Here is a 230,686-nt window from a genome sequence, read left to right on the forward strand (position 1 = left end):
CGACCACCCCGCCGCCGGCATCATCCCCCAATGGGGAGACGCCATCGCCTGGCATGAACTCCACCACCACAGCCCCTACCGCACCGACTGGGACTAGACCCGACCAACACATTTTGTCCTATAACCCTTCGGCTTTGAGGCGACGCGCTGAGCCGCACGAAGAGCCAAGAACCCTATGAGTACACTGACGGAGGTACACGTTTTCCTTCCAGTAGCCCAAGGAGCCTCATCGTGACACGGATGTTTGGAACCGATGGAGTACGCGGACTTGCGAATGAACTCCTCACCCCCGAGCTCGCAGTCCAACTTGGCCAGGCCGCCGCACGAGTCCTCACGAAGGACATCCCCGCCTCGCAGCTCTCACGCACAGGTCGTCCTCGTGCCGTTGTCGGACGCGACACCCGCGCCTCGGGCGAATTCCTCGACCACGCGATCAGTGCGGGCCTCGCGTCCTCGGGCGTCGATGTCACTCGCGTCGGTGTCCTCCCGACCCCCGCGATTGCGCATCTCACCGCCACTCAAAACATTGACCTCGGCGTCGTCATCTCCGCATCCCACAATCCTTTCCAGGACAACGGCATCAAGTTCTTCGGCCGCGGGGGCTACAAGCTCGACGATGCACTCGAAGATCAGATCGAGGCTCTCCTCGGCAAAGTCGAACAGCTCCCCACGGGCGCTGCAGTGGGTCGCGTCATCAAAGGCGAGACTGTCGCAGATCAGAACTACATCAACCACCTCGTTGATTCGGTTGGGACCGACCTTTCGGGACTACGGATCGTCGTTGACGCCTCCAATGGAGCGGCGAGCCACGTCGGACCGGCCGCGCTGCGAGCCGCGGGCGCTGAGGTCATCGTCATCAACGCTTCACCCGACGGTCTCAACATCAACGCGTACTGCGGCTCGACCCATCCTGAGCAGCTCCAAAAGTATGTTGTCGCCGTTCATGCGGATATGGGCGTCGCTTATGACGGTGATGCGGATCGTTGCCTCGCGGTCGACGCTGAAGGAAAACTCGTTGACGGCGATCAGATCATGGGCCTCCTCGCGCTGGGGATGAAAGCCGATGGCACTCTCGGTTCCGACACCCTGGTCGTTACAGTCATGTCGAACCTGGGGTTGCTCTTGGCGATGAAGGAGCACGGCATCCGTATCGTCCAGACCGGCGTCGGTGACCGTTACGTCCTCGAGCGCATGCTTCAGGGCGGCTACACCCTTGGCGGTGAACAGTCGGGCCATGTCATTGACACGATCCACGCGACCACTGGAGATGGGGTCCTCACTTCGCTGCGTATCGCGGCGCGGATGAAGCGCACAGGCAAGTCCTTGGCGGAGCTCGCCTCCATTGTTCAGCGCCTTCCCCAGACTCTTGTGAATGTTAAGGGCGTTGACAAGGCCTGCGCAGGTACGAACGCTGCTGTGCAAAAAGCAGTGGAGGAGGCTGAGGCTGAACTCGGTAAGAGCGGAAGGGTCCTCCTGCGTCCCTCCGGCACTGAGCCCCTCGTCCGAGTCATGGTTGAGGCCGCGACCCAGGAGCAGGCCGATGAGGTCGCTGGGCGTCTCGCCGAGGTCGTGAAGGACAATCTCGCCCTCTAAGAGACAGGCTGGTGCTTTGGGGACAGGCTGGCGTTCTAAGGGCGGGGTGTGAGTGTCCCGCTGCTTGAGTGATGGGATTGGCGCGCATATTGGCCGGGCCTAATTCCTGAGTGGAGGGAATGACGGCAAGTGGAGGGGCAATAACCCCTCCAGAATCCGTTATCCCCTCCACTTGGGAAAAGGGGCATGGCCTGGCGGCCTTTGGAGGCATACTCCGCCTCGTCATCCCTGCTAGGTTCTAGTGGTGGTTCCAACGGAGTCTTGGTGAAGGGGCTCGTTGCGGCTGGTCTTGGTTGTGATTTTGGCGGGTTTGTGCACCCCTCCACTTGTGAAGGGGTGCGCAGTACAGGCGCAGAGCTTAAGCCTTGCGCTCAATCCCTGCGCAGCAGAAGCGACTCGACGCGGTGCGAGGAGTCTTTCCTGAAGATCATTGTCGCCCGCTTGCGCGTCGCAGAAATGTTTTCACGAAGATTCGGCAGGTTGATCGCCGCCCAGATCATCCGGGCCGTCGCCTCGGCCTCTTCATTGGACAGGTTCGCGTAGGTCTTGAAGAAAGAATCCGCCTTCGAGAACGCGGTCTTGCGCAGTTCGAGGAAACGATCCACGTACCACTGCTCGATGTTCTCCTCGGAAGCATCAACGTAGATGGAGAAGTCGAAGTAGTCCGAGACGGCCACGCTCACACAGCCCGGCACGACGCGGGGAGGCTGGAGGACGTTCAGGCCTTCAACGATGAGAATGTCAGGCTGTTGGATGCGTAGCTTCTCGCCCTCGACAATGTCATAAACGATGTGGCTGTAGACGGGAACCGCAAGTTCGGGAGCCCCCGATTTCACTGCCGCGAGGAAGTCGATGAGGGCGGCTCGATCGTAGGACTCGGGGAATCCCTTGCGCGCGAGAATCCCCTTCTTGTCGAGGACCTTATTCGGGTAGAGGAAACCATCCGTGGTGACGAGGTCGACCCTGGGGGTGTGTGCCCAGCGTTGCAAGAGGAGTTGGAGGAGGCGGGCGACCGTGGATTTGCCAACCGCGACGGAGCCCGCAATACCGATGACGAAGGGCGTATGAATCTCACCGGTCTCGCCCAGGAAGGCGCGGCGCTCCTTGGCTGTGCGGCGGCGCCCATCAACGTACAACTGCAGGAGAGCTGTGAGTGGACGGTAGATCGCATCGACTTCGCTCATATCGATCGGGTCGCCGAGGGAGGCAATGCGCGTAATGTCTTCTTGCGTGAGGGGAAGGGGTGTCCTTTCGACGAGACGATCCCATTCTTCGCGCTCGAAGCGGACGAAGGGGCTGAACTCGTGGGTGTCGGTGCAAGTCACGTAGGCATTGTCCCGCACCGACACCCGTCGCGCCTCAACTCCGGCGACTTACTCGCACGAATCCGATGGCGAGTGCACCGAGCGCAGCGAAGGCGAGTGCAAGAGTGCCGACAGAATCACTCGTGGCGCCCGTCCGAGCGATAGTGCCCGTCTTCGTGGGGGTCGGGGCCTCAGGCGGAGTCGTCACCGTCTCGCTCGGCGTTGGCGCGGGCTCTCCCGACTGCGGGTCCGAGGGGACGCCGGATTGCGGGTCCGAGGGGACGCCGGATTGTGGGCCGTCACCGGGCGTGGGTAGGGGCGCTCCGTCGAGGAGTTCGAGGACGCCGGGCTTGTCCTCGGGAATCTCAGGCTCAGGCTCGGGCTCGGGCGGGATAGTGACCGAAATAGGAGCCGAGCCCCGGCTCATTGCGCCGAGGGCATCTTTCACCGTGACGCTCGCCGTGCCAGTGAAGGGGGCAGCGAAGGCATGCTCGACCAGACCGCTCGTCGTCGTTTCGTCAATGACGCCGTCCGAGTCGAAGTCCCATTCATAGCTCGTCAAAACACTCCCGATTGCGTAGGAGCCACGGGCGTCGAACTCGAGTGTTTCTCCAACCTCCCCGATGATCGGACCCTGAAGCCACCCGAAGGGCTTACTCAGAGCTGTCGTCATGGCTTCTGTGATGAGCGTGGGGATATCGGAGCTCGAATCGAGGAGGAAAGTCGAACCGCCGGTTTCGTCAACAAGGTCCTGGACGTTGCTGAAGGGGGACGTGAGAGAGCCCGTGTCGATGGCGTAAACCTCGACGGGATCCACTTCGAGCGCGTGAACAGCTACCGAGTGAGCGTCATGGCCGGTGTGCGGCTCGGGTTCTTTTGCCGGCGCATCACCGAGGACGATCGCGATCTTACGCACACCAGAGCGCCAGCTGAGATTGAGCGCCGAGGTGACGCCGGAGTACACGGTTTCCGGCCAGTCACCTCCACCGGTCACCTCAAGATTGCCGAGCGCAGAGCGCAGAGCATCCGCGTCCGTCGTGAAGTCGAGGTTGACCTGGGACGGATAATCACCGGGGTCACCCCCCGAATCGCTAAAGTCCTTGTATGTGACGAGTGCAACGCGGTAGCTGTCCGTGACGGACGCGAGTTTGGTCAAGATACCCGAGACATTCGAACGGACGGCATCAATGTCGTCCGTCATTGAGCCCGTTGCGTCCACAACGAAGACGACGTCAATGTCGCCGGAGCCCGGATTGATTGGCTCTGCGGAGAAGGAGACACCGATGTTTTCCTGGATCTCGCGTGCCATCATCTGATGCCCTGTGATGTTCGGGTGGTAGAAGTGATTGCGATCGATCGTCCAACTTGATGTCGTCGAACCGTCCGATTCGATGCCCTCCGTTTCGAAGAACTCGTTGATCCAGCGCGCGGGGTTGCGGTGCAGGGCTGAAGGATCGGGTTCATGACCGGCGAAGGCGCTTGGTACGGAGTCGATGTAGGAGACCTTCATTGCGTGAGAGGCGTTCCACGAGTCGACGAGTTCCTTCTGCTTGTGTGTGGCGAGGTTGCCGAGTTCGCGGACGCGGCTGCCGATCTCGGTGCTCTCCCACCTCACGCACGTCGGGGTAGCGAAGACGAGCCACCACTCTTCACAGCTGGCGAGCTCGTATTGCCGGGTCGTGGCGAGAAGCGGATAGGCGAGGAGGATCATGTGGCCGTTGTCGCCGATCTTTTCATTGACCTTCTCGAAGATCGTCCGAGTGTTGGCGATCGCCGTGTCGAGCCCCTCTTCGGCATTGTCGAGAGCCTCAACGCAAGCTTCTCGGCTGCGAATGCCTGCGGCGAAGCAGTCCGACACGATCGTCGAGAACTCGAGGTCGTTGCCCCCGATGGTGAGCATGACGAGATCCGTCTCTTTCGAGATCTGAGGGATCTGCTCATTGAGGACGTTCGCGGTCACCGAACCGGAGGCGGCGAGATTCGTCAGAGTCGTGTGGATGCCGTGTCCGTTGAGCCACGATGTGTAGACGCGCGCCCAATTGCGGGTTGAGCGGTAAGTCGTCTTCTCGGTTCCCGGCTCGTAGGCGCCCGCGCCGTTCCCGGCTGAGTAGGAGTCGCCGATCACGACCGCGTTGAGACGGAGATTGACCTCGTCTCCGAGGGCGGGAGGGGCGGTGAGCGTGCCGACTGCGAGCCCGAGGATTCCAGATGCAGCGATGAGTGAACGTAATCTCACGGGGTCTCCTTCGTGTGATCGGTGGCTTGGTGCGTTCAGGAATGGAAGATTCGGACACTCACGCAGGGTTCGGTGATGCTGCCGGGAGCGTCGAGCGGGTGTTCGTCGATGACGAGGGTCGTTTTCTGTTCGGTGGAGGCGCCTTGGCGTTTGAGGACTGTGATCTGTGAATCGCTCGCTGCCTGGTCGACCTGGAATCCGAGGGCTTGAGCGGCGCGGACGATGTCGTCGTGGACCTGCGGGGCTGAGCTGCCTTCGAGGGAATAGCAGGCGCTGACGACTTCAGGTTTCGACTTGGCGAGGGGGCCGGCGGCCTCGGGGATTTCGAAGCTGAGCCGGGCGTGGCCTGCGACGATCTCGCCGACGATCGGATCTTCGGCGAGGGCTTTGAGACGCGTTGACTGCCCCCACCAGCCGGACTGTGCACCGTAGCTATATCCGCCGAAAACGGCGAGTAAGAGGACAACGATGAGAGCTCCCGTGACGATGAGGGGACGATGAGAATCTGCGTTGAATAGTTGTCGAGTGACCATTGAGGCCGAAGCTATCCTCCGTGCACTCGGGCTTCAAGAGGGGCGCCATCATGTGGGACGCCCAAGGCAGGGGCCTTGTTGGATGTGGCGAGACTGGTGTTGGATGTGGCGCGACTGGCATCCGCGAGGGCTCTTGTAGGTAGGCGTTTGTGGGGTGCGCATGTTGGAATGGTGTCTATGTGTGGAATCGTTGGACATATCGCTTCTCAGGCTTCGCAGCGTTCGCGTGAGGTCGTCATGGGAGGCCTTGCGCGCCTCGAATACCGTGGATATGACTCGGCGGGCATCGCCCTTGAGACCTCCGAAAGCGTCGAGGTCGTCCGAGCGGTCGGTAAACTCTCGAACCTTGCTGACGCCTTGGAAGCTGCTGATCCTGCGCCCGCGATCGCGGCGATCGGGCACACCCGTTGGGCCACTCACGGACGGCCGACCGTTCAGAACGCCCACCCCCATTCGACGCCGGATCACCGCTTCTCCCTGGTGCACAACGGCATCATCGAGAACGCCGACTCCCTGCGCGCGAAACTGGCATCCCAGGGGGCTCACTTCTCCTCCGATACGGACACCGAGGTTGTCGTCCACCTCCTTCAACGCGCCTTCGACTCTGAAGACCTTGAGCCTTGGGAAGGGCCAGCCGAAGGGCTCGAGGGCGAAGAGCTCCAGGCCGCGCGCAGGCTCGTGGCGGCGATGCGCCGAGTGACCGAGGACCTGGAGGGGACTTTCACTCTTCTCGCACTGTGTGCTGATGCCCCGGGCGCGATCGTCGCAGCCCGTCGGTCCTCGCCCCTCGTCGTGGGACTAGGCCAGGACGAGAACTTCCTCGGCTCCGATGTCCTCGCCTTCGTCGAGCACACTTCGCGTGCACTTGAGATCGATCAGGACCAGCAGGTTCTTGTGACCGCGAAGGGGGTGACGATCATCGGTCACGACGCTTCGGTCATGCCGCACAAGGAGTTCGAAATCGATTTCGCTTCTGATCGTGCGACGAAGGGCGGCTGGGCGACCTTCATGGAGAAGGAGATCCACGAACAGCCCCGAGGTGTCGCCGACACCCTCGCTGATCGTCTCGATTCTCATGGGCACCTCGCCCTCGATGAAGTTCGCATCCCCGAGCATGTTCTGCGTGGAGTCGACAAAATCGTCATGATCGGCTGCGGCACCGCCTCCTACGCGGGACAGGTTGCGCGCTACGCGATTGAACACTGGTGCCGCATCCCCGTCGAGGTCGAACTCTCCTCCGAGTTCCGCTACCGCGACCCCGTCGTCACGGAGAAGACCCTGGTCGTCGCGATCTCCCAATCGGGTGAAACCATGGACACGATTCAGGCGATCCGCCATGCGCGCGAACAGGGCGCGAAAGTCGTCGCAATCGTCAACACCCCAGGCTCGACGATCTCGCGCGAGTCCGACGCGGTTCTTCTCACCCACGCCGGCCCGGAGATCGCGGTCGCCTCGACGAAAGCCTTCACTTCACAGGTGACGGCCTGCTACATCCTCGGCCTTTACCTTGCGCAGGTTCGCGGAAACAAGTACGCCGAGGAGATCGCCGACTACATGGACAAGCTCTTCGAAGCACCGGCGAAGATCCAAGAGGTCCTCGACCGGGGTGAGGCGGTGCGCGAGTTCGCGCGCGCGATGGCGGACACGACCTCGGTCATCTATCTCGGCCGTCATGTCGGTTTCCCGGTCGCCCTCGAAGGCGCTTTGAAACTCAAAGAGATCTGCTACATTCACGCGGAGGGTTTCGCTGCGGGCGAGCTCAAGCACGGTCCCATCGCCCTCGTCGATGAGGGCCAGCCGGTCATTATCATTGTGCCGACTCCGCGCCGCCCCGAACTGCATAACAAGGTCCTCGCGAATATTCAGGAGGTCCGCGCTCGCGGTGCGAGGACGATCGTCATCGCCGAAGAAGGGGATACGTCGGTGGACGCCTTCGCCGAGGTTGTCTTCCGTGTGCCGCCGATCCCGACCTTGTACGCGCCGCTGCTCGCGGTCGTGCCACTGCAGATCTTCGCTTGCGAGCTCGCGATTGCGAAGGGGCTGGATGTTGACCAGCCTCGCAATCTCGCAAAATCCGTGACGGTCGAGTAGGCGCCCTCCGACGTCGGTGGCCTCCCCACTCCGATGCGGGGAGGCCGCTTCGCGCTCGGGGGACGAGGACGGTCAAGGTCGAGGCAGCGCGCTCGCCCGAGGGGGACGGAGGCCCCCGATGGGGGAGGGGCACGGGGCGCGCGGCGGGGAGGGGCGGCGCGAGGTACTACCCTTACGCCGTGGCCGACTTCCTCCTCGCACTCAGCCCCTCGTTGATCCTCGGGACGATGAGCGTCCTCCTCGTCGTCCTCGGGGGTGATGACCGGCAACGGATCCTCGGCCTCATGACGGGAGGATTCCTCACCTCGCTCATCGCAACCCCCTTCCTCGGGGTGACCTGGACTCCTCAGTCCTTCGCGATCGCCTACGCCTCCGGTCTCCTGCTCGGCTGGGGCCTGTTCGACCAGACCGTGTGCCTGCGTGTCCTCGGGGTCTCGCGGACGATGCCGACGTCGACCGGCCTTCAGCTCGTGTCGATGTCCCTGGGCGGAGTGCTCCTCTTCGGCGAGTGGCGTCAGGGGGCGTCCTCGCTCTTCGGCGCGGGCGCGATCGTCGCCCTCGCGCTCGGAGTCTGGCTGGCCTCACGGCATGAGAAGTCGGAGTCGGCCGACGGACTCGATTGGCCGCGCGGCATTCGTCTCCTGGCCACCTCGACGATCGGATTGGTCGCCTACCTGCTGCTCGTCCAGTGGTTCGGGATCGACGGACGCACGGCGCTCCTGCCGCAGGCGCTCGGCTACATGACGGTTGCGCTCATCCTCACCGCTCCGCGCTTCACGCCCTGGGACGGTCCTGCGGACACCCGACGGTCCGCGCGCACGCTGCGTCAGGTGATCCCGGGCATGATGTGGGGATGCGCCGTTCTCATCCTGCAGGTCAGCGCCGACCGCGTCGGAGTTGCAACGGGTTTCACGCTGTCCCAGCTCGGTATCCTCATCTCCACTCCGGCCGGAATCCTCCTGCTCGGGGAGTCCCGAACCCGCAAGGAGATGCAATGGACGATTCTGGGAGTGGCGCTCGTCATCTGCGGTGCGGTGCTCGCGGGCTTCGCGAAGAGCCTCGACCCCGCCTAAGATCGCGCGGCTCGGCTGCGGTGAGGGGATGGCAGGGTGAGGGGATGCCTTCGCCGGGAGGGGCGGAGAGGAAGAAACCCCGGGAAGGTGGGATGATCGCAGTATGATTCCCGCATTCATCCGCGCTGAAGTTCGCGAGGCTGAGGCCCGCCGGGTGCGGGCCGCGCACGCCGAGGGCGATCCGGATCGTCTCATGCGCTCGGCCTCCCGCGCGGTGGCCGACGAAGTGAGGGACTTGCTCGCCGGGAATCCCCCGGCATCCCCGGACGGGGAGGCGGGCCCGAGGGTCTGCGCACTTGTCGGCGGAGGGGACAACGGAGGCGACGCGCTGTATGCGGCCTCTTTCCTCGCCGAACAGGGGGTGCCGTGCGTAGCCGTCTGCTTGAGCCCTCGCGTCCACGAGCGGGCTCGCGCGGCCGCCGAGGAGCAGGGGGTCGTGTGCCTGCCCGCTCATCTCCCGGCGGAGGACGAGCCGCTGGGCTCCTCCCGTGAACTCGCGGAGGCTCTGGACGCCCCGATCTGGATCGACGGGATCTGCGGGACGGGCCTCGTGGGCGGCCTTCGCGAGCCCCTCGCCTCGCGACTGTGCGAGTTGGAGGGCATCCGTTCCGAGCGGGGCGCGCGCGTCGTGGCGATCGATGTGCCCTCAGGTCAGCTGGGCGACGACGGCGAGGTTGAGGGGCCGCTTCTGAAAGCCGAACGCACCGTCACGATGGGGGCGATGAAGTCGGTTCTCGCACTGCCGCCCGCTTCTCGGGCGGCCGGTCGGGTACGCGTGCACGGGCTCGGACTCGACATGGGGCGCAGCCGGGTCATCCTCATGGAGGAGGCCGACGTTTCGGGGCTCATCCGCGTGCCCGGCCCCGACGATCACAAGTACACGCGGGGAGTCGTCGGACTCGTCGCGGGCTCGCAGACCTACCCCGGTGCGGGTGTCCTGGCGGTTCTCGGCGCGCAGGGCGCAGGACCGGGCATGGTCCGCCTGGACGCGCCGACCCGGGTTGCGGACCTGGCGCTCGCGGCCGCCCCGGGAGTCGTCACGAGGGGCGGACGGATCCAGGCGGGCCTCGTCGGGCCGGGAATGGATGAGGACACCCGGCAGGCGGCCCGAGAACTCGCCGGATTCGCCGCCTCCTCGGAGTTGCCGCTCATCATCGATGCGGGCGGCTTGGAGCTGGTGCCGGACCTGCGCGACGAGGGGATCGGCGAGTTTACGGTTCTCACTCCGCATGCCGGTGAGGCAGCCGCCCTGCTCGGAGCACTCGGCCGGGCGGCGCCGCGATGGCGGGTGGAGGAGCATCCCGCCGAAGCGGCCCGCGCCCTCGCGCAGGCCAGCGGCGCCCGCGTTCTTCTCAAAGGGGCCACGACCCTGCTCGCCACCCCGGATTCCCGGGTGCTCGTCGCGCCCCGGGGGTCGGCTTGGACCGGGGTCGCAGGAGCCGGAGACGTCCTCGCCGGATTCCTCGCGGGCCTTGCAGCGGGGTGGAAGGCCGATCGGGAACGGGGGCTGCCGGGCCGGGACTTCGACGCGCTCATCGCGGCGGGAGCCATGATCCATGCGCTCGCCGGGGCGGATGCCGCTCGCGCCCACGGCCCCCTCGGCGGCCCGATCGGCGCCCTCGACATCGCACGCACACTGCCCTCGGTGCTCGCTCGCCTCCTGGCCGAATCCGCGGGGAGAGCGGACCCGGTGAGATACTGAGACTCGTGATGCTCCAAACCTCGCAGGACCCGCTCTCCCCGGGCCGGGTGATCGTCGACCTCGGCGCGATCGCCGAGAACCTGGAAGTATTGCGCTCCTTCGCCCCCGGGGTCGCGCAGATGGCGGTCGTCAAGGCCGACGCCTACGGGCACGGCCTCCTGCCCGTCGCAATGGCCGCCCTACAGGCGGACGCCACCTGGCTGGGCGTCGCTCAGCTCGCCGAGGCGCGCGCACTGCGCGAGGGCCTGGACGCCGCTGGCATCGACCGGAGCGCCGCCCCGATCCTCGCGTGGGTCGCGCCGAGTGGCGCCGACTGGGCGGGCGCCCTCGAAGCGGGCATCGACCTGTCGGTCTCATGGACCTGGGTCCTCGCCGAGATCTGCGCGGCAGCCCGCGCCACGGGGATCCGCGCCCGGATCCACGTGAAGATCGACACTGGGATGTCGCGCGCCGGTTCCACGCGGGCGGACCTCCCCGCCCTCGTCGCCGCAGTCCGTATGGCCGAAGAGGACGGATTGATCGAGGTCGTCGGAGCGTGGAGCCACTTGTCGCGCGGGGACGACCTGAGCGAGGATGGGCGCGCATCCACCGCCGCGCAGGTGGAGGTCTTCGAGCAGGGGCTCAGGAGCCTCGCAGATGCGGGGATCGAACCGCGGATCCGTCATCTGTCGGCGACCTCCGGCATCCTCTGGCATCCGGAGGCCCACTACGACATGGTGCGCGCGGGCATCGGCATGTACGGCTTGAGCCCGGATCCGCTCACCGCGCGTGGCGCGGCGCTCGGCCTGCGTCCCGCGATGACCCTCCGGGCGCCGCTCACCTCGGTCAAGGTCGTCGAGGACGGCGCCCCCGCCTCCTACGGGGGCACCTGGCGCGCCCCGGGCAGGCGCTGGCTCGGCCTGGTCCCCCTGGGCTACGCCGATGGGATCCTGCGCGCAGGATCGAATGGGGCGCCGGTCCTCGTCGAAGGGCGAAAGGCGATCACGACCCGGGTCGTCGGTCGGATCTGCATGGATCAGTTTATCGTCGATCTCGGTCCCGCCGAGGGCGAGCCGGGGGCGCCGAGCGCACGATCGGGGCGGCCCCCCGCGCGGGTCGGCGATACCGCGACCCTCTTCGGCGACCCCGACCGGGGGGCGCCGAGCGCAGACGAGTGGGCGCAAGCCGCCGGAACGATCAACTATGAAATCGTGACGCGCCTAGGGGAGAGGGTTCCCCGCGTTCATCTGTCCGCTGCCGAGTGACCGGAAGCGGGAGACGAGCCGCTCGCGTGCAGGGCGGCTCAGTTCGGGGCGTCGATGGCATATCCTTTCCCGGCTTCAACCTGCGCAGGGCGGGGAGGTGCGCCCCTGCGATGCGTGACGTCCGTGGATCCGAGCGTCGGTCAGTCTTCTCTCATCCGGGTGGGGGCGGCTCCGTCATGTGAGCGGGCTGTGCTTCTTGTCTCTCATTTTGTGAAATGTTATGATTGAAACTGATCGAACGAGGGAGATTGTATGAACGACATTCTTCCGTTCACGGATACCAAAGAAAAAGGGGCGGCAGACTTCTACTTCTGCATCAACGCGACTTTCGCCCACATCCAGCGGACCTTCGCCGAGGAGGGCCTGCATCGTTACTGGGAGGATCTCGGGCGAGACTGGATGAGCCCGGTGTGGATGCGGTGGCGCGAGGGTGGTCTCGATGCCGTGGCCGAGTACATGCGTCGTTCTTTCGAGGTTGAACCGGGCGCGGATGTCATCGTCGAGCGGCACCCGGAATCGGTCGAAGTCGAGGTGCGCACCTGCCCCGCCCTCGCTCATCTGCGCGCCTCCGGTCGCGCTCCCATCGAGACCTACTGCCATCACTGCTACGTGGTCATGAACGCCGCGGCTCGTTGTGCGGGGCTCGCAGTCCGACTCGAAGGGGGGAACGGTTCGTGCCGCCAGTGGTTCGGCGTCGCGGCCGGTGCCGCCGACCAGGATCTCATGGAGATCAGGCCCTGTGTGATGGAGACGGACGATGCTGGGAACCTATGATTTCTGCGGTCACTACGCCTGGACCTTCGCCTGGCTGAAGGAGCAACTCGGAGACGAGGGCTTGGAGGAATACTGGTTGGAAGCCGTGTCAAAGGACTCGCAGCGGCACGCTCGCGAGGCCTTCGCGGACGGTTTCGACGGGATGGAGCGCTACTGGGGGCGAACTCTGGCCTCCGAAGGGGCGGGATGGACCTCGGGGCGTCATGTCGTCGACGGCGAGGAGGTCATGCGGATCGACATGTACGCCTGTCCTTCCAAGGGATTCCTTCTGCGCAACGGACTGGGGTTCGGCATCGACTATTGTTCGCACTGCGCGGCGTGGATCGAACCCGCCCTCGAGGAGGCCGGGTTCTCCGCGGATCATGAGCACGACCATCTCGGACACTGCTGGTGGGAGATACGCGCTCTCGAGAGCGAACGGGAAGCCTCCCTCCCCGCAGACCTGTCGGGTGACGAGGATGTACGACTCGGGGATGCCTGGTCCGAGGGGACGGTGCATCGTGTCGAACGCGTGCGGTCGACAGGGCGACGGAAGGGGTGAATGCCATGGGTAAGCAGGGTCTCGTGGGTGCCGAACGCAGGAAAACGATCCTGAGAATGGTTCAGGAGAGCGGCAGTGCCTCCGTTGCGCAGCTGTGTGCGACGCTGGGTGTTTCCGCGGCGACGATTCACCGCGACCTGGCCGCGCTTGCGAAGGAGGGGGTCGTGGAGCGGGTGCACGGAGGGATTCTCGCCCCTGCGGGCGGAGCGGATGATCCGCACGTCCTCGGTGAGAAGGCGCACCGTCGCGGCGAAAAGGCGGAGATCGCTCGAACCGCGTTGAGTTTCGTCTCCCCCGAGGTGCACAGCGTCTTTCTCGAAGCGAGCACGACTGTCGCGCAGCTCGGCCTCCTTCTGCGCGAACGCCGCGGCCTCGTCTTCCTCACGAACAGTCCGGAGATCGCACTCGAGCTCGTCGCCGAAGGGCTCGAGGTGACCCTCGTCGGAGGGCAGCTGCGTGCGCGCACCCTCGCGACCGTCGGTCCCGATGCGAATCGTCAGATCGGCTTGTCTCGTGTCGATGTCGCGTTCATCGGCGTGAGCGCCATCGACGTCGACGGCTTGTCCTCGATGAATGCGATCGAGGCGGAGACGAAGACTGCGATCATCGCGGCCTCTCGTGCAGTGATCGCGCTCGGTGACCACTCGAAACTGGGGAAGCGGGGATTGGCGCACGTCGCCCGGGCGGACGCGATCAATGCTCTGGTGACGGACGCGCGTGCCGACGATGCCGCGGTTGAGGCTTTGAGGTCGTGTGGGCTGGAGGTCATCATCGCCGAAGGGTGATACTCCACATCCCCTCTCCTCTTCGAGACGGACGCATTCGCGCCGCATGCGGGATTCCGCAGTGAGTCGTGTGGGTGCGGTGCCGCCGTACGCCATGATCTCCTGCGATCAGTGGCGCCCGGCCTGTGAAAACTCTGCGTGCGGTCATGCGCATCGTGCCGCGAGAAGTGCGCTTCATTCTGCTTTGGAATCCCTGTGATCCGCCCGAATCGCGCTGGGATCGCGCCCTTCATGTGGAAGATTCTGCAATTGTATGGAATGTATTTGAGAGGTATTGCAATGTGATGATTGATATGCTTCAATTGGTTTCGCGCTCCAAGGAAGGAGAGAGACATGCGTACCACACGGACTGGTAGCGTGATCGCCCTGGTCATGAGTGCAGCGATGGTGCTGACGGCATGCGGGGGATCGGACAGGGCGTCATCCGGCGCGTCGAATGGAGGCGCCGCCACAGGGGCAGAGAACAAAGTGGTTCTCATCAGCCGACAGGACCCGGGCACCCTGGACTACACGACGAGCCTCCAGACGGCTCTGCTCAACTGGGTCCCCGGCAACGTCGTCGAGCCCCTCCTCACGATGGACGACAAGGGGGAGATCGGCTCCGGACTCGCCGACGTCGAGGTGAACGACGCGTACACCGAGTACACCTTCACCCTCAGGGGCAACAAATTCTCCGACGGAAGCCCCATCACGGCGAAGGACGTCGTCTTCTCCCTCACCAAGATGAAGGAGAGTCCCATTGCCAACTGGGCCGGCGCCTTCGCCAAGGTCACCTCGATCGAAGCGGTCGGTGAGGAGCAGGTCAAGGTCGTCCTCGAACAGCCGAGTCAGGCATTCATCCGCGGCATGACATCGGTTCCCGGCCTCATCCAGCCTGAGGCGGCTTTCGGGCAGATCGCCACCGCCCCCATCGGATCGGGGCCCTACGTCATCGCTGAATACGTGCAGAACTCTCGGATCGTCCTCAAAACGAACCCCAACTACTCGGGGAAGAAACCGGCAATAGAGGAGGCGGAGATCCGCATCATCAGCGACGGTGCCGCAGCCCTCAATGCTCTTAAGTCCGGCGAGGCCGACGGTATGCCGCTCATTCAGAACGACATGTGGGAGCAGCTGAAGAACCAGAAGCTCGACGAGACAATGACTCTCCTCCAGAACCCGGCCATGGGTGAGAAGCAGTACCTCGTCCTCAACGCCGACGGAGCAAACACCAAGAATCCCGAGGTGCGTCGAGCCTTCGCCCAGGCGATCGACCGTGAAGCACTCGTCGCTGCAGTGAACGCAGATTGGGCCATGGTCCCGACCTGCGATTACGGCCTCGAAACCGACCCGTGGGTGGAGAAAGCGAGTCCCGATACCTGCCCCGCGCCGGAAGACCCCGCAACAGCGGCCACACTCGCCGATAAACTCGGACTCGGGAGCGCTCCGAGCCGCTTCGTCTCCCTCAGCGACGTTCCCGATCTCTCCCTCCCCGCGGACGTCCTCATCGAACAGTTCAAGGCTGCGGGGATCACGGTTGATCGCGAGGCGATCGACCTCGCACGCTACAGCCAAACGATCTTCCAAGGCCGCCCGCCCCAGTTCGAGGTGACGAACATGAGCGACCCGGCAGGGATCACCCAGTTCGCCTGCCCGGACCCCCAGTCCGCGGGGTGGACGACGTACTGCTCCTCTGAACTCAACGATCTCATCGTCCGAGCGGATGCGGCGCGCGACGCCGCCGAGTACGACGAGCTCCTTTCACAGGCGAACGAGATCCTCAAAAAGGACATGGTCATCGTCCCGCTCACCTACACCTACGGCATCGGACTTGCCAAACCGAACCTGAAGAACGCCGGCGCGCCGTCGGTCGTCTTCCAGGAGATCCCGGTCTACGAGATGTCGTGGTGATCCCATGGTCTCCTTCGCTCTGAGGCGTGTCGGTTACTTCCTCATCGCCGGCTTCGCCGCTTCGGTCCTGATCTTCATCCTGATCCGAGCCGCTGGTGGCAACGTGGCGGCGATCATCCTCGGCCAACACGCCTCGGCGGAGGCGATCACGAAACTCCAGGAGGAGCTCGGCCTCCTCCGTCCGCTCCACGAGCAGTACTTCACGTGGATGGGCGATCTGCTCACGGGCGACCTCGGGCATTCGTTCCGCACAGGGCAGCCCGTCACCGAACTCGTCGCGGGCGCCCTTCCGGTGAGCATTCCGCTGGCGTTGATGGGGCTCCTCCTCTCCCTCGTCATCGCCATCCCCCTCGGTACCTACGCCGCGGTTAAGCAGGACTCGTTCATCGGCACAATCATCGCCTTCTTCAGCCAGGTCGGCATTGCGATTCCCGTGTTCTGGGCCGGAGTGCTCCTCGCCCTCGTCTTCGGGGTGAAAATGCACCTCCTCCCGACGGGAGGATGGACACCGTGGAGTCAGGACCCGGTGGAGGCATTCAAATCCCTCATCCTCCCGGCTATCGCGATCTCACTGACGCTGAGTGCGAGCCTCACCCGTTACGTGCGCACCGCAGTCCTCGACATCATGAACGAGGAATACATCCGCACCGCGCGGGCGACCGGCATGACCCGCACTGAAGCGCTGATGAAGGTAGGGCTGCGCAACGCGATCCTCCCCGTCATCACAGTCGTCGGCATCCAGATCATCGACCTCATCTCCGGGACGGTCATCGTCGAGACGGTCTTCTCGCTCCCGGGACTCGCACGCATGCTCCTCGCCGCAGTCGCGGCACGAGAAGTCATCGTCGTCCAGAGCACGGTCGTCCTCATCATCCTCTTTGTCCTCATCGTGAATCTCATCATCGACCTGCTCTACGGGCTTCTAGACCCCCGCATCCGCCTGGGAGGCAAACAGTGAGCGTCCAATCCTCGCGCGCGGCCGACGCACGGAGCCGGAGCCGAACGAAGGAGCGCAGAAAGCGACCGGGCAACCGGTGGCTCTCCAACGGATCCGTCGTCGTCGGCGGTGCGATCGTCGCCCTCTACCTCATCGTGCTCATCGTCTCCCTCGTGTGGACTCCGAGCGATCCGAACGCCATCGATCCCGTGAACCGCCTCGCGCCGACCGGGACGCCCGGTCACCTTCTCGGCACGGACTCTCTCGGCCGCGACGTCGTCAGCGCCCTCCTCGCAGGTGCGAAGAACTCCGCGGCGGTCGCTGCCGGTGCCTGCGGCCTCAGCGTCGTGGCGGGCACGGCTCTCGGTCTGACGGCGGCCTCCCTCGGGAGGACGACCGACGAACTCATCATGCGCGCGATGGACGTGTGCGTGTCGATCCCCGGCGTCGTCATCGCACTCGTACTCGCGGCGACGATCGGTTCTGGCATCGCTTCGACGATCTTCGCCCTCCTCTTCTTCTTCACGCCGGCCTTCACTCGAATGGTGCGGGCGAACGCGCTGAGGATCCTCGCCGAGGACTTCCCGAAGGTCGCTGAACTCTACGGACGTTCGAAACCGTTCATCGCCGTCCGTCACGTTCTGCCGAACATCTTCTCGATCCTCCTCGTGCAGGCGAGCCAGTACTACGCCGTCGCGATCCTCACTGAGGCGGGACTGTCCTACCTGGGGGTTGGGGTGAACCGTCCCGAAATCTCCTGGGGAATGATGCTCAAGGAAGCCCAGCAGACCGTCGGGATCGATTCCCCGCTCGCGATGTGGCCGGGCGCGGCGATCATGGTGACCGTTCTCGGCCTCAACATCCTCGGCGACGGCGTCCGCGACGTGCTCGACCCCAAACTGCGGAGGGCCGACCGATGACGACCTCGACGATTCTCAGCGTCCGCGACCTGCGCGTCGCGAGCGGTGACCGCGCGGCAGTCAGGGGCGTCGACTTTGAGATCCGACGCGGTGAACGCGTCGGTCTCGTCGGTGAGTCAGGATCGGGGAAGTCGATGACGGCCCTGTCCATCATGGGACTCCTCCCACCGTCATGGACGGCGACGGGCAGCGTCATCCACGACGGGGCGGACCTTTTGACGATGAACGAGAAAGAACTGGCCGACAGGCGCGGCCGCACGATTTCGATGGTCTTCCAGGACCCGATGCTCGCACTCAACCCGGTGCGCAGGGTGGGTGCGCAGGTGGCTGATGTTCTGCGTCGGCACGAGCATCTTCCACGGGCCGAGGCCGAGCGGCGAGTCGTCCGGCTCTTCGAGGAGATGGGGCTTCCCCGTGCCGAACACCTCAAGGACGCCTACCCCCACCAGCTCTCGGGCGGGCAGCGACAGCGTGTGATGATCGCGACCGCCGTCGCATGCTCCCCCGACCTCATCATCGCCGACGAACCGACGACCGCCCTCGACGTCACGGTGCAGAAACGCGTGCTCCGCCTGCTCAACCGCACCGTCGAGGAGCGGGGGAGTGCCCTGTTCCTCATCACGCACTCGCTCCCGGTCGTCGCCGCGACCTGTCGGAAGGTCGGCGTCATGTACGGCGGGACGCTCGTCGAGTTCGGTGATGTCCAGGCCGTCCTCGGCGCGCCCCGGCACCCCTACACCCGTGCGCTCCTGAGGTCACAGCCCGTCCTCGACCCGGAGAACTTCCACCCGTCGTCCCGCCTGCCCTTCATCCGCGGCTCGGTCCCGAGTCTCAAGGACATGCCTGAAGGCTGTCCCTTTTCGAATCGCTGCGACGAAGCGCACGAGACGTGCAACAGGCGTCCTCCGACTCTCACGGTCGACGGCGTGCGCGTGGCGTGTTGGAAAGCTGGCAGCGACGAGGCCGTCCGGAACGGAGATGAGGTGAGCTCGTGAACGAACAAGGCATCCCCGTACTCGCGGCCGAACAGGCGACGCAGAGGTATCCGCTTCCACGGACGAATCCCTTCCGTCGTGCCGAGGTCCTGACGGCGGTCGAAGCGACGGACTTTTGCGTTCACGCGGGTGAGTCCGTGGGGATCGTCGGGGAATCGGGTTCGGGTAAGACGACGCTGTGCCGAATGCTCGTCGGCCAGGAGAAACCGGCCGGAGGGCGGATCCTCCACCGCGGGCGCGACGTTTGGGCGAGAGGTTTCGACACGCTGTCCTACCGCCGCTCCGTTCAAATGGTCTTCCAGAATCCGAAGTCCTCCTTCGACCCTCGAATGACGGTGGGTGAGGCGCTCAGGGAGCCGATGAGGTCCCTCAAAATCGAAGGCGACGCCGAGTCGCGCATCCTCACCGTCCTCGATCAGGTCGGCCTCGACTCGCGCGTGGTGGAGCGCTTCCCGCACGAGTTCTCCGGAGGCCAACTCCAGCGCCTCGCGATCGCGCGCGCACTCATCCCCGGCCCGGAGGTGCTTGTCGCAGATGAGCCCGTCTCGGCGCTGGACGTGTCGATCCAGGCGCAGGTCCTCAACCTCCTCAAGGACCTTGTACGCGACCTCGGTCTCGCGCTCGTCATGATCGCGCACGACTTATCGGTGGTCGGCTGCACGACCGAGCGGGTCTACGTGATGTCGAACGCCCGCGTCGTCGAGAAGGGGGAGCCCTCGCGCCTCTTCTTCTCACCGTCGGCACCGGAGACGAAGGAATTGGTGGACGCAGTCCTCAACGTGGGGGACGGGCTCGCCGGAAAGGGACTCGACTGATGAGCAGGTCATGGAAAGCGGGGGTCGCGGTCGCGGATATCACGCCGCCGCTCGGCGTCGAACTCGGCGGCTATCCCTACTTCGAGCGGAAGAACACCGGTGCGCACGACCCGCTCGTCGCTTCGGTCCTCTGCCTCGAGGAAGCGGGGAGGCGCCTCATCCTCATCGCGACGGACCTCTTCTGGATCACACGAGGACAGGCCGACAGCATCCGCAAGGGAGTCGCCGAGGAGACGGGCATCGACCCATCCGCCGTCATCATCACCTGCTCCCACACGCACAGCGCCCCGTGGATGAGCGTCGTCTTCGAAGCCTCCGATGATCAGCCGGACTTCCAGACGATCATCGACGAGGAATGGATCGCCTCGGTCCGCCGCGCGTGCATCGGTGCCGTATCCGAGGCGGTGGCCTCGGCCTTCGACGCGCGAATAGAAGTCGGTATCGGCAGATGCGGTGCGGATGAGGGAGTGGGCGGGAACAGGCGCCACCCGGAGGAGGGCCCCGTCGACGACGAGCTCCCGGCCCTCGTCGTCAAGGACCTGTCAGGTCGCGTGCGTGCCGTGTGGACGAAGTACGCGTTGCACCCGACGATCCTCCACGGTGAGAGCACGCTCGTCAGCGCCGACTTCCCGGGCGGCACGCGCGCAAGCCTTCACGAGGCCTTCGACGGCGCCGTCCTCTTGTACTCGATGGGAGCAGCAGGGGATCAGTCGCCAAGGTACTTCGCGCGGACGAAGGACTTCGCGGAGGCCGAACGGATCGGCGCGGAACTCGGGCGCGCCCTCGTCGGCGCCGTCGAATCTGCTTCACCCCTGGGGGTGGGGAGGCTGGCGTTCACGAGCAGGACGGTCGAGCTGCTACCGAGGACGTATTCGCCGATCCGGCGCATCGAGTCCGAGCTCGTCGGACTGAAAGCTGAAGAATCGGATCTCGTTGCGGCCGGGGCCCCCTACCTCGATCGTCAGAACGCGAACCTCGCGGTGCTCGGCAAGGAGTGCGAACTGGGCAACGCGCGGCGGGGTGAGGAGTATGCGAGAGCCCGTTTCGCCAGGTGCGCGCCCTTCGAGGTCACGGTCGTCGCACTCGACCGCAGGACGGCGCTGGTCTTCATGCCCGGCGAGCTCTTCTGCGACTTCGGGCTCTCCGTCAGCCGGGCCTCACCCTTCACCCGGACGTGGGTGTCGACCCTGTCCAACGGCGATCTGCCGGGCTACTGCGTTACCCCCGCTGCCCGCGAGGAGGGCGGGTACGAGCCGGGCAATTCCCTCCTGGAAGTGAATGCCGGAGCGCGTCTCGCGGCGGCGGCACTCGAACTCCTCGCGGATCTCTTCGATGACGAAAGGCATGGTGGCACCGATGACGTTCAATGAACGATTCGCCCCCGCGGACTTCATCCCTTTCCGGGACCGGGACGCGATCGACCGCGTGAACGCGCTGACCGGGGAGGAGTTCCTCCACCACGACAATCCCGGGGTTCGCATCCGCGTCGTGTCCGATGCGGGACTCAACACGATGATGGTCTCCGACATGGTCGGCGAGATCGTGCGCGCAAAGGTCGAGGGGAGGCGCTGTGTCCTCGTCCTGCCGAACCCCAATCCGGCATATCGAGAGGTGGCGCGCATCCTCAACGCCGTGCGGATGGATCTCAGCCACGTCACGACCTTCAACATGGATGAATGGGCCGACGAGGACGGGAACGTCGCCGGTCTGGAGTACCGCCAGAGCTTCATCGCGTCGACCAAACGCTTCTTCTGGGACGAGCTCGATCCGGAGCTCCGCATGCCCGCCGAGCAGTTCATCCATCCGACGACTGAGAACATCAGCCGGTACTCGGAGATGATCGAGGAAGCCGGCGGGGCGGACGTCGTTTACACCGGTCCCGGATGGACCGGCCATCTCGCCTTCGTCGAACCCGGGGCCGAATTCTCCGCAGACCTCGACGAATTCCTCACCCAGGGGGCAAGGATCGTCACCCTTCATCCACTGACGATCGCTCAGAACTCCCTCCACGGATCCTTCGGAGCCTCCGGTGACGTGGCCTCAGTCCCGCCGAAAGCGGCGACTATCGGTCCGCTCGACGTGGTGCGGTCCAAGCGTCGCGTCGAAATGCACGGGATCACGACGCGCGGGACATTCTCGAGCTGGCAGCGCACGGCGTCGCGGCTGGCGATCCACGGTCCTGTGACTCCGCTCGTCCCGACTTCGATCATGCAGCTCCTCGGAGCGGACTTCTATGTGACGGAGAAGATCGCGGCTCCCGTGGTCTGCGATTTCGAGAGTCAGTACTGAGCCATGAGAACGTGCATCGCAGGAGCTGCGCTCGTCACTCCGAACGGCCTGCTCGAAGGACATCACGTCCTCGTCGTCGACGGGCGGATCGCGCTCATCACGCCGAGGGAGGAGATCGCCGAGGAACCCGGAACGGAGGTCGTCGACGCGACGGGCCTCGTCCTCGGCCCGGGCTTCATCGACATCCACTGTCACGGGGGCGGCGGACGCTGGTTCCATGAGGATCCGCTCCCCGCAGCGCGTTTCCACCTCGAGCATGGGACGACGTCCCTTCTCGCGACGACGATCCTCCATGCGGACGCGCGTGAGCAAGTGGAAGCGCTCGCCGTCGCGGCCGACGCCGCGCTCGATCCTGCGGCCGTGAACGTTGTGGGAGTCAACATGGAGGGCCCTTTCCTCCATCCCGAACTCGGCGCGTATCGGGAGTGGTCGCGCCCGGCGAGACCGCAGGAGTACATGGAGTACGTACGTGCGAGCAGGGGAAGCCTTCGGTGGATGACGATCGCTCCCGAGGTGGAGGGAGTGACGCGAATGGTCGACGACCTTCAGGCGGCGACCCGGGGTGCGCTCACGTTCTCCGTGGGGCACTCGAAGGCGACCCGCGATCAGATCCGAGCGCTCATGCCGCGCGGTTTGCGCGCGGCGACGCATCTCATGAACGCCACGGGTGCTGCAGTCGAGCCTGCTCGCTTCGGCGGGACCCGGGAAGTCGGTGTCGACGAGGCGGTGCTTCTCGAGGACTCCATCAGCGCCGAGGTGATCGCGGACTCCGAGGGGGCGCATGTCCGACCGGACCTGCTCCGCTTGATCTTCAAGGTGAAAGGGCCGGAGAGGACGCTTCTCGTCACTGACTGCACGGCGGAGTGTGGCGGTGCGGGCCATGAAGGTCCCGCTGACCTCAATTTCACGGCTTCGGGGGGTCTTGCGGGGAGTTCGCTGACGATGGACCGTGCAGTGGCGAATTTCGTTCGCCACACGGGCGCGGAACTCGCTCAGGCGTGGGATCTGGGTTCGAGGGTTCCCGCTCGCCTCATGGGATTCGCCGATCGGGGCGAGGTGGCCCCCGGGCTGAGGGCGGATCTCGTCCTCGCCCGTTGGGACGGACTGTCCCTCAAGATCGAGGACGTGTGGATCGACGGTGTGTCCGAAGGAGGACGTCATGACTGAGGAACGAGATGGAGCGGCGATCCTGGCCGCCGAGGAAGCACTGCGGATCGAGGCGGGAGCACTCGCGGTGCTCCGTGAACGGGCGGATCTCGAGCAGATCGTTAGGGTCGCCCGTGTTCTCCTCGAGGCGCCGCGGATCATCACGGTCGGTTCGGGCTCGTCAGGTCTGGCGGCGGCAAAGTTCGCGCACTCGCTGTGCTGTGCGGATAATCCGGCGAAGTTCATGCCTCCGTCGGAAGCGGTCCACGGTGGACTGGGAGCCGTCCACGCCGGTGATGCCGTTGTCATGGTGACCCGGGGCGGGGGGACGGAGGAACTCGTGCCGATCATGCACGTCGTCAATGCCCGAGGGGCGACGCTCATCGGGCTGACCGAGAACCTCGACTCTGAGCTGGCGGCGTGCTCAGACATACTCCTCCCGCTCTACATCACGAGGGAGTCCGATCCGCTCGGCACCATGGCGACGACATCGAACACAGTGGTTGGGGTGCTCTTCGACGCTGTCCTCGCGGCGATGATCGCGATATCGGGCTTCACCTCGGCGGAATTCGGCCTCATTCATCCCGGTGGTGCAGTGGGAACGCGTCTCGCGAAGGAGGTGGGACGATGAAGGACGCCATCCCCGCCGATCGGCCCCTGTTCGAGATCGGTCCGAAGGCGTACCTCTACGGGGCGGACGTCGTCGCCCTCGCCCGTGCGGCGGATCGGGCGTCGGAGGAACACGACGTGACCGTGGTGTTCACTTCGCCGATCCTGGAGGCGCGCGCGGTCGTCGATAGTGTCGAGCACATCCTCGTCTGCGTCCCTCACCTCGATCCCATTCGTCCCGGTCGAGGAATCACGGACATCCTTCCGGAGGCCCTCGTCGAGGCGGGGGTGCGCATGGTGATGCTCAACCACGCGGAGCATCCGATCACGTTCACCGTGCTTGAAAAAACGATGCAGCGTGCCGCGGAAGTCGGGCTCGCGACCGCCGTGTGCGCGAGTTCTCTCGCCGAGGTCCGTGCGGTGGCCTCCCTCGGTCCCGACCTTCTCGTCGCAGAACCGACGGAACTCATCGGGACTGGCAAGCCGTCGGGGTTCGACTACGTCGAGGCATCGAATCGTGCGGTGCGCGAGATCAATCCGGGTGTGCGCGTCCTTCAGGGGGCGGGGATCTCGACAGCTGCGGACGTCGAGGCCGTCATCCGCAACGGGGCGGACGCGACGGGATCGTCGAGTGCGATCGCGACAGCGCCGGATCCGTCGGCCATGGCGGAAGCAATGATTCGCGCGGCGCGTCGTGGGTGGGACGCGCGTCCGCGTTCATGACGGCCCACCATCACCACGGAAAGGGAAGAAACGATGAAGGTGCACCGGGAAACGATCGATCTCCAGTCCAAGAGGAACCATCCGACGTTCCATGACGTGACGAAGGAGGTGAAGGCGGCGCTCAAGCGTTCAGGAGTGAAAGACGGAATCGCGGTCGTCTACAGCCATCACACGACGTGTTCAGTCCTGACGCAGGAGTGTTCGCACGACAAGACCTACTACGGCCTCGAGTATCTTCAGCAGGATCTCGTCAACACGATGGAGCGCATCGTTCCGCAGTGCCTCGTCGAGGGACAGTACATGCATCCCGGGCCCGCGCACATCCGTTTCGCCATGGATGAGGCGAAGGAAGAAGGCGAGTGGACGAGCCTGAACACGGACGCGCACCTGCGCAGCGTCTTCTTCGGGCGTTCCGAGACAATCGTCGTGGTGGACGGCGAGCTCGATCTCGGTGAGTTCGGCTACATCTACTTCGTCGACTGGGACCAGATCCGTGATCGTCCCAGGCAGTGCCAGGTCCAGATCATCGGAGAGTGATAACGGTGCTCCCCGTGTGGCTCGGTCTCGACGTCGGGACGACCGGCGTGAGGTGCCTCGCCGTGGACGAGGAACTCCGAGTCGTCGCAAGCTCCTACGCAGAGGCTCCTCCCGTCCATGCCCCGGACGGGAGGGTAGAACAGGATCCGTGGGAATGGGTGGAGGCCTCGTGTCACGTGATCGGAGACGTGGTCGACGAGGTCGGACCAGCGAGCGTCCAAGCGCTGGGCATTTCCTCGCAGGGGATCTCCCTCATTCCGGTGGATCGGAGGGGAGTGCCGATTCGTCACGCGATCAGTTGGCTCGACGAGCGCGGTGCGCATGTAATGGACGATCTCGCCGCACGCGTCGATCCGGCAGATGTCGTGGCGCGCACCGGAAAGCCCTGGTCCGGTGTCTACACTCTGCCGAAAATCATGTGGATGAGGCGCTTCGAGCCGGAGAACTACGAACGGGTGGGTGCTTTCCTGCAGCCGATGGATTGGCTCCACCTGTGTTTCGTCGGCGAAGCGGTGACCGACCGCACGCTCGCATCGGCCTCGATGGCGGCTTCGCTCGAGGACGGTCTGTGGGACCGTGACCTGCTGGACGCTCTCGAGATCGACAGCGATCTGTTCCCGAAGATCCGTCAATCCGGAACGGAGGCGGGAGTCCTTCGCCGGGAAATAGGCGAACGTCTCAGGGTCGGAACGATCCCGGTGCGTGTCGGCGGGCAGGATCAGAAGCTCGCAGCAATGGCGGCGGGGATAGGGCCCGATGTAGCGACGCTGTGCCTCGGCACATCGGGCGCGCTTGAGGTCCGGGCGGAGGCTCCGCTCCCATGGGGCGGCCCATTGTTCAGTTTCCTTGAACCGGGTCAATGGGTTCGAGAGGCTGCGATTCCGACGGCCGGGGCCGCTCACCGCTGGTTCGTCAGGACCGTGCTCGCCGGTGAGAGCTACGACCTCAGTGACGAGCTCGCAGCCGTGGAGCCCGCGGCCGACGCTCCGTTGTTCTTCCCCCGGTTGTCGGATCCGTCGGAGCACGGGTGGCCGCATGCCCCCGGGGGCGTGATGTGGGGACTCGGCCTGGGGACGAATCGGGCCGACCTTGCGCGGTGCGTATACGAAGGGGTTGCTTTCGAGGTCGGCGACCGCTGGCGCCGGATGGGATCGGAGGCCGAGACCTTACGCGTGTTCGGCGGGGGCGCCCGCTCGGAACCGTGGTGCCGTGTCATCGCATCAGTCCTCGGCAGGCCGGTCGAGCGCTTGCACGTCGCGGAAGCCTCCGCACTCGGAGCCGCAGTGTCGGCAGGCGCTCCGCGTATGCCGCTCACATCGAGAGAGGTGCTCCCCGACGAGTCCGTCATGGCGTGGGAGGAGGAGCGTTTCGAGCACTGGCGTCTCATCGCCGCGCGCCTCGACGGCGGGTGAGGATTCTCGATGTCCGCAGATCCCGGGAGTGCGACAATGGTCCATGCCGCTGCCGACGGCTCTCCCGTCGGCCCCGCGTTGTGCGACCGGACATGACCTGACGGAGGAGACCCGATGAATGCCCCGCTTTCGGCGACCACCCGCTCACCCGAGCAGACGCGAGCAGTGGGCAGAGCCCTCGGGGAGGTCCTGCAGGCCGGGGACCTCATCATGCTGCGCGGCGGCCTGGGAGCGGGAAAAACCACCTTCACGCAGGGCATCGGAGAAGGGATGGGGGTGCGAGGCCGGGTCGCCTCCCCGACCTTCATTGTTGCCCGAGTCCATCACAGCCTGTCGGGAGGCCCCGATCTCATCCACGCGGACGCCTACCGGATCCGCGACCTTGAAGACCTTGAAACCCTCGATCTCGACTCCTGCCTGGAGGAAGCCGTGATCGTCGTCGAATGGGGCGAGGGGAAGACCGAAGCGATGTCGGCCGAGCGCCTCGAAATTGACGTTGAACGCGCCACCGGCGGCGAGGCGGCCTACGACAGTGACACCATCAACCTTGAAACCATGGACGACGGCGAGCGCCGGGTCGAACTGCGCCCGCGTGGGACCCGCTGGGACGGGGTGCTTGATGGGGTCCTCGCGCGCGCCCGCGAGATCATCGCCGAGGGCGAGGCGCAGGCCTTCGATGAAGGCGAGAAGACGGATGACGCAGGGGCCGAATCGGTTGCCCCCGCCTCCGACGAGTAGGATCGACGCCGTGCTTTCACTGTGCCTCGACACTTCAGCCGCAACCACCGTCGCACTCGTCAACGACACACTGGTCCTGTCTCGCGCCGCCAATAAGTCCACGCGACACCACGCCGAGTCCATCGCCGTCCTCGTGACCCAGGTGCTCACCGAGGCGGGGCTTGCGCCGCAGGGGGCAGCCGCCGGACTTGATCGCGTCTGCGTGGGAACCGGCCCCGCCCCCTTCACCGGTCTTCGCGCAGGCCTTGTGTCTGCTCGCGTGTATGCCCGCGCAGCCGCAATCCCCGTGTACGGAGTGTCGAGCCTCGACGCGATTGCCCGCGCCGCCCTTGATCTTCTGCCCCGCGAGACCCGGGTCCTCGCGATCTCTGATGCGCGCCGCAAAGAGCTCTACTGGGGTCTTTACACTGCTGAGGGTGCCGATGATGTGCACCTCGAGGGGCGTCTCGAGGTCGGAAGCGCCGCCGCTCTGTTGTCCTCCCTCCGACAAAGGGATCTACTCATCGTGAGCGCAGGCCCCATTCCCGCCCACTCAGCTGAAGCGCTCGCGGTCGCGGAATTCGGCCCCCAGGTCGAACTCGACCCCGCGATCTTCTCGCGCATCGTCTCCGCCAGGCTCGCCCGCGGAGAGGCAGACTCCCTGTCGACCGCGCCCCTGTACTTGCGCCGCCCGGAGATTCACGGTCAGCCGATGGAACGCTTATGAGTCCGAGACGGGTCCACATCATCCGTGCCGGAAAATCCGATGCGCAACTCCTCCTTGAGCTTGAGCAGCTCCTCTTCCCCGAGGACCCGTGGACGGAGGGGATGATTCGTGAGGAACTCGCTTCACCTTACTCGGACTATCTCCTCGCCCTAGCCCCTGACGAGGAGACAAGAGCCGAGGGGGACGATCTTTCGCAGGTCAGGGGCCTCGCACGGGCCGGGGGCCTCGTCTTCGGATACGGCGGAATCAAAACGCTCGGCGATAGTGCGGACATCATGACCATCGGGATCTTGCCGCAGGCCCGTCGCGCAGGGCTGGGCAGGATGCTCGTCAAAGCCCTCCTCGAAGAGGCTGTGCGCCGTGGAGCCAGGACCGTCTTCTTAGAAGTGCGAGAATCGAATCAGGGGGCGCGCGCCCTCTACACGAGTGAGGGTTTTAGGGAAGTCGGGAGAATCCGGCGCTACTTCCACAATCCCCTCGAGGATGCGATCACGATGCTCAAGGAACTCGAAAGCAACTGAGTTCTGAGAAGAAAAGACGTTTGAACGAATATCGCGACGATCGGCGTATTAAAAAAGGTCTGGAAGAGATCTTTGAAGTGGCAATACAGACTGCCTCGCAGCGAGGATAATCCCGTGTGAACTCGCTGGGGAATCGGCGTGATTGTGCGGGAAACTCGCAACCCCGAGTAAAAGTTCGCTTCCAGTGGGCCGAGGGTCGCAGAATCGGCACGATTTCAGGGCTTATCCTATTCTTCATGGCCACAACAAACGTCGCAACGAAGAAGCGCCGCGCGTGGACCACCAGCGTCTTCATTAAGCAGCTGATGGCCGTCTCGGGCTTCGTATTCGTCTTCTTCCTGCTTTTCCACTCCTACGGCAACCTCAAGATGTTCCTCGGTCAGGAGGCGTACGACCACTACGCCCACTGGCTCAAAGAAGAGGCATTCGTGCCGATCTTCCCGCACGGCGGATTCATTTGGGTCTTCCGCGCCGCGATGCTCCTCATGCTCCTCATCCACCTCTTCGCCGCTGCCTACACGTGGCGGCGTTCGAAGAGAGCGCGCTCGAGTCGCTACGTCGTGAAGAAGTCAGTCACGGACTCCTATGCTGCGCGCACCATGCGCCTGTCCGGCGTCCTGATCTTCCTCATTTTCGTCTTCCACATCTTGCACTTCACCGTGGGCGCAGTGAAGACGGGCTTCGTCGCCGACGCAACCCCCTACGAGCGCATGGTGGCGTCCTTCCAATCGCCGCTGGTTGTCCTCCTGTACCTGCTCTTCGTGGCACTCGTCTGCCTGCATGTGTCGCACGGTTTCTGGTCGATGTTCCAGAGCCTCGGTTGGGTCCGACCCGCCACGCGCAAGGCCATGCTCATCCTCTCCGGCCTCGTCGGCGCCATCATCCTCGTGATGTTCATGGCACCGCCGCTTGCCATCGCCGCCGGATTCATCTCCTGAGGAAGGTCGAATACTCATGTCTGACACCCTCATCAAGGGCTTCTACCACGAGGGCGAGAAGATCGCCGACACGAAGGCGCCCCTCGATGTTCCGATTGCACAGTGCTGGGAGCAGCGCAAGTTCTCCGCGGCCCTCGTGAACCCGGCCAACCGCCGCAAGCTCCGCGTCATCATCGTCGGCACCGGCCTCGCCGGTGGTGCTGCCGCAGCCTCGCTGGGCGAAATGGGCTACAACGTCGACGTGTTCTTCTACCAGGACTCGGCCCGCCGAGCCCACTCGATCGCCGCCCAGGGCGGCATCAACGCCGCGAAGAACTACCGTAACGACAACGACTCCGTTTACCGCCTCTTCTACGACACGGTCAAGGGCGGCGACTACCGTGCCCGCGAAACGAACGTCTACCGTCTCGCCGAGGTCAGCGCCAACATCATTGACCAGTGCGTCGCTCAGGGCGTCCCCTTTGCCCGTGAATACGGCGGCCTTCTTGATAACCGTTCCTTCGGCGGCGTCCAGGTGTCTCGCACCTTCTACGCTCGCGGCCAGACAGGACAGCAGCTCCTGATCGGCGCCTACCAGGCCCTCGAGCGTCAGGTCGCAGCTGGAACCGTCACCGAGCACGCACGCCACGAAATGGTCGAGCTCATCGTCTCCGATGGTCGTGCACGAGGCATTGTCGCCCGCGACATGTCCACCGGAAAGCTTGAGACCCACGTCGCCGACGCGGTCGTCCTCGCCACGGGTGGTTACGGAAACGTCTTCTTCCTGTCCACCAACGCCATGGGGTGTAACGCGACCGCGATCTGGCGTGCGCACCGCAAGGGCGCCTACTTCGGCAACCCCTGCTTCACGCAGATCCACCCGACCTGCATCCCCCAGCACGGCGACCAGCAGTCGAAGCTCACCCTCATGTCGGAGTCGCTTCGTAACGACGGCCGCATCTGGGTGCCCAAGAAGGCGGAAGACTGCGAAAAGGATCCGCGCGAGATTCCCGAAGAGGATCGCGACTACTACCTCGAGCGTATCTACCCCTCCTTCGGCAACCTGGTCCCGCGTGACATCGCCTCTCGCCAGGCGAAGAACATGTGCGACGAGGGACGAGGCGTCGGCCCGAAGATCGACGGTGTTGCTCGCGGCGTCTACCTCGACTTCGCCGACGCGATCCAGCGCATGGGCAAGGATGCCGTTTCTGCGAAGTACGGCAACCTCTTCGACATGTACGAGCGCATCACCGGTGACAACCCCTACGAGGTGCCGATGCGCATCTACCCGGCAGTCCACTACACGATGGGCGGCCTGTGGGTCGATTACGACCTCGAGTCGAACCTGCCGGGCCTGTACGTCGCCGGCGAGGCGAACTTCTCCGACCACGGTGCCAACCGCCTGGGCGCTTCGGCGCTCATGCAGGGCCTGTCGGACGGCTACTTCGTTTTGCCGAACACGATCAACGACTACCTGTCGAAGTGTTTCAACCTGCCGAAGCTCGACGAGAACTCTCAGGACGTCGTCGAGGCTCTTCGGGACGCCCAGTCGCGCATCGACACTCTCATGTCTGTGAACGGATCGCGTTCCGTCGACTCCTTCCACAAGGAACTCGGGCACATCATGTGGGAGTACTGCGGTATGGAACGCACCGAGGCAGGCCTCAAGAAGGCAATCGGACTCATCCGCGAACTGCGCAAGGACTACTGGCTCAACGTCCGTGTTCCCGGCAAGTCGATCGGCGAACTCAACCAGTCCCTCGAGAAGGCCGGCCGCGTCGCCGACTTCATGGAACTGGGTGAACTCATGTGTATCGACGCTCTGCACCGTGAGGAGTCCTGCGGCGGCCACTTCCGGGCCGAGTCGCAGACCCCCGAGGGTGAAGCGATGCGCCACGACGACCAGTACCTGTACGTCGCCGCGTGGGAGTGGACCGGCGAGGGAGAAGCGCCGATCCTCCACAAGGAAGACCTCATCTACAACAACATCGAGTTGAAGCAGCGGAGCTACAAGTGAACCTCACACTGAAGATCTGGCGCCAGAACGGTCCCGACGACCGTGGCGCGATGCACGAGTACCAGGTGAAGGGAATCTCCGAGGGCTCGTCCTTCTTGGAGATGCTCGACATCCTCAACGAGGACCTTTTCGCCCGCGGCGAAGAACCGATCGTCTTTGATTCGGATTGCCGTGAGGGAATCTGCGGTCAGTGCGGCATCGTCATCAATGGCGTTGCTCACGGCCCGGAGGTCACGACCACCTGCCAGCTCCATATGAGGACGTTCCACGATGGTGACGTCATCACGATCGAGCCCTGGCGTGCGGACGCCTTCCCGCTGATCAAGGACCTCGTCGTCAACCGCAGCGCCCTTGACCGCATCATCCAGGCTGGTGGTTACATTTCAGTGAACACCGGTGCGGCCCCGGACGCTCACGCCACTCCGGTTCCGAAGCAGGACGCGGATCGTGCATTCGAGGCTGCAGCCTGCATCGGCTGCGGCGCTTGCGTGGCGGCCTGCCCGAACGCTTCGGCGATGCTTTTCACCTCGGCGAAGGTCACGCACCTCCAGCTCCTTCCCCAGGGCAAGCCGGAGAACTACAAGCGAGTTGTCAACATGCTCAACCAGATGGACGAGGAGGGTTTCGGCACCTGCTCGAACATTGGTGAGTGTGCAGCGGTCTGCCCCAAGCAGATCCCTCTCGACGTCATTGCGACGCTCAACCGTCAGCTCGGCAAGGCTGCCCTGAAGGGCATCTGAGCCGCATATGGCCATCGCGGCGCTCCGGTCGATTCTCTTTCGGCCGGGGCGCCGTCGTATGCGGCTCTTGGGGAAGAGCTGCATACGGCCTCGCCCCTGCGTCCCGGCCTTGAGTTGGAGAAGAGAGGCCGTGGGGAAGAAGTGAGAATGTGACGAAGACGGGAAGCCTTTGCGAAGAAGAGAGGTCGCAGCGAAGAGGGGAGGAGCTCAACGAAGAGGCAAGGAGCTTGGGGGACACTCGCTGCACCATAGAATATGGTGAGCAAAATCGGGGCGGAGGCGAAGAACATGGCCGAATACACAATCAGCAAGGCGGACACCAGCGAAGCGAAGCCCACAGGAGAACAGCGTCCCGCACGCCGCTTTTGGGTCGCATTGACCATCTTCGCCATGTCTGTGTTCACCCTCCTTTCCGTTCTGGCCCTCATCGGCCTCATATTCGGACCCGCTGACATCAAGGCCCTCGCCGATCACGCCTTGCCCTGGTCCCTCCTCGCCCTCGCCCTCGCAGGAGTCGCAATGGCGATCGCAAAGCGACGCCCCAGAGCTCAAGCGGACGAGGCCTGAAGCGGCCCACGGTTTTACACTGGTCGACGTGAGTGAAGCCCTCGTTCTTGGAATTGAATCGACCTGCGATGAGACCGGTGTCGGGATCGTGCGCGGCTGCGAGCTCCTCGTTGACCGAACCGCCACCTCGATGGACCAGTACGCCCGCTACGGCGGCATCATCCCGGAGATCGCTTCTCGCGCCCACCTTGAATCCTTCCTGCCGACCCTCGACTCGGCTCTCGAGGAAGCAGGCGTCACTCTCAAGGAGATTGACGCGATCGGCGTGGCGGCGGGCCCGGGCCTCGTCGGCTCGTTGACGGTTGGGATTTGTGCGGCGAAGGCCCTGGCCTCTGCTCTCGGCAAGCCCCTGTACGGAGTGAACCACATCATCGGCCACCTCGCCGTCGACAAACTCGCCGACGGGCCCCTGCCACAACGATTCATCGGCCTAGTCGTCTCAGGCGGACATTCAAATATCCTCCTCGTCGAGGACATCGCCACCGATGTGAAAGAACTGGGCGGAACCCTCGACGATGCCGCAGGTGAGGCTTTCGATAAGGTCGGTCGCCTCCTCGAGCTGCCCTACCCGGGTGGCCCACACGTCGACCGACTCTCCCAGCTCGGCAATGCTGATGCGATCCGTTTCCCACGAGGGCTCGCCTCGGGTAAGGACAAGGAACGCCACAAGTACGATTTCTCGTTCTCTGGCTTGAAGACCGCGGTCGCCCGCTATGTTGAAGGCGCTCAAGCCAGGGGTGAAGAGTTCTCGCCCGAGGACGTGTGCGCGGGCTTTTCAGAAGCAGTCAATGATTCCCTCACGTCGAAGGCGGTACGCGCCGCCCTTGATACGGGGTGTTCGTCGATTGTTGTCGGTGGAGGGTTTTCTGCGAACTCGCGTCTGCGTTCTCTGCTGAGCGAACGCGCTGAAGCTGCGGGCATCGAAGTGAGGATGCCTCCACTGCGTTTTTGCACGGATAACGGTGCTCAGATCGCGGCTTTGACCTCTGAGCTCCTCAGAGCAGGAGTGGCGCCCTCCGATTGGGATTTCTCCCCGGATTCGAGCATGGCCCTCACCCAGCCTTCCGTGCTGCCGCGCTGAATCCAGTGGAGCGCCCTGGTGTGAAGCGGCGGAGCACCCCTGGGGGCCGCGAGCGCGGGTCCCAGGTCTCGGATTTCGTGCGAGCCCGAGCGAAGTCTCCGGGGCGTGGGGACGTGGCTTGCACTCAAACGCCAACTCGACGACCTCCTCCCGAAGTCTCCGGGGCGTGGGGACGTGGCTGTGATGCTCGGGTGTGTGGCAAGCCCGAAGCGGGCTTACTGGAGCATGGGCGTGCAAGGGGCCCTGTAGGCCGATCAAGGGGTTCGTGTAGGCCGAGCTTGATGAGCAGAAAGCTCCTTGAGCACATGGGCGCGCGCTGCTCAGGCACTGCCCTCTTTCCCCTGCTCTCAAGGCCCCTTTGATCGCATGGGCGTGCGGCCACTCGGCTCAGGCACGCCGACGACGGGCGATGATCGCACGGTGACGCCCCGCGACCCGCGTGGCGAAGACGACGGCCTCCCCATCGCCCTTGAGCTTCAAGGACTTGCGCAAAGCCGCCGGATCAATATCCGCGCCTCGCTTCTTCACCTCGACTCGGCCAACTCCCAGGGAACGCAGCGCCGAAGAAATCATCTTCGGCTTGAGCGCGACGACGTCCTCGACTTCGAAGCAGGTGAGGAAAGGCGAGACGAGGGGAGTATCGGCGCTCAGGTAGGCGATTGACTCGGAGACGAGGGTGGAGGAGGTTTCCTCGGCGAGGCGGTGAATGAGACCCGAACGGATCACCGCGTCATCCGGTTCGGCGATGAATGCGCCGAGCGGGCCGAGGGGAGCGGGCAGGCGCGCTGCGTTCGCGGGCCCTTCTTCAGCAAGGACGAACACATCATTCCCTGTGATGACGACGGCGCTGCGACCCGCCCCTTCGAGGGCGAGAGGGCCGGTCCAGATCGCCGCTTCGACGAGGGAAGAGTCGACGCTCGTCCATTCGACGCGCGCGTCGGCGGGCAGGGCCTCATGAGCGATGCCGGGAGCGACCTTGACGCCGACGCGGGGGATCGCCTCGCGCCACGACAGGACGAGGGAGAGTGGAGGAGACCAGGACTCGGGGTCCATGATCCTGGCAGAACCGTGCTGTGCTCCTGTGCGCCTGGCGGGGTCGGCGAAAAGAGCGTCGATGCCGCTGTGGGCGAGGCTGGGAATATCAAGGTCGCAGACGTTGGCGCGTCTAACCTGCGCTGTGGGGTGGGCAGCGAGGTTGAGACGGGCAGCGCTTGCCGCGTCCTCGTCCAGATCCACTGCGAGCACGGCAAGGCCTTCTTTCGCAAAGGCGAGGGAATCTGAGCCGATGCCGCATCCAAGATCCGCGATGGATGCCGCTCCGGCATCGAGATAGCGGCGTGCTCTCCGTTCGGACACGATCTTGCGGGTTGCCTGTTCGAGTCCGTCACGCGTAAAGAAGAGAGAGCCTGCGTCTTCGCCGAATTTCATGCGGGCTCTTCGACGCAGGTCGAGCTGGGTGAGGACGGCGTTTGCGAGTCCCTTTTCAATGCCGCGCTTGCGCAGGGCCTCACCCGCTGCGAGCGGGTCGCCGGGTGAAAAAGCCTCGGCCTCGAGATCAGCGAGGAGACGCGAGCCCTCGAGAGTGAGGAGCGGGTCGAGCGAAGAAGGCACGGGAGGATTCTCGCATGCGAGGACTCCGTGATGCGCTAAGGCGAGAGTGAGCGAGGCGCAGGGGAGAAGAGGACTGTGGGACGTGGACAGTTCAGAGCGTGCGAGGACGAGCGGCAGGACTGAGTGCTGCAAAGAATTCAAAGGAAGCTGTGTCGAACGCAAAGAGCAGAGGACGGAGAATTCGAACGTACAGATGGCCGATGGGGCAATCGGCGAGAAGACCTGTACGGAAAAGGCTTTTGAGCGCGGGTGCCCCACAGACTCGCACTCGTGATGCCCGGGGAATGGCGGGTCCATCTTCACGGGGGCATCTTCAATGGAGAGGCTGATCTGCCGGGGCGCATCATGCGCCTCTTTGGGGGGTTGGCGCTGCGTCTTCGACAATCAGGACTGGCACTCAGGTTGCTCGAGTGCCAGAGCGGGCCTATGCTCGTCCCTGAAGCGCGGCCCAGGCCGCGATCGGGTTCCTCACCCGACCCCCGCGACGGCGGGCGAGGGACGAGCAGTTCTTTGAACGAAAGGGAACGACAGTGTCTGTCTCCATCAAGCCCCTCGAAGACCGCGTTGTGATCCGCCAGGTCGAGGCCGAGCGCACCACCGCCTCCGGTCTTGTCATCCCGGACACCGCGAAGGAGAAGCCGCAGGAAGGCGAAGTCGTGGCAGTGGGCCCTGGCCGCATTGACGACAACGGTAACCGCGTCCCGCTCGACGTCAAGGTCGGCGACGTCGTGATCTACTCGCGCTACGGCGGCACCGAGGTCAAGTACGGCGCCGAGGAGTTCCAGATCCTCTCCGCGCGTGATGTCCTCGCGATCGTGGAACGCTGAGCGGACTCGCTCGAATAGCTTTTCGGGGCCGACATCCTCATGGGTGTCGGCCCCGATCCTTGTGGGCCGAGGGGGAGCAGGCTGGGGATCCTCTGTGGCCTCAACACCCCGAAGCAGTCCATGCGCGCTCGCGCGGGTCACAACCTCAGAAAGAGGCCTACCGCAACCCAGAGCGGGCCTATCACAACCAACAGCGGCGACTATCACAAGCCACAGCCGGGCCTACTCGGATCCTTCTTCCTCGCTCCCGCTCAGCGAGCGCGGCCTCATATACCAGGTGGCGCCGAGCACGGCAGCGAGAGCCACGATCAGTGCCCAGCTCGGCACAAGAGAGGCGAAGGAGAGCACAGACTCCTCCCAGGAAGCGAGCCTCGCGGGGGAAACAAGTCCACTCAGCGGATTCGAGGCCCCCGAAGCGAGCAAGAGGACGCCGAAGATCACGAGGAGCAGGCCGGAAAGAAGATTCGTCCACGTCGTTTCCCGTCCGAAGAGAAGCAATGGACGAGGACGCATCCAAGGCCGTTCAAAAAGGCGTGCAGAACGCCAGATCAGGGCGAGAAGACCCAGGGGGAGCGCCATGCCGCTCGCATAGCAGGCCATGAGGAGCGCCCCCTGGAGGGGAGAGCCTCCGAGCCCCGCAGCGACGAGAACGCCACCGAGGATCGGACCTGCGCAACCGATGCCGGCAAAACCGTAACCTGCACCGAGGAGGAAGATCGAGAGCGGATGCGTCCGATCACGACTCTTCGCTGCGAGTCGGGAGGTCCTGCGGAAACGGGGAAGAGAGAATCCGAGGGCCTCGATCGCGCCAAGGATGATGAGCAAGAGGGCGCTGAGGGCTGTGATGAGGGGGAGACTCTCGCGCAGTGCGTGGCTCGCCGCTCCGACGAGCGCCCCAAGGGGAATCAAAGCTGCGAGCAGGCCCAGCCAGAAAAGCAGGGTGCGCCACAGAAGTGCCCGCTTCGACTGGAAGGCGTAGGCGAAGAAGGCGGGGAGCACCATGATCGAACATGGGGCGAAGAGGGTGAGGACCCCTCCGAGGAGGGCGGCAAGGGGAGGCAGAGTGCTCACTGGGCTGCGGCTGCCTGAGCTTCGACGGTCGCCCTGACGGATTCGGGGCCGCGGTATCCGGGGACGAAGGAGTCGCCGATGATCATGAAGGGGGTTCCAGTGATGCCGACGGCGTAGGCATCCTGCTTCGCGGCCTCAACGGCTGCGACGGTTTCGGGAGCGTTCATTGCACGAGTGAAAGCCTCAAGATCGCCGACTCCGGCTTGCTTCGCGAACTCAATGAGGGAGTCTTGCGTGTATTCCGGGTGCTCGCCTTCCCCGGCGGCTGCGTAGACGGCGTCGTGGAACTCCCAGAAGCGGTTTTGTGCGGCGGCGGCGCGGCCCGCTTGGGCTGCGAGCGGCGAGGACGCAGTGATCTGCGCAAGATCGCGCCATTCGATTCTTAAAGTTCCGTCCTCAATAAGGTCGTTGAGGGTGGGGGCGACTTCCTTGGCGAAAAGGGTGCAATAGGGGCAGGCGAAGTCGGAGTAGACGACCATGACGACCTTCGCATCGACTTTCCCCTTGGCTTGGGCGTCGTGGGGATCTCGTTTCACCTGGCTGTGGAGGATTTCGAGGACGTCTGGGCGTGTCTCTGTCGGAGCCGGAGCGTTCGGGTCCTGGGCGGTCTTGCCCTTTTGAGCGTCGGGGCTTTCCTCGCTGGGAGAAGTGGCGGAGTCGGTGCTCTGGGCGGCTCGAGCTTGAGCGAGTTCGTTGGTGAGACGGTGACGATCCGCGACGAACACGCCGAGGGTGATGACCAGCGCCGCAATGATGAGGAAAAGGACAGCGACGAGGGGTGAACGGGCTGTGGAGGAGCGGGGGGAAGACAACACGGAAGAACTCCTGCGAGATGAATAGGTGACACAAGTGTTGCAGAAACGCTTCGGGGGCGCCGTTTCGCGGCGCCCCCGAAGTCAGAGTCGATGTTGGGAGCTCAGGAGACTCGTCGGGTCTTGGAGCGGATTTCTTCGCGGCGTTCTTCCTCGGTCATGCCACCCCAGATCCCGTAGGGCTCCTGTGCTGCGAGAGCGTATTCGCGACACTGGTTGATCACCGGGCAGTTTGCACAAATCGCCTTCGCGTTGGCGGCGCGTCGACGGCGCGTAGAACCGCGCTCGCCCTCGGGGTGGAAGAAGAGTTCTGTGTCGAGGTCGCGGCAGGCTCCGTCGTACTGCCAATCCCAGGCATCAACCATTGGTCCGGGGAGTCGGGAGACGTCGGTCATTGAAGGGCACCTCGCTTTCGAGGTCGGAACGGGGAGGGTCCCCGGCGACCTTGCCCAGGGTAGTTGCTTGTGCGTAAGTAGTTCAAGATTCACGTCTAAACTCTCAGTGTTTTCCCAGGAATCAGGTCATTTCTGGGATCTTCCTGCAAAAAGAGGGGACTTTGAGTGAATAGCCTGTGAACAAGTAATACTATTCATTCTCTTCGTCGTTCCGGTGGCGAACTCGGCGGCGCCGGGGTAAGAATGCAGCTACAGGGCCAAGTGAGTCCGTGGCGCTGAGGCGCCCTGGTCGATCACAGTGCATCAAGCAGAAAAAGCCGCTGCATTTGAAGAGAGGAAGGAAAGGGGACGCATGCCTCGAGCTCATCTCGGTACTGGGCACAGCTCCGGCGCCCCGCTGACGGTGACCGCGGTTTCCGTGAAGCTGGGTATCCCCCCTTCGACTCTGAGGACTTGGGAACGCCGGTATGGCCTCGGCCCCTCGGATCGGCGGACGGGGGAGCATCGACGATATGTGGACAGCGATGTCGCCAGGCTCGCCCGCATGGTCGAACTCGTGCGCCGCGGAGTCACCCCGGCAAACGCCGCAGCCATCGCCCGCAATTGGAGTGAGAGCGATGAAGCCCCCGATTCTCTGCCACCGCATTGCGTGCACGATCTCGTCACGACAACGCGTAACGCAACTCCCAAAGCCCTGCGTGAATGCCTCGCCGCCGCGATCTCGACCGAGGGTCTCGTCCACACCTGGTCCAGGCTCGTCAGCCCCGCCCTCGACCGTTTAAGGGGGGACGCTCGAGGGGAACTGCCCGGCAGTGCCCCCTCGATTCAACTGAACGCGGCCTTCCTCGAAGTCCTCGGCTCCATCGCTAAGCAGCGGCCGCGCCGGAAGAATCCTCTCGCCTCCATCGCGATCCTCACAGACACCATGCATGAACTGGCGGCCCACGTCGTCGGAGTCGCACTCATGTGGTACGGGATCGATGCCCGCGTCGTCACAACGGGCCGGATCGGCATGGAGAACGGCCCGGATCGTTTCCGCGCGCACATCGAGAACCGTCCGATCGAACTCGCCATCGTGATGGGCACTGATGCTGACTGTGAAGTGCTCATCCGCGTCATTGCGCAGGAAAGCGAAGTGGATGTTCTCCTCGTTGGCGCCGACGTCCCACCCGTGGTGGACGCTCGAGTGATGCGCGTGCGCACCCCAGCCGCCTGCGTCGAAGAGGTCCTCGCCATGCTCGCCCCAGGGGTGGATCTAACAGAGATCGGCGGCTGAAAGGGGCCTGTCCGCGCAATGAGGTGTGCCCATCCCCATCCTCAACGTGACCGCCGCCGACTCCGAACCCTCGTGCTATGAGGCGTGCCCAACATTGAAGCTATTCGTCTCTTTGCCGAGAGCGGGCCCCTCCCCGCGTGACGAGCTATCCCCGCGCTCGATCGTGCACTGTACCCAGAGCCCCCACCCAAAGCTGTGCTACGCCACATCTCTGCCCGCTCAGTGCATTCCTCGCCTCGCTGAGCGCGCCTTGTCGTGCCGTGAGCATGTCACGCGATGCTACGGTTGAAACTCCCAAGCCCCATTCGCAACGATGCAACCGGGAGTCGTAGTGCACACCCCATGGAACGAAGAGTCCCTCCTGAAATCTTTCGACGAGGACTTCACAGAGCTCATCAGATTCGCCTCTGCATCCGCCGTCGACTCCGGCTTTGCCGCCCTCGATGCCCAAGGCCTCGTTGCTCCCGACTCGCCGGTCGAGCTGTGGATCACCGCGCGCATGACGTACGTCTTCGCCCTTGCGCAATTGCGCGGACTCGCGGGCGCCGAAGCCCTAGTTCGTCACGGGCTTCGATCCTTGAGGGGGCCTTTCCATGATGACGAGTTCGGCGGCTGGTTTTCCGCCCTCGACTCCCATGACGAGGACGCGGCTCCCGCGCCGGGCGCACGCAAGGAGGGCTACGCCCACGCCTTCGTGATCCTCGCGGCCGCTGCCGCCCAGCTCGCAGGCCACGAGGAGGCGCGAGAGCTGCTGGACGAGGCCCTCGAAGATCAGGATCGCCACTGGTGGGAGCCCTCCTTCGGGCGTGTGCGCAACTCCTGGAACCGGGACTGGAGCGAATGCGAGGACTACCGCAGCCTCAACACGAGCATGCACACGGTCGAGGCCTATCTCGCGGCCTTCGACGCGAGTGGTCAGAGGCGCTGGCTCGACCGCGCCCGCGAGATGGCGCGCTTCATCGCGGAGCTCGGAGCCCGCTTCGCTTGGCGTCTTCCCGAACACTTCGACGCTTCCTGGCGCGTCCAAGCCCAGATGTTCATCGAAAACCCGGCAGATCCCTTCCGCCCCTATGGGGCGACGCCCGGCCACGGCTTCGAGTGGGCGCGCCTCATCCTCCATGCGCGTGCCGCCCTTATCTCCATTGGCGACACCCCGGGCGCCTGGATGCTTGAGGTCGCGCGCGCCCTCGTGGAACGAGCAGACGAGGACGGGTGGGATGCAGGAAGAGTCGGGGGGATCGTCTACACGACAGACTTCGATGGGCGCCCGGTGGTGTCCACGCGCATGCACTGGGCCGGAGCCGAGGCCGTGAACGCCGCGCTGATCCTCGGCCGCGTCCTCGAAGAAGAAGGGGACGAGGCCGGAGTTGAGGCCTGCAGTGAGCGCTTCTCGCGCTACGTATCCTGGATGGACCAGTATGCGCACGAGGGCCCGGGCCGATGGATCCACGAGATCAACGAGAGAGGAGAGCCCGGCTGTTCCGTGTGGCCAGGAAAGCCCGATGCCTACCACATCGCGCAGATGCTCACTTTGCCCAGGATCGGAGTGCATCCGGGCTTCGCGGCGGCACTGAAACAAGCAGCGTCAACGTTGAAAGAGACGGGGGCGGTGCTCAAAGACGAAGCGGCCGCCCCGGGCGAGGAGAACACATGGGAGGAGTGACTCTCGGCCTCACCGCGTGCCACGCTGTGTCCGCCGGGGCACACCGGGGGCGCTGATCGCCCAGAGTACTCATACCAATCGAGGAGAGTGCTCACAGCGGGGACGCGACGAACGCGGACCCGACTCACCTGAAGGATTCGCCCGGAAGAATCACCTGAAAGAGGACGACGTCGGCGGCGACACGTGAGACCTGCCACTCGAAGGGCGGGGAAGGGGCAGGCGGTTAGCCCGCGCTCGCGGCGCACGCCTAAACTCTCCACATGGGTGACATTTCTACGACCGACGCTTTCGGTCTTACCGGGCTGACCTACGACGACGTCCTCCTGCTCCCCGAGCTCACAGACGTCGTCCCCTCCACAGTGGACACCACGTCCCGACTCACCAAGAAGATCTCATTGCGCGTGCCCCTCCTCTCGGCCGCCATGGATACCGTCACCGAAGCGCGCATGGCCATCGCGATGGCCCGTCAAGGTGGAATCGGCATCCTCCACCGCAACCTCTCCATCGAAGAGCAGGCCCAACAGGTGCGCCTCGTGAAGCGCTCCGAATCGGGCATGGTGGAAGATCCCGTCACCGTCGGACCTGAGGCCACGATCGAGCAGCTCGACGAGCTATGCGGACACTACCGCGTGTCCGGCCTGCCCGTCGTCTCCGAAGACGGCCACCTCCTGGGCATCATTACGAACCGCGACCTGCGCTTCGTCCCCCAAAGTGACTGGGCGAGGCTGAAAGTCCGCGACTGCATGACTCCCCGCGAACGCCTCGTCATCGGTCACGTTGGAATCTCTCGTGAAGACGCCAAGACCCTCCTTGCCGAACACCGCGTCGAAAAACTCCCGATCGTGGACGAGGACGATCGCCTCACCGGTCTCATCACCGTCAAGGACTTCGTCAAGACTGAGCAGTATCCGAACGCCACGAAGGATGCTCGCGGTCGCCTCATCGTTGGCGCCGCTCTCGGGTACTGGGGTGACACCTGGGAGCGCGCCACCGCCCTCGCCGAAGCCGGAGTCGACGTCCTCGTCGTCGACACTGCGAACGGTGGGGCCAAGCTCGCTCTCGACATGATCCGCCGCATTAAAACCGACCCAGCATTCGACGGCATTGAGATCATCGGCGGTAACGTCGCCACGACCGAGGGCGCTCAGGCCCTGATCGACGCCGGAGTGGACGCGGTCAAGGTCGGAGTCGGACCGGGCTCTATCTGCACGACCCGCGTCGTCGCAGGCGTGGGCGTCCCGCAGATCACCGCGATCGCTCTCGCGGCGAAGGCATGTGGACCAGCGGGTGTTCCCCTCATCGCCGATGGTGGACTCCAGTACTCCGGTGACATCGGCAAGGCCCTTGTCGCCGGCGCTGACACCGTCATGCTTGGCTCGCTCCTTGCGGGCTGTGAGGAGTCCCCCGGTGAGGTCGTCTTCACCAATGGCAAGCAGTTCAAGCGCTACCGCGGCATGGGCTCTCTCGGCGCGATGAGTTCGCGTGGGCGCAAGTCCTATTCGAAGGACCGCTACTTCCAGGCCGATGTCACCTCCGATGACAAGATCGTTCCCGAGGGAATTGAAGGGCAGGTGCCTTTTACCGGCTCCCTCGCCTCTGTTATCTACCAGCTCGTCGGAGGCCTGCATCAGACGATGTTCTACCTGGGCGCCTCCTCGATTGAGGAGATTAAGAAGAACGGTCGCTTCGTGCGGATCACCTCTGCGGGTCTGCGCGAGTCTCACCCCCACGATGTGCAGATGACCTCTGAGGCGCCGAACTACCACTCGACCTCGGGCCGCTGAAAGATCGCCTGAGCTGAGAAGAGGCGCAGTGCGCCCAACGCCCCCGGTGTGAAGAGCTCCATCTGTGTCACGCCGGGGGCTCATCCGTCGGTTCGAGTGGACCCGGAACTCATTGACAGCAGGCTGAGAGCTCTTGGCGCTTCATTCGTGGATGTGCCTGGCCCTTGCTCGGCGGCGCCAGTGCTTGGGGGCATGATCGATCCAGCGGCACCTCAAGTCTGCGGGGCGTCAATGCGGCTGGTCTTTGACTCGGCGGTGCGGCGAATCGGCTCCTCCTGCGCTTTGCGGATGAGCGACTCGTTTGCTCCTCTGCTTCGTGGAAGAACGACTCGGTGAATCTTCCCCTCCTCTGATCGCCTACTCTGAACGGGTTGGAATAATTCTCTAGATCGCGGGAGGCTCGCGCACCCATGCTTATCCTCATCGACCACGCCAATGTTGACGCCATCAAGGAAACCCTGAAGTACTTGCCGATCGATGGCGTCACAACGAACCCCTCGATCCTGTATCGCGAAGGCAAAGAGCCACTCGAGGTTCTTCACAGCATTCGCGCTGTTTTGCCCACCACCTCTCAGCTGCACGTTCAGATCGTGTCTGAAACCGCCGAAGCGATGGTCGATGAGGCGAGGGCACTGCGTTCTGAACTGGGCGGCAACCTCTTCGTGAAACTGCCCGTGACCCGTGAGGGCTTCCGCGCGATCCCGCTGATCGTCGCCGAGGGAATGCAGGTCACCGCCACCGGCATCCACTCGTCCATGCAGGGCTTCATGGCCGCGAAGGCCGGTGCCCGCTATGTCGCGCCCTATGTCAACCGCATGGACAACTATGGGATTGACGGCGTGCGCGTCGCCACGGAGATCCACAAGACCTTGAGGTCCTACGGCCTCGAGGCTGATGTCCTGGCCGCCTCTTTCAAGAACTCCGAGCAGGTGCTTGAACTGGTCCGTCAGGGAGTCGGCGCGATCACCGCCGCCCCCGATGTCCTCGAAGCCTTGATTAAGAACCCGGCGACGGATGCGGCGATCGCCGAGCAGAACCGCCACTTCGATATCCTCGTCGGCAATAAGAGAAGCTGGAAAGACTTGATCGACGAGAAGTGAGGGCTCAGTGCGCGAGCATCGGCCAAGCCGGGTCGATGCTCGCCTCCCGCCCCTTCGAACGCAAGAAGTTCTCAAAGTCAATGGCCCACTCCCGGTGGGCCTGCACCTGGTAGGCGTGCAACTGTCCAGCACTCATCGCCTTCACAGAATCGAATCGCCTCGCCATTTCCGCCAGAACATCCAGAGTCATCTGCACATCAACTTCGGCGGTGTGGGCGTCGGCAGACGCGTCGACCCCGTAGACCGGAGCCATATCCGTCAAGGTTTTCTTTCCCTTGCGGTAGCGGTCGAGTGCGCGATCCAGGACCAGAGGATCGATGAGGAGCATCGGAGTGGCGTCGAGGCGCTGTGCGAAGGTCCCCATGTTGTGGCGGGCGAGTTCCGCATCGAGGAGGGTGATGTCGTAGGAGGCGTTGAAAGCGACGACGGGAAAGCCTCTGCGCCAATGCTCGACCAGGGTGGCCGCGACCTCGTCGAGGACTTCGCCAATCGGACGGCCCTGTGATTTCGCCATGTCGTTCGTGATGCCGTGAACGGCGCTCGCCTGCGCGGGGATCTCCACCCCAGGATCGGCGAGCCAGGTGCGCACCTGGTCTTCGCGTCCCGCCCTCGCCCCATCGAGGCGCAAGACGAGGGCGGCAGTGACCAGCCGGTCCCTGGTCGGGTCCACGCCCGTCGTTTCAGTGTCGAAGCCCAGCCAGGGCACTTCGCTCCAAGTCGTCGTCGAGTTCATGCCCCTAGTGTGCGTCATCCCCTGTGCATGTGGAGACCTCCTTGCCCCGGATGCATGAAGAGGCGAGCCGATACACTGGGAAAATGAGCAACGAAGTCGAAATTGGCCGCGGAAAACGCGCCAGGCGCGCCTACAGCCTCGACGACATCGCCCTGCTGCCCGCGCGGCGCACACGCGACCCCGAGGATGTGAATGTCGGATGGCAGATTGACGCCTACCACGTCGACATCCCCGTCATGGCTGCTCCCATGGATTCCGTGATGAGCCCTCAAACGGCAATCGACTTCGGCCGCCTGGGCGGGATCGGCGTCCTCGACCTCAACGGATTATGGACCCGCTACAAGGATCCCGAACCGATCCTTGAAGAGATCTCACACTTGAGTGAGGAGGAGTCGATCGCTCGCCTCCAGCAGATCTATTCCGAGCCGATCCAGCCGCGCCTCATCACCGAGCGCCTCGCCCAGATCCGTGATGCCGGGGTCGTGGTCGCAGGCAAGCTCTCGCCGCAACTCACCCAGAAGTACTGGCGTTACGTCGTTGATGCGGGCGTCGACCTTTTCGTCATCCGAGGCTCCACAGTGTCCGCGGAGCATGTGTCGAGCCGCCATGAGCCGCTCAACCTCAAGCGTTTCATCTACGAACTCGATGTTCCCGTCATTGTGGGAGGGGTGTGCACGGATACTGCGGCCCTGCACCTCATGAGGACCGGCGCGGCGGGCGTCCTCGTCGGTTTTGGCGGGGGAGCGGCCCATTCGACCCGTCAGTCCCTGGGAGTCCATGCGCCGATGGCGACGGCGATCGCGGATGTTGCGGCAGCCCGGCGCGACTACATGGACGAGTCCGGTGGCCGCTACGTTCACGTTATCGCGGACGGTGGAATCGGGCGTTCCGGGGATCTCGCACGTGCGATCGCCTGCGGAGCGGATGCAGTGATGCTCGGCGCTGCCCTCGCACGCGCGAAGGAAGCGCCCGGACAAGGATGGCATTGGGGCTCTGAAGCGACTCACCCGGATATGCCGCGAGGGCAGAGGGTCCACGTCGGCACCTCGGGAACCTTGGAGCAGATTCTCTACGGTCCTTCGACGAGGGCGGACGGCTCACTCAACTTTGTCGGCGCACTCAAGCGCACGATGGCTTCAACCGGATACGCCGAGGTGAAGGACCTGCAAAAGGTTGAAGTGGTTGTCAGTCCCTACCGGCCCAGTGAAGCCCGCTGAATCGGTGGCGGTGCCGGGAGACAAAGAATTCTCGGTTGGGGGCTAGATCTTGCCCCCACATGTTGTTACGATTGTAAAATCCGCTCTTTACATTATGTGAAGGGTGGGGTCTTGCATGTCAAAGACGACACCACATCACACTGAAGTGGCGACCCCAAACTGGAGACCCATCGTATGACCATCAGCATGAAGAGACTCCTGTCCGGAGCCGCCGCCCTCGCACTCGTCACCATTCCGATGAGCGCCCAGGCAGCGGAAAAAGCAGCCGAAGACACACCCCCCTCTCACTCCTCTCCCGAGGCCCCCTCCATAGCCGAACCCCCACTCGCCCCCGAAAAAAGCCCCCAATCGAAGCAGGCCGAGCCTTCCAATGGCCCTGCAGATTCCACAGCCAATAGCCAAGGAGATGAGGCCCTCCACAGTTCTCGGGGCTCAGAGCAGACAGGCTCCGGGAACAACACCGCTGAGCCCGCCGAGACCACACAATCGCGGGCAGCCCAGGACCGGGCCCTCACCCCGATCCCTGAAATCCAAAAAACAGGGGACGCCGATGATTCGGCTCTTATAGGGACCACCGTCACCACCCTCGGCGTCGTCACCGGAGCCTATCCCAAGAGCGAGGATGGACTCGCCTCGACCCTTGACGGCTTCACAATCCAGACCCCCGGAAGCGGCGGAACCTGGGATCCGGCGCGTAACTCATCAGACGGCCTCTTCGTCTGGGTGGGCAAGAAGAACCTCGACATCCCGGCAATCGGCTCCTGCGTCCAGGTGAGAGGCACCGTCACCGAATTCCCCGCAACCGGGAAGACAACGACCGCATCCACACCGAGCCTCACCCAGCTCGCCGTCACGGCGATCACCCCCGCCACGGGTTGTGCTCCCATCTCCCCAACCCCCCTGGACTCCCTGCCGAATGCGGAACAATTCGAAGCCCTCGAATCCATGCTCGTCGCCCCATCGGGAAGCTGGACGATCACCGACAACTACCAGGTGAACCAGTACGGCACCCTCGCCCTCACCCCCGGGAGCGAGCCGCTACGAGCGGCGACCGACGTTGTCGCCCCCGGAGGCACGGCAATCGACTACGAAGCGAAGAACGCCGCTGCCGTGATCTCCCTCGATGACGGGACGAACACGAATCTCACGCAGGACGCGGCAACATCGGTCCCCTACGCCTATATCGCCAACGGCGCCCCGGCCAGGGTCGGCTACCAGGTGAACTTCACGCATCCGGTCCTCGTCGACGTGCGCCACTCGAACTTTGTCTTTCAGCCGAGCCGCATGGTCGCCGGACACCCCGATCGCTCCCCCGTCGCCATCAGCGGCCAGCGCCCCGCAGTCCCCACAGTCAACGGCGACGTGAAAGTCGCGACTTTCAACGTCCTCAACTACTTCTCCGACCTCGGCGAGAACGAGCCCGGCTGCAAGGGATACCCCGATAGGGAAGGCAACTTCGTCACCACGAAGAAATGCACTGTCAGAGGAGCCTGGTCTTCCCAGGCCTTCAGCCAACAGCAAGCGAAGATCGTCACCGCGATCACCATGATCGACGCCGATGTCGTCGCCCTCGAAGAGATCGAGAACCCGGTGGGCGTTGGAATCGGCCCGGACCGCGACACCGCCCTCAAAACCCTTGTGGACGCTCTCAACGCGGCAGCGGGAAGCCGCATCTGGGCATTCGTCCCAAGCCCCGGGACCGTGCCCGCCAAAGAAGACGTCATCCGCACTGCCTTCATCTACAAGCCGAAGACAGTCAGCCCCGTCGGCCAATCCCAGATCCTCGACGACCCGGCTTTCACCGGGCTCGCACGTCAACCCCTCGCCCAAGAGTTCACCCCCGTCGTCACCGACCAGCAGATCGGAAAGAACTTCGTCGTCATCGCGAACCACTTCAAGTCCAAGGGCTCGATCCCGAAGGGCATGGAAGAGGGCAACACCGACATCGGCGACGGTCAAGGCAACTCGAACGCGATCCGCGTCGCACAAGCGAGGGCCCTCGCCTTCTTCGCCGCGAAATTCGAGGACAAACCGACGCTCCTCGTCGGAGACTTCAACTCATACTCCAAAGAAGATCCGCTCACAGTCCTGAAAGACGCGGGCTGGATCCACAAGTCGGAAGGCACCTCACCCTCCTACGTTTATCAGGGACGATCGGGCTCCCTCGATCACGTGTTCGCGAACACGGCCGCCGACCCCCTGGTCGTCGACGTCGCCTCCTGGGCGGTGAATGCAGAAGAGTCCATCGCCTTCGAATACTCGAGGTCGAATGCCAACCTCTTCCTCAAGACCGAGATGGACAACCCCTACCGATCCTCGGACCACAATCCTGAGATCGTGGGCCTCAAACTCGTCAGCGAAAAACCCGGGGACGGGGGCTCCGACCCTGGAACCCACACGCCGAACACTCCCGCAGATCCCGGAGCTGAACAGCCCCCTCGGCATCGGGGAAAGGGGCATCGCCTGCAGGAAAGTCCTCCTCGAAAGGGCCGGGCTCTCTCGCCTCAACCGGAACCCACGAGGGGCTCCTTGCAGCAGCGGGAATCAGCCTCCTCCTCGCAGCGGCCCTCGCGATTCGGCGCGCACGCATCTCCTGACAGCTCTATTCACTACACAAGGCCGCATCCAACGGCACCCATGAAGAAGAATCGGAGAATCAATGAGTAAGACACTACGGCGGACGATACTCGGCACCGGAGCCGTCTTCGCCCTCCTCCTCGCCCCCACAGCGGCACATGCCGAAACAGAAAACAACGAGTCCGGCGAGAAGCCCGCAACTACAGTCGTCACTCTCGATCTGTACAACCTCACAGACGTTCACGGGCACATCGAACAGGTGAAGAAGAAAGGAGTGGTGCGCGAAGCGGGCTTGCCTGCGATGAACTGCTACCTCAAGCAGGCTCGGACCACGAACCCGAACTCCTCCTTCACGCTCCTCGGTGACAATATCGGGGCCTCGCCCTACACCTCGGGCTCCCTGAAGGACAATCCGACGATTGCCGCGCTCAACACCATGTCCCCTCTGGCGTCAACCATTGGCAACCACGAACTCGACATGGGCCAGGCCGTTTTCAAACAGCGCGTTGACGGTTCGAACCCGGGCGAATTCGTGCAGGTGGGCTTCCCCTATCTTGGCGCGAACATCGAGGGCATGGGCACCTGGATGAAGGGCGGGGTGGAAACCCCCTACCTTGGTGATTACGAGGTCTGGACCTCGCCCTCGGGAGTGAAAGTCGCCTTCATTGGCGCGATCGCTGAGGACGTTCCCTATAAGCTCAGCCCCGGCACGACAGCGGGACTGACCTTCACTGACCCCCTTGCAAGAATTGACGCACTCGCCAAATCCATCAAGGACAAGGACGAAGCGCAGATCGTCATCGCCATGCTCGACGACGATGTGAAGAACAACTATCCCAAGGTCAGTGAATACGTCGACGGCATCATGGGAGGTGACACCCACGTGCCCTACGAGTTCGACAAGATCGACTCGGCTGAGAAACTCGACTCGAAGAACCCCCTCCTCGCTGGCGTCGCATCGGGTTCCTACACCGATAACCTCGGCCTGATCCGCATTGCTTACGACACTGCAACGAAGAAGGTCGTCTCAGCCGACACCCAGCTGATCCCTGCGGCTAAGGTCGCTGAATGCGGCGTGGACCCTGAGACCCAGGCAGTCGTCAACCAAGCGGTCGCCGACTCTCAGGAAGCAGGTAAAGCGGTTGTTGGAACGGGATACACTCAGCCCTTCCGCCGTGGCGTCTTCACCGCCCCCGGGGGCAAAACTGACCCGGGTTCGAACCGCGGAATCGAATCGAGCCTTGGAGACTTCGTCGCCGACGCCATGAGGGAGACCATCCTCGTTGAGGGCAACACTCCCGTCGATATTGGCATCATCAACGCCGGTGGCCTTCGCGACGATCTCATCCCGAACGAGGACGGGACCATCACCTACGCGCAGTCCTATTCGGTCATGCCCTTCTCGAATGAGCTCGGCTACGTGTCCATCACCGGAGCGGACTTCAGGAAGGCTCTCGAACAGCAGTGGAAGACCGATCTCAACTCGCAGAACTCGCGCCCTCTGCTCAAGCTCGGCATCTCGTCGAATGTGCGCTACACCTATGATCCGGCGAAGCCCTACGGGCAGCGCATCACCTCGGTCATGGTGAACGATGAGCCCCTCGACCCTGCGAGGATCTACACGATCGGATCGGTGACCTTCCTCCTGGCAGGCGGAGACTCCTTCGATGCTCTGACCGCGGGAGGCCCGGCCAAGACGAATGGGAATCTCGATAGGGATAAGTTCAATGAGTTCCTTGCCGCTCATTCGGGTGCGACTCCGCGAGTGGCCAAGTCGTCGATTGGCTTGAGCCTGCCCACTGAGCCGCTTGCAGATGGTACGAGCCTGTCGATTCCGATGCGGGGTCTTTCCTTCTCAGAAGGCCCCTCGATCACGCAGAACGTGACCTTGAGCCTTGATGCGTCCAAGGGGAGCTCGCCGGTCGATAACAGTCTTCTCGATGAGCACGCCTCCGATGAGGCGGCCGTCATCACCACCGATGGCGCGGGTCGGGCGAATGTTGAGGTGAAGGTCTTCGCTGGGCAGCGCTGCGAAGGACACGTAGAAGGCGATGTCGTGAATGTCCCCGTTTCCGTGTCCACGGACTTCGCAGAGGTTGTCACCGCGAGCCAGGGACTGAGTGTTCCGGTCATCTGCCCGGCGCACCAGGTTGTGCCCGATCCTGAAGGTCAGCAGCCGACGCCCGGCGAGAACAATACCGGCAAGCCCGGCAAACAGGCGGGCAAGGGTTCGGGCAATAATCTCGCCAAGACCGGCTCCTCTGCGGATGTCCTCGGCCTTGGCGCGCTCCTCCTCGCCCTTGTCGGCGCGGGGCTCCTTTCCCGCAAACGGGCCTGATAGGGGGAAAGGGCTTTCTGAGGACCAATGCCTTCTTGTGAGTCTGTCGCAAAGGCTAGGGGACGGGGGCAGGGCCGGGCACTGAGCTCGGGCCTTGCCCTCGTCCCTGAACTCAGGGTCACGATTTGCTAACGAGCCTGGTATTCACAATCCAGCGTCGTTACACTTGCAAAATCCAATACTGCGAAATGTTAAAGAAATGTGCTGGGTGACACCGTCGTTGCCAGCGCAGCTCAAACACTTCACAGGAACAGCAGTGCTGCGCCGAAGCTTCTCATCGGCGCAGCACGGGTGAAAAAGCCGCCAGGAGACGCTCAATGCCCGTATGGGAAATCATCGGATGGACCGGATCGGCCCTCGTCGTCATCTCTCTCGTCATTCCCTCGATCCGCAAATTCAGAACCTTGAATCTGGTGGGCTCGCTCATTGCGACCGTCTACAACATCACCTTCGGGATCTGGCCCTACGCGGCGATGAACGCAGTGATCACGATGATTGACATCTACTGGCTGATCCGTCTTCACAAGGGAGCGAAGCAGGAGTACCGGATCCTTCCCGTTGATCCTCAATGTGAAATCGTCGCCGACTTCGTGAAACGACACGAGACCAGTATGAGTGAGAATTTCCCGCGTTTTTCCAAGGAGCAACTCCCGGGTTCGAGCGTGTATCTGACCATGTGCAGCAATGAACTCGTCGGGCTCTTCGCTCATGAGTCCGGCAGTGAAGGCGCACGCGTCCTCGTTGATTTCGTGACAGAGCGCCATCGTGATCTCAAGCCGGGCACAGTGCTCTACGCCGATTCCGCAGTGCGCCGCAGCGCGGCTCCAGCCCTGATCGTCGACGAGGGCGTCGCCGCAGATCCCGGATACTTCCGCAAAATGGGCTTTGAAGCGCAAGGAGGTGCACTCGTCAGAGCAATGCATGAATGAATGAATGGGGGGCTTGACAGCCCCCACCTCGACTCAGAGAATTTATCTACGCGTCAATTCGGAGTTTTACAAACGTTCTGCTGAGACATCCGGATCGCTCGGAATGAGTCACCGGGAGACGCAGTTCAACGATGAACAACCACACTGGAGGAATCCAATGAAGAACCTCTCGAAGTACCTCGCCGTCGCCGGCGTTGCTGCTATCGCACTGAGCGGCTGCGCAGGAGGCGCCGACAAGTCCGGAGCCGAAGGGGCCACCAAGGGCGCCGACTTCAAAGCATGCGCCGTCTCCGATGCCGGCGGCTGGGATGACAAGTCCTTCAACGAGTCCGCCTACGAGGGACTCGAAGCGGCCAAGAACAACCTCGGCGTGAAGATCAACACTGCCGAATCCTCATCAGACGCCGACTTCGTTCCAAACGTGGAAGCCATGGTCGACGACGGCTGCGACCTCGTCATCGGCGTCGGCTTCAAAATCGAAAAGGCCCTCCACCAGTCTGCCGAGGCGAACACCGACATCAAGTACGCCCTCGTCGACTCGAGCTTCTCCGACGCCGACTTCAACACCGTCGTCGTTGAGAATGGTCGACCTCTCCTCTTCAACACCGCCGACGCCGCCTTCCTCGCGGGCTACGTTGCGGCGGGCATGACGAAGACCGGTAAGGTCGCCACCTTCGGCGGCATCCAGATCCCCTCCGTCTCGGTCTTCATGGATGGTTTCGCCGACGGTGTCGCCGCCTACAACAAGGCCAAAGGCACCGACGTCCAGCTCCTCGGCTGGGACAAGGCCACCCAGAACGGCTCCTTCACCCAGTCCTTCGACGATCAGGCCCTCGGCAAGCAGCAGGCCCAGCAGTTCATCGACCAGGGCGCCGACATCATCATGCCGGTCGCCGGCCCCGTCGGTCTGGGCGCCGCAGCCGCAGCCAAGGAGAATGGCTCCACCCTCATCATCGGTGTCGACTCCGACTGGTACGAGGCCAACCCCGATTACTCCTCGATCATCCTCACCTCGGTGATGAAGCAGATCGGCGCTTCTGTTGAGCAGACCATCAAGGATTCGGTCGAGGGCAAGTTCTCTGCCGAGCCCTACATCGGCTCCCTCGCCAACGGTGGCGTCTCTCTTGCTCCCTTCCACGACTTCGATGCTCAGGTCCCCCAAGAGCTCAAGGACGAGGTCGAGAAGCTCAGCGAGCAGATCAAGAGCGGCGAGCTCAAGATCGAATCGCAAAACAGCCCGAAGTGATCGAGCGTGAGGGCGCGGCGGCGGAACACCCACCGTCGCGCCCTCTACGTCTGTGCACCACTCAACTCGTCGAAGAATGAAGGACGGCAACCAGTGAAACTGGAACTCCGGGGGATCACGAAACGCTTCGGCCCCCTCGTCGCAAACGACCACATCGACCTCAATATCGAAGAAGGGCGCATTCACGCCCTCCTGGGTGAGAACGGCGCGGGCAAATCCACCCTGATGAACGTTCTTTACGGCCTGCACCAGCCCGACGAGGGAGAGATCCTCATCGACGGTAAGCCCGTTGTCTTCAAAGGCCCAGGAGACGCGGTAGCCGCAGGCATTGGCATGGTGCACCAGCACTTCATGCTGATCCCCGTGTTCACAGTCGCCGAATCCATCGCCCTCGGTGATGAGCCCACAGGCAAAGCCGGACTCATTGACATCGCCAAAGCCAGGCAGATCGTGCGCGAGGTGTCGGCGCGCTTCGGATTCGACCTCGACCCGGACGCGAAGATCGAAGACCTGCCGGTCGGCGCCCAGCAGCGCGTCGAAATCGTCAAAGCCCTCTCGCGCGAAGCGAAGGTCCTCATCCTCGATGAGCCGACCGCGGTCCTCACGCCCCAAGAAACCGATGAACTTATGACGATCATGCGCCAGCTCGCAGACTCTGGCACCTCAATCGTGTTCATCACTCACAAGCTCCGCGAAGTACGTGCAGTCTCCGATGACATCACCGTCATCAGACGCGGCGCCGTTGTCGGCACAGCCTCCCCTCAAGATTCCGAGAACGAACTCGCCAACAAAATGGTTGGCCGCGCCATCATGCTCAAAGTCGAAAAGGAGGAGGCGAAACCTGCAGGAGGCGGCCTCGTCTTCGATTCCGTCTCCATGCTCGCCCCCTCGGGCAACGCGATTCTCGACCACGTGTCCTTCAGCATCGAACGAGGTGAAATTTTCGCCATCGCGGGCGTTCAGGGCAATGGGCAGACCGAACTTGCCGAATCGATCCTCGGTCTAGTCAATCCCGACTCCGGTTCGATTGCCCTCGAAGGGATCGACATCACCCACGCCAACCCGCGCAAATCCTTGGAATCGGGAATCGGTTTCGTTCCCGAGGACCGTTCGAAGGACGGCATCATCGCCTCCTTCTCCATCGCCGAAAACCTCGTACTCGACCAGTACGACAAGGCCCCCTTCTCCGTCGGCCCCATGCTCAAACTCGGAGTCATCGAGAAGAACGCCGAGGACCTGCGCGAGGAATACGACATTCGCCTGACGCGCATTGAGGACCCGATCTCTTCCCTTTCAGGCGGCAACCAGCAAAAAGTCGTCGTCGCCCGCGAAATGTCGAAGGACCTCAAGCTCCTCGTCGTGAACCAGCCGACCCGCGGCGTCGATGTCGGCTCCATCGAGTTCATCCACAAGCAGATCGTTGCAATGAGGGACAAGGGCGTGCCGGTTCTGCTCATCTCCTCCGAACTCGACGAGGTCGTCGCCCTCGCTGATCGGATCGCGGTCATGTACCGCGGGCGCATCATGGGCATTGTGCCCGCGACGACCCCGCGCGAAGTCCTCGGCCTCATGATGGCCGGAGTTCCGCTTGAGGAAGCATTTGCTTCCGGCTCCAACGCTGAAAAGGAGGAGCGATGACGAAGAAGTCACCGTCCACGGCGGGTATCGTTCTCCGCCACGCCCTCGGATCGAAATGGTTCGTTTCGATCCTCGCTGTCGTCGTCGCATTCGCGCTCGGCGCGATCCTCATTGTCATGGCCGGAGCCTCCGTTTCTGAGGCCTACTACGCCATGTTCCGCGGCGCGATCTTCGACCCGGAAGCCTCAAGCTTCCAACGTCAGATCAAGCCGATTACGAACTCCTTCTTCTACGCGATCCCGCTGATCATCGGCGGCCTTGGCCTGGGCTTCGGCTTCAGGGCGGGACTGTTCAACATCGGCGGACAAGGCCAGGTCATCTTCGGGGCCCTCGCGGCCGTGTGGGTCGGCTTCAGCCTCCACCTGCCACCGGTCCTGCACACGATCCTCGCATTGTTCGCCGCAATCATCGCAGGCGCCCTCTACGCGGGCATCGCGGGTTTCCTCAAGGCACGTACCGGCGCGAATGAAGTGATCGTCACGATCATGCTCAACTCGATCGCGGGCCTCGCCCTGGGCTATGTCCTCGCTCAAAAGGCGTGGCAGGTCCCCGGCTCCAACCAGCCGCAAACCCCCGTCGTCGCCGACTCCGCGGCTTTCATGCCTCTGCTGCCCAACCCCTTCAAATTGCATGCGGGTCTCATTGTCGCGATCATCGCCGTCGTCGTGTTCTGGTGGATCCTCGATCGATCCACTTTGGGCTTCGAGGTCAAAGCAGTCGGCGCGAACCCGGATGCGGCCCGTACCGCCGGTATCTCCGTCGGACGCATCACGACGATCACGATGATGATTTCCGGTGCTTTCCTGGGCTTGGCCGGTGCGAATGAAGCACTGGGCACTATCGGATACGTATCGCGCGATGTCGCCGGATCCATTGGCTTCGACGCGATCACCGTCGCCCTTCTTGGACGCAACAAGCCAGTGGGCACCTTCTTCGCGGGCCTGCTTTTCGGGGCCTTCAAAGCGGGTGGATACGTCATGCAACCCAAGGGCGTCCCGATCGACATGATCCTCATCCTCCAGTCGGTCATCGTTTTGCTCATTGCGGCCCCCGCGCTCGTGCGCTGGCTCTTCCGCCTGCCCAAAGAGTCGGAGAAGTCCTTGCGGGCACAGCTCGCGGCCCTGGGCGAGCCCCCCGCTCCGGCCGCTGCACAGTCCCAAGTCGCCAAGCACAGCAGCGACGCCAAGCCCCTCGCAGCTAGAAGGGGTGATGAAGCCGTGAACTCAACGGCCTCACACAAGGAAGGAGACGCACGGTGAGCTCCGAAAAGACTCTCGCTGAACAGACCGAGGTGCAGCTCAAGCGCTCATGGAAGATGCCGATCGCCTACGTGTTGGGGGCAGTCCTGCTCGTCCTCTTCGCCTCGACGGCCTCCGGAGACGTTCATCTCCGCCTCAACGACAGGTCCCAGTCCTACACGCTTGAGGACATCACCACACCGGGCGCCCCGATCCTGTGGGTCCTCTTCGTCCTCGTCGCCCTTATTGCCGCGTGGTCGCTCTTTTGCACGACGACGAGGCGCACTCCCGCCCGTTGGCTTTCCTCCCTGCTCATGGCCCTCGCCGGAATCGGAACCGTTTTCGGCTTCCTCGTGTACGCGGGCAGTGGTTCCAACGGCGTCGTCACCTTGACCTCTCTTCTCGTGTCGACGATCGCGATCTCCACTCCGCTGATCTTCGGTTCCCTCTCGGGCGTCGTCTCCGAGCATGTGGGCGTCGTCAATATCGCAATCGAAGGCGACCTCCTCGTCGGCGCATTCGCCGGCGTCATGGCGGCCTCCTTCTTCCAAACTCCCTATGCGGGTATCATTGCGGCACCTCTCGCCGGTGCTCTCCTCGGTTCCCTCCTCGCTCTCTTCTCGGTGAAGTACGGAGTCGATCAGATCATCGTCGGTGTGGTCCTCAACGTCCTCACCCTGGGGTTGACGACCTTCTTCTATGGGACCCTCATGAAGGTCTCCCCGCAGACCCTCAACACGAACCAGTTCTCACTCACGCCGATCAAGATCCCCCTCCTTGCGGAGATCCCGGTGATCGGTCCGATGCTGTTCAACCAGACGCTCCTTGTGTACCTCATGTATCTCGCGGTCGCCTTCCTCGCGGTGTTCCTCTACCGCTCCCGCTGGGGCCTGCGTCTGCGCGCCTGCGGTGAGCACCCGAAGGCCGCCGACACGGTCGGCATCAACGTGAACCGCACGAGGGGAAGAAACACGATCCTCGCGTCGAGCTTCGCGGGTCTGGGCGGTGCTTTCTTCACAATCGGTTCGGGCCTGGCATTCACCGACAACATCTCCGCAGGCAATGGTTACATCGCCCTCGCGGCGATGATCCTGGGCAAGTGGCATCCGCTCGGCGCGACCTCCGCAGCCCTCATGTTCGGTTTTGCACAGGCGGTCGCCAGGATGCTCCCGAACGTGTCTCCTGCGATTCCCTCTGATCTCGTGTCGATGATCCCCTACCTCGTGACGATCGTCGCCGTCGCCGGATTCGTCGGAAAGTCGAAGGCACCCGCTGCTGAGAACATCCCCTACGTGAAGTGATGTTGACGATGACGAACACGCTTGATGAGCAGACCTGGAAGACCCTCACCGCCGCAGCTGTTGAAGCCATGTGCTCCGCCTACTGCCCGTACTCGCACTTCCCCGTCGGCGCTGCTGGCGTGACGACTGACGGAAGGATGGTCTCGGGGTGCAATGTGGAGAACGCCGGATACGGCGTGACCCTGTGCGCTGAATGCGGGATGGTCTCTGATCTGGTGCGCCACGGGGGTGGGCGACTGAAGGCTGTGGCCATTGTCAATGGCAATGGCGAGGCTTGCGCCCCTTGTGGGCGTTGCCGCCAGCTCATTTTCGAGCACGGAGGCAACGAGTGCCTGATCCTCATGCCCACTGGGCCGATGGCGATGAGTGAGGTCCTGCCCGGCGCCTTCGGGCCGAGCAACCTCAGTGAGGTCACCAGCGGGCAAGCTCTGGCGAAGTGAAGCGATCCGGGCGCCCCGAAGTTGGGGCGCCCGGTGGGAAGGAAACACAATGGAACTCTTCGACGTCGTTGACGTCATCCGCGTCAAGAGGGATGGGCATGCCCTCACGAAGCCCCAGATCGATTGGGTCATTGATGCCTATACCCGAGGTGCGGTCAAAGATGAGCAGATGGCCGCCCTGGCGATGGCCATCTTCTTGCGCGGCATGAACCGTGAGGAGATCTCGCAGTGGACCAGCGCGATGATCGCATCCGGTGAGCGCATGGATTTCGCTTCCTTGGCGCGCCCAACCGCTGATAAACACTCCACCGGAGGGGTCGGCGACAAGATCACCCTGCCACTCGCCCCCCTCGTCGCCGTGTTCGATGTGGCCGTCCCACAGCTGTCGGGTCGCGGTCTCGGTCATACCGGAGGAACCCTTGACAAACTCGAGTCGATCCCCGGGTGGCGAGCAAGCATGTCGAATGAGGAAATCTACTCTCAGCTCGGCGAAGGCTGCGGTGCGGTTATCTGCGCGGCGGGTGCGGGTTTGGCGCCTGCAGATAAGAAACTCTATGCGCTGCGCGACATCACTTCGACGGTCGACTGCATTCCGCTGATTGCCTCTTCGATCATGTCGAAGAAGATCGCTGAGGGGACAGGCTCTCTTGTCCTCGATGTGAAAGTCGGTTCTGGCGCGTTCATGAAGGACATTGATCAGGCGCGCGAATTGGCGCGCACGATGGTGGACCTTGGGGCGGATGCCGGCGTGAAGACCTTTGCTTATCTCACCGACATGTCAACGCCCCTGGGAGTCACTGTCGGCAATGCCCTGGAAGTGCGCGAGTCCGTCGAGGTCCTCGCAGGAGGCGGCCCCGCTGATGTGGTGGAACTGACCTGCACCCTCGCCCGCAAGATGCTTGAAATGTCTGGGAAGACGGATGTCGATGTGGAGGCGGCACTTAAAGATGGCCGCGCAATGGATGTGTGGCGCCAGATGATCGAGGCCCAGGGCGGCGAGGTCGATGCCGAACTCCCGATCGGCGCGGAATCGCATGTCGTGTTCGCGCAAGAAGACGGTGTCCTTCACACATTGGATGCGCTGAGCGTCGGCGTTGCCTCATGGCGTTTAGGCGCTGGGCGTGCGGTGAAGGAGGACCCGGTTCAGGCGGGTGCCGGTATTGAAATCCACGCGAAGCCGGGCGATCCGGTGAAGAAGGGACAGCCGCTCTTGACGCTGCACACGGATGACGAGTGGAGAATCCCTCGCGCTCTCGAATCCCTCGAAGGTGGCATTGTGATCGGCGACTCGGCCCCAGACGCGGCTTGTGTCGTGCTCGATGAGATCGGGTGATAATTGCAGGTCATGTGAGAGAAGACTCTTCAGTGCTCACTGTGGCGGGCGCCTGAATCATTGGGGCCCGCCACCTTGATCGGGTCGCACAGTGTCCTGTGAAGGGGAATCGCGGCTTCGAGCGAAGGATCTGTGTTCCCAAGGGGGCGGGGTGTTCGCGCTGGGGAGTCTCGTGGAGTCGGCAAGACCTTAAGGAGTCGTACAGACAATGGCTCGTGCAATGAAAGGAGGGCAGATGGACAAGAAGGATGAGCAGGCGATTGACGCGGTGAGGCTCTACTACGAGCATGGTTTCAGCCAGGCCGAGGTCGCATCGAAGATGGGGATTTCACGCCCAACTGTTGCCAAGCTCCTTCAGCGCGGGAAGGAGGCGGGCTTCGTCACCATTGAGATTCACGACCCGCGTGAGAAGTCCTCGCTGCTCGCCACTCGTTTGGAGGAGCGTTTCGCTTTGAAGCATGTGCGCGTGGTCCACCCGGTCGCTTCGAATGAGCGAGAGCTCCTCGATGAGTTGGGACGCTCGGGAGCGGAGCTTGTCGAGTCCCTTGTCCGCGATGGCATGAGCGTCGGAGTGTCCTGGGGGCGCACGATGAATGCGATCGCTTCGCATCTTCGCCCGACGGTGCACAGGGATGTGGAGATCGTCCAACTCAAAGGCGGAACGTCCCATTCGGATCATGCTACGAATGATTTTGAGATCATGAGGGCTTTTTGCGCTGCCTTCAATGCGAGTGCCAGGTATTTGCCGCTTCCTGTGATCTTCGATGATGTGCGGACTTTGAGGATCGTGGAATCCGACCGGCATATTGCGCAGATCCTCGAGGCGGGGCGACGGACGGATCTCGTGGTCTTCACGGTTGGTGCGCTCGCTCGTGAGGCCCTCGTCTTCAACCTCGGGCATCTTCATGAAGAAGAGATCACACGTCTTCTTGAGCGCTCCGTGGGGGATGCCTGCTCTCGTTTCTTCACTGCGGGCGGCGAGGTGGCCGTCCCTGAGATTGATGCGAGGACGGCGGGGATTTCTTTGGCGGACTTGGCTTCCCGGCCAATCCGGGTCCTTGTCGCCGGGGGGCCGAAGAAGGCTGTAGCCCTCAAAACCGCGATGCGGATGGGCTTGGCGACTCACTTGGTCGTTGACCAGGATCTTGCGCTCGCCCTCCTTCTCGAGGACGAAGCCGGAGGCTGAAACCAGGGGCGGGAAGCGTGCAGGTCGAAGTCTGAAGCGCGGTCGAGCAACGAATTGAAGCTGAGGGTCGAGGCGGGGGAGGAGCAGATCTCTCTCGCCGTCTCGCTCCGCCCACGAACGGAACAAATGTCAATTTGTTGATTGACGAAATGATATTCGCTGCTTTACCCTGAAATGAGTCTGGGACGATGAGGTCCCGACCGCCCACATTGGAGGACACATGTCTAAGATGAAAGCCACGCCGCACATCAACCCTCAGGGTCCGATCGCGAAAACGATCCTCCTGCCCGGAGACCCGCTTCGCGCGAAGTTCATCGCCGAGACCTACCTGGAGGACGCCCAACAGTTCAACTCCGTGAGGAACATGCTCGGCTTCACCGGCTACTACCAAGGCACCCAGGTGTCTGTCATGGGCTCGGGCATGGGCATCCCCTCGATCTCCCTCTACGCCTGGGAACTCATCCACGTCTACGGCTGTGAAAAGCTCATCCGCATCGGAACCTGCGGCTCGCTCCAACCCGAGGTCAATGTCTACGACGTCGTCATCGCCCAGGCGGCCTGCTCGAACTCGAACTTCATCAACCAATACAACCTTCCCGGAACCTACGCCCCCATCGGCTCCTACCGTCTGATCGAAGCCGTGCGCGAGCGTGCGAAAGCGAACGGCGTGACCAGCCACGTCGGCAACATTCTCTCCTCCGACACCTTCTACAACTCCGACCCGAGCTTCAACGATCGTTGGGCGAAGATAGGCATCATCGCCGTCGAAATGGAGACTGCCGGCCTGTACGCGACCGCCGCTGACGCCGGAGTCGAAGCCCTCGGCATCTTCACCGTTTCGGACTCCCTCGTCACCGGAGAGGCCACCACGGCGGAGCAGCGTCAGACGGCGTTCACAGACATGATGGAGCTCGCCCTCCCTCTTGCCCAGATCTGATCGCCCGCACACTCGCATTCGAACTCTCAGGAGTATCACAGTATGAAGAAATCCGAAGTCGCCCAGATGATCGACCACACTCTCCTCAAACCCGAGGCGAGCGGGGCCGATGTCGCAAGGATCGTCAAGGAGGGCGCCGAACTGGGCACCTATTCCGTGTGCGTATCGCCCTCGATGCTTCCCCTTGAAGTTGAGGGCCTCCACGTCGCCTGCGTTGTCGGTTTCCCCTCCGGCGCGGTGAAGCCGGAGATCAAGGCAGCCGAAGCCGCCCGCGCGGTCGAGGATGGCACAGATGAGGTCGATATGGTCATCAACCTCGCCCTCGTGAAGGAGGGGCGGGCTCAGGATCTTGAAGCTGAAATCAAGGCCGTCCGCGACGCCGTGCCCGCGCCGAAGATCCTCAAGGTCATCATCGAGTCCGCTGCCCTCAGTGACGAGGAGATCGTCATGGCCTGCACAGCCAGTGAGGCTGCGGGCGCCGACTTCGTGAAGACCTCCACAGGCTTCCACCCCGCCGGTGGTGCCTCCGTGCACGCTGTGCGCCTCATGCGCGAAACGGTTGGCGATCGCCTCGGTGTGAAGGCCTCGGGCGGTATTCGTGACGGCAAGACGGCCCTTGAAATGATCGAGGCCGGGGCCTCCCGCCTGGGAGTCTCCGCTTCCCTCGCGATCCTCGCGGACATCGAGGAGTGAGAGTGATGAACGACGAGCTTTTTGAATCAGCCCGTCAATGGGCGAACCACGATCCCGACACCGCGACCTCCACTCGCCTCCTCGCTTCTCTTGAGGCGGCGGAAAAGGGGGACGAGGCCGCCCTTGCCGAGGTGAGGGCCGCAATGTCGGGTCCCCTCGAATTCGGCACCGCCGGTCTTCGCGGCGAAATCGGCCCTGGCGAGTCCCGCATGAATCTCGCAGTCGTCATCCGCGCCACTGCAGGGCTTGCCGCCTACCTGAAGACTCAGACGGATCGCGCTCCCCGCGTCGTCGTGGGCTGTGATGCCCGCTACGGCTCCGTGGATTTCGCTCGCGCGGCCGCCAGGGTCCTTTCCGCGGCGGGCTGCCACGCCCTCGCACTGCCGGTGAAGAATCCGACGCCGCTGACGTCCTTCGCCGTTCGCGCCCTCGACGCGGACGCCGGGATCATGGTGACCGCCTCTCACAATCCCGCTAAGGACAATGGCTACAAGGTCTACCTCGGTGGAACGGTTGTCTCCGACGCGGGGCAGGGCGCCCAGATTGTGCCCCCGCATGACGCCCGAATCGCCGAGGCGATCGCCGCATGCCCGCCCGCCGACGAGGTCCCACAGGACACGCTCAACATTGAAGACGTCGATCCTCGTAACGATTACGTCGCCGCAGCGACCGCCCTCGCCCGTGGCAGCGCCGAGGAGAAGGCCGCTTTGAAGATCACCCTCACCGCCATGCACGGCGTGGGCGGTGCCCTGACGAAGCGGGTCCTGAGCGAAGCGGGCTTCACCCAGGTGCAGCTCGTCGCCCAACAGGCCGAGCCCGACCCGGACTTCCCAACGGTCTCCTTCCCGAACCCTGAAGAGCCCGGCGCCCTCGACCTCGCAATGGAAGAAGCCCGCCGCAACGCTTCGGACCTCATCATCGCGGTCGACCCGGACGCGGACCGTTGCGCCCTCGCGATCCCAGATCCCAACGCGGAAAAGGGATGGCGTCAACTCTCCGGTGACGAGATCGGCTCGATCCTCGGCGAATGCATCGCCCAGAGTGCGCCCGCCGGTTCCGTCTTCGCGAATTCGATCGTCTCCTCGCGTCTGCTTGAGCGCATCGCGAGCGAGCACGGCCTCGGCTATCAGCACACTCTGACCGGTTTCAAGTGGATTGCGCGCACCCCGGGCATCCGCTTCGGCTATGAGGAGGCCATTGGATTTTGCCCCGACCCGGATCAGGCTCGCGATAAGGACGGCATCTCGACCTCGGTCGTCGCAGCCTCCCTCTTTGCAGGCCTCAAAGCCAAGGGCTCGAGCGGACAAGAGGAGCTGGACCGTATGGCGCGCGCCTACGGCTGCTACCTCACCATGCCGCTGACCTTCCGCGTCGATAACCTCGGGCTCATCACCGAGGGCATGGATCGCCTGCGTTCCAATCCTCCGAAGGAACTCGCAGGTTCTCCCGTCACTGAGGTCACCGACCTATCGAAGGGGTGGGACGGGCTTCCGGGCACGAATGCGATCATGGTCCTCACCGAGGCGAACGACCGCGTGATCGCACGCCCCTCGGGCACAGAGCCGAAGCTCAAGTGCTATCTCGAGGTCATTTTGCCCGTCGAGGACGGGGCAGAGGTCCCCTGGGAAGCTGCGCGTGAGCGCCTGACCCTCATCAAAGCCGAGTTCGCGAAGGCGATCGGCATCTGACCCGGCGTCGATGGGCATCACCTCGGCACGTGCTCACGCCGAGGCGATACGGCGCCACGAAGGAAGCGGCCTGGACTTGAGTCCGGGCCGCTTTCGTGTGTTTGGGTGGTTGTTGTGTGTTTGGGTGGTTGTTGTGTGTTTGGGCGGCTCTCACCTTTCCGGGCTGCTTTCGTGTGTTTGGGCCCGCCACGCACGCTGAAGCATCTTCATTCTCCACGTCATGATCTGAGATGGAGCCCGTCCACGCTCCCGCCCCAATCACGAATCTCCTTTCAGCCGCTTGACACACCACAAAAGATCCGCCGCTGTTTGATTGCAGAAAAAGAGACATGACGGGGCAAATGCCAGCAAGGTGGCGAAAAAGCCAGCAAAGCGGGGGAAAGCCAAGGCTGCGGGGAAAGCCAACGCTGCGGGGGAAAGCCAAGGCTGCGGGGAAAGCCAACGCGGCGGGGGAAGGCAGCTGAAAGACGAGATGGGGGACAAATCGGGGCTTTCCCCGACCGTAGTATCTTCCCCCTCTGAATACTCTTAACGCATGTCTTCAGCAGCGTCTTTCACCGGAGCCAATTCCCCGCGATACCCCGCGCCAGATGTTGCGCGCGGTTTCATGCTCCTCCTCATCGCCGTGGCAAACGTCCCCGTGTGGTTGATGTTCTTCCCACTCCAAGCCGAGCCGGGCGTTGCCGACCGATGGTGGATTTTAATGCGGGGGCTTCTCGTGGACCACAGGGCGTATCCGCTCTTTTCCATCCTCTTCGGTTTTGGCCTCATGACGATGGTGATCCGCCGAACACGGGCCCACGTCGGAGCAAGAAGTACCGAACTTGCCTTGCAGATGCCAGACATGCCCCTCCCAGTGCGCGAGCAATGGCTTGCTGGTTTCACAGCTGAAGCTGAAGCGGATGCGTGCAGGCTCGTGCGCAGGCGCGGATTCTGGATGCTCCTCTTCGGCCTCGTCCACTCCTTCCTCTTCTTCGGGGACATCATCGGGACCTACGCGCTTGTCGCCATCATTTTCGCCGGTCTCATTGTGAAGAAGCGATTCAAGGTCATGGCGATCATTGGCGGCGTGCAGATCATTTTCATGCTTGTGTTCATGGTCGCAGGTCAGATGATGTTTGAACTCTTCCCAGGTTTACAGGGGGACCCGGGAGTGGGCGGCCTCAACATCATGCTCCACTGGTACTATCCCCTTGCATCCTTCGGACAGTGGGTGGGCTCCACGATCATGACTGCCCTCATCTCTATCGTTGTGCCCTGCACTTTCCTCGGGGCTTGGGTTGCGACGACAGATGTGATGAAGACGCCGGAGCGCTACCGCGGCCTTCTCATCGGACTCGGCATTGGCGGGCTCACCCTCGCGAGTCTGCTCGGAGCTCCCGAGTCCCTCCACGAGGCTGGAATGCTCAGCTGGTGGATGCCCGGTGCGGGGGCGCTTCACGAGTTCTCCGGGCTCTTTGGGGCGATCGGTTGGCTCGCTCTCCTCACCCTTTTCGCTGGCCCTGCCCGCGAGTCGCTTCCCGGTACGCATCGCTTCCTCTCCGCGATCGGCAAGAGGTCGATGACTGCCTACATTGGTCAATCGATTCTCTTCGCCCTCATTTTCGCGGTGATGGGCCTGTCAGGAGTTCGCAGCGTCACGCCTCTTCAAGGCCTGGGGATTGCGATCGGAGTGTGGGTCGTCCTCGCCCTCTTCTGTCAGCTTCTCGAAGCGCGCGGATACAAGCGCGGGCCGCTGGAGGTCCTCTTGCGCAGGGCTGTCGCGAAGTCCGCTCGTCCCCATCCACTCCCTCAGATCCCCACTTCGACTCCCACGCAAGAGTTTGTGGCGACCGAGGCCGAGGCGGGGGATTCAGCTGAGGGGAGCGAGGCCAGCGCTGCTGTCGGTGCCGTTGCTGAGGAGGCTGCACCTGCCGAGACCACAGGCTGAAGGTGAGGGGCTCAGCCGAGCTGCGCGTAGCTGGTGCCGAGGCCGAAGGCGCTGACGCTGTGGGGAACGGTGCTGCGCTTACTCAGTCGGAGGTTGAGGTGCGCTCCAGTCGTGGGCTGCGAGCCTGGTGCCGGGGGCGGTGTTTCGGGGAGCTGCGTCTGTGAGGAACGGTGCTGAGCTTGTACAGATGGAGGTTGAGGTGCGCTTCAGTCGTGGGCTGCGAGCCTGGTGCCGGGGGCGGTGTTTCGGGGAGCTGCGTCTGTGGGGAACGGTGCTGAGCTTGTACAGATGGAGGCTGAGGCGAGTTTCAGCCGAGGGCTGCAAGCCTGATGCCGTAGCCGTAGCCGCATCCGTAGCCGTGGTCGAGAGGCGTGAAGCCTGAAGGAATAGGAGCTGTGCTCGCAGAGAACGAGGCCGAGGTGCGCGTAGCTGGTGCCGAAGTCGTGGCCGTGGCCGTGGTCGAGAGGCGTGAAACCTGAGGGAATTGGAGCCGTGCTCGCTACCCGGGGCGGTGCCGATATGCCTTTTCGAGGCTCTGGTTCTGAAAGAGGCGTGTGTTTGTGGGGAGACTGCTCGTTTCGAAGACGGTACGAGGACAAGGCGGGTGTGGCGGGTTGAGGGAGAGACGGCCCCCGCTCCTCCTTTCGGGCGAGGAGCCAGGATGTGTGCCTCTCGACTGTACTGAGGGATTGAACGGAGAGAACATCGACACCACGCCCAGGGCTGACGAAGGTCCGTACAGGCTTGGAGAATTCAGGATTGTCCCCTGATTATGCTCTCGGCATCGCTTGGCGGTCGTCGTTCTTGTCGAAAGCATGGTTTGGGTGCTTAAACGGGGTTGGGGGGTGTTCTTGTGTGCCCCTGAATATGATTTTGGCATCGCTTGGCGGTCGTCGTTCTTGTCGAAAGCATGGTTTGGGTGCTTAAACGGGGTTGGGGGGTGTTCTTGTGTGCCCCTGAATATGATTTTGGCATCGCTTGGCGGTCGTCGTTCTTGTCGAAAGCATGGTTTGGGTGCTTAAACGGGGTTGGGGGGTGTTCTTGTGTGCCCCTGAATATGATTTTGGCATCGCTTGGCGGTCGTCGTTCTTGTCGAAAGCATGGTTTGGGTGCTTAAACGGGGTTGGGGGGTGTTCTTGTGTGCCCCTGAATATGATTTTGGCATCGCTTGGCGGTCGTCGTTCTTGTCGAAAGCATGGTTTGGGTGTTCCAACGGGTTGGCGGGCGTTCATCTACGCCCCTGATTATGGTTTCGGCGTCACTCGCTGCGCTGCGTCCCTGCCGAAAGGACAATCAGGGGAAAGACGCTGCTGTGGGAGACGCTGCCGGGGCAGATGCTACTAGTGTGCTCGACACGGTCAAAGAATGGGCTACGGATAGTCGAGCATAAGCGCATCATGCGCTGTCGTTCAGGGGTATTTCGAGGCCTATTGCTTCGAGTACACGGGGAGTGAGCAGAAGAAAGCCGTCTTCAATGGATGTCCGCCCCTCAGGGGGAGTCTGCCCGGGGATAGCCCGAGAGACTATCTGGGGTATGTAAAGGTCCGCCCCTCAGGGGGTATCCGCCCTCTCAGAGGAGTCTGCTCCCGCTGCCCGGAGCGACGAGCATGGGGAGCCTCAACGGGTGGAATCCTTCGCGGCGCTGTCAGCGGCGGCGCGAGCTACGAGCGTCAAAGCGATCGCCATAATGACCCCCGTGAGAGCGAGAACCCTCGCGAAAGACGGACCTTCCGAACCCATGAAGAAGGCCGCGAGGAGCAGACCAATGAAATGGAAATCCATCACCAGACTGCCCGCGAGCAAGAGGAGCCAGGCGGCCTCGTGCCCCTTCTGACAGGCCGCTTCGGAAGAATCAAGAGCGAAGGAACGCAAACGCAGCGGATCGGACAGACCGACCGCTCCCGCCCTCGCCCGCACAGCGAGGCGCATCAAAATCCCAGAGGCAATGGCGAAGAAGACGAGCGCGAGAATGACGAGAGGAAAGCTCATCGATTCTCCTTCGCGGCGCCTGCGCCTAAGACATCATCGGAGCTGATGCGAGGGCCGACAACTGCACCACTAGAACAAGCAGGAGAATCGGCACCCGGGCCAACACCTACTCCACTGGAACAGGTAGGGGAGTCGGCACCGGAGGGGTCGGAGTCAATACAGGACTCGTCCACAGAGGCAATGCCCGATCCGGGCACATCCCTCACAGCGCTCTCCAACTCCCTGATCCACGCTTCGCCACTCGCGTCCGAAGGCATCCGCCAGTCGCCTCGCGGCGATAAAGAACCGCCCGCCATGACCTTCGGGCCGTTCGGCAAAGCAGAGCGCTTGAACTGCTGAGAGAAGAATCGGCGTAGGAAAAGGCGCTCCCACTTCACAATTTCCTCAAGAGAGTAGGAGACGCGCTCAGCCTCGGGGAACCCGGCGGGCCACTCGCCCACACTCGCATCTGCCCACGCCTTTTCGGCGAGGAACGCGATCTTCGAGGGGCGAGCACCCCGGCGCAGCAGGTGGAAGAGCGTGAAATCTTGCAGATTGTAGGGACCGATCGTGTCCTGTGTGGATTGGATCTTCTCACCGGGTTTCGTGGGGATGAGTTCAGGGGAGATTTCTGTCGCGAGGATCGACAAGAGTACTTCGCCCGTCGCATCGGAGAACTGTCCGGAGGTGGCGACCCAGCGGATCAGGTGCTGGATCATCGTCTTGGGGACCCCCGTGTTCACTGCATAGTGGCTCATCTGGTCGCCGACACCGTAGGTGCACCAGCCCAATGCGAGCTCGGAAAGGTCGCCGGTGCCCAAGACGATTCCGCCCCTGTGGTTCGCGATGCGGAACAGGTAGTCGGTGCGCAGCCCCGCCTGCACGTTCTCGAAGGTCACATCGTAGATGTTGGCGCCCTCGGCGTAGGGGTGGCCCATGTCTGTGAGGAGCTGGCGGGCTGCGGGCGTGATGTCGATCGTCTCACAGGGGATGCCAAGGGATTCACACAGGGCGAGGGCGTTCGACTTCGTCCCCTCCGAGGTCGCGAAGCCCGGCAGAGTGTAGGCGAGGATGTCTGTGCGGGGCCGCGACACCAGGTCCATGGCGCGGGCCGCGACGATGAGTGCGTGCGTCGAGTCGAGGCCGCCTGATACTCCGATAATGATCTTCGGCTTGCCGATGGCGCGAAGGCGTTGAACGAGTCCCGAGACTTGGATCGAGTAGGCCTCGTAGCAGTCTTGGGCGAGGCGAGCCGGGTCGTCGGGAACGAAGGGGAAACGGTCGACGGGGCGTTCAAGCCCCAGGTCTGTGCGTGCAGGATTGAGGCTCGTTCTCACTCGCGCGAACTCGCAAGCGGGGGAGTGATCGCCGAGGTAGTGGGCGTTGTCCGTGAAGGAGTTTTGACGCCTCCTCTCGTTGAGGATGCGCTCGAGGTCGACGTCGGCGATTGTGAGGGTCCGTCCGCCCGGGATGAAGCGCTCGCCTTCGGCGAGGAGCTCCCCGCACTCGTAGATCATTGTCTGACCGTCCCAGGCGAGGTCGGAGGTGGACTCGCCCTCGCCCGCCGCGCAGTACAGGTAGGCGGCGTCGAGGCGCGCGGAGGCGGAACGGACGAAGAGGCGACGATCTTCAGCGCGCCCCACCGTGATCGGAGAGGCCGAGGGGTTGCAGATGACGCTCGCCCCGGCGAGGGCCGCAAGGGAGCCGGGGGAGACCGGAACCCACATGTCTTCGCAGATTTCCGCGGCAATGACGAGGCCGGGAACGTCCTCCACTTCGATGAGGGTGGAGGCGAAGGGGGCGTATTCGGGGGAGGAATCCTCTCGAGGCTCTTTCGAGGCCGACCATTTCGACACGTCGAGGAAGGAAGGTGTCTGCGCGCCGGGGGTGACGAAGTGGCGTTTTTCGTAGAACTCCCGATAGTTCGGGAGGTGACGTTTAGGAATGAGGGCGAGGATGCGTCCGCGATGGATGACGACCGCGCAGTTGTACAGGGCAGCGTTCACCCTCACTGGCGCTCCGACAACGATGATTGGGAGGAGATCGAGGGAGGCGAGGGCGAGTTCGTGGATGGCGGTCTCGACCTCGTCGAGAAGAACATCTTGGCCGAACAGGTCGTCGATCGCATAGCCGGAGAGGGACAGTTCCGGGAAGAGGAGGAGGGCGACGCCGCGCGCGGAGGCTTCTTTCGCGATTGACGCGATCTCTTTGGCGTTGCGCAGCGGCTGGGCGGGGTGGACCGGGGCGGTCGCGACGGCGAGACGAGCAAAACCCTGGTCGTAAAGGGAATGGAAGTTCACGGGGCCTCCTAGGGATCTGGATCATTGTCCCCCAAAACCGGGAGCTTCGTCATCGAGGCGAGGGTGAGGGGGTCGGCTTTGGAAAGCCGTGGGAATCGGTGTCCGGTGCAATCGGAGGCGCCTCGACTCAGGGCGATTGAAGTGCAGGCTCAGGGGAATCACTGGGACTTCCTGGGGCGCGAGAGTGGAGGGTCGAGGATGGCGGCATTGGGTGAGATGCCTTCCGCGAGTCGATACAGTGCTGCGGGCCTTCCGACGCCCTCGGCGGACATTCTCCCTGTCGCTTCGAGGAATCCTGCGGTCTTGGTGGCTTTGCGATGGAAATTGCGCGGGTCGAGGCGGCACCCCCACACGGCCTCGTAGACGGAGCGCAGTTCGGCGATCGTGAACTCTGGTGGGCAGAAGGCGGCTGCGAGTGGCGAGTACTCGATCTTTGCGCGCGCGCGTTCAATGCCGTCGGCGAGGATCTGGTCGTGGTCGAAAGCGAGTTGTGTGGTGGCGTTCGGGCCTGTGAGGTCCTCGACCTTGTGCCACTGAACGGCTGCTGCGTCGCCGCCGGCCTGGGGGGTGGCGAATGTGGGGGAGAAAAGAAGGTAGGCGACGGAAAGGACGGGTCCGCGCGGGTCGCGATTCAAAGGCCCGTAGCTTCGCAGTTGTTCGAGGTGTCCTGGTGGGGTGATGCCGGTTTCTTCGCACAGTTCTCGGCGTGCGGCGTCGGCGAGGTTTTCGTCGGCGAGGAGGAAACCACCGGGCAGGGCGAGTAGGCCTTTGTCGGGTGCGAGGGCTCTTTCGACGAGGAGGACGTGCAGTGAGCCTTCGGTGACGGTGAGAACGACAAGGTCGACGGCGACCGGCATTGTCGCGGCTGTGGGGGGCAGAGGGTGTGGCGGTCTCATACGCCGATCCTATATCTCGTCATCTTGACGCGAAAGCGGGAGAGGAGTTATAGTCAATATGACAATAATCGATGGTAAGGAGAATCTCCCATGGGAACGCTCAACACATACCCCCTCTTCTCGCGCTACCAGGGCGCAGCAAGTGACTTCATCATCTGCATGCGCGCAGGCACCCTCACTCGTTCGGGCACAGGCCAAGCCTTCTGGTTCCGCTCTGCAGGGACGGCCCTCGCCCAAGTGCCCCTCATCGAAAGGGAGCAGACCGTCCTCGTCAAAGCCGTCTCCTCCGACCAGCAGGACGTCAACGTCCAGGTGAGCCTCACACACAGGATCGCCGATCCTCTGGCGGCGGCACAGCGCTTCGACTTCGACCTCTTCCCGCGCTCCAGCTCGACTGAAGCACTCGGCGCCTGGCAGATCGGCGAACTCGTCGCCAGAATCGCCCACTCCGTTACCATTGCCCGGATCGCGACAATGACCCTTGCAGAAGCCCTCGACTCCGGGATGAACGCCGTCGCCGAGGCACTCAACGCAGCAACGACGGGGGAGGAGCGTCTGGCCTCCACCGGTGTGGAGATCTGCGATGTCTGTGTTTTGTCCGTGCGCCCCGACGAAGCTGTCGAATCGGCACTGCGCACCCCTTTGCTCGAACAACTCCAATCCGAGGCGGACCGGGCACTGTATGAGCGTCGCACCCTCGCCGTCGAACAAGAACAACAGATCTCCAAGACCGAGCTTGCATCCAAGCTTGAACTCGAACGACGCCGCGCCGACCTGGTTGCGCAGGAAGGCCAGAACGCCCGCCGCCAGGCCGAGGAGAAAGCCGCTGCCGACCTCGTCGAAGCCAACGCCAGCGCCGAACGCAGGAACATCCTCTCCACCGCTCAGGCAGAGGAAATCGCACAAGTCGGCGCCGCAAAGAATGAGGTCGAAAAGGCGCGTCTCGACGCGCTCGCGTCACTTGGCGCAGATGTCCTCAAAGCGCTCGCCCTGCGCGACCTTGCTGGGAATCTGCCCGACGTCGGTCAGATCAATATCACCCCTGACATGCTCCAGGGAGTACTCGCCGACCTGGTCAAAGGTGGAAAGTGACATGCGAAAAAGGGCTGTGATCGTCCATCGGCGCACAGAACTCGAGGAGCTGCTCGATCGACACTCCACCAGGGGACAGGTCGAGTTCTTCCTCAAATCGAGGAACCGGAGCCTCGCCGAGGTCCAGGAGGTTCACGACCGCCACCAGGAGACGCTGAGGGTGATGCGCTTGGCGATTCCTTCAACATGGGCGAGGACCGAGGTTGACCGTGATTCGTTGTCACGCTTCCTCTTTGCCCCCGAGGATGTGATCGTCGTGGTCGGACAGGACGGATTGGTCGCCAATGTTGCAAAGTACATTGACGCTCAGCCCGTCATCGGGGTCAACGCGGCACCTGGACGTAACCCGGGAGTACTGGTGCGATGCGCCGCCGAGCAGGGTGTGGCGGCATTGCGGGCCTTCGACGAAGAACGCCACGTGGCGCTCGAACAGCTGACGATGGTGCGCGCCGAGGTCGATGACACCCGTTCGCTCACCGCGCTGAACGAAATTTTCATCGGGCATGCCTCGCATCAAAGCGCCCGTTACCGGATCAGCGGGGGAAGCTCCTTTGAAGATCAATCATCGTCCGGGATCGTGGTGTCGACGGGTACGGGTGCAACAGGATGGGGAGCCTCCCTCGTCAGGGGACGTTCTATGGGGCCGCTGCCCACTCCTGTGGAGCGCAGTCTCGCATGGTTCGTCCGCGAAGCCTGGCCCTCACCCACGACCGGCGTCACCATGACCGAGGGAATCCTCAAGGCTGGACGAGCCCTCGAGATCACCGTCGCCTCGGATCGGCTCGTCGTCTTCGGCGACGGCATCGAATCGGACCGCTGCGAAGTGTCATGGGGACAGCAGATCCGGGTTGGAATCGCCGAGCAGACTCTTGCACTGGTAATCCCGTGAAAACGTCCACCTCCGCGGGAGCTCAAATCGTCTCTCTTGACGCGCGAAGGTGCTGTGATGCCAGCCGCCCTCGCGTGAGCGTCGATCGCCTGAGGAGTCCGTCGCTAGCGAACGAGCTCACGACCCAGTCCTGTCATGCTCTGCATGAGCGGGGTTCGCTGCAAAGGAGGGGGCTGTGCATGCGCCGACAGGGGAGCGCCATCTCGCGAGTATGCGCGGATCTGGGAAGGCTCCCCGTGCATGCGCCGACAGAGAGCGCCATTACTCAGCAGCGTGCAATGCTCGGGCTTTCGTGTAGCCCTTTCGGATTCCAGCGGTCGGCGGTGTTCATTTCTTGTGCGGCGGGGAGGATTGAGCGTTTCCTCCCTCCGATTCCGGGTTTGCGGTCTGAATCCTGTCATATGAGGTTTCCGGGCTGGCATCTAATTCCCGGTATATCCCCTATTCCAGGGTTTCCGTCCGATTCCTGTCGTATGACGCCCGTTTATGCAGGCAAACCTGGAATAGGCGCTTGCCTTGGTCGGGAAAGCTGGAATAGGTGGTCGTACGAATTGAGTTCCACGTTCCAGAAGTCGATCTCATACGAGTGCGTTTCCACGTGAACCTGAGCCCCGCACTCGCGCCCTCGACAGGGGAGCTGACGACCGAAGCCCTAAGGAGGAGCAGGCCATGCCATGGCGGCTGGGAGGGAAAGGGAAGAGGAGCGCTGCGCCCACACGCCGTGAAGATCCTGGGGAAACCCATGACGAGGAGATCCTGGGGAAACCCACGCCGTGAACGTCCAGGGAAAACCCAGGGCAAACACTCCGAAAGAGGCGGAGGTCGCCCCATCTCTATCGAAGCGTGGAAAAACGTCATTACCAAAGTAAACAGAACGTCCTTATCGACGCGCACAGAAACGGGGCGGCCCAGCCGAAGCCGAACCGCCCCATATCCGATCAATGACCGGCCAGATGCTCTGAGACGAGGCCGGATGCTCCGAGATGAGGCCGGGCCTCGGCCCTGGTGAGATGCTCCGAGATGAGGCCGGGAGTTCCCTCAAGAAGTCGGTGCGAGATGTCCCCGATACGGCTGGATGTTCCCCGGGGATGCTGGTGCTGTGTGTCCCCGGACAGTCCCAGGTGATCCCAGCCTCGGCCAGGTGTTCCCCCAAGGGTGCCGGTGCCGGGCCCCAGCTCTGGTCAGGTATTCCCAGGCTAAGCCGGGAACTCCCAGACACGCCCACGTCTTCCCAGAAGGAAGCCCGGTGGTCTCAGATGATCGAAAGAGCTTGGCGCGCGATCGCAAGTTCCTCATTCGTCGGGAAGACAAGGAGGAGGACCTTCGAGTCGGGGGCCGAAATCACGAGGGGTTCGCTGCTGCGAATCTCGTTCTTCTCCACATCGATCTTCACCCCGAAAGGAGCGAGAGCTTCGGCGAGCTCACGACGCACACCGGAATCATTCTCACCGATTCCCGCGGTGAAGCTCATGACATCAAGGCCACCGAGTTCAGCAGTGTAGGAGCCGACATACTTCAGGAGCCGATTGACGTAGATATCCATAGCGACGCGGGCCTTGTGCTGGAGCTCAGGCTCGGAGTCGTCGCGGATGAATGCCCACACAGAACGCATGTCGGACTCGCCGGTCAGGCCCTTCATGCCGGATTCCTTGTTGAAGATGTGATCGATCTCGTCGATGCTCAAATTACCCTGGCGTGCCAGGTGGAAAACAACGGCCGGGTCGATGTCGCCAGTGCGGGTGCCCATCATCAGGCCTTCAAGCGGAGTGAGGCCCATCGAGGTATCGATCGGCTTGCCATTGAGGACTGCAGACACGGAGGCGCCATTACCCAGGTGCATGACGATCTGCTTGAGGTCGTCGCGGCCAAGGCGCTTCGCGACCTCCTGAGAGACGAACTGGTGCGAGGTTCCGTGGGCGCCGTAGCGGCGGACCGAATACTTTTCAGCGACCTCGGCGTTGAGCGCGTAGGTGGCGGTCTTGTCGGGAAGCTGCTGGAAGAAGGCGGTGTCGAAGACAGCGACATGGGGGACATCAGGCATGAGTTCGCGCGCAACGTCGATGCCCTTGAGGTGAGCGGGGTTGTGCAGGGGAGCCATCGGGCAGAGCTGTTCGATGAGGTCGCGGACTTCGTCGGTCACGAGGGCGGGGCCGTCGAAGTACTTGCCGCCCTGAACGATGCGGTGGCCGACGGCGACGATGCCCGCTTCGTCGAGGGCGGGGCCCTTCGTGTCGAAGAGGCGGAGGACTTCACGCATGCCGATCTCGTGGTCGGGGATGGGCAGTTCTTCGGTGGCGACCTCGTCGCCGTGGGCGTGCTTGATGTTGCCGAGGGGGTCGCCGATGCGTTCGACGAGGCCCTTGGCGATGGCCTCTCCGGTTTCGGGGTCGACGAGCTGATATTTGATGGAAGAGGAACCGGAGTTGATGACGAGGACTGTCTGTGTCACGGGTTTGCCTTTCGGGCGTGAATCTGCGTTTCGAGGAGATCAGGGATGAAGTGCAGGGATGAGATGAGAGCTTGGGACCCAGGTCCAAGCTTGAGTCGCGGGCCGGGATTCAGGTCGCAGGCCCAGGTGTGGGGCGATCCTGCGAGGGCAGGACACCCCGCACTCGAGCCTCACACACTCAGCCCTGGGCTTGAACTGCGGTCAGAGCGACCGTGTTGACGATGTCCTCGACGAGGGCTCCGCGCGACAGGTCGTTCACCGGCTTGTTGAGGCCCTGGAGGACCGGTCCGACCGCGACCGCTCCCGAGGAACGCTGCACGGCCTTGTATCCGATATTGCCGGCTTCGAGGGAGGGGAAGATGAAAACATTCGCGCGACCGGCGACGGGTGAGCCGGGGAGTTTCTTCGCGGCGACCGCCATATCGACGGCCGCATCGAACTGGATCGGCCCTTCGAGGGCGAGCTCGGGGGCTTTCTCGCGGGCGACGCGGGTCGCTTCGACGACGGCGTCAACGGCGGGGCCAGAACCCGAGCTGCCCGTCGAGTAGGAGAGCATTGCGACTCGCGGTTCGATGCCGAACTGGGCTGCGGTGCGCGCGGAGGTGACCGCGATATCGGCGAGCTGTTCGGGGGGCGGGTTCGGGTTGACGGCGCAATCGCCGAAGGCCCAGACCTGGTCCTTCATGAGCATGAGGAAGATCGAGGAGACGATCGAGACACCGGGAGCGGTCTTGATGATCTGGAAGGAGGGGACGATCGTGTGGGCGGTCGTGTGCGCCGCACCGGAGACCATGCCATCAGCGTCGCCCATATGGACCATGAGGGTGGCGAAGTAGGAGACGTCCTTGATCTTCTCTCGTGCCTGCTCAATGGTGACGCCCTTCTTCGCTCGAAGGCGCGCGAATTCGGCCGCGTACTTCTCAGCGTATGCCGGGTCGTCAACGGAGACGACTAAGGCCGCTGAGAGGTCGATGCCGAGTTCTGCAGCCCTTGCGGACACGGCGTCGGCTTCGCCGACAAGGGTGATATCCGCGATCCCGCGGGCGAGCACTTCAGCGGCGGCGAGCAGGACCCGGTCGTCTTCGGGTTCGGGCATGACGATGCGCTTGCGCTGGGCGCGAGCACGGTCGATGAGGTCCGCCTGGAAAGCGAGGGGGGTGAGGGCGCTCGGGGCCGGGGTGGCGAGCAGAGCGTCAAGCGCCTGGGCATCCAATGGGAGGGGCAGGATCGGCACTTCGGCCTCAACGGTGGGGACGACGCCAGCGGGCAGGGCCACGGCAACGAGCTTCGCTTGGGCAGCCTCGGCCCGTTGGGCGAACACGCGGATTTCCTCTGCGAGCAATTCTGCGCCCACGCCCTCAGCATCGAGGACGAGGACGACGCCCGCCCGGGCTGAGGCGGCGAGTTCAAGATTCCACGACACCGCATCGAAGGTCCTCGCGTCGAGAGCGTCGATGCCGTCAACGAGGACGAAGTCGGCCTTCAGGGCACGCAGGGCTTCGAGGACGTTCGGTAGGGCGGCCTGGGGGGAGGTCGCGGCGGAAGAAGCATCGACACCGACGAGGGCGTTCGTGCGCTCGAAAGAGCCGCGTTCTTCGAGGAGAGCGGCGAGCTCGTTTGCCGCGTCGTGTGCGACGTTCGCCGATTCTGGGCCTACAACGATGTAGCGGGAAGTCACTGATGCTCCTTCTTCACGTGAAAATGTGCACGACAGTATGCGTCGTGTGAATATGGTAGCGCCGCCTGAGCGTCGAGGAGGGCCTCGGTCTTGGAATCTTCGAAGCTCCGGTTACCCTTGGACCTATGAGCGAGACCCCTGCATCTTCGACCGGAGGCTCTTGGTGGAGCTGGGCGACTCTTGCGATGGTCATTGTTGGGGTCTGTGGGGCTGTGCTCTTTGCGGCGCTCAATCATCCGCATCGGGCGGTCCTCCTCCTCGTGGCCACTCTTGAAGGCTTGGCAGTGGCGCGCCTGGTGATTCCGGGGCGCCCGTGGTTCTCTTCGCGTTCGAAGTGGATGGATGTCACGTTTTTTGGCGGAGTCGGTCTGCTGATCTGGTATTTCGCGCCCTATACCGCGACTGTGGGCATTGTTTCCTCAACGGCTCTGCCGCTGTGAGTACCTTTCCTCGCGCGTAAAGGTGAATGCCTCAATCGCGAGGTCCACCGCTTCGGCGCTGCCACCTTTCCTTGTGCTAAGAGGTGAATGCTCACTCGGCTCGAAATCGTCACCGAACACGCCCGTCTTTCCTGTGCGTAGAAGTGAAGGGGGCGACGCCTTGTAAAAACTATCGGCGAGACGAACCGTTTCCCCGCACATGGTGGCGCGTGCGAAGTGAGCTCACCACACGTCCTGCACGACACGCCGTCCCTCGCTCAAGAGCCCGCCATCCGCCCCCGCCTATTCCAGGTTTCCCTGCACAAACTGGCGTCATGCAACAGGAAGCGGGCGGCAACTCTGGAATTGAACGCTCACCCTGGAATTGAAGGGGAAACTCGAAGCAGGAGTGCAGCGCTGACAGGCCGTTCTTGACCTCGTCCCTTGTAATCGCAGTCCTCTTCTTGGAGGCTGCAGCCTGATTGTCGAAGAAGCGCTTTGCTGTGGAAAGGGCTCGCGACGAGCACACCGATCAGTTAATCTCGATGTCGAGATATTTTGATCCGGGAGACGTCTCCCGAACAGCGGAGGATCCATGTCGAAAATCAAAGTCCAAGGCCCCGTCGTCGACCTCGACGGCGATGAGATGACCCGAATCATCTGGCAGTTCATCAAGGACCGACTGATCTTCCCCTACCTCGACCTCGACCTGAGGTACTACGACCTGTCGATCCAGAACCGCGACGCCACCGACGACCAGGTAACCATCGACGCTGCCAACGCCATCAAAGAGCACGGCGTCGGCATCAAATGCGCGACCATCACCCCCGATGAGGCGAGAGTCGAAGAATTCGGTCTCAAGAAAATGTGGAAGTCCCCCAATGGCACGATCCGCAACATCCTCGGCGGTGTCGTCTTCCGCGAGCCGATCATCATCGACAACGTCCCGCGCCTCGTCCCCGGATGGACTAAGCCGATCATCGTAGGCCGCCACGCCTTCGGCGACCAGTACCGCGCCACTGACTTCAAAGTGCCCGGCGCGGGCACCATCACCCTCACCTTCACTCCCGATGACGGTTCGCAGCCCATCGAGCATGAGGTCATCCGCATGCCCGAGGGCGGGGGTGTCACCATGGGCATGTACAACTTCAACGAGTCCATCGCCGACTTCGCCAGGGCATCCTTCGAATACGGTCTGAAGAGGAACTACCCGGTCTACCTCTCGACGAAGAACACGATCCTCAAAGCCTACGACGGCGCATTCAAGGACATTTTCGCCGAGGTCTTCGAACGTGAATACAAGGAGCGTTTCGACGCTGCGGGGCTGAGCTACGAACACCGCCTCATCGACGATATGGTCGCTTCCTCCCTTAAATGGTCCGGCGGCTATGTGTGGGCCTGCAAGAACTACGATGGGGACGTTCAATCCGACACTGTCGCTCAAGGCTTTGGCTCGCTCGGACTCATGACTTCCGTCCTCGTGACCCCCGATGGACGCACGATGGAGGCTGAGGCCGCGCACGGCACCGTCACCCGCCACTACCGTCAGCATCAAAAGGGCGAGAAGACCTCGACGAACCCGATCGCCTCGATCTTCGCCTGGACGAGAGGCCTTGCTCACCGGGGCATGCTCGATTCGACACCCGAGCTCATCGACTTCGCGAAGACTCTCGAAGAGGTCGTCATCTCCACGGTCGAGGGCGGGCGCATGACGAAGGACCTTGCGCTGCTCATTTCGGATCAGACTCCGTGGCTGACAACAGAAGAGTTCCTCAACGCTCTCGACGCGAATCTCACAGCTCGTCTCTCCAGGTGAAGGAGGATTCGCTGAATCTGCGTTGACACGAGTCGGTCACGCTTCTCGCATTCTGGGACCTGCTTAGACGGATTTCAGGTCACAGGTAAAGAACGGGCATTCTGTAGGTATCCCCTCAATTTCAAGGAGAGACCATGCGGAAGTTCATGGAGAAGAGCGGCATCCTCGTATGGGTGCTCACGGCGATCATCCTCGCCCTTGTCCTCGGTTCAATCAAGATCGGTGACGCCCACCTCGTACCCCAGGGTGTCGGGCGGATCTTCGCGACCTTCTCGACGTTATTCAGCCAGTTCTTGTCATTCGCGATCCCGCTCATCATCATTGGCCTCGTCACCCCGGCGATCGCCGACCTCGGTCGCGGCGCAGGCAAGTGGCTCGGCGTGACCGCAGCGATCGCTTACGGCTCGACACTGTTCTCCGGCTTCCTCACCTATCTCGCCTGCGCCGTGACCTTCCCGAAGATCCTGCAGGGTGGCTTGGCCGATGTCGCCGAGCCCGGATCTGCTCTCGAAACCTACTTCACCGTGGAAATGCCCGCCGCAGTGCCGGTCATGACCGCCCTGCTCCTCTCCTTCGTTGTCGGCATCGGCCTGGCGATGGTGCCCAGAGGCGTTCTGCGCAAGGGATTCATCGAGTTCCGCGCGATCATCACGAAGCTTATTGAACACATCATCATCCCCCTGCTGCCGCTGCATATTTTCGGTATCTTCCTCAACCTCACCTACACCGGTGAGGCCTGGACTGTTATGCGCACCCTCGTTCGAGTGGTCATCGTCGTCCTGATCCTCGAAGTCGTCATCCTCCTCACCCAGTACCTCATCGCAGGTGCGATCGGTAAGAAGAACCCCATCAAGTCACTCCTAACGATGATGCCCGCCTACCTGACGGCGCTCGGCACCTCCTCTTCGGCGGCGACGATTCCCGTGACCCTGCGTCAGACGAAGAAGAACGGCGTCTCCAACCCCGTCGCCTCCTTCACCGTCCCGCTGTGCGCCACCATTCACCTGGCGGGTTCGACCTCGAAGATCTTCGCCTTCGCTTTCGCGATCGCTTTCACCCAGGGGATCGACGTGACCCCCGTCCAGTGGGTCGGCTTCGTGTTCATGCTCGGCATCACAATGGTCGCCGCCCCCGGCGTTCCCGGTGGCGCGATCATGGCGGCGACGGGCCTGCTGTCCTCGATGCTCGGCTTCAATGACGCGCAGGTCGCCCTCATGATCGCCACCTACATTGCCCTTGACTCTTTCGGCACCGCCACGAATGTCACCGGCGACGGTGCGATCGCGATCGTTGTCGATCGTTTCGCCGACGGCAGGATTGGTGCCGAGGGCGACCCGGAGAACGCGCGTGAGCTTTCTTTCGATGGCATGAAGTACCTCGACAAGGTGTCCGTCGAGGGGCTTGTCTCCGCTGAAGAACTCAAAGCCTCCGCCGCCCAGGCCGGTGAGAACGCCGTGTCGAACTGAGTTTTTTCAAGGCTTTCTCATGTGAGCGAGTCTTCTGAGCCAATCTTCGTGGAGGTGCTCCTTCGTCCAAGCCGGAGGAGCACCTCGCGAACCGAAGCTGTGAATTAGGTGTCCCCGCGACCGATTCGGTCGCGGGGACACCTAGAGGTGAGGGAGCAGAAAAGCCCGCTGAGGAGCCGGAGGTAGGAGGTACTCAGCGAGGCTCACTCCCACAGCAGTTCAGAGCCCGCGGGCCGCCAGGGTGCGCAACGGTCCTTCCACAGCCCACAATTCACCCGGAGTCCCATCCTGGACAACACGGCCACCATCAATAACGACAACCCGGTCGACCTCGTCCATGACATCAAGACGGTGCGTAATCTCAATGACCGTTGCGTCCGCGAAGCACTCACGAACCGCGCCACGCACACTCGCCGCAAGCTCGGCATCCAAATGGGAAGTGAACTCGTCGAGCACCAGTGTAGAGGGACGGGCAAGGATCGCTCGAGCCAAGGCCAGACGCTGGCGCTGACCACCCGAAACCGCTGAACCCCGTTCCCCGAGCATCGTCTGATACCCCTGCGGCATGAGCTTGATATCCGTGTCAATACCGGCGATACGGCACGCTTCACGGACCTCCTCCTCGGAGGCGCAGGGCGCAGCGAGACGAACATTGTCCAAGACGCTCGCACGGAACAGATGAGCCTTTTGAGTGACGAGCGCAAGCTCCCGACTCAGCGAATCGCGTGTGAGCGTTGAAACATCGAATCCGTCAATCGTGATCCGACCCGACTGGGGATCATCGAAACGCAAAAGCAACTGCGCGAGCGTCGACTTACCAGAGCCAGAAGCCCCCACCAGACACGTCCATTCGCCCGCGCGGGCGCAAATGTTGATGTCACGCACCGCCGCTTGAGCGGCCTTCGGATAGGAGTAGGCGACGTTCTCCCAACGGATCTCATGCGAGGGTGCGGCAGGGAGTTCAAGTGCCCCATCTGGCACCTCGACCGGGGAATGAACCGTCCGGTAGACCCGCTCGGCGGCAGCGAAGGAATTACCCAGAGCTGCCGCGAGTTCTTCGACCCCTCTCGCGGTTTCAGTCAAACGCAGGACAGCAGCTGCGATTGCAGCGAGCATGGGCGCCGACAGTGAGCCCGCTTGCACGGAAGGCAAGCCGAGAGCGAGAAGAGCAATGGGTGCGCCAAGAGTGAGGGCCTGGATGAAAGTGCGTCTGAGCACCGAACCCATGATCGCAGGTTGAGAGGTTTCGCCGATGGAACGGTCGATTGAGGCCATTTCTTCGAGTCTGCTCGCCATCCGCCCATAACCGACGACCTCGGACATCCCCTGGATCGAATCGGTGACGTGCTGAACGAGGCGGGCGCGCTCGGAGGCGACGGCCCGCGAAGAACGCAAAGACGCCTTCCACCCGAGCGCGGGGGCAATGGCGATGGAAGCGAAAAGGAAACAGAAAGCGACGAATGCGAGCAGCCACGAGCCCTTCACACCGATCAGGGCGACAACCGTCACTGGAACAACGACAGCTGAGACGAGGGGAGCGAAAGTGTGGGCGAAGAAAACCTCGATCCGGTCCACGTCCTTGGTCGCCCTCGACAAAAGATCACCCGAACGTGAAACCGCCATCACGCGTGGGGAGCGGGGAATGAGGGCCTCGTAGATTTCGGCGCGCAATAGCTCCAAGGATTTGAAGGCGACGAGGTGGCCGAGGAACTGTTCGCCGTAGCGCAGCAAGGCTTTGAGTGCGGCGAGTCCTGCCATGAAGGCGAGGGTCTTCCAGGGCATCGCCGGAGCTGTGCCCGCGGCAAGATCGATCCCAAGAGCGACGACTGTGAAAGCACCTAGGGCGAAGAGAGCCACCCCGGCGAGGAGATCCGCAATCCGGCAGAGTGAGGATGCGAGAAGCGGGGAGAGGACGGGGCGGGTGACGCGGAAAATCCAAGAAAGGAGGATCCTGCGGGGCACATGCGTCGAAGACAGCGTGGAATCAGAAGAAGGCATCAGGCTCGGACCTCCTGGGCTTGTTCGGTGAGGAGTCCATCGCGGACCTCGACGACACGGTCGGCGGCGACGAGGGCGCCCGCGCGGTGTGAGACCGTCACGACGGCGCGGCCCGCAGCTGCCGCAGGAATCGCGGAGAGGATCTGCGCCTCACTGGCGAGATCGACCTGGCTGGTCGGTTCATCGAGCAAAAGTACGGGCCTATCGGCGAGGATCGCTCGGGCCAGGGAAAGGCGCTGGGCCTGACCACCGGAAAGACCGAGCCCCTGTTCGCCGAGCTGAGTGTCGAGGCCCTGGGGCATGTTGCGGACCTCATCGGCCAGGGAAACAGCTTCGAGGGCCTTCCACATCTCAGCCTCACTCGCCTCGGGCGCGCCCAGACGCAGGTTGTCTGCGATCGAGCCGGTGAATAGCCACGTGGATTGGGCGACGAGGGCGCTGTGGGAGCGGAACTGCTCTTGGTGTTCGCCGTCAAGAGGAGTCCCTGCGATGCTGAGTGTTCCCACAGAGGGGAAGAGATCACCGGACAGGAGGGACATGAGAGTGGATTTTCCGGACCCCGAAGGCCCGACGACCGCGAGGTGCTCGCCCGGGGCGACTGAGAAGTCAACCCCGCTTAGCACTGTTCCGCGCTCCTCATCCCAGGTGGCGCTCACTTTCCTCACAGCGATTCCGGCGCTCGGAGCCTCCTTGGGCTCGGTGGAAGAGGAAAGGGCGGGGACAGCCTCTTTCGGGGTCTTCACCGACAGCAACTCGCGGAATGCACGCTGGTTGGCAAGTCCGCCCATGCCGACGTAGAAAAAGGCACCCACATGGTCGAGAGGTTCGAGCAGAACATAGGACACAAGGACGATCGCCAGGGCGTCACCGCTCGTGATCTGTCCGCCCTTGAGGCGCCATGCTGCCAGAGCGAAGGCGACTGTGATGAAGAACAGTGAGAAGAGCACGTCCGTGATGAGGATGACGAGCTGATTCCCGGCGAGAAGACCCATGACGGCCTTCCGGTTCTCTTCGCCTCGTCGACGCAAACTGGCGTGGGTTCTCCTCGCCGCCCTCGCCAAGGTGAGGGTCGGAAGGCCCTGGATCGCGTCGAGGTACTCGGCGGCCAAGCGCATTCGAGCGCGCCGAGAATCCGAGGAAGGGGCGCGCAGGTTCTTGTGTGCCAGGCCGATCATCATGGGGATCGCGATGACCGCGAGGAGGAGGACCACGGCAGAAAGAGGATCGACTGAGAGTGCGAGTACTGCGAGGGCCAGAGCCGGCGAGAGGCCCGCTGCGAGCGTGGGGGCGAGGAAGGTCTGGCGGTACACGGCGACTCGTTCAGCCCCGTCCGTGAGGAGGGAGACTGTTGAGCCGGTGCGCTGGCGTGCGGCTCGCCCGGGCCCGAGAGCGAAAAGGTGGGAGAGGGCCCTGGCGCGCAGGAGAGGTTCTTCTCGGCATGCCCCTTTTCGGGCGACGAGGTCGGCCACGCCGAGGAAGAGCGCACACAAGGCGGCACTGATGGCTGCGGTGATGAGTAAAGAGCCCGCGTTCCCGTGAAGGAGAGGATCTGAACCGGCTGGGCCTGTGGGCAGAATCGAGCCGAGGGAGCGCGCCGCACAGATCAAAGCCCAAGCCTGCGCCACACCCGCTAAAGCAGTAAGGGTGAAGGAGACGATGTTCGAACGACGTCCCGAGGAGGTGACCAGGGAAGGGGGACGCGGTGTCGTCCTGCCGGATGAAGCGGGGCTCATGAGACTCCTATTCGACGTTTCCAGCCTCGAAGCGCAATCCTGCTCGGCAGCGCTCAACTAAGGCCATACTTACTTTAGGCGGCTTGGGGATCAGACACCATGTCGTCTCCCGAGCTGGGCGGGTGAATGTGTGGAGCAATGAGTCACGTTTTTGAAGCTGAGCTACAAAGTTGTGCGCCTGAGCTACGAGGGTGTATAGGGTGTATGAGGAGAGGAGGGAGAAAAGAAAATCCTTGGCGCGAGTTTTCTGCGATGAGTTCAAGTTGTAATATGTCGGGCTTTCTCCATTGTGTGATCAGGAAGATATAATCCCGGTAATCTATTCATGGGATCGAGTTTTTCGGGGATGACCTCGACGGACGCGTCTCTCTTGTGAGGCGGGCCCGGCACGATCCTCAAGATCATAGGAAGCCTGGAAGATGGAGAAGGACTCAATGACGACCAACGACCCCCTCTCAGGAGAATCGAAGGGGGAGGAGGGCATGCCCTCGTTTTCCCCGGCCCTTGGAGCTGACCCGGCTCAACAGCCGATTGAAGGCGGCTATTCGTCCCCTCAGAATTCCCAGACTCCCAGCGCTCCTCAAACGCCGAATCCTTGGGGCCAGCCGACACCCTCCCCTTATTCTCAACAGCCAACTGCTGAGCAGACCTATGCATTTCCGCAGCAGGCACCAGCAGGCGGCCCACAGGGCGGAGCCACTCAGCCAGGTGCGCCTTACCCCCAGCAGGGAACCCCGTACCCCCAGCAGGCAAACCCGTATCAGCAGCAAGGAACGCCATACCCTCAGCAGGGCGCTCCCTACCCTCAGCAGTCAACGGCGTACCCCCAGCAGGGTGCTCCCGGTGGTCCGCAGGCTGGAGCCCCCGTCGGGCCTGGAGCGCAAATGCCGGGTGCCGCTCCCACCAATGGTGCGATGTCCTACATGACGCCTCCGACACCTAAGAAGAGCTCTGGCGGCAAGACTCTCATCATTGTTCTCGTTGCGATCCTGGTCGGACTCGTACTCATCGGCGTCATCGCAACGATGAGCATCAAGGCCCTGTCAGCTTCCTCCCCGACGTCTCCTTCAACGAATCAGGGCTCACATTCGCAAGAGAGGCCCAATACGACGGATACGAACCGAGACACCTCGGCCTCGGAGGATACGCCCCCTGTCTCCATCGGCAAGGAAGGCGAGATCACGGACTGGAAGGTCAATGTCGCCACCTATACCCGGGAGGCGAGTGCGGCGATGATGAAGGACAACTCCTTCAACGACCCTGCTCCTGCGGGCATGGACCACACGCTCATCGACTTGACGCTCACCTACACGGGAAGCAATCAGGAAGGTGAGGATTTCCTTTTCGAGCTCGACTTCTACCTCGTTGATGAGAGCGGAAAGAAGTACTCATGGGCTGATGCTGATGGCGTTGCCCCGGATGACCTTTTCGCGAGTTTCGACACCTCCTTGAAGCCGGGGAAGTCAGTCACCGGCCAGCTGCTCTTCGATGTTCCTGAGAACAGCAGCTACACCTTCCGGATGGAGAGTTCGGACACCGGGCAAAAGGTTGAGATTCCACTGAACTGATCCGTTCCTCCCCCGCGGCGCCCTCCTCAGAGGCGCAACGGGGGAGGACTTTCGTTGAGAGCATGTCCTCGGGTCTGAAAAAGAAGGCTCTTCCAATGAGTGGGACTCGTCATAGACTGGACCAGGACGGCCTTCGGCCCAACCCATTGAGAATGGAGCGACACGTCATGAATATCTCCTCGCAGCTCAACGCATCCGACGACTTCCGCATTGGCGTCCTCACTTCCGGCGGAGACGCTCAGGGCATGAACGCCGCCGTACGCGCAGTGATCCGCACCGCCCTCGCGGTCGGCGCCCGCCCCTATGCGGTGCTCGAAGGGTGGGCCGGCGCAGTCCACGGCGGCGACTCCATCAAACCGATGGGCTGGTCTGATGTGTCGAACATTCTTTCGGCAGGGGGTACCGTCATCGGTACGGCCCGCTGCCCCGAGTTCCGCGAGTACGAAGGGCGCCACGCCGCCGCTCGCCACCTCCTCGAGCACGGCATTGATCGCCTCGTCGTCATCGGCGGCGACGGCTCCCTCTCCGGCACCAACGAGTTCCGCACGGAATGGCCCCAGCACGTGCGTGAGCTCGTCGACGAGGGCGTCATCAGCGAAGAAGAGGCAGCAGCACACCCCGCGCTCATTGTCGTCGGCCTCGTCGGCTCCATCGACAACGACATGGTCGGTACCGATATGACAATCGGCGCGGATACCGCCCTTCACCGTATCGTCGACGCCCTCGACCAACTCACATCCACCGCCGCATCCCACCAGCGCACATTCGTCGTTGAAGTGATGGGGCGCCACTGCGGATACCTGCCGCTCATGGCGGCCGTGGCGGGCGGAGCCGACTACGTCTTCACCCCCGAGAATCCCGCGGGACCCGGCTGGGAGGACGACCTCGCCGAACATCTGCGCCTCGGACGCGAGGCGGGGCGCCGCGAGTCGATCGTCCTCGTCGCTGAGGGTGCTACCGACCGCGACGGCAACCTTCTCACGACTCAGCACATCGCCGACGCCATCACTGAGAAGACCGGTGAGGATGCGCGCGTCACGATCCTCGGCCATGTGCAGCGCGGCGGCTCGCCCTCGGCCTACGACCGTTGGATGTCCACCCTGCTGGGCTATGCCGCCGTGCAGGAGATCCTCACGACAACGCCCGAAGCCGTGCCCTGCATCCTGGGCGTCCGCCACAATCGCATCACCCGCATTCCCCTGATGAAGGCCGTGCAAGAGACCAGAGCAGTCAAAGACTTCATCAAGGCTGGAGACTTCGAGGGCGCGCAAAGGGCGCGCGGCGTGTCCTTCACGGCCATGGTGGGTGTCAACGACATCCTCTCAACGCCCCCGCAGCTCACTCCCGAGGCGACGGGCACCCCCCGCCGTATCGGTATCCTCCACGCAGGGGGCCTCGCCCCGGGCATGAACACGGCGGCCCGCGCTGCCGTGCGACTGGGAATCGCCCGCGGTTGGACGATGCTCGGGATTCGAGGTTCCTGGAGGGGCCTGGCCGACAACGACGTGAGGGAACTGACCTGGGGCGACGTCGAGGGATGGGCCTTCCAAGGTGGCGCTGAACTCGGCACCCGTCGGGAGGTCCCCGAGATCGAGCAGTATTACTCCCTGGGGCGAGCAATTGAACGTAATGAACTCGACGCCCTGATCGTCATTGGCGGTCTCAACGCCTACCTCGCGGTGCACGCGATGATGAATGAGCGCGACCGTTACCCGGCCTTCCGGATCCCGATGGTGCTCATCCCCGCGTCTATTGATAACAATCTCCCGGGCTCAGAACTGTCGATCGGCGCTGACACTGCGCTCAATAATGCGACCTGGGCGCTCGACCGCATCAAGGAATCGGCTGCCGCGACCAAACGCTGCTTCATCGCGGAGATCATGGGACGACGCTGCGGCTATCTCACGCTCATGAGTTCTTTGTCCTCGGGCGCCGAATACATTTACCTGAATGAGGACGCGGCGAACCTGCAGAAGATCGCTGAAGATTCGCGTCGCATGGTCGGCTCTTTCAAGGATGGGCGCAGGCTCTTCCTCATCCTCGTCAACGAAGCCGTCTCGAAGTTCTACGACCGAGAGTTCCTCGCTTCCGTGTACGAGGCCGAATCCGAGGGTTACTACGATGTCCGCCACTCCGCCCTCGGGCACCTGCAGCAGGGCGGAGCGCCCAGCCCCTTCGATCGGCTTCTCGCGACCAGGCTCACGAACCGCGCTTTGGAGCACCTTCAGAACCAGTTCACCCGGGGTGAGGCTGAGGGCGTGTACATCGGCCAGATCGGCAACCACATTGAAGCGCGTCTCGTGAAGAACATGTTCGACGACCTCGACATCGTCAACCGTCGTCCCTTCGACCAGTGGTGGTGCGAACTCACCCGCATCCAGCGGATCGTATCGATGCAGGACCCGGGGATGCCCGCCCTGAGGATCTCGATCGCTGATTCTGAGGAGTGATACCGCCCCGAGCTTCGAATCGAATTCGCAATTCCCATCAACTCAAGGCCCAACTCAAGACCCCGCTCGCCCTATCAACGAAGTAGGAGAACCCATGACCATCCCCACGCTCGATCCGATGACGACCGCCGCTTGGGAGGCCCTCGACGCCCGCGCTGACGCTTTCGACCCCGACCTTCGCGCCTGGTTCGAGGCCGACCCGGATCGCGCGTCGAGATGGACGAAAACAGCTGCAGATCTGCGCGTTGACCTGTCGAAGAACCTCATTGACGAGGGCGTGCTCGCTGACCTGCTCGCCCTCGCGCAGCAATGCGGCGTTGCGGAACTGCGTGACCGCATGTTCGCCGGAGAACACATCAACACCACTGAGGATCGTGCGGTCCTCCACACCGCACTGCGCCGCCCCGACACCGACGAACTCATCGTTGACGGCCAGGACGCGATCGCAGATGTCCACGAGGTCCTCGCGAAGGTCTATGACTTCGCCGACCGCGTGCGCTCAGGAGAATGGGTGGGAATCACCGGCAAAGCGGTCAAGACAATCGTGAATGTCGGTATCGGCGGCTCCGACCTCGGCCCCGTCATGGCTTACGAGGCGCTCAAACCCTTCGTCCGCGAGGGGCTCGAATGCCGTTTCATTTCGAACATCGACCCGACCGATGCGGGCGAGACGACGAAAGATCTCGACCCGGAAACGACCCTCGTGATCGTCGCCTCAAAGACTTTCACGACCCTGGAGACGATCACGAACGCAAAGGTCGTGCGCGACTGGTTCCTCTCGAGCTTGCGTGAGCGCGGCCTCGCCCAGGATGAAGCGGGGGAGAAGGAAGCGATCGCGAAGCATTTCGTCGCAGTGTCAACAGCCCTCGACAAGGTCGCCGAATTCGGCATCGACCCGAATAACGCCTTCGGCTTTTGGAGTTGGGTCGGTGGACGCTACTCCGTGGATTCAGCGGTCGGCACTTCCCTCGCGATCGCGATCGGCCCGGACGGCTTCGAGGAGTTCCTCGCGGGCTTCAACGCGATGGATGAGCACTTCTTGAGCGCCGCCCCTGAGCAGAACGTCCCGCTCCTCATGGGCCTGCTCAACGTCTGGTACTCGAACTTCCTTGGCGCGGACACGCACGCGGTCCTGCCCTACTCCCAGTACCTGCATCGTTTCCCGGCCTACCTCCAGCAGCTCACCATGGAGTCGAACGGTAAGTCCGTGCGCCGCGATGGCACTCCCGTCACCTACGAGACTGGCGAGGTCTTCTGGGGCGAACCCGGCACGAATGGGCAGCACGCTTTCTATCAGCTCATCCACCAGGGCACACGCATGGTCCCCGCGGACTTCATTGCTTTCGCGAATCCGGCGTGGCCACTCAAGGACGGCGAGGCAGATATGCACGAGCTGTTCTTATCGAACTTCCTCGCGCAGACGAAGGCCCTCGCCTTCGGTAAGACCTCGGAGGAGGTACGCGCTGAGGGCACTCCCGAGGCGATCATTCCTGCGCGAGTCTTCACCGGCAACCGCCCGACGACCTCGATCATGGCCGCATCTTTGACTCCGCGCGTCCTCGGCGAGCTGATCGCCCTGTATGAGCACATCACTTTCGTTCAGGGTGCTGTCTGGGGCATCGACTCCTTCGACCAGTGGGGCGTCGAACTGGGTAAGGTTCTCGCCAAGCAGATCCTCCCGGCGATCACGGGCGATACGGATGCACTCGCTGCCCAGGATTCCTCGACTCGTGGACTCATCGAGTTCTATCGCGCAAATCGGGCGTGAACCCTGCCATGCCGCGATGCAGGTGAGTCGCTGAGGAACTCAAGAGTCGGCGAGATTCGCTGAGTCTTCGCAGCGAATCCGAAACGGAGGGGCCGCTCCTGCGCGAAGAGCGCAGGAGCGGCCTTTCAGTGAGAAGGTCTCGTGTCGTGCACGACGACTTTTCAAAGAGCTGCGCCTTCCGGTGACGAAATGAGTCGCATCTGGTGCAATGCGATTCTCGATCCGGGACGAGCGGCCCTGCACTCGGGGGCCTCCTCCGCTTAGGCTTATCCCGTACGCGAGCGAGAGCTCGCCACTGTCGACGTCGACATCCGGCGTCCTTTTCGACAACACTAAGGAGTGCCGCATCATGGCAGAACCTCGTATCGTCACCGTCACCGGCGCCGCCGGTAACATCGGCTACGCCCTGCTGTTCCGCATCGCCTCAGGCCAGCTCTTCGGCCCCGATGTCCCCGTTAAGCTCCACCTCCTCGAAATCCCCCAGGCCGTGAAGGCCGCTGAGGGCACAGCCATGGAGCTCGATGACTGTGCGTTCCCGACTCTTGCCGGCGTCGAAATCTTCGACGATGCCACCAAGGCCTTCGAAGGCACCAACGTCGCCTACCTCGTCGGTGCCATGCCGCGTCGCCAGGGCATGGAGCGTGCTGATCTTCTCGAAGCGAACGCCGGTATTTTCGGCCCCCAGGGCAAAGCCATCAACGACGGTGCCGCAGACGACGTTCGCGTCCTCGTCGTAGGCAACCCGGCCAACACGAACGCCACCATCGCTCAGAACGCAGCCCCGGACGTCCCGGCCTCCCGCTTCACCGCGATGATGCGCCTCGACCACAACCGCGCTGTCGCGCAACTCGCCCACAAGACTGGTGCTGCTGTCGCCGACATCAAGGACGTCGTCGTGTGGGGCAACCACTCCGCCGACCAGTACCCGGACGTCTCCTTCGCGACCGTTGCAGGTAAGCCTGCCACCGAGCTCGTCGATGAGGCTTGGCTCGCCGAAACCTACCGTCCGGTCGTCGCCAAGCGCGGCGCCGCCATCATCGAGGCTCGTGGGGCCTCCTCGGCTGCCTCCGCTGCGAACGCCGCAATCGATCACATGTACTCGTGGATCCACGGCACCCCCGAGGGCGAGTGGGTCACCGCCGGCGTCATGTCCGACGGCACCCACTACGACGTTCCCGCGGGCCTGTGCTTCGGCTTCCCCGTCACCTCCGACGGCGGCGAATGGCAGATCGTTGACGGCCTGGAGATCTGCGCGGCGACCCGCGCAGGCATCGACCACAACATCAAGGCCCTCCAGGAGGAGTACGACGCCGTTAAGGCGCTCGGCTTCATCAAGTGAGTGGGGCGAGTCCTCGACTCGCATCGCGCCCCTATGAGGGGGAAGGCGGCCGCAGACCACAAGGTCTGCGGCCGCCGCGCGTATCACGTGCGTCACCCTCGCAGCGTCGGATCACCCCAGTCGGGAAAGATTTGCAGTGGCGGCTCAGCTCAGTCGGACAGCCCAGCGACCCAGCTCTCAGCCGACGGGGTGCAGCATTCTGACAGCGCCCGCAGAGCTTCCACGCAACATCCCAGCCAGGGAGCTCTTGCAAGCTATCCCCAGCCCTGCGGCCCAGCTCTAAACAAGAGGACCCACGAGCTCGCACGCCCAGCCTTTGAGCGACATAAGCTCCTCCAATCCCAGCGAGTGCCCTCGACTCTGGTAAAGAAGTCTCTCTGAGGTGAAGAAGCGTAGAACAGTCCGCTGGCGAGCCGATTCACCAGCCCTCGGACTTCCTCGAGCCTACGGCCCCTCCTCACCCTGGGCGATTCTTCGACGCACCCCCAAGTTGGCTAACCTTGCTCCATGACTGAAACTGCTGCGCCTTCGAAGCTCGTCCTCACACTCTCATGCCCCGATCAGCCGGGCATCGTTCACGCGGTCTCCGGCGTTATCGGCTCGGTCGAGGGCAATATCATTCAGTCCCAACAGTTCGGCGACCCGGATTCGGGCCTGTTCTTCATGCGCGTCGAAATCGATTCACCCGTCGGGCGAGCACCCGTCGAAGAAGCAATGGCGGACATCGCGAAGCGCTTCGAAGCGACCTGGAACATTGACGACCTCGGGCGGCCCCTGAGGACCATCATCATGGTGTCACGCGAAGGCCATTGCCTGACCGATCTGCTCTACCGCCAACGCTCCCAGGAGCTGCCCATCGAGGTCGTCGCAGTCGTCGGCAACCACCCCGACCTCGCGCCCGTCGCCCAGTTCTACGGAGTTCCCTTCCTCAACATTCCTGTCACGAAGGACACGAAAGCCCGGGCGGAGGCTGAACTCCTCGACCTCGTCCGCTCTGAGAACGTTGAACTCATCGTCCTCGCCCGCTACATGCAGATCCTCTCCGAGAAGGTCTGCGAGGAAATGGCCGGGCGGATCATCAACATCCACCACTCCTTCCTTCCCTCCTTCAAGGGCGCCCGCCCCTACGCCCAAGCCCACGACCGCGGCGTCAAACTCATCGGCGCGACCGCCCACTACGTCACCCCCGACCTCGACGAGGGGCCGATCATCGAGCAGGACGTCACCCGCGTCACCCACGCGGACTCGACCCCGGACATGGTCTCCCTCGGTCAAGATGTTGAGCGCCGCGTCCTCGCGCAGGCGGTGCGCTGGCACGCCGAGCGTCGTGTCCTCCTCGACGGGGCGAGGACGGTCGTCTTCGCCCGCTGAACTGAGGAGCTCCTGGCTAAGGCCCAGGTTCCTTCCCCCGTCACAAGCGTCACGTCCAGGTGCAAACGGGGCTAAGCAAGGAATGACGGCTGAGCGGAAGAAGCAGGGCGTCACGTCCAGGTGCAAACGGGAACGAGTTCTGGCGCACATGAGACGAGGTAATAACCTCGACCGACTGAACAGCCCCGCAGCCCGCAACTCCTAACGTAAGCGAAACAAGCAGAGCCCAAGGCCCCGCCGGATGGATCACTCTGCTTGAAGGGAGCGCTCCGCGATACAGTGGTGGGGTCGTGACTGGCGAACAGGTGGGGAACCACCGGGGAGCGATGAACAGGTACTGGGGCCGCCCGCCTGGGCCCGAATGCCGAGCGAGAAATCGGACGTTCCACAACAAGGAGAACCCTATGGATTCCCTCAATGACATGACTCTGGCCGAGCTCGATCCGCAGATCCGGGCCGTCCTCGACGCTGAACTCGAACGTCAGCGCACGACCCTCGAGATGATCGCCTCGGAGAACTTCGTTCCCCGCGCGGTTCTCGAAGCCCAAGGATCCGTGCTGACGAACAAATACGCCGAGGGCTACCCGGGCCGACGCTACTACGGCGGCTGCGAAGCAGTCGATGTCGCAGAATCCCTCGCGATCGAGCGCGCGAAGCAGGTCTTCACAGGCGCTGACTTCGTCAATGTCCAACCTCACGCGGGCGCCCAGGCGAACGCAGCGGCCCTCATGGCGATGGCGAATGTGGGGGACACGATCCTCGGCTTGTCCCTCGCCCACGGCGGACACCTCACGCACGGCATGAAGATCAACTTCTCCGGCAAGAACTATCATGCCGCAGCCTACGAGGTCTCCCCTGAGACGATGCGCATCGAACCCGAGAAGGTCCGCGAGGCCGCTGTGCGTGAGCGTCCGAAGGTCATCATCGCGGGCTGGTCCGCATATCCGCGCCACCTCGACTTCCAGGCCTTCCGCGAGATCGCAGACGAAGTCGGTGCCGCCCTGTGGGTTGATATGGCGCATTTCGCGGGCCTCGTCGCAGCCGGGCTCCACCCCACTCCGATTCCCCACGCCGATGTCGTCACGACGACCGTGCACAAGACCCTCGGCGGCCCCCGCTCGGGAATGATCCTCTCGTCTCGTGGCGAGCAATGGGGAAAGAAAATCAACTCCGCTGTCTTCCCCGGCCAGCAGGGCGGCCCCCTCATGCATGCGATCGCCGCGAAAGCGATCGCCATGAAGGTCGCGCAGACCGAAGAGTTCAAGGACCGTCAACGCCGCACCCTCGAGGGCGCGCAGATCCTCGCCGAACGCCTGAAGGCCGATGATGCGAAAGCCGCGGGAATCACCCTCGTCACCGGGGGCACAGATGTTCACCTCGTCCTCGTGGATCTTGTGAACTCGAAGCTCGACGGCCAGCAGGCCGAAGACCTCCTCCACGAGGTCGGGATCACCGTCAACCGTAATGCCGTCCCCTTCGATCCTCGCCCCCCGAAAGTCACCTCCGGTCTGCGCATCGGCACCCCCGCTCTTGCGACCCGCGGCTTCGACGCGAAAGACTTCGCCGAGGTCGCCGACATTATTGGTACGACTCTCGTGCAGGGCGCGTCCGGCGCAGCCGTTGACGTCGATGGCCTGCGCGCACGCGTGAAGGCCCTGACCGACGCGCATCCGCTCTACGCGGGGCTGGGCGAATGAGGGCGCCGTGGAACGGGCCCGCCCAGGTCCTCGACGGGAAAGCAACGGCCGACGCCATCAAGGCCGAACTCGCTGAAAGGGTTGCGGTGCTTCGCGAGCGCGGCGTCGTTCCCGGGCTCGGCACAATCCTCGTGGGCGAAGACCCCGGCTCGGTCACCTATGTGGCGGGCAAACACCGCGACTGCGCGCAAGTTGGCATTGAGTCGATCCGCGTGGACCTGCCCGCAAGCGCCACCCAGGAACAGATCGAGGCCGCCGTGGACCGTTTGAACGCCGACCCGGCGTGCACGGGCTACATCGTCCAACTCCCCTTACCCAAGGGGATCGACCAGAACGCGGTTCTTGAACGGATCGACCCGGAGAAAGACGCCGACGGCCTGCACCCGACGAACCTGGGGCGTCTGGTTCTGCGCGGTTCGGGGCCGATCGATTCGCCGCTTCCTTGCACGCCAAGGGCTGTTATTGAACTCATGACACGTCACGGGATTGACCTCAAAGGCAAGCACGTGTGCGTCGTCGGTCGTGGGGTCACGGTCGGCCGCTCCATCGGGCTGCTCCTGATCCGCCGCGAGGTGAACGCGACCGTCACTGTGTGCCACACGGGAACGAAGGACCTGGCCGCCCAGGTCCGACAAGCCGATGTCGTCGTCGCAGCCGCAGGCAGCGCTGGCCTCATCACGAAGGACATGGTGAAGCCGGGAGCGGTCGTCCTCGACGTCGGCGTATCGAGGATCGTGGGCGAGGACGGGAAGTCCCGTCTCGCCGGTGACATTGCCGAGGGGGTCGATGAGAGTGCTTCCTGGCTCTCCCCGAACCCCGGGGGAGTGGGCCCGATGACCCGGGCCCTGCTCGTGACGAATGTCGTGGAGGCCGCCGAACGCGGCGCGAAGTGAAGGCAGCGGGAAGGGGCCGACCGGTCCCTTCCCGCCTTGCGCTCAGAAGGGAAAACAGTCATGCAACCACAGGTCACCTCCGAGGTTGGCCCGCTCCGTTCGGTCCTCGTGCACCGTCCGGGCCGGGAGATGAACAGACTCACCCCATCGAATATGGGCGAGCTCCTCTTCGACGACCTCATCTGGCTCGAACGCGCCCAAGCCGAGCATGACGCGATGACCTCGCTGATGCGCAAGCGCGGCATCGAGGTCCTCTATTTCACCGACCTGCTCACCGAGGCCCTCGAAGTGGAAGACGGGCGCGAGGAGGCCCTCGAACTCGTCTTTACTGAGCGCACGGTCGGGCCCGCCGCACTCGACGCCCTCCGTGGATTCGCGGCGGCCCTTGCGCCCGCAGAACTCGCGGGAATGCTCATTGAAGGACTCACGAAACGTGAACTCCTTGAGAGGATCGCAGAGCCGCGCTCCGCGTGGGTCTCGGGCCTTGGCCTTGACGATTTCATTCTCGCGCCCCTGCCGAACCACCTCTTCACCCGAGACACCTCCTCCTGGATCGCAGGCGGCGTCGCAGTCTCCTCCATGCGCAAGCCCGCACGTCGACGTGAGACCATCAACCAGGAGATCGTCTACCGCCTCCACCCCCGCTTCGCCGGGAAAGACATTCCCTTCTGGAAGCATGGAACCCTTGACGGCTCGGCCACGATCGAGGGCGGCGACATCATCAACGCGGGCAACGGAGCCCTCATCATCGGCGCCTCCGAACGCACCACCGCACAGGGCATTGAGCGTCTCGCGCAGCGCCTCTTCAACGGGGGCGCCGCACGTGAGGTCATCGTCTTGCAGATCGCGAAGAAGCGCGCCCAAATGCACCTCGACACGATCTTCACAATGCTCGACGAGGGAGTCTTCACCGCGTACGCGGGCCTTGGTCGCGTCCGCACCCAGTCGATCCGCCCAGGCGCTCGCGGAGGCCTCGACATCACCGTCCATGAGGCTGAGGAGATGGAGTCCGTCATCGCCTCCGCCCTCGGCCTCGACGAGATCCGCATCCTCACAGTTCCCGCTGACTCTTTGACTGCTGAGCGGGAACAGTGGAATGACGGCTCGAACCTGCTCGCCCTCGAACCGGGGGTCGTTATCGCCTACGAGCGCAACACCGCGTCGAACGACTACTTCGCCTCCCAAGGCTTCGAAGTCCTCACCATCCCCGGCAATGAGCTCGGCCGTGGCCGAGGCGGCGCCCACTGCATGACCTGCCCGATTATCCGCGATACCGTATCCGCACCCCGACTTTGAGGAGACACGAACACATGACACACCCCCTCCACGGACGCCACCTGCTGCGCGAGATCGACTTCACTCCCGCCGAGTGGATGTCCCTCATCGACCTCGCGGCCGAGTTGAAAGCGGAGAAGAAGGAAGGGCGAGAGGTCCCTCGCCTCAAGGGACGCAATATCGCCCTCGTCTTTGAGAAGACTTCGACGAGGACCCGCTGCTCCTTCGAAGTTGCGGCCGCCGACCAGGGTGCGCACACGACATTCCTGGACCCGACGGCCTCACAGATCGGACACAAGGAGTCCGTCGCCGACACCGCGAGGGTCCTCGGCCGCCTCTTCGACGGCATCGAGTACCGCGGTGATGAGCAGGCGAAGGTCGATACTCTCGCTGAGCTTTCCGGTGTGCCCGTGTGGAACGGCCTGACCGATGACTGGCATCCCACGCAGATGCTCTGCGATGCGCTGACGATGCGCGAGCACGCGGGCAAACCCCTCTCGGAGGTGTCCTACGCCTACGTCGGCGATGCGCGCTTCAACACCGGCCGCTCCCTCCTCGTCAACGGCGCCCTGATCGGCGCGGATGTCCGCATCGTCGCCCCGAAGCAGCTGTGGCCCGATGAGGAGTGCATCGCGAGCGCGAAGAAGATCGCCGCTGAGACGGGCGCGCGCATCACCCTCACGGAGTCCGTTGACGAGGGCGTCGCCGGAGTGGACTTCGTCCACACCGACATCTGGGTGTCCATGGGCGAACCCAAGGAAGTCTGGGATGAACGCATTGCCCTGCTTTCCGCCTACCAGGTGAACGCGGAACTCATGGCGAAGGCCGCGCCGAATGCGAAGTTCATGCACTGCCTGCCCGCCTTCCACGACCGCAATACGACGATCGGCGAGGAGATCTTCCAGGCGACCGGTCTTGGTGAACTGGAAGTGACGAACGAAGTCTTCGAGGGCCCCGCGTCCATCGTCTTCGATCAGGCGGAGAACCGCATGCACACGATTAAGGCGGTCATGGTCGCAACCCTTGGCGACTGACACGGCAAGAACACGTGTGGCACGGGACGAACACATTCACGGCGTGCACAGGTGGTGAAGGAGAATCATGGCTGAGGCGCAAGCCCCGCATCTGAACAGTGAGCAGAGGGCCCGAGTCCTGGGTGAAGCACTCGGGTGGATGCGCGAGTTCCGCGGCGACATTGTCGTCATCAAGTACGGCGGGCACGCGATGACCGATCCTGATGCGCAGGAGGCATTCGCCTCCGATGTGCAGTTCCTCCAGCACGTCGGAATGTTCCCCGTGGTCGTGCACGGGGGCGGCCCCCAGGTCAGCGCGATGCTCGACAAGCTCGGCATTGAAACACCCTTCCGCGAGGGGGTGCGTGTCACGACCCCTGAGGCGATGGAGATCGTCCGCATGGTCCTCACCGGTCAGGTGCAGCGCCGCCTCGTGTCGCGCCTCAATCAGCGCGACAGTCTCGCGGTCGGCATCTCCGGCGAGGACGGGGCACTGTTCAATGCGAAACGCAGGACCGGCGTCGACGAGAAAGGAGAGGAGATTGACTTCGGCCTTGTCGGCGAGATCACGAGCGTCGACCCGAGTGCCGTCCTTGAACTCCTCGACGCGGGGCGCATTCCCGTGATCTCGTCAATCGCGATCGATCAGGACAATGCGCGTCAGGTCCTCAACATCAACGCGGACGCTGCGGCCTCGGCCCTGGCGGTCGCCCTGGGCGCCTCCAAGCTCCTCATGCTCACCGATGTTGAGGGCGTGTACTCGAATTATCCGGATCCGGATTCTTTGCTGCACCATACGACGCCTTCGCAATTGCGGGCCCTGGGGGATGCGATCTCTTCGGGCATGATCCCCAAGGTTCAGGCCTGCCTTCAGGCGATCGAGGGCGGTGTCGACGCGGTTCACGTGGTGGACGGGCGTCAGATGCATTCGGTCCTCATTGAGGTGATGACTGACGAGGGCACCGGCACGATGGTTGTTCCCGACTCTGTGGAGAAGGACGCATGAAGATCTCGACTTGCAATGTGAACGGCGTGCGCGCCGCAGCCCGTAAGGGCCTTGCCGATTGGCTGGCCACCGAGGCGCCCGATGTGCTCCTCCTTCAGGAGGTGCGCGCCGAACCGGAGATCACGGAGGGAATCCTCGGGCCCCAGTGGGAGCTTTTGAGCGAACCCAGCCGCATTAAGGGCCGAGCGGGAGTGGCGATCGCCGTGCGCCGGGGAGCCCTTTCCATCGTTGATGTTCGCCACGGCCTCGACGATCAGGAGAGCGAAGCGGACTCGGGCCGCTGGATCGAAGCGACCGTGAACTCCGGTGGTGAGTCTTGTCGCCTCGTGTCCGCCTACTTCCACTCGGGGGAGAAGGGGACAGTGAGGCAGGACGCGAAGATGGCGCATATGCCGCGCATCGCGACTCGCATGGGGGAACTTTTGAGTGAGGGCGGTAAGACCCTCGTGTGTGGTGATTTCAATATCGTCCGCTCCAAGGCGGATATTAAGAACTGGACGCCGAACCACAATAAGCGGGCCGGGGTCCTCGACGAGGAGATCGCCTTCCTCGAGGAATGGCTCGACGCGGGATGGCATGACGTCGTCCGCGAGCTTGCGGGTGAGGTGCAGGGCCCCTACTCGTGGTGGTCACAGCGCGGCAAGGCTTTCGACAATGACACGGGGTGGCGCATCGACTACCATTTCGCGACTCCTGCGATGGCGTCCGCGGCGAAGGACTTCGTTATCGGCCGTGCGCCCTCATACGATTCGCGTTTTTCAGATCATGCTCCTGTCACGGTGAGCTATTCCTTCTGAGATCTTTCACAGCTTCGCCCCGTCCTCGATGAACGAGTGCGGGGCGAGGCTTGTGCGCGGGGAGGAGCATAGGGGATCTCGGCACTGCTTGTGGGAGCGGGGAACCCTCAAGGGGTGGGCGGCAAAGAGCCTGGTGCACGCTCGGTGGTTCGACGCCCGCTGCCTCCTCCAGGCCGCGTTCCGGCCCTAAAGTCGGGTGTTGTTGGCGCCCTGGGCAAGCTTGTGAGCTGGCGGCGAATCCGGGCGTAGACGGGGCTTTAGATGGAGGAAGCTTCGAAGTCGAAGAGAGCCATCGTCGAGTACATGCCGTTCTCGTCGACGCGGTCGAGGCGAAAGCCAGGCACCAGCCAGGAGGCCTCGAAGTTCGCGCCGAGGTCGAGGGCAAGGTCGAGCGCGGGGTCATCCACGTCCTGCGCGAGAGTGACATGCGGGTGGTAGGGGAAACGCTGCTCAATGTCGAGAGGCCCGGTGCGGACTTCGTCGGCGAGATTCGCGCATTCGGCGGCGCCTTCACTCAGGGACAAGAAAGCGACCTGGGAAAGAGGACGGAAAGAATCAGAGCCTTTGAGGGTCACACGGAAGGGGCTGTGATGCTTTGCGACTTCGCGCAGGTGACGGATCACCTCTGGACGCTCCCCGGTGGGGAAGGGCGTCGGCGGCAGGATCGTGATGTGCGCGGGCACTCGAGAGCCCTGGAGATCACCGAGGCTCAGGCGCAATTCGGTGAGTTGGGTGACCCAGGGCTCCGGGATTGCAATGAGGACGCCGAGCCAGTCTTGGCCGGGGGAGCGGTGGGGGAGGAACATCAGTCACCTGGAGTCGAAGAAGGTCGAGGAGCGTGCCCTATCCTAGGCGCGCTCGTCGACTGGATTCCAAACCGCCACCCTATGAGCATTCCCAAAACCACGACAAGAAGGATCGAGACAGGGGGAGCGTCCTTCGCGAGAGTGTCCCGCCTGCCGGTCTGTTGTGCGCGAAAAACCTGTCACGGTGTGAACTCAAGGTATGCGGGCTCCGTCCGCTCCAAAGGGATTCCAGCGCTTCGAAGCTGCGCAGCGGGGAGCCTGAAGGACTTGTGAGACCAGAGAGGAGACATCATGGGAGTCAAGCGTTCCATCGGATATGGACTCGCCGGTTCGAGCATCCTCGGCGTGGGAGTCGCCGCGAAGCGCCTCTTCGCACTCGACCGTCAGCGCGGCGCCTACCGTCGAGCCTGGGAGAGCCACTCCCTCGCGACCCTCAAATGGCTGAGCGACCTCGACGGGCAAGAAGGCAATACTGGCGCCCAGGAAGACAAAGACCAAAAGAACGCGGAAGCGAAGAACGAAGAGAACACACATGCCCAGCGCCCCTTCGTGTACGTCGCCCTCGGAGATTCCTCCGTCCAAGGAATCGGCGCTTCAAGCGTGGAAGAAAGCTACCCGGCGCGTCTTGCCTCCGCCATAGAAACGGCGAAGGGCCAAAAAGTCGCCCTCATCAACATCTCCCTATCGGGGGCCACCACCGAATCAGTGGAAATGGGACAGATCCCGCTCATGCGAGGCCTCGGGCTCCTCGATCCCGGAAACGAACCCGACCTCGTGACCCTGACGATCGGCGGCAATGACGTCATGGTCCCCCAGATCACGCCCAGCGCCTACAGCCTCGCCATCGCCAGAATCCTCGACGCCCTCAAAGGACGGGTCCTCGTCTCCACAATCCCCTCATTCGCGCCGATGAGCCAAGACGCGCGAGCCCAGGACATGTCCGAACTGCTCGCCGAAGAAGCACGAGCCCACGGCGCGGGCCTCGTAGACATCAGAGCACTCTCCCAATCCTGGCCGTTGGCGAGCTACGCCTTCCACTACCACGCGGCCGACATGTTCCACCCGAACACGCAGGCCTACGCCGCATGGGCACAAGAGTTCTACAACGTCTTGGCGAAGGACGCGGGACTGCGCCCCCTCGATGTGGCAAGCGCCCCTCAATGGGGCATCGGCTCGCACAGGATGGCAGAATCAGAAGCATGACCCCCACCTCTCCATGGCTCGTCGTCGGCCTCGGCAACCCCGGCGCCGAATACGCCTCGACCCGCCACAACGTCGGCCACCTCAGTGTTGACGTCCTCCAACGCCGATGCGGCGAAACGTGGAGCGGACACCGAACGGGAACCCATATCGTCCAGGAGCGCCTCGGGATCCTGCCAGGGGGAGCGCCCGGCCCGAAGGTCATCCTCGCGAAATCCGATTCGTACATGAACACTTCGGGAGGGCCGATCGGCCGGCTCATGAGGTTCTTCGACGTGCCCGCCGAACGCCTCCTCGTCATCCACGACGACCTCGACCTCCCCCCTCACGAGCTGCGACTCAAATTCGGCGGCGGCGAGGGCGGACACAATGGGCTCAAATCCATCTCCCAGGTCCTCGGCACGAAGAACTATCACCGCCTGCGCATCGGCATCGGCAGGCCACCGGGCCGCATGGAGGTCGTCGACTTCGTTCTTTCAACGATCCCCTCGAAAGAACGGCCCGAATGGGAGGTCACCTTCGAAGAGACAGCCGACCTCGTCGAATCCATCGTCACCTGCGGCTTTGCGCACACCCAGCAGGAACTCCACTCGAAGAATGCGAGCACTCGCGCGTGAAACTCACCGGCCTTGCCCCACTCATCGGAACCGACGAGGCCCTCGACCGTGCGACGGGCTCTCTCGCCTCAAAACGGAACGCCACCCTGGTCGCCCCCCTCGGAGTCCGCCCGCCCGCACTCGCCGCCCTCGCACAGGCAAGTAGTGATCTTCCCCTCGTTGTCCTCACAGCGACGGGGCGCGAGGCCGAACGCCTGACTGCGGCCCTGCGTTCCTGGAGCGACGCAGTCGAGATGCTGCCCGCGTGGGAAACCCTTCCGCACGAGCGACTCTCACCGCAGGTCGACACCATGGCCCGACGCATCGCGGTCCTGCGCCGACTCGCTCACCCCGTCGAAGGCGATCCGCATGCGGGGCCGCTTGGCATCCTCGTCATCCCGATCCGAGCCTTCCTCCAGCCCGTCATCCGAGGGCTCGCCGAACGTGAACCCGTGCGCGTCCACGTCGGCGACCGAGTCGACCTGCCTGACCTCGCCCGTCGACTCGGCGAACTGGGCTACCAGCGCGTCGACATGGTCGAGGGCCGTGGGCAACTCTCGATCCGAGGCGGGATCCTTGATGTTTTCCCACCCCAAGAGGCCCACCCCGTCAGGGTTGAACTCTGGGATGACGAGGTCGATGAGATTCGCGCTTTCTCCGTCCAAGACCAGCGCACCCTGGGCGCCCTCGATGATGGCCTGTGGGCCACAGCATGCCGGGAACTGCTCTTGACGAGGGCGGTACGCGCCCGCGCCCGTGAACTCACCGCTGAACTGCCCGGTGCCGCTGAGATGCTCGCCCTCGCTTCCGAGGGCATCCCCGCTCCCGGGATCGAGTCCCTCGCACCAGTTTTGAGCTCTGGAATGGAGCGCCTCCTCGATCTTCTCCCCGCAGGCTCACCGATCATCTGCTCCGACCCCGAGCGCGTGCGCGCCCGGGCTGCGGACCTTCTCGCCACCACCGAAGAGTTCCTCGCCGCAGCATGGTCCGTGGCCGCCGAAGGCGCCCAGACCCCCCTCGAAGCCTCACAGGCATCTTTCCTCAACTTCGACGAACTCTGGGCATCCGATTCGCGCCCCTGGTGGGAACTCAGCGCACTGCCGCCCGCTGAACTCGCTGAAGCGCTGGGCGAAAGCGAAGAGGACGAGTCCGGTGCCCAAAAGGACACGAGAGCGCTGGTCGTCTCCTCCTCACTCATGGCTATGGGAGCGCGTGAGGTGCGCCCCTACCGGGGGGACTTCGCCGCCGCCTGCACAGATCTCGGCGGACTCGCGAAAGATGGGTGGACCATCGTCGTCACGACCGAGGGCCCAGGACCGGCGCGCCGTATCCGCACGATCCTCTCCGAAGCCGAAGTGCCGGCGACCCTCGTCGATGACATCCTCGATGCCCCCCAGCCCGGCGCGGTCGTTGTCACCACCGCGCAAGCCGGATCCGGTTTCGTCGCCCCCGAACTCAAACTCGCGATCCTCAGCGAATCTGACCTCACGGGCCGAGTCGGGGCCTCCACTCGCGACATGCGTCGGATGCCTTCGCGCCGCAAGAAGGGCGTCGACCCCCTCTCGCTCACACCGGGCGACTACATTGTTCACGATCAGCACGGTATCGGGCGTTTCATTGAACTCGTATCGCGCACGACCGGACGCGGTGAAGCTGCGGTGAGGCGCGACTACCTCGTCCTCGAATACGCTCCTTCGAAGCGGGGCCAGCCGGGCGACCGTCTCTACGTGCCCAGCGACTGCCTCGATCAGATCTCGAAATACACCGGCTCTGACCAGCCGAGCCTGACGAAAATGGGCGGCGCCGACTGGGCGAAGACCAAAGCAAAAGCGAAGAAGGCTGTCAACGAGATCGCGAAAGAACTTATCCGCCTCTACGCCGCCCGCCAGGCGACGAAGGGCCACGCCTTCGCGCCCGACACCCCCTGGCAGCGTGAATTCGAAGACGCCTTCCCCTATGTGGAAACCCCCGATCAGCTCGTCACGATCGACGAGGTGAAGGCCGATATGGAAAAGCCGATCCCGATGGATCGTCTCCTCACCGGCGATGTCGGCTACGGCAAGACCGAAATCGCCGTGCGCGCAGCCTTCAAAGCGATCCAGGACGGCAAACAGGCGGCGGTCCTCGTGCCGACAACCCTGCTCGTCCAGCAGCACATTGAGACCTTCACTGAACGCTATGCGGGCTTCCCCGTGACCATTGCGGCGCTCTCACGCTTCTCAACACCGAAAGAGGCCGAGGAAGTCAAAGCAGGGCTCGCCTCAGGCACAATCGATCTCGTGATCGGCACGCATTCGCTGCTCACCGGCGCAATCTCGTTTAAAGCTCTCGGCCTCGTCATCATTGATGAGGAGCAGCGCTTCGGCGTCGAACACAAGGAAACCCTCAAAGCGATCCGCACGGATGTTGATGTGCTGTCCATGTCGGCAACCCCGATCCCGAGGACTTTAGAAATGGCGGTCTCCGGGATCCGTGAAATGTCGATCCTCCAAACTCCCCCGGAAGAGCGCCAACCGGTCCTCACTTTCGTTGGCGCCTACACGGACGCCCAGGTGAGCGCGGCGATCCGCAGGGAGCTCCTGCGCGACGGCCAAGTCTTCTTCGTCCACAATCGCGTCGACTCGATCGCCTCGGTCGCCGCCCATATTCAAGAACTCGTGCCCGAGGCGAGGGTGCGCGTCGCACACGGCAAGCTCTCCGAGCATCAGCTTGAAGAGGTGATCGTCGACTTTTGGAACCACGAGTTCGACGTGCTCGTGTGCACGACGATCGTTGAAACGGGCCTCGACATTTCGAACGCGAACACTTTGATCGTGGACCGCGCCGACGTGTTCGGCCTGTCCCAGTTGCACCAGTTACGAGGACGAGTTGGGCGCGGGCGCGAACGCGCTTACGCCTACTTCTTCTACCCGGCGGATAAGACCCTCACAGAGACCGCGCATGAGCGCCTCAAGACGATCGCCGCGAACACTGACCTGGGGGCGGGCCTGGCGGTCGCACAAAAGGACCTTGAGATCCGAGGGGCCGGGAACCTTCTGGGGGGAGCCCAGTCCGGTCACGTCGAAGGAGTTGGCTTCGACTTGTATGTCCGCATGGTTGCCGACGCGGTCGCCGCCTACCGGGGGCAGGCTCGAGAGGAGAAGACCGATCTTCGCCTCGATATTGCCGTCGACGCCCATATTCCTGAGGAGTATGTGCCCGGAGAGCGCTTGCGTCTTGAGGTCTACGCGAAGATCGCGGCGATCACCTCTCCTGAGCAGGAGGTGGATGTTCGCGAGGAACTCATCGACCGTTATGGCCCTCTGCCTCGCGAGGTTGAGCTCCTTTTCCTCATTTCGCGTCTGCGCCGCCTTGTGCGTTCCACTGGGATTGAGGAGATTGTCACGCAGGGCAAGTACGTGCGTGTCGGGCCCGTGGAGTTGCGTGATTCTCAGGTTTTGCGTCTCAAACGCCTCCATCCGGGTTCGGTCATCAAAGCTGCGGTTCGTCAGGTGCTCGTGCCTCTTCCTTTGACGCAGAGGATCGGGGGGACTCCCCTCGTTGATGAGGCGCTCCTTCAGTGGGTCGAGACCCTCGTGACGAAGGTTTTGACGCCCTTCTCATCCTGAGCCGTGACTTCTGAGCCCTCCTTTGTTTCTGTGTCTTCTTGGAGGCGCCCTCGTCTTCTCCTCGCAGTTCTGCTTGTGAAGAGGGCCCTCGCTCTTCGAAGCGGCGAAAAATGCGTGAAAAGCATCGAGGACTCAGCGAAGGCAGAGCCTGAGGAGGGCAAAAGGCGCGAGCCGAAATCGAATACGCAACGTGCGCGGAGTGAGGAAAAGTGTGTGAGGCGACTCGGGGCTTAGACTGGAGCGCGTCCCTATCGGGCAGCCGTGAGGAAGGACTGAGGTGTTCACTGTGAAGAAAGCGGCCGTTATCGCCGCATCATTCGTCGTCGCTCTTGGGCTCGGAGCCTGCTCCGCTCACCCGGGAAGTGCTTTCGTCCTGAACGGCGTCTCCTACTCGGAGTCAGATCTTGCCGCGGCCTCCGCCCAATACAACGCCATGACTGGAGGTACTCTCACTTCCTCCTCCTTGGTGCCGACCCTTGTGAACGTGGAAACGATCGACGCTGCCGCTCAGATGATCGGTATTACGGTCAGTGACCAGGAAGTCGATCTCTACTTCGCTTCCCTGGTGGAACAGGGCAGGATTCAGGCGCCCGAAGAGGGTGAACTCACTCCGGTCATGCGCGAGATTATTCGCTCTACGCTGGTCCAACAGCTGCTTGGTCAGCTCAATGAGCCGCAGCGCGAAGCGATGACAGAAGCGTACGCGCAGCTCAAGGAGACGATGGAGCTTGAGGTGAATCCTCGCTACGCCTCCATGGATGCCGAAGGACAGACCCTCACTCCGCTCTTCGGTGATGTTGTCCAGGCCACCACGTCGACACACAACCTCCTCAACGGCGGAGGAGCCCCGCGACCGCAGAACTGAGTTCTGCATTCGCAGCTGCATACGCCGACAGCGCGCTATATCTGCCGGAAACACTTCGTGCCCCGCACGTGGGACGTGTGATTCTTCCCTCCTCGCGGAAAGTGTGACCTAGGGACCATTGTCGCGCCCGGGCCCCGTCCTCGTCGTCAATGAGGCGAAGCCTCGATACTGATTTGAAAAAGCAGTAGGCCAAGGCGGGTGTGACGTACTACCGTTAGCACTGGACATCGTCCACGAAATTGATCGATTGGAGAATGACGTGGCAAGGATTGAGGCAATTGGAGCTCGCGAGATCCTCGACTCGCGCGGTAACCCCACCGTTGAGGTTGAGGTCATGCTCGAAGATGGCACCCTTTCGCGTGCTTCTGTGCCCTCCGGCGCTTCCACCGGCGCCTTCGAGGCCGTCGAACGCCGTGATGGTGACAAGGGCCGTTACCTCGGCAAGGGCGTTCAGGACGCCGTCGATGCCGTGACCGATGTGATCGCCCCCGAACTCATTGACGAGGACGCCTCCGACCAGCGTCACATCGACGAAGCGATGCTCGACCTGGACGGCACCGACAACAAGGGGCGCCTCGGCGCGAACGCCATCCTGGGCGTCTCCCTCGCCGTCGCACGCGCCGCAGCTGACTCTGCGGGCCTCCCGCTCTACCACTACCTCGGCGGCCCGAACGCTCACGTTCTGCCCGTCCCGATGATGAACATCCTCAACGGCGGTTCCCACGCGGACACCAACGTTGACATTCAGGAGTTCATGATCGCCCCCATCGGCGCCCCCACCTTCCGTGAGGCCCTCCGCTGGGGCGCTGAGGTCTACCACACCCTCAAGTCCGTCATCAAGGGCCGTGGCCTGTCCACCGGTCTTGGCGACGAGGGCGGCTTCGCCCCCAACCTCGACTCCAACGCCGCCGCTCTTGACCTCATCATTGAGGCCATCGAGAAGGCTGGCTTCAAGCCTGGCCGCGATATCGGCCTGGCGCTCGACGTCGCTTCGAGCGAGTTCTTCAAGGACGGCCTCTACCAGTTCGAGGGCGAAGGCCGCTCGACCGACTACATGGTCTCCTACTACGAGAAGCTCATCTCCGACTACCCGCTCGTCTCCATCGAAGATCCGCTCTCCGAGGACGAATGGGATGCCTGGAAGGCTCTCACCGCTGAGATCGGCAACCGCGTCCAGCTCGTCGGCGACGACCTCTTCGTCACCAACCCGGCGCGCCTGCGCAAGGGCATCGAGCTTGGTGCCGCGAACGCGCTCCTCGTCAAGGTCAACCAGATCGGCTCTCTGACCGAGACTCTCGACGCTGTCGAGGAAGCACACCGCAACGGCTACCGTTCGATGACCTCGCACCGCTCCGGCGAGACCGAGGACACCACGATCGCCGACCTCGCGGTTGCAACCAACTCCGGCCAGATCAAGACCGGCGCCCCGGCCCGTTCCGAGCGCGTCGCCAAGTACAACCAGCTCCTGCGCATCGAAGAAGAGCTCGGCGATTCCGCCGTGTACGCGGGCGCCTCCTCCTTCCCTCGCGCCTCCTTCTGAGACGCGAGGGCGTGAGCCTGAGTCCCGTCTGATCTTCTGATCGACGCGTGCCCCGGACCGTGTGGTCCGGGGCACGCGTGTTTCATCGGGGTCATCGGTACGTCGAAGAGACGCAGGAGCGCGCTTAAGGCACCATTGGACGCATGGCTTCTTCCCCGCGTGAGGGGCGCCCCCATGCGCCCAGACGACCGAACCGTACCAGCGGTGCCGGGCGTTCTCACGCGGGCGCCCAGGAGAAGGACTCATCTGCGAGCGGATCTGCCGGGCAAGGGCGAGGCGCCGCAGATTCAGGGCAGGCCCAGAAGACCACGGGTGTGTCGTCGACGGGGAAACGCGGCCTTTTACAGGCCTTTCGCGGGAAGAAACCGGCAGGACGCGGCGGGGCTGCGGACGGACACGAGACTCGGATGAAAGAACGCGAGGCCTCGAAGAACGCGAGTGCATCTTCGACGAGGAAACGCGTCACCCCGCAGCCTTCTCGTGGCGTAAAACGGGAAACGAATACCCCGATCACACCGGAAAAATCCGATCCGAAAGAACGACTCGAACGCGCCCGCGCCCTGCGCGAACGACGAAACGCGCCCTCCTCGAGGGAAAGGCCTCTCAACGGCCCCCGTCCCGTGAGACAAAGCGGGAAGGGACGCTCACAGAAGAAGGAAAAGGCTCCGCGTCGTCAGCACTTCCTCTCTAAGGGCGAGTCTTTCGAACTCGGCGGTCAAAGGTTTTCTGTCCGTTGGCTCTCCTTCATCCTCCTCCTTGGGGTTGTCATGGTGCTCCTCGTGCCGAAGCTGTACGTGTGGATGAAACAGGAGGAAGAACTGCGCGCCATCACCATCCAGGTACAGCTCGCACAACAGCGCAACGCTCAGATGCAGGAGAAGCTGGAACTGTGGAACGACCCTGAGTTCATTGCCTCTCAGGCGCGCGAAAGGCTCGGATACGTTAAGCCGGGGGAGACCCAGTACACGGTCGTGGATCCGGGTGAGGGATACCAGGACCTGGCGCAGGTCGCGGCCGCCCCAGTGGAAGGGCCTGCACGCCCGTGGCTCCAGGTTGTCGCCATCCTCATGGAGGAAGCCGACCATGCGAAGATAGACGAGGACGGGCACTCGGATCCCGCCGCTCAATCCGGGGCGGCAGACTCGTCCGAAACGGACTCGAATGCCGAGAACACCCAGGAGGACGCGCAGTGACCACCAACCCCACAGACCCGAACATCGCGACCCCTGCCGATCTTGAAGTGCTTCGTGAGCAGCTCGACCGAGTCCCCAGAGGAGTTGTTGGCATTGCCGCACGCTGCGTGTGCGGTCGGCCCCTCGTCGTGAAGACCGCCCCCCGTCTTGAGGACGGAACGCCCTTCCCGACGACCTTCTACTTGACCTGTCCTCCGATCGTGAAGGGGTGCTCGGTTCTGGAGGCCGAGCACATCATGGAGAGCTTCAATGAGCTCCTCACGAATGATGAGGATATTGCGGCCGCCTACGCTCGGGCACACCGCGACTATATTGCTCGGCGCGATGAGCTCGGTGAGGTCGAGGAGATCGCGGGTGTTTCCGCTGGGGGCATGCCGACTCGCGTGAAGTGCTTGCACGCCCTCGTCGGGCACGCCCTCGCAGCAGGCCCCGGGGTGAACCCGATCGGCGACCTCGCCCTGGAGATGCTGGCCGAGCGCGGACTGTGGAGCAGGGAACGTTGCTCTTGCTGAGCGGAGTTCTTGCTGAACGCGGACTGTTGAAAAGTGAGCGCTGTTCTTGGCGCGCAATGGTCTTGCGGCGCTAGCAGCCTGGTCTCGCAACGACACTCGGCTCATGGTTTTCCTGAGGGGCGCATCTGGAGTGCGGGTTCTCAATACGTTCCGCCTCAGCACTGGTCCTACGAGCCCCTGCTTCCACTGAGCGCGAGTTCAGGGCCTTGCTGTCTCAGGGCAGCATTTCACAGCGCAGACTCACAGCCTTGAATGCTGTTCTACCTGCGTGTTTGGCATGAACGCGCCGCTTGAATCGCACGCCATCCAGGGGTGCGACACCGCCCTCGACAATTCCCACAAGGTCTGATCGGGCAGCACCCATAGGGCAAGATCTGGCATCTGTGGGAGAATCTTCCAGTGACTCGAGTAGCTGCCATTGACTGCGGAACCAACTCCGTCCGACTCCTCGTCGCCGACGCGGAGCGCAAAGAGGATGGTTCCATCTACCTCAAAGACCTCACCCGCCAGATGCGCATCGTCCGCCTAGGACAAGGCGTTGACAAAACCGGCAGGCTCGACCCGGCGGCCATCGACCGCACGATCGACGCGATCGTCGAATACGAGCGCATGATCTCCAGACTCGGTGCGACAGCGACGCGTTTCGTCGCAACCTCGGCCTCGCGAGACGCAGAGAACCGCGATGACTTCGTTGCCGCAGTCCGCGAAGTGTTGAACATTGAACCAGAGGTTGTTGAGGGAACCGAAGAAGCCTCTCTGTCCTTTACCGGCGCAGTCTCTGGCCTCGGAGCCGGTGCCACCGCCCCGATGCTCGTCGTCGACATCGGCGGAGGTTCCACGGAACTCGTCCTCGGGGACAGTGAGGTGCGCCAGGCGATCTCCATTGACATGGGTGCCGTGCGGGTGACGGAGAAGTTCTTCGCGCACTGCTCGCCCGAGGCAGGCATTCCTCTTGAAGATCAGGAGCGTGCGATCGCCTGGATCGACGAACAACTCGACGCAGCAGAGAAGGTCGTCGACATTGACCGGGTACGTACCCTCATCGGCGTTGCCGGAACGATCACGACCCTGACCGCGCAGGGCCTGGGATTGACCGCCTACCAGCCTGAGCTCATCCACGGCGCGCGCCTGAGCCTCGAAGAGACGGAGAAGGCGATCCGCTTCATGGTTGATCAGCCCATCGCTGTGAAGGCCGCACTGGGCTTCATGCCCGAGGGACGCCAAGACGTGATCGCGGGCGGCGCGCTCATTTGGAGCAGAATCGTCACACGAGTCCTTGAAAGAGCGGCTGCGCGGGGCACTGTCATCTCGACAATCATCACCTCCGAGCACGACATCCTCGACGGCATCGCCATGTCGCTCGCCTGACAGCTGCTCTTCACTGCTCCTTCGCTTCCGCCCTCGTCAATCGACGAGGGCGGAGTGCTTGAGTGGGGGAGGGGAGAGAAAAAGGGGCTTGCTCGGGAGAGCGGGCCCTGCTCAGAGCCGAGGTGAAACAGGGACACGAAAGAAAACACACGGTACCCCCAGTCGGACTCGAACCGACAACACGCCGATTTTAAGTCGGCTGCCTCTGCCAATTGGGCTATGGGGGCGGGCGCGCAAAAGACACCAGACACCATGGTAACGGGCTCCGATAGGATTGGCGGACCTCAACCGACGGAAGGACCCCGCCCCATGAGCCCCGCGAAGACCCACGGGACCCCACGGCCGCATCACCGCCCCATGAGAACCCCCCTCGTTCGCATGCGAGACGCGGTCCTCGAGTTCCTGGGAGACGAGACGAAAGCCGGGCTGCTCGTCATCATCATCGCCCTCTTGGCTCTGATCATCTCGAACTCGCCCCTAGCCGACGCCTACTCGCAGCTGTCACACGCGCACTTCGGGCCCTCCGCACTCGGCCTCAACCTCAGCGTGCACGAGTGGGCCGCTGATGGTCTGCTCACGATCTTCTTCTTCGTCGTCGGTCTCGAACTGAAAACCGAGTTCGTCACCGGAGCGCTGCGCGACATGAAAGAAGCGGCACTGCCGATGCTCGCCGCCGCATTCGGAATGCTCGGCCCCGCCCTCGTCTATGCGGCCTTCCAAGCGGCCACGGGTTCAGGGGCGTGGAGCGGATGGGCCGTCCCCACAGCGACCGATATTGCTTTCGCCGTTGCGATCCTCTCGATCTTCGGCAAGGGCATGCCACCGGCCGCGCGTACCTTCCTCCTCACTCTCGCCGTCGTCGATGACTTGCTCGCGATCCTCGTCATCGCTTTCTTCTTCTCCTCGGGCCTCAACTTCATTGCCCTCTTTGCGTCTTTCGCCTTCATTGGGCTCTTCGGACTCCTCACCTCGGAGGGCATGCGTCGCCCTTGGATCCTCATCCCGATCGGAGTCATCGCCTGGGCGTGCATGCTCAACTCCGGCGTGCACGCCACAATCGCGGGAGTCCTCCTCGGCCTGATCGTCCCGGCGACGCGCACGAGAAAAGGGCAGATGACCCACGAGTTCGCCCATACGGTGGGTCCCTGGTCGGCGGGCCTGGCTCTGCCGGTCTTCGCCTTCTTCGCCGCAGGAGTCTCAGTCCTAGGAGCCGAGGGAGGCCTTTTCGGCGCGCTCGGTGATCCTGTCACCCTCGGTATTGCACTCGCCCTGCCCCTGGGGAAGTTCCTCGGAATCTGGGGATCGGTGTGGGCTTTGACGAAGTGGACGCGGCTGCGCCTCGCCCACGGCGTCGACTTGTCCGATGTTGCGGCGATGGCTCTTCTCGCGGGGATCGGTTTCACGGTCGCCATGCTCATCGGCGGCCTAGCTTTCACTGACGAGCTCCTGATCGCGCACGCCCGTCTCGGCGTCATCATCGGGACTTTCGCCTCCGCGATCCTCGGTGCGATCGCCTTGAAGATGCGCATCTCCGTTCACGTTCGAGGTGACGCCGCGAAACGCAAGAAGCGCTGAGCGTCGGCCGCGGTGCGTGTATTGGCGAGCCTGCTCTGCTTGGCTTGACGCGCCTGCCGGGCTTTGCGTGCTGCGACTGCTCTGCTTGCCTCGGTGTGCCTGCTCTGCTCGGACTGAATCGGCAGCTCGGACAGGCTTGGCAGCTCTGTTTGGCTCGGCGTCGAGGGCCCGTTCTACCGTGCTTGGCGCGTTGAACTGGGTACGACCGCTCTGTTTGGCATGACTGCTCTGCCGTGCTTGGCGCGCCGATTGGGGCCGAGCGTGTGCTTGCCAATGTGCCCCGCGTGTCCCGGCCATTGGTATCGACCTCGTATCTGGCATGACACCACCCATTCAGAGTCTCGCCCCGCGCCTCGGGAAACTCATTGAACCGAGCAAAGAGTCGAGCCCATGTGGAAAAGCAAACGGCCTACCCCTGGGGAGGCGATGTGTTCCTTCTCAATTCCTCTTCGCTCAGAGCGTGGAAGTTCAGCGCGAAGATGAACATCTGGCGTGGGAGAATCAAAGAGGCTACAACTTCAACTCAGGAGGCCGCATGTCTAACCCTGTTTTCGACAAGCTCGAAACTCAGTGGGCACAGCAGTCCCGCACCCCCGCGGGCTATCCGAGCATGCCGGGCTACCAGCCCGGCGCGTATCCGAACGCTGGGGGCGCTCAGTGGACGCCCGGCACAGCCCAGGGAACGCAGCAGACGGCGGGCGCAACCCCCTATGGCGCACCCTACGGCCAGCCCAACGCGCAGGCTCCCCAGTACCCGGGCGGGCCCCTCGAAGAGGCCTACCGCGCTCCGGCCGCCGACGCGGTTGACCGCGGCGTCATGACTTACGACGACGTCATCATGAAGATGGCGATCTCCATGGGAGTGCTTTTCGCCAGCGCCTTCGTTTCGTGGAGCGTCTCGGCGGTTGATACCTCTCTTGGCGCGATGCTGAGCCTCGTCGGATTCATCGGCGGCTTTATCCTGGCGATGGTGAACACCTTCTCGAAGAAGATCCGCCCTGCTCTGGTCCTTACCTATGCAGGCTTCGAGGGCCTCGCCCTCGGCGCGGTCAGCCAGGTCTTCGAACTCATCTACCCGGGCATTGTCGTTCAAGCCCTCATCGCGACCGCCGCTGTTTTCGGTGTCACACTCGCCCTCTTCGCGTCCGGCAAGGTCCGGAACTCTTCGAAGCTCATGCGTTTCACGCTGATCGCACTTGTGAGCATCCTCGTCTACCGTCTCCTCTCGATGGTGCTCACCCTCACCGGTGTGCTCTCCTCGGGTGGTTTCGACTCCATCACCATCATGGGCATCCCGCTTGGTATTGCCGTCGGTCTGATCGCGGTCTTCGTCGGCGCAAGCTGCCTCATCCAGGACTTCGATCAGGCGAAGATCGGCGTGGAGCGCGGCGTTCCGGCGAAATACGCGTGGGCCTGCGCCTTCGGCATCCTCGTGACCGTCGTGTGGATGTACCTCGAGATCCTCAGGCTCATCGCCCGCTTCCGCAACAACTGAGCAGGACCTTTCTCTCGCCTCATTCGTTTCAAGCCAAGGACCACCCATGGAGAACATCACCGTTACCGGCGACTTCGGTCGCAAGCCCTCCCTCACCTTCGAGAACATCCCTTCCGAAGAGCTCCTCGTCGAGGTCCTCAACGAGGGCGACGGTCAGGTCGTCGAAGCGGGCGACACAATCCACTGCCATTACCTCGGACAGATCTTCAACGGAGGAGTCTTCGACAACTCTTACGATCGCGGCCAAGCCCTGTCCTTCCAGATCGGAGTGGGCATGGTGATCCGAGGCTGGGATGATGGTCTTGTCGGCCAGCGCGTCGGCTCGCGAGTCCTCCTCTCGATCCCGCCGGAGTACGGTTACGGCGCTCGCGGAGTGCCGCAGGCGGGTATTGGCGGTACGGACACTCTTGTGTTCGTCACCGACATCCTCGGTGTTGCCTGAGAAGCACAGCGCTCATGACGAGGGCGATCCCTGCGGGGTCGCCCTCGTTCTTTGTCGCTGGCGCGCTCGTCCTCGTTCTTTGTCGCTTGTCGGCTGGATGCTCGTCGTTTGTTGCTGGTTTGGCGGGCGCTCGTCATCTGTTGGTGGTCCACAGAGATTTCCTTGCTTGCCGGTAGCACACCGGTTTTGCTAGGAGCGCGCCGGGCTTGCAGCTAGAGCATTGGCCTTGCTGGGAGCACACCGGGTTTGCTGCTAGGACACCGAGTTTGCCGGTAGGGCACCGACGCTCGTCTTCCGCTCAGCCTTCACGGCATGCTCGGCTCTCGGCGGTGCGCTGGAGCGGATATTCACGGTGATCCTTTGGCAAGTCCGAGGGGCATCAGAAAATGACGCTGCCGGGGAAGCGACCTTCGAAGATACGAGCGCGGCTAGCTGGCCATGCTTGGTCGATGTGGGTCTTCAGGCTCGTCTCACACGATCGGACAGGGCACCCCGGTTCGCGCATGGCACTCGTAACCATTCGGATTCTTGAAGAGATATTTCTGGTGGTAGTCCTCCGCATACCAGAATGGGCCCGCATCCTGAACCGAGGCGATCTGAGTGGCAATCGCACAAAAGCCACGGGAAGCGAGTTCCTCCTGGTAGGCATCGCGAGCCCGCAGCGCGGTGTCGAGCTGTTCGGGCGTTGTCGTCCAGATTGCGCTTCGGTATTGAGTGCCGATGTCATTGCCTTGGCGGTTCACCTGGGTCGGATCATGAATCTCGAAGAAACGGGAAATGATCTCGGCAGCGCAGGTTGTTTCCACGGAATACACCACTCGAAGGGTCTCAGCATGTCCCGTCGTGTTCGTGCACACGAGTTCGTAGGAGGGGTTCTCGAGCTCGCCGCCCATATAGCCAGTCGCCGTCGCGACAACACCAGGAGCGCTCCAGAAGGACTTGTCGACGCCCCAGAAACATCCGGCGGCTAGGTAGATGACTTCTTCTCCCTCGCCGGGTTCCTTATCGATTGGCGCGTTGAGTGCGGCCGGGGTGGAGAGGAAGGAAAAAGAGCCATTCGTTCGGAACTTCGCGTTCATGCGCTCATCGAAGCATCTGCGCCCGGCCTCGTCGACTCGAAAAGCTTGGGATCGCCGAGGGCGTAGACGCTACTTCGGCGAAAAGGGGGAAAGGGAAAGCCTCTCCTGCGCCTCCCGAAGGTGGCCGAGGCCGGACAAAAACGGCGAATCGCCCCGGTCCTCTTCTACCAGCACGTCCCGAGCGAAGGGAGCCGACGCCGCACAAACAGGAGATAGGGAGGGCGCGAGGTCCGGGGGGAACGGGTGAAGAGGGAAAGCGCGAGGCCGGGGCAACGGCGGATATCTGGGGTCAGAGCACCATCATCGCCGACGCACGCCGTATGAGCGTCGGAAACGGCGGACACGAGGGGAAAGCCCTGACGCGTATTCGCAAGGGGAAACAGGGCGGAGCTGAGAATCGCAGAAAGAGAGGAAGGCGGCAGGCTGCGAAAGATTCTTCTGGTAGAGATGCTCGCCTGGGCTAGGGCGCGAGATGCACACGGGCTCGGGTAGCCTGGTTTTCAGTTTGAAAGGGGAAGGAAAACCGCATGAGTGACGATAGTTCTCGCGCGTTGAGGAGCATCTCCGAGTTCTTTGAGAGGTTCGCGGGACCGCGCCTGAGCCGCGCCAGCGACTTCGACACAGAGCCGATGGAGTTTCGCAGAGGCGACCCGCTGGACGGGCGCCGCGATGCGGCCGATGCGGTCCCCTGGGCGATGAAAGTTGCGGCGGCCCTGTCCTGGCGGGCGATCGTCATTGCGGTCGCGGCAGCTGGGATCGTGTGGGGGGCCATGCACCTCTCGATCATCATCATGCCGGTCGCGATCGCTCTGCTCCTCGCGGTCCTTCTTGAACCTCTCGTCGGATGGTTCACCCGTCGGCTGAATTTCCCCCGGACCCTGTCGGCGGTCCTGGGCCTCCTCGTCATGCTCGCGGTCGTCGTTGCCTCCCTCTCGCAGGCCGGTTCTGAGATTTTCCGTCAGCTCCCGCGCCTGTTCACCAAGGCGAACGACGGTATTTCCGAGCTTATGCGCTGGCTCGGAGAAGGGCCTCTCAAGCTTGATACGACGATGATTAACCAGGGCATTGAGAAGGTCCAAGGTGAGTTGGCGAACTGGGCGCAGGCGAACTCCTCCTTCCTCGCCTCCTCCGCGCTATCGGTCACCTCCTCGCTCTTCTCGGTCCTCTCCAGCGTCCTCATCATGCTCTTCTGCCTGTTCTTCTTCTTGAAAGAAGGACGGACAATCTGGTTGTGGGTCGTTCGCCTCTTCCCGGCCCCGGCACGCCAGCCGCTGCACGAGTCCGCGATCCGCGGTTGGGTGACTCTCGGTTCTTACGTCCGCACTCAGATCCAAGTGGCGGCGATCGACGCGATCGGCATCGGCCTGGGAGCGTTCTTCCTTGGGCTGCCGATGGTCCTTCCGATTGTTGTCGTCGTGTTCTTCGCGTCCTTCGTGCCGATCGTCGGAGCCCTCGTGTCTGGTGCGATCGCGGTCCTCGTGGCGCTTGTAGACCAGGGGCTCACGGCGGGCGTCATCATGCTGGTCGTGATCTTCGTAGTCCAACAGGTCGAGTCGAACCTCTTGCAGCCTCTCCTCATGTCCCACGCGGTTTCTCTGCATCCCGTTGCGGTCCTGCTCGTCGTCGCGGCTTCTGGCTCGGTGGCAGGTATTCCTGGGGCGATTTTCGGTGTCCCAATTGCCGCCTTCCTCAACGCGACCTTCTTGTACCTGCATGGGTATGACTCGATGCCCGCTCTCGCGAATGACCCGAAGCGGCCTGGAGGACCACCGGGAATGCTCGAGGACATGGTCGCAGCCTCTTACGCCTCGAAGACGAAAGTCGATCCCCGCGAAGGTGCTAGTGCCGTCGACTCCAAGGACGAGGACGAGAACGCGCAAGACTGCTCAGAAGATGCACCCAGCGTCGAGCCGGAATCCGGAGCCAAGGATGAGGCTCACGAAGAGTGAAAGACGTTGAGAGGGGCAGTGAAGACCCTCTGGGCGATGACAGACCCTTAGTGGTATGAAAGGCCCTCTGGGGGTGAGAAGGATTTCAGCGGGCGCTACGAGGCGCACAGCGGGCTCGCTCACCCCTTTGCGGGACAAGCGGGATGGAACCGATGTGAGAGCGACTGAGTCCAAGAGAGCATGGTGAATCCAAGAGGAACCTGGGGGAAGTCGAGATGAATCAGGGGTGAAGCCGAGGGGAACGCGGGGGAACCCGAGGGGAACGCGGGGGAACGCGGCTGAGCCCAAAGGGAACGCGGGGAACCCGAGGGGAAGGCGGGGGTGACGACCAATTGGGCTGCGCCACGACGAACAGGGCTGCGCCACCTCCAGCTGGAATGATCCAGGGATTCTCGTACCTGTCTCAAGACGGGGAAGGACGGACATCCCCAGCTGAGTGGGCGTATCGGAGTGTTCTTGTTGGTGATAGAGCGGCGGTGGGAACAGGTCCGTGGTCCTGACGGAGCGCCGGTGGGAACAGGTCCGTGGTCCTGATCGTGCGCCGATGGGAATAACTTCGTGGTGCCAGTAGTCTGCCGATGGGAACAGCGTCGTGGCCCCGGAGCCTACAGACAGGAACAACGCCCCAGTGGGGGATGGATTCTCGACAATGGGCAGGAGGCCGGGATCAAGGTGGATCCCGGCCTCCTGCCTCAGTCCAATGAAGACGAATGCCGTGCGCGAGCTGAGCTTGGCCTGGAGTAGTCGAATACCAGAGGCCCCTGAGTAAGGGGAGCATGATCACTCGACTGTGAACAGTGCCGATGATCCAAGAGAAAACTCCGCCCAGCCGAGACCCTGCGCACCCTCAACCGAGGCGATGTCCGCTCTCAGTCGAGAGGCGACGTACGCAATGAAGCGCGCCTGCCCCCGCAATGAAGCGCGGAGCTTATTCAATTCAGCCGAGGCTGTGCCCTTCTTCATGAAGACCGTGCACCTTCAATGAAACGCGGGGTCTGTCCAGATCAGCCGAGACTGTGCCCATTCAGCGAAACATGATCTTGCTCACCCGAGGCTGTGTCCTTCTTCATGAAGACCGCGCCCGCTCGGTGACGAACACTCTTGCTCAGCCGACGAAGGGCTTCGCTTCGATGATCTCGACCTCGATCACGCGACCATTCGGCGCCTCGTAGGAGAGCTTGTCTCCCGGGCGGTGACCAATGACAGCCGCGCCCAGCGGGGCCTGCGTGGAGAAAACCTGCACACCGAGGTCACCACCGGCGTCACGGGAGCCCAGCAGGAAGGTCTGCTCGCGTCCCGCAACAGTCGCGGTCACGACCATTCCGGGCTCGACGACGCCGTCATCCGCAGGGGTTTCGCCGACCTCGGCATGCTCAAGCATCTCCTGCAGGGTTTGAATGCGGGTTTCATTCATGGACTGCTCGTTGCGGGCGGCATGGTAGCCGCCGTTCTCACGAAGGTCTCCTTCTTGACGAGCTGCGTCAATGAGCTTCGCGATCTCAGGACGCTTGACCTCAATGCGCTCTCTCAGTTCCTCCTTCAGAAGGTCGTACTGAGCCTGGGTCAGCCACTGGGTATCAGCCATGAGTACCTCCAAGATAAAAAGGGACCGGCACCGCAGGGGCGCCGGCGTTTCGCTGGTGACAGTGTAGCAAGCAGGCGTCAAGCGGGCATGCGCCCCGCCCTCGTCCTGAATAACATACGCGCGCCCTCGTCCTGAGTAAGTCCGGCGAAACGAAGAACGGAAAGATCAGGCGAGGACTGCGAGATAAACGGCGACGCACTGGCACGCCCACGCGGCGACCGTGAAAGCGTGGAAGATCTCGTGGAAACCGAACCATTTGGGGGAGGGATTGGGCCTCTTCATACCGTAGACGAGCGCTCCGAGCGTATACAGGAGTCCGCCGACGACGATCAAGATGATGACCGCGGCACCGCCTGCCGTCCAAAGCTGAGGCAGATACGCCACAGCGGTCCAGCCGAGGACCACATAAATGAGGGTGGAGAGCCACCGGGGAGCGCTGGGCCAGAAGAGATTGACAAGAATGCCCGCAGCCGCGCCGGTCCAGACCGTTGAAAGGAGCACGATCTGGTCGTGGCTGTTGAGGAGGGCGACCGTGAGGGGCGTATAAGTTCCAGCGATGAGCAGGAAGATGTTCGAGTGATCGAGCCTCCTCCAGACGACCTCCCAGTTCGGCTTCCAGTAGAAACGGTGATACAGGGCGGAGATTCCGAAGAGGAGGAGAGACGCGGCGAGATAAACCGCAGAAGCCCACTTTTCCGGTGTTGTCGGCGCGAGAACGACGAGGACGATCGATGCTGCCAGGGAAAGCGGTGCCGCAACAAGGTGGAGCCAACCACGAAGGTGGGGCTTGATCGCGACGAGCTGGTTGGGGAACCAGGACATCGGCTTGAGTGAAGCGACTCTCATTGGCCCTCCTGATCGAACAAAACGTAACTTACGTTCCCGTAGGTTACTACACCGTAAGTTTGTGGCGCGAGGTCTTATCTGAGAGCAAAACACTCGCAAGACAGTGTCACTGCTCACCTCTGAAGGTAGTCGAGCGAGGAGGAACGCCCTCGACTCAACACTGGTTTGCCTGATCAGGAGGGCAAAATAACGCTAGGCTTTCCAGGCATAGCAGAAGATCGCCTGACTATTGCAGCCCCACAAGGGAAGCCGAATTAAAGGAGGCGCCCAATGTCCGTGTGGAGTCTCGCCTACGACCTCTACGAGAAGCGCCTGCGCGGAGAACTTGCGAAGGGTTCCATCCCCCGCCACATCGGAGTCATCCTCGACGGGAACCGGCGTTGGGCAAAATCAATCGGAGTTCAAGCCTCACAGGGCCACCGTGCCGGCGCCGATAAAATCTCAGAGTTCCTCGGTTGGGCGGATGAAGTCGGAGTCGAGATCGTCACCCTCTGGATGCTCTCGACCGATAACCTTTCGCGTTCTTCCGAAGAACTGGATGAACTCCTCGGGATCATTGCCGACGCCGTTGACCACCTCGCCGCGCAGAAATGGTGCCTCGCCGTCGTCGGCGACCTCGACCTCCTGCCTGAGGCAATCGCTGAACGCATCCGATCGGCCGTCGCTTCAACTTCCAGCCGAAACACAATGAGGGTGAATATCGCCGTCGGTTATGGAGGACGGCACGAGATCACCGAAGCGGTCCGTCAGATTATTTCCGACGCCGCCGCGAAAGGGATCAGCCTCGAAGAACTTGCGAACACCCTCACCGACGCAGACATTACCGATCACCTGTACACGAAGGACCAACCTGACCCTGACCTCGTCATCCGAACCTCAGGAGAGCAGCGTCTCTCGGGCTTCATGATCTGGCAGTCCGTGCACTCGGAGTTCTACTTCTGCGAGGCCTACTGGCCTGATTTCCGTCGCGTTGATTTTCTGCGTGCAATGCGTTCCTACGGTCAGCGCGAACGCCGCCTCGGACGCTGAGGATTCCCTGCCGAGCCCAGAGGGTGTCTTAATCGAGAGAGCGTCCTTATCGAGAGTGCGTCTTAATCGAGCGGGTGTCCTTGCTGCGATCCTTGTCCTTCATAGTGGAAGCATGGCGGAAGCTCTTCTTCGGCTTGTGCTGGGAGCCCTTTGGCTTGTGTTGGGGGTTAAAGGACAAAACGTGTTGGTTTGATGGGGACTTTTCGGCTGTGTGGTGTCAGAAAGTCTGGGTTGAAGTTGGTTGGGGTCAACTTCAAGGGTGGACAAAACGTGTTGGTTTGATGGGGACTTTTCGGCTGTGTGGTGCGGGAAAGTTGGTGTTGAAGTTGGGTGTTTCATCGTGTGAGGGGTGAATACCCCGAAGTGCCCGGTGTGCGGGCGTGTGATGATTCGGTATGGGCGTTGGGCTTTTGGTGCTCAACGGTGGCGATGCTCGGTCTGCAAGGTCAGTCACGTGAGGCGAATTGATGCGACGGCGAAGCACTTGTCGGAGTTTCTCGCGTGGCTGCTCAGTGGTTGGCGTCAGGCGGACATGCCTGGTGGTGGGAGGTCCTTTCGGCGCAGGTGTCAACGGTTGTGGGAAGTGTGGCCCTTGGCGCCGCTCATCGATGAGGTTCATGAGGTCGTGTTCGTCGACGGGATTCACTTGGGCCGTAAAGCGGTCGTGTTGATCGCCTGCAGTGAGGAGCACGTGCTGGGCTGGTACGTGGCGCGCAGTGAGAACTCTCGGGCGTGGGCGGCTCTCATGGACAGGATCGCGCCCCCGGAGCTGGTGGTCACCGATGGGGGCAGCGGGTTCGAGAAGGCCTGCAAGAACGTCTGGCCGCAGACGCGGGTACAGTGGTGCACCTTCCATGTGTTCGGGCAGATCACGCGGGCGACGACGACCCGCCCGAAGCTTCCCGCGTCCAAGGAGCTGTACGCCCTGGGCAAGCGGCTCATTCGTATCTGCGATCTGGCGCAAGCTGAGGCATGGGTGAGCGAGTATCAGGCATGGTGCGTGCGCTGGGAGGCGTTCCTCGCCGAGAAAACTCCCACGCCTGGCGGTGGGTGGGAGTACACGCACGCCCGCCTCGTCAAGGCCCGTAACGGCTTGAACCGGCTTGCTAGTCAAGGTGTGCTCTTCACTTTCGTGGACCCAACCTGGGGGCGGGTGATGCCAGCGATGAACAACCGGATCGAGGGGGCCACGAACGCGCCTTTGCGTCAGGTGCTGCGCGATCACCGGGGCATGCGATTGAGCCGACGGATCAAGGCGGTCTTTTGGTGGTGCTACATGCACACCGAGCATCCCTTGTCAGCGGCTCAGATCCTCAAAACCATGCCAACCGACACCCAGATCGAAGCGGCATGGCACCACTGCTCACACGAACACGCCGCCAACGGTGTCATCCCCCGATGGGGCGACGCCATCGCATGGCACGACCTCCACCACACCACCCCCTACACCAACACCTGGGACTAACCCCGACCAACACATTTTGTCCTATAACCCTGTGTTGGGTTCCCCTCGGCTTGTCATAGGAGCTCTTTCTCGCCTCTTGTTGTTCCCTTGTGGGGGGCGGGTTCGCTGTTGGTTCCTGAGCGGAGGGGCATTCGGGTTCGCTGTTGGTTCCTGAGCGGAGGGGCATTCGGGTTCGCTGTTGGTTCCTGAGCGGAGGGGCATTCGGGTTCGCCGTTGGTGCCTGTGTGGAGGGTTTGGCGGTGTGTGGAGGGGTTATAGCCCCTCCACTTGTCGTTATCGCCTCCACTCAGGCAAGGGCAGACCGTCAACCCCTCCCTTCAGGCGAGGGCAGACCATTATTGCCTCCACAAAGGCAGGGGCAGACCGTCAACCCCTCCACAAAGGCACGGGCACTGCAGGCTCCCGGCTCAGCCACGGGAGCACTGATCAGTCGAACTTGCGGCCCAAGCGAACTTGCAGCTCACTCGAGCTCGCGGCCGACTTGAGCTTGCAGCCCAACCGAACTTGCAGCTCAGTCAAGCTCATCGGCCCACGGCGGGTTCGCGCCCGCTCGCGAAACCGTCACATCCGACACCTTAGAAGCATGATCGAGAATCGTCTTCACCGCGTCCAGGCCGATGTTTTCGAGCGCACCGCGCCCCTCGGCACCTGCGAGCCCCAGGCCCCACATCGCGTCGAGGATCCCACCCATGAAGGAATCTCCAGCGCCGACCGTGTCGACGACCTTTACCTCGCCAGGCGTCGCCTCGTAGCGGATTCCCGAAGCAGAAACGGCCAGACCGCCCTTCTTGCCACGGGTCACGATGATGAGACGCGGGCCCATGCTGAGCCACTTCTCAATCACACTCTCAAGTTCGGCGCCGCCGGTCAGCCACGCGATGTCTTCATCCGACACCTTGATGACATCGGAAACAGTGACGAAGCGTTCGACGAGCTTCAGGGCGTTGTCTGGATCGCCCATGACTGTCGGGCGCGCGTTCGGGTCGAAAGTGATGAGGGCATGAGGGCGTGCGTCCTTCACAGCCTCGAATACAGCGCTCGCCCCGGGCTCAACGGCAGCGGAAATCGATCCCGCATGAACGATCAGAGCCTTTTCAGACACCGGGATCGGTGGTGTCGGGTTCCAATCGAAATCGAAAGTGTAAGTCGCCGCGCCCTTGTCGTCGATCATGGCCGTTGCGGTCGTCGTGCGCTGGGCGCCGTGTGACTCAGGAGTGATGACGACCCGTGAAGCGGTGAAGTGCTCTTCGATGAGGCGACCACGTTCGTCGTCGGCAAACCATGTTGACAGGACAGCGGGACGTCCGAGTCGGCCAAGAGTCATCGCGACATTGGCGGGGGAGCCACCCGGGATCTCACGGGCATCCTCGGGATGGGAGATAGGAGTGACGATGTCGATGAGAGCCTCGCCGATGGCAAGGATATGGGGCTCAGTCGCGAGGTCCATGGGAGTCCTTCCTCGGGCGACGCGCCGATGCGTCGCGATGGACTTCAGTCTAGTTGGCCCGAATCGGAAGCGGGGGCATCTACGCGAGAAAGGGGCACGTCCGCGTGAGAAGTCGGAGCCTCTGCACGAGAAAGACGTGCCGAAGCTGCGTCAAGGATCGCGCGGCACCTGTCGGCGAGGGCCTCGCCCCGTTCCCACAAGGCGAGGGTGTCCTCGAGTGGGGCCTGTCCCGATTCGAGGGATCGGACGATCCCGATGAGCTCATCGCGGGCTTGCTCATAGCCCAGGGTCTGGACCTCGGGGAGTTCGTTCTCGGGCATGTCAGTTCTCCTGGATGCTTGGGGCGATAGGGGACGAGGACGAGGGTGTCCCCGCTACTTCGGTCGCGGCGGGTTGCTCGCCGGTTTCAGGCTTTCCGGCTGTATCGGGCTGCTTTGTGGTTGCAGTTTTTTCGGTCGTATCGGGCTGCTCTGTGTTTTCAGGCTGTTCTTTCATTTCGTAACCTTGGGCCACAGTGGAGTGGTTTTCAGACAATTCGACGCTTTCAGCCTGCGCAGCGAGAACAGTCTGTTCGGCAGAGCTGGGTGGCTCAGTGGCCTCAGCCTCCTTGGCGGTCTTGACCGCGTCGGCTTCACCGGCCTTGGCGTGCTCACTTGGAGCCGCAGATCTCTCCGGTTTGCCGACCTTGGCGGCAGCTTCGGCCTCTTTCATTTTCTGAAGCTGAGCAGCGGTGAAAATCCTGGGAAGAACAGGCGCCTCATCCGGGGATGAATCGAATGCGAAGGCTCCCCCAGGGGGAGCCGCGTCAACAGACGCTCCGTCAACAAACGCGCTGCCAACAGACGCCCCACCAATAGGCTCCCAACCAGCAGAAGCCCCGCTAGCACGAGGCCTTCCAACAGACGTCCCAGCAACGGGTCCTGAGGCAGAGGATCCCCAAGCAGCAGACCCCAAACCAGTAGATCCCCAACCCGTAGACGCTCCACCAACAGATGCTCCAGCAGCAGGACCTCCGCCGACAAGGCTCTCACTCCCCGAAGCTCCTGAGCCCTGTCCACTGGCCGGACGTGAACCAATAACCTGGGCGAGCAGCCGACCCCTGGCGACGATGCCCTCGACGAGGGAACCCTTCGCGACCTCAGAAGCGTCGCGGACGAGACTGCCGTCAGGGAGTTTGAGCATGGCATAGCCGCGATCCAAAGTGCCTTGGGGTGACAGGGCTGTGAGGGACGCGCGAGCCTGAGTGAGCGTCTGCGTCTCGGCCGCGAGGCGGCGCTCAATCGCGTGACGCATGTGCGTCGTCGAATGCTCCAACTGGACACGATGCGAATCCAAAACAGCGCCGGGGCCTGCCAGCACGGGCCGGGACAACAGCATCTGCAGGGCGTGCTCTTCGCGCGAAAGACGCGTCCCAATCGCTGCGCGCATCCGAGTGAGCGCCTGCATGACCCCCTCGGATTCTTGACGGATATCCGGCACGATTCTCCTGGCCGCGTCCGTCGGAGTTGAAGCACGATAGTCGGCGACCAAGTCGAGGAGGGGAGCATCGCCCTCGTGCCCGATCGCGGAAACAATGGGGGTGGAGGTGCGGGCGGCTGCGCGGACCATCGCCTCCTCAGAAAAGGGAAGGAGATCCTCGACAGAGCCGCCGCCGCGCGCGATGACGATGACCTCGACATCTTCGATCGCGTCGAGTTCGCTAAGAGCCCTCGTCACTTCAGCAAGGCAACGCTCCCCTTGGACGGCGACTTCGCGGATCTGGAAGCGCGCGGATGGCCAGCGGGCTTGAGCGTTGACGAGGACATCGTCCTTCGCTTTCGCATTGCGCCCGCAGATCAGGCCGATCGTGCGAGGAAGGAAGGGGAGGGGTTTCTTCCGCTCCCCCGCGAACAGGCCTTCTTCGGCGAGGCGACGGCGCACCATCTCGATTCGGGCGAGCAGATCGCCCAGACCCTCGACGACGACTTCCTCCGCGCGCAGGTTCAAAGTGCCGCGACGCTCCCAGAACACGGGCTTGACGCGGGTCACGACTCGCGCACCCTCGACAAATGCCGGTCCTGAGGCGTCGATCAACGAAGGCCAGGCCGTCACCGTCATCGACGTATCCGACTCGATGTCGCGCAGTACGAAGAACGCCATTTTCGTGCCGGGGCGCGGCTTATACTCGACGACTTGCCCCTCGACCCACAGAGTTGACATGCGGTCGACGTAGATCTTGATGTTCTCCGTCAGGCGGCGCAGCGGCCACGGATTATCGCGCGTCGTATCGGCCGCTTTCGCGGCGGGTGGGCGTGGAGGGGTGTTCGGCACCCGTCAAGGATGCCACAGTCCGCCCTCTGCTCCTCATCGAGGTGAGGCCAGGCTGGTGACTCAGGAAGGACAGGCGTCAGCTGGGGATCATGCGCGGCGGGATCGGCGAGGTGCACCTTGTCGCCTCGTGCGAATGGGGGAGGATGGACGGGCCAGTGGCCAGAGATCAGCGCAGATCTTGTCCTGCGCGAATCGGGAAAGGTGTCTTCAGTCTGGAAGAGCTGCTGAACTGAGGCGTTACCCCTCGCGAATCGGGAGAGGATTTGCGGCTGAATCCGCGTGTCGCGCGTCGTTGACATGCACACAGCGGGGATAAGACGCCGCATTCACCGTGCCCTGCCTCACTGACCTGCGAAGTGCCAATGAGGGGTGCCAAGCGTCCAATCAGGCTTTCAACGTCGCCCTCGTCACCCCGGAGCGTCCGGCCTCGTCGTCGGCGCTCGCACGCCGCTAATCTGTGAGCATGACTGACGAGACTCCGGACCTGCGAGCTTCCGCCGCCGACACTCTCTCTTCCCTGCCTGATGTCAGCGGCGAGGGCGGACGCATCCTCCTGGCCGCACCCCGCGGCTACTGCGCCGGTGTTGATCGTGCCGTGGACGTCGTGGAGAAGGCCCTCGACCTATACGGGGCACCCGTGTACGTCCGCAAAGAGATCGTCCACAACAAGTTTGTCGTCGAGTCACTCACGAAACGCGGTGCGATCTTCGTTCAGGAGACTGACGAAGTGCCCGAGGGCGCGCGAATCGTCTTCTCAGCTCATGGCGTCTCCCCGCAGGTGCACGAGGCCGCCAAAGCCCGCAACCTGGCGACCATCGATGCGACGTGCCCGCTCGTGACGAAGGTCCACCGCGAAGCCGTGCGTTTCGCGAAGGACGACTACGACATCATCCTCGTCGGCCACCAAGGCCACGAAGAGGTCGAGGGCACATACGGTGAAGCGCCCTCCCACATCCAGGTCGTCGGCACTCCTGACGAAGTCGATTCGATCGAGGTCCGCGACCCTGAGCGCGTCGTGTGGATCTCCCAGACCACGCTGTCCGTGGATGAGACCCGTGAAACCGTGAACCGTCTGCGTCAACGTTTCCCGAAGCTCAGCGACCCGCCCTCAGACGATATCTGCTACGCGACCCAGAACCGCCAGGTCGCGGTGAAGACGATCGCACCGAAGGTCGATGTCATGGTCGTCGTCGGCTCTGCGAACTCCTCAAACTCTGTGCGCCTCGTGGAGGTTGCGCTCGAGGCCGGGGCTGGTAGCGCTCACCGTGTCGACAAGGCTGAAGAGCTTGAGCCCGAATGGTTCGAGGGCACGAAGACCGTGGGCTTGACTTCGGGAGCGTCTGTTCCGGAGATCCTTGTGCGCGAGGTCGTCGAATGGCTGCAGGCTCGTGGTTTTCCGACGGTGGAGGTTGTTCGTACGGAGAACGAGACAATCACTTTTGCCCTTCCGCGCAATCTGCGCGCCGAGCTCGCGGAGAAGGGGCTTACGGACGCGCGCCCCCACGCCCCCCGCAAAACCGGGCCGAATCACACGAGGTGAAGGGGACGAGGGCAGGTTCTGTGATCTTTCGAGGGCGGGACCCTCTGAGGGGGAGGGATTGAGGCCTTTCGAGGGCGGGGTTGCGCGTCCTCTGAGGGTAAAGCTTGGCGCCTTTCGAGTGTGGGCTCTGGGCGTCCTCTGAGGCGCCGTGCCCACCGTGCGGATACCGGAGTTTGACGGGCCGAGGACCAGGCAAGGGGTTTGGCTAAGTGACCGCGGAGGGACTTGCGAGGCTCGCTCATTGGTCTTTCCTCGCTTTCCTCCTTCGATTCCAGGTTTGCCGTCCTATTCCTGCCGTATGGCGCTTGTTTTTGCCGGGAAACCTGGAATAGGTACCCGGATCGGCCGGGAAACCTGGAATCGGCGCCTACCTTGGTCGGGAAACCTGGAATTGACGAAGGCAGATGGTGTGAGGCTGCTGGGGGGATGAGTGGTGTGGTGAGTGTGGCGTGCGGCTCCGCGAGGGTGATGAGTGCTCAACGCATTTCCAGTTCCAGGGCTTCTCGGCATCCGTTCCTCGTGCGCCAGGGAGGTTTCCCTGGCTTCCGGCGCGTGTTCGACGACATGTATCCCCGTGTCTCAGGGAGGTTTGTCGGGCTCTCCCCTCCGGTTCCAGGTTTGCCGTCCTATTCCTGTCGTATGACGCCTGTTTCTGTCGGGAAACCTGGAATAGGCCCTTGCGATCGTCGGAAAACCTGGACTAGGCGCGAGTGCGTGAACGCGCGACGCGGGAAATGATCAGCTGTCGGTTCCACAGCGCCTCTCCGTGGACAGGGGACACGATTGGTGCAGAGGTGCATTTGGAGACTCGGCCAACAAGCTTGGCTCGTAGAGCAGCAGGATCCATGAGTTCCTCCCATGCGACGCGGATGACCGTCCATCCTGCATCTTCCAATTCGCGTTGGCGTGACAGGAGCGCGCGGTGAGCGCGCTGAAAAGAGTCGTGGTCCTCGCCCATTTTGATGAAGCCGTCGAATTCGAAAGCGATTTTCAACGAGGGGATCGCGAAATCGAGGAAGTACGAGTGTCCCCGAATGACGACCTCATGCTGTGTGTGGATCTCATAGGGCATAACCGTCGCGAGTGCGAAGAGAAGTGCCTGTTCTCCGATGGTCTCGCATCCGGCGTCGGACAGGGTAAGTACCGCTTCTGCCTGTCGTTTCCCGGGGATGGAGCCGAGACCTCGAAGACCGTCCAACAACTTTGCCTTCACGATCTCTTCGCGTCGGCGCGATGCAGGCTGGCGAAAGCGGTCGAATCGACTCAATGCCTTGATGATCCCCGAGACTGCGATGACTGCGTCCAGGGGGCGAGCTTTGAGTGCCATCTGCAGTGCGGTCTCTTCGAGTGAATCCACGAGCAGGCCGCCGATTCGCTGTGGCTGGGCTTCTGTGTACGTGCCGTGTGTTGATCGAAGTCGGACCGCTGGGATCTGATGCGTGCTCATGATGACGCTGGGGAGTGAGGAAGGGGTGAATGATCCTGCAACGCGGATCGATACGCAGGGGTTGTGAGCCCAGCAGGACAGTCCGTGGATCAGCATCGCGGACTCGCGGGTGAAGACGACTTCGCGCCGCATTGTTCGGGCGACTGCGAGGATCCTGGCTTCGGCCGCAGTGGAGAAGGCCTCCCATCGGGGGAGTGCTTCACTTTGCTTCGGAGCAACGATGGCGACTCCGCGCTTCACTCGGATGAGTTCACGTGAAGCGATAGCGCCTTTGTGATTCCCTCGGAGCATGACGAGGTCTGAGTGCGTCATCTTCATGGGGCGACTATCGCCTATTCCTTCTTCACCTGAACGAGGACGGAGCTCCGGGTGTGGATGACCTTCGGTGCGGAGCCGGACTGTTGATTTCTGCCGGCAGCTGCGGTTCGTGTCGGCTGTTCACGTCCTCTGCTCGCATCCGCGATTCCAGATTTGCCGTCCTATTCCTGTCGTATGACGCCTGTTTCTGCCGGGAAACCTGGAATAGGCCCTTGCGTTGGTCGGGGAAACGTGGAGTAGGCGTGTACGTTGGTCCGGAAACCTGGAATCGGCGCCTACCTTGGTCCGGAAACCTGGAGTAGGCGTCGCCGCGCCTCGTGGAGAACGGGTCAGACGCCCGCGTCTCCGCGAGAACGAAGCACACCCCACGAGCCTCGCTTCGCCGTCTGTAGAATGGCGCTCGTGTCTCTCACCATTGGAATCGCTGGACTGCCCAACGTCGGCAAGTCGACCCTGTTCAACGCGCTGACCCGCGCGACCGTCCTCGCCGCGAACTACCCCTTCGCAACGATCGAACCGAATGTTGGCGTCGTACCCCTGCCGGACCCGCGCCTGAAGGTCCTCGCCGAAATGTTCCACTCGGAGAAAACCATCCCCGCGACCGTGTCCTTCGTGGATATCGCGGGCATCGTGCGAGGCGCGTCTGAGGGTGAGGGACTGGGGAATCAGTTCCTCGCAAACATCCGCGAGGCCGACGCGATCTGCCAAGTGACGAGGGCGTTCTCCGACCCTGATGTTGTGCACGTCGATGGCAAGGTCGACCCGGCCTCGGATATTGAAACCATTCAGACCGAGCTGATCCTCGCGGACATGCAGACCTTGGAAAAGCAGATCCCCAGGCTCGAGAAGGAAATCCGAGGCAAGAAGACCGAGCCGATCGTCCTCGAAACCGCGAAAGAGGCCCTGGCTCTACTGGAGAAAGGCGAGCTGCTGTCGGGACCTGCTGGCGCCGCCCTCGATCAGGATGCGCTCAAGTCCTTCCAGCTCATGACGACGAAGCCCTTCATTTTCGTCTTCAACATGGATCAGGCCGGGATGGAGGATGAGGCTCTTCAGCAGTCGCTGCGCGACCTCGTCGCCCCGGCTGAGGCGATCTTCCTTGACGCCCAGTTCGAGTCCGAACTCGTCGAACTCGACGAAGAGGATGCCCGCGAAATGCTTGAGGATTCCGGGCAGACGGAGGCGGGCCTCGACAAGCTCGCCCGCGTCGGTTTTGCGACGCTCGGCCTGCAGACCTATCTGACGGCGGGTCCGAAGGAGGCTCGCGCGTGGACGATCCACCGTGGCGACACCGCTCCCCAGGCGGCCGGTGTCATCCACACGGACTTCCAGCGCGGTTTCATCAAGGCGGAGATTGTGTCCTACGACGACCTGGTTGAGCTCGGGGGCATGCAGGAGGCGCGCGCCGCAGGCAAGGTCCGCATGGAGGGCAAGGACTACGTGATGGCCGACGGTGACATTGTGGAGTTCAAGTTCAACGTGTGAGTTTCTCCTGATAGTTAGCTCCGGCCTTGACGAAGAGGACGGGGGCTTGGCAGGGGGCCTCGAACGTACTGGTGCTCGGTGTGGTCGGCTCGGTGCTGGCGTTGGCCGGTGGTGTGCTTGTCGCAGTGAGGAGTCGACGTGACGAGCTCTGATGACGCTGCGCCACGGCGGCTGTTGACTGGTCGCTGAGGCAAGGAGTGAGCGGTCCTATCCCGGTGTTCCGGGATAGGACCGCTCATGCGTACCACCCGCATCCAAGACAAGCCTGCCTGTACCGTTTGACTCGCATCGCAAGTGGGGGATCATCGTGACGCTGGAGGCACAAATCGCCTAACCCCCGCTGTAGGCAAACAATGCACCAGATCCAAAAACCGGGTAAAGGGTCCACTATCCCTCGAAGCTGCGCACGGCCCGGGCCAGGTGTGCCTGAGGGTGTTCGCCGACCCCTGCGCCGCAGGTAGAAGGCTGTTCGATCGTGAGTTGTGGTAGAATTTTACAACTTATGCGTAGCAGGATCTGGTACGTGTATGTGTCGTCCCTTGCGGCGTGTCCCAGTTCCAGCGGATGATGGAGAAAGGTGAAAGTATGCAGACGTCTATCAGGAGCCTGTTATCTAGGGCGGTGAGTTCGAGAGTGGCCGGTGTTGCCGTGGCGCTCCTGGCGGCCCTGGGTATCGTGGTCCAAGGGCTTGCTGCGCCGGCCGCGGCCGAGGTTAACCCCCAGATCGAGGTCACCAACCTCACCCTCACCAAGGTGAACTCTGCCAATGAGCAGCAGGATGGCCAGCTGTACGTGAAAGGCCTGGCCCTGCTGACGTTTGACTGGGACGCCTCGAAGACAACGCCGAAGGAGGGCGACTCCTTCACAATCACCCTGCCCGAGGAGATGAAGTTCCACTCGACTCTCGTGGTGCCCATGGACTACGACGGGCAGCATGTGGGGCAGTGTACCTTTACTGAAAAGATCGTCACCTGTACCTTCGATGCTGCGATCACCCCGCTGGTCCAGGCGGGAAACAAGGACATTCATGGGGTCGGCAGTTTCCAACTTGATGTCGTTTCGTACACCACCCAGGAGGAGCTGCTCTTCACCGTCAACCATGACAAGACCGTCAAGGTTGACCTCCCCGGGGCCGGCGGAATCCCAAAGCCATCCGGCGGCACTTACCGCCCAGACATGCGTCTCTACAAGAGCTACAACGGCATCATGAAGGAGGGTGATACGCAGGCGTTGTGGTACTTCAACTTCGGTGGGCCGAGGCTTATGAAGGCGCTTGGCGTGACCTTCGACGGCCAGACCTCGCATACCATCACTTTTAATGACACGCTCGGTGCGGGCATGACCTGTCCGCTGCAGCAGATCTACCTCCACGCCATTGACTCTGAGGAGAATCCCTCACAGTCACTCCTTCTAGACTCAGGAACGAAGGAGGGCCCGACGACGGGCGACCAGGGGACTTTCGAGGTCACCGGCGAGTGTGGGGAGATGGCAGCTGACGGGACGACACCGATCACTTTGGTGGCGAAAGGCCCATTCAGAGCGAAGACCAACTATTCACTCTCTTACAGGACCCTCTTCGTCGGCGGTACCGCGCTTCCGGGCACTGACTACACCAACACGGTGACGGTTGCCGGAACCCAGATCACCGAGAGCAAGACCACGCAGTTTGTCAAGGCGGGGTCGGTGCAGGTGGCGATGAGGCAAGGTGAGGGCACCTTCAGCGTGACCAAACGAATTGCCGCGGACTACGCCCAGCAAGCGGATGCAGGTGTGACCTTCACGGTCGCCTTCGACTACGAGCTTCCCGCAGGCACTACCGCGGACAGTTACCCGAAGTGGACGCCGCCTGTGAATGAAGACAATAGCAGTACCCTCAATGCTGACAAGCGCACCGGTACGGCCACGATGGTTGTCAAGCGGGGCGAGGAAATCAGTTTCGCTACGCCGTTCCCGGTGGGCACGACGATTAGCAACCTGCGTGAGGACACCTCGACGGCTAATCCTGCCCTGCCTGCCGGATACACCTGGAAAGACCCCAAGTTCACCATCGGCACGGTTGCAGGCACGAGCCTGACGATTGAGGACCAGAAGACCACGAAGGTCAATCTGTTGAATACGGTGGGAGCTGCGGACAACGGCTTCCAGGTGGTCAAGAAGGCCAATGGTGCCGAGGGCGCCGCGGCGAAGAAGTTTAGCTTCAGCTACACCTGCACCCTGCCGGACAACACCAAGAAGAACGGACAGATCGCGGATGTCCCGGGTGACGAGACCCCCGTGGCGAGCCCTGAGAAGTTCCCTGTCGGCACCACCTGCGAGGTGACTGAGGACACTGCAGGTGTCGGCATTGACGGTTACACCCTTGACCCGGCTGGCCACGATGCCCAGTCCGTGACGATCGGCATGGGTAGCGAGCCGACGGTCACCGCCACCTTCACCAACACCTATACGCGCGACATGGGTCGTTTCTCGGTGACGAAGACGGTCGCGGGTGACGCGGGCGACAAGGCGCCGGATACTTACACCTTCGACTACACGTGCAAGGCCGATGGTAAGGACCCCATTACGGGCACCATCATCGTCGGCAAGGGCGAGTCGAAGAAGTCCGACGAGATTCCCGTGGGCTACTCGTGCACGGTCAAGGAGCGCGTCGACCAGGGCCAGGATGGCACCGCCTACCTTGAGGGCTACACCCTGGACGTTGTCGCCAGCCCCGATGTCACCATCGCCAAGGGTGCGGTCCCGAATATCGACGTGACCAACACCTACACGCTCAACAAGGGAACCTTCTCGGTGAAGAAGGTCGTCCAGGGCGCCACCTTCACCGGTGCGGACAACACCTTCACCGTTCAGTACACCTGCACGCACAACTCGGTCGCTCTCACCGACGAGCAGAAGGCTGGCAGCCTGACGCTGACGGGCAACGGGACGGCTGTCACGAGCCCCTCCCTTCCCTTCGGCACCTCCTGCACAATCAAGGAGGCCGACGGCAGTGCGCAGCGTGCGGGCTACGCCGTGGCGACCGCCTACACCGCCGGTCAGGTGACCGTGGGAACCGCGACTCCTAGCCCCGAGGTCACGGTGACCAACACCTACACGCCGCTTGAGGGTGGATTCGACATCTCCAAGACCGTGGACGGTGACGGAGCCGCACTGGCCAAGGATAAGGAGTTCACCTTCGACTACACCTGCACGCCGCTCACCGGTGCTGCCCAGGTGAAGGGAACCGTCGTCATCAAGGGCGGAGAAATCGGTGCTGTTACGGACGTGCCAGTCGGCTCGTGCTCGGTGTCCGAACGTGACGCCACGATCGATGGAGCAAGCCTCAGCACGGTCCTCACCGTTGACGGCTCTACCAATGGCGTGAACAACGGTACCGCGGTCTTCGACGTGCGGGACGGCACCACCGTCAAGGTTGCTGCGACCAATACCTACGTGCTTGATCGTGGTTCCTTCTCGGTCGCGAAGACGGTTGTTGGCGGCGCGGACTCCTTCACCCGCGACACCTTCGTGTTCGACTACGTCTGCACGGATGGCACCGAGGGACGCCTTGACGTTCTGGGTGACGGGACCGCCGTGGAAGGGCCGCGAGTGCCGACGGGCACGGAGTGCGCGCTGACTGAGCGCGCTCAGACGGCGAACCGTGAGGGGTACACGGTTGTGAGCGAGCTCTCCGATAGTGGCAAGGTCACCATCACTGACAAGGACACGGTCGTGGCCGTGACCGCGACGAACACGTACACGCCGGTGCCGACACCTACGCCTCCGGGCAAGACATTGGCCAAGACGGGTGCGTCGAACGTGCTGATGCTCGGTGTGATCGGCTCGGTGCTGGCGTTGGCCGGTGGTGTGCTTGTCGCAGTGAAGCGTCGACGTGACCAGGTCTGATGACGCCCGGCCAAGGCGACTGCTGACTGGTCGCTGAGGCAAGGAGTGAGCGCCCTCATCCCGGGACACCGGGATGAGGGCGCTCGCCCATGTGCAAGGGCCCCAGATACGACGAGCAGAGCAAAGCCTCCAGATGTGTCCGGGCGTGTCGGTCCAAGGGCTTGGTGTGGTGCTGCGCAGATGACACGGGGCGCGGCGCCCAGGGCTTGACCATCCGCTTTCCTTGGCCTGCTGGACAACGTCTCGCTGTGGGCTGCGATAGGGCTCGGGATCGCGGTCGTTTATCTTCCCGTCTTATAGATTGCGTTTGCGACATCACCGTTGTGCCTGTCGCAGCGGATTACCTGCGCGGGTGTGGCCTTCCTTGTCTTGTGGGCGCAGAGGTTCGCGAAAGTCATGAGACGCCTGCACTCTCGCTTCTGCACACACGAGGCAGTGCGGTGATTTTCACCTAGGTTTGACCTGTGCAAACACCCCGCTTCCGTGCGCGTGAGGCACAGCGATCTGAGTTCGGGTGCTGGAGTGCCCCCACTCCTGCACAAGAGGGGGCCGGTCGAGCCTCGTTCGAGCACTGAAATGTCCCGTTCTCATATTGCGAGCACGCCCGAATGCCTGCAATGATCCCGAAGCACGTGGTCTTCAAGTCCCGCGCCCGCACAAGCAATCCCCCCGATCCTCGTCCGGCCGTTGAGACACCTTCTTCGATCATTCGGGGAGCGGACCAAGCTTGATTCAATGGATTTTTCGCTTATGGAGGCACGATGATCACGATCGCCATCAACGGTTACGGCAATCTCGGACGAGGCGTTGAAAAGGCTATTTCGAAGAATGACGACCTCGAACTCGCTGTCGTCTTCACTCGCCGCGATCCGCGCACCGTCACAACCCTCGGCGCGCCGGTCGCGCACGTGGACACGATGGCCGAGTGGGCCGACACCGTGGATGTCTGCATCAACTGCGGCGGTTCGGCGACCGACCTCGAAGAACAGGGACCGGCCGCGGCGAGGCTTTTCAATACCGTTGACTCCTTCGATACCCATTCGAAGATCCCCACTTATTTCGCCGCCGTTGACGAGGCCGCGAAAGCGGCGGGGCATGTCAGCCTGATCTCGACCGGCTGGGATCCGGGGCTCTTCTCAATGCTCCGCGTCCTCGGCGACGCGGTCTTGCCAGATGGAGCCTCCACGACTTTCTGGGGCCCGGGCGTCTCCCAGGGGCACTCCGATGCGATCCGCCGCATCGAAGGAGTCGTTGACGCGCGCCAATACACGCTCCCCGTTGAGTCGACCGTTCATGCCGTGAAGAACGGTGAGGAGGTCGAACTCACGACCCGCTCAATGCACACCCGCGCGTGCTACGTCGTCGCCGAGGAGGGCGCGGACCGTGAGCGCATTAAACGGGAGATCGTTGAGATGCCGAACTACTTCGCCGACTATGACACCACCGTCACCTTCATCTCCGCTGAGGAATTGGCCGGCGAACACTCCGGTCTGCCGCATGGGGGGACCGTGATCCGCCGTGGCACCACCTCTGAGGGTGTCCACGAGTCCATCGGCTTCGAACTCGCCCTCGAGTCGAATCCGGAGTTCACCGGCTCGGTTCTGACTGCGATGGCACGCGCGGTCGCCCGGAAAGCCGCCCGTGGGGAGATGGGTGCGTGTACGGTCTTCGACGTTTCCCTTGCTGAGTTGTCCGCGAAGACCCCGGAGGAGCTCCGCGCCCACTGGCTCTGAGCTCCTCAGCTCATGGACGGGAGCCCGAGGCGGCTCGTTGAGCTGCTTCTGAGTTCCTCACCCACGCCCGAATCCTGAGTTCGTGGTACTCCCTCAGACAGGCACCGGGTCCGCGGGGGCGATCCTCACCCACGCCCGGATCCCCGGCCGCGCGCCCCCAGATGTGGCCGCTTCCCCAGGCCGCGCGCTCCCAGACAGATCCGAATCCCGAGGCCGGTGCGTCCCTCAGGCGCCCCGAATCCCGAGGTCGCGCGCCCCTTGCCCCACGCTTGAATCCTGAGTTCCCCTCGTTTACTCGCGGCCGAGGTCGGCAGTCGCGAGGTCGACGGCGGGTTCTTTCGTGACGAGCTTGTGCCCTGCCCACAGGGCGAGGAAGAAGGGGATCCCGATGAAGGGGAGGAGAAGCTCGCCAAGCGGCGCCCCATCCCTGAGCGGACCGTAGGACTGGCCGACAACGATGAGGACGCAAGCCACGAGCGCAACGATCGCACCAGCGGGGAAGAATCGGGCACGGTAGGGGAGAGAATCGAGCGAGATATTCTGAATCGCGAGCGCCCTGCGGAACCTGTAATGCGACCAGGAAATGCCCATCCAGGTGATGAAGCCCGCCAGCGCGGAAACCGTGAGGAGGAACTCATAAGCCTTACCGTCGCCGACGAGCGAGGTGATGAAGCCCGCAAGACCCACAAGGGTCGTCGCGAGGAGCGCATTGACCGGGACTTGGTGCTTGGAGAGCTTTTTGAGGAAACGCGGAGCGTGGCCCTTTTCAGCGAGTGCGAAGAGCATGCGCGTCGAAGCGTACAGGCCGGAGGTGCCCGCCGAGAGGACGGAAGTCAAAATGACGGCGTTCATCAGCGAGGCGGCAGCGAGAATTCCGGCCTTGTCGAAGACGAGAGTAAAGGGGCTGACCGAAATGTTCGTCTCCGAGGAGTTAAGAAGGCTCGGATCCGTGTAGGGGATGAGGAAACCGATCACGGCGATCGCGCCGATATAGAACAGGAGGATTCTCCAGAAGATCGTGCGAATCGCGCGCGGGATCGTGCGCTCGGGATCTTCGGCTTCTCCAGCGGCGACGCCGATGAGTTCGGTGCCCTGGAAGGAGTATCCGGCGACGAGGATGACGAGGAAAACACCCTCGGCACCGCCGACGAAGGGCGCCTCACCTGCGGTCCAGTTCTGAGCTCCCGGAGCTTCTCCGATGATCCCGAGGATCATTGCGAGGCCGAGGATCAAGAAGACGATGACTGCGAGGACCTTGATCGTTGCGAACCAGAATTCGGATTCGCCGTAGGCCTTTGTTGAGAGGGCGTTGATGCCGAAGAGGATGAGGAGGAAGAGCCCGGACCACAGGATCGAGGGGACGTGCGGGAACCAGTACTTCATGACGAGAGCTGCTGCGACCAGCTCCGCTGCGACGGTGATCGCCCAGTTGAACCAGTAGTTCCATCCCATCGCAAAACCGAAGGAAGGGGACATAAAGCGGCGTCCGTATTCGCCGAAGGACCCGGAGACGGGTAGGAAGGCTGCCATTTCGCCGAGGGACTGCATGATGAGCCACACCATGAATCCGATGAGGCCGTAGGCGAGAAGGGCTCCGCCTGGGCCTGCGCTAGAGATCGTGGCGCCGGAGGCGACGAAAAGACCGGTACCGATCGCGCCTCCGATGGAAATCATCGTGAGGTGGCGTGACTTCAGGGAGCGGTTCAAAGAGCGGTTGTCACCCGTGGGTGCGGGAGGCGTGGGGGAGGACATAAGGGGTGCGTCCTGTCGTTGTGTGAATTGTTAGCTGATGGGGAGTGGGACCTTCGAGCACATCCCCGAGTACATCCCCTAGGGGGTGCAATGGGACGAAGGGCGTTGAGCTGAGGAAGGACGGGGTAATGAGGCGAAGGGGAGATGAAGGAAAGGAGTAGAGGGATACGGGCTGGTGGGACGGGGGAGAGCAGGGCCGATACAAGCTGAAGGAGTGTGCGAGTCACAGAGAGGTGATTCAGGCGGAAGAGTGAAGGCAGGGCCCCTTTAGATCTGCAGGATTAAAGGAGGGGCTCCTTTAAGCTCCACGCACACATCAGAGAGGGTTTAGAGCTGCGAGCGCTTGTTCACAACTGCTTGGTCCTGCGAGTTCGAAGGCACTGTTCTTCAGACCTGAGCCTCCGAAGGGGTCCCGCCCTCAACAGGCCTTCCCGCTTTCAGCAGGATCGTCCTCGGCTCGAAGACGAGGAACAGAGGCAAGCTCAGGGTTCACGCCGACCTTGTCTGAGTAGAACTCGCGGATCACGTCCATATCGGCTCTAGGATCGCCGCTCAGACGAATCGAACGCCCCCATCCGAAGGTCATGGTTTTGCGGTCAACGAAACCGAGTGCCACAGGCAAGTCCGCGCCCTGAGCGATCCTGTAGAAACCAGACTTCCAGTACTCGCGCGGCGACCTCGTCCCCTTCGGAGTGAGAACGATCGTGAAGCTCTCAGAAGCGTTAGCGGCATCCACCACCTGCCCGACGATGCCGTGCGCAGCCGTCCGATCGACGCCGATCGCGCCGATCCACTTGACGAAAGCGCCGAAGATCGGTTTCTTCACGATCGAGTCCTTCACGAGGAAATGGAAGGGTCGCTCGATCGACCAGAACGAGAGCGCCATAAAGACGCCGTCCCAGTTCGATGTGTGCGGGGCTCCGATCACCATCGTCTTATCAGCGAGGGGTTCGCCTGCGAAGTTCCATCGGGAAAAACGCAGGTAGGTGCGCGCGATGAATCTACGGATCTTCATGGGGGACCTCAGACAGTCTTGAAGCGGATCAGCGCCCGCATGTCATGGGGTGCGTCGCCCTCGTGTGGGCGGCGCTCTCGGACGAGAATCGACTCTACGCAGGCGAAGCCTTTCGCGCATCATCGTCCAGGTCTCGCGTGTCCGATGTCGCACGCCCGACCCGGGGGAGGGGCGAGAGCACGGACTAAACTCGGGGATGCTCATGTGCGCCGAAAGGGTGCACACGAGCCTTGAACGCGCCCAATCAGAGGAGAATCCATGCCAGTTCGCCAGGACCTGCGCAATGTCGCGATCGTCGCCCACGTCGACCACGGCAAAACGACACTGGTTGACGCGATGCTATGGCAGTCGGGCGCATTCTCCGAACGCGACACCGTGGAGAAAACCGGCGAGCGCGTCATGGACTCCGGTGATCTCGAACGCGAGAAGGGCATTACGATCCTCGCGAAGAACACCGCCGTCCACTACTCGGGCCCCGCAGCGAAAGCCCTCGGCCTGGAAGGCGGGGTGACGATCAACGTGATCGACACACCCGGACACGCCGATTTCGGCGGCGAGGTCGAGCGCGGCCTGTCCATGGTCGACGGCGTCATCCTCATGGTTGACGCCTCCGAGGGGCCCTTGCCGCAGACCCGTTTCGTGCTCCGCAAAGCCCTCCAGGCCCAGCTGCCCGTCGTCGTGGTCGTCAACAAGGTCGACCGCCCAGACTCACGCATCGAAGAGGTCGTCTCCGAAACGACTGATCTGCTCCTCTCGCTTGGCGAGGACCTCATGAACGACGGCGTTGAAACCGACGTCGATTCCCTCCTGGACGTGCCCGTCATCTACGCCTCCGCGAAGGCCGGTGTTTGCTCGCTGGAGAACCCGGGCAATGGCATTCTTCCGACTGAGAACCTCGAGCCCTTGTTCGAGACGATCCTCAACAGGATCCCCGGCCCCTCCTACGAGGAGGAGGCCCCCCTGCAGGCGCATGTCACGAACCTCGATGCTTCGCCCTTCCTCGGCCGCCTCGCGCTCTTGCGCATTCATAACGGAACTTTGACGAAGGGCGCGAGCCTGGGCCTCGCCCGCCATGACGGCACCATCGCGAACGTGCGCGTCACCGAACTGCTGCGCACTGAGGGCCTTGAACGGATTTCCACCGAATCGGCCGGCCCCGGTGAGATCGTCGCCGTCGCAGGCATCGAGGACATCACCATCGGCGAGTCCCTCGTCGACCTCGAAGATCCGCGTCCTCTGCCGCTCATCACCATTGACGACCCGGCGATTTCGATGACCATTGGCATCAATACCTCGCCCCTGGCGGGTCGTGTCAGAGGTGCGAAGGTCACCGCCCGTCAGGTGAAGGACCGTCTCGACCGTGAACTCGTCGGCAATGTGTCCCTCAGGGTTCTCCCGACCGAGCGCCCCGACGCCTGGGAGGTCCAAGGGCGAGGCGAACTCGCCCTCGCGATCCTCGTCGAGCAGATGCGCCGCGAGGGTTTCGAGCTGACCGTCGGCAAACCGCAGGTCGTCACCAAGGAGATCGAGGGCGTGCGCTGCGAACCGATGGAGCGCATGACGATCGATATTCCCGAGGAGCACCTCGGTGCCGTCACTCAGCTCATGGCGGCGCGCAAGGGGCGCATGGAAACCATGTCGAACCACGGTTCTGGCTGGATCCGCCTCGAGTTCGTCGTCCCCGCCCGCGGCCTCATCGGCTTCCGCACCCGCTTCCTCACGGAGACGCGCGGAACCGGCATTGCCTCTTCCATTGCCGAGGGCTATGCCCCCTGGCAAGGAGCGATCGAGCAGCGCCTCACGGGTTCACTCGTCGCAGACCGTGCGGGTCAGGCGACACCCTATGCGATGACGAACCTGCAAGAGCGCGGTTCCTTCATCGTTGAGCCCTCCTCGGAGGTTTACGAGGGCCAGGTCGTTGGCGAGAATCCTCGCGGCGAGGACATGGATGTGAACATTTGCCGTGAGAAGAAGCAGACGAACACCCGTTCAGCGACCGCTGACGTGTATGAGTCGCTCACTCCCTCGCGCAAGCTCACCCTTGAAGAGTCCCTCGAATTCGCGGCGAATGATGAATGCGTTGAGGTGACCCCCGATGCGGTTCGTGTCCGCAAGGTTGTGCTGGATGCGCAGGAGCGTTTCAAGATCGCAGCCCGGGAGCGGCGCGCCCAGAAGTAAGGGGCGTTTCATGAATGCAGCTCGGGAGCGGCGCGCCCAGAAGCGGAGGCTTCTCGCCCCATAAGTGGAGGGGTTGGCGACTTTTGGAGGGGATATAACCCCTCCACTTGTCGTTATCTCCTCCATTTGTTTTGTTGGCGGGGTAGGGCCTCCCTTGCTTGGCGGGGAGTGCTCAACGAGGGGCAATGCCCAATGCGGCGCCTGCAGTATCGCCCAGCCTTCAGCTCATGAATGCCCTCCCTTCAGCTCGCGAAAGCCTCACACTCAGTTCGCAAAGGCCCCGCCCTCAGCTCATGGACGCCTCCCTCAGCTCATGAACGCCTCCCTCAGCTTATGAACGAGGGCGGGGGCGGCACCTTCTTCCCCGTCACCATCGTCGCCGCCTCTACCCTGACCGGGCCGCGCCGAGTCTCGATCACGACATAATCGAAAGCGGTTTCAAGAAGAGTGCCGAGGGCATCATGCAGGCCATCGGAGAGACGATATCGGACGACGACGCGTTCACCGGGGCTCCACTTGAGCCACGGCAGGGGAGGTGGAGTCTGATTTGCGTTGTACGCGTCTTCGGGAATTGACGCTTTCGGGGCGGGCGCCAAGTTCGGGCAGACGGGCACATCCTCCCGGATCGCAAGGCGATCAGTGCTGTGGGTATGCTCCTCATGTTTCATGAGGGCGATAATAAAGCCAGAGTATTCACCCGACCCCGTCAAGGAGGAGTCATGACCTATGTCATCGCGCAGCCCTGCGTCGATGTGAAGGATCGCGCGTGCGTCGATGAGTGCCCCGTCGATTGCATTTACGAAGGGGCCCGCACGCTCTACATTCATCCCGAAGAATGCGTCGACTGCGGTGCCTGCGAGCCGGTGTGCCCGACCGAGGCGATCTTCTACGAGGATGATCTTCCTGAGCAGTGGTCGGATTACTATCGTGCGAATGTCGACTTCTTTAAGGATCTCGGCTCCCCGGGAGGTGCCCAGAGGACCGGAGCTCAGGACTTCGACGATGAGATGATCGCTGCCCTTCCCCCGCAGAACGCGCAATAAGACGAAGTCATTTGTCATGACTGCTCTTCCCCGTCCGCTCGCCCTTCCCGAGTTCCCCTGGAACCTCCTCACCCCCGTGAAGGAATTGGCGAACTCGCACCCCGATGGGATCTGCGATCTTTCCGTCGGAACCCCGGTCGACCCGACACCGCAGTTCATTCGTGATGCGCTTGTCGAAGCCTCTGACGCACACGGGTACCCCAGTGTCATCGGCACCCGGCAGCTGAGGGAGGCGATCCTCGCCTGGGGTGCGCGTAGGCGCATGACGGATGTCGGAGTAGAGGGCGTCATCCCGACGATCGGCTCGAAGGAAGCGGTTGCCTGGTTCCCGACTCTCCTGGGTGTTCGCCCAGGCGACACCGTTCTCGTTCCCGAGGTCGCTTACCCAACCTATGACATTGGCGCGCGCCTGGCCGGCGCGACTCCGGTACCGGTCGATCCGACTCGGCCCGACACTTGGCCCGATGCCGCCCTCGTCTTCCTCAACTCCCCAGGCAATCCTGACGGCCACGTCCTGTCCATCCCTCAACTCCGGGCCGCTCTCGCCTGGGCGCGAGAACACGAGGCCGTCATCATCTCCGACGAGTGTTACGCCGCGCTCCCATGGACGACGCCGTGGATCCACGAGGGCGTGCCCTCGATCCTCGATGAGGCAGTGTGCGAGGGCGACCCGAGTGGGGTCATCGTCTTGTACTCCTTGTCGAAGCAGTCGAATCTCGCCGGATACCGTGCGGCTGTGGCCTACGGCGATCCGGCGCTCATCGCGCAAGTCGTTGAGCTGCGTAAACACTCGGGGCTCATGGTGCCCACCCCGGTTCAGCATGCAATGACTCTCGCACTTGCCGATGATGAGCACGTCGAAGCTCAGCGGAGGGTGTATGAGGCGAGGCGGGACATGCTCCTTGAAGCGGTGGAGTCCCTCGGCCTCGTCAACGATCCCAACTCTGCTGCGGGCCTGTACCTGTGGGTCGCTAAGCCGGGCAATTCGGACTCGTGGGCACTGGTGAACGCTTGTGCTGAACTGGGTATCCTCGTGGCTCCGGGTGATTTCTACGGCGAGGCCGCCAAAGGACGCGTCCGCATTGCCCTGACGGCGAGTGATGAGAGGATCCGAGCTGCTTGCGAGCGCTTGCGGGCCGCGGGTCCACTCCTTGGATGAATCCAGATTTCTCTCGCAATCGAGATATCGCGAGTATAGGGTGATGAACAGCTGGACTTTCGTCCCGAGGCGGAGCTGAAGCTTTGGACCTCGCCAGTGGGGCCTCACCCCGCCACGTGAAGGGAGAAAACATGACGGAAGAACAGGTTCCCGCCGTTCGCCCAGATGGCATCCTCACTCTCGGGGAATCCAAGATCGTGCTGCCCCGAGTTACCGCCTCCGTAGGAAACGATGGTCTTGGTGTTTCCCGACTCCTCGCTGAGGGCAAGACCGTCACTCTCGACCCGGGATACACGAACACGGCCTCGTGCGAATCAGCGATCACCTTCATTGACGGCGATAAGGGGATCCTGCGCTACCGGGGCTACCCGATTGAACAGCTCGCGAAGAACTCGAGCTTCCTGGAAGTCGCCTACCTCCTGATTTACGGGGAGCTTCCCGACGCCGCGACCCTGGAATCCTTCATCCGCAGCATCCAACGCCACCGCCTCCTGCACGAGGATTTCAAAGCATTCTTCACGGCCTTCCCGCACCGCGGACACCCGATGGCGATCCTCCAGGCTGGGATTGCGGGTCTGGCCACCTATTACGAGGACACCCTCGATCCTCGCGACTCGAAACAACTCGACACCGCCCTTGTCCTCCTTCTTGCGAAGGTGCCGACGATGATCAGCTACATTGCGAAGCGGGCGGCAGGTCTGCCTCTCCTGTACCCGGATTCGGCGCGTGGCTACACCGAAGACTTCATCCGCATGACCTTCGGCATGCCCTATCAGGCCTACGACATTGATCCGGCACTGGTGCGCGCCCTCGACATGCTGCTTATCTTGCATGCCGATCATGAGCAGAACTGCTCAACCTCGACTGTGCGCCTCGTGGGCAGTTCGCAGGCGAATCTGTATGCCTCGGTCGCGGCCGGCGTTGGCGCTCTCGCAGGTCCTCTCCATGGCGGAGCGAACGAAGCCGTTTTGCGGATGCTCCACCAGATTCGCGACACAGGGGAGCCGGTCCAGAGTTTTGTCGACAAGGTGAAGTCGAAGGCCGAGGGCGTGCGCCTCATGGGTTTTGGCCACCGCGTCTACAAGAACTACGATCCGCGAGCTGCCCTCGTGAAGGAGACCGCCCACGAGGTCCTGTCTCGCCTGGGCAAGCGCGATGAACTCCTTGATATTGCGATGGAACTTGAGGATATCGCTTTGAATGATGACTACTTCAAGGCTCGCAAGCTCTATCCGAACGTGGACTTCTACACGGGCCTGATCTATTCGGCGATGGGATTCCCGACGAAGATGTTCACCCCGCTCTTTGCACTCGGTCGCCTGCCTGGCTGGATCTCCCAGTACGTTGAGATGACGACAGACCCGGCCACGAAGATCGGGCGGCCCCGCCAGGTGTATGTCGGTGAGGTCGAACGCGACTACGTGCCTTTGCGCATGCGCACCCCGCGCCTCAGTGTTTGAGGGCCTCAGTGTTTGAGGCGTGCATTCGCGCAGCTCCCGCGCCTCAATGCCTGAGGCGCGTAGAGGTGTGACTGTCCACAAGTCGAACGTTGTGCCTTGGATCCTTGAGGAAAGCCCAGGTCAGAGTTTGAATCGTCCGACTTGTGCACGCTTGATGTCCGACTTGTGCCCCTCAGCCGGGGCTTGACACAAACAGCTGCAGGGGACAGGCAGTTCTCAGGGGCGAGCAGTGCAGGGCAGAGACAGCTCTAGGGGACAGTCAGCTCTGATCTGAGGGACAGGAAGCTCTACGCCAGGCAGTGCTGTGGCACTTCAGATGTGGGGGCTCGCATCCTCGGGAATCTCAATACTCTTGCCGCCACGGGACAAAGCCTCAATCCGGCCCGACTGCGAATTACGGCGGAACAAGACATTCGACGCGCCAGCTAGCGTGCGCGCCGGAACGCACGGTGGTTCAGCGAAAAGACCATGTGCACCGGGTACGACACCACCGGCCTTCATCACCGCGACTTTCGCCCCTGCCGTGAGGAAGAGTCCGGCTTCAACAACGCAGTCATCGCCCAAAGGAATCCCCAGACCTGAATTCGCGCCGAGAAGGCAGCGCTTACCGAGGCGGACCCGGTTGCGACCGTCGCCGGAAAGGGTCCCCATCGTCGAGGCGCCGCCGCCGACATCTGAGCCATCATCAATGACGACGCCCTGAGAGATACGCCCCTCAACAGTGCAGCGTCCAAGAGTGCCCGCGTTGTAGTTGACGAAAGCGGCGTGCATGACGCTCGTTCCTTCCGCAAGGTATGCGCCTAAACGAACCTTCGCGCCATCTGCGATGCGCACTCCTTCGGGGACGACATAGTGGACCATTGCGGGGAACTTGTCGACGGAGAGCACCACGACGGGGTGACCGAGTGCGGCGCGCAGACGAAGGCGGGTCTCTTCGAAGCCCTCGGCGGCGCAGGGGCCCTGAGCGGTCCACACGACATTGGGAAGACGCGACACGATGCCGTCAAGGTTAATCGTATTGGGCTTGACCAGACGGTGGGAGAGAAGGTGGAGACGCAGGTAAGTGTCGGCTGTGGACTGGGGGCGGTCGCCGAGGTCGGCTTTACAGGTGACGACCGTCGTGCGGACCTGGCGGGCGTCGTCTTGACCTTGCATTGCTGTGAGCGTTTCAAGCAGATCGCCATCCTCGCCGGGCATCATCGTTCCGAGGTGGGGGCGCGGATACCAGACGTCCAGGGTCTCGCCGTCCATCGTGACGGTCGCCAGGCCGATTCCCCATGCAAGAGTCATGTCCATGTGAAGAATCCTAATTCGGAGCCCGGGGGAGGGGGAGCCCGTTTCGTGCATCCGTGCCCGGGGATGCTCTTCACCTGCAGTCTGGTAGAGCGTATTCTCCCCCGCACAATGTCGCGCAGCCCGGCAATGCTCGGCACTTGCCCGCGTGAGAGCTCTACTTACCGACGGTATGCACTTGTTCGTGTCGAGGGCGAGCTCTCCGTTTCTTCTGCGTCTGAGAGCGTCGAAGAAGAGCCGACGCTGTCCTCTATCCCTCTACTCTCGCGAAGGGGTCCTCCGGCGAAAATCCCACAGATCCGGCCAGAACACGCCAAGCTCCGAAGCGAGTTCACGCAACAGAGGCAAAGAAATGCCAACGACGGAGTGATGATCGCCCTCGACCCCCGTGATGAAGGGGCCACCGAGGCCATCAATCGTGAAAGAACCGGCGACGCGCAGCGGTTCACCCGAGGCGATGTAGGCCTCGATCTCCTCGTCGCTGATCTGCCCGAAGTGAACGACTGTCGAGGCTGAACGCGAGAGAGCAGACTCAAGGGCGTAAGAGCCATCCTCTTGGCGTCTCAGGAGACTGAGCGCGTGTCCGGTCCACAAAGTCGCCGCGCTTCCCCGCATTTCCCGGATCCTCTCGCGCGCGATTTCGGGCAGATGAGGTTTACCGACCATGCGCCCGTTGATCTCGAGCATCGAATCGCAGCCGACCAGAAGGAGAGAATCTGCCCCTTCCTCGTCGAGCAAGGCGTCAGAGGTGAGCGTCGAGGTGACGGCGTCTCGTTTTGCACAGGCGAGGGCGACAATTTGTTCATCAGCGCTGGGGGAGGGCGAGTGGGCCTTCACGGATTCGAGCACGGCATCTTCATCGACCTCAGAGACCCTGACGATGGGAGTGATTCCTGCAGCGAGGAGGGTGGAGAGTCGAGCCGGGGACTTGGAGGCGAGGAGGAGTCGCATGAGGCTATTGTCCCTGAAAGCCCCGGCCCTGTGCCAAGAGGGACTCTTCGTGACCGAGAGCTCTTTATCTTGCACGAGGTGAAGGCAGGATGTTCGAGCCGATGCTCGAAACAAGGGAGGCCGTGAGTGCTTCGCAGGGGAGGGGCCGTGAGGGCTTCGGAAGGAGGAGTCCGCGAGCACTTCGCGAGGAAAAGCCTGGGCATGCTGCGCAGGGGAGAGGCTGTGAGTGCTTCGCAGGGAAGAACCTGAGAGTGCTTGATACGGAGGAAAGGTGAAAACAAAGAAGAGAAGCTCAACGTGATGTAGGCTACTAAGCTGGTATTCGCTGCGGTTCCGCTCACGTTGTTTTCGGATCTCATTGGAAGGAGGGGCATCGAACATATGGGAGTCTCGTCGGCTCAAGATGACATTGAGAATTACGAACTTGAACATCAGACGGTCACGAGTTATGTTCCGCGCCTCCTTGGAGGGCCGCTGACGACCAGTGCTCGAATGCTCGCCGAAAGCACGGGGACCACGATCGAACGCGTCAACGACTATTGGGTCTCAATGGGTTTTCAACGCCCCGAACCCGATGAACGTGTCTTCACCGAGCGTGATATCGAGGTATTCACCACCTGGAATGGGCTCGTTGACTCCGGCGCAATCGACCTCGCGACAAGTCGCTCACTCCTGAGAGCGAATTCGCATCTCGCGGACCGTTTGAGCCTGTGGCAATTCGAAGCCCTCGTTGAAGATGCGATTCGCAGGCTCGGCCTTGATGATACGACTGCCCGCATGTACGTCATCGACCACATGCGGGACAGTGTCCACGCCTTCGAGGGAATGCTCTTGCATTCGTGGCGCCGTCAAATGGAAGCCCTTCTCGTCCGCCTCGACAAGGAGGTTGCTCAGCGCGGACACGAGGACTCCCGTACGCGCTTTCCGCTGAACCGTTCCCTCGGTTTCGTTGACATGGTGTCCTACACCTCATCTTCGACGATTCTGGGAGGCGCGCTCGTGGACCTCATTGAGAGATTCGAAGAAGAATCGCGCCTGGCTGTCACGGAGGCGGGCGGCAGGATCGTCAAAACAATCGGAGATGCCGTCTTGTATATTGCCGACGATCTTGCGACAGGGATGAAGGTCGCGACCTCTTTGATCGAGCGTCTCAGCGCAGACGACACGATCCTGCCCGTTCGAGCGTCCTTCGTGCGAGGGGACGTGTTCTCGCGTTCAGGGGATGTCTTCGGTCCGACGGTCAACCTTGCTTCTCGACTGGTGGACATTGCTCCGGTGGGGAAAATCCTCACCGATCCAGCCACAGCAGCCGCGATCGCTGCAGGCAAAGCAGGAAACGGATACGTGCTCGAAGATTTCCCCTCCGCTGAATTGCGGGGCTTCGGGCAGGTCACGCCCTATGTCCTCTCCTCTCGCGATTGAAGACGAGCTTTTTCTCTCCCCGGGGTGGACTTGAGAAGCGCCTTCCTTTTGTCTTTCTCCTCCCTGTGATACCCCTGATGAAGTGAGCGTGAGGGGCTCCTCGCAATGGTCAAGGAACATGAAAGAAATAATCTTGAAAGGGTATGATCTTCGTGTGACTACTGTTCTCCTCGTCGAAGATGATCCCGCGATCTCCGAACCCCTGGCCCGCGCTCTCGGTCGTGAGGGCTACGAGGTTCGCGCCCACGGCACCGGCCGGGGCGCCCTCGCCGAGGTTGAAGGGGCTGACCTCGTTGTCCTCGACCTCGGTCTTCCTGATATCGATGGCCTTGAAGTTGCGCGCGAGATCCGCGCCTGCGGCAAAACAGTGCCGATCCTGATCCTCACTGCCCGCACCGACGAGGTCGATATGGTGGTCGGCTTGGACGCGGGCGCCGACGACTACGTGACAAAGCCCTTCCGACTTGCTGAACTCCTCGCCCGAGTCCGCGCACTGCTTCGTCGGACGAGCACAGAAGTCAACGATTCTGAACTCAGCGCCCAGGACGTGCGCATGGATGTTGCCGCTCACCGCGCTTTCTCCGGCGACCGGGAGCTTCAACTCACCGCAAAGGAATTCGAGTTGCTTCGTGTTCTCCTGCGCGCAGCCGGGAGCGTCGTTGAACGCGAGACCCTCATGCGTGAAGTCTGGGGCTCCGATCCGACAGGCTCAACGAAGACTCTCGATATGCATGTGTCCTGGCTGCGACGCAAACTCGGAGACGACGCGACGAGCCCGCACTACATCACGACTGTTCGAGGAATGGGCTTCCGCTTCGAGTTGCGCTGAACACTCGCATCAGGGGCCAGCCTCTCGCCATCTCCCACACCTACCCGCGTCGCCTCTCTAGACGCGGGTAGCCTGTAGATAGAGCCGTGAGCCCTCGGACAAGTGGGGCCAGGCCCGAAAATCACAGCCCTCGAAGGCAGGTTCACGCCTGAGGCAGAGCAGGTTCTTCTGACATCGGATCACGAGGAAAGAGGAGATATGCGAAAACGCGCCGTACGGATGATCCTCACGGCCGTGACCGTCGTCGCCCTCCTCATGGGTGTCCCCGGTGCGATCGCGACCTCCTCGATCGTCTGGGTATCCGACGTGTCCCGCCTCGAGTCGAGGGCGCAGACGATTGCGAGAATGATCGACCGGCGGATCGAGAACGGTGACGCGGTTACTCCTTCCCTGATTGAGGCGCTCGTCTCTCCTGCGACGATCAGACAAAGCGGCGTACACGCCTCAGTGTCGACCGCTCAAGGCGACCTCATCACAGTACGGACACAGGTTACAGCTCCCACGCATGTTGTTTACGCCTCGACGAATCAGGGCACGAACGTGCGTCTAGAGGCCTCCGCATTGCCGACAATCGAACGTATCGGCTTCGTCCTCGTCCTGTATCTCGCTGGAATGGGTGCTTGCTTGATTGTCGGCTTCATCCTCGCCCTGAGATTCTCCCGACGACTGTCTGCACCTTTGATCTACCTCGCGGCTCAAGCTGAGCAGATCGGTTCGGGCCAGGTAAGAGCGCGGGTTAAACCCTCAGGGATTGAAGAGATCGACCTCGTTCAGGAGGAATTGGCGCGGACAGGAGAACGAATGGCGGGAAGGCTCGCCGCTGAGCGCCGATTCGCTTCCGATGCCTCGCATCAACTCCGAACCCCACTCACCGCCCTGTCAATGCGATTGGAGGAGATCGAATTAATCTCCTCCGAGCCGGAGGTTCAAGAAGAAGCGAAGAGCTGTCTTGAACAGGTTGAGCGTCTCACTGCGGTCGTTGCCGAACTGCTCGACTCCAATGCGAGGAATGTCGGCCAGACCGAAGCGATCCACATTCTCGAAGCCTTTAACACGCAGCGTGAAGAATGGGAGGCGGCCTTTGCCCAAGCTGGTCGTGAGCTCGTCTTCACAGACGAGGCGGAACTGCCGATCCTCGCCGATGGAGGGAAAATCTCCCAGGTGCTGGCAACCCTCATTGAGAACTCCTTGCGTTACGGCGCTGGCACCACTCGGGTGCTTGCCCGAAAGACGGCAAATCGGCGGGGGGTCGTTATTGATGTTTCCGACGAGGGCGAGGGAATTGCTGAAGACTTGGCACCCAACGTTTTTGAAAAGGGTGTGTCCGGGCATGGCTCGACTGGAATCGGCTTGGCTTTGGCAAAGGATCTGGCTGGGGCAATGGGTGGGAGATTGGAATTGACGCGCAACCGGCCACCTGTCTTCTCACTCTCCCTCGCTGCGATTCCCGCATCCCTCGACCCTGATCGGGTCATGCCCCATGGGCCAGTCGTCTCGATGGGACGCAGATCGCGTCGATTCTGAAGCCTCCTCGAGGCGAGCCCGGTCCTGGAGCGACTAGATTGAAGTGCATGGAGCCCACTCGGAGCACACGCCCGGTCGTCGCCGTCATCGGAGGCGGGCAGCTCGCCCGCATGATGCAGGAGAGCGCGATCGCCCTCGGCATTGAGCTGCGTCCCCTCGTTGAAGCCCCGGACACTTCGACTGCTCTGGTCGTCGCCTCCTCAACAGTCGGCCTGCCCAAGAATGACGAGCTTGTTCGCACGCTCGTCGAAGGGGCTGACGTGCTCACTTTCGAACATGAGCACATCCCCCAGGCCCTTCTCGCACAACTCGAGGGCTCGCTCGCCATCGAACCACGCGCCCACGCCCTCTTGTACGCCCAAGATAAGCTCGCGATGCGTGAACGCCTCACTCAGATGGGGGCGCCCTGTCCGCGCTGGGCGAGGATCGACACCCTTGAACACTTGCAGGCCTTCGGGGATGAGTGTGGCTGGCCCCTCATCGTGAAAACACCGACCGGGGGCTATGACGGGCGTGGAGTTCGAGTCGTCCACGAGGCTGAGGACGTGGCCGAATGGTTCGGAAAGGGACCACTCCTCGCCGAAGAGTTCGTGCCCTTCGTGTCCGAGGTCGCCGCACTGTGCGCCCGAAGACCCTCCGGACAGATCAAGTCGTGGCCTGTTGCGACGAGTGAGCAGGTCGATGGAGTCTGCTCCGTTGTTACGGCTCCTGCGTTCGGCGTGCGTCCCGAAACTCTCGAAGCGGCGCGTGAACTCGGTGAGAGGATCGCTGAAGAACTCGGGGTGACAGGTGTGCTCGCGGTTGAGATGTTCGTGGTCGGCGAGGGCGACGACGAGCACGTCCTCGTCAACGAGCTTGCGATGCGTCCACACAATACAGGTCACTGGACCATTGATGGTGCGGTGACGAGCCAATTCGAGCAGCACCTTCGAGCTGTCTTGGACCTGCCTCTCGGTTCAACCGAGCTTCGTGTTCCCGGTTCGAGCTGCGTCATGGTGAATCTTTTGGGTTCGAGTTTCCCCTGTCCGGCTCGCGCCCTCGGACAAGCCCTGGAAGGTCATCCTGAAGCGAAGGTCCATATCTACTCCAAAGCCGTTCGTCCGGGCCGCAAACTCGGCCATGTGACGGTTGTGAACGCCGATCCGGTGCGTGCCCGGGCTGAGGCTGAAGAAGTTGTTGCTGCCCTTCGCGGCCAGGTCTGAGAGCTGTGTGTGAGCAAGGCTCTCAGCGTGCGGCGCATCCTTGTTGAGCTTGAGCCCTTCGACTTCTCTTCCCTATTCACGAGGCTTCCTGAAAGGAGCATCCGATGAACGATTCGACCCCTGAGCTTGATATTCCTTTGAGCGCAACCGGCCCTCACCCCCTCGTCGGTGTCGTCATGGGCTCCGATTCGGATTGGCCGACTATGGAACCCGCCGTTGCTGCCCTCGCGGAGTTCGGCATCGCTTGCGAAGTCGGCGTCGTTTCGGCTCACCGAATGCCCGAGGACATGCTTGCCTATGGCCGTTCGGCCTCGGCTCGGGGTTTGCGGGTCATCATCGCTGGAGCGGGGGGCGCCGCACACCTGCCCGGTATGCTCGCTGCTCTCACTGAGCTTGCGGTCGTGGGCGTCCCCGTTCCACTCAAGCACCTTGATGGAGTGGATTCTCTCCACTCGATCGTGCAAATGCCCGCGGGAGTGCCCGTCGCGACTGTTTCTATTGCTGGTGCGCGTAACGCGGGTTTGCTCGCCGCTCGGATTCTCTCCGCTGGTGAGGGGCCCGAGGCTGAGGCCTTGCGTGGCAAGATGCGGGACTTCCAAAAGGGGCTGCGCGATCTCGCCTCGGAAAAGGGGGCGGCGCTGGCTGAGAGGGTTGTCGCACGCTCTCAGGGGTGAGAGCAACACCGGGAAATGCTGCTCGCTTGGGCTTTGGCTGTGAATGAGGACCCCGCGTGGAGCATGGGGTGTCTAAGAGGCGGGAGTGAAGTCCGGCAGGGGATGCTGAGTTTGCGCGGCCTATGGGTGGTGAAGACCCGAGGGGTCGGGGGCTATGACTTGGGGAACCGTGCCCCTCAAGACCTCAGGGAACCCCTGCGTTGCTGATTGTGGCTCTGGCTGTTCAGCCGTTTCCTCGCCGCTCTCATGGGGTGTTTAACGACCGAAGGCGTTGAAATCTTCAGTGGTCAAAGTCCCATTGCGGAGCTTTTCGAAGAACTCGGGTGCGGTCTCATCTTCCAGGAGCACTGCGGAAGATCCCACATCCGTGCGGAAATCGAGAGACTCGACTGGCGGGATTCCACTCAAGCCCTGCGTACCCGCATCCTTGAACGCAAGGACAAGACGTGCAATATCCAGGAGGGAAGTGTCCTCGTCAACTGTGAAGGATCCAGAACCCGCACGTTCGACTCGCAAAGTACGTGCAGGATAAAGAAAAGTCGTTGGGGCGAGAGCCTTTTCAATCGTCTTCGATACGACTTGGCGTTGACGCTTGGCGCGACCGATATCCCCCTCGGGATCCTGGTAGCGCATACGTGAGAAGGCGAGCGCCGTCTTCCCATCAACATCGTGGCAGCCCGCGGTCCATTCGAGAGTAGAAGGATCGTCGCTCACATTGCCGTCATAGCAGACGTTGATGCCGTCAACGGCGTCTACCATATTCGAGACTCCGCCCATGCCGATCTGCACGTAATGATCGACGGTGAGTCCGCTGAGAGATTCAACGGTCTTCACGAGCAATTCAGGGCCACCGTAGGAGAAGGACGCATTGATCTTGTCCCAGCCGTAGCCAGGGATCTCAACATAGGTGTCTCGTGGGATGGAAACAGCTGACTTTTGACCGTTGGGCGCAATATTGACCAGCATGATGGAGTCTGAGCGTTCCGAGCCTTCGAAGTCGTCTTGTACAGCGCCATCATCACGAGAGTCCGAGCCAGCGAGAAGATATGTGGTCCCTGGCGTGTCCGCAGCCCCAGAAAGAGCGGAGGTCCGGCCTAAGTTCTGGTTCGCATCCCACATCAAGAAGCCCACCCAGCCGCTCAGGATGAGGACGAGTAAAAGGAACACTTTGAAAAGCCTGCCGCGAAGACGACGGGCTCGCTTGAGTCGTGGCCGAGGCGCGGAATGTGGCGCTTGAGAGGGGCCGCGACGCGGCGTGAGCGTCGTGGGCCGAGGTTGTTGGCGCTCATGTGAAAACCCTTCCGCCTGAGCGCGGGCCTGGGGGGAAGCCCCCTGACGCAGACTCTTGCGTTTGGGAGCGAAAGCAGGTGGAAGATCACGTTGAGGCTGATCGGCAGTCGTCGGCAGAAGAGGACGATCAGCTTGGGGCTCGGGGGATGCGGAGTCGACGCGCCATGCACGCGCCTGAGCATCATCTGCGGCGATGCCATAGACCCGTGGGCGTGTACGAAAGACCGGCATCTGCCCGCCCTGATTCGACGGCTCTTGGGTTCTGCGAGCCCCTTGAGCGCTCGGGCGCTTAGGGCGCGGCGAACCTTCGGCACCGTTTCGGGCATTGGGACTGGCTTGAGAAGCCGCGGAAGGGTGCTGAGAGCCTGTAGACCTGGCCTCAGAGGCCGTAGAACGAGAAGGCCGGGCGGAAGCGGAAGCAGAAGACTGGGAAGGTGCCAGGGCCTGCGAAGAGCCTGTGAATTGCGTTGAAGATGCCGAAGGGTGCGGGCGCGGCCCATGAGACTCGCGTTCAACCCGCGCCTGCTCTCCGGGCGTTAAAAGGCGCGAGGAAGCTGAGGATTCACTCCGTTCAGGTGCGTTTTGGGCAGCCTGTGACAAAGGGCGGGAACGCCGCTCCTTGGGGCTGAACGAGGGAGGATATTCGCTCATTGACTCGGTGGGCAGGTCTGCGGGGGAGTGGGTGCGGGCTCAGGACTCGAAGCTTTAGCGGCTGAAGAATCAGCCGGGGGCTGGGAAGGATTGGTCTGTGAATCACCCGAGGAATCCCCGGTTTGAGAGGGATCGGATTGTGGCTCGGACTCGCCGGGGAAAGGAACGACCTGCTGGGTGCCGGTCCCATCGGTGTAGGTCATACCTGCAGGAAGGGGCGCGTCGGACTTCAAAACCTCCCATAGGAGAGAAGCATCCGGTTCGATTGCGACTACCCGATTCGGATCATGCGGCGCGTTCGCCCACGGCAGGGTGACGAAACGGATATTGGCTTTGTCCAAGTTGAGGAGGGAAAGAAGAAGCCCCGCATCAGAATTGATATCCGCAAGATTCGGCGAAACCGTCAAAGAAGCGATCGTCGCCTGCAAGAAGGACAGGAGAGCCGGAAGATCGGTGACGAAGTTTTTCGACAGGACTTCACGCAGTATCGCGGAGACGAGCTCCTGCTGGCGGCCGATCCTCGAAATATCGGAACCATCGCCGATCTCTTTGCGGGCGCGGGCGAAGGCGAGCGCCGTCATGGAGTCGAAACGCTGACAACCAGCGTGCACATCAAGGCCCGCGAGCTCATCGTACATATCCTCGGGAACGTCGAACCAGACACCCCCGAGTGCGTCGATCATTCCCTTGAACCCAGTGAAGTCCACGATCACGAAAGCATCAATGTGGACGCCGGTGAGCTCCTCAACGGTGGCCTTCGTGCAGGCGATACCGCCCGCAAGGTCATTGGTGACCGCCCCGGTGGAAAAAGCAGAATTGAACATTCCCGTGTATTCGTAGGTCTGCGCGCCGCTGGACAGAGTGCACGAGGGAATGTCAGTGATGAGGTCGCGGGGAATCGAAACAACGGTGATGGACTGACGATCAGCGGAGATATGCGCGATCATCGTCGTATCCGACTGGATCGTGGAAAGTTCTTCAGCGTCGCCGTAGCCCGAATCATCCTGGTTGTATCGCGAGTCCACGCCCGAAACGAGCAGATTGATCGGCTGTCCTTCGAACTGGTCGATTGGAGTGATCGTCTCCGCGGACTGCTCAGAATCCGCAGACAAATGCGAAATGTCGAGCACGGACTCCTTCACCTGGTTCGCGAGGGCGTTGTAGACGAAAACGCTTGTTGTCACTACGAAGAGTGAGCTTGCGAGGAAAACAGCGAGGAGGGCGCGAAGCACACCGAAACGGTACGGCGAGGTTGCCGCATGCTGAATCGGGAGCCGACGGCTCAGAGTTTCGTGTTTGCTCATCAATCCTTGATCGTAGCGTTATATTCGCCGCTTCACCCCATGCACTCCCGGTGCTCTTCGTCATTGTGCGACCCCTCTACGCCTGTGTGAGGCGCAGAATCCGGCTCGTTCTCATCCGCGTTCGCGAGGGCGACGGCGCGAGCGAGGGCCGTGATCCGACGCTCCTGAGCGGCCTCCTTCCGATAAGAACTCACGAGCTGAGCGAAGAAAGCGACGACGAGTGCGTAGACGAGAAGGTTCACTCCTCTTTCCACTCCGAGGCGGTGGGCGACGTGGTTGAGAGTTCCGGGGAACAGGATCGCGAAAACCGCGAACAAGAGGAGAACCAGGATCGAGAGGCGACGCACAGCCAAATGCGACTGGGAACGGACCGGCCTCATGATGACAAGCGCAATGAGGACGAAGCCCACAAGGAGAAGGAGCCTGATCAACCAGTACGAGGGCACGCTCACTCCATCACCAGATCGACGAGAATATTCACAGAATTGAGCAGGGACTGGCCCTTCGCCCTCGAATACTCGGAGTACTCGATGCTCACAGGGTATTCCGCCCAGGCCAGGCCGGTCACGGCGAGCTTCTCAACGATTTCGCTCGCATGCGCCATACGGTTGTGCACGAGGGAAAAAGAGGATAAGGCGTCGCGCCGGATCACTCGCAGACCGTTATGCGCATCCGTCACAGCAAGGCCCGTCTTGCGTCGGGCAGCGCCAGCGGCGCTCTTCAACACCAGTCGACGCATGGGGGACAACCCCTGGGGGCTCTCGGAGAGAAAACGAGAACCGAGAACGAAACCCAGGTCGTTCTTGCGTGCGAGGGCGCACATCCCTTCGGCATCTTCCACCCGGTGTTGACCATCAGCGTCGAAAGTGACGGCGAAACGGGCTTCAGTCTTCTTCAACACCCAGGTGAATCCCGTTTGCAAAGCCGCTCCCTGTCCGAGGTTCACAGGGTGGGGGATCACCAGGGCTCCTGCCCGTCTGGCGGCGCACACAGTGTCATCGCTTGAGGCGTCGTCGACGCACACGATATTCGGAAAGAACTTTCGCACGGAGGCAATAACGCGAGCGATCATCGGCCCCTCGTTATATGCCGGGATCACCACCCACACGTCCGTGTTCCTCTCCATATGGGGAATTGTCCCACTTGGGCACCACTCGCGGGAAGCTGGGTGCGTGAAGGGCGACTACAGTATTCGACAAGACGAGGAGGGCAGCGATGATCGAAGCGAGCGCCGATATCGACGAGGGCGTGAGAGTACCGGACTCATCGAAGATCTGGCATCTCGCCCAGGTCCGATCCGGCGCCCGCATCGGCGAAGACTGCATCATCGGCCGGGGCGCATACATTGGAGCAGGAGTCGAAATGGGGGACGCCTGCAAGGTCCAGAACTATGCGCTCCTCTACGAGCCCGCCCGCCTCGGCAAGGGAGTGTTCATCGGCCCGGCCGCAGTGCTGACGAATGATCGCCACCCGCGCGCGATCAACGAGGACGGAAGCCCGAAAACTGCCGAGGACTGGGAACCGGTCGGCGTTTCAATCGGCGATGGCGCCTCGATCGGCGCCCGTTCGGTGTGCGTCGCCCCTGTGAGGATCGGTCGCTGGGCGCTCGTCGCAGCGGGCTCGGTCGTGACGAAAGACGTTCCAAACTACGCGCTCGTCGCGGGCGTGCCCGCCAAGAGGATCGGCTGGGTCGGGGAAGCGGGCCTCCCCCTCATCCCCACGGCAGACCCCTCGCTCTTCGAATGCCCGACAACGGGGACGCGCTACAGGCTCACAGCGCCCGACGCCTTGGAGAAGGACACCCGATGACCTTCGAGAGGATCCCCGCCGCCCAACCCCTCATCGGCGAGGAGGAGATCGAAGCGGTCGGCGCGGTCATGCGCTCCGGCATGCTCGCCCAAGGACCGCAGGTCGCCGCCTTCGAAGAGGAATTCGCCGCCGTCCTCGTCCCCGGGACTTCAGCCGTCGCCGTGAACTCGGGAACCTCCGCCTTGCACCTGGGGCTGCTCGCCGCCGGAATCGGCCCCGGCGATGAGGTCATTGTCCCTTCCTTCACCTTCGCCGCGACCGCGAACTCGGTCGCCCTGAGCGGCGCGACCCCCGTCTTCGCCGACATCGACGAAGACTCCTTCTGCCTCGACCCGGCCTGCGTCGAAGCGGCCATCACTCAGCGAACGACGGCGATCATGCCGGTCCACCTTTACGGACACCCGGCCGCGATGGAGGACATCGGACGGATCGCGAAGAGGCACGGCCTCATGGTCTTCGAGGACGCCGCCCAGGCTCATGGAGCCTCCCTCAATGGGAAGCACGTCGGCTCCTTCGGCACCTTCGGCGCATTCAGCCTCTACCCGACGAAGAACATGACCTCGGGGGAAGGCGGAATGGTGACGACCACGGATAGGGAACTGGCGCGACGGGTGAGGCTCTTGCGCAACCAGGGGATGGAACACCGCTACGCGAACGAACTCATCGGCTTCAACAACCGGATGACGGACATTCACGCGGCGATCGGCCGAGTCCAACTGAAGAAGATCGAGGCCTGGACCCAGGCTCGCCGAAAGAACGCCGCATTCTTCGACGAGAACCTTCACGGCGTCATCACCCCGCCGCTCGCCCGCGGCGCCCGCCACGTCTACCACCAGTACACGATCCGCATCCCCGACCTTGACCGCGAGCGCTTCATGCGCGCCCTGCGCGAGGAATGGGGCATCGACTCGGGAGTGTATTACCCGATCCCGAACCACCACCTGCCCTCCCTCGAAGGCTTCGCCCCCGGCCTCGATCTTCCCGTGACGCACAAGGCGGCGCGTGAAGTCGTGTCCTTGCCCGTGCACCCCGCCTTGTCGAAAGCCGATCTCGAACGGATTGTTCACGCCGTGAACACGCTCGCGAAAGCAGGGTCACAATGACGATCCGCCTGGGAATCCTCGGCCTGGGCTCGATGGGCCGTCATCACGTCCGCAACGCCCGCGCCACCGAGGGCGTCGAACTCGTTGCGCTCGCGGACTTGGCGGGCGATCGGTTCGGTGTCGCCCCTCCTCTTGAGGTCCTCCCCGGTGTTGAGGATCTGATCGCAGCCGGGATCGACGCGGCGATCGTGGCAGTGCCAACGGCTTTCCATGAGGAAGCGGCTCTCCTCCTCGCTGAAGCGGGAGTGCATACTCTCGTCGAAAAACCCCTGTCCGTGTCCGTCGAATCGGGGCGCAGGATCGCCGAGGCTTTTGAGAGAGCCGACCTTGTCGGCGCCGTCGGATATGTGGAGCGCTGCAATCCGGCTCTGGTGGAAATGCGCCGCAGGATCGCGCAGGGCCAGCTCGGCGAGGTCTATCAGATCGTCACACGCCGCCAATCCCCCTTCCCGGCGCGCATCAGTGATGTCGGCGTCGTCAAGGACTTGGCGACCCATGACGTGGACTTGGCCTCCTGGGTTGTGGGCGCCCCCTACGAGATGATGTTCGCACAGGTCGGCTACCGTTCGGGGCGAGTGCATGAGGACCTGCTCCTCGCCTCGGGGCGTTTTGCGAACGGAGTCCTCGTCAACCATCAGGTGAACTGGCTGACCCCCTACAAGGACCGCACGACGATCGTCATCGGCGAGCACGGCGCCCTCGTCGCCGATACGGCAATGGGGGACCTGAGCTTTTACGAGAACGGGTCTTCCCCACTTCAATGGGAGCAGATCGCGGCCTTTCGGGGCGTCTCCGAAGGGACCGTCACCCGCTACGCGCTCGACAAGCGCGAACCCCTCGCAGTCGAGCACGAGCATTTCAGGGATGCGATCCTCGGGCGGGGCGGTGAGCACGTGTCGATGGCCGAAGGCGTGCGAACCCTTGAAGTCCTCGAGGGCATCCTCGAATCCGCGAGGACGGGGCAAGTAATCCGCTTCAGCGAGTGAGACCGGGCGCCCCCGGTGGGGGCGGGAGGATCTGAGCGTCGTTTCCCCAGCGGTTGTCGAGGAAGAGCGTTGACCACAGGCCCGTCGATGAGGCGCCGCACAGGTGGCTCCTGAACTGCTGGCTCTTCGACAGCGGAGCGCTAAAGGCTTCGAAGGCCATCGGATGATCGAGCATGGTGCGGATCGAACGAGATCTCGACAAGAGGCGCTCAGTCCTCGTTGCGCGCATCGTGGCGAGGAGCGCGCCTTTGAGCCTTGGCGGAAGCGAGTGGTCGTTCGAGGACACGTGCAGGGGCGGGGTGGGCGCTTTCGCGTATCCTTGCACCGCTGCAGCGACGAATCGCGCATACCAGGCGCGGTCCTTCGTGAAGTTCAGCCCGCCTTTGAGCCAGGTCTGCCACATGTCGAGGTCGAGCATTGGCGCCGCCCAGCTCCGCTCGTAGAACTCGTAGGCGCGCATCGAGTGGTTGATGTACTTCGCCTGGCGTTCTCGAAGATTGAACCACTCGACCCAGCTCAGAGCAGAAGCGGGCGAGCCGTCGAATCGGACCTGCTGAGCGGCCCTCAAGATCTCGCGGGAGATGAGGGGTTCTTCGTTGATGCTCCGATCTCTTCCTTGGGCACCGGCGTGGCGTGAGGCGATGAGGCGCGCGAGTTCGCCCGCCGGTGGAGCAGAGAGCACGAAGTCCTCGTCGTGCCCATTGCCGACGATCGTGTGACCGGGAAGGAGGATCGCGTCCTCGTCGATCCAGCCGCTGCGGCACAGCTCGTGCAGAGCATAGGAGTCTTGAACGTGGGGGAGGGACACTCCGCACCAATTGGCTCGGCGGAAGGCCTCTGCCTCGGGGCCCGACCAGAAGGAGCTGATCTTCTCGGGCGTGTAGTCGACGCTGACCCAGGGCAGGGCAAAGGCCTGCGCGACGCCGTGAGAAATCCCGACTTCTGGTGCTGCGGGCTTGCCGTAGGTGAAGGTCCGGATATTGGAGGCTCCCAAGCGGGTAAGCCAGGCAAGGAGGAGCCGCGAGTCGAAGCCTCCCGAGAGCGGTACGGCGAGAGTCCTCGAGCCTGCTGCATCGAGCAGACGCGTGAAGCTTTGGTCGAGGGCTTTTTCGAAAAGGGCGTGGAACTCCGCCTCCTCATCAATGAGGACTGAGGGGCGCCGGTAGTCGGCGAAGGACGAGGTCGAGGTGCTTCCATCGGGATTTAAAAGGACGAGGGAGCCCGCCTCCACGGAGGAGACGCCCTCGAGCAGGGTTCGTCTACCGAGGGTATAGCCGAAGGAGGTGAAGATCTTGGCCTGGCGTTCGTCGCGCCGAAGTCCAGGCAGGTGGGCGAGCAGGGAGTTCACATCGTCGGTGATGATCCAGCGTTGACCGTCGAAGGCGTAGAGGAGGCCGAGGGAGCGCATTCGGTCTGTTGCGAGGAGAATCGATTCTCCCAGGGAAGAGATGAGGCTCCAGTGGCCGTATGCCTCGGCAAGGGCTTGGCTGAGGGCTTGCACGGAGGGGACGATCGGGGCCCTGGAGGGGGAGGCGCTCGAGTCCTTGTGCGCGGGGTTGGTGCTCGAAAGGGGAACGGCGCGGCGAGCAAGAGAAAGCGGAGAGTCCAGGGCGCGCAGCAGGGCTTTCGCATAAGCGGGAAGCGGGGCCCACACGCGCGTCGAATGATCGGAGGAGTCGAGCCAAGCGGATGAGGAGAGGAGGAGACGAGGGACGGCCACGTGTTCTCCTTTCTTCGCTCAGCCGCTGCCCGAGCGAGAACGTGGACTCTCCTTGGATTCTATCGCCGAGATCGACGCCGCAGCCCTATGCGAGTAAGAGGGGGATCGGGGCGAACTCGAAGCCTAGAAGAAGGTCATTCACAGACCCATGCGAGCAAGAGGACGATTCCCCAGAGTTTTGGCTCTTGCACATCTCTCGACGTAGATCCACGCATGCGAAAGGGGCGATGCGATCGATGCAGCTGCCGTACAGCCTGCATGCCGCAGACCCACGTGTGCGAAGGCTCAATGCTCGAAGGATCTGATTGAATAGGCCCATGTGGGACCCCCAAGCCGAAGACGCGCCCTGGACCGGGGTCGAGTTCGGGGCAGCGAAGGGAAAACCGCAAGCCACACGGCCCAGCTCGAAGATCTCCTCCCTCCTTTCACGAAGCCCCGTATTGCGCGCGATCCTCACACTCATGTCGGGAACCTTGAGCGCCCAAGTCATCGCCTTCGTGCTGCAAATCTTCATCGCACGCGTCTACTCGGATGTCGACAAGGGCCTCCTCGGCGTCTACGGGTCGATCACCGCCCTCGTCATCACGCTCGCCGCAGCCCGCTACGACCTCGCGGTCGTACTGCCCAAAGACGAGGCGAGCGCGAGGAGCCTGCATAGACTCGCCTCCCGATCGATCCTCCTCGCATCGATCATCACCTCCCTCGTCCTCATCGTGATCGCCCGGCCGCTCAAAGACGCCTACCACCACTCGGGAGAACTCGCCCTTTGGTTCTCGGCAGCGGGGATCACGGTGGCTCTCGTCGCTCAAGCCTCGAACCTGCGCTACTGGCTCACCCGAAAAGGCCGCTTCGGCGATATCGCAGTGAACAGCGTCATCAACTCCCTCGCCATCGCCGCCTCCCAGCTCTTCTTCGGCCTCGTCTTCCACGGAGGATTCAGCGCGCTCATCCTGGGAACGATGCTCGGACAACTCGTGTCCCTTCTCTTCCTCGTCTCCAAAACGAAAGACGCACGCCAAGGCACATCCGAAGACCCTCCGCTCCGCCAGGTCGCGAGGCGCTACCATCGCATGCCCCTGCTCAACGGGCCGAACGCCCTCGTCGATTCACTGCGCAACGCGGGAATCAACCTCGCGATCGGAGCGGTCGCGATCGCGGCCCTCGGCCAATTCCAACTCGCCTGGAACATCATGCAAGTGCCCGTGGGCTTGATCGCGGGGGCCGTCGGACAAGTGTTCCTCAAGAAGCTTGCCGATACTGCGCCGGGACGGATGCGCCCTCTCGTGGCCGACACCTACCGCAGGGCCGCTCTCGCCGCCCTCATCCCCTTCGCGCTCCTCTACATTCTGGCGCCATGGCTCTTCCCCTTCGTGTTCGGGGCGCAATGGGATCAGGCCGGAGACTTCGCGAGGGCCCTGACGCCCTGGCTCTTCATGACGGTCCTCACCTCCCCGGTCTCCAATCTCTTCGTCGTCACCGAGAAACAGCGCCGCATGCTCATCTTCGGGGTCCTCTACTGCGTAGCGCCCCTCGCATGGCTCAGCCTCTCACCCCTCGACCTGCTCGCCACGACCACGATCCTGGGACTGCTCATGGCCGCAATGCTTGCAGGACTCGTCATCATGAGCCTGATCACCGCCTCCCAATACGATACGGAGGCGCTTCAATGAGGATCCTCTTCGTCCCCTCCTGGTATCCGCGCCCCGGCGCGAAACACTCGGGCACCTTCTTCGAAGAGCAGGCCCTCATGCTCGCGCGCGCGGGACACGAAGTCGAGATCCTCGCCCTCGAAACCTCACCCCTGGGCAGGAACTGGCAGAGTGAAAACCCCCGAGTGAGCGTCGAGCACGGACTCCGGGTCGTCCGCCTGAGCCTGCCCTCCATGCCACGAGTGCTCCGCGCCCTCGAAAAGCAGATTCATCGAAGACTGATCGGGCGGGCTGCCGCTCTTTTCGAGGAAAGAGGGAAAGCGCAGATCCTTCACGCGCACACGGTCTTCCCCGGAGGTGTTGCGGGAGGGATCTTGGCCAGGCGCTGGGGGGTGCCCCTCGTCATCACCGAGCATCGCCCCTCAACCCTCGAATCCCGCGCCTTCAGATCACGCTCAGGAGCCATTGGGCAGGCCCTCGAGCAAGCCTCCCTGCTCACCACAGTCTCACAGGGATTCGCCCAAGCCCTCGCCGCCCACTATCCGGGCACGCGCTGGCTCCCCATCGAATTGCCCGTTCCTGATGCCTTCTTCAACGCCGAACGTCCCGTGGGCAAAGAAGCAGGTCCGCTGCGCTTCGCCCACGTCTCCCACATCGACGACAACAAGCGCGTCATCGAAACCTGCAGGGCATTCCTCGATGCTTTCAAGGATTCAGGCAAGGCCATCCTCAGGATCGCAGGAGGAAGCCCCGAAGCGATCGAGAGCGTGCGGGCGGCCCTCCCCAGTCCCTGTCCCTCGATCGAGTTCCTCGGACGTCTCGAACGCGCGGATATTGTGTCCCTGCTCGCCGATTCGGATGTTTTTGTGCTGGTGAGCGCCCTCGAAGCGGGCGGGACCGTGTTCTCCGAGGCGCAGGCCGCAGGAGCTCACCTGATCGCCTCCGCCACTTGGGCCGGATGCTTCGCCTTCGAAGAGGGCAACGGGGAGCTCGTCGGCGTCGACGATGCGCCCGCCCTCGTCGAGGCGATGAGGAGGATCTGCGATCCTTCGCAGTACGCGACTGCGGAGCAGATCCGTGAGCGCGCCCGCGAACGCTATTCCGAGCAGAGCTTCGTATCGCGCTGGAGCGAATTGTATGGCGCCCTAGTGGAGTCTCAGGGGCTCGAGGACTCGAAGGAGGAGAGCAGCTCGTGAATCCCACGATGATCTTCCACTCGCCGATGAGGGTGCGCTCAGGCGGATCATCAGGATCTGCGATCCGCCCCTTCATGATGCGCACAGCTTTCGCACAGCTCGGCTACGAGGTGATCGAGGTGAGCGGAACGTGGCGCGAACGCGCCCAAAGCGTGCCCCTCGCGAAGCAGGCGGTAGAAGAGGGGCGAGTCGAGTTCTGCTATTCGGAGCTTGCAACAAGCCCGATCGCTATGACGGAGAAGATCAGCGAGCGCGTCGACCCTGCCCTTGATTTCGATCTTTTCGCATTCTGTCGCGCTCGCGGGGTCCCCGTCGGTGCTTTTTACCGTGACGTGTACTGGCGATTCCCCAGCTTCCTCACTCTTCGGCAATTGCCGTATCGCCTGCTCATGAGACACCACTACAAGCGCGACCTGCGAAGACTCGAAGACAGCCTTGACCTCATGTTCCTGCCCTCCCTTCGGATGGGTGAGCATATTCCGCGGATTTCGCCTGAGAAGTTCCGTGAACTCCCACCCGGCGCCCCCCTTGCGGCGAAGGGGAGAGGCACGGGCGTTGAATTGTTCTACGTCGGGGCTCTCGGCGACTTCTACGATCTGCGTGAATGCGTCGCCGCAGTCGCGAAGACACCGGGCGCGTCAATGACCCTGTGCGTGCCTGAAAAGCAGTGGGCCCTTCTCGCTGAGGCCTACCGCCCTTACCTGTCTCATCATGTGCGCGTCGTTCACGGCCGGGGGGCCGAGCTTGAGGCCTACTTTGAGCGGGCCACCATCGGCGTTCTCGCGATGAAACCGATCGAATACCGCTCCTTCGCCGCGCCTGTGAAGTTCTTTGAGTACATCGGGCGCGCCCTGCCCGTCCTCGCCTCGGCGGGCACCCATGTCGCGGATCTCGTCGCCCGTGAGGGGATCGGCTGGACTCCTGAGTATTCGCGCGACTCCATTGCGAAGATTCTTCGAGAGCTTGTCGCCACCCCCTCACTCGTCGAGGAGGCGGCTTCGCGTGTGGAGGCCCTGCGCGGGGAGCACACTTGGCAGGCTCGGGCTCGTCAGGCGGCGGCGATGCTTGCCGAGGTCGATCAGCGAGGCCGAGGCTAAGCGCTCTTCTACGGGCGTTTGGGCCGTGCTCTACGGGGGAGACCCAACGAGCTGTGGTCTACTGAGCCTTGGCCTGCTTGATCTAGTGGGGGAAGAGTTTGAGGCCTGGTCTGCTGAGGCCAGGGTTGGTTGCTCTAGTGGGGGAGGAGTTTGAGCCGGGGTCTGCTGAGCTCGCGCCCTGGTGTGTCTCCCTGGCCGAGTCCCCCTGCTCCTGGGAGCCTGAGCCCTCGTGTTTCTCTTAACCTGAGCCCTCGTGACTCTCCCGGGGGGCATCTTGTCCGCTTTCCCTGGTCGCGTCGTTCTGATCCTCCAAGCCCGAGTTGTCTTACTTTGAGCCGATGAGTTCGGCATAATGCGCGCCGAGCTCAGCGGTAGCGCGTTTCAGGCTGCGCTCTGTTTCAACCCAGGAGCGGGCTTCTCTCCCCCTGGCGGCCCGCTCTGATTCACTCATCGACAGCAGGGAGTTGATCGAGGACACGAGGGAGTCGACCTCGTATTCGCGGACCTTGAGATCAGCGCAGGCGGGGGAGACCATTTCTAGAGCGCCGCCTGTTTCGTTGACGATGACGGGGGTGGCGCAGGCCTGAGCCTCCAAGGAAACGAGGCCGGCCGCTTCGGCCCTCCCATTCCTCGTCCGAGTTGGCAAGACGAGGGCTGCGGCTCGGCGCATCCGTTCACGCACTCCGCGACGGTCCAGGGGTCCGAGCACCGTGATCGACGGATCGTGGGCCGAAGCCCGGCGAAGCTCCTCACGCAAGGGCCCATCGCCCACGAGGACGAGACGGTGGGGGCGTGACACGTGCGCGTGGGCGCAGAGAAGATCGGGAAGCCCTTTCAACTCTGAGAAGGCTCCGACGAAAAGGAACTCCGGGGTCTGCCCATCCTCGAGGTCCTCTCGCCCGAGCTGGGGGTCTTCGTGCTGTCCGGCGTGTTCTGCGGAGGTGGGCACGCAGGTCGTATCTGTGTGCGGCCTCCACCACTGGGTGTCAACACCCTGATAGTGAACATGGAGTCTGTCTGCGGGAAAACCCGAACGGAGGGCGACATCAGCGAGGTGGCGTGAAACGGCGAGGAGACGATCGGAGTGCCGCGCGGCCTCCTGATTCATGGCAGTCCACGCTCTTCCTGCGCGTTCTGCAAGGCCGGAAGGGGCAGATAGCAGGGAAGACGCGTAGGCGTCCGCGCCATGCAAGGTCGTCACCATTGGGACTGTGAGACGCTTCGAGGCCCGGTGGGCTGGGATTGACCAGGTCGCCTGTTGCTGGTGGATGAGCTGCGGCTCTTGGGCGAGGAGGAGGCGCTCCATCCGAGGCACAGCCCACCACTTCAGGGCCTCCTTCATTCGGAAGGGGAGGCGACCCGGAACGGCTTCGATGATCGGGAAGGGGAGTGGGGGATCTGAGAGTTTCGCCGCTAAGCACAGGAGCGACCAGTCGATCTGCGGCATCGCGAGGGCGTGCTGAACCGCGAAATAGCTCGGCGGGATCTGCAAGGTCCCCTTCACAAGCTGCACCTTCATGAGCTCAGGCCTTGCTTCCCGGTGCCGCGAGCCTCCCCGCGAGTTTTCCCGTTGCCCCTGCTGGCCGCGCCTTGCCCACTGGGGGCATTGCGGCCGCCAGGCGTGTTCACCGTGTGATTCTCGTCCTGCGTAGAATCTGCGCTCCGTTCACAATTGGCACCCCGTCCAGAATCTGCGCCCTGCCCAGAATCTGCGCTCCGCCCAGAGTCCGCATCCTGCCCGCACACACCTCCAGGGGCGCTGTGAAGTCCCCTTCCAAAATGGCGGATCAGGCTCGAAGCGACGGCCCTCGCCGCATTCCCATCACCGTAGGGCGCGGCCTTTGTGTCAGCGGGTCGGGGACGCTGAGCCGCAGCGATGAGCTCCGCGCCCGGCTCGACGAGCACATTCCACCCGAGCTCCACAGTCTCAACCCACTCGGTTTCCGAGCGGACGGTCGTCGCAGGGACGCGCAGCAAAAACGCCTCCTTTTGCAATCCACCCGAGTCCGTGATGATCCCCCGGGCTCGCATCGCACTCGCCACGAGCTGCGGGTAAGGCAGTGGATCATGTGAGATAAGAGAACCTCGATCAATCCTGAAACCAAAGCTTTCACATTTCGCGCGCAAACGCGGATGAGCGAGAAGAACGACCGGATGATCAATGGCCCCTAAGGAATCGAGGAGTCGCTCGAGGCGCTCGGGATCATCCGTGTTATCCGCTCGATGAATCGTCGCAAGAGAATACTCGCCCGCCTTCAAACTCAAAGACTCCATCAGCTCGAAGACCGGTCTTGAGGACACCTCATCGCGCACGCGCATCAGCACATCCGTCATGACATCGCCGACGACCTCAGTTCGATCCTCCAAGCCCTCGCGCTCGAGGTTCTTGGCCGCAAGACTCGTCGGCGCAAGAAGAAGGTCCGCCGCATGATCCGTGAGGACGCGGTTGATCTCCTCGGGCATCCGACGATTGAAAGAACGCAGTCCCGCTTCCAGATGCGCAAGAGGAATATGGAGCTTCACCGCGCACAACGCCGCCGCGAGAGTTGAATTCGTATCCCCATAAACGAGGACGCAGTCCGCTTCCAATCCGCCCAGGACATCATCGAGGGCGGTGAGCATTCGGCCGGTCTGGACGCCGTGCGATCCGGAGCCGACTCCAAGATGCACATCAGGCGGGGAGATCCCCAAATCGGAGAAGAACACATCGGAGAGCAAAGGATCGTAGTGCTGGCCGGTGTGGATGATCCTGTGATCGATTCGAGCCTCCCCAAAGGCGCGGTCGATCGGCGCGAGCTTGACGAACTGGGGTCTGGCCCCAACGACGGACACTATGCGCATGGCCAGCCCCGTGTGCCCAGTTTTTTCTCCGATTTCGCTTCAAGCGCCCGGTCGTAGGCGGCTTCGAGCCCCTTCACCTGATCCTCCCACGCCGGAATCGAAGGAGGAGACGCCTTGAAGGCCTCCACATCCTTGTGGCTGATCCTCGCGATGGCGTCGGCGAGCTCGGCCTCGACGTCCTCGAGCACCCAGGTCGAAGCCCTCTCCCCTAAGAGTCTTCGAGCCTCCACAAGATCAGAACACAGGGGAGGGACCTGGGCGGCAAGAGACTCCATGAGCTTGTTCGGACTCGACAGAGCCATCGACAAGCACAGGTCCTCAATGAGGCACAGGCTCACATCGGCTCCGCGCACATAGGACACGACCTCCTCGGGGGCGACGGGCGCCATCCAGTGAATGTTCGAGTGGGCTTGAGCGGCGGCCTCGACCTCGGCGCGGAGCACCCCATCTCCGAGGAACACGATCTCAGCGTTCTTGGTCTTCGCGAAGACTTCAAGGAGAAGCGGAATGGAACGCCCGGGCGCCAGGTAGCCGACGTGGATGTAGAGGAGGTGGTCCTCGGGGACGTGCAAACGCTCCCTCAGATCAACGGTGCCGCCCGCGTCGAGGGGAGAATTCGTCACCGCGATCGGCGAGATTCCGGGGTAGGTCTGCCGATACCAGGCTCCGATCGGCTCATTCACGACCGACACGAGGTCGGCCTTATAAATCCAGTGCTTTTCGATCAGCCTTTGGATCTTCTGGCGCAGGCCCTTCGAAGCGATCGTCTCGGTTTCGAGCTCGTGTGCGTTGTAGGCGAAGACTGCGCCGGTTCTGCGGGCGAGGGCGTGCACCATGGGCAGGAGGAAGAGGTTCTGAGCGGCGACGGCCTTCACATTTTTGCGTCGGTAATACCAGTAGACGCGCATCTGCCAGAAGAGGAGAAGACGGATTGCACCGAAGCGCTCGCGGATTGAGGCCCCCCGGATTCGCCTGAGTTCAATCCCGGGGGCGAGGCTTTCGCGGGCGGGCAGCTGCGTCGAGTCAACTCCGAGGATCTCGGTGCGTTCAAATCGCTCCCGAGTGTGCAGGCTGCGCGCGATCTTCGTGATCCGGCCGGGCTGGGCGAGAGGGGAGGGGTAGATGAGGAGGTTCAGTGCAGGTCCCTTCGCACTCATCCTCTTCTCCTTCACTCAGGCATCGGCGCTGCCGGGAGTTCGGTTCTCCTTCACGTGGGCATTGGGGCTGTCACGAGTCCGGCCCTCAGCGGCGAGTGACAGCCGTCATCCTTCGGCCAGCTCTGATGCTATCAATCCCAGGGCCTTCGGGCCTGGGGCAAGCCCGGGCCTGCGACGCTTGCAGGGACATATCAATCCCGGGGCGGCGGGCCTGGGAGACTAGGCTGGTCATCGGCCGTGGAGTTGAGCCCTTCTCAACCCCGGCACGATCAGGGAGGAGGAGAAGTCATGCCCGCTCGACGCGAGAGTCGAGAGCATGAGAGCCGAGCTCGCCTCCGCCCTGGCGATGAAACACCAGGGCATGTCCTCTTCGCGACCCGGATCCACATGCCCGAGGCGGCCGCCGCTTCCTTTCGTATCCAGGCTGTTGAACGCGCCCTCGTAGCGCGGCGAGTCCCGGTTGAAGTCCTGAGCTCCACGCCTCCGAAGGGTACGAAAGCAAAGGAAGAAGAGGGGGTTCGGGTCTTTCGTTGGCCGGTGCTTCGAGACAAAAGCGGATACCTTCGCGGATACCTGCCTTATCTCTCCTTCGACATTCCCCTCTTCTTCCGGCTCCTGTTCCACAGGCGCCCGAGGGTCGTCCTCGTCGAGCCTCCGCCCACGACCGGGCTCGTCGCCAGGGCCGCCCTGTCTTTCAGGTCGATCCCCTACATCTGGTACGCACCCGACATCTGGTCGGATGCGGCAGAAGCGACCGGCGCCCCCCGCATTGTGAAGAAGGCAGTGCGCTGGATGGAGTCTTTCGCCGTGTCCGGGGCGCGCTGCGTCATCGCGATTAACGAGGGGGTCGCCAAGCGTGCCAGGCAGCTCGGCGCCAAGGACGTGCGTCTCGTCCCCAATGGCATCGACACCGCCACCTTCACTGAGAAGGGCCCCACCCCCACTGCGGATGATCGCGCCGAGGCCGGAGTGGGGGATACGTATTTCCTTTACGCCGGGACGGCTTCGGAATGGCAAGGCGCAGAAGTTTTCCTCGAAGCCCTGCGCAGCGTGCGGCGCACCCACCCTCAAGCGCAGATCGTCTTCCTCGGTCAGGGCTCGGCCTGGCCGATGCTCAAAGAAATGGCGAGCAGGATCCACAAGGGCCCCGATGGGCGCACGCCAGTCGTCTTCATCCCCACCCTTCCTCCAGCCCAGGCCGCATCCTGGCACAGGGGGGCTCTCGCATCCCTCGTGTCCATCAAAACGGGGATCGGCTATGACTTCGCCTACCCGACGAAAGTCCTCGCCGCACTGTCGTGCGGATGCCCGGTCCTTTACGCGGGCGCCGGACCTGCGCGAGAAGACATTACGGCGAATGATTGCGGAAGCGCCCTCGCATACGATCCGAAGGAAATCGCAGAGGCGATGCTCCTCACCCTCGAGGATACGAGGAGCAGCAGGTGGAGCGAAGAGGAGAAAACCCGATTGCACCGCTGGGTCGAGGAGAAACGATCCATTCACATCACAGGGCAGAGGGCCGCCGCAATCCTGCTCGAATCCTTCGCAGACTAGACTTCCCGCGTAGCCAACCTGAGGAGTTCGCCTTGCGCATCGCCGTCGTCGCACTTGGAAAGATCGGTCTTCCTCTCGCCGTCCAGTTCGCGAGCAAAGGGCACGAGGTCATCGGCGTCGATGTGTCGAAGCGTAGAGTCGAGCTGGTGAACGAGGCGAAGGAGCCCTTCCCCGGTGAGGCCCGCCTCCAAGAACTCCTCAGCGAAGCAGTCACCTCAGGAAGGCTTCGCGCCACAACCGACTACGGAGAGGCGATCCCCGACGCGGAGGCTGTGATCCTCGTGGTGCCGCTCGTCGTCGACGAGGATTCCAAACCGGACTTCAGGTGGATGGATGCGGCGACGAGCTCGCTCGCCGAGCACCTCAGTGCGAACACGATCGTTTCCTATGAGACGACCCTGCCCGTGGGCACGACCCGTGAACGCTGGAAGCCGATGATCGAGGAGATCTCGGGTTTGAAGGAGGGAAGGGATTTCCACCTCGTGTTCTCACCGGAGAGAGTCCTCAGCGGTCGTGTTTTCGCCGACTTGCGTCGCTACCCGAAGCTCGTCGGAGGGCTGAACGAATCCGGGACCGCGGCGGGCATCGCCTTGTACGAACAGCTCCTCGACTTCGATGAGCGCGCCGACCTTCCCCGAGGAAACGGCGTGTGGGACATGGGCAGCGCCGAAGCGGCGGAACTGGCGAAGCTCGCTGAAACGACCTACCGCGATGTCAATATCGCTTTGGCGAACCAGTTCGCGATCTTCGCAGATCGGGCGGGCATCGACATCTATACGGTGATCGAAGCCTGCAACTCGCAGCCCTACAGTCATCTGCACCGTCCAGGGATCGCCGTTGGCGGACACTGCATTCCCGTCTACCCGCGCTTGTACCTCTCGAGTGATCCTGACGCGGATGTCGTGTCCACGGCGCGCGCCGCGAATGCCGCGATGCCCGAGTACGTCGTCTCCAGGCTCGCAGGACTTCTCGGAGATCTGCGGGGCCTGAGAATCGCTGTTCTGGGGGCCGCTTATCGTGGGGGAGTGAAGGAGACGGCCTTCTCCGGGGTTTTCGCGACGGTGGATGCCCTTCGACACAGGGGTGCCCTCGTCCTCGTCAATGATCCGCTGTACACGGATGAGGAGCTCGAGGGCTTCGGCTGGGTGCCCTATCACTTCGGCGACGAGGTCGATGCTGCGATCATTCAGGCCGATCACGAGGAGTATGCGGCGCTCGTGCCCGCAGATCTGCCCGGAGTGAAGATCCTTTTCGATGGGCGTGCGATCAGCGATCCCGTGGCATGGAAGGGCGTCCCGCGTCTCCTCGTCGGCAAGGGGTGTTGAAGCGTCGCAAGCGGAGGATCTGCTCACGGGGAAGGGGCCCGCTGGGCGCGGTGCTTCTATGAGGGTCCGCCTAGCGTCCGTCATATGCGAGCTGAGCGGTTCTCCTGGCCTTGAGGGGCTCGAGGTGAGGGATGACACGCAAACAATGTGTTCATATTATTTCTGAGCAGTGTATGTTTGAACGCGCAAGATCGTGATTCAAACATGAACGGCAGATGATGAGCGCTTCCCTCACTCAGACCCAATTCGACGTGCTGCGCGCCCTAATGAACGCAGATGCGCCCCTGACACAGCGTGAACTCAAAGACATCACCGGTTCCTCCCTCGGTCGGGTCAATACGGCCGTCCGCGAATGCGAGGCCCTCGGCTACATCGCCGATCGCACCATCACCCAGGCCGGGCTCGACGCCCTCGCCCCCTACAAGGTCGACAACGCCGTCATTCTCGCCGCAGGCATGTCCTCCCGTTTCGCCCCCATCTCCTATGAACGTCCCAAAGGCACGCTCAGAGTACGCGGCGAAATCCTCATCGAACGTCAGATCCGCCAGCTCCAGGAAGTCGGCATCACCGACATCACCGTCGTCGTCGGCTACAAGAAGGAATACTTCTTCAATCTCGTTGAAAAGTTCGGCGTCACAATCGTCGTGAATCCCGAATACATGACCCGCAACAACAACGGTTCACTCTGGCTCGTCCTCGACCGGCTCGCGAACACCTACATCTGCTCCTCAGACGACTACTTCACCACCAACCCCTTCGAATCCCACGTCTACAAGGCCTACTACTCGGCCGAATACGTCGAAGGACCGACCAATGAATGGTGCATCACCACCGGGGGCGGCGGGAGAATCACAGGAGCGAAGGTCGGCGGAGCCGACGCCTGGACCATGCTTGGACACGTCTACTTCGACCGAACCTTCTCCTCCCGCTTCCGCGAGATCCTCCGGGCCGTCTACCAGCTGCCTGAGACGAGCGGGAAACTCTGGGAGTCGATCTACCTCGACCACGTCAAAGAACTCGACATGGTGATCCGCAAGTACCCGGCAGGAGTGATCTACGAGTTCGACTCCGTCGACGAACTGCGCTCCTTCGACCCGAAATTCATGGAGAACGTCGACTCCGAAGTCTTCGACACCATCTCGAAGGTCCTGAACTGCCCGAAGGATGACATCACCGACTTCTACCCCCTCAAGCAGGGAATCACCAACCTGTCGTGCCACTTCCGCGTCGGTGAAGAGGAATACGTGTACCGCCATCCGGGGGTCGGCACGAGCAAGATCGTTGATCGCCTCGCCGAAACCGAAGCCCTCGAACTCGCACGCGAGATTGGCGTTGATAAGACCTTCCTCGCTTCCGACCCCAAGGAGGGCTGGAAGATCTCCCGTTTCATCCCACAGTGCCGCAACCTTGACGTCACCAAGGACGAAGAACTCGAAACCGCGATGCGGATGAACCGAGAACTGCACGAATCGGGTCGCGTCCTCGCCCGCAGCTTCGACTTCGTAGAAGAGGGGCTGCGCTACGAGTCTCTCCTCAAAGAATTCGGACCGATCGAAGTGCCCGGCTACGAAGACCTGCGCAACAAAGTCCTGCGCCTCAAAGCCTTCGCAGACGCTGACGGCTTCGAGCTGGGCCCTTCCCACAACGATTTCTTCCCCCTGAATTTCCTCGTCAGCGCCGAGGGGCGAATCGACCTCATCGACTGGGAATACGCGGGAATGTCAGACATCGCCGCCGACTTCGGGACGATGGTCGTCTGCACCGATGAAATGGACGAAGAACGCGCCGACACGGCACTCAAGTTCTACTTCGGCCGCACCCCCACCGAACTTGAGAAACGCCACTTCTGGTCCTACGTCGTCTTCGCCGGCTGGTGCTGGTACGTCTGGGCCCTCCTCAAGGAGGCCGAGGGCGACAACATCGGGGAAGTCCTCTATGTCTACTACCGTCACGCAGCCGACTACGTGTCTAACCTGCTCGCCCAATACGAGGGCGCGGCCAAGAAAGAAGGAGTGAACGCATGAGATGGGGAGTCTTCTCTGGAGCCCTCTGGGGCCTCGACACGGTTGTTCTCGGACTGGCGCTCTCCCTGCTGCCCTTCCTCGACGCCCCCGAAGCGTCACTCGCCTCCGCGCTCTTGCATGACGCGATCTGCGCGATCATCCTCTTCGCCTACATGGCCCTAAGAGGACGGCTGAAGAACACCCTCGCGGCGATCAAGACCCGCTCCGGTAAAGCGATCGCCTTGGGAGCCCTGCTCGGTGGCCCCTTCGGCATGACCGGCTACCTCATCGCGATCAACAACATCGGCCCGGGTTTCACAGCGATCATCTCAACCTTCTACCCGGCGGTCGGTACCTTCCTCGCCTACATCTTCCTCAAGGAGCGGATGCGCCCGCGCCAGATCCTCGCCCTTCTCGTCGCCCTCGGGGCGATCGTCCTCATTGGATACTCCTCAACCGGGGTGACGAGCGAAGGCAATCCGATCATCGGGATCGTCGCGGCCCTCGCCTGCGTCTTCGGCTGGGGTTCCGAAGCGGTCATCCTCGCCTGGGGCATGAAGGATGACGAGGTCGATGAGGACTCGGCCCTGCAGATCAGGGAAACCACCTCCGCCCTCGTCTACCTCGCCGTCGTCGGCCCGATCGCAGGAGTCATCGGCTTCACCTTCACAGCCGCACCGACCCCGGCGACGGGGATCATCGCCCTCGCCGCGCTCGCGGGCACCTGCTCCTACCTCTTCTACTACAAGGCGATCAACACGATCGGCGCTTCGCGGGGCATGGCGCTCAACATCTCCTACTCCGCCTGGGCGGTCATCTTCGCTTTCCTCATCATGGGCACGGCGCCGACTCTGCTTCAGGTGATCTGCTGCCTCGTCATCCTCGTCGGCACGGTCCTCGCGGCCACGCCCAACTGGAAGGAGCTGCGCAGCGGCTGGTGAGAGACGAAAGCCTCGCTCAAGAGCTCTTGGTGCGCCGTGGTTCTGCTCTGCAGTTTTACGATGACGGCTCTGACATCTCGAAGGCATCCTCCTCGTTTCCATCACCACCAGCGCTAGTCCTTGGAACCTGGCCCCAGCTGCCTTCCCCTCACCCTCCTTTTGCCTCCGCCTCCCCAGCGAGAAGACAAAAGGAGGGTGCAGTACCCGGGCATGCCCTTGCCGTGTTCGCACATAGCGGCGATAGGATGAACGGGATCATCCGTTCGTATCATCAAGGAGCTGTATGCCGGACAAAAGCCGCAACATGCTCATCGTCATCCCCGCGTGGAACGAAGAGAAGGTCCTCGGCCCCGTCCTCGAAGAAGTGAAGACGGCCGTCCAGGACTTTGCCGATATTCTCGTCGTCTCCGATGGCTCGACCGATGCGACGGCATCGATCGCCAAAGCCGCAGGGGTTGCGGTGCTCGACCTTCCCCTCAACCTCGGTGTTGGGGGAGCGATGCGCGCCGGATACGTGTACGCAGTGCGCAAGGGCTACGACTATGCGGTTCAGCTCGATGCCGACGGTCAGCATGATCCGCATGAGATTCCCGGGATGCTCGACGCTTTGAAGGAAACGGGCGCAGACCTAATGATCGGCGCCCGCTTCGCAGGAAAAGGAGAATACGAGGCTCACGGGCTTCGCATGCTCGCCATGAAATTCCTCTCCGCGGTCTTGTCACGAATCTGCGCAACCCGTCTGACGGACACGACATCGGGTTTCAAACTCTCAAACCGTGCGGCTCTGAGCTACTTTTCGAAGAACTACCCCGCCGAATACCTTGGAGACACAATCGAGGCACTGGTGATGGCGGCCCGCGATGGGCTCGTGGTGCGCCAGACCGCTGTGGAGATGCGTCCGAGAGCCGGGGGAACGCCCTCTCACGGTGGACTCGCTTCCGCGAAGTTCCTCATGAGGGCTTTTCTTGCCCTCGGAATCGCCATCACCCGACCCAAGTCCGGGACGAAACTCGAACGTGAGGTGCAAGCCTGATGCAGTCGACGTATCTGCTTGGAGTCCTTTTCGCCATTGTCATCCTCATCGCGGTGTTCTTCCGTTTGAGGAACTCGGGGATGAAGGAGCGCTATGCGACCTGGTGGATCGTCATCGCGCTCGCCTCCGTTATCGGTTCCTTCTTCCCGCAGCTCCTCCACGCTCTCGCGCACGCCCTCGGCATCCAGGTGCCTCTCAACCTCGCCTTTTTCGCGGCGGGCATTGTGATCCTCCTACTGACTCTGCGTCTGTCCGTCGACCTCTCACAGGCCTCCGAGGAGAGACGCACTCTGGTCGAGGAGATCGCGATCCTGAACTCCGATATGGGCGTTCTTCGCGGCAAGATCGCGGCGCTTGAAGCGTCGAAGGGCTCCGATTCGAGGGACTGAGCCTCCGGGTTCTGGGCCTGAGCGCCTCCGATTCCAAGGAGTGAGGAGAGCCTCCGATTCGAAGGAGTGAGAGCCGCCCCGGCCGGACTGTGGAATCAGGCCTCGGGAGCCGCTCGTACACCGAACGGAATCAGCCTCAGGGTGAAGCTTCAGGATCTGAAGGCATGCGAGGCCAGCATCTTCACGGCCTTCGTATCCTTCGTTCGGATCGCCTTGGGCAGAAGCGCCACCGCGTGGGCGCGTGATGTCGAATGGAGCTTTGCGGCTCGGACAGCCGCACTCCAGCCATTGCGCTTGGCGATCTTCGCCGCCAACTCGAAATAGCGCTTCTCCCCATCGAATCTGCGACCATCGAAAAGAGCGGTCGCAGATGCGGACTCATTATGCCTGCGATAGGAGAAGCACACGTATGGGTCGAGGAGCAGCGCCTCACCCGCGGCGATCATATCGATGATGAGCGCAAGATCCTGGATGATCGGGAAGCCCTCACGGAAAGGAGTAGACACAAGGGCCTCGCGCTTGAACACGAGGGAAGGCCAGTACAACCAATCGGCCCGAAGAAGAGAGGCCGCCAGATACTCGCCTGAGAGGAGTCGCGGCACCCGAGTGCGCGGCATGGTCAAGCGCTTAATCCGGTCGACGAAAGGATCAACGGTGCTTCCCGTGGAGTCGATGATGCGTACACCGGGCTGAATGATCGTGGCCGCCGGGAAGGCATCGTGCATTGAAAGGACGCGGGAGATGAAATCCGGGTGGGGGATATCATCGCATCCGAGGAGCATGACAAGATCTGCCGTGGCGAGGGAGACGCACTTCTCGTAGTTCGCGGTGATCCCAAGATTGCTCTCATTGCGCAGGTATGAGATGCGCTCGTCGGCGAGGTTTCGGAAATACTCGGCGACACTCGGATCAGGGTAGCAATCGTCGACGACGGTTAAACGCCAATCGGTGCAATCCTGTGAGAGCACGGCTTGCACCGTCTCGAAAAGGTAGGCGGGCTCGCCCCAGAAGGGGAGCATGATGTCGATCGAATGCATGGTGTTCTCCTGGATTGGCGGTCATCAGTCATCTTAGGGGAGACAAAGATCTGTGAGTTGACTGATTCGGGGCTTCGCCGTCCTTCACAGCATGTCGGTGGATTCTGCTCTCCGCCGTCCTTCAGGGTCAATGAGCGGGCTTACGGATATCACCCCAAGGGTTGCGGCCACGAACCCAGCGCATCGCTGCGCGCTCAATGCCGAACCAGGAGGCTGTGGCAAGTGCGCAAGTGATGAGCAGGGTAATGAAGAGGAAGGGCCAGAAACCGAGGAGATGAACCTTGAGGGCGATGAGGAACTGAATGATCGGGAAGTGGAAGATGTAGACCCCGTAGGAGATGTCATGGACCTTCGTGAAGCCCGGAGAGGGGAGGACCGAGCCGAAATAGAGGACGAGGTATGCCAGTGTCGGGGAGGCGAGCTGTTTACCGAAGGCTGGGAAGTACCAGATGAGCAGCAGTGAGATCACTGCCGCGATCAATGCGTACAAGTGACGGATCGGCAGACGATCGCGCAGCTGATAAACCATGGCGCCGCCCATGAAATACGGCGTCATGAAGATCAAGAGCTCCAGGTCGTAGTTGTTTCCGATGTAGGGCCTGAGCTGTGCGATTCCCATATGAGCGAGGGTGAAGAGAACGAAGAGGCCAGTGGTGGGCCAGACTTGCTCGCGGATGAACTTCCACGACATGAAGACACCAATGATGATGTAGCACCAGAACTCGTAGGACAGCGACCAGAGGGAACCGTTCCAGGCGCTCAGAGGATGCGTGGAAAGGGTAGTGCCGATGTGGTAGTAGCTGACCTTAAGGAGAAGGTTAGAGTACACATAGTCCAGGGGAGTCGGGGAAGTGCCGAAGTAACCGTCGATCGTGCCCGACTCGATGTACATCGTCAGGGGCGCCAAGAAGAAGGCCACGAAGACGAGGACGAAGACGAATGCGGGGAAAATCCTCACGACGCGGTTGATGAGATAAGAGCCGGCGTCCGAACGGATTCGGGCCCCAGTGATGAGATAACCGGAGATCCCGAAGAATCCGACGACCGCCCAGGAACCGAGATGTTGCCCGAAGATGACGACGCCGTCTCCGGATACTGTGAGCAGCTGCGCATGGGAAAAAACCACGAGAAGCGCAAAGACGAGCCGGAGCATATTGAGGGAGTTATTTCGAGTGGAAAGATCTCTTGGAGTGAAGAGTGTCAACACGTCTAACCGATCTGTGGGCATAGTCGTCAGGGGAGCGAAATGTGGGAATCAGTCGTCGAGGGTCAGAATCTCGACGTCGTGGTGAAGGCCGCAGTAGGACAGGCGGTTCTTCGTAGTCTCGTAGTTCTTGCTTGAGGTGACAAGTGTTGCGTCTTTGTCCCAATCGCGCAGGAGAGGGCAGAGGAGATTGTAGTAGTGCTCGTCCCAGGCGCGGTAGGAGTGGGAGCGTACATCGTGATTGGTCGGGGCGGAGAATTGGATGAGGAAACGGTTCCGATCTCCGTCGAACTCCATGACTTCCGCTTGGCGCCAGAACGCGATCGCCTCGCCCTTATGGGCATCGAAGACCTCGACGAGCTCGTCGTAAGTGCGTTTCTCCTGAGCCGAGGGAACGATGATATCGCGAGCCAACATCGGCACGAGAGTTTTGCGTATGCCCAAGTAGGAGGAGGGCAATACGACGCCGACTATGAGAACGAGAACGGAAAGAGTCCCGAAACAGACGCGCAAAAGTACGCGTTTCCGCTTTGAGAACTGCGTGCCTTTAGGGGTTGCGAGAGCCGTGAATGTTTGAGCGATGAGTTCTGTGCCGATGATCATCGCCATGGTGATGGTGATGATCCACAGCATCTTCAAAGGGTAGTAGCCCCACGGAGAGTCTCCGATCTCACGGAGGGAAGCGAGGTAGAAGACCGAGAGCCAACCTCCCAGAGTCATTGCACCGATTCCGAGGACGGGCGCGGAATGACGCTGTGGGACGAGTGCTCCGTACAGGAGCTCGAGAAGCATGAGACCAATCGCAGCAAGAAGGAGGTGATCCTGGAAGTCTCCTGCGAGCCCGCCGGGACCGGCGGTGAGGTAGTCGCCGTCAGCGCGAAGAGAGGGAAGGGAAACTCCCAGGAAGAAAACGACGACGAACCCCCATGAGAAGAGAAGGAAGACAAGTTGGAGAGCCGTCGACCTTTGGGCTTCGCTATCAGAGAGACGCAGGAGGAGAGCGAGGAGCAGGAGGAAGCCAGGAATGAGGGACGCGGGGGACCATGTGGCGAGTGTGATGACGATGATGAGGGCGAGCCAGGCCATTGACTCGATCGTGTGCATCGTCCGGAACACGATCCATGTGAGGATGAGGACCAGGTAGATCACGGGAATGTTCATGTACCCCTGGTACATGACCGCACCGAAGATGTGGCGGGTGAAGGGGACCCAGCCTGCGAAAAGAGCGGCGGCGATGCGCCAGGGGAGGGGAACGCCTTTGAGGAGGTTGAAGGCGAACCATGCGCCGAAGACGCTCGCGACGACACACACCACGGTCGTTGCCGCAATATTGCCGTAGAGCATGGTGAGCAGATCGGGGTAATCCGTTCCTGGACCGTAGAAGAGCGAATTGATGATTGCGGTCACGAAAACGGGCTTCGCCTCGTCTCCTTGTCCTAGGCCGCCGCGCATATGGATGGTCATCGCCTCGATCGAATTCATCACCATGTCATTGCGGGTGAATTGGATCGGGACTCCGCCCTGGTAGAAACCAATGAGTCTAAGAATGCCGGCAACTCCAATAATGGAAGGAGTGAGGATCACAGGCAAAGCGCCCAAGGAGCGCAGACTCAGGTTCTTGCGATGACGCCAGAGGACGAGGACTACAAGGAAAGCGAGCAGGAGGATCGCGCCCCAGAAGACGAGGGCGATCCCTGTATGGATTCTCCCCCCGATCATGGCGATCGCCATGATCCCGAGGAAGAAGAGGATGGCGGCCTTTGTGGAGTCGCGGAGTACAGGAGAATCCATGCGTTTCAGCCTACCGGACCCTTTTCTCATCGTCTCCATCACTCGTATCGCCTTAGTCACGTCGATTCTTGAAAGCAAAAAGCCTCCACATTCCCCATCAGTGCCGATAGCGGGGAGGACGCGGGGACCGTTATCGTGGAGTGTGTCCCTTGTGCCTCCACGACCTGGGAAGTGCCATATGAGTGTCACGCGCGCCGCGGTCTGTCTCTTCTACGATCAAGCCGCTCGTGTCGACGAATATATGGAGCTCGTGCTGCTCAGCCTCCGCCCCTTCGTCTCCCGCTTCCTCTTCGTCGCCAACGGAGCGCTCCACACGGAAGACGAAGCGCGTCTTCGTCTGATCGTCGACGAGGTCATTGTTCGTGAGAACGAAGGCTTCGATGTCGGGGGATACCGAGCGGGCCTGGAGGCGATCGGATGGGAAGAACTGGGCGCCTTCGATGAGCTCCTCCTCTTCAACAACACTTTCTTCGCGCCGATCAATCCTTGGCACAGCGTCTTCGAAGCGGCGGCCGCTCATTCCGAGGCGTCTTTCTGGGGCTTGACTGAGGCGCCGGAAGTCCGCCCACATCCTTTCGCCGCCAAGCGTGTGATGCCCCGACACATTCAGTCGCATTTCATCGCCGTTCGCTCCCCGTTGCTTAAGGACCCGGAGTTTCGCTCCTACTGGGAAGGAATGCCTCCGATCCGCTCCTACCTCGATTCGATCGAACACCACGAGTCGCGCTTCACCGAGTACTTCGAATCCTTGGGTCATTCCTCCTACGCCGTTTATCCCGCATCCGCTTATGCGAGCGAGAATCCCTCGATCCTCGAAGCGGGTGAACTGCTCGATGCGGGCTGTCCGATCCTCAAACGTCGGATCTTCTTCCACGATCCGAGCTATTTGGATGATCATGGTGTCAAGGGCATAGAACTCATCTCGAAAGCTGTGGAGCGGGGATATCCCGAGGACCTCCTCCTTGCCGGAGTCGCCCGCGTCGCCCCGCCCCGTGTTCTTCTCGTGAATGCAGGTCTCGTCGAGGCCGTCGATGCTTCCACCACCCCCTGGCCGGATGAGCGCCTCGTTCTTCACGCCATTGTCGATTCTTCAGCGTCCCTGTCCCGTTTGAGGGGGCTCCTTTCGGCCCTTCCCCCTGAAACCAGGGCGGTCATCTCGTGTCGCGAGGAGTTCGTCGAGCAGGTGCGCGAGCAGAGCTCAGCGTTCCCTCAGTGCCTTGAGATCCAAGTCGAACCCTGCTTCACCGCAGTCTTTGAGGGGGAAAGTCGGCAGGAGCGAGGACGTGGACGATTCTCGACAATGCTCCGACTCCTTGCGCAAGAACCCGAGGATGCGCGCAGCCTGTATATCGACTGCGGGGACCTGGGTGATGAGGATCGGGATTCGATCCTGAATGATGCGGATCTGCTCAGGTCTGCGCTTGATCTGTTCCGTACACGTCCAAGGCTTGGCCTGCTCGTAGAGGTGCGTTCCGCGACCGAGGACGAGGCCCCACTGCGCCCCCTGAAGCCTGAACGCTTTGAAGCGGTGAGGAATGCCGCGCTCTCATTGGGAATCACCGCGCCCCTCGACTCTCGCCTCCCATTGCTTGAGCCGTCCGCGCCTTTCGCCATTCGTGCCTCGTTCATCACCGCGTGTGCGCACGATCCCCTCAGGGACGAGGACGCGGCTGTGAATGCTCTGACAGTCGAGGAAGAAGAGCTCCTCATCGCATCGGCGGTTGCTTCTGGCGGATTCCACATGCTCCAAGTCGTCAAACCAGGTCAGGGGGGAAGGGAATTCGCGCTTGAGCAGTGGCGTCATGACGCGGCCCGTTGCCGCCCCGATGGGCATAGGGGCGGATTCGCTCAGCGAGCCGCTTTTCTCAGGTCCTTCATCAAGTCCGCTGCTCCGGGTCTCGCCCGCGTGATCGTGCCCGCATACAGGAGGCTGAAAGGAGTCTTCGGCAGGTGAAGCGAGGCGAACAGGGGTGCGGGCCGCAGCGGGATAGGGCTTGGCGCACCGGAGAAGCCTGAGGTGAAAGCGGGCGTGCTGATACAATCCCGAACCATGGTCAAGTCTGTTCTTGTCACTGGTGCGGGTGGCTACATCGGTCGACATGTCGTGAAGAGCCTCCTCGACAGGGGCCTCGAAGTGAAGGCTCTCGACATTCGTTTCGAGGGCGTTGACGAGCGCGCCGAGCGCGTCAGCATTGATCTGTTCTCTGGCGACGCCGATATTTACGAGCAGATGGGCCGCCCCGATGCCGTTCTCCACATGGCCTGGCGCGACGGTTTCAAGCACAACTCTCCGGCTCATCTCGACGATCTTGCCAAGCACTACCATCTCATTGAGAACCTGTACGCCGGTGGCCTCAAACAGCTCGCCGTCATGGGGACGATGCATGAGGTCGGGTATTGGGAAGGCCCTATTGACGAGAACTCGCCCTGCGCCCCCGCATCCCTCTACGGCATCGCGAAGAACGCACTGCGCGAGACCGCGATGCTGTCAGCACAATCTCATGGGGCGACCCTCCAATGGATTCGCGCCTACTACATCGTCGGCGACGACAAATTCGGAAACTCGATCTTCTCCAAGCTTCTTTCCGCAGCGGAAGAGGGGAAGACGAGCTTCCCGTTCACAAGCGGTAAGAACCTCTACGACTTCATCTCCGTTGACGATCTCTCCGATCAGATTGCCGCGATCCTCGACCAGGACGAGGTCGTCGGCATCATTAACGCCTGTACCGGCCAGCCGGTGTCTCTCGCCGAGCGCGTCGAAGGCTACATCAAGGACAACGCCCTCGGTATCTCCCTCGAATACGGAGCCTTCCCTGATCGACCCTACGATTCTCCGGGAGTGTGGGGCGACGCGACGAAGATCCGCCAGATCCTCAAAGCCGATCATCGCCTCCTCGGCCGTGAATGAGACGAGTGAGCGGTCCTCACACACCTCGATGGGAGCCCAATGATCCTCGGTGAAAAGCCTTCTCGACTCGGAATCTTCTTCTTCTTCGATGCCGAGGGGCAGGTGGACACCTATGTCGAACGCCTGCTCGAAGGCATGAAGCCCAATCTTGACGAGCTCGTCGTCGTCGTCAACGGCGCCCTGAACGACAAGGGGCGCCATCGGTTTGAGAGCTTCGCAGATCAGCTCATCGTCCGGGAGAACACCGGCCTTGACGTCTGGGCCTACAAGACCGCCCTCGATGCCTATGGGTGGGAGCGCCTCGTCGAATTCGACGAACTCGTCCTTTTCAACGCAACGATCATGGGCCCGGTGCATCCCTTCGAAGAAATGTTCGGTGAAATGGCGGGCCGTGACCTCGATTTCTGGGGTATCACAGGTTTCCATGCCGTGGGCAAGGATAATGAATCTGTGCCGGAGGGAGCTCGAATCCCTGCGCATATTCAGTCGCATTTCCATGTCTACAGGCGTTCCCTTGTCGAATCGGAGCCCTTCCAGAGCTACTGGGACGAGATGCCCGAGATTCGTGACTACCAGGATTCCGTCTCGAAACACGAGAAGACCTTCACAGCACGCTTCGAGAAGCTCGGTTTCACCTCCGGCCTGTACATTGACACCTCCGATCTTGAAGAGATCACCGCGCATCCGATCGTTTTTCAAGCGAAGAAGCTGCTCGCCGAACGCCGATGCCCGATCTTCAAACGCCGCTCCTTCTTCCACGATTACGAAGACGTCCTCTTCCAGGCCGTTGGTAACGCTGCCCTCGACTTGTACGAGTACCTGCGCGATGAGACCGACTACGACACGGACCTCATCTGGGAGAATGTCCTGCGCACTGTTGAACTCACCGACCTGGTGAAGAATCTTCAACTCACGTACGTGCTCCCAACCGGGGCCGTGATCACTGAGCCGAAGCCGAGCAAGGTCGCACTCATCATGCACGTGCACTACATGGAGCTCCTCCCGCAGATGCTCCATTACGCCGCGTCGATGCCCCCCGATTCCGATCTCATCATCACGGTCGGCTCAGATGAGAAGGTCGCCTTCGTTGAAAACGCCTGCAAGGACCTGACGCAAAAGCTGATCGTCCGTAAGATCGTCAACCGCGGCAGAGACGTCTCAGCACTCCTCGTCGGCTGCGCCGACCTCGTCATGGATTACGACCTCGTCTGCTTCATCCATGACAAGAAGGTCGCCCAAGTTCAGCCGGGAACCGTTGGGGAGGGTTTCGCACTCAAGTGCTTCGAGAATGTCGCGCCGAGCGCCCAATTCGTCTCCAATGTTCTTGCGCTTTTTGAGAAAGAACCTCGACTCGGCCTTCTGTCCCCGACTCCTCCGAATCACGCAGACTACTTCCCGATCTCCTCATATGCATGGGGGCCGAACCTCGACAACACGAAGACGCTCCTCGCTGAGCTCGGGGTGAAGGTGAAGATCCACGAGGAGAAGGGGTTGATCGCCCCGCTGGGCTCAACCTTCTGGTTCCGTCCGGCAGCCATGCGCGCCCTCTTCGAGAATGGCTGGGCCTACGAAGACTTCCCGGCTGAACCTCTCGGGGGAGACGGTACGATCAGTCACGCCATCGAGCGCTCCTACGCCTATGTTGCTCAGAACGCAGGCTATTTCTCCGCTTGGCTCTTCTCCGACAGGTTCGCGCGCATCGAACTAACGAATCTCGCCTTCTACACGCGTGAACTCACCCGTGTCCTCGCCTTGCACACCAACTTGGCGAAGGAACGCGACATGATCAAGTGGGGAATCCTCAATTCTTCCGCTTGGCGGGTCCTCCGGGCAGGAGTGCGCCGCAAACTACCGAAATCATTGCTTCCCGCAGCTACGGCCGCTTACCGCGTGATGCGCGCGGCGAAGAACAGCACTCGGGGAGGAGAGGAACATTGAGCCGCACTCCTTCTGAGAAAGGCGCCGTGAAAGCGCGGCGCGAAAGGGTCTTCTCGATCGACCTCGTGCGAGCGACGGCGACGATCCTCATTGTCATCACCCACTTCAACAACCCCTTCTTCTCTCAGGGGGGCTACCTCCTCGCGAACCGTCCCTTCGGCGTGTACATCGGCGACCTCGGCGTCTCACTCTTCCTCATCATCTCTGGAACCGTCCTCGCGCTGAATTACCGGCAGCCGATTGATGTGAAGAGCTTTTACTGGAAGCGCTTCAAAGGCATTTACCCGATGTTCTGGACCGCGTGGGTCTTGGGAACCCTCTACTTCTTCATCGATTCGAAGGGGCACCCGCTCAATGCGGCGCCCGTGAAATCGCTCATCTGGACGCTCTTGGGCATTGACGGGCTCGTCGCGAATTTTCATCTGACGACGGCGTACCTCTTGGGAGAATGGTTCCTCGGATTCATCATCATCTTCTACTTGGTGTTCCCGCTCTTGAGCTGGGCGATTGAGCGGTTCCCGAAGACGACGGCGCTGATTATCGCTGCGCTGTACCTTGGTTCGATCTTCGGGCTCGGTGCCGCAACTGATGTACCGATGTCCGTGATTCTGACGACGCGTCTTCCCGAGCTCGCCTTCGGCATGTACCTCGTCCGTTTTTCCGCGAGCATCCGACCCCACATGGCGATTCCCACGGCACTCGTCCTCCTGGCTTTCGAAGCACTTGACCGTTTCGGAGCTTCTGGGGCAGCTGCGCTCGTGAACCATGCGGCCTTCAAAGACCTGTCCACCACCATTGTCGGACTCGCCGCTTATGTTTTCCTTATTGCGATCGCAGATTTCGTGTCAATACGTCCGCTCCGGGCGCTCGTTGCACTCATCGCGAAGTACTCCTACCCGATCTTTTTGGTGCACCACGTCATCATCTACAAGCTCTTCACCATGTCGAGCATCGACTGGATGAGTTTCAACCGCGTCCAGGTTGTCACTTTCTTCTTCGCGATTTGTGCCCTTGTATTCGCTCTCGCCGTGGCCCTTGACGCGGTGACCAAGCGGATCATCGTATTCACGAGCGCGGCCTTTGAAGGTGAGTGGTGGCGTCCTGCCATCTTCTCTCTGCCCAAGGTGGACTCCCCGTCTCAGGCTCAAGATGCTCGACCATCTGCGGACGCGAGGAGCCACGCCAATGAACGTTGACTCTGTCATGAGTGCGGGAGTGAGCGCCCCTGTGCAAGAGCATCACTCCTTCACCGCACCCGCATGGATTCGCAGCGGATTTGATGAACAGGAGGGAAAGGTCGAATGAGTGGAATCACCGATCAGCGCAAGGGCGAGTGGCAGCGGATCATTGATCTGACCCTCCGTTTCACGCAACGCTCAGTATCCTCCGAATTCAAGGGCACGGCCCTGGGTCGACTCTGGTCTCTCATCAACCCTCTGGCAACCGTCATCGTCTTCACCATCATCTTCGGACTGGTGTTCAGGGGCTCAGTCGAACCGGGGACGAACTCCGGGATCGACTCTTTCGCGCTCTGGATCGGCATCGGCGTGTTGTGCTGGACCTTCCTCTCGAGCGGAATCATCAAGGGGATGAACTCGCTCGTTGACAATGCCGGACTCCTCACAAAAGTCTATTTCCCGCGTCAGATCCTCGTGTATTCAGCGGTTCTCGCGCTCGTTGTCGACTTCATGTTTGAGTTGCTCGTCCTCGTCGCCATCGCCTTGATCGTCGGGGGCCCCGGGGTACTCACAATGGTTCCCCTTCTCCTCGTCATCACGCTCCTCACTGCCCTTTTCTCGACAGGCCTCGGCCTGATCCTTGCTGTCGCGACCGTCTACTTCCGTGACATCTCCCACCTGTGGCAGATCTTCAATCAAGTCTGGATGTACGCCTCCGGGGTCGTCTTCTCCCTCAGCATGCTCGGAGACGTCGAGAAGAGGCTGTACGAGATGGGCTGGTCCTTGGGCGGGCGGCCACTGCCGATCACGACCCTCTTTCGTTTGAATCCTGCGGAGACCTTCCTGGAGGCGTTTCGCGCCTGCCTGTACGACTTCGCGCCCCCTTCCCTTCCCGTTCTCCTTGCGTGCATCGCCTGGGGCATTGGGATGTTCCTCTTCGGCAACCTTTTCTTCTCGCGGTACTCCGCCCGCATTGTTGAGGAGCTCTGAACCACATGACACGCCACGCCATCACCGCAAGCGGTGTTTCAAAGAAGTTTCGTCTCTACACGAATCGGAACCAGTCCCTCAAGAGGGCCTTCCTCCAGCGTTCACGCGGCAGTTACGAGGACTTTTGGGCTTTGCGAGATGTTTCTCTTGGAATCTCTGAAGGAACGACCTTCGGACTGCTCGGCCATAATGGTTCAGGAAAATCGACACTACTCAAATGCATCGCGAAGATCCTCACTCCCGATGAAGGAAGCATCTCCTCGAGAGGACGTATGGCTGCGATGTTGGAAGTCGGCTCCGGCTTCCACCCTGAGCTTTCTGGACGCGAGAACATCTATCTCAACGGCGCAATCTTGGGGATGAATCGCAAGGAGATTGAAAAGAAATTCATTGATATCGTCGAGTTCTCAGGCGTCGGCGACTTCATCGATCAGCCGGTGAAGAACTACTCCTCAGGCATGTACGTGCGCCTCGGCTTTTCCGTGTCGATCCACGTCGAGCCGGAAATCCTCCTCGTCGACGAAATCCTCGCTGTTGGCGACATGGCCTTTCAACGCCGCTGCATGTCGAAGTTCGCGGACTTTCGAGAAGAGGGACGCACAGTCGTCGTCGTGTCCCACGGCCTCGAGCAGATGCGTACCTTCTGTGATGAGGTTGCCTGGCTCGACCACGGTCGCCTCCAGGATGTCGGCCCAGCCGCCGAGGTCATTGACAAGTACTCCGTCGTCGCGAATGGAGTCGAAGAGGTCGAGGGCGGCGGACGTCACTTCGGGACAGGGGAAGCGAGGATCGACAAGATTGAGCTTCTCGATGCTTCAGGGCGTTCAATCGACCGACTGAACGTGGGTCAAGAGGCGACCATTCGGATGTACTACACCTGTCAACAGCCCATCAAGGGCGCCGTCTTCGGAGCTTCTATCGACACGCTCGAGGGGACGGTCGTGTGGGGCCTGCACGGCTTGGATGCCGATTTCGTCCCCGAGACCCTCCATCCTGGTAACGGGCATGTCGACCTGAAGATTCCCCAGATGATGTTGAGGCCCAATGAGTACCTCATCTCCGCTGCGATTCAGCCTTCGCACCTGACGGGTGTAGTCGATGCCTTCCAAAAAGGGAAGCGCTTCGAGATGATGCCCGGCCCGCGAATGGAATCAGGAGGGCTTGTTGCTCTCGATGCCCGTTTCACGGCGATGGAGCCCCCAACGACGATGATCGATTACCACACCCAGCGTTGAGGGAACGAGAAAGCACGATAAACTCGCCAGAAGGTGGAAGAAGATGAGCCACTTTTACAGCCGACTCGACGGTTTTTCCAAAACTCAAGGAAGAGCTGGGCGGGACTTGCAGTTTTCTATAGCGTGATCGCTTCGGCTTTGACCCTCCCCTTCATGAAACTGCACCGTGCTTTAGCTGTCTATGACGGATTCCAATACATCGATGCGGTTGAAAAGGCGCGTCGATGGGATGTGGTTCTTTCTTCCGATACGACTGATTAGTGCGCCAGAGTCTTGGTGGCCTGCAGGGTACGAGTCTTGTTGTCGTAGCGCTCCTCTTCCTTTTCAGGTGGCCTGGAGCATCGTGGAGACTACGACGAGCAGGCGAGGGGATTCACCCGGGAGTGCCAGAACTCGCTCTCATGATCTCAATTTCTCTCATTGCGGCACTCTCATGGCTCGTGATCCGAAGATCTACGGGGTCATCGTTGATCGCGCAGCTCTTGACGGTCCTGCGAAGCACACCATCAAGAGCCTCTTCACCACGATTGATGACACTGTGAAGATCATCTTCCAAGGTAATGGGGGTGGGGGTTCTCCACCCCCGAATCGATTTTCGTCTCCTTGCTCACGTGGGGCCTGCACGCGGCGTTCAATGCAACAGCCTTCTTGGACGTCGAGGCGAGCATGGATGAGCGGCTGTTCGCTTGAGTCGGCTCCGTGAGTCTCCTGTTGATCGCGCCGATGTCAATTGTGGTTTTCGGATTCGTGTTCCACGCGCATTTCGATGTTGTCTCCCGATACGTCATGGTCCTCGTCCCGCTCTTGTGCCTACCTGCTGCCAAGCGCTTCACGAGGCACGGCTCGTCCATGCTTATCTGCGTATTCGCGTTCGCAGTTTTCGCGTATGCGGTACTCGTGCGGACAGTGAACTGAGTCGGAGCATTCTCAGTAGTGCCCTGCCGACTCTCGCACCGGGACCCGTTTCATTAGTGAAGCCGGTTATCGGTTTTCCCAGAAGCCTTCGCGAGTAGCGGGGAGTGGAGAATTCAGTGAGTCGTATCCTCAGCCTCGACCGGGCCTACGGCCAATTTCTCTACCGGTTCAAGCACATCACGTTCGAGAGTAGGCTCCTCCTCGAACATCGCAGCTGCTTGATGTGAAGGGACTCCTCCTCGAGTGAAAAGGAAGAAGATCAAGGCCCCTGCCGCACCGAGAACGAAGGGGACAGTCCACAAAGGAAGGGGAGGCTGCCACGGCGAGATATAGAGCTTCCAGGTGCCTGCAACGCCGGTGAGCTGACGGTGGAGGTTGAAAACGATCGAATCCGCTTGGACTAACCAGAAGACGAAGGCCCAGGCGCTGATAGCTCGGGCACTCGGCACCTCGGGGAAAGAATCGCAATCAGCGAGAACGTATGAGGCCATCACAGGAATGAGGATGATCAACGGCAGAATGTATCGCCCCTGCCACATGATTCCGAGGCTGCGTGCTTGAGAGGCATGCAAAATGATCGGGACGATGAGGCAGAAGAGGATGCCTGAAGAGAAAATGACAAGGCGTTCACGGCGCCTGGCGAGCATCCAGATGAGCAACAGGGCTACGATGAATGCAGTCGTGAAGAGCATGAATGCCCACAGGGGCATCGGTGCGTGCATCCATCCGAAAGTACCAACGGCATGAACGATGTATTCATCCGTGTGTCGAAGCGTATACATTGCGAGGAAACGGGGAGTAACGAAAGTTTCAGGCCCGTCCACGCTGGTGAGATTCCCGGTTTTAAGGATCCAAATGGAGGCGGCGAGAGTCGCGAGGAATGTAACGAATATTGGACCCCAAGAACGTCGATCCTTGATGACCACCCATGTCTGTTTCCAAGGTTGGAGGGCGATGGCTCCGAAGAGCCCAAGGGTCATGAAGAAGGGGGTGAGGCCGCGCGTGTTCGCAAACACACTCGCAATGAAGGCGAGAAGCCACATCCGACGCCCCAGCTCGCTCGGAGATGTTCTGCGAATAACGAGGAACACTTGAGACCAGAGGGCGAAGGCCGATGAAAGCTCGAGTGCCTGTGGGTTAACGGAACCAGCCAGGAAGAAGACCATGGGTGTCAGGCCCGCAGCAGCGAGGGTGAAAGAGAGCCCCGGTAGCTTCGCTTGACTGAGGGAACGGAATCCGAGTGCGAGGAAGAAGGAAGCAAGCGCGCCCGAGAGGATCCTCATGAGGTAAATGCCTACGCGGCTGTGTGAAAACAAGGCAGGCCAGGACACGAGGGCGTAATACAGAGGGTTGTAGCGTGCTGCGGGGGTATCGGTTGTGACCCAACCATTAGGACTCTCTTGGGTGTCGATGAGGGGCGTCTCGCACTCGGAGATCGGCATATCTCGATCGAAAGCATTGCATATTAAGTAGGAGATGTCCCTGTAAATCTCGGGGACCTCGACAACACGGTCAACGAGGATCTCCTCGTTGAAGATCTGGCCGTAAGCGGTGGCTGCGGCTTTCTTGATGTGGGATTGCTCATCGGGAGAGGCTGTGAGTGGGTTGTACAAGGACCATGCGGTCGTGAGAATGAAGAAAGCGCTGAACGCGATCCAGAAGACTCCTCGAGGCGAAAGCCCGATTCGTGATCTCTTGGTGTTCCGGGTAAGAACTCCACTTGAGGGGCGAACACTATCGACAGTCACGTGGGTTCCTCCAGATTCATGTCAGGACCGTGGAAAGGACGGCGAATCAGGCGCGTTCTTTCGCCTGGGCGGAGTCTATCAATTTTGGAGCTCGCTGATTGAAGGGCAGTTCTTGTCCCTGCGCAGTTCCATGAAGAGGGCGAGGAAGAAATATCCGCTCAAAAGGCTCATTGCTCCCGCGTAGCCGATCGATGCTCCGAGGAGATGGAAGGGAGGAACGAGGAAGATAAGAAAAACAGTGATCGCGAGTGCGGCGACGGCGTAGCCCACGAAGACGTGGGATTGACGACGCATCGTTGTGAGCGCGTAGTAGAGGATGACACTCGCAGAGTTCATTGCACCGCCGAAGACGAGGACCATGAGCTCAAGAAGGTAGCCGCTAATGTCCTTGCCGGACAGGATATTGAGGATCGCGACGCCTAGGAAGAATGTGACCCCACCGACGAGGAGGAACGAGAGGAGAGTAGCCGAGAGCCCCCGGTAAACGATCCTGAGGAAGCCTCGAACATTATGGGAGACCCACAGGGTCGCCATTCTCGTCAGCAGCGGGCGGAACACAATCGTTGAGAGAAGATTGATCGCGAATGCCGGCATGAACAAAAGAGCGAAATACCCCTGGTGCTCCTTATCGAGGAAGAAACTGATCGCGAAGCGCGGTGCATTTGCCAGGTAGATGGAGATGAAGGAGGCCAGTGCTAGTGGCAGGCACAAGAGCAGAACGAGGCGAATCCGCTCACGCTGCCACAGCGGACGCAGAGAGAACAAGGCCCGCGAGGGGGGAATGAAGACGAGCACCATTGTCGCGAACGAGACCAGGAAAGTGACCGCTGTCGTCGCGAACAGATCCCCGGTCACCCAGATCCCAATGGAGAACACCGCGGTCGTGACGAAGGAACGGATGAACCCGGCTCTTCCAGCGATATCGAGCCGTCCTTGACGCTGGAGCTCTGAGTAATACACGTCTTCGATCGCATCAAAGACACGAAGGAGCGCAACGAAGGCGATGAGAGCAGAGTCTTTGAGATCCGAGCCGAAAACCCATGAGGCGAGGAGGATACCGAGCACCATGAGAAGGACCGTGAGGATGCGGACCGCCAGATAGGTGCCGAATGTGAAGCGTCCTTGAACGTCCGTCACCTGGTAGGTGCGGACTTCGTACATGCCCAGAGTCTGGAATTGTTGGCCGATCGCAAGAGCAATCGAGAAGACCCCCGCCGCAGCGACTCCGGCGGCCCTCGTGACGATGATCAACATGATCACAGTGGCGCCAGCCACCATGAAGGACCATGCGGTGTTCCAGAAGTAGTCTCGTCCCAGCGAGGGTGTCCGTTGTTCGGAACTCGTCATCGTAGGACCTCAGAGCAGGCCTTTGAGAGGACCGAAGTCGACTTCGACGGGCTTGTGATTGCGGCGTTGTTCCACAGGAGGGAGCTCCATGTACTCACCGTAGGTTCGGCGCATCATGGCATCATAAGCGGGAGCGATTTGCACGGTGATCCCGTCGAAAGGCACATCCATCGTTGGTTGAATCTCATCGAGATTCACGGCCCAATTCTCAGGATCGCGCATCGAGAAGTCGGTATAGCGTCCGGTGTTCTCGCCCTCGTATCTGCGTGCCGCTGCGTCGAAGAGCTTTTGAAGACGACGAGGAGTGACACGCAGGAGTTTCATCCCGTAGTAGGCGATGCTCGTTGCCGTGTGGATCGCCAGGCGTTTCACACCATGCGTATCAATGAGCATCGGTGTCGGGGTGCCGGTCAGGTAGAGGAGGCGCCCCCACAGCCACGTCGCTCGCGATTGCTTCTTGAAGTCAGAGGGGTCGGTCGGCACCGTGTCGAGGGGGAGGACATCGAGGCAGATCGGCATGCGGTAGTTAGCATTCTTGGCGAATTCGGGAATGAGGAGCGTCCCCGTGAAGCCGAGCTTGGTGAACATATACGGGTATTCGGGAAGAGTGCGAGTGTTGTCGAAGCGATACATCGGTCCCATGAGCGCGGGAGCTTCGGCGAGAAAACGCTCATAATCACGACGAGTCATCAAAACGTCAATGTCATCATCCCAGGGAATGAAACCTTTGTGGCGGATGGCGCCGATCATCGTCCCTCCGTATACGGAGTAGGGGATGTTGAGTTCGCGGCACGCCTTGTCCATGTCCTCGAGCATCTTCACCAGAGCCTTTTGGATGCGAGCGAGGAGTTTGGGATCATCGATCATGTCCGATGCCATCGGAATGAGTCCTTCCTCGGCGGTAAGAAGGGCTGATTCGCCAAGCCGCCGGATTACCCATGATTGTTGCACAGGGGCGCCCACTTGGGTGAAAAGGAGACGGTCCGGTCATCACGAGGAGGACCGGACCGAAAAGTGGAGCGAATCTCCTTAGACGTCGTCGCGGGCAAGTAAGTCGAGCAGGTATTGGCCGTAACCGGACTTGACGAGAGGTTCAGCCCGCTGACGCAGGCCCTCATCGTCGATGAAGCCCATTCTCCAGGCGACTTCTTCGGGGGCTCCGATCTTCATGCCCTGACGAGCCTCGACGGTGCGGACGAATGCGGTCGCATCCGCGAGGGAGTCGAAGGTGCCGGTATCGAGCCATGCGGTGCCGCGCGGCAGGACTTCGACTTGAAGCTTCCCCGCCTCCAAGTAGGTGCGGTTGACATCGGTGATCTCGTATTCGCCTCTGGCCGAGGGCTTGAGGTTCTTCGCGATGTCAACAACATTGTTGTCGTAAAAGTACAGGCCCGGGACTGCGTAGTGCGATTTCGGCTTGGCGGGCTTTTCCTCAATGGACAGGGCCGTGAAGCTCTCATCGAATTCGACGACACCGTATGCGCTCGGGTCAGACACGTGGTAAGCGAAAACGGCTCCACCATCGGGGTCGACATGACGGCGCAGCTGGGAGCCCATGCCGGGGCCGTAGAAGATATTGTCGCCCAGAACCAGTGCGGACGAGTCAGTGCCGACATGATCTGCGCCGAGGACGAAGGCCTGGGCGAGGCCGTTGGGGACTTCCTGAACGGTGTATGTGATGTTCACGCCGAGTTGTGAGCCATCACCGAGGAGACGATGGAAGCTCGGGGCATCATGCGGTGTCGTAATGACCAGGACATCTTGGATGCCTGCGAGCATGAGGGTGGACAGGGGGTAGTAGATCATCGGCTTGTCGTACACGGGCACGAGCTGTTTGGACGTCCCCAAGGTGATCGGATTCAGGCGCGTACCCGAACCTCCGGCGAGAATGATGCCCTTCATTGGTGACTCCTTACACGTCGACTGATTATGGAGGTCGTGGAGCCATTATGCCCAGGGGCAGGTGGGGGCGGGGCGAGTAGGTTCGGCGAGTCCAGCGCCTTGCGTTGCGTCTTCGTCGCCTGAGGGGAAGTCCACTACTATCCTTGGAAGGGTTCGATCGCTTCAAGGGTGGTCGATGTCGTCTAGGAGCGTTCATGTCTGATGCCGTCACCGGGAAACCTCTCGGAATTGAGGAGACCCCGATCCCTGGCTTCTTGAGGATCGATCTGACCGTCCACGGCGACAATCGCGGCTGGTTCAAGGAGAACTGGCAGCGTGAGAAAATGCTCGCTCTGGGCCTGCCCGACTTCCAGCCCGTGCAGAACAATGTTTCTTTCAACGACGAGGTCGGGGTGACTCGCGGTATCCATGCAGAGCCCTGGGATAAATTCGTTTCAGTCGCAACGGGGCGGGTCTTCGGCGCTTGGGTCGACTTGCGAGAAGGGCCTTCCTTCGGTGCCGTCTACACGACGATCATCGACCCCTCCGTCGCCGTCTACGTCCCACGAGGGGTCGGCAACTCCTACCAGACGCTGGAGCCGAACACCGCCTACACCTACTTGGTGAACGACCACTGGTCGCCTGATGCCACCTACACCTTCCTCAACCTCGCCGATGAGACCGCAGCCGTCGACTGGCCGATTCCCCTCGCTGAGGCGATTCTGTCCGATAAGGACAAGGCCCACCCCCGCATGGCGCAAGTCACTCCCTTCCCAGCTCCCGCCCCCACGGGCAAACGCGTCCTCGTCACAGGAGCCAATGGACAGCTCGGACGTGAACTTATGCGTCAATTGCCCGAGGCCGGGTACCAGACGACCGGCGTCGACTTGCCCGAGGTTGACATTTCCGATGTGAAGGCCATGGACGCCTTCGACTGGAGTCGCTTCGACATCATCATCAACGCGGCGGCCTGGACGAATGTTGACGGCGCAGAGTCACCCGAGGGTCGTCCAATGGCGTGGCGCGCCAATGCGACGGGGCCTGCGAATCTCGCCAAAGCCGCCTCCACGCACGGCTTGGCTCTCGTGCATATCTCAACCGAATACGTTTTCGACGGCTCGTGCTCCCCTCATCTCGAAGATGAGGCGCCCTCGCCGCTGGGCGTCTACGCCCAGGCGAAAGCAGGAGGCGACGCCGCAGTTACAGCGGCGCCCAAGCATTATCTTGTCAGGACTTCTTGGGTTGTCGGCGACGGGAAGAACTTCCCTCGCCAGATGCTTGAACTCGCTTCTCAAGGCATCGCACCTCAGGTGGTGTCCGATCAGACGGGGCGCCTGACCTTCACCAGCGATCTCGCCGTCGGGATCCTTCACCTTCTCGAAACGAAAGCGGAGTACGGCACCTATAACCTTTCCGGAGAGGGGCCCGTCGTTTCCTGGGCGGATATTGCCAAACGCGTGTACGAGCTCGCGGGCAGAGACCCGGACGAGGTCACTCCAGTCTCGACCGAAGAGTACTTCTCAGGTCGGGAAGGGGTTGCTCCCAGGCCGCTCGCTTCCGCCCTCGATCTCGGCAAGATCAAAGCCACCGGTTTCACCCCCGCGGACTCCATGAAACGCCTCGATGACTACGTTCGTTCTTTGCTGGAGAGCAAGGGAGACTGAGTCTTCCCCTTGCTCAACAGGCGTGGGTGAGATCTGTAGAACAGCAAGGGCATGCGCTTGAAGGAGACGCCGGGGGACACACCCTGCGATGAGAGTTCTTCTGCCCTCGGATCAGGGTTCTTCATCTCGGAGTGCTGCTGCGTCTTGCGAAAGGACCTTGGGCTTTTCAGTGAGGGGGCTGAATCGTGTTCGCCGATCAGAAGTAGGCGTCCATCATTGACACGAGGTCGTAGCCGTAGTTCTTCGCAGTCGCCCAGCCGACGCCGTTCGGATTCTCCTGGATCCCGAGGTATTCGATGTAGGGCGCTGAGCCCTTACGGACGTACGTGAAACGAGGGTCGACCAGTGGATAAGCGAGCGTCGCACTGCTGGCCCAAGGGTCGGCGTAGGCGCGCAGATGCTGGACTTGCGCGCGCACTCCGATCCTGACCGAGGGGAAGGAGGCTCCGGCGGCGCCTCCACCGACGGCACCGAGCCCTGCGAAGTTGAATTGGGAGGCTGTGACGTCTCCGCCGAATTGAAGCCAGCCGGTCTCTTTCATGACTTGGCAGAATACGAGCTCAGGGCTGATCCCTTCGGCTGCCGCCTCCTCGTAGAGGATCGTCACGAAAGCGGTGATGTCCCCGGCTCCGCCGCTGCTCAGGGCCCACGTAGGATACGGACGGCCCGTGTTGAGATAGACCTGAGTCATTGAGGCGATGAGGGATGATTGAGATGCGCTCGGCTGAGCGATGATCGGGTGCTGATCGATGTAGGAGATCCACCTGCCAGAGGAATCGAAACGACTGAGGCGCCCATTGGTGATCGCCGTTCCCGTTGCCATTGCTCCGCTCGAGGGATCGAGCCAGTACCAGGCGTCGCCGTCACGCAGCCAACCGGTCGTCATCGCTCCACTGGAGGGGTCGAGCCAGTACCAGGAGCCGCCGAGGGCGAGCCAGCCGATGGCCATATTCGCGCTCGAAGGATCGAGATAGAACCAATTCCCTTGGTCCAATACCCATCCGAGGACGCGCCTGCCCGATGAAGCGAAGTACTGCCACTTACCGGACACGAGTGTCCAGCCGGTCGCCATTTTCCCGGAAGACTCGAAGGTATAGGTCCCATCAGACAGAGTGCGAACGCTGGTTGCGAGTGAGCCGCCTTGGAGAGGATCGGCGTAATACCAGTTCCCCTCCGAGACGACCCAGCCCAGGCTCATCGCACCATTGGACTCGAGGAAGTAGCGAGCACCCCCAGTTGAGATGAACCCGGTCTGCATGATCCCTTCGAGGGGATCGAGGAAGTACCAGTATCCGGCCGAGCGGATCCACCCGCTCTCTTTCGCTCCAGAGGAGGCGAAGTGATACCAGCCGTTCAGGTATCGCCATCCGCTCGCCATGATGCCCGCTGCGTCGAAGTAGTAGTCGACTCCCGAGATCCGCGCCCATGAGTTCTTCAGATAATCGCCGGAAGTGAGGCGCCATTTCCAGTGCGAAGCGCTCTTGACCCAGGTCCCCGAACCCGAATAGTCCAGGATCGATGAGGAGACGACGGTCTTGATGCTGCTCGGCTCCGGCAGGCTCGAGGGAGTCGCCGTCTGCGCTGAAGGCGCGCCAAACGCTTCTTGGGGTCCGAGGGGAACAAGGACGAGTGAGAGCGCGATGCCCAGTGAGCACAGTACGGATGATGAATGCACGCGAAGTCCTATGACGGGAGTGGTCAAAGTGAAGAATCTCTTCAAACTAGCATGAACTGAAGGTGTGGTCATGCGCAAGGGGTATGTCAATCTGTGGCTCTCCGTCGCTTTCGAAGCACTGTGCTCCTCGCCCCTCGGCTTCTTAGCGCGCTACTCTGCCCCCAGCACACGAAAGCTCTCACCCCAGTACGCCGAAAGGAAACGGGGGAGAAGACACGACCCCTGGAGGCGAGCACCTTGAACGAACAGACACGGCCCCTGCGAGTCTCCGTTGCCCTGTGCACCTACAACGGCGAGCGCTTCATTCGCGAACAGATCCAGTCGATCCTCGATCAAAGCCGCCGGGTCGATGAGATCGTCCTTGGAGACGACGATTCTGCTGATGGGACTGTCAGAATCGTCGAAGCCGTGCTCGAGGGCAGTGGCATTGATCTTCTCATTCGTCACCATCGCCCTGGCCTGGGGGTGCGCGCCAACTTCTCCGATGCCATTGCGGCGACGAGTGGAGACGTGATCGTCTTATGCGATCAGGATGATATCTGGGTGCCCACGAAGGTTGAACGCCTCCTCGATGCTCTTGAGGGTGTGGAACTCGTGCATTCCGATGCCCAACTCGTTGACTCGAAAGGGGAGTCCCTCGGAGTTCTGCTCTTGGATGAACTGCGTGCGAGCCGATGGGAGCGCGAGAACCTTCAGAAGGGCGACGCCCTCGCAGTCCTCCTCAGGAGGAACCTCGTCACGGGTGCGACTACAGCGGTCAATGGCGAATTCGCGAGGGCGGCAATGCCTGTGCCCGAAGGATGGATCCACGATGAGTGGCTGGCTCTTCTCGCCGCCCTCGATCATTCCTTGCGCCTGCTCCCCGAGGCTTTGACCCTCTACCGCCAACACGAGAACAACCAGATCGGAGCGAAAAAGGAATCACTCCTTGCCAGGACGGCCCGCATGCTCAAGCCCGATCCCACAGACGATCGCCGGCGTCTCCTACGAGCGACTTCGGCATCCAGTTACGCTCTCAGGGCTGCTCGGGGCAGCGAGGAGGACCGTGCGCGTCTTCGTGAAGCAGCGGCGCATCAGCGCGCCCGCTCACTCATGCCGAGTGGGAGGATCTCAAGGATCCCGACGATCCTCACTGAGGCTTTCAGCGGCAGATACTCGCGTTGTTCTCGTGGCGTCCTCACCCTCGGCCGCGACATCCTCCAAGTGAAGGAGTCCGAGGGCAAAGGCAGAGGTATTTCCCAGAAGAACTCGGAGAATCCCTGTGATCTGCCTGAGAAAAGCGCAGATTAGAGGGAAATGCCTGGAATGGTGTGCGCAGTACGGCATAATTGCCGGGTCAGTCCACTACTCGTAAGGGGTTCGTTGTGAGGATCGTCGTCACCGGTGGGGCCGGTTTCATTGGAGCGAATTTCGTTCATACCCTCCTTGAGGATCACGCCGACGTTGATGTCGTCGTCCTCGACAAGTTCACTTATGCCGGTAATCGCGGCTCGCTCAGCGACATCACCGAGGAGCAGGCGAAGCGCCTGAAGATCGTCGAGGGGGATATTGCGGATGCCGAGCTCGTCGATTCCGTTGTCGCGGGCTCGGACGCCGTTGTTCACTTCGCCGCCGAGTCGCACAATGACAACTCCCTCAACGACCCCTCGCCCTTCATCATGACGAACCTCGTCGGCACCTACACCCTCCTTGAGGCCGTGCGCCGCCACAAGGTGCGCTTCCACCACATCTCCACCGATGAGGTCTACGGCGATCTCGAACTCGACGATCCGGCGAAGTTCACTCCCACGACCCCCTACAACCCCTCCTCTCCCTACTCCTCCTCGAAGGCGGGGTCTGATCTATTGGTGCGCGCCTGGGTGCGTTCCTTCGGTGTTGAGGCGACGATCTCGAACTGCTCGAACAACTACGGCCCCTACCAGCACATTGAAAAGTTCATCCCCCGCATGATCACGAACCGTTTGCGCGGCGTCCGCCCGCGCCTGTACGGAGACGGCCTGAATGTTCGCGATTGGATCCACGTGCGCGACCACAACACGGCAGTGTGGGAGATCCTCATGCGCGGCCGAATCGGTGAAACCTATCTGATCGGCGCCGATGGGGAGACCAACAACCGTGATGTCGTGATGATCCTCAACGAACTCATGGGTTACGCCCCCGATGATTTCGACCACGTCGCGGATCGTCCCGGTCATGATCTGCGTTACGCGATCGACAACACGAAGCTCTGCGAGGAACTCGGCTGGTCGCCGCGCTTCACCGACTTCCGTTCGGGCCTGGCCGACACCATCGAGTGGTACACGCGCAACGAGGCGTGGTGGGCTCCTCTCAAGGAAGCCGTTGAAGCCAAGTACGCGGCGGAGGGGCACTGATCGGTGGGGGCAGAGCCCATGTCTGCGCATCACTCGCGTCCTCGTGTTCTCGTCCTCATGGCCACCTACAACGGTGGTCAGTGGATCGCAGAACAGATCGACTCCATCTTGTCTCAAAGCGGGGTCGAGGTGAGGATCCTCGCCAGCGATGACGGCTCGACGGACGACACTCTCACAATCCTTGAAGATCGAGGGGTCAGCGTTCTCGAGGCTCGTACGGGCAAGAGAGGATCGGCGCAGAACTTCTGCCACATCATTGCCGCTGCTTCCGCTCAAGAAGACGAGTACGTCGCCCTCGCTGATCAAGATGACATCTGGTACCCGGGGCGTCTCGCCCGACAGGTGAAGATCTTGCGCGAGGGCCCCTTCGACGCCGTCTCCTCGTCAATCGACGCCTTGTATCCGGATGGGACGAAGAAGATCTTGCGCAAGGATTTCCCTGAGCGCAGGCTCGACTTCGTTTGCCAGTCCCCGGGCCCAGGCTCGACCTACGTGTTCACTCCACAGGCCTTCGCGCAATTGCAAAAGGATTTGCGTTCCGGGGTGGTCGACACCGATGCCGTGGGTTTCCATGATTGGCTGCTCTATACCCTTGCTCGTGCGCACATGATGAAGTGGCACATTGATTCGACGCCGACCCTGGCCTACCGTCAACATGAGGCCAATGACATGGGGGCGAATTCCGGGCTCGGGGCGGCACGAACCCGCGCAGCGATGCTGGGAACCGGCTGGTACCGTGAGCAATTCGCATTGATGGCGAGGACGGCGCGCGCTGTCACCACCGAGCCTGGCTTGAGCGCTGACATGGATCAGACATTGAGCCTCCTTCAGGGCAAGGGGATCGCCAACCGGGTACGGTTGGCGTGGCACTGTCGACACCTGCGCCGCAGAAAGCGTGATCGGATCGTGCTGGCATTGATGGAACTCCTCGGATTGTGGTGAGAAGAATGAAGATACTCGTTGCCGGTGGAAGCGGTTTCGTCGGGTCGCGACTCATCCCCGAACTCCAAAGCCGAGGACACGAGGTGCGTTGCTACGACCTGGTGATCAACCCCGACTTCGCAGAAATCACCACCCAAGGCGACGTCCGTGATCTCGCGGCTTTCACCGCCGTCGGTTGCGATTGTGATGTGATCGTCAATCTCGCAGCTCAGCACCGAGATGATGTGCGTCCACTTTCCCTTTACGACAGCGTCAACGTCGGGGGCGCGAAGAATACCGTTGAGGTGGCGCGAGCCTGCGGGATCTCCCGAATCGTCTTCACATCCACGGTTGCCGTCTACGGCCTCGATGCGGGCGAGTCGGTTGAGACCGACCCGGTGAACCCCTTCAACGAGTATGGGCGCTCAAAGCTCACCGCAGAGGAGGTGTTCCGCGCCTGGCAGAAGGAAACAGGCGCAGACCTGACGATCGTGCGCCCCTGTGTGATCTTCGGGGAGAAGAATCGGGGGAATGTCTACACCCTCATGCGCCAGATCCACAGTGGCAAGTTCCTCAGCGTCGGCGACGGGACGAACCGTAAATCCATAGCCTATGTCGGCAATGTGGCGGCCTTCCTCGCGGATCAGGTTGAGAACTCCCACGCCTATCAGCTCTTCAACTACGCGGATAAGCCGGACCTGACGACGAACGAACTCGTGACGACGATTCGTTCGGCCCTCGACAGGCACCGCTTCCAAGGTCTGCGGCTCCCCCTGTGGTTGGGGCTTGTCGGCGGTTACACCTTTGACGCGCTCGCAGTGCTCATCCGACGCCCCCTGCCGATCTCCTCAGTTCGCATCCGCAAGTTCGCCGCCTCGACGATCGTGGCGACCAAGGCACTGGAAGAGAGCGGCTTTGAGCGCCCCTTCGCGATCGATGAGGCTCTGCGCCGCACCGTGCGAGCTGAATTCGGGACGCACTGAGGCCTGGAGCACCTGAGAGGCCTTGTGGTGAGGCGCCCTTCTTCGTGCATCAACTCGCTTCGACGGTGCTTTCTTGTCAGGTGAGTCTGCCCCTCGCTCGTAGGCTCGGGAACTCAGCCTTCGTCTCACCGCCCCCTCACGTGCTCAGATCCACAGGATCTGTCCCTCTTTCGCACTGACCTTCTCAGCCTCCGTCTTGGTGTAGTGATCGGGATCGATGAGCACGACTCCGCTTGCGCGCCTCCAGGCTCCGATCAGATGCACCAGAGCCTCCTCGGCCTTCGCGTAGAGCCCAATCCGCACACCCTTCATGCCCTCACTCTCATCCACAACTTCGAAGACCTCCTCGAGGGGCAATAGTGCGCCCGTCGGGGCGCCGATGAGCAGATCGGGCTGGGCCATCACTTCGGCGAGAGCATCGAGGATCCCAGTGGGTAGAGGATCGCCCCTCCACGAAAACGCCAAGTATTCGCGCGGCTGAGCCAGAACAGTCGCCCCCGACTCGCAAGCCGCGAGGGCGTCCTCGTCAATGGTGGAAACGAGGACGAGATCGCCCGGGGCCGCCTCCTCGAGTGATCCAAGGCGCGTCCATCCCAGTGCAAGCAGAGGGACGGTCCACACGATCTCTTGCCAGAGCTCGTGACGGATGAAGAAACGCCCGCTGTGTGCCTCGCCCTCGCCGAAAAGATCCGCGCCGAGCTCTTCGCTCAACAGGTTCGAGATCTTTGAGAACCATCGGGCCAGGACCGGACCGTTGAACTCGACCCGTTCTTTCGAGTACACGGTCAAGACGGGGCCGGCCTGAGAGGCGAGGGTGCTCAAGAGTGCGCGAAGAGAGGTCATGGGTGCACACTAGTCGTTTCGCTCACGCTTGAGCTGTATCTACCAGCGCGAATGAGGCCCTTCAGCATGGAAACGAGCCATGTGCAAGGGGTGTGTGGAATTTTCTCATTTACTCCAACCGGCTTGACTAATGCGTATGACACGCGTGTAATTCTCATATCGACACAAAACTTTGAGGAGACGGCACGGTGTGGAACATCTTCGGTGACGGACCGATCGCGTGGTCCGACGCATCTGATGCCGACTTCTTTGCGCGCGCCGACGGCCCGCTTGCCTGGCAGCAGCATGCCCTATGCGCACAGACCGACCCGGAGGCATTCTTTCCCGAAAAGGGAGGCTCGACTCGTGAGGCGAAGGCCGTGTGCCACTCCTGCGAAGTCCGTGAGGAATGCCTGGAATACGCTCTCGCCAATGATGAGCGCTTCGGCATCTGGGGTGGCCTGTCTGAACGCGAACGCCGACGCCTCCGCCGCTCGGCGGGCTGAGGGTTCTCGTGAGTTCTGGCGTCGTCGCCCTCGTTGTTGCCCGCGATCGGCAGGCGCATCTTGACTCCGTCCTCTTAGCTGCGGCAAGTCAAACACTGCAACCCAATCACATCCTCCTCCTCGACTGCTCAGAAGAGGCCACCCTGAAAACTCCGGGAAACCTGGATGTGCGCAGCGTCCCCACACCGGGGGCTGCCAACCTCGGGGCTGCGATCCAGCAGCTTCGCGATAGCTCTCCCGAGCTCGCTGCGGCACGCTGGTGGTGGATCCTCCACGACGATTCCATTCCCGAACCCTCATGCCTGCGCGCCCTGTGGGAAGTCGCGGACCGTGGACGCACCATCGGCTTCGTCGGCGCTAAACAGATGAGCATGGACGGCACACAGCTCCTGGAACTCGGCATTCACGCCACGAGGAGCGCCCGTCGTCTGGAACGCATCAGCCCGGGAGAAATCGACCAGGGCCAGTACGACTCCACAAGTGATCTCCTCGCAGCAGGCACCGCAGGCGCCCTCATCCGCCCCGAGGCCTGGGACGCCGTCGGCGGCATCGACCCGGTGCTCGGGCCCTTCGGTGATGGCCTCGACTTCGGGCGCCGCCTCCACCTCGCGGGATACCGGGTTGTCGTCGCCCCGAAAGCACGAATCCGTCACGCCCGCCTCGCACTTTTCCCCCAAGGGCACGAGAAAGAGGCACTCCGAAGCGGGGGAGAGGAGGACAATTCTGATCTTCCCCTCCTCAACGCAGCGAAATCTCACCCCGCCCACGATCCACAAGACGCGAGTTTTGCAGCCAGGCGTTTCGCCCAGATTTACAACTGGGCGAAAGCAACGCCCGCGCCCCTGCTCCCCCTCCTCATGCTTTGGCTCGCGATCTGGTCGCCGATCCGCGCCTTTGGGCGTTTAAGCAGCGGAGCCTCCCACCTGGCCGGAGCAGAGCTTTGTGCATGGGCGCAGGCTCTGAGGAAGACGCCCGCGCTTTTCAAAGCGCGCCGCATCCAGGCGCGCGCCTCGAAAGTTCCCACGAAAGCTCTGAGGGGCTTGGAATCGAGTGGACGAGAACTTCGGGAACGGCGCCGAGACCTCGCGAAAGCGCTTGCGCCCGAGGATGAGAATGTCGATCCTCTCCTCATCGAGTCGGCGCGCGCCCATCGGGTGAAATCCCGGCGCATACTCCTCCTCGTCCTCCTCTTCACGGCCCTGCTCGCCCTGGGCCGCTGGTGGGGAATGAACGGGACTCTTGCAGGTGGAGCATGGCGCGCACTGCCCGCCAGCGGCCAAGGCCTGTGGGAGAGCACCTGGTCGAACTGGGTGCCCGGAGGGGACGGGCGCATCGGAGTTGCCGACCCCCTGCTCATTGTGCTCGCACTCTTCGCCTATCCTCTGAGCCTCCTTGGCATCACGCCGACGAGCTTCGCTCGCTACCTGCTCTTCCTCCTTGCGCCACTTGCAGCGGCGAGCGCGTGGCGTTTTTCTTCTCGTCTCACCTCTTCGCCTGCTCTTCGCGGCGCTGGGGCGCTCGCATGGTCGGTCCTTCCCGCCCTGACTCTCTCACAGAGCCAGGGGCGCTTGGCTCCGGCCCTTTTCCACGTGCTGGTGCCCCTTGCTGCCTCCGCGTGGCTGAGCCTCGCAGCCCCTCGCACACCCCTGCGCCTCGAAGGGGCCCGGGGAACGATCGACGCTCCTGAGAACCTGCGTTCCGGTGCTCTTGCCCGCTTCACTGTCGTCGGTGCTGCCATGGTGGCATGCGTCCCCTGGGCGATCCTTCCCCTGATGATTGCCCTGATCATCCTGTGGCGGCGCGGCAGCGCCAGATGGGGAGCACTCGCGGCCTTCATGCCCGCAGCTCTCCTCATCGCTCCGACGATCTTCTCTGCTTTCCGCTTTTTCGCATGGCGGGCTCTCCTCAGCCCCTCAGGACCTGATGCGCCGAGCCTGGAGCCTGTGGCGTGGCAAGCCCTCCTGGGCCTGCCGACTCAGATCTCGCGCGTGGAGGTCCTTGCTCTCTCGCTCATCCCAGGAGCCCTTCTTCTCCTCGCGGCCCTGTTCGCTATCCTCCTTTCCCCGCATGAACGAGGCCGGGGGCTGCCCCTTGTCATCTGCTGCACGGCGCTCGCCCTCTCAGGAGGCGCAGCCCTGTCGCGCTGTGACGTGGGAGTGGAAGGGACGCAGGTGTTGACCGCATGGTCGGCACCTGCAGTGTCGATCGGCTCACTCGGACTGATCGGACTTGCCCTCAAAGCCGCCCCGAGTTCGCCCGCCTGGAACTCGAAGGCCATGCGGCCCTTCTCCTTTCTCGCAGCCCTCGCATCGCTGCTTTTCCTCGTGTCTGGGACCGCTCCGATCCTTGAGCGCATCCTCGAACATGACGCACAAGCCTCCGCTTCGACCTCGCAGCGCCTGGCCTCCCCGACACTCAGCGCCTCCACGGACCTCGTCTCCGTGGTCAGCGCCCAAGCCCAAGCCTCGACCAGAGGTGGGCGCGTCCTCGTCCTCGACTCTGATGCTGAAGTGAGCACCTTGAGCCTTCGACTCTGGCGAGGCCAAGGCCCCTCCTTCCTTGACTCGACGCCGATCACCCGCGCCCAGGATCTGCGAGCACAACTTCACGGCGATGCAATGGATCCGGCGAGCAGCGAATTGGCTGAACTCGCCCTTACCCTCGTCGTCTACCCCGATGAGGCCACGGTCCGTTCCCTCGCCGATCATGGTGTCGACACGATCTTGATCCGCCCGGAATCTGCAGGACTGAAGGCAATGAGTGATGCCCTCGATCGAGCGCCCGGACTGGAAAAAGTCGGCGACACCGATGCTGGTTCCCTGTGGAGGCTTCACCTCGACTCCATGCACACGGCTCGCGCAAGAATCATCGACGGGCACACATGGACGAACCTCGACTCAGGCGCTCTTCGCGTCTCCGGTGACCTACCGGAAGGATCGAAAGGACAGATTGTTCTCGCTGAACGCTTCGACCCCGGATGGAAAGCAACTCTTAACGCTCAGCCTCTTGAGGCCTTTGCTCGCGGATGGAGCCAGGCCTTCACCCTCGAGCAGGCTTCGGGAGACCTCCTCATCACTCACGAGAGCATCTGGGCTCTGCCTTGGAAGATCCTCACCCTTGGCGCCCTCGCCCTTGCCGCGCTCTTAGCGATCCCCTGGAGGAGACGAGCATGAGATCCTCCCTGCCCGCTCTGCTTGCCCTCGCCCTCGCGCTCGGACTCCTCGGTGTAGTGGGTGCGCCGGGGCTCTTTCCGCCTCCCGAAGAACTGCGCAGCTTCGACGCTCCTGTCATGAGCGTGAAACCGAGTTCCGCGGTGCTCGCATGCCCTCCGGGGATCCTCGATCCTTTTGAACCCGAGGAAGCTGCCAACCCTGGTGCCATCTGGTCCACGACAGGGCTGGGTGCAGGGGACGAGCCTTTGAGTCAACTCGTCGTGAAAGCACCTGAAGGTGCGCACCTTGAACTTCCCTCCGGATTCATCCTCGCTGCCCAGAGCGGCGGTGAACTCCTCGGCTTGTCGGCGACCGGCTGTTCTGCCCCGCTCACGGACCAGTGGATTGTCTTGGGGTCGACGCAACTCGGCTCAGACGCCGTCCTCGTTTTGTCCAACCCCTCGCCGCTCCCTTCCAAGGTGACGATCAGCGCGATGGGGGCCGCAGGTCCGCTCGCCGCCCAAGCGCAGCCCCTGACTGTTCCGGCGCATTCTTCGCTCCCTGTGCTCCCACTCGGCTGGTTCGCCGATGAGGACAATCTTGTTCTTCGCATCCAGGCTGAAGGCGCCGGAGTCGCCGCATTCGCTCAACTTTCCGCCCTCGACGGGGAAGTCCCACAAGGAACGACCTGGACTTCGGCGAGTACTCCCACGAACTCTGCCATGATCCTCGGCGTCGGCGGAGAAGAGTCAGCGACTCTGCGCATCGCAGTGCCCGGCGAGGAGCCCGCCACCGTGCGCGCCACGATTCTGGGGGCCGAAGAAGAAAAACCCCTCACTGAAGAGGAGATCACCGTTGACGCGGGAACGGTCCTCGCCATCCCCCTCGATGGGGCATCCGCAAAGGAGGCTGCGCTCGAACTCGAATCCGAGCAGGCGATGATCGTGGCAGTCGAGAGAACATGGAAGGGGGGAGCATTCCCCACTTCGACAACCCCCTGGCGCCTCCTGTCGACATCCCTGCCCTCAAAGCCCTTCACCTCCGCGAAGATCCCGGGGGCCGAAACACTTGGCAGGCTCGTGGCCTCCCAAATGAGCATGTCCACAAGGCGCCAGACTTCCGTGCACACCGAAAGTGGAATGGAGTCTTGGACGGCGAAACTCATGATCGCCCTGCCCCAAAGCGCGGGCGCAGGTAGCGCGAGTATCGAGGTCGCAGGACAGCGAGTCGAACTCCTCGAAGGCAGATCAACGATCCTTGATCTTCCCTCAGCAGACGCTTCGATCAGCGCGAATACGCCGATTCGAGCGGCCCTGCTCATTGAGGCGGTGACGCCCAATGGGACGGTGCATGCGAGTTGGCCGGTGGGAACCGCTGGTCTGATCGCAAGGGAAGCCCAGGTCAGCGTCGAACCCTGATCGGCCTATCGGGAAAACATAAGGCCGTTGTGGCCTTGCAGGAATCCTGCACGGGCTGTAGTGCCCGTTCCGGAAGCCTGAGGGAGTGGCCTTTCAGGAAGCCTGGGGGAGTGGGGGATTCTCTGGATCCCTTTCTCCCTCCCCTCCCGAAGGCAAAGGCCGCTCCCCTCCTGAGGGCGAAAGCCGCTCCATTCCAGAAGACGCGCTCGGGGCTTTTAGCGCAGCTCCTCCTCGAGCTCATCGGGCGGGATCGCCAGGACCCGCGAGATGCGCTCCACGAGAACCTTGCGGAGCGTGCGGGGAACATCGTCGTGTGAACGTAAAACGATCGGTAGGCGATATACGACGATCCTGTCTTTCAAGCCGCGGCGTCGATCCGCGTGGAAGACTCGTCCCAGCACCTCCGAATGGTCTTCCCAAGGTGCAGGATCTGAAGGGGGCACATCCTCAGTGGCGAATTCGATCGTGTACACGGCAGGCCACTTCTTCGCCAGATCGACGATCAGTGAGGTCGCGAGCGCATCGAAGTTCTCCCTGCGGGTTTTCCACGCGGGCGTTCCGGGGAAGAAGAGGGGGCCGCGAGGGCCGCGGCCATGAGGATCGCGTCGAGGATGGCGGGAGAGGGAAGGCACCTGCCAAGCCTAGGTCATTCAGGCTCGCGACTGAGGAGGACGCGTCCGTGCGGGGCTGAAGATCGACCCGTACCCGAAGAGGCCTGGAACTGAGCGTGCCGACAGCTGGGCCTTTGCCCGAGGAGGCGTGGAACTGCGCGTAGGGGCAGCTGGGCATCTGCTCGACGCTAGCTGGATCGAACGCGCCCGCCCTCGCTCCGAGCACGAACCCTGAGGCTTGCACCTGGGGTGAGAATCTCTCCCGAGCAGAAAGTGCCGTACCCTGGTGGGGTGATTTCGGCAAGACACTGCTCAAAGCCCGGGTGCCAACGCCCCGCAGTCGCGACCTTGACCTACGACTACCAGGACTCCACAGTCGTTTTGGGGCCGCTCGCGACCTTTGCCGAACCGAACGCTTACGATTTGTGCGATCACCATGCAGAGCACCTCACCGCGCCAAAAGGCTGGCAGGTTGTGCGTCTCGTGACGAACTTCGAGCCGGCCCCTCCCTCGGGCGATGACCTTCTCGCCCTCGTCGATGCGGTCAGGCGCGCTGCGGAAACGCAACGCCATGCTGCCCCTGAAACCCCTACGCAGTCTTCGGGCGCGATCCGACCTGCTGCGAGGGAAGCGGAACGAGGGCCCTTCGCATCGAAGAAGGAGCCGGATACTTCCAGCCCCCTTGACCCGAACTCGTCCTACGCCAAACGCCGCGCACGCTTCACGGTGATCAGCGACGACTGAGGCTGTCGTTCCCCTCGAAAAGGAGAAGGGGCAAGAGGGCAAAGGGCACCTCCACGCAGGTAAACCTCGGGGGTCTGGGGCGCCGGATCACGGACGGTGTCTGGGCAGACCTCCACGCAGGTGGAGCTCAGGGCCTCGGGTAGGCGAAACTCAGGGCCTCGGGCAGGCGAATGTCAGGGCCTCTGGCACAAGATCCGCTGGCCTCAAAGTGAAGGACAAGGTGAAGGACAGGGCCTCGGAGCGAAGCTCCCGCTCAGCAAAGACGGAGGCCAAGACCCGAGACTGACACATCACCTCGGAAAGAGCAGAGCCAAGAACGAGCGCCTCTTTGAGAAGAACAGGCGTCTAAGGAACCCGCTCTATACCCCATCCCTGTGTCATGCATCCCCGCGCTGCGATGCGTCCTCTCCCATTCATCCGGTCGAGACTCATCCTGCAGGGCACGGACGAGCTAACAAGAGGCCCGGTCTCCACCACAGGGCGCGGAAGCTTAGACAGGAGGCTCGGCCTATGTAAGGCGCGGAAAGTCAGGCAGAACGCTCGGCCTCGGAACTTAGCTGAGGCGAGTCCTGTATGCCTGCTCGAGGATGACCCCGAAATTATCACGTCGCATGCGTTCATCGGTGTACATGAGGGTTAAGAAGGAAACAAGGAGGGGCATTGTCAGAGCCGATATGAGCGCCGAAAGAACAGCGGAGAAGGCGAGAGAAAGATCCGGGGCGCCGAAGAAGAAGAGCCTGAAAAGGGAAGACAAGATACTCGTCAACGCCCCGATTGCGACAGAAACGAGGAGATAACGTCCAAGAGTCCTCCAGAAGACCCCTCTGGTGAGCTCCCATGAACGTTTGAGAGCCGGAAGAGGCCCGAGACCCTCGAGGGTACAAGCCGGGTAGGCATAGAGGAAACGGATCTGGACGAACACGAGACTCAGGAAAGCGACAAGCGTGCACAGCAAGGTGACGAGGACTATCACTCCGATCCGCCCCGGAGTGACCTCAACGTCATTGATGACATCCCCGATGATCCCGATCATGGGAAGCATTCCGATTCCGGACGCGAGCAGAATAATCGCGAAGCTCATGAGGGTGAACAGGACTGCAGTGCCGATCATTGGGATGAGCCTGGGCCAGAAACGACTGAAGGCTTCACGGACATCCACTTTTCTGCGGATAACAGCATCTGAAGAGATGATGTAGAGAGGCCCCATCACCAGGAAACTCACGATTCCCATCAGGGCCACACTGATGAAAAGACCAGAGAACAGGGGAAGGAAGAAACCGCTGAGAATACGGGGAACATCATCAGTGGAGGCATAGCTGAGCTGCCTTGTAAAGGAATCCAAAGAAGAGAAACTCCAATAGGTCATGAACCCTTCGAATACGCCAAGAATGAGCATCGGGACGAGGGGAATGAGAAAGAGGGGAGCCGCAGCGAAACGAAGAATCTCGATGGCACCGCTGAAAAGCTCGCCGAGCCCAAGAGGACGGAAAGGGATCACAGGGCGAAGCGCATCCTTCGCAAGAGGCGGAACCCCCCAGTTCCCTTGCTGCGTCCATGCGGATTCGGGTGCTCCTGCGGGAGTCCAGGTCTGCGCCGAAGGGGTATCCGCACCCTGCCAGCCGCCCCCGTTTCCCGGAGTAACAGGGGGCTGAGGCGCAGAGGAGTAGGAGGGGAATCCCCCGGGTGGCGGAGTAGTCATCGAATGGGCCTTTCGTCATCGGACTTGCGTATTGTCCCAAGAAATCAGCGAAGTATCCAGGGTGAAGACCCTGATGACAAGCCCTGGTTGTCTCTAGTGCAGCGGGTCGGGCCCCATCCGTGATCGAATCGTGACACGATTTAGTGCATGAATTCACGCATTCTCGTGGTGGACGACGATCTTGCACTGGCCGAGATGATCGGAATCGTGCTCGGATCTGAGGGCTTTGATGTCGCGACCTGTTCAGATGGCGTGCAAGCTCTTGACGTCTTCCATCAAGAGAACCCGGACCTGATCCTCTTGGACGTCATGCTCCCGGGCATGGATGGGATTGAGATCTGCACCAGGATCCGTAAGGAATCCGATGTGCCGATCGTGATGCTCACTGCTCGAACGGATACTGCTGATGTGGTTGCTGGCCTCGAAGCCGGAGCCGATGACTACGTTCCGAAGCCTTTCAAACCCAAGGAACTTGTCGCCCGTGTCCGAGCAAGACTGCGAGGACGAGAAGAGGCCGTCGACGAACGCCTCGTCCTCGGCGACCTTGTCATCGACGTGTCCGGGCATACGATCCACCGGGGCGGCGAAGAGATCCTCCTGACTCCCCTCGAATTCGACTTACTCGTCGCCCTGGGGCGCGCCCCCTGGAGAGTCTTTTCCCGCGAGGAACTTCTCGAGAAAGTCTGGGGTTACCGCCACGCCGCCGATACGCGCCTTGTGAACGTTCACGTGCAAAGACTGCGGTCGAAGATTGAACGAGATCCAGATAAGCCCGAAGTCGTCATCACCGTGAGGGGAGTCGGGTATCGTGCGGGAACCGGAGCCTGAACCATCTGCTGGCCGTCACGGCCCCCACGAATCGGAGGACTCCTCTGCGAAAACATCGTCCTCGGGAGGTGCATCCCCCCAAACCCCGGGCGCCGCTGAGCCTCAGCCTGTAGAAGGAACTTGCGAAACCCCGAAGGTTTCGACCAAGGGAAGGCGGGGGAGGAGTAAATGGGCAGATGAGCTGTTGCGCGCATTCACCCTGGGGATCGCGCGAATCAAAGGCACACGCCTGTATCGGCGCGTCCAAGCCTCCGCTCCAGCCAGAGCCGTTCGCTCCTCCCTCTCCTTGCGTTCCGCCCTCGCGATCACTGTCGCTGCGCTCGCGGTCATCACGGTCTTCGCACTTCTCGTCTCCGCTCAGCTTCGCACTTCCACTTTTGAGTCGCGGCGCACTCAGATCCTCGACGATGCGGCGTTGCGCTTCTCTTCTGCTCAGACGGTCTTCGATCAGTCGACCGCGCAGACTCCGGACCAGGTTCAAGAGACCGCCCGACAAGTCGTTTCAACAATCAACTCCTCCGCCGCGGGAGCCGGAGCGGTCTCAGTCGTCCTCTTGCGTTCCCCGGATGCTCATTCGAGTTTCCGCATCAATCAGATCACCGATGGGTCCACGGACCTGCTCATCAGCGAGAGAATGCGCACTGCTGTGCGCCAAGATGGCCGACCCCAGTGGCAATCCGTTGCGATCCCCATGGTGGATGAGGAAGACGCTCCCGGCATTCTCGTCGGGCAAGTCGTCCAATTGCCGAGGGCGGGTAAGCACGAGCTGTACATCATCTATTCCCTCGCCTCTGATCAGCGTCAGGTCAAAATGGTGATTCGCGTCCTCTTCGCGGTGGCGCTGCCGATTCTCATTGGCCTACCGATTGGAGCGTTTTGGCTCCTCTTCTCGATCCTGCGGCCCGTACGTCGAACAGCTGAGGCTGCCAAGCACCTGGCTGCTGGTGATCTTGAGGCTCGCGTGCAAGTTCGCGGAGAAGATGAGATGGCGGATCTTTCAATCGCCTTCAATGAGATGGCCTCGTCTTTGCAGAAGAAGATCCAAGAGTATGACGAATTGTCGCGCCTGCAGCAGCGCTTCGTTTCGGACGTGTCCCATGAGCTGCGCACGCCCTTGACGACGATCCGCATGGCGGATTCGGTGATTTGGGATCATCGCGAGGCCCTGCCCCCAATGGCCAAGCGTTCGGCTGAGCTCTTGCATGAGCAGACTGAACGCATGGATTCGCTGTTCACCGACCTCTTGGAGATCTCCCGCCACGACGCCCGCTCCGCCGACCTCGCAGCTGAGGTCATTGATCTGCGTCAGGTTGTTGCGAAGGTTGTCGCCATGAACGCGGAGCTTGCTGAGCGCCTCGGAGTCGAGGTCCGTTTGGGAGGCAGTGAAGAGCGCTGCGCTGTGGCGATTGATGACCGCAGGATCGAGCGGGTCTTACGCAATCTGCTCGTCAACGCCCTCGAGTTCGCCGAGGGCGGGCCCGTGGACCTGACGATCGGACAATCCGATACGGATGTCGCCGTTCGAGTGAGGGACTATGGGGTCGGAATGAGTCCTGAAACCGCAGCCCACGTTTTCGACCGCTTCTACCGAGCTGACGCTTCGCGTAAACGCACGAGCGGGGGAACCGGGCTCGGCCTGTCGATCGCGGCCGAGGACGTTGCTCTCCACGGGGGGATACTTGAGGCCTTCGGAGAGCTTGGGCACGGTGCTTCCTTCCTCATGACCCTGCCGAAGAAGGCTGGCGATCAGGTACGTTCCGAACCTTTGAAACTGTGGGAGGACTGATGAAAGGGCGCCCTCTGATCCTTGTTTCGCTGCTCGTGCTCGCCCTCTTCGCTGCGGCTTGCACCTCTTTGCCGAAGGCCTCTGAACCTGCGCCTTTCGATGTTTCTGCGCATACGACGAACCCGGTGGAACTGTCCGCGGATGGTCCCGCGAGGAACTCCGATCCAATGACCCTAGTCTCGGATTTCCTTCTTGCTTGCGCTGCAGGGGCGAATGATGATTTCGCCACGGCTCGTCTTTTCCTCAGCTCCGATTCATCGCAGCGCTGGCATCCCGAGCAGCAAGTCCTCATCTACGACACGGCAAGTCGGCCTACTCTCACGCTCTCCTCACCCGCAGGGGAGAACACGGCCGAGGTGAGCATCTCCGCTGTGCCCGTGGCATCCCTTGATGCCTCGGGCGTCTTGTCGCGAGCAGAATCTTCACAGATCTCCCAGACACTGTCCCTGGTGAAGGAATCGGGGCAGTGGCGTATTTCCGCTCCGCAGGATTCTTTCATCGTCTCTAAAGCGTCCTTTCTTGCTTCCTATGAGCGGGTGAATCTGTACTTCCCGGCCCACTCCGGCGATGCCCTTATTGCAGATCCTCGTTGGTTGCCCTCCCGCCGTCTCGCCTCCCACCTGATCGAAGGCCTCGTCGAAGGTCCCTCCAATGCTGTGGCGGATGCGGTGAGCAATGCGATCCCCGCAGGCACTACCGTGCCCTCCGCGCCAGTGGAGGTTACGGATCGCATCGCGAAAGTCCATGTGGAAGGTCCTGTTCCTCCAGAGGGGACGGCCAGAGATCTCCTCGTCTGGCAGATCACCTCGACCTTGGAACAAAGCCCCTCGATCACCCAGGTCGAGATTCTTGTCTCCGATGTTGAGTTGAAGGATGCGGCCCCATTGAAGGATCCCTCGTACCTGCTTGATACACGTTTGGGAATGCTGTCTGGGGCGATCGGGACCTTGAACGCGACGAAGCTCATGTCACTGCCCCTGTCGACTCCTCCTGCGGAGGGGGCTCGTCACCCCTCGATGTCGCCCGTTGACCGGGAGCTTTTCGCCTGGCGTGAAGGAGAAGAGCTGGTCGTCGAGAGGATCGAAGAGGACGCGACTCAGGTCAGGGTTTCAGTGGGGGGCGGAGGGGCTCCTTCGATTGATCGTTTCGGGTGGACATGGTCTGCCAAAGGGGGTGGGCTTGCGGCCGTCTCTTCTCAAGGTGAGGTCCTTGAAATCTCCGGCTTTGATCCGAGTTCTCTCTTTTCCCGCGTTGCTGTATCTCCTGATGGTGCTCGAGCTCTGCTCATCGGAGCGGATCATTCGGATAAGTCTTTGATGATCGCGACGATTGTGAGAGATAGACAAGGCAAGCCCACTTCGCTGAGCTCGCTCAGTGTCATCGAGGGAATTGCCTCGATGGTCGAGGACGCCTCCTGGGCGGGCACAGATGCTTTCGTGGTGCTGCGCCGCAAACAGAACGAGGACGGGACGGGGAGTGTTGAACTCGCCGAAGTACAACTCGGAGGGTTTTTGACTGCATCTTCTGCGCCTGAGGGCGCTGAGGAGATCAGCGCGGGCTCGGGCCCGGGCAATGTGTGTACGAGGACTCATACGGGCACACTTCATTGCCGTTCGGGGGCGCTATGGCAGGACATGCCTTCGGGCCTCGTCGATATTCGCTACCCGGGCTGAAGAATCCACAGGAGCGGAGGTTCCTCTTTTCTGCACAGCTTCACGAAGGGGAAGGGTAAAGATGAGGGTGCTTCCCTTGACACTAGGCGCATGTGGATTGGAAGAAGTGGCGGTTTTGTGCGAGAAGCTGCGAATCTGTTCCTTCCGACTCGCTGCGCAGGATGTGGAGCTTGGGATGAGGTGGTGTGTACGGAGTGCGCAAAGCAGGTTGAGGCCCCTTGTCATTGGGGAAGTCTTGAAATGCCGGAGCTCTTCGCCATCTCGGATATTCCTCTGCTTGACGGGGGAGCATATGAGGGGCGGAGGCGAGGTCTCATCGTGTCGGCGAAGCATTCCCCCTCATTCGACCCTGAAGAACTCCTACGACAATCGGGAATGACTCTCGGTCGGGAACTGGGGCGCATGCTCAAAATCGGGGTGCCCTCAGCCTTGGCGCAAAGCGTGGGCTCTACTCAGGGAGAGACTTTTGCCCAAGACGCTGGATCTGCCCAAGACGCTGGATCTGCCCAAGACGCTGGATCTGCCCAAGATGAGGGTTCTGCCCAAGACGCAGGATCCGTCCAGGGGGAGGTTTTTTCGCAAGACACGGGCTCTGTCCAGGACGCGAACTCTGCCCAGGACGCGAGCTCTGCCCAAGATGAAGGATTTGCCCAAGACACGGGTTCTGTTCAAGATGCAGGATTTGCCCGAGATGCGAGGTGTTCCCACAGGAAGGGGCGCGTACAAGAGGAGCGAGACGCGCGATTGGGCCGAAGAGCTTTCAGAGATAATGCGGAGCGAAAAGAGCGGCTCGCCTTGGCGAAGGGCACGGAGATCTGGGTCATCCCCGCTCCTGCCAGCTGGAAACGCCGTCTGTTCGGACGCCAAGTCACTTCCGCCCTCGCTTGTGGGCTCGCTCAGGGATTGAGCCGGGAAACAGGAGTTCAAGCCAGAGTCGTCGAGGCCGTGGGATTGAGAATCGGAACTCCCTCCCAGTTCGGAGTCGGGGGTGCACAACGGCGCAAAGCGAAGATCGGGTCCATGCGTGCGCGCCTCCCCTTGCCTGAGCCCGGGAGGATCGTCCTCGTTGATGATGTACTGACGACTGGGGCCACGATGCGAGAGCTCGCAAGGGTGTGCGCAGGGGCTTTGGCCTGCGCAGTCTTCGCGAGAGTGAATCCCCCATCCCTATGACTTAGGTCATAATCTGGGTTATGCTCGTGCCATAGCCAACACGGCGGGGGACCTTTCCTGAAAGAGCCTCCGACGTGCACGGATGGAGGTGATAGCTCAGATCACGGCCCGAGGCAATGACGCGTTCGGGCATCCGATTCGCGGGCAATGGAGCCCGCCTGCTTCCCCTGGAGGAAAATATGGACATCACCGTCGTCGCGCGCAATGCGGAAATCCACCCGAACTTCCGCGCCTACGTCGAGGAAAAAGTCTCAAAGGTCACGCAGTTCTACCCCCGCGCGCAGCGGGTCGACGTTGAACTCACCCACGAGCGCAACCCCCGGCAGGCTGACACCGCTGAGCGCATCGAACTGACCGTCTACGGCAAAGGCCCGATCATCCGCGCTGAAGCGGAATCGGCGGATCGCTACGCAGCGGTCGATATCGCCGCAGGCAAACTCTTCGAGCGCCTCCGCCGCATGCGCGATCTCGCGAAAGACCACAGACGTCGCTACCCGCGCGAACTTGACGAAGTCGAGGTGATTGAAGAAGTCGCACCTGTCGAAGAAGTGCCCGTCCCCGAGGCTCCCGCCCATCTGCGCTCCGCCGAAGATCTCAAGGTCGGTGAAGCCCGCGAAGAGCAGCTCGGTGATTCGCCGATCATTGTGCGCCAGAAGGTTCACGAGGCTGCGCCGATGACCGTTGATGAGGCTCTCGACCAGATGGAAATGGTCGGACACCCCTTCTTCCTCTTCGTTGACAAGGACACGAAGCAGCCGTGCGTCGTCTACCACCGCCACGGCTGGACCTACGGCGTCCTTCGTTTGAACACCACGGTCGAATAGGACGGTGTGTAGCTCCACCACATCAATGAGACGCGGGCCCCGGCGATCGTGCGCCGAGGCCCGCGTTCGACGTGTTGCGCCGGTGGATACCAGCGAGTTTGTACGCCGGGGCTCGCGAGGGCGTGTTGTGCTGGTGGGAACTAGCGAGTTTGTGTGGAGTACTCCGTCTGCGCTGGTCCACAAGTCGAACGGTGTGTCGCGGATCCTTGAAGAATGCCCAGGTCGAAGTTTGAATCCTCCGATGTGTGCAAGCCAAGTGTTCGACTTGTGGCCTTAGCCGGAGATGTCAGGCAGAGTGTGTGGCCTTGTCGGGCATTTCGGTGAAACCTGAGAGGGAGAACGGCGTACCCGGCGGCAGCTGCGGTGCCCGGTTTCGCGCGGGCAAGGGCCGAATAACCCCAAACATGATCTCGGTGCCACCTGGCACCCCCACGACTCGCCGAAACCATAATCGGGGTTGTTGGAGAGTATGTGGTCCCCATGCGTGCGACCCCAAATATGATCTCGGTGGGTCTGAGTGTCCCTCGGTCCTGCCGAGAGTGTGATTGGGGTTGTTGGAGAGCGTTCGGTCCTCACGCGTGCGACCCCAAATATGATCTCGGTGGGTCTGAGTGTCCCTCGGTCCTGCCGAGAGTGTGATTGGGGTTGTTGGAGAGTATGCGGTCCCCACGCATACGACCCCAAATATGATCTCGGTGGGTCTGAGTGTCCCTCGGTCCTGCCGAGAGTGTGATTGGGGTTGTTGGAGAGTACTCGGTCCTCACGCGTGCGACCCCAAATATGATTTCGGTGCCACCTGGCATCCCCACGCCTCGCCGAAACCATAATCGGGGTATCAGAACAGGGATGTCAGCGAGTTTGTGCGGGGGCGTTTCGCCTGCGCTGGTCCACAAGTCGAACGGTGCGTCTCCGATCCTTGAAGAAGTCCCAGGTCGAAGTTTGAATCTTCCGGTGTGTGTAGGCCTGGCGTCCGACTTGTGGCCTTAGCCGGTTGGCTGAAGGAGGCGGAAACACGCGTCTTCGTGATTCTTCCCTGAGATTTTGGCGCCGAGTCGAGACAAAGCCTGGGAACTCCGTAAACTGGAGCGGCGCATAGGCGCACGCGGGGCACACCGCCCCGGAAACGAACCACAGGAGTCCCCGTGTCCTTGATCGACAAGATCCTCCGAGCCGGCGAAGGCCGCACCCTCAAAAAGCTCGACCAACTCGCCAGCCAGGTCGACGCCCTCCAGGAGGACTTCGAGAAACTCAGCGACGCCGAACTCCAGGCGAAGACCGCCGAGTTTAAAGAACGCCTCGAAAACGGAGAGACCCTCGACGACATCCTCGTCGAAGCTTTTGCGACCGTACGTGAAGCGGCCTGGCGCATCCTGCACATGCGCCCTTTCCATGTTCAAGTCATGGGCGGCATCGCCCTCCACAAGGGCAATATTGCCGAAATGAAGACCGGCGAGGGCAAGACCCTCGTCGCGACTATGCCCGCGTACCTTCGGGCACTGACCGGTAAGGGCGTCCACGTTGTCACCGTGAACGACTACCTCGCCAAATACCAGTCCGACATCATGGCGCGCGTCTACTCCTTCCTCGGTCTGAGCGTCGGCTGCGTCCTCGTCGGACAGACACCCGCTGAGCGGCGCAAACAGTACGACGCGGACATCACCTACGGCACGAATAACGAATTCGGCTTCGACTATTTGCGCGACAACATGGCTCAGCGCGTCGAAGATATGGTCCAGCGTGGCCACAACTACGTCATCGTTGACGAGGTCGACTCGATCCTCATTGATGAGGCCCGCACCCCGCTCATCATCTCCGGCCCTGCCTCGGGAGATGTGAACCGCTGGTACGTCGAGTTCGCGCGAATCGCGAAGCTGCTCACCCGCGACGTCGACTACGAGGTCGACGAGAAGAAGAAGACCATCGGCGTCCTCGAACCGGGAATTGACAAAGTCGAGGACGAGCTCGGCGTGGAGAACCTCTACGAGGCTGCGAACACCCCCCTCATTGGTTTCCTCAACAACGCCATCAGGGCGAAGGAACTCTTCCACTTGGACAAGGACTACATTGTCGACGGCGGTGAAGTCCTCATCGTTGATGAGCACACCGGGCGAGTCCTGCCGGGGCGTCGCTACAACGACGGCATGCACCAGGCGATCGAAGCCAAAGAGGATGTCGAGATCAAAGCGGAGAATCAGACTCTCGCCACGATCACCTTGCAGAACTACTTCCGCCTCTACCCCGAGGGGTCGCGGGCGGGAATGACGGGCACCGCTGAGACTGAGGCCGCCGAGTTCTCCTCGACATACAAGATCGGCGTCATCCCGATCCCTACGAACCGTCCGATGATCCGCATCGACCAGCCCGACTTCGTTTTCCCGACAGAAGCCGGGAAACTCAAGGCCATCATCGAAGACATCGCTGAGCGTCACGCGAAGGGGCAACCGGTCCTCGTGGGCACAGCCTCGGTCGAGAAGTCTGAGCTCCTCTCGCGCCTCCTCAAGGACAAGCACATCCCGCACCAGGTCCTCAACGCGAAGCAGCATGCTCGCGAAGCTGCGGTTGTCGCAATGGCCGGTCGTAAAGGTGCCGTCACCGTCGCGACGAACATGGCGGGTCGAGGCACCGACATCATGCTCGGCGGCAACTCCGAGTTCATCGCGCAGGCGAACCTCGCCTCCCAGGGAATTGACCCGAAGGAGAACCCTGAGGAGTACCGGGCCCAATGGCCTCTCGCCCTTGCCGAGGCAGACGCGGCCGTGGAAGCCGAGCGTGAAGAGGTACGCGAACTGGGCGGCCTGTATGTCCTGGGTTCTGAACGTCACGAATCGCGCCGTATCGACAATCAGCTGCGAGGCCGTTCCGGCCGTCAAGGAGACCCCGGCGAATCCAGGTTCTACCTGTCGATGGAAGACGACCTTATGCGCCTGTTCAATTCGGGTATGGCCCAGCGGATCATGGCGTCCGGTGCCTACCCGGAGGATCTTCCCCTGGAGAATCGCATTGTGTCGCGCTCGATTCAGTCCGCGCAGCACCAGGTCGAAGCCCGCAACTTCGAGATCCGTAAGAACGTCCTTAAATACGACGATGTCATGACCGGGCAGCGTGAACTCATTTACGAGGAGCGCCGCCGCGTTCTTGAGGGTGAAGACCTTGAGCCGCAGATGAAGTCCTTCATGGAGTCCCTCATTGTCGGCATCGTCAACGAGAAGACAGCGGGTCTTGCCCCCCGAGAGTGGGATCTTGACGTTTTGTGGGATACGCTGCGCGGCTACTATCCGCCTTCGGTCTCCTATGAGGAGGTCGAGATGGAACACGGCGGGCGCGCCTCCTTGGTCCGTGAGGATCTTGTGTCTGAACTCGTCGGTGACATTCAAGCGGTTTACGAGGACGCTGAGGATGCTCTGAATGAGAATCCGCTTGCTCGCGAGCAGCTCGGTGATGAGCCGATGCGCGCTCTTGAGCGGCGAGTCGTCATCGCGACTGTGGACCGCCTGTGGCGCGAGCACCTCTACGAGATGGATTACCTCAAGGAAGGTATTGGCCTTCGTGCGATGGGTCAGCGCGACCCGCTCGTCGAATATAAGGACGAGGGCGCCCAGATGTTCCAGGCGATGATGGAGCGGATCCGCGAAGAATCGGTCCAGCAGGTTTTCGGCTTCGCCCACCAGTTTGAACGCGCTTTTGAGCAGGCTCGTGAACAGGGGCTCTTCACAGATGGGATCGGAGCAGCGGGATTGAGAGTGAAGTCCTCGCCTGAGGAGGATTCCTCTTCGGCCGATGCCCTTGATGCGATTGCCGCAGCTGAGGCGGCCGCCGAGGCGAAGGCTGCGAAGGAGAAGACTCAGGCTGCGAAGCGGGCGCGAACGGCTCGTGCCGCATCCGTGATGGGAGATTTTGGTCAGAAGAAGGCTCAGAATCTGCGCTACTCCTCGAGTGAGGCACAAGCCGGGACGCCTTCGTCTTCGGGAGGCAATCGCGAGCAACGTCGAAAGGCTGCGAGGAAGGCGCGCAAGCGCCGCTGATTCGCGGCTGATGCTCCCTGTCAGGACGGGGAGTGGCTTTCTTCGAGTTAGGCGATTTCGAGGGCGGTGGCGATCCATCGCCCTCGAAACGCTTCAAGGCGCAAAGCGACCGCGTAGGAGCGCTTTGCTCCTTTCACAACGACGGCAGATTCGACGGCCCCATTGACTTCTTGGAACCTCCACGTCGTTGGTTGGCAGGTCCTTTTACCCACGCCAATGACTTCCTCGTCGAAGCGCAGGTGTTTAAGAGCGGAGAAAAGCGAGGGGATGAGCCAACGCTCGAGTTGGCGCTTGTCTCGAAGCCCGAGAACTGATTCGATGATCGCCCGCGCGAGGCCCGCTGACCAGGCGCCTGCTTCCGGAGCATTGACTTCGAGTCCCGCGTCTGTGCGACGGGACCTGAGCCATTCGCGAGTATCTGATTGTTGCGATGGAGGGACATCGAATCTGAGGTCCCAGCGGAACATCCTGCGAGACGGGGTGTGTAAAGGTGTGGTGGCTGAGATCGGAAGAGAACTCATTTCGACTCCTGAGGAAGGACGAGGACGGTGCCCGGGTGAATGAGCGAGGGATCAGCGCCGACCACAGAGGCGTTCGCCGCGTACAGGGCGCGCCATGCGGCGTCGATTTGTGAATCTGAAGCCCCGGAAGGCAGGAGGGTCTCAGCGATACTCCACAGGCAATCCCCGGGTTCGACGGTGAGTGTGGCGCGAGCCTGAAGCGAGTCGAGTTCGGAGCCGTGGTACGAAAGAGGCCCCTCTCCTGAAGAAGTGCTTCCCGTGGAGGACTTGAGATCTGATGAGGGAGGAGCACTCTGCAGCTTTGTCGAGCGAGGATCGGGATCAGTAGTGGAGGAGGGCACAGATCTGCGAGTTGAGTGTGTGAGATCTTGCGGGTGAGTCTGATCTGTCCTGGGGAACTGCTCAGGGGAGTGATCGGGGGTTTGAAGATCCTGAGTGGGAGCCTGCGCCTGCTCGGCGTTGTTTTGAGGGCTGGGAGTAAGACGGCCCAGATCCGAGGGAGAAGCCTCAGCCGGATCGGTCGAATGCCACAGCCATGACACTGACTCTGAGTTGCTGGCGGTGCTATCGGTTTCAAGAGGAAGTGGGGCCGCGATTGCAGCCCCACCCATGCCGAAGCCGAGGGTGGCGAGCCCGAGGGCTGAACTGCGCGCGCCTGCGATGACCAGGCGTCGGGCGGCACCAGAATCGATCAACATGACAGCTCTGCCGAAGGAGAACCTGAGCACTGAGGGGAGGAAAGTGAGTCGTGTCGCCAAGGCCAGCCAAGCTGCGAGGGCCGCGCGGAAAAGGATGAGCGCCACGAATGCGGTGACGGCGGCCGTGAGAAGGAACTCGGGGTGAGCTGGGGATGCCATTGGAAGAAGGCGGGCGCAGCTCGCCGCGAGGAAGAGGGAAGTCGGCGTTGAAACGAAGGCGTGTGCCAGCGTGAGTCGCAGGTCCCGTGACTCACGATCTGTGCAAGTATCCACGATTCACCTCGTTTGTATATAGTTCGTATCAGTTCGTATGAATTCAGTGTGCATCGCCTTCGCTGCTTCGTCAAGGGGGTGTTCAGTTGTCGGCGAGGGATGCACATCTTTGCTCAAAGGAATGGAGAACGCGCTCCAAGAATGCGACTCTGGAAGCTGTGGACCTCGAACTCTTCCTGCACTCCCTCGAAGCTGAATTTGAAGCGCGCCGCCGCGAAGAACACGATGAACTCGTCGGTGAACTCGCCGACGCCGAACGAGTGTCCGTGCGCCTGGCGGACCGGATCGTGCAAGCGAGCGGTAAAACCATCACCCTGATCCTTCGAGGGGGCCAACAACTCAGCGGCAAAATCCTCGACGCGACGCGCAACTGGCTCGTGATCCGCGAGAGCTCAGGAGCATCCCTCGTGCCTCTCGGAGCGATCGAGGCGGCCTGGCCCCTCAAAGCGGGGTGTGACCTCGGAGGCGTTCGTGCAGGCCTGGGGATCTCCAGCGCCTTGCGCGGGCTTGCAACTCAAGGCTCTCCCGTCGTCATCGACCACGACGCGGGGCGCCATACGGGCATCATCCGTGAAGTCTTCGCAGATCACTTCGACCTGGACATCTCGCCCTCGACACACGAGCTTGATTGCCGGGACCGTAGGTCGAGTCAACGCATCGCCCTCGTCACCTCGGGGATCCGCCGTGTTCGTTCCTTTGATGTACTGAGGGGAGACGGGCTGTAAAGAGGCTATGAGCAGGGCGTTGAGCGAACTGACGCGAGGGGCGGGGAAGGAAGGTCTTCGAGCAGGACCGCTCCTAAGGGCTCACTGGGGAAGAGTCGGCGCTGGGGACTGTTTGAGCAGAGCAGAGCCCACAGGGAGTGGGGCGCGATCACAGGAAGTGTTCTGCGATTGCCAGAGCGTGTCGCGCTTAAGGGAGTGCTTCGCCTTGGCTCGAGTATGTCGCGATCGCAGGGAATGCCCTGCTTTGAGTGGGAAACTGCCCTGCCTTGAGCGGGAAGGGGGTGCCCTGCCTTGAACGGGAGTCTTGCGTGTCGACGGGGGTGCCGCGTTTACAGGGAGTGCTCCGCGATGCGCTCGCGGGTGGCGGCGTATTGCTCTTCAATGTAGTGCTCAAGCACGGCCTCCTCGACGCGCCAGGCGCGCTTGCCGCCGACCTGGATCGCGGGAAGCTCTCCAGAGGTGACAAGGGAACGCGCTGCAGACATTGTCAGGTTCAAGGTCTCAGCCACATCGGCGAGCGTCAAGAATCTCGGGGACATGCCCCGAGTATCTCATTTCTTCTCGATTCCTACGAGATCGTCCCTTTTTCTTGTGGATAGTGCATCCTTCACTCTTCCCCGGATTCCCGCTTGACGATCATCGCCTGTGGAAAGAGCGCCAAACCCCCTCGAATCGGGGGAAGATGGCCGCGTGCGCAACCGACGACGAACCCTCACAGTGACTGGCCCCGTTCCGCTCTGGCGCGACCCGCGCCTCCTCGGCGGCCTCGCCCTTATCGCCGTGTCGATCCTCGCCTGCGTGTGGCTGGTCGCCCAAGCCCGAGCCGGAGTCAGCGTCTATCGCACGACCCGCCCCATCGCCATCGGTGAAAGCCTCGATGCGACGAACACCGCCCTCGCAGATGTCAGGATCGACGCCGAGGCATACCTCGAAGAAGGGGAACTCGTCCCCGGGACGCTCGCCAAGCGATCCATGGGCGAGGGGGAACTCGTCGCGAGAGCATCAACGACGAACGAGGTCGAACAGAGCCTGCGGCGTTTCGTCGTCACAGTCGCCGACGGCTTGCCCAGCTCCACCAAACCCGGGGATACCGTGGAACTCTGGGCCCTTCCCTCAGCCCATCCGAGCAGAGGAGCAGAAGAACAATCGCACCTGCTCGCCTCCGCGACTCTCGTGAGAATCATTGATGATGAAGAATCACTGGTGCGCAGCGGACTGAGAATCGAAGTTCTTGTCGATGCAGGAGTTGTGTCCACGGTCCTCGACGCGACCAGCGGCCAAGAATCGCTCGCAGCAGTCCCCGTGGGGGCATCGTGAGTGCCAGACAGGGTGTCGTCTTCCTCGTCAACCCCGAAGAAGAAGGCGAGATCGTTCGTGCAATCGACCAGACGAGCGGGCTGAAAGTCGTCAGGCGCTGCGCGGACCTCGCTGAAGCGCGCGCGGCGATCCGCGCGAAGGTCGCCGCCCTCGTGGTTCTTGACATGTCCGATCCTGACCTGGACGCCATTACCATTGACGAGCTTCATCGTTTCGGTGCCGGAGTCATCCTCGTCGCAGATCCCGAGGACACTGCGCCAGCCCGAAGCCTTGGGGCTGATGGCTTGTGCGCGCGGGGGCTTCCGTCAATGGTGGTGGACTCCCTACTTGCCCTCCTGCGCAGCGAAGACGCCGAAGAAGGAGTGTCTGCGCTTCCTCTTCCTCCGCCTCCCCCGGATTCAGAATCACAAGGCGACAAACTCCACCTTCTGGAACAGGCTCTCCTCAATCACGAAGCAGGGCGATTCTCCCAAGCTCAGGACAGGGGCGGGAGGAAGGGGCATGTGATCGCTGTGTGGGGCACCTCAGGCGCCCCCGGGCGTTCGACGATCGCGCTCGGACTCGCCCACGCGCTCGCGAAGAAAGGGGAGGTCCTCATCGTTGATGCCGACACGAAGGACCCTTCGATCGCGCACATGTCAGGAGTTCCCGTTGACGCTTCCGGATTGGCGGCATTGGCGCGACGAGTCGTTCGAGGGGGACTTGACGCGCGCGCTGTGCGTGAAAGCGTGGTCAAATGCGCGCCCGGCCTGTTCCTCCTCACGGGGCTTGCCAGTCCCCATCGTTGGCGCGAAGCGGGCCCCGCTGCCATTGTTGAAATCATTGAAACCGCTCGATGCGAGTTCGAGTGGATCCTTGTTGATGTTCCGGCGATCAGTCCTGACACGATGTGTGAGGAAGTGAGCCATCAGGGAAGTCAAGACGATAGTGCGGCGGCGGTCCTTGCAAACGCCGATGAGATCGTGTGTGTCGCGCGAGCGGATGTCATCGGGGTGAACCGTTTGTCTTTCGCCGTTGAGTGGCTTGCGGATCATCTTCCCGAACAACACGCCAGGATCGTGGTGAATCGGGTGGCTCCCTGCGCCCTCGGGTCTCGCCCCCATAATGCCTTGGATGCGGTCCTGTCGGGGATCGTCCCGGGGGCTCGCGTTCATATTGTCCCCGAAGACGAGGCCGTGGCCACGGGGCTCCTCGAGGGGAGAAGCGTTGTGGTGAATGCGCCGAAATCTCCTGCGGCGAAAGCCATTGAAGCCCTCGCCGAGCAGATCGCACCCTCAAAGCCGTCTTCGAAGCCGAAGCCCCCGGAAGAGTCTCCTGTGGGCTCATATCCTTCCGGGCGCAGGATTGAGGCACGAGGGCGTGGGAGGAGTGCTGAGGAGGCGAGTATTCCTGGGCGTAGAGGGACTCAGGGGATCATGCCTGAAGCTGAGGGGAGTGGGTGGAGCACTCCTGGAGAAAGAGACGCGCAAAGCGATGCAGTGTCAAGAGAAGCTGAGTTGACGAATCGTCCCTCTCGTCCCTGGAGGGGATTTCTTTCACGGCGCAAAGGTCCGAATGTGGAACACTAGGCGTATGCGCGTCTATCTTCCTCTTCTCGGCTCTGATCTTCTCGGTGATTTCTTGTCTTCGCGCAGGGGCTTCACAGTCATCGCGCCGAGCGCAGCGGACTCGGAGACGATCGAGGTCTTCGAAGACGATGCCCAGACCGAGGCTGCCCTCGTGTCCTTGATGGAGCTGCGAGAGCGTGAGGGCGAGCCGATGGTGCGTCTGATCGCAGCCGCAGATGTCGCCGATACTGCTCTCGAGAGCGAAGGCGAGGGCGAGGGGGTCGTTGAGACTGCCGAAATCGCTGTTTCTTGGAGCGAGGTCGTCGCAATCCTCGCGGATTCTGGCGAGGCGGCCCCCGCTGTGCTCAAGGTCGTCGAGGCGAGCGAGCAGGATGAGGCTGATGAGGCTGTGGCGGCCTTGTGGGAGCATGCACTCGAATGGTTCGACGTCAGCGAAAGGGAGAGCCTCGCAAGGGCGCTCGGCCTGTGAGGCAGGCGCTACGGCGCATGACTTCGAGGAATACCCCCGAGGCAGGGCCCGTGAGGAGAACACTCGAGGCGGGCGAGGGGAAGGCCCTGCGCACTTGCTCGCCGAGAGACTAGCTTCACCCGAGGAATCCCGAATAGTCGCTTGCCGAACTGCCTTTGGACTGAGCTGGCTCCTGGGTGACTCAGAGCGGCTCTCGACCGCCTCGCCCCTTGAGTGATTCAGCCCTGGTTGCCGCGGGCGCTCAGTGACTTACCCCTGGTCACCGCGGGCGCTCAGGGACTCATCTGCCCAGATACTCATCGGCTCAGCCGGTAACCGACAAGCGCGAACCTCCGCGCCCACTGGGCGTCACGGTGATCCTGTCGGGGATCTGCCGGGCCATCTCATCCACGTGACTGATCACGCCGACGACTCGCCCCGAATCCCTCAACTTGTGGAGCTCGGCCATCACGAGTTCCAGAGTCGCAGAATCGAGAGAACCGAAACCCTCATCAATGAACATCGTGCGCAGCTCAATGCCCCCGGCCTCGGCCGTCACCACATCCGCCAGGCCGAGTGCGAGGGACAAAGAGGTATAGAAGCTCTCGCCCCCGGACAGGGTCCGCGGCGAACGCGTCTCTTCGGTGTCGTGGTCGACGATCGCCAGGCCGAGGCCTGAACGTCGAGAACGCGTCCCATCATCGGGAGTTGAGACGAGTTCGTAGCGCCCCGAGGAGATGGACAAGAGCCGAGGATTTGCCGCCGCCAAAACCTCATCGAGGCGAGAGACGAGAACCCACGCGGACAACGGAGTCTGGAGGAGATTCTCTCTCGAAGAGGCGTCTGCGATCCCGGCGAGTCGCTTGAGGGGGCCGAAGCTGTCACGGACTTCATGAAGCTGGGAGAGGGAATGCGAGAAATCCACCTCGGCGCTCTGGATCTGCTTCAGGGCCTGTTCCAAGGAGCCAAGTCGACGCTGCGCCTCGTCTTGGCGTTTCTTCGCCTCATTCAGAGCCTCACGCAAAGGCTCTTCATCTGCCGGCACAAGACCTTCCGCGCGGGAAAGGCGCGAAGAGGCGAGCAGCTGAGTCACAGCCCCGAGCGTGGAATCGTAAGCGGAAACCTCAGCTTCGAGAGCCGTGATCTGTTTTTCGCTCGCATGGAGTGAACGGATCTCATCGTGCGCTTCAGGAGTGTCTTCGAAACCCCCTTCGTCCAAAGCCGATAGAGCCCTCTCATGTGCTGAAGCTACGAGCTGCGAACAGTGGAGGAACTCGCTCAGCCCTGAGGAAGCTTCCTTCAAGAGGGTGAGAGCGCGAGTGAGTGCGTCATCCAGGTCGCCCAGTGATTCGGCCTTCCCCGCGGCCTCAGCGCATCTGCGCTCATCCGCTTCGAGGGATTCTCGCATGGAGGTGATCTCCACTCGTCTCTCCACGAGCTCAACTTCGGCCGCTAAGCGTTGCTCCTTCACAGCGGCCTCGGTTTCACGTTCTTTCTTCAGATCCGCTTCCAGCTCCGCCTTGAGTTTCTTGACCGCGAAGAGCCTTTCGACCGCCTTCTGGGCCTCCTCGAGTTCCAAAGAGATCGAGGCCGCGTCGCCTCCGGCCCGCCCATTCGCTTCTTTCACAGCCTCCACCAGGGCCAGGTGCGCGCTTGAAGCCGCTGTGAAACGCTCATCCGCTTGAGTCTTCGCCCGATCGAGGAGGGTGATTGCGTCTCGTGACAGGTCCTCACCTTCAAGGGCGGGCATGGGGGAGGGGTGCTCAAGGGAACCGCACACCGGGCAGGCCTGGCCCTCCTCAAGGTCCTGGGCGAGGGCGCTCGCCGTCTGATTGAGCCACTGCTCATGGGCGATCATCGCTGTGATCTGTGCGTCACGGGCTGCGGCTTTCGCTTCGCCGAGCGCCTGGGAAGCAGCTTTCATCTCCTCAATGAGGCGGAGCGCATCCTGGGCGGCGCTCATCCGGGCTTTCACCCGCTCCAAGGCTCCCTCGACCCCTTCGAGTCCGTTAATCTCAGAGGCCATCGCCTCCAATGCTTCTTCCCCCATCGCAATTCGCTGTGGTGACTCTGCGAGTTGCTCGTCGAGGTGCGCAATTGTCGCTTCGAGTGCTGCGCGTTTTTCAACACGGGCCTCAAGGGCGTGTCGACGATCCTGGAGTCCGGCTTCGAGGGCGAGGAGCTCACGAATCCGTGCACGCTCCTCGGTTCTCAACTCCTTGTGGTTTTCGATCTGGGGAAGGAAAGAGCGAGCGAGTTCTTCGCTCAAAGAGGCCTCATCGAAGGTGAGGATCTGGGCGGCGCTGCAGGCTGTCAAAGAGTGGAGAGCCTGCGTGTGAACAGCCTGACGAGCGGCGAGTGCCTGATCTCGCTGCTCAAGGCTCGGCAGGATCGCTGCGACACGGCGGGCCTGCTCGATCTTCTGGCGAGTGGCGGCGATAGAGGGGCCCTGGGCTTCAAGAGCCGTCTTCTCTTCGAGGAGACGAGTCCTCTCCTCTACGAGGACCCGATCCTCCTTCGCCTGGGCGAGGGCTTGAGCGGCCTTTTCTGCAGCTTCAATGAGGGGCGGTTGGGAGGCCCTGGCCTGGTCGAGAAGCTTTTCGGCAGTGGAGACGATGTGTTCGGCCCGTTCTCGGGCCCACCCCTCATCGGCCAGAGGATCCATGGGGGCACGAGAAGCGTGATCTTCAGGCTCCGGTGAAGGAGTCTCGAGGGACAGTGAAGGAACCTCAGGGGATGCTGAAGGAACCTCAAGGGACACTGAAGGAGCCTCAGGGGACGTGGAAGGAACCTCAAGGGATGCTGAAGGTGTCCCTAGAGCTGCGGGGACCTCAATGTCTTTCAATTCCAGGCGCTCAAGCGCCCCGAAAGCGCGCAGGCACTCTTCTTCGGCGGCGAGAAGCCGGGCCTTGCCGGAGTTTGCCTCACTGACGAGGCGCTTTT

178 protein-coding genes, 1 tRNA gene, 2 pseudogenes and 1 riboswitch (1 of these 182 cut by a window edge) are annotated in these 230,686 nt (G+C 62.1%); of the genes and pseudogenes, 129 read left to right on the plus strand and 52 right to left on the minus strand.

The window, feature by feature from the left end; translation table 11 throughout:
* The first annotated feature begins 231 nt into the window (after window positions 1–231).
* A complete protein-coding gene (glmM, locus tag JFX23_RS01305) occupies window positions 232–1,593 on the plus strand; it encodes a phosphoglucosamine mutase (RefSeq protein ID WP_198775315.1) in 1,362 nt (453 codons plus the stop codon).
* 371 nt (window positions 1,594–1,964) lie between these two features.
* Here the strand turns inward: glmM and coaA are convergent, their stop codons facing one another.
* From coaA to JFX23_RS01320, 3 genes are read right to left on the minus strand one after another with little or no spacing between them, the layout of a single operon-like run.
* On the minus strand, window positions 1,965–2,918 hold the full coding sequence (gene coaA, locus JFX23_RS01310; RefSeq protein WP_198775317.1) for a type I pantothenate kinase: 954 nt from the start codon (window positions 2,916–2,918) through the stop codon (window positions 1,965–1,967).
* A gap of 34 nt (window positions 2,919–2,952) precedes the next feature.
* Window positions 2,953–5,133 (minus strand): SGNH/GDSL hydrolase family protein, encoded by a 2,181-nt coding sequence (locus JFX23_RS01315; protein ID WP_198775319.1) that lies wholly within the window; start codon window positions 5,131–5,133, stop codon window positions 2,953–2,955.
* 35 nt (window positions 5,134–5,168) lie between these two features.
* Window positions 5,169–5,666 (minus strand): hypothetical protein, encoded by a 498-nt coding sequence (locus JFX23_RS01320; protein WP_198775320.1) that lies wholly within the window; start codon window positions 5,664–5,666, stop codon window positions 5,169–5,171.
* Between the two features lie 177 nt (window positions 5,667–5,843).
* Here JFX23_RS01320 and glmS point away from each other — a divergent pair, with 177 nt between their 5' ends.
* From glmS to tsaD, 27 genes are all read left to right on the plus strand, one after another.
* A complete protein-coding gene (gene glmS / locus JFX23_RS01325) occupies window positions 5,844–7,757 on the plus strand; it encodes a glutamine--fructose-6-phosphate transaminase (isomerizing) (protein ID WP_198775322.1) in 1,914 nt (637 codons plus the stop codon).
* A 179-nt stretch (window positions 7,758–7,936) separates the two neighbouring features.
* Complete coding sequence (locus tag JFX23_RS01330; protein ID WP_198775324.1) at window positions 7,937–8,830, plus strand: GRP family sugar transporter; 894 nt, start codon at window positions 7,937–7,939, stop codon at window positions 8,828–8,830.
* A 103-nt stretch (window positions 8,831–8,933) separates the two neighbouring features.
* Complete coding sequence (locus tag JFX23_RS01335) at window positions 8,934–10,532, plus strand: bifunctional ADP-dependent NAD(P)H-hydrate dehydratase/NAD(P)H-hydrate epimerase (protein ID WP_198775326.1); 1,599 nt, start codon at window positions 8,934–8,936, stop codon at window positions 10,530–10,532.
* 8 nt (window positions 10,533–10,540) lie between these two features.
* The gene (gene alr, locus JFX23_RS01340; protein ID WP_198775328.1) at window positions 10,541–11,776 is read left to right on the plus strand and encodes an alanine racemase; all 1,236 of its coding nucleotides are present in this window, start codon (window positions 10,541–10,543) and stop codon (window positions 11,774–11,776) included.
* Between the two features lie 252 nt (window positions 11,777–12,028).
* Window positions 12,029–12,550, plus strand: a complete 522-nt coding sequence (locus JFX23_RS01345) for a hypothetical protein (protein ID WP_198775330.1) — start codon at window positions 12,029–12,031, stop codon at window positions 12,548–12,550.
* Complete coding sequence (locus tag JFX23_RS01350; protein ID WP_198775332.1) at window positions 12,534–13,091, plus strand: hypothetical protein; 558 nt, start codon at window positions 12,534–12,536, stop codon at window positions 13,089–13,091. The genes JFX23_RS01345 and JFX23_RS01350 overlap by 17 nt, the downstream gene beginning before the upstream one ends.
* Window positions 13,092–13,096: 5 nt before the next feature.
* Window positions 13,097–13,876, plus strand: coding sequence for a DeoR/GlpR family DNA-binding transcription regulator (locus JFX23_RS01355; RefSeq protein ID WP_005962198.1), 780 nt, complete (start codon window positions 13,097–13,099; stop codon window positions 13,874–13,876).
* Between the two features lie 333 nt (window positions 13,877–14,209).
* A complete protein-coding gene (locus tag JFX23_RS01360; RefSeq protein WP_005962197.1) occupies window positions 14,210–15,766 on the plus strand; it encodes an ABC transporter substrate-binding protein in 1,557 nt (518 codons plus the stop codon).
* Window positions 15,767–15,770: 4 nt separating this feature from the next.
* Window positions 15,771–16,724: an ABC transporter permease gene (locus tag JFX23_RS01365; RefSeq protein ID WP_005962196.1), complete on the plus strand. Its 954-nt coding sequence runs from the start codon at window positions 15,771–15,773 to the stop codon at window positions 16,722–16,724.
* On the plus strand, window positions 16,721–17,623 hold the full coding sequence (locus tag JFX23_RS09565) for an ABC transporter permease (RefSeq protein ID WP_198775334.1): 903 nt from the start codon (window positions 16,721–16,723) through the stop codon (window positions 17,621–17,623). The genes JFX23_RS01365 and JFX23_RS09565 overlap by 4 nt, the downstream gene beginning before the upstream one ends.
* Window positions 17,620–18,618, plus strand: a complete 999-nt coding sequence (locus JFX23_RS01375; protein WP_198775336.1) for an ABC transporter ATP-binding protein — start codon at window positions 17,620–17,622, stop codon at window positions 18,616–18,618. The genes JFX23_RS09565 and JFX23_RS01375 overlap by 4 nt, the downstream gene beginning before the upstream one ends.
* Window positions 18,615–19,433: an ABC transporter ATP-binding protein gene (locus JFX23_RS01380; RefSeq protein WP_198775338.1), complete on the plus strand. Its 819-nt coding sequence runs from the start codon at window positions 18,615–18,617 to the stop codon at window positions 19,431–19,433. The genes JFX23_RS01375 and JFX23_RS01380 overlap by 4 nt, the downstream gene beginning before the upstream one ends.
* Window positions 19,433–20,803, plus strand: coding sequence for a neutral/alkaline non-lysosomal ceramidase N-terminal domain-containing protein (locus tag JFX23_RS01385; RefSeq protein ID WP_198775347.1), 1,371 nt, complete (start codon window positions 19,433–19,435; stop codon window positions 20,801–20,803). Before JFX23_RS01380 ends, JFX23_RS01385 begins: the two co-directional genes overlap by 1 nt.
* Window positions 20,790–21,722 carry a sugar phosphate isomerase family gene (locus tag JFX23_RS01390; protein WP_198775349.1) on the plus strand — a complete coding sequence of 311 codons (933 nt, stop codon included), beginning with the start codon at window positions 20,790–20,792 and terminating at the stop codon, window positions 21,720–21,722. The genes JFX23_RS01385 and JFX23_RS01390 overlap by 14 nt, the downstream gene beginning before the upstream one ends.
* Window positions 21,723–21,725: 3 nt before the next feature.
* On the plus strand, window positions 21,726–22,889 hold the full coding sequence (locus JFX23_RS01395; RefSeq protein ID WP_198775350.1) for an N-acetylglucosamine-6-phosphate deacetylase: 1,164 nt from the start codon (window positions 21,726–21,728) through the stop codon (window positions 22,887–22,889).
* Entirely contained in the window at window positions 22,882–23,499 is a 618-nt protein-coding gene (locus JFX23_RS01400; RefSeq protein ID WP_005962189.1) for an SIS domain-containing protein, read from the plus strand. The genes JFX23_RS01395 and JFX23_RS01400 overlap by 8 nt, the downstream gene beginning before the upstream one ends.
* Window positions 23,496–24,200 carry a triose-phosphate isomerase gene (locus tag JFX23_RS01405; protein WP_198775352.1) on the plus strand — a complete coding sequence of 235 codons (705 nt, stop codon included), beginning with the start codon at window positions 23,496–23,498 and terminating at the stop codon, window positions 24,198–24,200. The genes JFX23_RS01400 and JFX23_RS01405 overlap by 4 nt, the downstream gene beginning before the upstream one ends.
* 33 nt (window positions 24,201–24,233) lie before the next feature.
* Window positions 24,234–24,737 (plus strand): YjbQ family protein, encoded by a 504-nt coding sequence (locus JFX23_RS01410; protein WP_198775354.1) that lies wholly within the window; start codon window positions 24,234–24,236, stop codon window positions 24,735–24,737.
* Complete coding sequence (locus JFX23_RS09570) at window positions 24,734–26,149, plus strand: xylulokinase (protein ID WP_198775356.1); 1,416 nt, start codon at window positions 24,734–24,736, stop codon at window positions 26,147–26,149. The genes JFX23_RS01410 and JFX23_RS09570 overlap by 4 nt, the downstream gene beginning before the upstream one ends.
* 114 nt (window positions 26,150–26,263) lie before the next feature.
* Entirely contained in the window at window positions 26,264–26,887 is a 624-nt protein-coding gene (gene tsaE, locus JFX23_RS01420; protein ID WP_198775365.1) for a tRNA (adenosine(37)-N6)-threonylcarbamoyltransferase complex ATPase subunit type 1 TsaE, read from the plus strand.
* Between the two features lie 10 nt (window positions 26,888–26,897).
* Window positions 26,898–27,593 (plus strand): tRNA (adenosine(37)-N6)-threonylcarbamoyltransferase complex dimerization subunit type 1 TsaB, encoded by a 696-nt coding sequence (gene tsaB / locus JFX23_RS01425; RefSeq protein WP_040313528.1) that lies wholly within the window; start codon window positions 26,898–26,900, stop codon window positions 27,591–27,593.
* Entirely contained in the window at window positions 27,590–28,114 is a 525-nt protein-coding gene (rimI, locus tag JFX23_RS01430) for a ribosomal protein S18-alanine N-acetyltransferase (protein ID WP_198775372.1), read from the plus strand. The genes tsaB and rimI overlap by 4 nt, the downstream gene beginning before the upstream one ends.
* Before the next feature lie 236 nt (window positions 28,115–28,350).
* Window positions 28,351–29,052 carry a succinate dehydrogenase cytochrome b subunit gene (locus JFX23_RS01435; protein ID WP_198775374.1) on the plus strand — a complete coding sequence of 234 codons (702 nt, stop codon included), beginning with the start codon at window positions 28,351–28,353 and terminating at the stop codon, window positions 29,050–29,052.
* Between the two features lie 16 nt (window positions 29,053–29,068).
* The gene (locus tag JFX23_RS01440) at window positions 29,069–31,048 is read left to right on the plus strand and encodes a fumarate reductase/succinate dehydrogenase flavoprotein subunit (protein ID WP_198775376.1); all 1,980 of its coding nucleotides are present in this window, start codon (window positions 29,069–29,071) and stop codon (window positions 31,046–31,048) included.
* Window positions 31,045–31,788: a succinate dehydrogenase/fumarate reductase iron-sulfur subunit gene (locus tag JFX23_RS01445; RefSeq protein WP_198775378.1), complete on the plus strand. Its 744-nt coding sequence runs from the start codon at window positions 31,045–31,047 to the stop codon at window positions 31,786–31,788. Before JFX23_RS01440 ends, JFX23_RS01445 begins: the two co-directional genes overlap by 4 nt.
* Before the next feature lie 258 nt (window positions 31,789–32,046).
* Window positions 32,047–32,355, plus strand: coding sequence for a hypothetical protein (locus JFX23_RS01450; RefSeq protein WP_332874655.1), 309 nt, complete (start codon window positions 32,047–32,049; stop codon window positions 32,353–32,355).
* Window positions 32,356–32,383: 28 nt separating this feature from the next.
* Window positions 32,384–33,436 carry a tRNA (adenosine(37)-N6)-threonylcarbamoyltransferase complex transferase subunit TsaD gene (gene tsaD / locus JFX23_RS01455; RefSeq protein WP_198775387.1) on the plus strand — a complete coding sequence of 351 codons (1,053 nt, stop codon included), beginning with the start codon at window positions 32,384–32,386 and terminating at the stop codon, window positions 33,434–33,436.
* 387 nt (window positions 33,437–33,823) lie between these two features.
* On the opposite strand, the gene JFX23_RS01460 is transcribed toward tsaD, so the two are convergent.
* The gene (locus tag JFX23_RS01460) at window positions 33,824–35,047 is read right to left on the minus strand and encodes a class I SAM-dependent methyltransferase (protein ID WP_332874656.1); all 1,224 of its coding nucleotides are present in this window, start codon (window positions 35,045–35,047) and stop codon (window positions 33,824–33,826) included.
* A 530-nt stretch (window positions 35,048–35,577) separates the two neighbouring features.
* On the opposite strand from JFX23_RS01460, the gene groES reads away from it, so the two are divergent.
* Window positions 35,578–35,874, plus strand: a complete 297-nt coding sequence (groES, locus tag JFX23_RS01465) for a co-chaperone GroES (protein WP_005962176.1) — start codon at window positions 35,578–35,580, stop codon at window positions 35,872–35,874.
* Window positions 35,875–36,096: 222 nt separating this feature from the next.
* Here the strand turns inward: groES and JFX23_RS01470 are convergent, their stop codons facing one another.
* From JFX23_RS01470 to JFX23_RS01480, 3 genes are all read right to left on the minus strand, one after another.
* A complete protein-coding gene (locus tag JFX23_RS01470) occupies window positions 36,097–36,945 on the minus strand; it encodes a cytochrome c biogenesis CcdA family protein (RefSeq protein ID WP_198775389.1) in 849 nt (282 codons plus the stop codon).
* Entirely contained in the window at window positions 36,942–37,760 is an 819-nt protein-coding gene (locus tag JFX23_RS01475) for a DsbA family protein (protein ID WP_198775391.1), read from the minus strand. Before JFX23_RS01475 ends, JFX23_RS01470 begins: the two co-directional genes overlap by 4 nt.
* A 101-nt stretch (window positions 37,761–37,861) precedes the next feature.
* Window positions 37,862–38,152, minus strand: coding sequence for a WhiB family transcriptional regulator (locus tag JFX23_RS01480; protein ID WP_198775393.1), 291 nt, complete (start codon window positions 38,150–38,152; stop codon window positions 37,862–37,864).
* 352 nt (window positions 38,153–38,504) lie between these two features.
* Between JFX23_RS01480 and JFX23_RS01485 the strand changes: the two genes are divergently transcribed.
* The 4 genes from JFX23_RS01485 to JFX23_RS01500 all read left to right on the plus strand — a co-directional run bounded on the left by JFX23_RS01485 (window position 38,505) and on the right by JFX23_RS01500 (window position 43,975).
* Window positions 38,505–39,428, plus strand: coding sequence for a MerR family transcriptional regulator (locus tag JFX23_RS01485; RefSeq protein ID WP_198775395.1), 924 nt, complete (start codon window positions 38,505–38,507; stop codon window positions 39,426–39,428).
* Between the two features lie 331 nt (window positions 39,429–39,759).
* A complete protein-coding gene (locus JFX23_RS01490; protein WP_332874657.1) occupies window positions 39,760–41,091 on the plus strand; it encodes an AGE family epimerase/isomerase in 1,332 nt (443 codons plus the stop codon).
* A gap of 260 nt (window positions 41,092–41,351) precedes the next feature.
* Window positions 41,352–42,875 carry an IMP dehydrogenase gene (gene guaB, locus JFX23_RS01495; protein ID WP_198775399.1) on the plus strand — a complete coding sequence of 508 codons (1,524 nt, stop codon included), beginning with the start codon at window positions 41,352–41,354 and terminating at the stop codon, window positions 42,873–42,875.
* A 410-nt stretch (window positions 42,876–43,285) separates the two neighbouring features.
* Window positions 43,286–43,975, plus strand: a complete 690-nt coding sequence (locus tag JFX23_RS01500) for a transaldolase family protein (RefSeq protein WP_198775401.1) — start codon at window positions 43,286–43,288, stop codon at window positions 43,973–43,975.
* 4 nt (window positions 43,976–43,979) lie between these two features.
* Here the strand turns inward: JFX23_RS01500 and JFX23_RS01505 are convergent, their stop codons facing one another.
* Window positions 43,980–44,708 carry an exonuclease domain-containing protein gene (locus JFX23_RS01505; RefSeq protein WP_233050463.1) on the minus strand — a complete coding sequence of 243 codons (729 nt, stop codon included), beginning with the start codon at window positions 44,706–44,708 and terminating at the stop codon, window positions 43,980–43,982.
* A gap of 83 nt (window positions 44,709–44,791) precedes the next feature.
* Between JFX23_RS01505 and JFX23_RS01510 the strand changes: the two genes are divergently transcribed.
* The 15 genes from JFX23_RS01510 (at window position 44,792) to JFX23_RS01580 (ending at window position 65,399) form a co-directional block, all read left to right on the plus strand.
* Window positions 44,792–45,925 carry a GuaB3 family IMP dehydrogenase-related protein gene (locus JFX23_RS01510; RefSeq protein ID WP_040313523.1) on the plus strand — a complete coding sequence of 378 codons (1,134 nt, stop codon included), beginning with the start codon at window positions 44,792–44,794 and terminating at the stop codon, window positions 45,923–45,925.
* A gap of 174 nt (window positions 45,926–46,099) precedes the next feature.
* On the plus strand, window positions 46,100–48,592 hold the full coding sequence (locus tag JFX23_RS01515; protein ID WP_463599275.1) for an ExeM/NucH family extracellular endonuclease: 2,493 nt from the start codon (window positions 46,100–46,102) through the stop codon (window positions 48,590–48,592).
* Window positions 48,585–50,840 carry a bifunctional metallophosphatase/5'-nucleotidase gene (locus JFX23_RS01520; RefSeq protein WP_198775405.1) on the plus strand — a complete coding sequence of 752 codons (2,256 nt, stop codon included), beginning with the start codon at window positions 48,585–48,587 and terminating at the stop codon, window positions 50,838–50,840. The genes JFX23_RS01515 and JFX23_RS01520 overlap by 8 nt, the downstream gene beginning before the upstream one ends.
* 317 nt (window positions 50,841–51,157) lie before the next feature.
* Window positions 51,158–51,769 carry a hypothetical protein gene (locus JFX23_RS01525; protein ID WP_198775407.1) on the plus strand — a complete coding sequence of 204 codons (612 nt, stop codon included), beginning with the start codon at window positions 51,158–51,160 and terminating at the stop codon, window positions 51,767–51,769.
* A gap of 157 nt (window positions 51,770–51,926) precedes the next feature.
* The gene (locus JFX23_RS01530; RefSeq protein WP_198775409.1) at window positions 51,927–53,015 is read left to right on the plus strand and encodes a BMP family lipoprotein; all 1,089 of its coding nucleotides are present in this window, start codon (window positions 51,927–51,929) and stop codon (window positions 53,013–53,015) included.
* A gap of 93 nt (window positions 53,016–53,108) precedes the next feature.
* Complete coding sequence (locus JFX23_RS01535) at window positions 53,109–54,653, plus strand: ABC transporter ATP-binding protein (RefSeq protein WP_198775411.1); 1,545 nt, start codon at window positions 53,109–53,111, stop codon at window positions 54,651–54,653.
* Window positions 54,650–55,912 (plus strand): ABC transporter permease, encoded by a 1,263-nt coding sequence (locus JFX23_RS01540; RefSeq protein WP_198775412.1) that lies wholly within the window; start codon window positions 54,650–54,652, stop codon window positions 55,910–55,912. The genes JFX23_RS01535 and JFX23_RS01540 overlap by 4 nt, the downstream gene beginning before the upstream one ends.
* Window positions 55,913–55,968: 56 nt before the next feature.
* Window positions 55,969–57,192 (plus strand): ABC transporter permease, encoded by a 1,224-nt coding sequence (locus JFX23_RS01545; RefSeq protein ID WP_198775540.1) that lies wholly within the window; start codon window positions 55,969–55,971, stop codon window positions 57,190–57,192.
* Window positions 57,192–57,632: a cytidine deaminase gene (locus JFX23_RS01550; protein ID WP_198775541.1), complete on the plus strand. Its 441-nt coding sequence runs from the start codon at window positions 57,192–57,194 to the stop codon at window positions 57,630–57,632. Before JFX23_RS01545 ends, JFX23_RS01550 begins: the two co-directional genes overlap by 1 nt.
* 49 nt (window positions 57,633–57,681) lie before the next feature.
* Window positions 57,682–58,965, plus strand: a complete 1,284-nt coding sequence (locus JFX23_RS01555; RefSeq protein WP_198775414.1) for a thymidine phosphorylase — start codon at window positions 57,682–57,684, stop codon at window positions 58,963–58,965.
* 235 nt (window positions 58,966–59,200) lie between these two features.
* Window positions 59,201–60,151 carry a sugar-binding transcriptional regulator gene (locus JFX23_RS01560; protein ID WP_198775416.1) on the plus strand — a complete coding sequence of 317 codons (951 nt, stop codon included), beginning with the start codon at window positions 59,201–59,203 and terminating at the stop codon, window positions 60,149–60,151.
* A gap of 229 nt (window positions 60,152–60,380) precedes the next feature.
* The gene (gene deoD, locus JFX23_RS01565) at window positions 60,381–61,088 is read left to right on the plus strand and encodes a purine-nucleoside phosphorylase (RefSeq protein ID WP_198775542.1); all 708 of its coding nucleotides are present in this window, start codon (window positions 60,381–60,383) and stop codon (window positions 61,086–61,088) included.
* Between the two features lie 42 nt (window positions 61,089–61,130).
* Window positions 61,131–61,781 carry a deoxyribose-phosphate aldolase gene (gene deoC / locus JFX23_RS01570; RefSeq protein ID WP_198775417.1) on the plus strand — a complete coding sequence of 217 codons (651 nt, stop codon included), beginning with the start codon at window positions 61,131–61,133 and terminating at the stop codon, window positions 61,779–61,781.
* A gap of 5 nt (window positions 61,782–61,786) precedes the next feature.
* On the plus strand, window positions 61,787–63,469 hold the full coding sequence (locus tag JFX23_RS01575) for a phospho-sugar mutase (RefSeq protein WP_198775419.1): 1,683 nt from the start codon (window positions 61,787–61,789) through the stop codon (window positions 63,467–63,469).
* A 535-nt stretch (window positions 63,470–64,004) separates the two neighbouring features.
* Complete coding sequence (locus JFX23_RS01580) at window positions 64,005–65,399, plus strand: DUF418 domain-containing protein (protein WP_198775421.1); 1,395 nt, start codon at window positions 64,005–64,007, stop codon at window positions 65,397–65,399.
* Between the two features lie 1,617 nt (window positions 65,400–67,016).
* On the opposite strand, the gene JFX23_RS01585 is transcribed toward JFX23_RS01580, so the two are convergent.
* From JFX23_RS01585 to JFX23_RS01595, 3 genes are all read right to left on the minus strand, one after another.
* A complete protein-coding gene (locus JFX23_RS01585; RefSeq protein WP_198775423.1) occupies window positions 67,017–67,388 on the minus strand; it encodes a hypothetical protein in 372 nt (123 codons plus the stop codon).
* Window positions 67,385–69,667 carry an NAD(+) synthase gene (locus JFX23_RS01590; RefSeq protein ID WP_198775425.1) on the minus strand — a complete coding sequence of 761 codons (2,283 nt, stop codon included), beginning with the start codon at window positions 69,665–69,667 and terminating at the stop codon, window positions 67,385–67,387. The genes JFX23_RS01585 and JFX23_RS01590 overlap by 4 nt, the downstream gene beginning before the upstream one ends.
* A gap of 158 nt (window positions 69,668–69,825) precedes the next feature.
* A complete protein-coding gene (locus JFX23_RS01595; RefSeq protein ID WP_233050464.1) occupies window positions 69,826–70,563 on the minus strand; it encodes an NUDIX hydrolase in 738 nt (245 codons plus the stop codon).
* A gap of 90 nt (window positions 70,564–70,653) precedes the next feature.
* On the opposite strand from JFX23_RS01595, the gene JFX23_RS01600 reads away from it, so the two are divergent.
* Together JFX23_RS01600 and JFX23_RS01605 are read left to right on the plus strand one after the other, a co-directional pair.
* Window positions 70,654–71,655: an SPFH domain-containing protein gene (locus tag JFX23_RS01600; protein WP_198775427.1), complete on the plus strand. Its 1,002-nt coding sequence runs from the start codon at window positions 70,654–70,656 to the stop codon at window positions 71,653–71,655.
* A gap of 1 nt (window position 71,656) precedes the next feature.
* The gene (locus JFX23_RS01605; RefSeq protein WP_198775432.1) at window positions 71,657–72,544 is read left to right on the plus strand and encodes a diacylglycerol kinase catalytic domain-containing protein; all 888 of its coding nucleotides are present in this window, start codon (window positions 71,657–71,659) and stop codon (window positions 72,542–72,544) included.
* A 1,252-nt stretch (window positions 72,545–73,796) separates the two neighbouring features.
* On the opposite strand, the gene JFX23_RS01610 is transcribed toward JFX23_RS01605, so the two are convergent.
* A complete protein-coding gene (locus tag JFX23_RS01610) occupies window positions 73,797–74,993 on the minus strand; it encodes an acetate/propionate family kinase (protein ID WP_198775433.1) in 1,197 nt (398 codons plus the stop codon).
* Window positions 74,994–75,171: 178 nt separating this feature from the next.
* Window positions 75,172–76,671 (minus strand): phosphate acetyltransferase, encoded by a 1,500-nt coding sequence (pta, locus tag JFX23_RS01615; protein ID WP_198775434.1) that lies wholly within the window; start codon window positions 76,669–76,671, stop codon window positions 75,172–75,174.
* A gap of 125 nt (window positions 76,672–76,796) precedes the next feature.
* On the opposite strand from pta, the gene JFX23_RS01620 reads away from it, so the two are divergent.
* The 3 genes from JFX23_RS01620 to JFX23_RS01630 all read left to right on the plus strand — a co-directional run bounded on the left by JFX23_RS01620 (window position 76,797) and on the right by JFX23_RS01630 (window position 80,372).
* Complete coding sequence (locus JFX23_RS01620) at window positions 76,797–77,111, plus strand: DUF3017 domain-containing protein (RefSeq protein WP_198775435.1); 315 nt, start codon at window positions 76,797–76,799, stop codon at window positions 77,109–77,111.
* 574 nt (window positions 77,112–77,685) lie between these two features.
* Complete coding sequence (locus JFX23_RS01625) at window positions 77,686–78,906, plus strand: NADP-dependent isocitrate dehydrogenase (protein ID WP_198775436.1); 1,221 nt, start codon at window positions 77,686–77,688, stop codon at window positions 78,904–78,906.
* A 134-nt stretch (window positions 78,907–79,040) separates the two neighbouring features.
* Window positions 79,041–80,372, plus strand: a complete 1,332-nt coding sequence (locus tag JFX23_RS01630) for a dicarboxylate/amino acid:cation symporter (RefSeq protein WP_198775437.1) — start codon at window positions 79,041–79,043, stop codon at window positions 80,370–80,372.
* Window positions 80,373–80,591: 219 nt separating this feature from the next.
* Here the strand turns inward: JFX23_RS01630 and JFX23_RS01635 are convergent, their stop codons facing one another.
* Window positions 80,592–82,370, minus strand: coding sequence for an amino acid ABC transporter ATP-binding/permease protein (locus tag JFX23_RS01635; protein WP_198775438.1), 1,779 nt, complete (start codon window positions 82,368–82,370; stop codon window positions 80,592–80,594).
* Window positions 82,370–84,103, minus strand: a complete 1,734-nt coding sequence (locus JFX23_RS01640) for an ABC transporter ATP-binding protein/permease (protein ID WP_198775439.1) — start codon at window positions 84,101–84,103, stop codon at window positions 82,370–82,372. Before JFX23_RS01640 ends, JFX23_RS01635 begins: the two co-directional genes overlap by 1 nt.
* A gap of 914 nt (window positions 84,104–85,017) precedes the next feature.
* Here JFX23_RS01640 and JFX23_RS01645 point away from each other — a divergent pair.
* The 11 genes from JFX23_RS01645 to JFX23_RS01695 all read left to right on the plus strand — a co-directional run bounded on the left by JFX23_RS01645 (window position 85,018) and on the right by JFX23_RS01695 (window position 99,280).
* Entirely contained in the window at window positions 85,018–85,671 is a 654-nt protein-coding gene (locus tag JFX23_RS01645; protein ID WP_005962135.1) for a DUF4352 domain-containing protein, read from the plus strand.
* 152 nt (window positions 85,672–85,823) lie between these two features.
* Window positions 85,824–88,121 (plus strand): 6-phosphofructokinase, encoded by a 2,298-nt coding sequence (locus tag JFX23_RS01650; protein ID WP_198775440.1) that lies wholly within the window; start codon window positions 85,824–85,826, stop codon window positions 88,119–88,121.
* A 94-nt stretch (window positions 88,122–88,215) separates the two neighbouring features.
* Entirely contained in the window at window positions 88,216–89,889 is a 1,674-nt protein-coding gene (gene pgi, locus JFX23_RS01655) for a glucose-6-phosphate isomerase (RefSeq protein WP_198775441.1), read from the plus strand.
* A 349-nt stretch (window positions 89,890–90,238) separates the two neighbouring features.
* Complete coding sequence (locus JFX23_RS01660) at window positions 90,239–91,228, plus strand: malate dehydrogenase (RefSeq protein ID WP_198775442.1); 990 nt, start codon at window positions 90,239–90,241, stop codon at window positions 91,226–91,228.
* Between the two features lie 507 nt (window positions 91,229–91,735).
* Window positions 91,736–92,599 carry a formyltetrahydrofolate deformylase gene (purU, locus tag JFX23_RS01665; protein ID WP_198775443.1) on the plus strand — a complete coding sequence of 288 codons (864 nt, stop codon included), beginning with the start codon at window positions 91,736–91,738 and terminating at the stop codon, window positions 92,597–92,599.
* Window positions 92,600–92,879: 280 nt separating this feature from the next.
* Window positions 92,880–92,963: riboswitch (ZMP/ZTP riboswitch) on the plus strand.
* Between the two features lie 40 nt (window positions 92,964–93,003).
* On the plus strand, window positions 93,004–94,296 hold the full coding sequence (gene glyA / locus JFX23_RS01670; protein ID WP_233050465.1) for a serine hydroxymethyltransferase: 1,293 nt from the start codon (window positions 93,004–93,006) through the stop codon (window positions 94,294–94,296).
* Window positions 94,293–95,189, plus strand: coding sequence for a bifunctional methylenetetrahydrofolate dehydrogenase/methenyltetrahydrofolate cyclohydrolase (locus tag JFX23_RS01675; protein WP_198775444.1), 897 nt, complete (start codon window positions 94,293–94,295; stop codon window positions 95,187–95,189). The genes glyA and JFX23_RS01675 overlap by 4 nt, the downstream gene beginning before the upstream one ends.
* 60 nt (window positions 95,190–95,249) lie before the next feature.
* Window positions 95,250–96,485, plus strand: a complete 1,236-nt coding sequence (locus JFX23_RS01680) for an arginine deiminase (protein WP_005962125.1) — start codon at window positions 95,250–95,252, stop codon at window positions 96,483–96,485.
* A gap of 14 nt (window positions 96,486–96,499) precedes the next feature.
* Entirely contained in the window at window positions 96,500–97,498 is a 999-nt protein-coding gene (gene argF, locus JFX23_RS01685) for an ornithine carbamoyltransferase (RefSeq protein ID WP_198775445.1), read from the plus strand.
* 67 nt (window positions 97,499–97,565) lie between these two features.
* Complete coding sequence (gene argB, locus JFX23_RS01690; protein ID WP_005962123.1) at window positions 97,566–98,483, plus strand: acetylglutamate kinase; 918 nt, start codon at window positions 97,566–97,568, stop codon at window positions 98,481–98,483.
* Window positions 98,480–99,280, plus strand: coding sequence for an exodeoxyribonuclease III (locus JFX23_RS01695; protein ID WP_198775446.1), 801 nt, complete (start codon window positions 98,480–98,482; stop codon window positions 99,278–99,280). The genes argB and JFX23_RS01695 overlap by 4 nt, the downstream gene beginning before the upstream one ends.
* 257 nt (window positions 99,281–99,537) lie before the next feature.
* Here JFX23_RS01695 and JFX23_RS01700 read toward each other — a convergent pair whose 3' ends face one another.
* Entirely contained in the window at window positions 99,538–100,086 is a 549-nt protein-coding gene (locus tag JFX23_RS01700) for a 2'-5' RNA ligase family protein (protein WP_005962121.1), read from the minus strand.
* Window positions 100,087–100,377: 291 nt separating this feature from the next.
* Between JFX23_RS01700 and JFX23_RS01705 the strand changes: the two genes are divergently transcribed.
* The 8 genes from JFX23_RS01705 to JFX23_RS01740 all read left to right on the plus strand — a co-directional run bounded on the left by JFX23_RS01705 (window position 100,378) and on the right by JFX23_RS01740 (window position 110,968).
* A complete protein-coding gene (locus JFX23_RS01705; protein WP_198775447.1) occupies window positions 100,378–101,289 on the plus strand; it encodes an SGNH/GDSL hydrolase family protein in 912 nt (303 codons plus the stop codon).
* Complete coding sequence (gene pth, locus JFX23_RS01710; protein WP_198775448.1) at window positions 101,286–101,903, plus strand: aminoacyl-tRNA hydrolase; 618 nt, start codon at window positions 101,286–101,288, stop codon at window positions 101,901–101,903. Before JFX23_RS01705 ends, pth begins: the two co-directional genes overlap by 4 nt.
* A complete protein-coding gene (gene mfd / locus JFX23_RS01715) occupies window positions 101,900–105,490 on the plus strand; it encodes a transcription-repair coupling factor (protein WP_198775449.1) in 3,591 nt (1,196 codons plus the stop codon). The genes pth and mfd overlap by 4 nt, the downstream gene beginning before the upstream one ends.
* Window positions 105,491–105,767: 277 nt before the next feature.
* Window positions 105,768–106,355 carry a cytochrome P450 family protein gene (locus JFX23_RS01720; protein ID WP_198775450.1) on the plus strand — a complete coding sequence of 196 codons (588 nt, stop codon included), beginning with the start codon at window positions 105,768–105,770 and terminating at the stop codon, window positions 106,353–106,355.
* 259 nt (window positions 106,356–106,614) lie between these two features.
* Window positions 106,615–107,895 (plus strand): phosphopyruvate hydratase, encoded by a 1,281-nt coding sequence (gene eno / locus JFX23_RS01725; protein WP_040313517.1) that lies wholly within the window; start codon window positions 106,615–106,617, stop codon window positions 107,893–107,895.
* A 143-nt stretch (window positions 107,896–108,038) separates the two neighbouring features.
* A complete protein-coding gene (locus JFX23_RS01730; RefSeq protein WP_198775451.1) occupies window positions 108,039–109,088 on the plus strand; it encodes an FtsB family cell division protein in 1,050 nt (349 codons plus the stop codon).
* Window positions 109,085–109,600 carry a DUF501 domain-containing protein gene (locus tag JFX23_RS01735; RefSeq protein ID WP_198775452.1) on the plus strand — a complete coding sequence of 172 codons (516 nt, stop codon included), beginning with the start codon at window positions 109,085–109,087 and terminating at the stop codon, window positions 109,598–109,600. Before JFX23_RS01730 ends, JFX23_RS01735 begins: the two co-directional genes overlap by 4 nt.
* A 399-nt stretch (window positions 109,601–109,999) precedes the next feature.
* On the plus strand, window positions 110,000–110,968 hold the full coding sequence (locus JFX23_RS01740; RefSeq protein ID WP_198775453.1) for a Ppx/GppA phosphatase family protein: 969 nt from the start codon (window positions 110,000–110,002) through the stop codon (window positions 110,966–110,968).
* Window positions 110,969–111,121: 153 nt separating this feature from the next.
* Here JFX23_RS01740 and JFX23_RS01745 read toward each other — a convergent pair.
* Window positions 111,122–111,195: transfer RNA gene (locus JFX23_RS01745), tRNA-Leu, on the minus strand.
* Between the two features lie 130 nt (window positions 111,196–111,325).
* Here JFX23_RS01745 and nhaA point away from each other — a divergent pair.
* The 3 genes from nhaA (at window position 111,326) to JFX23_RS01760 (ending at window position 114,480) form a co-directional block, all read left to right on the plus strand.
* A complete protein-coding gene (nhaA, locus tag JFX23_RS01750; RefSeq protein WP_198775454.1) occupies window positions 111,326–112,543 on the plus strand; it encodes a Na+/H+ antiporter NhaA in 1,218 nt (405 codons plus the stop codon).
* 535 nt (window positions 112,544–113,078) lie between these two features.
* Window positions 113,079–114,038 (plus strand): Bax inhibitor-1/YccA family protein, encoded by a 960-nt coding sequence (locus tag JFX23_RS01755; RefSeq protein WP_198775455.1) that lies wholly within the window; start codon window positions 113,079–113,081, stop codon window positions 114,036–114,038.
* Between the two features lie 46 nt (window positions 114,039–114,084).
* A complete protein-coding gene (locus JFX23_RS01760; RefSeq protein WP_198775456.1) occupies window positions 114,085–114,480 on the plus strand; it encodes an FKBP-type peptidyl-prolyl cis-trans isomerase in 396 nt (131 codons plus the stop codon).
* 470 nt (window positions 114,481–114,950) lie between these two features.
* Here JFX23_RS01760 and msrA read toward each other — a convergent pair whose 3' ends face one another.
* Entirely contained in the window at window positions 114,951–115,559 is a 609-nt protein-coding gene (gene msrA, locus JFX23_RS01765) for a peptide-methionine (S)-S-oxide reductase MsrA (RefSeq protein ID WP_198775457.1), read from the minus strand.
* A gap of 527 nt (window positions 115,560–116,086) precedes the next feature.
* On the opposite strand from msrA, the gene JFX23_RS01770 reads away from it, so the two are divergent.
* On the plus strand, window positions 116,087–117,508 hold the full coding sequence (locus JFX23_RS01770; RefSeq protein WP_198775458.1) for an AI-2E family transporter: 1,422 nt from the start codon (window positions 116,087–116,089) through the stop codon (window positions 117,506–117,508).
* 1,105 nt (window positions 117,509–118,613) lie between these two features.
* Here JFX23_RS01770 and greA read toward each other — a convergent pair.
* Complete coding sequence (greA, locus tag JFX23_RS01775; RefSeq protein ID WP_005962103.1) at window positions 118,614–119,093, minus strand: transcription elongation factor GreA; 480 nt, start codon at window positions 119,091–119,093, stop codon at window positions 118,614–118,616.
* 165 nt (window positions 119,094–119,258) lie between these two features.
* The gene (trhA, locus tag JFX23_RS01780; protein ID WP_198775459.1) at window positions 119,259–119,939 is read right to left on the minus strand and encodes a PAQR family membrane homeostasis protein TrhA; all 681 of its coding nucleotides are present in this window, start codon (window positions 119,937–119,939) and stop codon (window positions 119,259–119,261) included.
* A 270-nt stretch (window positions 119,940–120,209) separates the two neighbouring features.
* On the opposite strand from trhA, the gene JFX23_RS01785 reads away from it, so the two are divergent.
* Both JFX23_RS01785 and JFX23_RS01790 read left to right on the plus strand, forming a co-directional pair.
* A complete protein-coding gene (locus JFX23_RS01785; protein WP_005962101.1) occupies window positions 120,210–120,968 on the plus strand; it encodes an isoprenyl transferase in 759 nt (252 codons plus the stop codon).
* Between the two features lie 349 nt (window positions 120,969–121,317).
* Window positions 121,318–122,433, plus strand: a complete 1,116-nt coding sequence (locus tag JFX23_RS01790) for an IS1249 family transposase (RefSeq protein WP_198775460.1) — start codon at window positions 121,318–121,320, stop codon at window positions 122,431–122,433.
* A 511-nt stretch (window positions 122,434–122,944) separates the two neighbouring features.
* On the opposite strand, the gene JFX23_RS01795 is transcribed toward JFX23_RS01790, so the two are convergent.
* The 3 genes and pseudogenes from JFX23_RS01795 to xseA form a co-directional block, all read right to left on the minus strand.
* Entirely contained in the window at window positions 122,945–123,880 is a 936-nt protein-coding gene (locus JFX23_RS01795; protein WP_198775461.1) for a carbohydrate kinase family protein, read from the minus strand.
* Window positions 123,881–123,924: 44 nt separating this feature from the next.
* Complete coding sequence (locus JFX23_RS01800) at window positions 123,925–124,200, minus strand: exodeoxyribonuclease VII small subunit (protein WP_198775462.1); 276 nt, start codon at window positions 124,198–124,200, stop codon at window positions 123,925–123,927.
* 718 nt (window positions 124,201–124,918) lie between these two features.
* Window positions 124,919–126,190: pseudogene (xseA, locus tag JFX23_RS09290) on the minus strand (exodeoxyribonuclease VII large subunit); the annotation flags it as partial.
* Between the two features lie 463 nt (window positions 126,191–126,653).
* Here xseA and JFX23_RS01810 point away from each other — a divergent pair.
* Window positions 126,654–127,730, plus strand: coding sequence for a 4-hydroxy-3-methylbut-2-enyl diphosphate reductase (locus JFX23_RS01810; RefSeq protein ID WP_198775464.1), 1,077 nt, complete (start codon window positions 126,654–126,656; stop codon window positions 127,728–127,730).
* Window positions 127,731–128,430: 700 nt separating this feature from the next.
* Here the strand turns inward: JFX23_RS01810 and JFX23_RS01815 are convergent.
* Window positions 128,431–129,495 (minus strand): endonuclease domain-containing protein, encoded by a 1,065-nt coding sequence (locus JFX23_RS01815; RefSeq protein ID WP_198775465.1) that lies wholly within the window; start codon window positions 129,493–129,495, stop codon window positions 128,431–128,433.
* Between the two features lie 402 nt (window positions 129,496–129,897).
* Here JFX23_RS01815 and ychF point away from each other — a divergent pair, with 402 nt between their 5' ends.
* The 3 genes from ychF to JFX23_RS01830 all read left to right on the plus strand — a co-directional run bounded on the left by ychF (window position 129,898) and on the right by JFX23_RS01830 (window position 136,598).
* Window positions 129,898–130,980 (plus strand): redox-regulated ATPase YchF, encoded by a 1,083-nt coding sequence (ychF, locus tag JFX23_RS01820; RefSeq protein WP_198775466.1) that lies wholly within the window; start codon window positions 129,898–129,900, stop codon window positions 130,978–130,980.
* A 621-nt stretch (window positions 130,981–131,601) separates the two neighbouring features.
* Window positions 131,602–134,865, plus strand: coding sequence for a DUF5979 domain-containing protein (locus tag JFX23_RS01825; protein WP_332874658.1), 3,264 nt, complete (start codon window positions 131,602–131,604; stop codon window positions 134,863–134,865).
* A gap of 761 nt (window positions 134,866–135,626) precedes the next feature.
* A complete protein-coding gene (locus JFX23_RS01830; protein ID WP_198775467.1) occupies window positions 135,627–136,598 on the plus strand; it encodes a diaminopimelate dehydrogenase in 972 nt (323 codons plus the stop codon).
* Between the two features lie 291 nt (window positions 136,599–136,889).
* Here the strand turns inward: JFX23_RS01830 and JFX23_RS01835 are convergent, their stop codons facing one another.
* Complete coding sequence (locus JFX23_RS01835) at window positions 136,890–138,350, minus strand: amino acid permease (protein WP_198775468.1); 1,461 nt, start codon at window positions 138,348–138,350, stop codon at window positions 136,890–136,892.
* 418 nt (window positions 138,351–138,768) lie between these two features.
* Window positions 138,769–139,365 carry a 1-acyl-sn-glycerol-3-phosphate acyltransferase gene (locus JFX23_RS01840; protein ID WP_198775469.1) on the minus strand — a complete coding sequence of 199 codons (597 nt, stop codon included), beginning with the start codon at window positions 139,363–139,365 and terminating at the stop codon, window positions 138,769–138,771.
* 258 nt (window positions 139,366–139,623) lie between these two features.
* Here JFX23_RS01840 and typA point away from each other — a divergent pair, with 258 nt between their 5' ends.
* A complete protein-coding gene (typA, locus tag JFX23_RS01845) occupies window positions 139,624–141,543 on the plus strand; it encodes a translational GTPase TypA (protein ID WP_198775470.1) in 1,920 nt (639 codons plus the stop codon).
* Window positions 141,544–141,869: 326 nt separating this feature from the next.
* On the opposite strand, the gene JFX23_RS09295 is transcribed toward typA, so the two are convergent.
* Window positions 141,870–142,211: a putative acetyltransferase gene (locus JFX23_RS09295; protein WP_233050468.1), complete on the minus strand. Its 342-nt coding sequence runs from the start codon at window positions 142,209–142,211 to the stop codon at window positions 141,870–141,872.
* A gap of 51 nt (window positions 142,212–142,262) precedes the next feature.
* Here JFX23_RS09295 and fdxA point away from each other — a divergent pair, with 51 nt between their 5' ends.
* The 3 genes from fdxA to JFX23_RS01865 all read left to right on the plus strand — a co-directional run bounded on the left by fdxA (window position 142,263) and on the right by JFX23_RS01865 (window position 145,205).
* Complete coding sequence (gene fdxA, locus JFX23_RS01855) at window positions 142,263–142,586, plus strand: ferredoxin (protein WP_005962078.1); 324 nt, start codon at window positions 142,263–142,265, stop codon at window positions 142,584–142,586.
* 16 nt (window positions 142,587–142,602) lie between these two features.
* Window positions 142,603–143,745 carry a succinyldiaminopimelate transaminase gene (gene dapC / locus JFX23_RS01860; RefSeq protein WP_198775471.1) on the plus strand — a complete coding sequence of 381 codons (1,143 nt, stop codon included), beginning with the start codon at window positions 142,603–142,605 and terminating at the stop codon, window positions 143,743–143,745.
* Window positions 143,746–143,876: 131 nt separating this feature from the next.
* The gene (locus tag JFX23_RS01865; protein WP_005962074.1) at window positions 143,877–145,205 is read left to right on the plus strand and encodes a citrate synthase; all 1,329 of its coding nucleotides are present in this window, start codon (window positions 143,877–143,879) and stop codon (window positions 145,203–145,205) included.
* Between the two features lie 312 nt (window positions 145,206–145,517).
* Here the strand turns inward: JFX23_RS01865 and dapD are convergent, their stop codons facing one another.
* Both dapD and JFX23_RS01875 read right to left on the minus strand, forming a co-directional pair.
* Window positions 145,518–146,501, minus strand: coding sequence for a 2,3,4,5-tetrahydropyridine-2,6-dicarboxylate N-succinyltransferase (dapD, locus tag JFX23_RS01870; protein ID WP_198775472.1), 984 nt, complete (start codon window positions 146,499–146,501; stop codon window positions 145,518–145,520).
* Window positions 146,502–146,756: 255 nt separating this feature from the next.
* A complete protein-coding gene (locus JFX23_RS01875; protein ID WP_198775473.1) occupies window positions 146,757–147,449 on the minus strand; it encodes a Maf family protein in 693 nt (230 codons plus the stop codon).
* A 381-nt stretch (window positions 147,450–147,830) separates the two neighbouring features.
* On the opposite strand from JFX23_RS01875, the gene JFX23_RS01880 reads away from it, so the two are divergent.
* From JFX23_RS01880 to purE, 5 genes are all read left to right on the plus strand, one after another.
* Entirely contained in the window at window positions 147,831–148,871 is a 1,041-nt protein-coding gene (locus JFX23_RS01880) for an adenylate/guanylate cyclase domain-containing protein (RefSeq protein WP_005962068.1), read from the plus strand.
* Between the two features lie 154 nt (window positions 148,872–149,025).
* Complete coding sequence (locus tag JFX23_RS01885) at window positions 149,026–149,700, plus strand: response regulator transcription factor (RefSeq protein WP_040313717.1); 675 nt, start codon at window positions 149,026–149,028, stop codon at window positions 149,698–149,700.
* A 198-nt stretch (window positions 149,701–149,898) separates the two neighbouring features.
* The gene (locus JFX23_RS01890) at window positions 149,899–151,224 is read left to right on the plus strand and encodes a HAMP domain-containing sensor histidine kinase (RefSeq protein ID WP_198775474.1); all 1,326 of its coding nucleotides are present in this window, start codon (window positions 149,899–149,901) and stop codon (window positions 151,222–151,224) included.
* Window positions 151,225–151,271: 47 nt separating this feature from the next.
* Entirely contained in the window at window positions 151,272–152,426 is a 1,155-nt protein-coding gene (locus tag JFX23_RS01895; RefSeq protein WP_198775475.1) for a 5-(carboxyamino)imidazole ribonucleotide synthase, read from the plus strand.
* 104 nt (window positions 152,427–152,530) lie between these two features.
* Window positions 152,531–153,100, plus strand: coding sequence for a 5-(carboxyamino)imidazole ribonucleotide mutase (gene purE / locus JFX23_RS01900; protein ID WP_198775476.1), 570 nt, complete (start codon window positions 152,531–152,533; stop codon window positions 153,098–153,100).
* Window positions 153,101–153,355: 255 nt separating this feature from the next.
* Here purE and JFX23_RS01905 read toward each other — a convergent pair whose 3' ends face one another.
* The 4 genes from JFX23_RS01905 to JFX23_RS01920 all read right to left on the minus strand — a co-directional run bounded on the left by JFX23_RS01905 (window position 153,356) and on the right by JFX23_RS01920 (window position 157,471).
* Window positions 153,356–154,621 carry an LCP family protein gene (locus JFX23_RS01905; protein ID WP_198775477.1) on the minus strand — a complete coding sequence of 422 codons (1,266 nt, stop codon included), beginning with the start codon at window positions 154,619–154,621 and terminating at the stop codon, window positions 153,356–153,358.
* 416 nt (window positions 154,622–155,037) lie between these two features.
* Window positions 155,038–156,345 (minus strand): LCP family protein, encoded by a 1,308-nt coding sequence (locus tag JFX23_RS01910; protein ID WP_198775478.1) that lies wholly within the window; start codon window positions 156,343–156,345, stop codon window positions 155,038–155,040.
* A gap of 32 nt (window positions 156,346–156,377) precedes the next feature.
* The gene (locus JFX23_RS01915; RefSeq protein WP_165544451.1) at window positions 156,378–156,791 is read right to left on the minus strand and encodes a DUF2304 domain-containing protein; all 414 of its coding nucleotides are present in this window, start codon (window positions 156,789–156,791) and stop codon (window positions 156,378–156,380) included.
* 2 nt (window positions 156,792–156,793) lie between these two features.
* Window positions 156,794–157,471, minus strand: a complete 678-nt coding sequence (locus JFX23_RS01920) for a glycosyltransferase family 2 protein (protein ID WP_198775479.1) — start codon at window positions 157,469–157,471, stop codon at window positions 156,794–156,796.
* An 89-nt stretch (window positions 157,472–157,560) separates the two neighbouring features.
* On the opposite strand from JFX23_RS01920, the gene JFX23_RS01925 reads away from it, so the two are divergent.
* Genes JFX23_RS01925 through JFX23_RS01935 form a run of 3 tightly spaced genes read left to right on the plus strand, consistent with a single transcriptional unit; the run spans window position 157,561 to window position 160,243 of the window.
* Window positions 157,561–158,154 carry an acyltransferase gene (locus JFX23_RS01925; RefSeq protein ID WP_198775480.1) on the plus strand — a complete coding sequence of 198 codons (594 nt, stop codon included), beginning with the start codon at window positions 157,561–157,563 and terminating at the stop codon, window positions 158,152–158,154.
* Window positions 158,151–159,257 (plus strand): DegT/DnrJ/EryC1/StrS family aminotransferase, encoded by a 1,107-nt coding sequence (locus JFX23_RS01930; RefSeq protein ID WP_198775481.1) that lies wholly within the window; start codon window positions 158,151–158,153, stop codon window positions 159,255–159,257. The genes JFX23_RS01925 and JFX23_RS01930 overlap by 4 nt, the downstream gene beginning before the upstream one ends.
* Window positions 159,254–160,243, plus strand: a complete 990-nt coding sequence (locus JFX23_RS01935) for a Gfo/Idh/MocA family protein (RefSeq protein ID WP_005962047.1) — start codon at window positions 159,254–159,256, stop codon at window positions 160,241–160,243. Before JFX23_RS01930 ends, JFX23_RS01935 begins: the two co-directional genes overlap by 4 nt.
* On the opposite strand, the gene JFX23_RS01940 is transcribed toward JFX23_RS01935, so the two are convergent.
* Window positions 160,233–161,963: an asparagine synthase-related protein gene (locus JFX23_RS01940; protein WP_198775482.1), complete on the minus strand. Its 1,731-nt coding sequence runs from the start codon at window positions 161,961–161,963 to the stop codon at window positions 160,233–160,235. The genes JFX23_RS01935 and JFX23_RS01940 overlap by 11 nt on opposite strands.
* Before the next feature lie 317 nt (window positions 161,964–162,280).
* Between JFX23_RS01940 and JFX23_RS01945 the strand changes: the two genes are divergently transcribed.
* Genes JFX23_RS01945 through JFX23_RS01955 form a run of 3 tightly spaced genes read left to right on the plus strand, consistent with a single transcriptional unit; the run spans window position 162,281 to window position 165,905 of the window.
* The gene (locus JFX23_RS01945) at window positions 162,281–163,633 is read left to right on the plus strand and encodes a lipopolysaccharide biosynthesis protein (RefSeq protein WP_198775483.1); all 1,353 of its coding nucleotides are present in this window, start codon (window positions 162,281–162,283) and stop codon (window positions 163,631–163,633) included.
* Window positions 163,630–164,808 (plus strand): glycosyltransferase family 4 protein, encoded by a 1,179-nt coding sequence (locus JFX23_RS01950; protein WP_198775484.1) that lies wholly within the window; start codon window positions 163,630–163,632, stop codon window positions 164,806–164,808. The genes JFX23_RS01945 and JFX23_RS01950 overlap by 4 nt, the downstream gene beginning before the upstream one ends.
* A complete protein-coding gene (locus JFX23_RS01955) occupies window positions 164,805–165,905 on the plus strand; it encodes a glycosyltransferase family protein (RefSeq protein WP_332874659.1) in 1,101 nt (366 codons plus the stop codon). The genes JFX23_RS01950 and JFX23_RS01955 overlap by 4 nt, the downstream gene beginning before the upstream one ends.
* Window positions 165,906–166,230: 325 nt before the next feature.
* Here JFX23_RS01955 and JFX23_RS01960 read toward each other — a convergent pair whose 3' ends face one another.
* The 3 genes and pseudogenes from JFX23_RS01960 to JFX23_RS01970 form a co-directional block, all read right to left on the minus strand.
* Entirely contained in the window at window positions 166,231–167,424 is a 1,194-nt protein-coding gene (locus JFX23_RS01960) for a glycosyltransferase (protein ID WP_198775485.1), read from the minus strand.
* Between the two features lie 260 nt (window positions 167,425–167,684).
* Window positions 167,685–168,746: pseudogene (gene wecB, locus JFX23_RS01965) on the minus strand (non-hydrolyzing UDP-N-acetylglucosamine 2-epimerase); the annotation flags it as partial.
* On the minus strand, window positions 168,737–169,903 hold the full coding sequence (locus tag JFX23_RS01970) for a glycosyltransferase (protein ID WP_198775487.1): 1,167 nt from the start codon (window positions 169,901–169,903) through the stop codon (window positions 168,737–168,739). The gene JFX23_RS01970 and the pseudogene wecB, both read right to left, overlap by 10 nt.
* Window positions 169,904–170,191: 288 nt before the next feature.
* On the opposite strand from JFX23_RS01970, the gene JFX23_RS01975 reads away from it, so the two are divergent.
* From JFX23_RS01975 to JFX23_RS02000, 6 genes are all read left to right on the plus strand, one after another.
* Window positions 170,192–171,457, plus strand: coding sequence for a glycosyltransferase family 4 protein (locus JFX23_RS01975; protein WP_198775488.1), 1,266 nt, complete (start codon window positions 170,192–170,194; stop codon window positions 171,455–171,457).
* Between the two features lie 32 nt (window positions 171,458–171,489).
* On the plus strand, window positions 171,490–172,782 hold the full coding sequence (locus JFX23_RS01980) for a nucleotide sugar dehydrogenase (RefSeq protein ID WP_198775489.1): 1,293 nt from the start codon (window positions 171,490–171,492) through the stop codon (window positions 172,780–172,782).
* A 215-nt stretch (window positions 172,783–172,997) separates the two neighbouring features.
* Window positions 172,998–174,806, plus strand: a complete 1,809-nt coding sequence (locus JFX23_RS01985; RefSeq protein WP_416153014.1) for an NTP transferase domain-containing protein — start codon at window positions 172,998–173,000, stop codon at window positions 174,804–174,806.
* On the plus strand, window positions 174,803–175,726 hold the full coding sequence (locus tag JFX23_RS01990) for a DMT family transporter (RefSeq protein ID WP_198775490.1): 924 nt from the start codon (window positions 174,803–174,805) through the stop codon (window positions 175,724–175,726). Before JFX23_RS01985 ends, JFX23_RS01990 begins: the two co-directional genes overlap by 4 nt.
* A gap of 283 nt (window positions 175,727–176,009) precedes the next feature.
* Window positions 176,010–176,759 (plus strand): glycosyltransferase family 2 protein, encoded by a 750-nt coding sequence (locus tag JFX23_RS01995; protein WP_198775491.1) that lies wholly within the window; start codon window positions 176,010–176,012, stop codon window positions 176,757–176,759.
* A complete protein-coding gene (locus JFX23_RS02000) occupies window positions 176,759–177,148 on the plus strand; it encodes a DUF2304 domain-containing protein (RefSeq protein ID WP_005962022.1) in 390 nt (129 codons plus the stop codon). The genes JFX23_RS01995 and JFX23_RS02000 overlap by 1 nt, the downstream gene beginning before the upstream one ends.
* A 149-nt stretch (window positions 177,149–177,297) precedes the next feature.
* Here JFX23_RS02000 and JFX23_RS02005 read toward each other — a convergent pair whose 3' ends face one another.
* The 3 genes from JFX23_RS02005 to JFX23_RS02015 form a co-directional block, all read right to left on the minus strand.
* Window positions 177,298–178,185, minus strand: coding sequence for a glycosyltransferase family 2 protein (locus tag JFX23_RS02005; RefSeq protein ID WP_198775492.1), 888 nt, complete (start codon window positions 178,183–178,185; stop codon window positions 177,298–177,300).
* Window positions 178,186–178,312: 127 nt separating this feature from the next.
* Window positions 178,313–179,413, minus strand: coding sequence for an acyltransferase family protein (locus tag JFX23_RS02010; protein WP_332874660.1), 1,101 nt, complete (start codon window positions 179,411–179,413; stop codon window positions 178,313–178,315).
* A gap of 27 nt (window positions 179,414–179,440) precedes the next feature.
* Window positions 179,441–181,180, minus strand: coding sequence for a hypothetical protein (locus JFX23_RS02015; RefSeq protein WP_233050469.1), 1,740 nt, complete (start codon window positions 181,178–181,180; stop codon window positions 179,441–179,443).
* Between the two features lie 178 nt (window positions 181,181–181,358).
* Here JFX23_RS02015 and JFX23_RS02020 point away from each other — a divergent pair, with 178 nt between their 5' ends.
* The 7 genes from JFX23_RS02020 (at window position 181,359) to JFX23_RS02050 (ending at window position 190,344) form a co-directional block, all read left to right on the plus strand.
* Window positions 181,359–183,134 carry a rhamnan synthesis F family protein gene (locus tag JFX23_RS02020; RefSeq protein WP_198775495.1) on the plus strand — a complete coding sequence of 592 codons (1,776 nt, stop codon included), beginning with the start codon at window positions 181,359–181,361 and terminating at the stop codon, window positions 183,132–183,134.
* A gap of 96 nt (window positions 183,135–183,230) precedes the next feature.
* The gene (locus JFX23_RS02025; RefSeq protein WP_198775496.1) at window positions 183,231–184,088 is read left to right on the plus strand and encodes an NAD-dependent epimerase/dehydratase family protein; all 858 of its coding nucleotides are present in this window, start codon (window positions 183,231–183,233) and stop codon (window positions 184,086–184,088) included.
* Window positions 184,089–184,127: 39 nt separating this feature from the next.
* Window positions 184,128–186,026 carry a rhamnan synthesis F family protein gene (locus tag JFX23_RS02030; protein WP_198775497.1) on the plus strand — a complete coding sequence of 633 codons (1,899 nt, stop codon included), beginning with the start codon at window positions 184,128–184,130 and terminating at the stop codon, window positions 186,024–186,026.
* A complete protein-coding gene (locus JFX23_RS02035; RefSeq protein ID WP_005962008.1) occupies window positions 186,023–187,222 on the plus strand; it encodes an acyltransferase in 1,200 nt (399 codons plus the stop codon). Before JFX23_RS02030 ends, JFX23_RS02035 begins: the two co-directional genes overlap by 4 nt.
* A 105-nt stretch (window positions 187,223–187,327) precedes the next feature.
* On the plus strand, window positions 187,328–188,194 hold the full coding sequence (locus tag JFX23_RS02040) for an ABC transporter permease (protein ID WP_198775498.1): 867 nt from the start codon (window positions 187,328–187,330) through the stop codon (window positions 188,192–188,194).
* A gap of 5 nt (window positions 188,195–188,199) precedes the next feature.
* The gene (locus JFX23_RS02045) at window positions 188,200–189,429 is read left to right on the plus strand and encodes an ABC transporter ATP-binding protein (protein ID WP_198775499.1); all 1,230 of its coding nucleotides are present in this window, start codon (window positions 188,200–188,202) and stop codon (window positions 189,427–189,429) included.
* Between the two features lie 699 nt (window positions 189,430–190,128).
* Window positions 190,129–190,344: a hypothetical protein gene (locus JFX23_RS02050; RefSeq protein ID WP_198775500.1), complete on the plus strand. Its 216-nt coding sequence runs from the start codon at window positions 190,129–190,131 to the stop codon at window positions 190,342–190,344.
* 113 nt (window positions 190,345–190,457) lie between these two features.
* On the opposite strand, the gene JFX23_RS02055 is transcribed toward JFX23_RS02050, so the two are convergent.
* The 4 genes from JFX23_RS02055 to rfbA form a co-directional block, all read right to left on the minus strand.
* On the minus strand, window positions 190,458–192,092 hold the full coding sequence (locus tag JFX23_RS02055; protein ID WP_198775501.1) for a DUF2142 domain-containing protein: 1,635 nt from the start codon (window positions 192,090–192,092) through the stop codon (window positions 190,458–190,460).
* A gap of 78 nt (window positions 192,093–192,170) precedes the next feature.
* The gene (locus JFX23_RS02060; protein WP_198775502.1) at window positions 192,171–193,439 is read right to left on the minus strand and encodes a lipopolysaccharide biosynthesis protein; all 1,269 of its coding nucleotides are present in this window, start codon (window positions 193,437–193,439) and stop codon (window positions 192,171–192,173) included.
* Window positions 193,440–193,448: 9 nt separating this feature from the next.
* The gene (locus tag JFX23_RS02065; RefSeq protein WP_198775503.1) at window positions 193,449–194,318 is read right to left on the minus strand and encodes a LicD family protein; all 870 of its coding nucleotides are present in this window, start codon (window positions 194,316–194,318) and stop codon (window positions 193,449–193,451) included.
* Between the two features lie 150 nt (window positions 194,319–194,468).
* Window positions 194,469–195,341 carry a glucose-1-phosphate thymidylyltransferase RfbA gene (gene rfbA / locus JFX23_RS02070; protein WP_198775504.1) on the minus strand — a complete coding sequence of 291 codons (873 nt, stop codon included), beginning with the start codon at window positions 195,339–195,341 and terminating at the stop codon, window positions 194,469–194,471.
* Between the two features lie 194 nt (window positions 195,342–195,535).
* On the opposite strand from rfbA, the gene JFX23_RS02075 reads away from it, so the two are divergent.
* Window positions 195,536–196,984, plus strand: coding sequence for a sugar nucleotide-binding protein (locus JFX23_RS02075; protein WP_198775505.1), 1,449 nt, complete (start codon window positions 195,536–195,538; stop codon window positions 196,982–196,984).
* A 196-nt stretch (window positions 196,985–197,180) separates the two neighbouring features.
* On the opposite strand, the gene JFX23_RS02080 is transcribed toward JFX23_RS02075, so the two are convergent.
* Entirely contained in the window at window positions 197,181–198,659 is a 1,479-nt protein-coding gene (locus JFX23_RS02080; RefSeq protein ID WP_332874661.1) for a glucosaminidase domain-containing protein, read from the minus strand.
* A 237-nt stretch (window positions 198,660–198,896) separates the two neighbouring features.
* Between JFX23_RS02080 and JFX23_RS02085 the strand changes: the two genes are divergently transcribed.
* From JFX23_RS02085 to JFX23_RS02100, 4 genes are all read left to right on the plus strand, one after another.
* Window positions 198,897–199,949 (plus strand): glycosyltransferase family 2 protein, encoded by a 1,053-nt coding sequence (locus JFX23_RS02085; protein WP_198775506.1) that lies wholly within the window; start codon window positions 198,897–198,899, stop codon window positions 199,947–199,949.
* Between the two features lie 74 nt (window positions 199,950–200,023).
* Window positions 200,024–201,031 (plus strand): dTDP-glucose 4,6-dehydratase, encoded by a 1,008-nt coding sequence (gene rfbB / locus JFX23_RS02090; protein WP_198775507.1) that lies wholly within the window; start codon window positions 200,024–200,026, stop codon window positions 201,029–201,031.
* A gap of 18 nt (window positions 201,032–201,049) precedes the next feature.
* Window positions 201,050–201,973, plus strand: coding sequence for a glycosyltransferase (locus JFX23_RS02095; RefSeq protein WP_198775508.1), 924 nt, complete (start codon window positions 201,050–201,052; stop codon window positions 201,971–201,973).
* Window positions 201,974–201,978: 5 nt separating this feature from the next.
* The gene (locus tag JFX23_RS02100) at window positions 201,979–202,935 is read left to right on the plus strand and encodes an NAD-dependent epimerase/dehydratase family protein (RefSeq protein ID WP_233050472.1); all 957 of its coding nucleotides are present in this window, start codon (window positions 201,979–201,981) and stop codon (window positions 202,933–202,935) included.
* Between the two features lie 144 nt (window positions 202,936–203,079).
* On the opposite strand, the gene JFX23_RS02105 is transcribed toward JFX23_RS02100, so the two are convergent.
* Window positions 203,080–203,778: a hypothetical protein gene (locus JFX23_RS02105; RefSeq protein WP_198775510.1), complete on the minus strand. Its 699-nt coding sequence runs from the start codon at window positions 203,776–203,778 to the stop codon at window positions 203,080–203,082.
* 215 nt (window positions 203,779–203,993) lie between these two features.
* On the opposite strand from JFX23_RS02105, the gene JFX23_RS02110 reads away from it, so the two are divergent.
* The 3 genes from JFX23_RS02110 to JFX23_RS02120 are packed head-to-tail and all read left to right on the plus strand — an operon-like array spanning window position 203,994 to window position 208,833.
* A complete protein-coding gene (locus tag JFX23_RS02110) occupies window positions 203,994–204,263 on the plus strand; it encodes a WhiB family transcriptional regulator (RefSeq protein WP_408602663.1) in 270 nt (89 codons plus the stop codon).
* A gap of 8 nt (window positions 204,264–204,271) precedes the next feature.
* Window positions 204,272–207,436, plus strand: a complete 3,165-nt coding sequence (locus JFX23_RS02115; protein WP_198775511.1) for a glycosyltransferase — start codon at window positions 204,272–204,274, stop codon at window positions 207,434–207,436.
* Complete coding sequence (locus JFX23_RS02120) at window positions 207,433–208,833, plus strand: DUF5719 family protein (protein ID WP_198775512.1); 1,401 nt, start codon at window positions 207,433–207,435, stop codon at window positions 208,831–208,833. The genes JFX23_RS02115 and JFX23_RS02120 overlap by 4 nt, the downstream gene beginning before the upstream one ends.
* 215 nt (window positions 208,834–209,048) lie before the next feature.
* Here the strand turns inward: JFX23_RS02120 and JFX23_RS02125 are convergent, their stop codons facing one another.
* The gene (locus JFX23_RS02125; protein ID WP_198775513.1) at window positions 209,049–209,465 is read right to left on the minus strand and encodes a metallopeptidase family protein; all 417 of its coding nucleotides are present in this window, start codon (window positions 209,463–209,465) and stop codon (window positions 209,049–209,051) included.
* Window positions 209,466–209,735: 270 nt separating this feature from the next.
* Between JFX23_RS02125 and JFX23_RS02130 the strand changes: the two genes are divergently transcribed.
* Window positions 209,736–210,188, plus strand: a complete 453-nt coding sequence (locus JFX23_RS02130; protein ID WP_198775514.1) for a DUF3499 domain-containing protein — start codon at window positions 209,736–209,738, stop codon at window positions 210,186–210,188.
* Between the two features lie 553 nt (window positions 210,189–210,741).
* On the opposite strand, the gene JFX23_RS02135 is transcribed toward JFX23_RS02130, so the two are convergent.
* Entirely contained in the window at window positions 210,742–211,887 is a 1,146-nt protein-coding gene (locus JFX23_RS02135; RefSeq protein ID WP_198775515.1) for a glycerophosphoryl diester phosphodiesterase membrane domain-containing protein, read from the minus strand.
* Window positions 211,888–212,034: 147 nt separating this feature from the next.
* Here JFX23_RS02135 and mtrA point away from each other — a divergent pair, with 147 nt between their 5' ends.
* The 6 genes from mtrA to secA all read left to right on the plus strand — a co-directional run bounded on the left by mtrA (window position 212,035) and on the right by secA (window position 222,193).
* Window positions 212,035–212,715, plus strand: coding sequence for an MtrAB system response regulator MtrA (gene mtrA, locus JFX23_RS02140; RefSeq protein ID WP_198775516.1), 681 nt, complete (start codon window positions 212,035–212,037; stop codon window positions 212,713–212,715).
* A 184-nt stretch (window positions 212,716–212,899) separates the two neighbouring features.
* Window positions 212,900–214,501 carry an MtrAB system histidine kinase MtrB gene (gene mtrB, locus JFX23_RS02145; protein WP_233050473.1) on the plus strand — a complete coding sequence of 534 codons (1,602 nt, stop codon included), beginning with the start codon at window positions 212,900–212,902 and terminating at the stop codon, window positions 214,499–214,501.
* Window positions 214,501–216,174 carry an LpqB family beta-propeller domain-containing protein gene (locus JFX23_RS02150; protein WP_198775518.1) on the plus strand — a complete coding sequence of 558 codons (1,674 nt, stop codon included), beginning with the start codon at window positions 214,501–214,503 and terminating at the stop codon, window positions 216,172–216,174. Before mtrB ends, JFX23_RS02150 begins: the two co-directional genes overlap by 1 nt.
* Window positions 216,175–216,969: 795 nt before the next feature.
* Window positions 216,970–217,347 (plus strand): ComF family protein, encoded by a 378-nt coding sequence (locus JFX23_RS02155; RefSeq protein ID WP_198775519.1) that lies wholly within the window; start codon window positions 216,970–216,972, stop codon window positions 217,345–217,347.
* Between the two features lie 179 nt (window positions 217,348–217,526).
* Entirely contained in the window at window positions 217,527–218,171 is a 645-nt protein-coding gene (gene hpf / locus JFX23_RS02160; RefSeq protein ID WP_198775550.1) for a ribosome hibernation-promoting factor, HPF/YfiA family, read from the plus strand.
* A gap of 1,142 nt (window positions 218,172–219,313) precedes the next feature.
* The gene (gene secA / locus JFX23_RS02165) at window positions 219,314–222,193 is read left to right on the plus strand and encodes a preprotein translocase subunit SecA (RefSeq protein WP_198775520.1); all 2,880 of its coding nucleotides are present in this window, start codon (window positions 219,314–219,316) and stop codon (window positions 222,191–222,193) included.
* A 47-nt stretch (window positions 222,194–222,240) separates the two neighbouring features.
* On the opposite strand, the gene JFX23_RS02170 is transcribed toward secA, so the two are convergent.
* Together JFX23_RS02170 and JFX23_RS02175 are read right to left on the minus strand one after the other, a co-directional pair.
* Entirely contained in the window at window positions 222,241–222,714 is a 474-nt protein-coding gene (locus JFX23_RS02170; protein ID WP_233050474.1) for an Rv3235 family protein, read from the minus strand.
* Window positions 222,711–223,571: a LysM peptidoglycan-binding domain-containing protein gene (locus JFX23_RS02175; protein WP_233050475.1), complete on the minus strand. Its 861-nt coding sequence runs from the start codon at window positions 223,569–223,571 to the stop codon at window positions 222,711–222,713. The genes JFX23_RS02170 and JFX23_RS02175 overlap by 4 nt, the downstream gene beginning before the upstream one ends.
* Before the next feature lie 272 nt (window positions 223,572–223,843).
* Here JFX23_RS02175 and JFX23_RS02180 point away from each other — a divergent pair, with 272 nt between their 5' ends.
* A complete protein-coding gene (locus tag JFX23_RS02180) occupies window positions 223,844–224,410 on the plus strand; it encodes a hypothetical protein (RefSeq protein ID WP_198775521.1) in 567 nt (188 codons plus the stop codon).
* 329 nt (window positions 224,411–224,739) lie between these two features.
* On the opposite strand, the gene JFX23_RS02185 is transcribed toward JFX23_RS02180, so the two are convergent.
* Entirely contained in the window at window positions 224,740–224,949 is a 210-nt protein-coding gene (locus JFX23_RS02185; RefSeq protein ID WP_005961949.1) for a helix-turn-helix domain-containing protein, read from the minus strand.
* Between the two features lie 178 nt (window positions 224,950–225,127).
* Between JFX23_RS02185 and JFX23_RS02190 the strand changes: the two genes are divergently transcribed.
* The 3 genes from JFX23_RS02190 to JFX23_RS02200 are packed head-to-tail and all read left to right on the plus strand — an operon-like array spanning window position 225,128 to window position 227,764.
* Window positions 225,128–225,727 (plus strand): flagellar biosynthesis protein FlgA, encoded by a 600-nt coding sequence (locus tag JFX23_RS02190; RefSeq protein ID WP_198775522.1) that lies wholly within the window; start codon window positions 225,128–225,130, stop codon window positions 225,725–225,727.
* Entirely contained in the window at window positions 225,724–227,295 is a 1,572-nt protein-coding gene (locus tag JFX23_RS02195; protein WP_198775523.1) for a nucleotide-binding protein, read from the plus strand. The genes JFX23_RS02190 and JFX23_RS02195 overlap by 4 nt, the downstream gene beginning before the upstream one ends.
* 4 nt (window positions 227,296–227,299) lie before the next feature.
* Window positions 227,300–227,764, plus strand: a complete 465-nt coding sequence (locus JFX23_RS02200; RefSeq protein ID WP_198775524.1) for a DUF6912 family protein — start codon at window positions 227,300–227,302, stop codon at window positions 227,762–227,764.
* Between the two features lie 304 nt (window positions 227,765–228,068).
* On the opposite strand, the gene JFX23_RS02205 is transcribed toward JFX23_RS02200, so the two are convergent.
* On the minus strand, window positions 228,069–230,686 hold the 3' portion of the coding sequence (locus JFX23_RS02205; RefSeq protein ID WP_198775525.1) for an AAA family ATPase. It continues 580 nt past the right edge of the window; only the last 2,618 of its 3,198 coding nucleotides appear in the window; the start codon falls outside the window, past its right edge — the gene reads right to left on this strand; it ends in the stop codon at window positions 228,069–228,071.

The sequence above is a fragment of the Schaalia cardiffensis genome (genome assembly GCF_016405145.1).
GTDB lineage: Bacteria > Actinomycetota > Actinomycetes > Actinomycetales > Actinomycetaceae > Pauljensenia > Pauljensenia cardiffensis.

Bases quoted from the DNA above. Each gene is read 5' to 3' on its own strand.
- JFX23_RS01320 (WP_198775320.1), bottom strand. From the start codon at position 5,666: ATGGTCACTCGACAACTATTCAACGCAGATTCTCATCGTCCCCTCATC.
- glmS (WP_198775322.1), top strand. From the start codon at position 5,844: ATGTGTGGAATCGTTGGACATATCGCTTCTCAGGCTTCGCAGCGTTCG.
- JFX23_RS01335 (WP_198775326.1), top strand. From the start codon at position 8,934: ATGATTCCCGCATTCATCCGCGCTGAAGTTCGCGAGGCTGAGGCCCGC.
- alr (WP_198775328.1), top strand. From the start codon at position 10,541: ATGCTCCAAACCTCGCAGGACCCGCTCTCCCCGGGCCGGGTGATCGTC.
- JFX23_RS01345 (WP_198775330.1), top strand. From the start codon at position 12,029: ATGAACGACATTCTTCCGTTCACGGATACCAAAGAAAAAGGGGCGGCA.
- JFX23_RS01350 (WP_198775332.1), top strand. From the start codon at position 12,534: ATGCTGGGAACCTATGATTTCTGCGGTCACTACGCCTGGACCTTCGCC.
- JFX23_RS01355 (WP_005962198.1), top strand. From the start codon at position 13,097: ATGGGTAAGCAGGGTCTCGTGGGTGCCGAACGCAGGAAAACGATCCTG.
- JFX23_RS01360 (WP_005962197.1), top strand. From the start codon at position 14,210: ATGCGTACCACACGGACTGGTAGCGTGATCGCCCTGGTCATGAGTGCA.
- JFX23_RS01365 (WP_005962196.1), top strand. From the start codon at position 15,771: ATGGTCTCCTTCGCTCTGAGGCGTGTCGGTTACTTCCTCATCGCCGGC.
- JFX23_RS01375 (WP_198775336.1), top strand. From the start codon at position 17,620: ATGACGACCTCGACGATTCTCAGCGTCCGCGACCTGCGCGTCGCGAGC.
- JFX23_RS01385 (WP_198775347.1), top strand. From the start codon at position 19,433: ATGAGCAGGTCATGGAAAGCGGGGGTCGCGGTCGCGGATATCACGCCG.
- JFX23_RS01390 (WP_198775349.1), top strand. From the start codon at position 20,790: ATGACGTTCAATGAACGATTCGCCCCCGCGGACTTCATCCCTTTCCGG.
- JFX23_RS01395 (WP_198775350.1), top strand. From the start codon at position 21,726: ATGAGAACGTGCATCGCAGGAGCTGCGCTCGTCACTCCGAACGGCCTG.
- JFX23_RS01400 (WP_005962189.1), top strand. From the start codon at position 22,882: ATGACTGAGGAACGAGATGGAGCGGCGATCCTGGCCGCCGAGGAAGCA.
- JFX23_RS01405 (WP_198775352.1), top strand. From the start codon at position 23,496: ATGAAGGACGCCATCCCCGCCGATCGGCCCCTGTTCGAGATCGGTCCG.
- JFX23_RS01410 (WP_198775354.1), top strand. From the start codon at position 24,234: ATGAAGGTGCACCGGGAAACGATCGATCTCCAGTCCAAGAGGAACCAT.
- tsaE (WP_198775365.1), top strand. From the start codon at position 26,264: ATGAATGCCCCGCTTTCGGCGACCACCCGCTCACCCGAGCAGACGCGA.
- rimI (WP_198775372.1), top strand. From the start codon at position 27,590: ATGAGTCCGAGACGGGTCCACATCATCCGTGCCGGAAAATCCGATGCG.
- JFX23_RS01435 (WP_198775374.1), top strand. From the start codon at position 28,351: ATGGCCACAACAAACGTCGCAACGAAGAAGCGCCGCGCGTGGACCACC.
- JFX23_RS01440 (WP_198775376.1), top strand. From the start codon at position 29,069: ATGTCTGACACCCTCATCAAGGGCTTCTACCACGAGGGCGAGAAGATC.
- JFX23_RS01480 (WP_198775393.1), bottom strand. From the start codon at position 38,152: ATGACCGACGTCTCCCGACTCCCCGGACCAATGGTTGATGCCTGGGAT.
- JFX23_RS01485 (WP_198775395.1), top strand. From the start codon at position 38,505: ATGCCTCGAGCTCATCTCGGTACTGGGCACAGCTCCGGCGCCCCGCTG.
- guaB (WP_198775399.1), top strand. From the start codon at position 41,352: ATGGGTGACATTTCTACGACCGACGCTTTCGGTCTTACCGGGCTGACC.
- JFX23_RS01500 (WP_198775401.1), top strand. From the start codon at position 43,286: ATGCTTATCCTCATCGACCACGCCAATGTTGACGCCATCAAGGAAACC.
- JFX23_RS01505 (WP_233050463.1), bottom strand. From the start codon at position 44,708: ATGAACTCGACGACGACTTGGAGCGAAGTGCCCTGGCTGGGCTTCGAC.
- JFX23_RS01510 (WP_040313523.1), top strand. From the start codon at position 44,792: ATGAGCAACGAAGTCGAAATTGGCCGCGGAAAACGCGCCAGGCGCGCC.
- JFX23_RS01515 (WP_463599275.1), top strand. From the start codon at position 46,100: ATGACCATCAGCATGAAGAGACTCCTGTCCGGAGCCGCCGCCCTCGCA.
- JFX23_RS01520 (WP_198775405.1), top strand. From the start codon at position 48,585: ATGAGTAAGACACTACGGCGGACGATACTCGGCACCGGAGCCGTCTTC.
- JFX23_RS01525 (WP_198775407.1), top strand. From the start codon at position 51,158: ATGCCCGTATGGGAAATCATCGGATGGACCGGATCGGCCCTCGTCGTC.
- JFX23_RS01530 (WP_198775409.1), top strand. From the start codon at position 51,927: ATGAAGAACCTCTCGAAGTACCTCGCCGTCGCCGGCGTTGCTGCTATC.
- JFX23_RS01540 (WP_198775412.1), top strand. From the start codon at position 54,650: ATGACGAAGAAGTCACCGTCCACGGCGGGTATCGTTCTCCGCCACGCC.
- JFX23_RS01545 (WP_198775540.1), top strand. From the start codon at position 55,969: ATGCCGATCGCCTACGTGTTGGGGGCAGTCCTGCTCGTCCTCTTCGCC.
- JFX23_RS01550 (WP_198775541.1), top strand. From the start codon at position 57,192: ATGTTGACGATGACGAACACGCTTGATGAGCAGACCTGGAAGACCCTC.
- JFX23_RS01555 (WP_198775414.1), top strand. From the start codon at position 57,682: ATGGAACTCTTCGACGTCGTTGACGTCATCCGCGTCAAGAGGGATGGG.
- JFX23_RS01560 (WP_198775416.1), top strand. From the start codon at position 59,201: ATGGACAAGAAGGATGAGCAGGCGATTGACGCGGTGAGGCTCTACTAC.
- deoD (WP_198775542.1), top strand. From the start codon at position 60,381: ATGAAAGCCACGCCGCACATCAACCCTCAGGGTCCGATCGCGAAAACG.
- deoC (WP_198775417.1), top strand. From the start codon at position 61,131: ATGAAGAAATCCGAAGTCGCCCAGATGATCGACCACACTCTCCTCAAA.
- JFX23_RS01575 (WP_198775419.1), top strand. From the start codon at position 61,787: ATGAACGACGAGCTTTTTGAATCAGCCCGTCAATGGGCGAACCACGAT.
- JFX23_RS01580 (WP_198775421.1), top strand. From the start codon at position 64,005: ATGTCTTCAGCAGCGTCTTTCACCGGAGCCAATTCCCCGCGATACCCC.
- JFX23_RS01585 (WP_198775423.1), bottom strand. From the start codon at position 67,388: ATGAGCTTTCCTCTCGTCATTCTCGCGCTCGTCTTCTTCGCCATTGCC.
- JFX23_RS01595 (WP_233050464.1), bottom strand. From the start codon at position 70,563: ATGAGACCGCCACACCCTCTGCCCCCCACAGCCGCGACAATGCCGGTC.
- JFX23_RS01600 (WP_198775427.1), top strand. From the start codon at position 70,654: ATGGGAACGCTCAACACATACCCCCTCTTCTCGCGCTACCAGGGCGCA.
- JFX23_RS01605 (WP_198775432.1), top strand. From the start codon at position 71,657: ATGCGAAAAAGGGCTGTGATCGTCCATCGGCGCACAGAACTCGAGGAG.
- JFX23_RS01620 (WP_198775435.1), top strand. From the start codon at position 76,797: ATGAGCGAGACCCCTGCATCTTCGACCGGAGGCTCTTGGTGGAGCTGG.
- JFX23_RS01625 (WP_198775436.1), top strand. From the start codon at position 77,686: ATGTCGAAAATCAAAGTCCAAGGCCCCGTCGTCGACCTCGACGGCGAT.
- JFX23_RS01630 (WP_198775437.1), top strand. From the start codon at position 79,041: ATGCGGAAGTTCATGGAGAAGAGCGGCATCCTCGTATGGGTGCTCACG.
- JFX23_RS01635 (WP_198775438.1), bottom strand. From the start codon at position 82,370: ATGCCTTCTTCTGATTCCACGCTGTCTTCGACGCATGTGCCCCGCAGG.
- JFX23_RS01640 (WP_198775439.1), bottom strand. From the start codon at position 84,103: ATGAGCCCCGCTTCATCCGGCAGGACGACACCGCGTCCCCCTTCCCTG.
- JFX23_RS01645 (WP_005962135.1), top strand. From the start codon at position 85,018: ATGTCCTACATGACGCCTCCGACACCTAAGAAGAGCTCTGGCGGCAAG.
- JFX23_RS01650 (WP_198775440.1), top strand. From the start codon at position 85,824: ATGGAGCGACACGTCATGAATATCTCCTCGCAGCTCAACGCATCCGAC.
- pgi (WP_198775441.1), top strand. From the start codon at position 88,216: ATGACCATCCCCACGCTCGATCCGATGACGACCGCCGCTTGGGAGGCC.
- JFX23_RS01660 (WP_198775442.1), top strand. From the start codon at position 90,239: ATGGCAGAACCTCGTATCGTCACCGTCACCGGCGCCGCCGGTAACATC.
- purU (WP_198775443.1), top strand. From the start codon at position 91,736: ATGACTGAAACTGCTGCGCCTTCGAAGCTCGTCCTCACACTCTCATGC.
- glyA (WP_233050465.1), top strand. From the start codon at position 93,004: ATGGATTCCCTCAATGACATGACTCTGGCCGAGCTCGATCCGCAGATC.
- JFX23_RS01675 (WP_198775444.1), top strand. From the start codon at position 94,293: ATGAGGGCGCCGTGGAACGGGCCCGCCCAGGTCCTCGACGGGAAAGCA.
- JFX23_RS01680 (WP_005962125.1), top strand. From the start codon at position 95,250: ATGCAACCACAGGTCACCTCCGAGGTTGGCCCGCTCCGTTCGGTCCTC.
- argF (WP_198775445.1), top strand. From the start codon at position 96,500: ATGACACACCCCCTCCACGGACGCCACCTGCTGCGCGAGATCGACTTC.
- argB (WP_005962123.1), top strand. From the start codon at position 97,566: ATGGCTGAGGCGCAAGCCCCGCATCTGAACAGTGAGCAGAGGGCCCGA.
- JFX23_RS01695 (WP_198775446.1), top strand. From the start codon at position 98,480: ATGAAGATCTCGACTTGCAATGTGAACGGCGTGCGCGCCGCAGCCCGT.
- JFX23_RS01700 (WP_005962121.1), bottom strand. From the start codon at position 100,086: ATGTTCCTCCCCCACCGCTCCCCCGGCCAAGACTGGCTCGGCGTCCTC.
- JFX23_RS01705 (WP_198775447.1), top strand. From the start codon at position 100,378: ATGGGAGTCAAGCGTTCCATCGGATATGGACTCGCCGGTTCGAGCATC.
- pth (WP_198775448.1), top strand. From the start codon at position 101,286: ATGACCCCCACCTCTCCATGGCTCGTCGTCGGCCTCGGCAACCCCGGC.
- JFX23_RS01730 (WP_198775451.1), top strand. From the start codon at position 108,039: ATGGCTTCTTCCCCGCGTGAGGGGCGCCCCCATGCGCCCAGACGACCG.
- nhaA (WP_198775454.1), top strand. From the start codon at position 111,326: ATGAGAACCCCCCTCGTTCGCATGCGAGACGCGGTCCTCGAGTTCCTG.
- JFX23_RS01755 (WP_198775455.1), top strand. From the start codon at position 113,079: ATGTCTAACCCTGTTTTCGACAAGCTCGAAACTCAGTGGGCACAGCAG.
- JFX23_RS01760 (WP_198775456.1), top strand. From the start codon at position 114,085: ATGGAGAACATCACCGTTACCGGCGACTTCGGTCGCAAGCCCTCCCTC.
- msrA (WP_198775457.1), bottom strand. From the start codon at position 115,559: ATGAACGCGAAGTTCCGAACGAATGGCTCTTTTTCCTTCCTCTCCACC.
- JFX23_RS01770 (WP_198775458.1), top strand. From the start codon at position 116,087: ATGAGTGACGATAGTTCTCGCGCGTTGAGGAGCATCTCCGAGTTCTTT.
- greA (WP_005962103.1), bottom strand. From the start codon at position 119,093: ATGGCTGATACCCAGTGGCTGACCCAGGCTCAGTACGACCTTCTGAAG.
- trhA (WP_198775459.1), bottom strand. From the start codon at position 119,939: ATGAGAGTCGCTTCACTCAAGCCGATGTCCTGGTTCCCCAACCAGCTC.
- JFX23_RS01785 (WP_005962101.1), top strand. From the start codon at position 120,210: ATGTCCGTGTGGAGTCTCGCCTACGACCTCTACGAGAAGCGCCTGCGC.
- JFX23_RS01795 (WP_198775461.1), bottom strand. From the start codon at position 123,880: ATGGACCTCGCGACTGAGCCCCATATCCTTGCCATCGGCGAGGCTCTC.
- JFX23_RS01800 (WP_198775462.1), bottom strand. From the start codon at position 124,200: ATGCCCGAGAACGAACTCCCCGAGGTCCAGACCCTGGGCTATGAGCAA.
- JFX23_RS01810 (WP_198775464.1), top strand. From the start codon at position 126,654: ATGACTGACGAGACTCCGGACCTGCGAGCTTCCGCCGCCGACACTCTC.
- JFX23_RS01815 (WP_198775465.1), bottom strand. From the start codon at position 129,495: ATGAAGATGACGCACTCAGACCTCGTCATGCTCCGAGGGAATCACAAA.
- JFX23_RS01830 (WP_198775467.1), top strand. From the start codon at position 135,627: ATGATCACGATCGCCATCAACGGTTACGGCAATCTCGGACGAGGCGTT.
- JFX23_RS01835 (WP_198775468.1), bottom strand. From the start codon at position 138,350: ATGTCCTCCCCCACGCCTCCCGCACCCACGGGTGACAACCGCTCTTTG.
- JFX23_RS01840 (WP_198775469.1), bottom strand. From the start codon at position 139,365: ATGAAGATCCGTAGATTCATCGCGCGCACCTACCTGCGTTTTTCCCGA.
- typA (WP_198775470.1), top strand. From the start codon at position 139,624: ATGCCAGTTCGCCAGGACCTGCGCAATGTCGCGATCGTCGCCCACGTC.
- JFX23_RS09295 (WP_233050468.1), bottom strand. From the start codon at position 142,211: ATGAAACATGAGGAGCATACCCACAGCACTGATCGCCTTGCGATCCGG.
- fdxA (WP_005962078.1), top strand. From the start codon at position 142,263: ATGACCTATGTCATCGCGCAGCCCTGCGTCGATGTGAAGGATCGCGCG.
- dapC (WP_198775471.1), top strand. From the start codon at position 142,603: ATGACTGCTCTTCCCCGTCCGCTCGCCCTTCCCGAGTTCCCCTGGAAC.
- JFX23_RS01865 (WP_005962074.1), top strand. From the start codon at position 143,877: ATGACGGAAGAACAGGTTCCCGCCGTTCGCCCAGATGGCATCCTCACT.
- dapD (WP_198775472.1), bottom strand. From the start codon at position 146,501: ATGGACATGACTCTTGCATGGGGAATCGGCCTGGCGACCGTCACGATG.
- JFX23_RS01875 (WP_198775473.1), bottom strand. From the start codon at position 147,449: ATGCGACTCCTCCTCGCCTCCAAGTCCCCGGCTCGACTCTCCACCCTC.
- JFX23_RS01880 (WP_005962068.1), top strand. From the start codon at position 147,831: ATGGGAGTCTCGTCGGCTCAAGATGACATTGAGAATTACGAACTTGAA.
- JFX23_RS01890 (WP_198775474.1), top strand. From the start codon at position 149,899: ATGCGAAAACGCGCCGTACGGATGATCCTCACGGCCGTGACCGTCGTC.
- JFX23_RS01895 (WP_198775475.1), top strand. From the start codon at position 151,272: ATGGAGCCCACTCGGAGCACACGCCCGGTCGTCGCCGTCATCGGAGGC.
- purE (WP_198775476.1), top strand. From the start codon at position 152,531: ATGAACGATTCGACCCCTGAGCTTGATATTCCTTTGAGCGCAACCGGC.
- JFX23_RS01905 (WP_198775477.1), bottom strand. From the start codon at position 154,621: ATGCCGGTCTTTCGTACACGCCCACGGGTCTATGGCATCGCCGCAGAT.
- JFX23_RS01910 (WP_198775478.1), bottom strand. From the start codon at position 156,345: ATGAGCAAACACGAAACTCTGAGCCGTCGGCTCCCGATTCAGCATGCG.
- JFX23_RS01920 (WP_198775479.1), bottom strand. From the start codon at position 157,471: ATGGAGAGGAACACGGACGTGTGGGTGGTGATCCCGGCATATAACGAG.
- JFX23_RS01925 (WP_198775480.1), top strand. From the start codon at position 157,561: ATGATCGAAGCGAGCGCCGATATCGACGAGGGCGTGAGAGTACCGGAC.
- JFX23_RS01930 (WP_198775481.1), top strand. From the start codon at position 158,151: ATGACCTTCGAGAGGATCCCCGCCGCCCAACCCCTCATCGGCGAGGAG.
- JFX23_RS01935 (WP_005962047.1), top strand. From the start codon at position 159,254: ATGACGATCCGCCTGGGAATCCTCGGCCTGGGCTCGATGGGCCGTCAT.
- JFX23_RS01945 (WP_198775483.1), top strand. From the start codon at position 162,281: ATGTGGGACCCCCAAGCCGAAGACGCGCCCTGGACCGGGGTCGAGTTC.
- JFX23_RS01950 (WP_198775484.1), top strand. From the start codon at position 163,630: ATGAGGATCCTCTTCGTCCCCTCCTGGTATCCGCGCCCCGGCGCGAAA.
- JFX23_RS01960 (WP_198775485.1), bottom strand. From the start codon at position 167,424: ATGAAGGTGCAGCTTGTGAAGGGGACCTTGCAGATCCCGCCGAGCTAT.
- JFX23_RS01970 (WP_198775487.1), bottom strand. From the start codon at position 169,903: ATGAGTGCGAAGGGACCTGCACTGAACCTCCTCATCTACCCCTCCCCT.
- JFX23_RS01975 (WP_198775488.1), top strand. From the start codon at position 170,192: ATGCCCGCTCGACGCGAGAGTCGAGAGCATGAGAGCCGAGCTCGCCTC.
- JFX23_RS01985 (WP_416153014.1), top strand. From the start codon at position 172,998: ATGATGAGCGCTTCCCTCACTCAGACCCAATTCGACGTGCTGCGCGCC.
- JFX23_RS01990 (WP_198775490.1), top strand. From the start codon at position 174,803: ATGAGATGGGGAGTCTTCTCTGGAGCCCTCTGGGGCCTCGACACGGTT.
- JFX23_RS01995 (WP_198775491.1), top strand. From the start codon at position 176,010: ATGCCGGACAAAAGCCGCAACATGCTCATCGTCATCCCCGCGTGGAAC.
- JFX23_RS02000 (WP_005962022.1), top strand. From the start codon at position 176,759: ATGCAGTCGACGTATCTGCTTGGAGTCCTTTTCGCCATTGTCATCCTC.
- JFX23_RS02005 (WP_198775492.1), bottom strand. From the start codon at position 178,185: ATGCATTCGATCGACATCATGCTCCCCTTCTGGGGCGAGCCCGCCTAC.
- JFX23_RS02010 (WP_332874660.1), bottom strand. From the start codon at position 179,413: ATGCCCACAGATCGGTTAGACGTGTTGACACTCTTCACTCCAAGAGAT.
- JFX23_RS02015 (WP_233050469.1), bottom strand. From the start codon at position 181,180: ATGGATTCTCCTGTACTCCGCGACTCCACAAAGGCCGCCATCCTCTTC.
- JFX23_RS02020 (WP_198775495.1), top strand. From the start codon at position 181,359: ATGAGTGTCACGCGCGCCGCGGTCTGTCTCTTCTACGATCAAGCCGCT.
- JFX23_RS02025 (WP_198775496.1), top strand. From the start codon at position 183,231: ATGGTCAAGTCTGTTCTTGTCACTGGTGCGGGTGGCTACATCGGTCGA.
- JFX23_RS02030 (WP_198775497.1), top strand. From the start codon at position 184,128: ATGATCCTCGGTGAAAAGCCTTCTCGACTCGGAATCTTCTTCTTCTTC.
- JFX23_RS02040 (WP_198775498.1), top strand. From the start codon at position 187,328: ATGAGTGGAATCACCGATCAGCGCAAGGGCGAGTGGCAGCGGATCATT.
- JFX23_RS02045 (WP_198775499.1), top strand. From the start codon at position 188,200: ATGACACGCCACGCCATCACCGCAAGCGGTGTTTCAAAGAAGTTTCGT.
- JFX23_RS02060 (WP_198775502.1), bottom strand. From the start codon at position 193,439: ATGACGAGTTCCGAACAACGGACACCCTCGCTGGGACGAGACTACTTC.
- JFX23_RS02065 (WP_198775503.1), bottom strand. From the start codon at position 194,318: ATGGCATCGGACATGATCGATGATCCCAAACTCCTCGCTCGCATCCAA.
- rfbA (WP_198775504.1), bottom strand. From the start codon at position 195,341: ATGAAGGGCATCATTCTCGCCGGAGGTTCGGGTACGCGCCTGAATCCG.
- JFX23_RS02075 (WP_198775505.1), top strand. From the start codon at position 195,536: ATGTCTGATGCCGTCACCGGGAAACCTCTCGGAATTGAGGAGACCCCG.
- JFX23_RS02095 (WP_198775508.1), top strand. From the start codon at position 201,050: ATGTCTGCGCATCACTCGCGTCCTCGTGTTCTCGTCCTCATGGCCACC.
- JFX23_RS02100 (WP_233050472.1), top strand. From the start codon at position 201,979: ATGAAGATACTCGTTGCCGGTGGAAGCGGTTTCGTCGGGTCGCGACTC.
- JFX23_RS02105 (WP_198775510.1), bottom strand. From the start codon at position 203,778: ATGACCTCTCTTCGCGCACTCTTGAGCACCCTCGCCTCTCAGGCCGGC.
- JFX23_RS02120 (WP_198775512.1), top strand. From the start codon at position 207,433: ATGAGATCCTCCCTGCCCGCTCTGCTTGCCCTCGCCCTCGCGCTCGGA.
- JFX23_RS02135 (WP_198775515.1), bottom strand. From the start codon at position 211,887: ATGACTACTCCGCCACCCGGGGGATTCCCCTCCTACTCCTCTGCGCCT.
- mtrA (WP_198775516.1), top strand. From the start codon at position 212,035: ATGAATTCACGCATTCTCGTGGTGGACGACGATCTTGCACTGGCCGAG.
- JFX23_RS02150 (WP_198775518.1), top strand. From the start codon at position 214,501: ATGAAAGGGCGCCCTCTGATCCTTGTTTCGCTGCTCGTGCTCGCCCTC.
- hpf (WP_198775550.1), top strand. From the start codon at position 217,527: ATGGACATCACCGTCGTCGCGCGCAATGCGGAAATCCACCCGAACTTC.
- JFX23_RS02170 (WP_233050474.1), bottom strand. From the start codon at position 222,714: ATGAGTTCTCTTCCGATCTCAGCCACCACACCTTTACACACCCCGTCT.
- JFX23_RS02175 (WP_233050475.1), bottom strand. From the start codon at position 223,571: ATGGCATCCCCAGCTCACCCCGAGTTCCTTCTCACGGCCGCCGTCACC.
- JFX23_RS02185 (WP_005961949.1), bottom strand. From the start codon at position 224,949: ATGTCCCCGAGATTCTTGACGCTCGCCGATGTGGCTGAGACCTTGAAC.
- JFX23_RS02200 (WP_198775524.1), top strand. From the start codon at position 227,300: ATGCGCGTCTATCTTCCTCTTCTCGGCTCTGATCTTCTCGGTGATTTC.